This is a genomic window from Methylobacterium sp. CM6257, assembly GCF_054611515.1.
Genome location: NZ_CM137735.1, coordinates 4,079,325 through 4,303,206, shown reverse-complemented (window position 1 = coordinate 4,303,206; position 223,882 = coordinate 4,079,325). Strand labels below are relative to the sequence as shown.

The window sequence follows — 223,882 nt, the reverse complement described above, 5'->3', positions numbered from 1 at the left end:
AGGCGCGGATGGCCGAGACCCACACACAGAACGCCCCCGGCGCCTTCGACGCCGAGCAGAAGCGCTACCTCGAAGGCTTCGCCTCCGGCATCGCCGCCGTCCGCATGACCGGCGGCCTCGCCGCAAGCGGGGCGGAGGCGGCCGCGCCGCCCGCCGAGCCCACGGGCCCGGACGCGATTCACGTCAAGGCGCAGGACCGGACCGTCAAGGACGGCGGCAAGCTCTGCGAGCAGGAGAAGTGGAAGCGCGCCGAGAATCCGTTCGACGGCCATAACCGCCTGATCCAGGAGGCCACCGCCGGCAAGCAGCCGAAGCCCGAGGACAATTTCCGGTGGCGCTACCACGGCCTGTTCTGGGTCGCACCGAACCAAGTCTCGTACATGTGCCGGCTGCGGATCCCGAACGGGATCCTGCACCACTGGCAGTTCGCGGGCGTCGCCGACCTCGCCGACCAGCATGGCGGCGGCTACGTCCACGTGACGACGCGGGCCAACCTGCAGGTCCGCGAGATCAGCCCCGAGCACGCCCAGCCCTTCCTCGACGGGCTCACCGATATCGGCCTCACGGCGCGGGGCGCGGGCGCCGACAACATCCGCAACGTCACCGGCTCCTCGACCGCCGGCATCGACGCGCAGGAGCTGCTGGACACGCGCCCGCTCGCCAAGTCCTGGCACAACTGGATCCTGAACGACCGCTCGCTCTACGGCCTGCCGCGCAAGTTCAACGTCGCCTTCGACGGCAGCGGCGTGATGCCGACCCTGGAGGAGACCAACGACATCGGCTTCCAGGCCGTGGAGGTGCTCGCCAGCGCCGACGTGGCGCCGGGCATCTACATGCGCCTCGTGCTCGGCGGCATCTCGGGCCACCGGGACCTCGCCCGCGACACCGGCATCGTCCTGAAGCCGGAGGACTGCAACGCGGTCGCCGACGCGATCATCCGGGTGTTCATCGAGAACGGCGACCGGACGAACCGCAACAAGAGCCGGATGAAGTACGTCCTCGACGCCTGGGGCTTCGACAGGTACCTCGCCGCCGTCGAGGACAAGCTCGGCCGCAAGCTCGACCGGGTTGCGCCGGAGCACGTGGCGCCGCGCAAGCCCACCGACCGCTTCGCCCATGTCGGCGTGCACGCCCAGAAGCAGCCCGGCCTCAACTGGATCGGCGTTGTCCTGCCGGTCGGCAGGATGACCAGCGATCAGGTCCGGGCGCTGGCGAAGATCGCGGCCGAGTGCGGCGACGGCCAGATCCGCCTGACCGTCTGGCAGAATTTCATCTTTTCCGGGGTTCCGGACGCGAAGGTCGCCGAGGTCAAGCAGCGGGTGCTCGATCTCGGCCTCACCACGAAGGCCGCGGGCATCCGCTCGGGCCTCGTGGCCTGCACCGGCGCCAAAGGCTGCAAGTTCGCGGCCTCCGACACCAAGGGCCACGCGCTGATCATCGCCGACCACGTCGAGAAGGCCGTGCCGAACCTCGACGTGCCGGTGAACGTCCATCTCACCGGCTGCCATCACAGCTGCGCCCAGCACTACATCGGCGATATCGGGCTGATCGGCGCCAAGGTCGTCGTCTCGGAGGAGGGCGACACCGTCGAGGGCTACGACATCGTGGTCGGCGGCGGCTTCGCCGAGAACCCGAAGATCGGCACCGAGATCTGGAAGGCCGTGAAGGCCGAGGATGCGCCCTCCCGGATCGAGGCGCTGCTGCGCGCCTACCTCGCCCTCCGCCAAGGCCCCGAGGAGAGCTTCCAGGCCTTCACCAGCCGCACCGGCGCGGAGGCGCTCCGCGACGCCGCCGAGGAACAGCCCGCCCTGAAGGCCGCCGCATGACCCAGCACGTCTCGCCCCCTCTCGTCCTGATCCCCGAGACCGCGCCCTTCAACGAGGACCAGCGCGCCTGGCTCTCGGGCTACTTCGCGGCCCTGCTCGGCCCCGCCGTCGCGGGCGCGACGGCGCTCGCGCCCGGCGAAGGTCCCGCCACGGGCCCCAAACTCGCCGACAACGACGACGCCCCTTGGCACGACCCGTCCGTGCCGATCGGCGATCGGATGGCGATGGCCAAGGACCGCTCCGAGCCGCAGAAGTTGATGGCCGCCATGGCCCAGCAGGATTGCGGCCAGTGCGGCTACAACTGCGCCGACTACGCCAACGCTATCTTCCTGAAGAACGAGGCACGCCTGAACCTTTGCCAGCCCGGCGGCAAAGAGACCCTGCGCATGCTCAAGAAGCTGGACGAGGAGTTCGGCGCCGCCGGAGGCGCCCCCGCCGCGCCGAAGGCGGACGACGACGCCCCGAAGGCGGCGGCCGACCTCGGGCCGCTCGGCTACTGCCGCGAGAACCCGGTCGAGGCGCTGTTCCTGTCCCGCCGCCGCCTCAACGATCCGGGCGGCGAGAAAGAGACGTGGCACATCGAGATCGGTCTCGACGGCACGCCGATCCAGTACGAGGTCGGCGACTCGCTCGGCCTGTTCCCCGCCAACGCCCCGGCGCTGGTGGACGCGGTGATCGCCGAACTCGGGGCCCGACCCGAGCGGGTGATCGGCGACAGGACCCTGCGCGAGCACCTGCTGATCAACTACGCGCTCGGCGCCGCGCCCGACAACCTCTACCAGCTCCTGTCGCTGCTCACCTCGGGCGCGGCGCGCAAGAAGGCGCAGGCGCTCGCCTCCGGCGAGGATCCGGACGGCGACGCCGCCTATCTCGACGTGCTCGGCGCGCTCCACAAATTCCCGGGTGCCCGGCCCGACGCCGAGGTCTTTTTGGAAGCCCTCGACGAGTTGCAGCCACGGCTCTACTCGATCTCCTCATCGCCGAAGATGGATGTCGGCCGCGTGTCGCTGACGGTGGACGCGGTGCGCTACAGCCACCGCTCGCGGCTGCGCCTCGGCGTCGCCTCGACCCATCTGGGCGAGCGCCTGCCGGAACAGACCAAAGTGAAGGTCTATCTGCAGAAGGCGCACGGCTTCGGGCTGCCGGCCGACCTGTCGAAGGACGTGATCATGTGCGGCCCCGGCACCGGCATCGCGCCGTTCCGGGCTTTCCTCCGCGAGCGCGCCGCCACGCAGGCGCCCGGCCGCAACTGGCTGTTCTACGGTCACCAGCGGCAGGCCTCGGACTTCTTCTACAAGAACGAGCTGAACCGGCTGAAGGACGACAAGGTGCTCACCCGCCTGTCCCTGGCCTGGTCCCGGGACGGCAAGGAGAAGACCTACGTCCAGGACCGCATGCGCGAGAACGGCGCGGAGCTGTGGAAGTGGCTCGAGGGTGGGGCGCATTTCTACGTCTGCGGCGACGCGAAGCGGATGGCCAAGGACGTCGAGCGGGCGATCATCGACGTGGCCGCGCAGTTCGGCGGCAAGAGCCCCGAGGACGCGGTGGCGTATCTCGCGGCCTTGAAGAAGGCCGGGCGGTATCAGGCCGACGTCTACTGAGCACGCCAAACCCTCCCCCCCTCTGCGGGGGAGGGAGACGCGGCGCGAAGCTTGCTCCCGCCAGGACGACCCTTCGAGGACCCAGCCATGAGCCAGCCAGTGGCGGCGCCGACGGTGCGGACCACCTGCCCCTATTGCGGGGTCGGATGCGGCGTGCTCGCGACCCCGGACGGGCAGGGCGGCGCCACGATCGCGGGCGATACCGAGCACCCGGCCAATTTCGGCCGCCTGTGCTCGAAAGGCTCGGCGCTGGGCGAGACTCTGTCGCTGGAGAACCGCCTGCTCCACCCGCAGGTCGATGGCGCCCAGGTCTCGTGGAATGCGGCCCTCGACACGGTCACGGAAAAACTCCGCGCGGTGGCCGAGGAGCACGGGCCGGAATCGATCGCCTTCTACCTCTCGGGCCAGTTGCTGACCGAGGATTACTACGTCGCCAACAAGCTCGCGAAGGGCTTCATCGGCACGCCGCACGTGGACACCAATTCCCGGCTGTGCATGTCGAGCGCGGTGGCGGCCCACCGCCGGGCCTTCGGCTCCGACACGGTCCCGGGCTGCTACGAGGATCTCGACGAGGCCGACCTGATCGTGCTGGTCGGCTCTAACACCGCGTGGTGCCACCCGATCTTGTTCCGCCGCATGGCCGACGCCAAGGCCAGGCGCGGTACGAAGTTCGTAGTGATCGATCCGCGCCGGACCCAGACCGCGCAGGAATCCGACCTGTTCCTCGGGATCAGGCCGGGCAGCGACGTGGCCCTGTTCTCGGGGCTCTTCGTCTACCTGTCCGATAACGGCTTCCGGGACCGGGCCTTCGTGGAGGCCCACACGGCAGGGCTCGACGGCGCCCTGGAGCGCGCCCGCCAGATCGCGCCGGACGTGGCGGCGGTCGCCGCCGCAACCGGCGTAACGGAGGCCGACATCGCGGCCTTCTACGTCCTGTTCGCCGGCACGCGGCGCGTGGTCACAGCCTTCTCGCAGGGCGTGAACCAGTCGGCACAGGGGACCGACAAGGGCAACAGCATCATCAACTGTCACCTGATCACCGGCCGCATCGGTGAGACCGGGATGGGTCCGTTCTCCCTCACCGGCCAACCCAACGCCATGGGCGGGCGCGAGGTCGGCGGGCTCGCCAACATGCTGGCCGCGCACATGCACTTCACCCCCGAGGAGGTGGACCGCGTGCGTCGGTACTGGGGCGCTCCGCGGATCATCACCGGCGAGGGGATGAAGGCGGTGGCCCTGTTCGACGCGATCGCCCGGGGCAAGATCAAGGCGCTCTGGGTGATGGGCACCAACCCGCTGGTCTCGATGCCGCGGGCCGACGCAATCCGCGAGGCCCTGAACGGCCTCGACCTCTACGTGGTCTCCGAGGCGGTGGCGGATTCCGACACCGCCGGGGGTCTCGGTAAAACCACGGTGCTGCTGCCCGCGCAGGCCTGGGGCGAGAAGGACGGCACGGTCACCAATTCCGAGCGCCGGATCTCGCGCCAGCGCCGCTTCCTCACGAGTCCCGGCGAGGCCCGGCCCGACTGGGCGGTGCTGTCGGAGGTCGGGCGCCGGCTCGGCCACGGCCGGGCCTTCGCGTTCGAGTCCGCCGCGGCGATCTTCCGCGAGCATGCCGGGCTCTCGGCCTACGAGAACAACGGCACCCGGGACTTTGACATCGGCGCGCTCATGGACATCAGCGATGCCGCCTACGCGGCGAGCCTGCCGGTGCAGTGGCCGATCCCGAAGCGGTCCGGGCCGCGGGGCGCTCCGCAGGGCAAGGCCCGGCTGTTCGGCGACGGGCGATTCTACACGTTCGACCGGCGGGCCCGCTTCGTGGCGGTGCAGCCGCCCGGTCTCGCGCATGCGGTCTCGGAGGCCTTCCCCTTCGTCCTCAACACCGGCCGGGTGCGAGACCACTGGCACACCATGACGCGCACCGGGAAGAGCCAGCGCCTCTCGGCGCACCGCGCTGTCCCCTTCGTCGAGGTGCATCCGGACGACGCGACCACCTGGAACCTCATCGACGGCGACATCGCGCGGCTGACGACCGAGCACGGCCAGGCCGAACTGGAGGTGATGGTCACCGACACGGTGATGCCCGGCTCCCTGTTCATGCCGATGCACTGGGGCAGCGCGTTCGCGTCGAAGGCGCGGGTCGGCGCTCTCGTGCGCGGCATGACAGATCCAGTCTCTGGACAGCCCGAGTTGAAGGCGACGCCCGCTTCGGTCGCGCCCGTGATCTACCGCGCCCGCGGCTTCCTGCTCTCGCGCGGGCAGGTGACCATGCCCGACGGCTGGTGGTGGGCGCGGGCGGCGGTAACCGGCGGCTGGGGGCTGCAATTCGCCACGCAGGACAGCTCCCGGGCTGTTGCGCTGATAGTGCGCGGGCTGATCCGGAGCGAGGCGCTGGCTGGCTGCGAACTGGCGGAATACGCCGACCATACCCGCGATCGCTACCGCTGCGCTGTCTACGATGGCCCGCGCCTCGTCGCCTGCCTCGCCTACGCGCCCGCCGGAGAGCAGCCGGACTGGGAGGCGGCGAAGATCCTGTTCGCTATTGAGGAGCCCGACGCCGCCGAGCGCCGGGCGCTGCTCTCAGGCCGCGCCGCCACGGCTTCGGCTGGCCCGGTGGTCTGCGCCTGCCACGGTGTCGGCGCCGACGTGATCGCCGCCGCCATCGCGGCGGGTGCCGGATCCGTCGAGGCGGTGGGCGCCGCCTGCAAGGCCGGCACGAATTGCGGCTCCTGCATCCCTGAGATCCGCAAGATGCTGGGCGGTCAGACCGCCCGCGCCGCGTGATTTCTGATACACGTGCCGGCAAGGACAGACCGGCCTGTCCGATCGAACCACCTCATCCTGAGGTGCGGGCACGCAGCGCCCGCCTCGAAGGAGTCCTTCAGCCGGCCGCGAGCCCCCGAAGCCCTCCTTCGAGGCTCACTTCGCTCGCGCCTCAGGATGAGGGTGCGGATGTGAGAGGCCGATCAGGACGATCCAGGACAGACCCGTGACGGATTCCCCCACCCCCCTGCGCGCTGCCCGCGCCCCCCGCGAGACCAAGGCCGCCGGCCTGGAACCGCTCGCGGTACTGCCCGTCTTCGTGCCGCTGCGCGGTAAGCGGGTGGTGCTCGCCGGCTCCTCGGGTGGGGCGCCCTGGAAGGTGAAGGTTCTGGCAGCGGCCGGGGCGCATGTGGACGTCTACGCCTCCGAGCCCAGCGAGGAGCTGCGCGCGGTCCCGGGCGAGATCGTCGACGGGCAGGTGTCCCTGCACGCGCGCAGTTGGACCCCCGACGACCTCTGGGGCGCGGCCTTCTGCATCGGCGCCATGGAGGACGAGGCCGAGTGCATCGCCTTCGTGGCTGCCGCCCGCGGGGCCGGCGCCATCGTCAACGCCGTGGACCGGCCGCATCTCTGCGATGTGAAGTTCGGCGCAATCGTCAACCGCTCACCGCTGGTGGTCGGCATCTCCACGGAGGGCGCGGCCCCTGTCTTCGGACAGACCGTGCGCGCCCGGATCGAGGCGATGCTGCCGCGCGGCTTCGCCCGCTGGGTCGGAGCCGCCCGCGACTGGCGCGACGGCGTCACGGCGCGCCTCCACGGATTCGCCGAGCGCCGGGCCTTCTGGGAGCGCTTTACCGACCGCGCCTTCGCGGAACCCGACCGGGCGCCGTCCGAGCTGGACCTCTCCGAACTGCTCGGCGAGACCGAGGCCGCCCCGAAGGGCGGGGCGGTCACCCTGGTCGGGGCCGGTCCAGGGGATGCGGAGCTGCTCACTCTCAAGGCGCTCCGCGCCCTGCGCAACGCCGACGTGATCCTGTACGACGATCTCGTGGCCCCCGAGATCCTGGACTATGCCCGCCGCGAGGCGCGCACCATGCTGGTGGGCAAGACCGGCCACGGCCCGTCCTGCCGCCAGGACGACATCAACGCGCTGATGGTGCAGCTCGCCCGCTCGGGCAAGCAGGTGGTGCGGCTGAAATCCGGCGATCCGCTGGTCTTCGGCCGGGCCGGCGAGGAGATTGAGGCCTGCCGAGCCGCCGGCATCCCGGTCACCGTGGTGCCGGGGGTCTCGGCGGCCCAGGGCGCAGCAGCGGCGCTGGGCGTGTCGCTGACCCACCGCGACGCTGCGCGCCGCCTGCAATTCGTCACCGGCCACGACCGCCGCGGCGCACTGCCGGACGATCTCAACTGGGGGGCACTGGCTGATCCGAGCGTCACCACGGTGGTCTACATGCCCAAGCGTACCCTGCGGGCGCTGCTCGCCCGCGCGGTGGTCGAAGGGCTGGCGCCCACAACCCCGGCGCTCCTGGTCTTCAACGCCACGCGTCCGAACCAGACAGCCCTGCGCGGCACGGCCGCCGACCTCGCCGACCGTGTTGAGGCAACCGGCCTCGAAGGGCCGGCGCTGCTGATGGTGGGCGAGGCCTTGTCGGAGATGCGGGGCGCGGCCGGGATCGAGGGAGCACCGAACCGGGTCGCGGTCTGACGGATACGCCTGCTGCCGTGAGGAAGCCGCGACGATCCCCTGGACAAGAGCAAAGGCGCGGCGCTCAAGGCGGACGGCTTCGTCTGCCTCCCCGAGGACATGCCGCATTCGCTCTGGACGACCGACGAGCCGGCGATCTGCAGGTCAACGGGTCCGGGCCGTTCGGGCTCAACTACATCAATCCCGACGATGATCCGAGCCGGAACGCCGGCAAGCCCGGCTAGCGCGGCCGCCCGGGATCAGGTCTCGCCCGCCACGAAGGCTCGCATCAGGTAGTTGGCGATGGCCATAGGCGGCGGGGCTTGAAGCCCTTCCGGATGCGTGCCCGCCAGCATGGCGGCGACCGCGGCACGGTCGAACCACCGGGCGTCCTCGAGTTCGCTCGGGTCCGTCACGATGGCCTCGTCGAGGGCCTCGGCGGCGCAGCCGAGCATCAGCGACGACGGGAACGGCCAAGGTTGCGACGTCCGGTAGGTGACGGCGCCGACGCGGATCCGCGTCTCCTCGAACACCTCCCGGCGGACCGCATCCTCGATCGTCTCGCCGGGCTCCAAGAAGCCTGCGAGGCAGGAATACATCTGCGGCCGGAAGTGCGGTCCGCGGCCGAGCAGGCAGCTATCGGCGCGGCGCACCAGCATGATCACCACCGGATCGACCCGGGGAAAATGGTGAGCGGCGCAATTCGGGCATTCGCGGCGGAAGCCGCCGGCCTTCGCCGAAGTGGGTGTCCCGCAATTGGCGCAGAAGCCGTGGCGAGCATGCCAGTCGAGCATCGACTTGGCCACCGCCAGCAGGCCGAGTTCCTCGGCCTCCACGGCGGACTCAGTGGCAATGGAACGCAGATCGAGGGTGCGCATCTCCTCGCCCGCGAACTGCTCCGCGACCTCGGCGGGCGCAGAGGCGGCGAAGACCGGCTGCCCGTCCCGGTGCCCGAGGAAAATCCGCGTGCCGTCAGCATGGCCGGCCGCGTCGGCCGGCGCGATGAGGGCGGTCGGACCGCGGAGCACGATCCGGTCGCCACAGAGCAGGACGAGGCGGACGTCCGGGGTATCGAAGGCGGGTACCGCCTCCTCGGGCTGCTCGGCCGAGTGCCGGTCAAGACGATTCCGGACGAAGCCCAGGCTGTCGAGGGGATCGGTCATGCGAGGGTTCAAGCCGCGGAGAACAGGGTGCCGGCGCGCTCGATGAGCTGGGCGCGGGCATGGAGCGGATAGGGCTTGCGGGTCTCGAAGCCCCAGACCGGCCCGGGCCAAGCCGGATCCGAGCGGAAGCGGCCGACCACGTGGACATGAAGCTGGGCCACCACGTTGCCGAGAGCGCCGACGTTCACCTTGTCGGGCTTCGCCAGCCTCTGCATCACGCCGGTGGCGAGGCGGATCTCCTGCCAGAGCGCGGCCGCATCCGCCTCGCTGAGATCGATGATCTCGGTGATGGCCGGGCGGCGCGGTACCAGGATCAGCCACGGAAACCGGGCATCGTCCATCAAGAGGACGCGGCAGAGGGCGAGATCGCCCACCTCGACGGTGTCGGCGGCAAGGCGCGGGTCGAGCGAGAAGTCCGAATCGGTCATCGCGGACCGATGTAGCGCAGCTTCGCGTCCGGTGCGCGGTCCCGTTGCGGGAACGATGACGCAGAGCCGCCGGAGGGCCTCTTAGAGGCCCGGGACGGCCCCCTGACGGCCCACCGCGACCGTACCGGCATCAAGGGCCCCATCCGGTGCCGACCGGGCGAAAACAGTCACGGCGGCGCCTGGCTCGAGCAGGGCCTTCTCGCCGGGTGAGAACTGAGTGACAGGGGTGTCGTTGGAGATCTCGAAGGACGACCGGCCGTCGCCATAGGCCAGGGTCAGCCGCAGCGGGTCATCGCCCCGGAGATCCGCGACCCAGCCCGCCGTCAGGGACGCGCCGGGCTCGCTATCCCACGGCTGGGTTCCTGCCTCGAATCCGCGCTCGGACGGAGAGTACAAGGTCACCATCTTGGCCCGCCGCGGCTCGGAGCCCGGCGCGCCGACCACGCTGACGTAGCTCTCCGGCTTGATCCCCCGCAGGGACGTTTGGTTGACCGCGTAGATCCGGGACTTCGGGGTCATGCGAACGGTGATCGTGCTCCCACTGGAACGTCGGATCTCCAAGCGGTCGGATTCAGCCCGAACCACCGTTCCGCGGAATCGGGCCAGGATCGGCTCCGCCTGGACGGCGGGCGCGGCGGCGACCGTCAGCAGGGCGGCGAGGAGGAGGCTTTTCACGGGGCTCGTCACGGGGATCCTCGTCGCTCGGGTCCTGGTCCGGATGCGGGAGCCGAACGTCACGCGGCAGCCCGGGTTCCCGCGCGTAGCCGACGGCGCGCCGCTCAATGCGCCATCAGCACGGGCATGTCGGCATGCGCAAGAACGTGGCTGGTGACACCGCCAAAGATCATCTGGCGCAGCCGGCTCTGGGTGTAGGCGCCCTTGATCAGCAGATCGCAGCCATAGGCCTTGGCCTCGGCGAGGAACGTCTCGCCGGGGGCGCGCCGCCCTGCCGGCAGCGCCCGGTGTGAGGCCGCGACGCCCTCGCAGGCCAGCGCCTGGGCGAGATCCTGAGCGGACGGGCCCGGCACCATGCCGCCCTCGACGCTGAGCACCAGCACCCGCTCAGCCCGGCGCAGGAACGGCATGGCGAAGGCGATCGCCCGGGCGGTCTCCGTGGAGCCGTTCCAGGCGATCACCACCGCCTCGCCGAGGCTCGTCGGCGGGATGGGCGGCGCGAGCAGGATCGGCCGCCCACCCTCGAACAGGGCGGTCTCGAAGGTGGTCATGCGCGGCGCATTGTCGGTGTTGCCGGGGCGCCCGACCACGGTGGCCGAGAACAGCCGCGCATACTGGCCGAGGAACGCGTCGCCGGTGGGCACGTCCTGTCGCCAGCGATAGCGCGGACCGGCATCGGCAACCCGCTCCGGGACGCACAGGCCGTCGCGGGCGTGGCGCGGGATTCCGGCCGAATCCATGAAGGCGACGAAGCGGCTGCCCGCCTCCTCGGCCTCCGCCCGGTCGGCCTCCTCGTCCCGCAGCCAGGTCATGCCGCCGACCATATCGACGGGGACGTATTCGGCCAGCGCCGGGCGCAGAGAAACGCCCTCGATCAGGCTGCCGAAGCGAGTCGCCGCCAGCCGCGTCATCTCGAAGACGGAGGGCAGGGCGTCGTGCATCGCGACGGGTACGAGCAGGGTCTTCATGGCGGCATCCTCCCCGGGCCCGCGAAGCTAATCCGGGCGGCGTCCGTGTGGAACCGGGATTGAAGCGGCGCGCACACGGTTTTCGGCGCCTCCCGGATCGAGGACAGCCCGAACCGCCCTGGTCAGCGGCCGCTCCACGAAGCGGTGGACCAGGACGGAGGCGGCGACACTCGCCAGGATCATCAGGGCCATGCCGCCCCAGGGGTGAAGGGCTGGTGCGAGGCCGAGCCGCAGCACCCCCTCGCGCACGAGGCGCAGCGCGAACGGATGCACAAGGTAGAGCGCATAGGAGGCGTCCCCGAGGGCCACGAGCCCGCGCACCGGCGCGGGCAACCGCGCCACCTCGGTCGCGCCGCGCCCCGGCCCGAGGGAAGCGGCCGCGAGGGCGACCGCCGGGATCCCGACGAGGAGCGGGCGCAGGAACCCGTCGGCCTCGCCCAGCCCGGCGAGCAGTCGGGCGGCCAGGGCCAGGCCGAGGACACCCATCGCCGCGAGGGCGGCCCGCATCGCGGGCGCCGGCATGAAGCCTCGGCGGTAGGCGAGGGCGAGGGCGGCGCCGGCGGCGAATTCGCTGACGATCGGATCCGCCCAGAAGCGCAACGGCAGAGGCAGGCCCGGCACCAAAGCCCGCGCGGCGACGAGGAGCCCGAGGACCAGGACCAGCCAGACGACGGCGCCGCGCCGGCTGAAGCCGAGGCCAACGGCGAAGAGTACGTAGAAGAACGCCTCGTAGTTCAGGGTCCAGCCGAGGCCGTAGAGGGGCTGGATGGTCCCGTCGGGCCGCGCCGCCGGCCAGAACAGGAAGCCGGCGAGGAGGGCGCCGGGGTCGTGGACCAGGGCCGCGGCTTCCCCAAGCAGGTCCGGGCGCACCAGGGCGAGGGCCAGGTAGAGAAGGCTCACCAGCCAGTAGAGCGGCACGACCCGGGCGATCCGGTGGGCGAGGAAGCGGGCCCGGCCGCCCGGCTGTCCGAACAGGCGGCCGCTCGCGAGGACGATGACGAGGCCGGAGATGACGAAGAACAGATCGACCCCACCCCACCACGGCAGAAGCGTGCCGGGATCGAGCGCCGGTCCGGCGCCGCGGCCGGCCAGCAGCGCCGCCTCGTGCCGCGCGTGGTGCCACGCCACCATCAGCGCAGCCAGGGCACGCAGGATCTGGACCTCGACGAGGATCATGGGACGTTCCGCCGCGACGGGAGTTTCGGCGTCCGAGCGTGCCGAATGCCGCGATCCGCCGCGTCCCATCGCGAGCCGGCAGCCGCCCGGGACGGATGAGTCGTGCGCCGAACCGGTCGGAACGTGGCGTAACCGAAGCCAAAACGGCAGGAACCATAAGCCGATGGCCTCGTTGACGGACCAATTCGCGAACGCGCCGGCGCGAGGTCCTGGACTTTTGCGCGCAGCGTACCCAGCCAGTTCGCGCGCCCATTTCGAACAGAGGTCATGATGCTCAAGAACTATGCTGCCGCGTCCGCGCTCGTGCTGGCGCTCTCGACCCCTGCTCTCGCGCAGAGCGCCAACGACTTCCGCCTGCAGTCGATGCAGGCGAACGCGTTCGAGATCCAGTCTTCGCAGATCGCTCTGTCGAAGTCGCGCAACCCGCGGGTCCGGTCCTACGCGCAGGAGGTGATCCGCGACCACCGCGCCGCCAACCTGGCCCTGGCCGGCGGCCAGCCCGGCGCCATGGCCGGCGATCCCGGCCTCGGCGGCCTGGTCACCGCGCCGGTCGCGGTGGCGGGCAGCGCCGTGGGCGCGGGCGTGGGCGCGGCGACCGGCGCGGTTGGCGGCACCCTGTCGGGCGGCCCGGTCGGCGGCCTGGAAGGTGCAGGTGCCGGCGCGGCGACCGGCGCCGCGGTGGGCGGCCGCCTCGGCCGCGGCGGCGTGATGGCGACGGGCGCTTCGACCATCGTTCCGCCGAGCCCCGAACAGCAGGCGATGCTGGCCGAACTTTCGGCGGCTCCTCCCGGCCCGCGCTTCGACCGCCTCTACGCGCGTCAGCAGATCCAGGCGCACCAGATGTCGATCGCGATGACCCAGGCCTACGCCCAGAGCGGGCCGAACCCTGCGCTGCGCAACTACGCGCAGCAGGCCCTGCCGGCCCTGCAGATGCACTTCCAGCAGGCCGAGCGCCTGCCGGGTGCGATGTAAGTCGGAACGAAGAGCGGCCCGGCTCAAGCCCGGGCCGACGGGCGGCGGGTGACGGCCCGCCGCCTTTTTCATGCCCGGTTGGTCTTAATCGCACGCGATGGCGGCCACCGAGCGGACCGCCAGCCCGGCGGTGTCGAGCGGCGGCTTGAACTCGCCGGTCTTCGGATCGCAGACGAGCAGGGACCCGGTGGCCACGCCGAAATGCGCGCCGTGGAGTTCGAGCCGACCGTCGTCGACGCGCGCCTTGACGAACGGGAAGGTCAGAAGGTTCTCGATGCTCTGCTTGACGACGGCGTATTCCAGCTTGGTCAGGTAGTCCGGCGCGTCGGGATCGCCGGCCTTCGACTCCGCCTGGCCCACGAGCGAGACCCACTTGCCGATGAAGTCGCCGGGTGAGAGGGGCTTGGCCTTGTTGGCGTAGGCCTTGATGCCGCCGCAGGTGGCGTGGCCGAGCACGACGATGTGCTTCACCTCCAGGGCCTGGACGGCGAATTCCAGCGCCGCCGAGGTGCCGTGATACTGGCCGTCGGGCTGATAGGTCGGCACGATGTTGGCGACGTTGCGGATCGTGAACAGCTCGCCCGGCCCGGCATTGAAGATCGCGCTGGGCGACACCCGGCTGTCGCAGCAGCTGATGATCAGGATCTCGGGATTCTGGGACGAGGCGAGCTGCGCGAAGCGCCGACGCTCGGTCGGGAAGCGATCCTGCAGGAAGGAGCGATACCCTTCGGTCAGGTAGATGGGGAACATGACGTGGTCTCCGGTTGGGACATGTCGCCTCAGAGAGGCGAAACTCAGCGATCCTGCCAAGCCAGAACGCGTGGTTGCGCAGGTATAGTCCCGCGCGACAAATCGGATGCGAGTTCGGCCAGACCGGCCGGCTCGACCCGCTCGCCGCTCGCACGCAGGTCGGCCAACGGCCACCAGCGGGTCCCGAGCACCGGGTTGTCCTCCGTCTCGGCGAGACGGCTGGTGTCGACCCTGTCGTCGGGAAGCCTGACAAGGAAGTAGCGCTCCCTGGCGTCCCGCGGCTGGCGGAACAGGTGGAACGGCCCGTCGCAAGTGGCGACCTGCGGGCCGATGATCACGTCGGCGCGGCCGATCTCCTCCTCGAGCTCGCGGCGGCAGGCCGTGACATGGTCCTCACCGGGCTCCAGCCCGCCGCCGGGCATGAACCAGAACCGCAGCGGCTCGCCATCCGGACCCTTCGTGTGGATCGATGCGTAGGCGATCAACAGGATCCGGTCCTGCGGGTCGAGGACGATCGCCCGGGCGATGTGACGGATCGGAAGGAGGTTCGGTGCGCTCATGCCGGCTGAGCTAGAGCGCTGGCCGCGAGACGGACACTCCTCCAGCGCCAGGGGGCAGCTTTATTCAGGGGTTTCCAGTGCTGAAATTCGGGCCGGGACGGAGTGACGGTCGGCCAGCCCCGCGCAGGAGCATCCGCCACCCCCGCTCGACCGGTGCCCCAGCGACACCCGTTCCAGCTGGCGCGGCGCCCTGCTGACGGGCTGTTCATCCGGCTGCGCGCCTTCACCGACGGTGGACACCGCGGATCCGCCGACACCCGGGGAGACCATGGCCCCAGGGCGTCCGCCGTCGACGCCGTTGGGAGAAGCGCACCTCACAATAGGGACAAACGTTCGACCAATACTATATTTATCGAGTTCATCCGGATTGACAGCCGCGTATGCTGGCGAATTTTCAGTATTCGAGCCAATCCAATCGTCACCACCCGAGGAACCAACCTTCTGGGAGGATGTCCGATGTTGTGCAAGCTTGGCTTATCCACCGCCGGTGTCATGCTTCTGGCAGGCACATCCGCTGCCGTTGCCATGCCGATGAACGGCACTTTCTCGATGCACTACGACAAGCAAAGCCCGCAACCGTTCGCGGCGGGTCGGCTCAGGATCGAGGAGAGCGGTTCGGGCATCAACAGGAGCCCGGGTCAGCCCCTCGACAATGCTCAAGTCATGATGACCGAGACGGTCATGCTCGACCGTGGCCAGGGCCCGGTGAAGGGCACGATCACCTTCATCACGCCAAACGGGATGACGAGCAGCCCCTACACGGGCAAAGTGACCACCGACGCGCAGGGCCGTGTCACGGCCGTCGGCACGTTCAAGGTCGCGAAGGCGACCGGCGCATTCGCCGGCCTGAAGGGCAGCGGGTCGTTCACCACGACCTTCTCGTCGCCGACGGATCAGACCACCGCCTGGACAGGCAGCTTCAAGCCACCGCCCGCCATGGTCTCGAACCGCTGATGCCCGTGGTCGCCCGGTGATCTACGAGGTCGCGGTCGGCTCGCGCACGCCCGGTGCCCAGATCACGATCGGAAGCCCGTGCGCGTCGTGCTCCGGGCCCTCCGGCAGCGGCACGGCGCATCCGGCGAGGATGTCGCGGGCGACGATCAGGGCCGCGAGGGCGTCGAGATGGTCGTCCTCCGGCACACCCTTCGTGCGGCCGGCGATCAGCGTCGGCGGCAGGCCCGCCGCGGCCAGAAGAGCCCGCCGCAGGGCGAGCCCTTCCCGGGCCCGGCCACCCTTCTTCGGCAGGCCGAGTGGCCGGAAGCCGTTCAGCGCGTGAAACGCGACCTCCGGGTGGACCTCGTAGACCCGGCCGCGCAACTCAGGGCGCTCCCGCAGAAGTGTGTCGACCGCCCGGACATAGCGGAAGATATTGTAGCCTTGGATCGAGGGCGCGAAGGGCGGATCGCTCAAGGCGCGCGAGGCCGCCTTGGCAGCCTCGTAATCGGGCGCGTAGACGGCGGCCCGGGGCGGCATCGGGAAAACCGACGCGCGCGCCGGCCCAAGCCGAGCCCGGGCGGCGCGATCGGCGGCCCGGCCACCGCCGAGGATCCGGTCGGGCAGGCCGATGGGCACGTCGATCCCCACGACCAATGGCTGCTCCGGAGCGTCGAGGAGCGCGGCCACGTCCGGGAACAGGGCGCAGCGGTGCCGGGCAGGATCATCGAGATCGATCAAGGCTCCCGCCCAGGCGCCCCGGCAGCCGTCCAGTCCCGCGACCCAGCGCGCCATGCCGCCCCCGTTGCCGCTCACCGCGTCTGACCCGGCCGGCGCCGCGTTCTTGCCCGCACGCCCGCGGAAAGCTATCCGCGTCGCGACGGGCGCTGCCGCCCCGGGAGAAGCGTGATGAGCGAGATCCGTCCCCGCCGCAGCGTCCTGGCGATGCCCGGCTCCAATGCCCGGGCGCTGGAGAAGGCGCGGTCACTGCCCGCCGATGTCATCCTGATCGACTTGGAGGACGGCACGGCCCCTGAGGTCAAGACGGCGGCGCGTGCGCAGGTCGCCGCGGCGGTCGCCGGGCGTGGCTTCGGGCAGCGCGAGGTCGTGGTGCGGATCAACCCGCCGGAGACCGAGGACGGCGAGGCCGACCTGGTGGCGCTGGCCCCGGCCGCCCCGGACGCGATCCTGGTGCCGAAAGTCCGCACGTCGGATACGCTCATCGCTGTCGGCTCCCGCCTGCGCCGCCTCGGGGCCCCGCTCGCCACCCGGGTCTGGGCGATGATTGAGACGCCGCTCGCCGTGGTGAACGCCGCCGAGATCGCCGGGGCCGCGCGGGACGTGGACGGACGGCTCGCCGCCCTGGTGATCGGCCCGAACGACCTCGTGAAGGCCGCCCGGATCCGCCCGCCGGGGCGGGCCGCCCTGGTGCCCTGGCTGATGACCGTCCTGGCCGCCGCCCGCGCCTACGAGATCGAGGCGATCGACGGGGTCTTCGGGGACCTGCGCGACGCGGCCGGGTTCGAGGCGGAATGCGTGCAGGGCCGCGATCTCGGCTTCGACGGCAAGATGCTGATCCACCCCAGCCAGATCGAACCGGCCAACGCCGCCTTCGGGCCGGATGCCGACGAGATCGCACAGGCGCGGCGGGTGGTGGAAGCCTTCGCGGCGCCGGAAAACCGCGAGCGCGGGGTCATCGCCCTGGACGGGAAGATGGTCGAGCGTCTCCATGTCGAGGCCGCCCGGCGCACGCTCGCGCTGGCCGAGGCGATCGCGCGGCTCGGCGCGTGAGCGCGCTGCCGGAGGTCGGCCTGCGGCTGCTCGATCCCCGGCTGCCCGGCTGGGGTTTTCCGCGCTGGGGCTCTTCCGCCGCGGCGGGCCTCGACCTGCATGCCTGCCTCGACGCGCCGCTGGTGCTGCCGCCCCGGGGAAGGCCGGCCCTGATCCCGGCCGGGTTCAGCGTGCTGATCCGCGATCCGGAATGGTGCGGGCTGATCTTCCCCCGCTCGGGGCGCGGCCACCGGGAAGGGCTGGTCCTGGGCAACGGCACCGGGGTGATCGACGCCGACTACGAGGGGCCCCTCATGGTCTCCGCGTGGAATCGTGACGAAGCGGTTGCTGTCCGGATCGATCCGGGCGATCGGATCGCCCAGCTCGTCTTCACCCGGATCGCGCGGCCCGTCCTTACCGTACTTGAGGGCGCGCCCGGCCCGGGATCGGAGCGGGGCGCGGGCGGCTTCGGGTCGAGCGGGCGCTAGGGTGCACCTCAATCCAGCGTCTTGCCGAGCCGCCCCGCCAGATCCTGGATGAACTGGAAGGCGGTGCGGCCGGAGCGCGAGCCGCGGGTGGTGGCCCATTCCAGGGATTCGGCGCGCAGCTGCTCCGGCGGCACAGACAGGCCGTAGCGCTCGGCATAGGCGCGGATCATCGCGAGATACTCGTCCTGGCTGCACTTGTGGAAGCCGAGCCAGAGGCCGAACCGGTCCGAGAGCGAGACCTTCTCCTCCACGGCCTCGCCGGGATTGATCGCGGTGGAGCGTTCGTTCTCCACCATGTCACGGGCGAGGAGGTGGCGCCGGTTCGAGGTGGCGTAGAACAGCACGTTGGCGGGCCGCCCCTCGATGCCGCCGTCGAGCGCGGTCTTCAGCGACTTGTACGAGGTGTCGTCCGCGTCGAAGGAGAGGTCGTCGCAATAAACGAGCCAGCGGTGCGGGTCGGGGCGCAGCAGCGCCATCAGGTCCGGCAGGGCCTCGATGTCCTCGCGGTGGATCTCCACGAGCTTCATCGGCAGGCTGCCTGCGGGCCGGCGAGCGTTGATCTCGGCGTGGGCCGCCTTGACCAGCGAGGATTTGCCCATGCCGCGGGCACCCCACAGCAGGGCGTTGTTGGCCGGAAGACCGCGAGCGAAGCGCTCGGTATTCTCCACCAGGATGTCGCGGGCGCGATCGATGCCGGTGAGGAGGCCCATCTCCACCCGCGCCACCTGCGGCACCGGAATCAGCCGGTGCTCGGGGCCCCACAGGAAGGCGTCGGCGGCGTTCGGATCGAAGGCCGGCGGGGCAGGAGGGGCGGCCCGCTCCAGCGCGGCGGCGATGCGCTCCAGAAGCGGCATCAGGGTGTCGAGGGTCGTGGGGCTCGTCATCGGATCGGTATTGTCGCTTCCGGGTCGGTCAGGCGGCCGTATCTACGGGGATCGTCCGGGGAAATCATCCGCTTCCGCATGCCCTTGGCGCGCAGCAGGGGTTTTCGAACGCGAACCCGTATCGAGCGTTGGATATCCCGCACGGGTGGACCGGATCGCTCGCCCGGCGGAGGAGATCGATGGAAGCGGGACCGACGATCCGGATCACTCAAGTCGCGGACTACGTCTTCACGGTGGATTTCGGCGGCGCCCTGCCCGCACTCCGCACCGACGAGGCGCCCCCGATCGGCGGCGGGACCGGTCCGTTCCCCGAGCAGTTGCTGATTTCCGGCGTCGCCAACTGCCTCTGCGCCAGCCTGGTTTTCGCCCTGGGAAAGTTCCGGCAGGAGGCGAACGGCGTCGCCGCCGAGGCGGAATGCCGGGTCGCGCGCAACGCCGAAGGTCGGCTGCGGGTCGCCGGGATCGAGGTGCGCATCCGTCTCGGGGCTACGGCCGCCGAGATGCCCCGGATCGACCGGGTGCTGGAGCAGTTCGAGCGGTTCTGCACCGTCTCGGAGAGCGTGAAGGCCGGCGTCCCGGTCTCCGTCTCGGTGGCGGATCGCGACGGCACGCGCCTGAAATGACGCGGGTCGGGGAAAGATCGGCCGCCCGGCGCATTTCCGCTTCACCAGCGCGGCCGCCACGGCCGGACGAGGAGACGCCATGTCGGATGAGACGCGAGAGCCCGCCCGTGCCCCGGAGGCGCTGGCCGACCTCTTCAACCGGCGCGCCAATGCCGGCGACGTCGAGGGGCTCGTCGCCCTCTACGAGCCCGACGCGGTGCTGGCGGCCGGTCGCGTCGTGGCCACCGGCCATGCCGAGATCCGGACCTTCTACGCCGACCTGCTGGCGCGGAAATCCGATTTCCCGATGCCGGAAACCCTGCCGCCCCTGCGCAACGGGCCGCTCGCCATGACCTTCGCGCGGCTGCCCAACGGCGCGCTGTCGGTCGAGGTCGCCCGCGAGCAGGCGGACGGGACGTGGCTCTGGGCGATCGATCAGCTCAAGATCGCGCCGCCGAAGAGCTGACGGCAGGTTCGGGCCCTCGCCCGCGCTTGTCCCACCGGACGCGATGCGGCAAAGCGGGGCCCGCGCGCTGAACGCCGCGCAGAAGACCCGAGCCGACTCGATGCACGACATCCGCGCCATCCGGGAGAACCCGGACGCCTTCGACCGCGACCTCGCCCGCAGGGGCCTCGCGCCGCTCTCGGCCGAGCTGATCGCCCTCGACGAGGCGCGGAAATCGTCCGTCTCGGCCGCGCAGGCCAATCAGGAGCGGCGCAACGCGCTGGCCAAGGAGATCGGCGGCGCCAAGAAGGCGAAGGACGAGGACCGCGCCGCCGCCCTGATGGCGGAGGTCGCGGCCCTGAAGGGGGCCGAGCCGGAGCTGAAGGCCGCGCAGGACGCGGCCGACAAGACCCTGGCCGCCCGGCTCGCCGCGATCCCGAACCGGCCGAAGCCCGACGTGCCGGAGGGCGCGGACGAGCACGGCAACGTCCTCTACCGCAGCCACGCCGCGACCCGCGAGCGGCTGACCGAGGGCCGCGAGCATTTCGAGCTCGGCGAGGCCGCGGGCCTGATGGATTTCGAGGCGGCGGCCAAGCTGTCCGGCTCGCGCTTCGTGGTGCTGAAAGGTCAGCTCGCGCGGCTCGAGCGGGCGCTCGGCCAGTTCATGCTCGACCTGCACACGCAGGAGCACGGCTACCTGGAGGTGGCGCCGCCGGTGCTGGTGCGCGACGCCGCCATGTTCGGCACCGCGCAGCTGCCGAAGTTCGAGGACGACCAGTTCTCGGTCTTCAAGGGCCTCGATTACGTCAAGTCGCTGCAGGGGCAGGGCGGCGCGGAATCCGCGCCGGTCAGCGACGAGCATTTCTGGCTCGTCCCCACCGCCGAGGTGCCGCTGACGAACCTCGTGCGCGAATCGATCCTCCGCGAGGAGGAGCTGCCCCTGCGCTTCACCGCGCTGACGCCCTGCTTCCGGGCCGAGGCCGGGGCGGCGGGCCGCGACACGCGCGGCATGCTGCGCCAGCACCAGTTCAACAAGGTCGAGCTGGTCTCGATCGCGACGCCCGAGGACTCCGCCAACGAGCACGAGCGGATGCTCACCTGCGCCGAGGCGGTGCTGAAGAAGCTCGATCTGCCCTACCGGGTGATGACGCTCTGCACTGGCGACATGGGCTTCGCCAGCCAGAAGACCTACGACATCGAGGTCTGGGTGCCGGGCCAGCGCACCCATCGGGAAATCTCGTCCTGCTCGGTCTGCGGCGACTTCCAGGCCCGGCGGATGAACGCCCGCTACCGGGGCAAGGACGGCAAGCCCGCCTATGTCCACACCCTCAACGGCTCGGGCGTCGCGGTCGGCCGCGCCCTCATCGCCGTGATGGAGAACTACCAGAACCCGGACGGGAGCATCACGGTCCCGTCGGTGCTCCACCCCTACATGGGCGGGCTCAACCGGATCGAAGGGGCCCGCTGATGCGCATCCTGGTCACCAACGACGACGGCATCCACGCGCCGGGCCTCGCCACCCTGGAGGAGATCGCCCGGGAGCTGTCGGACGACGTCTGGGTGGTGGCGCCGGAGAGCGACCAGTCCGGCGTGTCGCACTCGCTCTCGCTCAACGACCCGCTGCGGCTGCGGCAGGTCTCGGAGCAGCGCTTCGCCGTGAAGGGCACGCCGTCGGACTGCGTGATCCTGGGCGTGCGCCACATCCTCGGCGATCACGGGCCGGACCTCGTCCTGTCGGGGGTCAACCGCGGCCAGAACGTCGCCGAGGACGTGACCTACTCGGGCACGATCGCGGCCGCCATGGAGGGGACGATCCTCGGCATCCGCTCCATCGCGATGAGCCAGGCTTACGGGGTGGGCGGGCGCGGCAATCTCAAATGGGATTGCGCCCGGACACACGGGTCGAAGGTGGTGCGCAAGATTCTGGAAACCGGGATCGAGCCCGGCATCCTGATCAACGTGAACTTCCCCGATTGCGAGCCCGACGCCGTGCAGGGCATCGCGGTGGCGGCGCAGGGCTTCCGCAACCAGGCGCTGCTGTCGATCGACGCGCGGGTCGACGGGCGCGGCAACCCGTATTTCTGGCTGGCCTTCGCCAAGGCCCGGTTTGAGCCGGGCCACGGCTCCGATCTCAAGGCCATCGCCGACAAGCGAATCTCGGTGACGCCGCTGCGCCTCGACCTCACGGACGAGCCGACCCTGACGCGCTTCGCACAGGCCTTCGCCGAGTGATCGACCTGGGCAGCCTAGAGGAGGCTGCCGGCAACGCGGCCTTCGTGATGGCGCTCCGGGGTCGGGGCCTGCGGGACACCGCGGTGCTACGGGCGATGGAGCAGGTGCCGCGGGACGCCTTCGCGCCGGCCGGGCACCGGGAGCATGCAAGGCGTGACATCGCCCTGCCGCTGCCGTGCGGCGCATCGATGACGGCGCCTTCGACCGTGGCGGCGATGCTGGCGCTGCTGCGGGTCGAATCAGGCCAGCGCGTCCTGGAGATCGGTACCGGCTCGGGCTACGTCACGGCGCTGCTGGCCCGACTCGGGGCCGGCGCGGTGCTGAGCCTGGAACGCTACGGGACGCTCGCGCAGGCCGCGGCCGCGCGCCTCGCCGATCAGGCCGAAGTTCACGTAGTCCGGGCGGACGGGCTGGCCCCGGACCTGCCGGATGGCGGGTTCGACCGGATCCTCGTGCACGGCAGCGTGGAGGAGGTCCCGGCGCACTGGCGCTCGGCGCTCGAACCCGGTGGGCGGCTGGTGACGGGGCTCACCCGCCACGGGATCTGCCGAATCGCGCTGTTGGCTACGCCCGAGGCCGAGCCGGAACCGGGGCCGCCGGTCCGTCTCGCAGCGCTCACGCCGGGGCAGGCGCGAGTTCTCTAGTCATCCCACCCGCCGTGCCGCGCGCCACAGGCGCCACAGCCGGCGCCAGCGCGGCAGCTCGACGAGCGTGTTGAGTGGATCGTAGGACGCCCGCTCCATCGCGGCGAGATAGGGTTCCACCAGGGCGACGGGCAGGAAGGCGGCCCCGGCCGAGGGCGCGATGGTCGGACGCGCCGCCTCGAAGGCCTTGAGATGCTGCCGGGCGAGGTCGCGCAGGTCGGCGCAGGCCCGGCGCAGGCCAGGACCGCCGCGACCCGTGACGATGTCCTCGCGGGTGACGCCGTAGCGGCCGAGAATATCGGCGGGCAGGTAGACCTGCCCCGAGCGGGCATGCCAGGGCAGGGCGCGCAGCAGGCCGGTGATGCCGTAGGCCACCCCGGCATGCCCGGCCGCCCCCGCGCCGCCCGGCTCGGTGCCATTGCCGATCACGAGGCTCGCCAGCCGGAACAGCGCCGAGGCGGTCTCGCCGCAATAGCCCTCCAAGTCGTTCACCCGGGGCATCGGGTCGTCGTAGAGGTCGAACACCCGGGCATCGATCAGGTCGACGAAGGGCTGACGCCCGAGGCGGTTCACGCGGATCGCCTCCTCCAGGGCGGCCGCCACCGGATTGGCGCGCACGTCGCCCCGTGCCTCGCCCTGGAGGGCGTCGCGCCACCATTGCAGGCGGATCTCGCCGGCCATCGGATTCGAGGCGGCCTCCCGCACCCGCGCGATGGTCAGGCTGAAACCGTAGAGGGCGAAGAGATGCGGGCGGGCGGCGGCCGGCGCGAACAGTGTGGCGTAGTAGCGGTCGGGGTCACCGGTCCGCACGAGGCTCTCGCAATGGGACTGCGCGAAGGCGAGCCCCGTCTCCGCCGACCGCCCCTCAACCTCCGGCATCAGGCCACCGCGATCAGCGCGGCCGCGACCTTGCGGTTCTCGGCCACCAGGATGTTGTAGGTGCGGGCGGCAGCGCCCGTCTGCATCACGTCGAGGCCGACCCCGAAATCCTTGAGCCAGGCCCGCAGGCTCGAATCGATCGCCGCGATATCGAGCCCGGTCCCGACGAGCAGCAGCTCGATCTCCGCCGCCTCCGCCTGAACCGGGCGCAAAGCCGTCCGGTCAATCGCCCGCGGCTCCGTCACGTCCCAGGCGCGCACCCCCGAGGGCAGGAGCAGGATCGAGCCGCGATGCGACATGCCGGCGAAGCGGAAGCCACCGTTCCCATAGGTGTCGATGATGTGGCGCCCGGGTACGAAGCCGGACTCGAAGGTTCTCGGAGTCTCCCGCTCGGCCATATCGCGAAAAAATTACTCCGCCGCCTGAGGAACGCCAGAGCGCTCGGCCGCCGCGCGGGCGCCCGAGAGCATCAGCCCCAGATAGATCAACACCGGCGTGGAGATGAAGATCGCCGAGTAGGTGCAGATCAGAACGCCGCAGAGCATCACGACGGCGAACCCCTTGATCGCCTCGCCCCCGAACAGGACCAGCGCCAGCAGCGACAGGGACGACGAGATCGATGTCATCACCGTGCGCGACATGGTCGAGTTGATCGACAGGTTGAGCAGGTCGACGGTGGGGATGGTCTTGTAGCGGCGCATCAGCTCGCGGGTGCGGTCGAACACCACCACCGTCTCGTTGAGCGAGTAGCCGACGATGGTCAGGATCGCGGCGATCGAGGTCATGTTGAACTCGATCCGGGTGATGATGAACACGCCCACGGTGAGCACGATGTCGTGGAGCGTGCCCACGATGGCGCCGAGCGCCAGTTCCCGCTCGAACCGGAACCACAGGTAGAGCAGCACCGCCACGACCGAGAGCACGACGCCCAGCGTCCCAGACTGGACGAGTTCGCCCGAGACGCGCGGGCCGACCGTTTCGGTGCGACGGAAGTCGTAATCCTTGTCGAAGGCGGCATGCGCCTTGTTCATCACGGCGGTCTGGCCTTGCTCGCCGGGCTGGAGCGGCAGGCGTACTAGCACGGTGCCCTGGTTGCCGAGTTCCTGCACCTCCGGCTCGCCGAAGCCGAAGCCAGCGGCCGTGTGCCGGATCGCCGCGACATCCGCCGCGCCGTTCTTCGCCTGCAACTCCACAAGGGTGCCGCCCTTGAAGTCGATGCCGAAGTTCAGCCCGATCGTCAGGAACAGCGCCACGGTCGCGAGCGACAGCAGCGCCGAGAGCGGGAAGGAGAAGCGCCGGAATCGCATGAAGTCGAAGTGCGATTCATCGGGCCAGAGGCGAAGCAGGCGCATGGTCGTGTCTCTTCTACGGGAGCCGCGACGCAAGAAGCCGGGGCGCGGGTCCCCTCTCCCGTGCGGGAGAGGGACAGGGTGAGGGTCGAGAACTTTCAGAATGAAGCGCGCCGCGTCGGCGCATCCATCCCGTGCCTGATCCTGAGACTTCTGGTCTCTCACCCCAACCCTCTCCCGCACGGGAGAGGGGGTCCGTCGCGCCGCCCGCGCTTCCTTCGTCGACCCTCCAAACAATCAGAACGGCAGGGCCTTCGGACGGAAGGTCTTGTACCACACCGCGATCATCATCCGGGTCAGCGTCACCGCGGTGATCACCGTGGTGAGGATGCCGAGGATGAAGACCACGGCGAACCCCTTCACCGGGCCCGAGCCGAGGAAGAACAGGATCAGGGCGGCAATCGCCATGGTCGAGTTCGAGTCGATGATGGTGGCGAACGCCCGGTCGAAGCCCGCCTGCAGCGCCGAGATCAGCGAGCGGCCGGCCCTCTGCTCCTCGCGCATGCGCTCGTAGATCAGCACGTTGGAATCCACCGCCGTGCCGATGGTGAGCACGATGCCGGCGATGCCCGGAAGCGTCATGGTCGCCTCGAGCACCGACATCAGGCCCAGGATCAGACCGACGTGGACCATGAGGGCGATGTTGGCGATGAAGCCGAACGTCCCGTAGGTCGCGAACATGAAGCAGACCACGAGCCCCGCCGCGACCAGGGTCGCGAGCTTGCCGGCCTCGATAGAGTCGCGGCCGAGACCCGGACCGACGACGCGGCGCTCGACAACGGTGAATTTCGCCGGCAGCGCGCCCGCCCGCAGCAGCACCGCGAGGTCGTTGGCCTGCTGGACCGTGAAGTTGCCGGTGATCTGGCCCGAGCCGCCGGTGATTGCCGAGCGGATCACGGGCGCCGAGACCACCTCGTTGTCAAGCACGATCGCCATGCGCCGGCCGACGTTCTCCGAGGTCGCCTGACCGAAGCGCTGCGCGCCGCGCAGGTTGAACTTGAAGCTCACCATCGGCTCGTGGGTCTGCTGGTCGAAGGCGGGCTGCGCATCGGTCAGCTCGCCGCCATCGGCCATGACCCGGCGCTCGACCGGAACCTTGGCACCCTTCTCGTCCTTCGAGGGCAGCATGTCGACGTCGCCCGAGGGACTGTCGGCGAGCATGCGGAACTCGAGCTTGGCGGTGGAGCCGAGAAGCTTCTCAAGCCGCTCGGGATTCTGCTCGCCCGGCACCTGGATCAGGATCCGGTCGGCACCCTGCTGCTGGATCGAGGGCTCCGTGGTGCCGGTGGAGTCGAGACGGCGGCGGATGACCTCGATGCCCTGGCTCACGGCCCGGCGGGTGCGGTCGGTGATGCCGGCGTCGGTGAGCGTCAGGCGGATCACGCCGCCGGGCTGCTCGGAAATATCGAGGGTGCGGGCGGCGGTCTGGCCGAGCGAGGTGGTGATCGGCTGCGACAATTCCTGAAGCTTCGGCAGGACTTTCGCCCGAGCCGCGTCGTCGGCCACCTTCACCTGGACGCCGCGCTGGAGCAGGCCGATGCCGCCATCGGCGCGGACGTTCTCCTGCTGGAGCACGCGGCGCACGTCGTCGCGCAGGGCCTTGGCCTGGGAGGCGATCAGCTCATTCTGATCGACTTCGAGCAGAAGCTGCGACCCACCCTGGAGGTCGAGGCCGAGCACGATGGCGCGGGTCGGCACCACCCAGCTCGGGAACCACGAGGGCAGGCTGGCGACGAAGCCCTTGCGCTGCTCCGGCGAGAAGAAGCTCGGCACCGCGAGCATCAGGCCGACCAGGATCAGACCCAGCGTCGCGATGATCTTCGCACGGGAGAAGCGCAGCATCGGCTGTCTTTTTTCTCTGGTGGGCCGGCGCGCTACGCCGGCCGGTTCAAACGAAAGTTCAGGCGGCCTTGACCGAGCCCTTGGCACGGACCTCGGAGATCATCGACCGGACCACCCGGACGCGGACGTTCGGGGCGATCTCCACCTCGATCTCGGCCGCGTCGTCCGCCGCCTTGACCACGCGCCCGACCAAGCCGCCATTGGTGACGATCGTGTCGTCCCGGCGCACGGACTTCAGCAGCGCCTGGTGGTCCTTGACCCGCTTTTGCTGCGGCCGCAGGATCAGGAAGTACATGATCACGAAGATCAGGACGAACGGGATCACCTGAAAGGCGATCTCCGCTCCGCCAGCGGCCGTACCGGCCCCTTGCGCGAAGGCGGGGGTGATCAACGAGCGTCTCCTGCGATTGGCACGCGGGCCTGCCGCCGGTTCTCGGCGCGTGCAGACCTGACGAAAAGCGCGCGGACTATAGCCAGGGGCTTCCCGAAAGCAACGCCGAAGCGACGCGCACCCACGGAGTCGTCACAGCAGGGCGCGGACCGCCTCCGCGAAGGCGTCCGGCGCCTCCTGGGGAAAGTTGTGGCCCACCCCCGCGACGATCTCACGCCGGTACGGGCCCGTGAAGTGGTGTGCGTCAACATCGGCTTGGGGCGGCGGCCCGACGCCGTCGTCGGCGCCCAGCAATACGATGGTCGGTACCCCGATCTCCGGCTGGGCCGCCAGCCGCGCCTCGATCGCGACGAGCGTCGGGTCGCCCGGCACGAGGCCGAAGCGGTGGCGGTAGGAATGCACCACCACGTCGACGAAGTCGGGATTGTCGAAGGCTCGCGCGGTCTCGTCGAACGTGGCCGCGTCGAATGCCCAGGTCGGTGACCAGAGCTGCCAGAGCAGACGGCAGAACGCGTTGCGGTCGGCGGAGAGACCGGCGCGACCGCGCTCGCCGTGGAGATAGTACTGATACCAGAGTCGGTGCTCGACCTCGGGCACGGCAGGCTGCCCGGATGCGGGGATGTTCTGGATGTTGTAACCGACCCCGCAGCTCACGAGCCCTTGAGCCCGCTCCGGCCAGAGGGCCGAGACCACGCAGGCCGCCCGGCCGCCCCAGTCGTAGCCGGCGAGCACGGCGCGTTCGATCCGGAGCGCATCCAGGAAAGCGAGGAGATCGGCCCCGAGCGCCGCCTGCTCCCCGGAGCGCGGCGTAGCGCTGTCGAGGAACCGCGTCGGCCCGTAGCCGCGCAGATACGGGATCAGGCAGCGCACCCCGGCGCCCGCCAGCCGCTCGGCCGCCGCGTGGCAGGCGCGGACATCGTACGGGAAGCCGTGGAGCAGCACCGCCGGCGGGCCGTCCGCCGGTCCCGCCTCAAGGTAGGCCACCTCCAACATTCCGGCGCGCACGCTCTTCATGGACGGCTCCTGCGACTCCGCAGCGGCCAGCCTAGCCGATCCACGCGCAATTGCCGCACGTGCTTGCCGCCCCCCCGGCCGCGCCCGAACTTCGCACACGGCCACGGAATGCGGAGGTGGACATCGATGGGTCTGATCGACGATGCAAAGGCGCTGATCGGCGACGTGGTCGCGGCGGCCGACCGGGCCCTGGAGGATACCGGCAGCGGCAAGCTCGCCATGTCTATGGCCAAGTTCTATCCCGGCGGCCTCGCCGCCTTCCTCGGCCGCCTCCGCGAAGCGGGCCACGGTCCGGCCGTCGAATCCTGGCTCGCGGCCGGCGAGCGGCAGACCGTTCCCGCCGGCGCCATCGCGGCCTGCCTGCCCGATGCGGTGACCGAGCGGCTCGCCTATGATCTCGGCATACCGGAAGGGCGTGTGGCGACCGCGTTATCCGAGTTCCTCCCCGCCGCGGTGGCGCAGGAGAGCCAGGATGGCCGTCTCAAGCCGCAGCCGAACTTCAGTACCCAGGTGCGCTGATCCGCCGGCAGCACCGGCCGGCGCATTCCCTTGTCGCCGGATCGGGCCTTAGACTTCCGGCGGACGGATTGACCGACGGGAGAATCCCATGAGCCTCTTCAGCACCCTTGGCGGCTCCCTGGAGCAGATGGCGCTCAAGGCGCTACCCGGAATCCTCCAGCAGGTCCTGCCGGGCGGCCTCAACGCGTTGCTCGATCAGCTCCGCCGCTCCGGCTACGAGAGCCAGGTGAATTCCTGGCTGGGCCGCGGCCCCAACGAGCCGATCACCGCGGAGGACCTGCGCAAGGTGCTGGACAACGAGCAGGTGCGCCAGATGGCGCAGAAGCTCGGCGTCCCTATGGATCAGCTGTTTCCGACCCTGGCCAAGGCGCTGCCCGAGGCAGTGGATCACTACAGCCCCGACGGCACGCTGCAGGAGCCCCGCGCTTAGCGCGCGCCGATCCTCGTCAGGAACGGCAGGGCACTCCAAATCTCCATCATCGCATGAACTTCCCGGCCGTCGAGGAGCAGCCCGGGCGGCCCCTCGCCAACGGAAACGGCGGCCCCTCCCGGGGCCGCCGCCGATCGTATCGAACGGGAAGGCGCCGCTCAGTTGCTGGCGAGCTGGGACATCGGATCAACGGGCGCGCCGCCCTTGCGGATCTCGAAGTGCAGCTGCGGCGAGGTGACGTTGCCCGAGGCGCCCGACTTGGCGATTACTTGGCCGCGCTTGACCTTGTCGCCGGGCTTCACGTCGATCTCACCATTGTGGGCGTAGGCCGAGACGTAGCCGTTGGCGTGGCGCACCAGAACGAGCTTACCGTAGCCCTTCACGTCCGAGCCGGCATAGGCGACCGTGCCCTCCTCGGCGGCCTTGACCGGCGTGCCCTCCGGCACAGCGATGTTGATGCCCTCGTTACCGGAGCTGCCGTAGCCCGAGATCACCCGGCCCTTGGCGGGCCAGCGAAAGCTCTCCGAGGCCGCGGCCTCCGCAACCGAGCCGGTGGCGGCGGGCTCGGGCTTGGCCGGAGCTGCGGGCGCAGCGGCAGCGACCGGCTTCGGCGTCTCCTTGGCGGCGACCTTCTCGGCCTTCTCGGCGGCGGCGGCCTTCTGCGCAGCCTCCTTGGCGGCCTTCGCCTCGGCGAGCTTCTGGGCAGCCTCCGCCTTCGCGGCGGCCTTCGTCTCGGCCTTGGCTTCCATGGCCTTGGCCTCGGCCTTCGCCTTGGCCTCGGCCTTGGGATCGGCCTTCTTCTCCTCGACCTTCTTCACCTCGGCATTCTTCACCTCGGCCTTGGCGATTTGTCCGGGACGCACGTGCCGCGGCTTGTCGCTATCCTTCACCGAAGCCTCCTTGTGAGCCTTCGCGTCGGCAGCCTTGCGCGCGGCGGCATCCCGGGCGAGCGCTTCCTTGCGCTCCGCCTCCTTGTCGGCGGCCGCGCGCTTGGCGGCCTCCTCACGCTTGGCGGCTTCCTTGGCCTCCTCGCGCTTCGCGGCGATCTTGGCCTCGACCTGCTTGGCGTCCTCGCGCTTCTCCTCGGCCGCCCGGGCAGGGCGGGCGGTCATCGGCGCGGCAGCCGGATTCATGCCGGAGGCGTTGTAGACCGGGATCACGATCTGACGGCCCGGGGTGATCTGGCTCGCGCTGGTCAGGCCGTTGGCCGACAGGATCGCCGAAGCAGGAACGCCGAACCGTGTGGACATCTGGTTGAGACTGTCGTTCTGCGACACCGTGATCTGGGTACCGCCCTGGGCGCTCCAGCCGACCGCTCCGGTCGAAGCGACACGGGTCGCAGGGGCGGCGGCGTGAGTCGGGGCGGGGTTCGCCGCGGCGGCCGGGCGCGGGGTCGAGGGCGGGCTCAGCGCCTCTGACTGGATGCGGCCGGTGCGGATCGCGGGGGCGGGCTTGAGGCTACCGTCCGGGAGGCTGCCGGTCGCGGCGGGCTCCGAGTCGAACGGGTTCGAGAACGGGTTGCTCAGCCGCGATGCGTCCGAGGAACAGGCGGCGGCCCCTCCGCCGATGATGCCGATGAGGGCGACGCGCGACAGCGTCCGCAACATCCGACCTGTACCGCGCACCCGCATCGACGCACCCGTTTGCCTGACGCAACTTGATGCCCCAATGAAGACGGATTCAGGTTAAGCAACCGTTCCCACGACGCATGTCTGCGATCCTGACGCGAAGGCGTTTCGGGATATTCGCGCGGTTATATGGATGATCCAGGGGGACGGGAACGTGCCTTTTCCGCCCCGGCCGGCACCCCACATCGGACGGATGTTTACCATCCGCGCCGCACGCGACACCCTCGCCGACCTGCCCGGGATCGAGACCGCGCGCCTCTCGATCGCCGCCCTGCAGCCGGAGGATGCACAGGCCCTGCGCCGGCTCACGGATGACCCGGCCATCACCGCGGCGGTCGACTTTTTGCCGACACCGTTCACGCTGCAGGATGCCGAGGATCTGATCCGCAGCGGCGCGCGGGGTCAGGATCGCTTTCTGGGCGCCTGGACGCGCGACGCGGACGGCGCTGCGACAGGTGGCTCCCTCCAGTCCTTGCCGGATCAGCATGGCCGCGAACTCGTCGGGGTCGTGGGGACGCATCTCCGTGGGGCCGGAGTCATCGAGATCGGCTACTGGATCGGCGGCGCAGCCCGGGGGCGCGGCTTCGCCTACGAGGCGGTCTCGGCCATCGTCGCGCTCCTCGGCCGGCGCTTCCCGGCGCGCACCATCGTGGCGGAATGCCGCCCGGCCAACGTCGCCTCCTGGGGTCTCCTGCAGAAGCTGGGCTTCCGCGATACCGGAGAAGAGGGTCACCGCCCCGGGCGACGCCTGCTCCAACGGGACGGAGCCTGATCCGCCCCCTCCGCGTCGATGGACGGGGGCGGCTTCGGCCCTGCTCCCCAGGTTGCCGCGTCGGCTCTCTCGGCCGACCGGAAGCGCTTCTTGGCGCGCCGGGCGCTGAAGGTCACGGGTGGCTGCTCGTCAGGAGCGCGCTCAGCCTGGGGCTGTCCTGCGCATGCGCCTCGGTCAGCGCGTAGGAGGCCGCGCGAACCACGTCCTTCTTAGAGGCCTCAGGATGCTTCCCACGAACGGCAGCGCGCAACGCCTTCGGCGTCATGCCGCGCGCAGCGACACTTCTCAAGGTCGCCGATAGACTTTCGATCGGAACCATAAGAACTCTCGATATCGCGGGTCGCACGCACGGGAAATTACATGCTGCCGTGACGAACTCGCAAGTTGCTCAACCCAGCAACCGGGACGCCAGCGCAGTGCGCATCTGCCTTATGTCTTCCATAAACGCGCCCGCGAGACCGCAACAATCCTTACAATGGTCGCTCAAGATGCCTTATGTCACGGCAAAGAATTCGCCACCATTGATCGCGCAAACAAATACCCCCGGACGCGAGTCCGGGAGCCTGTTCCGGCACCGCGGGGCGGATGCCGGCGTGGATCGTTGAATCAGAAGGTGATGCCGGTCTCGACCATGTAGCGGTCCTGCGACGTGCGGTTGCCGGTCCGGCCGAAGCCCGTGCCGGGTATCAGCAGTCCCTCATCGGTGACGGCGGCGCGGGTGATTCCGCCGAGTTCGACATGGGCGTACTCGACCCGGAAGAAGAAGCGGTCGAACGTAAAGGTCGGCGTGACAGTGACCGAGAAGGCGTTGCTGCCGGCGCCGAAGCCGAGCAGGTTCGTCGTTCCGGAACCCCGGACACCCGTCTGTTCGGTGTACTCGATGCGGCCTGCGAGGGAGAAATTGTCCGTGAACGAGTAGGCCGCCAGGAGCGCGCCGCCGTAGGTCGAGGCGGAATTGAGGATTCCGACGCGCGGATCCCGCTCGACGTTCGTGAACTGGAAGTACGGCGAGACGATCCACGGCCCGTTCGCGTAAGTGTAGTTGATGTCGAAGATGCCGCTGTTCTGCTGGAAACCCGGCGTGGCGAACTGATAGCGCGGGCTCCGGGCGAAGGCGTTGGTGTGGCCGAGGTTGAGGCCGCCATTGACTCCGATCGTATTGTAATCGTCGAGCTTGTAGGCGACGTTGCCGGTAAACCACGTGATCTCGTTGGAGAAGAAGCCGTCCGTACCGGCGAGGGACACCGAGAGCGGACCGCTGCTGTAATTGAGCTGCACACCCTGGTTGATGAAGTTCTCCTGCACGAATAGGAGGCCGCGGTTGATGTTCAAGTTCTGATAGGTGAACAGCAACTCGGTACCGATGAGGGTGAACATCCGGCCGCCCTGGACCGACCACTCATCATTGATCTGGATCTTGCCGTAGGCGACCGGCACCGGGCCGAACAGCAGGTCCGTCTGCGTGAACGTCCCCAGGGTCGGGAAGCCGAGCTGCGGGATCGAGTAGCCGCCCGCCTGCACGTAGAACTGGAACGCGCCCTCGGGCTTCTGGATGATGCCCTGGATGTTCGAGAAATCGAACCGCGCGGACCGATCCCGATCGTTGGGCGCCGCCGGCGTCGAGAACGACGCGAACGGGTTGGTCTGCGTATAGCCGTAGCCGGTGATGGCGCCGCCGACATAGAGGTCGCCGAGCGGACCGGCCGAGAAGCAGGTCGGGTTCGGGTTGGCCTTGATCAGCCCGCCGAAGGTCGGGCCGAGGAGCGTGGCCTTGCACGGCTCGGGCGGGGGCGGCACGGGAGCCGGGGTCGGGGCCGCCAGATCGGCCGCAAGGATGCTGGTCGACGACAGCATCACAGCGGCGAGGCCGGTCAGGGTTGATCGCTTCAGCATGGGGATCGCAGCTCGTTGGGGTTCGTCTACGGCCAAGCTGACATCGGGCGGCGAATGACACAAAATCAAACATAAAGCAGTTGCACTAATTTTGTGCAGTTCCGTATCGCCCGCGACGTTCGCCCGGGAAATGTGACTTTGTGGCCACAATCGGCGATGCGGCCCAGACGTCAGCCTCTCCGCGGCGCTGAAACAGCTTCGCGACGACGGCTCAATGCTGCTGAGTCAGGCTTTCGGGCCGATCGGATCGCAGCGAAATCCTCCGAACTCATGGCGCGCCAAGCGTTCGGCCAGAGCCGGCAAGAACAGCATCGCCTCCTCGGCGAGGCGCCAGGGCGGATTCACCACGATGAGCCCGCTGCCGGTCAGCCGCGTGGGGTCGTCCGGCCGGTCGATCAGCAGGTCGAGTCGCAGCGCCGGGCGGGGCAGGGCGGCATCGAGGTCTCGCACCATCAGGTCGATGGCGGCGGCATCCTTGATCGGGTACCAGGCCAGGAAGATCCCGGTCGGCCATTTTGCGACCGCGCGGGCGAGATGGGTGCCGAGGCGCTCGATCTCGCCGGGCACCTCGTAGGGGGGATCGATGAGCACGAGGCCGCGTCGTTCGGGCGGCGGGATCTGGGCATTGACCGCGGTCCAGCCGTCGAGGCTCAGAACCTTGGTGCGCGGGTCGCGCTCATAGCGCTCCCGCAGGATCGCGGCGTCCGCGGGATGGAGTTCCACGAACACGCCCTTGTCGCCGGGGCGCAGAGCCGCGCGGATCACCGCGGGCGAGCCGGGGTAGGCGGTGGCGCCGTAGCGCGCCTGCACCGCAGCCACGACCGCCCGATAGGGGGCGAGGAGCGCCTCGACCGGCGGCGCGAAGGGGACGTCCATCCGGCCCCAGCCATCCCGCCACTCGCCGGTGCGGGCCGCCTCGTCGGCGGCGAGATCATAGACGCCGAGGCCCGCGAAGGCGTCCAGCGCCCGGAACGGCTTGTCCTTGAGGGACAGATACGCGAGCACCCGCGCCAGCACGAGGTGCTTGAGCACGTCGGCGTGATTGCCCGCGTGGAAGGCGTGCCGGTAATTCATGGGCTCGCCCTCAAGCGGATCCCACGTCCCAGGTCCAGCGTCGGGCGCCGAAAACCGCGAAAAAAATCAGCGGGCCGCGTCGACAGTGACTTCCGGCGCCCGGCAATTGCCGCGCGCGACCTCAGGGCAGGGGGTGAAGCCGCGCAGATCCTTGCTGAAGCAGATCCGGACCTCCTGCAGCTGTCCCCGCGCGCAGGTGACCGACATCATGTCGGGGCGCAGGCCTCGATTGACGGCCACGAATTGCCGCGCGATCTCGATCGGTGCCAGGCTCCGCGGCGGACCGCCACCCTTCAGGCCGTCCGGGATCGTCACCGCCAGCCGGGCCTCGCGGGCGGCGGCGAAATAGGCCGCGGGGTCGAGGCCCGAGCAGGTGCCGTGCTTGCGCCACTCGTAACGGGCGAGACCCTCGCTGGGATAGACCTGCCCGGCCACCTCCATCGCCTGCCGTGTGGGCTGGCGCGCTACCGCCGAGCAATTCTCCGGGTAGCCCCGCGCATATTGGGGCCACAGCCCGTGCAGGACGAAGCCGAGGCCGCGGCCGGGGGCGCACTGGACATCGTCTCGACCTGCGCCCGAACCCGCGCAATAGGTGGGAGACCAAGAGAGGGCGAGCACGTAGAAGTCAAAATCGCCGGGCGATCCACGGCGAGCGAAGCCGCCGTAATCCTGGGCCAGGGCCGGCCCGGCGAGCAGAAGGCCCGCGAGACAGGCGGCGCGGACGCGCATCCTCAGGGACGCGCCATCCGGCAGGCCGTGGCGTAGGCGAAGGCCAGCTCGCGGTCGAGGCCATGGACGCAGAACTCCACGCCCCAGGTCGCGCCGATGATGCCGAGGCTCTCGCGCACGGAGTAATCGACCTTCCGGCGCACGCCGTCCGACGTCGTGACGGTCGCGGTGCAGAACCGGCGCGGAATCGTGTCGAGGCCCCAGGGCCGCCAAGCCGTACGCTCGATCGTGTCGAAGGACAGGATCGTCATCGACGAATTCCAGTACTTCGCCTCCTTCTCGGCGAAGTTGGTGGAGACCCGCTCCAGCACCGACGGGTCCTGGCAGCCGGGGATCTGCGCGTCGAACGGGAATTCCCGCTCCTCGGCAGGTTCGATGTCCTCCCGTGCCGAGCGGGCGAGCGCCGGCTGGGCCAGGGAGAGGAGGGCCAGCCCGAGGGCGAGGCCGTTAAGGATCGTGCGCATGGCGCGTGCCTCGGAGGGTTTACGGTCCGGCATCCCGGAACGATGGCTTGGCCGCGCCGACAGTCAAGTTCCGGCGCGCCGGGGACGACGCTTTACCGGCAGGTGCGGCGCGGCCGCTACACCGGAGTTTCCGGCTCAGCCCAAGCGGCGGCGCACCGTCCGGGATCGGCCGCTCAGTAGATCGGCCCGGTGCTCGGCGGTGCCCCGAGCTGGAGCGGCTCGTCGTAGTCTTGTGCGGGCTCCTCGGGGGCGGCAGCGGCGACCCGCGGCGCGGGCCGGGCCGGAGGCGCGGACGTGTAGGCCGAGGCCGCCGGAACGCGGGCCGGGGCGCGGGCGACCTGGGTGGCGCCCGATGCCTTCGACATCGGCGACAGCCCGTAGGGATCGTCCTCCTCGACATCCACCGGGGATTGCGGGGCGGCCGGCTGCCGCGGGGGCGGCACCGGACGCGACAGAGGCCGCTCGACCCCGGTCCCGAGCTGGGGCGTGAACTTGATCAGCGGCTGACAGATCCGCTTCAGGCCGCGGGGATCGTGTCGGGCGAGATCGACGTGGATGTGGTCGTAGTGGAACACGTTCGAGCCGGGCGCCAGCACCGTGGTGAAGCGCTGGCAGGCGCCGAGGAAGATCTCGCGCAGGAAGCCCTGCTCAGCCTCGGTCCCGCGCCAGCCACCCTTGACGGTGATCACGTGGCCGTCGGCGAGCTTGATCGACATCACGTCGACCGCGTTGCCGAAGCCGTGCTCGGAGAGCTTGGCGCCGGCCTGGTTGTTGCGCCCGCGGCAGGAATAGGAGCCGGCGTTGATCTCGGCCACCGGCACGCCGAAATAGAGATTGGCGGCGGGCTGGATCGTGTCGGCGAGCCAAGCCTCAGCCTCGGCGAGCGCCGGGCAGCCCAGCGTCATCCGCTGCTTCAGAAGGACGGAGCCGCCGGCGAGGCGCGTCACCCGGAAGGGCTGCTGCATGCCGCAGGGGCCGGGCCCGTCCATCGCGGCGATCGGCGTGATGAACTCGGAAGGTTCCACGAGCTTCTTGGCCAGGCAGACCTGCTCCGCCTGATCACGCCACGGCTCGCGCCGCTCGAAATGGTTGATCGAGCACGCGGTGAGCCCTGCGCCGAACAGCGCCAGGGCCGAGAACAGGGGTACGCCACGCCACATGGCCCGGACGATGCGCACGGTCCCGTAAAGCGTTCGTCAACGGCGATTCGGGAATGCGGCGGCCTGTGGCACCTCGGTTGACACCCGCCCGACCCGCGGACTGAATGCATTATGCTCTCGCTTCTCGATCTCCGCGCCCGCATCGAAGCCGGCACCCTGACGCCCGCGGGCGCAGTCGACCTGTGCCGGGTGGCGATCGCCGAGCGGGAGCCTGACTTGCACGCCCTGGTCACGGTCGATGCGGCGCCGGCCATTCCCGAATCGGGGCCTCTCGCCGGGATCGCGGTCGGCGTGAAGGACATCATCGACAGCACCGGCCTGCCAACCCAGATGGGCTCGTCGATCTACCGGGACTGGCATCCCCGCGGCGACGCTGCCGTGGTGTCCCGGCTGAAGAGCCTCGGCGCCGTGGCGCTCGCCAAGACGACTACGACGGCCTTCGCCAGCAGCGATCCCACCGCGACCGTGAACCCGCACGATCCCGGCCACACTCCGGGCGGCTCCTCGGCCGGCTCGGCCGCCGCGGTCGGCGCCGGGATGCTGCCCCTGGCGTTAGGCACGCAGACGGCGGGATCGGTGATCCGGCCAGCGAGCTATTGCGGTTGTGCGGCGGTGAAGCCCTCCTTCCGGCTGATCCCGACGGTCGGGGTGAAGACCTATTCCTGGGCGCTCGACACGGTCGGGCTGTTCGCCGCCGGCGTCGCGGACGTCGCCCACGCCCTGGCGCTGGTGACCGGCCGGCCGGAAATCGAGCGGGCCGAGGCCGGCTCCGCGCCCCGCATCGGCCTCGTGCGGCAGGCCTTCGCCGGGCCGCCGGAGCCGGAGGCCGAGGCCGCCCTGGCGCGGGCGCGGCGGGCGGCCGAGCAGGCCGGCACGCGAGTCAGCGACCTCGCGCTGCCTCCGGAACTGGCTGCAGCCTGGGAGCGCCATCGCATCATCCAGAACTACGAGGGCCGTCTGGCGCTCGCCTGGGAGTACGACACGCAGCGCGACGCGCTGCCGCCGCGGGTCCGGGACCATCTCGACGCGGGCGCCGCGCTCAGCCCGGCCCAGTACGACGATGCCCGCCGCCACGGCCACCATGCCCGCCGGGTGCTCAAGGGCCTGTTCGCGGATTACGACGCGATCCTGACCTTCTCGGCCCCGGGTCCGGCCCCTGAGACCCTGGACTCCACGGGCGACCCACGCTTCAACCAGCTCTGGACGCTGATGGGGGTACCCTGCGTGAACGTGCCGGTGCCCGGCCACCGCCTTCCGGTGGGCGTGCAGGTGATCGGCCGCTTCGGCGACGACGGACGCGCGCTGGCCGTGGCCCGCATGATCGAGGCGGCGCTGCGCGGGTGAGGGGCTCGCTATGCAGCCTCGTCACGTGCTCGGCTGCTCGTGGAGGGTATCCTCGACGTAGAGCTGCTCCAGCAGGACCTTGATCACCGCCATCAGCGGAAGGGCCAGGGCGATGCCCCAGAGCCCGAAGATGACGCCGAGGATCAGCTGGCCGGCGAAGATCGTGGCCGGCGGGATGTCGAGGGCCCGCTTCTGGATGAACGGCGTCAGGCCGTAGCTCTCCAGGCACTGCACCGCCAGGTACACGCCGACTGCGCCGATCACCGCCTTGGTGCCGGAGGCCAGCGCGGCCAGGATGATCACGATGCCGGCCACCAGGGGCCCCACCGTGGGCACGAAGGCGAGCAGCCCCGCCTGAAGCCCCAGGATCAGCGCGCCGCCGATCCCCAGGAAGGCCAGGCCCGCCCAGGTGCACACGAAGATCACCGTCATGATGATGAGCTGGCCGAACAGCCAGTGCCGCAGGGTCTCGCCCGCCCCGTCCAGGACCTGGACCGCCCGCCAGCGCTTCTTAGGCGGCATGAATCGGACCACGCCGTCCCGGTAGGCTCGCGGATCGGCCGCGAAGGCGATTCCCAGGAAGGCGATCACCAGGAGGTTGCCCAGAGCGTCGAACAGGCCGAGGATGACGGCGGCCGCCGGTCCGAGGACGCTGCCGGCATCCGATACGAAGGAGCCGCCGCCCTTGAGCAGACCGGACGCGAGGCCGGCGAGACCGCCCTCCTTCTGGCCGGAATCCGTCGAGCCGTCCTTGCCGCCACCCTGCGGCGCCAGGCTCGGCACCTCGATTCCGCGCTCGGCCAGCCAGCCCGACACCGTCCCGGCCTGATCCTTGATCGTGGTGCCGAGGTCGCGCCCCTGCTGCACGATGGTGGCGCCGCCGTAGCTTCCGAACCCGATCGCCACCGCGGCAACCGCGAGGCTGGCGATCGTCAGCCGGAGCGCCCGGGGCAGGGGCAGCACGTGGCCGAGCCCGCGCGTCAGGCCGTCCAGGAACACGCCGAGCAGGACACCGGCGAAGATGAGCAGGAGCGTGCCCACCGACATCCAGGCCAGCGCCAGCGCCGCCACGAAGCAGACCACCGCAATGCCCGACGCCGCGAGCGGTGCCGCGCCGCGCCAGGGCCCGACCGGGCCTTCGAGATCCTGAGGCTTTCCGTCCGACATCATCACTCCTGCGCCGCGGGCTCACGAACGCCGCGGGTGCTCCTGGGTCAAGTGCGGCCGCTGATGCGCCTGTGCGCGGCGCCGGGGACCGGTCAGCCGTTCGCGCGTTAACGGCCCGCGCGACGGCCGGCGCGAAGACGCCGGCGCATCCAGGAGAGATGAGATGAGCAGCCCCTACGGCGAGACACCGATCCGTTCCCTCGGCCCAGGCCGGAGCGTCGACAACGGGGACCAGCTCAGCAGCTTGGTCCTGCTGGGGATCTCAGCCGTCGGAGCCGTCGCCGCGGTGCTGCTCAACGCACTGATCGTGTAAGCACCTCAGGTCCAGCGTTCGGCCGCGGCATCATCCTGGGCCGTCGCCTCGACCCAGCCGCCTGTGGTGCCGTCGGCGAGGTGCTCGCGCTTCCAGAACGGTGCCCGGGTCTTCAGGTAATCCATCAGGAAGCTCGCTGCCTCGAAGGCGGCGACCCGGTGGCTCGAAGCGGTCACCACCAGCACGATGCCGTCGCCCGGGCGCACGCGTCCGTGGCGGTGGATCACGCGCAAGGCCTGGAGCGGCCAGCGTGCCACGGCCTCCTCGGCGACCCGGAGAATCTCGGCCTCGGCCATGCCGGGATAATGTTCGAGTTCCAGGGCCGCCAAGCGCCCGTCCTCGTCGCGGCACAGGCCCGTGAAGGTGACGACGGCGCCGGCCCGTCCGCCGAGTTCGGCGCTCAACCGGGCGATCTCGGCGGCGGTGTCGAAGGGTTCGGCCTGGATGCCGATGTTCGGGACGGGCGCGCTCATACTCCGGTCCATAGGATTATGAGGCGGCGCGAACCAGTCCCGCGCCTGTCACACCGGGCCGCGCCCCTATATGACACGCGCGGCCGCGCCGTGCCGCAGCGCAGGCCGCCGTCAGGAGCGTGGGCTTTGGGGCCGGTGCGCGGACATCCGGCGCGACGGGCGACCGGCGCAACGTGCGCGATCGTCCGGGTCACGCCGCGTGATCCGGACGACGGTGGAATGAGGATGACCGCGTGACCCCCGACCTGATCCTGCCCTACGACGGCGTCCAGCCGGATTTCGCGAGCCGCCCCGTCTGGTGCGGCCGCGGCAGCACGGTGATCGGCGCGGCCCGCATCGGCGCGCAAGCCTGGATCGGCGACGAGGCCGTGATCCGTGCGGACGGGCAGAGCGTCACCCTCGGGGACCGCTTCTGGCTTGGCCATCGCTCGACCGTGCACATCGCCACGCGTACGCACGGTACGCAGGTCGGCGACCGCGTCACCGTCGGGCGCAACAGCGTCGTGCACGCCTGCATGGTGGGGTCGGACGTCGTGATCGAGGATGACGTCGTGATCCTGGACGGCGCGGCGATCGGCGACGGCGCGGTGATCGAGGCGGGGTCGACCGTGTTCCCCCGGGCGAACCTGCCCGGCGGCTACGCCTATGCGGGCAGCCCGGCGCGGCCGAGCCGCCCGGTCGGGCCCGACGAGGTTGCCGAACGCGCCGAGCGCCTGCGCGAGCGGATGGGCGACGGACCCGCCGCCGATCCGGGCGATCCTCCGGAGGTCGAGGCGAGCGTGTTCGTGGCGCGCACCGCCCGCCTGCGCGGACGGGTGAGCCTCGGTGCAGGCTCCAGCGTGCTGTTCTGCTGCGACCTCAACGCCGAGGTCGGCCCGATCGTAGTCGGCGCCGACACCAACATCCAGGACAACACCGTCATCCGCACCCGGGGGGAGGGCGTCGTGATCGGGCGCGACACGACGATCGCCCACAACGTCCGGATCGCCGATTGCCGGATCGGCGCGCGGGCGCTGATCGGCATCGGCGCGACCATCGCGTCCGGCACCCTGATCGCCGATGACGTCATGCTGGCGGCCGGCGCCACGACCGATCCGGGTCAGATCCTGGAGGCCGGCTATCTCTGGGGCGGTCGTCCGGCCCGGATCCTCGCGCCCCTCGATGCCGAGAAGCGCGCCATGATGATCCGCATCGTCGAGGGCTATTGCCAGCACGGCCGGGAATACCGGGCCGCCCAGGAGGCGCTGGTTTAGCCGCGCCGAGTTCAGTGCTGCAGGATCTTCGACAGGAAGGTCTGCGCGCGCTCGGACCGGGGGCTTCCGAAGAAGTCCTCCTTCTTCGCGTCCTCGACGATCTCGCCGCGATCCATGAAGATCACCCGGTCGGCGACCTTGCGGGCGAAGCCCATCTCGTGGGTCACGACCATCATGGTCATACCCTCCTTGGCGAGTTCCACCATGACGTCGAGCACCTCGCCGACCATCTCGGGGTCGAGCGCCGAGGTCGGCTCGTCGAACAGCATCACCACCGGGTTCATGGCCAGCGCTCGGGCGATCGCCACGCGCTGCTGCTGGCCGCCCGAGAGCTGACCCGGGAACTTGTCGGCATGAGCGCTGAGCCCCACCCGGGCGAGCAGGTCGAGGCCGCGCTTCTTCGCGTCCTCGGCGCTCCGACCGAGCACTTTGCGCTGGGCGATGGTAAGATTGTCGGTGATCGAGAGATGCGGGAACAGCTCGAAGTGCTGGAACACCATGCCGACCCGGGAGCGGAGCTTCGGCAGATTGGTGGACTTGTCGGCGACCTTGGTGCCGGCCACCGTGATCTGGCCCTTCTGGAAGGGCTCCAGGGCGTTGACGCACTTGATCAGGGTCGACTTGCCCGAGCCCGACGGGCCGCAGACGACCACGACCTCACCCTTGGCGACCTTGGTGGTGCAGTTCGTCAGCACCTGGAAATCGCCGTACCATTTGCTGATGTTGTCGATGGCGATCATCGTCTCGCCGGGCGCCGCGTCGGGCGTGCCGGAGATGAGGCCGCCCGACTGCAATCCGGCATCCTTCGGGGCATGGCTGCCATCGGCGGCCGTCTCGGTGACGTGGGGGGCCGGCATCGGGGACGAGGTCATAACGCGGGCTCCAGTGTCGGTCAGCGGATGATGGCCACGCGGCGCTGCAGGCGGCGCACCAGGAACGAGGCCGAGAAGCAGATCACAAAATAGACCACCGCGGCGAAGACATACATCTCGACCAAGCGGCCGTCGCGCTGCGCCACCTTCGAGGCGGCGCCCATGAAGTCCGTGAGCGAGAGCACGTAGACGAGCGAGGTGTCCTGGAACAGCACGATGGTCTGGGTCAGGAGCAAGGGCAGCATGTTGCGGAAGGCCTGGGGCAGGACGACGTTGCCCATGGTCTGCCAGTAGTTCATGCCGAGCGCCTGCGCGGCGGCCGTCTGGCCCTTCGGGATCGACTGAATGCCAGCCCGCATGATCTCCGAGAAGTACGCGGCCTCGAAGGCCATGAAGGTGATCAGCGCCGACGGGAAGGCGCCGACCTGGATCGGCGTCGAGGCCCCGGTCACGTAGGCACCGATATACGGCACCAGGAAGTAGAACCAGAAGATCACCAGCACGAGCGGCAGCGAGCGGCAGAGCTCGACATAGCCCTTGGCGAGGTGCCACAGGCCGGGGATGCCCGACAGCCGCGCCATCGCCAGCAGCGTGCCGATGACGACGCCACCCGCCGCCGCCATGGCGGTCAGGGTCACGGTGAAGACCATGCCCTGCCCGAACAGGTAGGGCAGGGACGAGAGGATGACGGAGAAGTCGAAATTCGAGAGCATCGGGGCCTGTTCGCGGTGGCCGTCGGGCGAGGTCGGAGATGCGGGAGCGGGCGGCCCTTAGCGCTGGCCGGGGACGGCGACCGCCTTCTCCAGGAAGGTCGCCGCCGTGACGACCACGAGGTTGATGATCACGTAGAGCACGGTCGCGGCGGTGAACGCCTCGAAGACCTGAAAGGAGAATTCCTGCATCGAACGGGCCCGGGCGGTCAGTTCCAGGAGGCCGATGGTCAGCGCCACCGAGGTGTTCTTGAGATTGTTGAGGAATTCCGAGGTCATCGGCGGCAGGATGATCCGGTAGGCGTTGGGCAGCAGCACGTAGCGGTAGGTCTGGTAGGTCGTGAAGCCCATCGCGGTGCCGGCCATGCGCTGTCCGCGCGGCAGCGACTGGATGCCGGCGCGCACCTGTTCCGCCACGCGCGAGGCGGTGAAGAACCCTAAGCACACCACCGCCGTGTAGAACGGGGCGTCGGGCATCTGCTTGATCGCGTCGCCGAGCCGCGTGGGCAGCAGCTCCGGCAGCACGAAGTACCAGAGGAACATCTGCACCAGCAGCGGCACGTTGCGGAACAGCTCGACATAGGCCGTGCCGATGGCGTTCGCGGTCTTCGACGGCAGCGTGCGCATCACCCCGACGAGCGAGCCGAGGAAGAAGGCGATGACCCAGGAGCAGAGGGCGGTCGTGATCGTCCACATGAGCCCGGAGAGCAGCATGTCGAGATACGTGCCGGTGCCCTCCGGCGACGCGTCGAAGAAGATCCGCCAGTTCCAATTGTAGTTCATAGCGCCGCTTCTACTGTGAACCTGTAGAGACGCACCGCGGGTGCGGACCCGCGGTGCGCTTCATCGCTGGATCGCGTCTCGAACCGACCTCAGTAGGCCGCCGGATCGGGGCTGGAGATCGGAGTCGTGAACTGCTTCTTCATCTCCGCGCTCATCGGCAGGTTGAGATTGATGTTGCGCGGCGGGATCGGCTTGGTGAACCACTTGTCGTAGAGCGCCTTGCCCTCGGGACTGGTGTAGAGCTTGGCGGTGGCGTCGTCCGCGACCTTCTTGAAGGCCGTGTCGTCCTTGCGGAGCATGATCCCGTAGGGCTCGGGCTTCGACAGCGCCTCGGTGGAGATCTCGTAGGCGGACGGGTCCTTCGAGGAGGCGGCGAGCGAGGCAAGCAGCACGTCGTCCATCACGAAGGCGGCCGCGCGGCCGGTCTCGACCATCAGGAACGCCTCGGCGTGGTCCTTGGCGGGCAGGATCGTCAGGCCGAGCTTCCGCTCCGTGTTGGCCTCGTTGATCTGCTTGATGTTCGTGGTGCCGGAGGTCGACACGACGGTCTTGCCCTTCAGGTCCTCGATCGTGTGCAGGTTGGCCGACTTCTTCGAAACGTAGCGGGTCGCGGTCAGGAAGTGCGAGTTGGTGAACCACACCTGCTTCTCGCGCTCGGCGTTGTTCGTCGTCGACCCGCATTCGAGGTCGATCGTGCCGTTCGCCATCAGCGGGATGCGGGTGGCCGAGGTGACCGGATTGAGCTTCACCTCAAGGTTCGGGAGGCCGAGATGGGCCTTCACGGCGTCGGCGATCTTGTAGCAGATGTCCATCGCGTAGCCGATCGGCTTCTGGTCGGCGCCGAGATAGGAGAACGGGACGGACGAGTCGCGGTAGCCGATGGTGATGGCGCCGGTGTCCTTCACCTTCTTGAGAGTGCCGGTCAGGTCCTCGGCCCGGAGACTCAGGGGAGCGAGGGCGAGGCTCAGGCCCAGCGCCGCGGCAAAGCCACGGCGAGCAATAACAGACTGCATCGGTACGGAACTCCTGGATCTGGCCGAACGGAATCGGCTGGCGGCTGGGCCCTCGGGCCCGCCCGCTCGGGCGACGCCATTGCAATGATGGTGCCGGGAGGGGGGTCGAGCGCCACGGGGAACCTTGGCCGTGTCGGGACAGAGCACGGCCACGCTGGCACGCATACGACAAGATGTGCCTCTTGCCGCCCCCATGGCCTCCTCCCAGGTGTCGAGCCGGCCCGCCGCTCGCGCCAGCGGCATCATGCATACTTCTTAGGCGGGCGCACGGGGTCTCGACGGCCTATCAGCAATCAAGACTGACGATTTCAACGCCTCGGAAACGACGACGCCGCCCCGTTCGATCTTGCGGGGCGGCGTCGGCCTGCGAGGCAGGACAGAAAGCCGGTGCGGCTTACTTCGTCAGCTCATTGCCGGCGTAGTCGATCTTGCCGTCGGCGCCCTTCTTCCACTCGTACATGACGTAGTCGGGTCGGGTGATGTCGCCCTTCTTGTCATAGGCGATCGGGCCGACCACGGTGTCCACCGGCTTGCCCTGGTGCAGCCAGTCGGCGATCTTCTTTCCGTCGCTGGAGCCGGTTTCGGCCATCGCCTTGGCGAGGACCTGGACGGCCGCGTACGAGTAGAGCGTGTAGCCCTCGGGATCGATGTTCTTGGCCTTGAAGGCGGCGAGCGCCCCCTTGGCGTTGGGGTTCTTGCGGGCGTCCGGCGGGAAGGTGGTCAGTGTGCCCTCTGCGGCGGGACCCGCGATCGCCACGAGCTCGCGGTCGACCAAGCCGTCGCCGCCCATCATCGGCGCCTTCAGGCCCTGATCGCGCATTTGGCGCAGGATCAGGCCGGCCTCGGTGTAGTAGCCGCCGTAATAGACGACATCGATGTTGGCCGACTTCAGCTTGGAGACGAGCGCCGAGTAGTCCTTCTCGCCCGGGTTGATGCCCTCGAACATGACCTCCTTGCCGCCCTTGGCCTTAAAGGCCTTCAGTGTCTCGTCGGCCAGACCCTTGCCGTAGGGAGTCTTGTCGTGGACGAAGGCGATCTTCTTGCCCTTGAAGTGGTCGGCGAGATAAGCGCCCGCCACCGCGCCCTGCTGGTCGTCACGGCCGCAGGTGCGGAACGTGTTCCACATGCCCCGCTCGGTGAACTTCACGTTTGTCGAGGCCGGCGTGACCTGGATGATGCCGGCATCGAGGTAGACGTCGGAGGCGGGAATCGACACGCCGGAATTGTAATCGCCGACGACCATCTTCACGCCGTCGCTGGCGAACTTGTTGGCCACCGAAACGCCCTGCTTCGGATCGGACGCGTCGTCGCCGACCGTGACCGTGAAGGTCATGCCCTTAAGCTGACCAGACTTGTTGATGTCCTCGGCGGCCTGGCTCGCGCCGTTCTTGAGCTGCGCGCCGATGGCCGCGCTGTTGCCGGTGATCGGCGCGGCGACGCCGAGCTTGACCTCGGCGGCCTGTGCGGCGGCGATCATCGCGCCCAGGCCAAGACCCGCCAGCAGAATCGATCTCATCGCGCTTTTCCCCTTGTTGTCAGGTCCGCCTGCGCGGATCCGGCCACACTCATCGCGCCTCTTTCCCGACCGGAGCCCGCGCCCGCCACGTCAGGGGTGAGGTCTTCTCGTAGAGCCAGCGATACTGGCTCGTCATCTGACGCGTACGGGTGAATCGAAATCCCGCCGCGCCGATGATCATGACGACGATCGCATCGACCGCATAGTAGTGCAGTGACAGAAGCGTGCCGGAAAACAGGGCGTAATGGATGAAGCGCACGGCGGCGGCCACGAGAAGCAGCGCCAGGGCGCATTGCCAGAACGGCCGCCAGCCCCGGGCGATGCCGCGCGCTGCCATCCAGCCGGCCCAGCCGCCCATCACCACGGTGACGAGCAGGAACAGCCAGGCCGATTCCTCCCCGTACAGGATCCCCTGCAGCATGCTCATGCCCCGACCGGGCCGGCATGGCCCCCCTCCAGATAGGCAGCCTTGACGTTGGGATCGTCGAGGAGCGCCCGCCCGGTTCCGCTCATCGTCACCCGGCCGTTGACCAGCACGTAGCCGCGATGGGCGAGCTTCAGCGCATGGTAGGCATTCTGCTCCACGAGGAAGATCGTCATGCCGTCGGTCCGGTTCAGCTCCCGGATCGCGTCGAAGATGCCCTTCACCACGAGCGGCGCGAGCCCCAGCGACGGCTCGTCGAGGAGCAGCAGGCGCGGGCGGCTCATCAGCGCCCGGGCGATGGCCAGCATCTGCTGCTCGCCCCCCGACATGGTGCCGGCACGCTGGTTCAGGCGCTCCCTCACCCGTGGGAACAGCGCACAGACCTTCTCCAGATCCTCCGCGAAGTAGCGCCCGTCGTGGAGCGCGGCCCCCATCTGGAGGTTCTCGTAGACGCTCATGCGCGGGAAGACCCGGCGCCCCTCGGGTGACTGGGCGATGCCCAGCCGGGCGATCGCGTGGGTCGGCAGCCGGGTGATGTCGCGCCCGTCATAGGTGATCGTCCCCGAGCGGGCCTGAGGGCTGCCGAAGATCGTCATCATCAAGGTCGACTTGCCGGCGCCGTTGGCGCCGATCAGCGTGACGATCTCCCCCTCGGCCACGTCGAGGTCGACACCGCGAAGCGCGGCGACGCTGCCGTAATAGGTCGAGACGTTGCGCACCGCGAGGAGCGGCGGCTTGCGGCCCGCCTGGATCGCCCGGGTCTCCTCGACGAGGACGTTGATGCCGGCGACGCTCATGCCCGCACTCCCGCCGGTGTCCCGGACTGCGCCTCGTCCGCGTGCGGCACGGTGATCCCGACCTCGGCCTCCACGGCCTCCACCTCCTCGTCCTCGACGCCGAGATAGGCGGCGATCACTTTCGGGTCGGAACGCACCTCGGCCGGGGTGCCGTCGGCGATCTTCAGGCCGTAATCGAGCACGACCACGTGGTCGGAGATCTCCATCACCACCGACATGTCGTGCTCGATCAGCAGCACCGAGGTGTCGTGCGCGTCCCGGATGTGGCGCAGCAGCCCGTTCAGCTCGGCCGATTCCCGTGGGTTCAGGCCTGCCGCCGGCTCGTCGAGGCAGAGCAGGACCGGATCGGTGCACATCGCCCGGGCGATCTCCAGGCGTCGCTGCGCGCCGTAGGGCAGGGCGCCTGCGGGGTCGTCGGCCCGGGCCATCAGGTCGATGCGGGCGAGCCAGGCCTTCGCGCGCTCGATCGCAGCCTCCTGGGCATCCCGGAAGCGCTTGAGGCCGAGGAGCCCCAGGATCGTGTAGCCGGAGGCGCGCATGAGGGGAGTGTGCTGGGCGACCAACAGGTTCTCCAGCACCGTCATCCCCTGGAACAGGCGGATGTTCTGAAAGGTACGGGCCACCCGGGCCGTGCGGTTTACCGCATGGTTCGGCAGCCGCTCCAAAAGATGCGTGGTGCCGTCGCCGTGGGCCAGCGTCAGCATCCCCTCGGTCGGCTTGTAGAAACCCGTGATGCAGTTGAACACGGTGGTCTTGCCGGCCCCGTTGGGGCCGATCAGCGCGCTGATGTCGCCGCGCTTGGCCTCGAAGGACAGGTCGGAGACGGCGGTGAGGCCGCCGAACCGCATGGTGAGGTGCTCCACGCTGAGCACCGGCGGCGCGGAAGCCCGTGGCTCCGCCCGGGATCCGGATTGAACCACCATCAGCCGTGCCCCTCGCTGACATGGGCGCCTGAGACGGCGCGGCGCTCACCCAGGGACACGGACGGCAGACGCACCGAGATCAGCCCGCGGGGCCGCCAGACCATCATGGCCACCATGGCGAGACCGAACAGCAGCAGGCGGTATTCGTTGGGATCGAAGCCCTCTCCGAACACGGCCCTGAGGAAGCCGAGGTTGCGCAGCATCTCCGGGCCGCCGACCATCGCCACCGCGGCGATCGCGACGCCGACCTGGCTGCCCATGCCGCCGAGGACGACGATCGCCAGGATGATCGCGCTTTCCAGGAAGTTGAAGCTCTCCGGGCTGATGAAGCCCTGGCGCACGGCGAAGAACGAGCCCGCGAAGCCCCCGAAGGCCGCCCCCAGGGCGAAGGCGGTGAGCTTCGTCGTCGTGGTGTTGATGCCCAGCGACCGGCAGGCGATCTCGTCCTCGCGGAGCGCCTCCCAGGCCCGCCCGATCGGCAGGCGCCGCAGGCGCAGGGTGACGAAGTTGGTGATCAGCGCCAGCGCCAGGATCAGGTAATAGAGGAACACCAAGCGGTGCATCGAATCGTACGGGATGCCGAACCGGGCCGCGAACCCGTCCTCGCCCGCCGTGAACGGGATCCCGAAGAAGGTCGCCCGGGGGATCGATGAAATGCCGGCGCCGCCGCCGGTCACGTCGGTCCAGTTGATCAGCACGAGGCGGATGATCTCGCCGAAGGCGAGGGTGACGATGGCGAGATAGTCGCCCCGCAGGCGCAGCACGGGGAAGCCTAGGATCATGCCCCACAGGCCGGCGAACAGGCCGGCGAGCGGCAGGCAGATCCAGAAGGACAGGCCGAAGGTGGTTGAGAGCAGCGCGTAGGAATAGGCCCCGACCGCGTAGAAGGCGACGTAGCCGAGATCGAGGAGCCCTGCGAGGCCTACCACGATGTTCAAGCCCCAGCCGAGCATCACGTAGGTCAGGATCAGGATGCCAAGGTCGATCCAGTAGCGGGCCGATGACAGACCTCCCGAAGCGAGGGCGGCGATCATCGGCAGGGTCAGGGCGACGCCGATGAACAGCCAGAGGCCGAATGTCGAGACCTTCTGGCCGGCATCGGGCTCACCGTGGACCGCCTCGGTGGCCTGGGCCGGGGAGGGAGTCAGCGCCCGCCGCGCGTCCCGGCGCAGGAGCACGAGGCGCTGGAGGATGCGGGCGAGGAAGATCGCCAGGCAGAGCGCCGCGACCAGCCCCCAGCGCGGCACCAGCACGAGCTCGCTGCCCGGCCCCGGATCCGTCCGGTAGCTGACGATCGGCACGCACAGGCCGAAGGTGACCAGGGCGTAGAGCCCGGCATCGCGCAGGATGCCGGCCATCGCGGATTCGGGAAGCGCAGCCTGAGAACGGGCCATCAGACTTTCTCGACCTCAGGCCGGCCCAGGATGCCCGAGGGCATGAAGATCAGCACGATCGCCAGGATCGAGAAGGCGGCGACGTCCTTGTACTCGATGGAAAAGTAGGCGGACCAGAAGGTCTCGATCAGCCCGATGATCAGGCCGCCGAGCACAGCGCCGGGCAGGGAGCCGATGCCGCCGAGCACCGCCGCGGTGAAGGCCTTCACGCCGGGGACGAACCCGTCCGAGAAGGACACGACGCCGTAATACATGAGGTAGAGGACGCCCGCGACCGCCGCCAGCGCGGCGCCGAGCACGAAGGTCAGCGAGATCGTGCGGTCGACGTCGATGCCCAGCAGCGCCGCCATCTTGCGGTCCTGCTCGCAGGCCCGCTGCGCGCGGCCGAAGGGCGTGCGCTGTACGAGGTACCAGAAGCCCGAGAGCAGCACGACGGTCACCGCCATGATCAGCACCTGCTTCCAGGCCAGGAACACCGCGTAGCCGTCGCGCTCGAACAGGGTGATGCCCCCCGACAGCATCGGTGGCGTCGGCTTGTTGCGCGCGCCCTGCACCACCTGCACGAAGTTCGACAGGAAGATCGACACGCCAATCGCCGAGATCAGCGGCGCCAATCGGAACGAACCGCGCAGCGGCCGGTAGGCCACGCGCTCGATCGCCCAACCCCACAGGGCGGTGAGCACCATGGCGACCACCAGCACCACCAGGAAGGCCAGCGCGATGGAGCTGACGCCGAGCCAGACTGTCAGGAGCAGGAAGCTGATCAGCGCGATGAAGCAGGAGACCATGAAGACGTCGCCGTGGGCGAAGTTCACCATGCCAATGATGCCGAACACCATCGTGTAGCCGATCGCGATCAGGCCGTAGATCGAGCCGAGTGTCAGCCCGTTGATCAACTGCTGTACGAAGACGTCCATGAACTCTCGCGCGCGCGGGTTTCTCGTGCCGCCTACGGAGACCGCAGGCAGCGCGGCGGGGCAAGTCTCGTACCGCAGCCGTAGCGTGCCGGCCACAGGTTTCATTGCCGCCCGAGCGTCGCGTGAAAACAGTCGACCGCGCCAGTAATGCCCCCCGGATGGGCTTGCGCGTGGCGTATTTCGTGCTTCACGTTAACGAACTTTAATGCTCGCTCATCCCGGGCCCAGGCGAGGAGCAGTCCGATGTCAGGTTCGCGACTCACGACGATGATCTTCGTCGGCATGCTGCTCGGGATCGCGGTGGGCTACGCCTGCAGCCTCACCTGGCCGGACCCGCAGACCGCCAAAGAGATTGCCGGCTACATCGCGCTGGTTTCCGATGTCTTCCTGCGGCTGATCAAGATGATCATCGCGCCGCTCGTCTTCTCCACGCTGGTGGTGGGCATCGCGCATCTCGGGGACACGGCCGCAGTTGGCCGCGTCGGCGGCAAGGCGCTCTTGTGGTTCGTCGGCGCCTCGTTCTGCTCGCTGATGCTGGGCCTGATCCTGGTCAACCTGATGCAGCCGGGCGTGAACCTGAACCTGCCGCTGCCCGATGTCGGCGCCGGCACGGGCCTGAAGACGGCCTCGCTCTCGCTCAAGGAATTCGTGACCCACCTCGTGCCCAAGAGCGCCGTCGAGGCGATGGCCAACAACGAGATCCTGCAGATCGTGGTCTTCTCGATCTTCTTCGGCGTGGCGCTGGCGGCACTCGGCGAGAAGGGACACCTCCTCGCGCAAGGCATCGAGGGCCTGGCCGACGTCATGCTGAAGGTGACCGGCTACGTGATGATGTTCGCCCCCGTGGCGGTGTTCGCCGCCATCGCGGCGACGATCACCACGCAGGGGATCGGCGTGCTGGTCACCTACGGCAAGTTCCTCATCGAGTTCTACATCGGGCTCGCGGTGCTCTGGGCGCTGCTGATGGGCGTCGGCTTCCTGATGCTCGGGGGCGGCGGCATCATGCGGCTCATCAACCTGATCAAGGAGCCCTTCGTGCTCGCCTTCTCGACCGCGTCGAGCGAGGCGGCCTACCCGAAGATGCTCACGAACCTCGAGAGGTTTGGCGTTCCGAACCGCATCACCTCGTTCGTGCTGCCGATGGGCTACTCGTTCAACCTCGATGGCTCGATGATGTACTGCACCTTCGCGGTGATGTTCATCGCGCAGGCCTACAACATCCCGCTGACCTGGGGTCAGCAGCTCACGATGCTGTTCCTGCTGATGGTGACCTCGAAGGGCATGGCCGGCGTGCCGCGCGCCTCGCTGGTGGTGATCTCGGCGACGCTGACGCAGTTCAATATCCCGGAGGCCGGCCTCCTGCTGATCATCGGCATCGACCAGTTCCTCGATATGGGCCGCTCGGCCACCAACGTCCTGGGCAACAGCGTCGCCACCGTGGCGGTCGCCAAGTGGGAGGGCCAGCTTACCGCCTCCGACCAGCGCCTCGACCATGTCGGCACCGTGCCCTCGCCGGCGGAGTAGCGGCGGGCGATCATCGGAGGGCGCGTGATGGTGATGCGATCCGTGGCGGTTCTCGTCCTGGTGCTGGCGGCCGCGCCGCCCGCCGCGGCGGTCGAGGTGCTCACCGGGACGCTCAAGCACGTCGCGGAGCGCGGCGAGATCGTGCTCGGCTACCGGGAGAGTTCGGTGCCGTTCTCCTTCGTGGAAGGCCGGCACCCGGACGGCAGCCCCCGGGTGATCGGATACGCCATCGATCTCTGCGGCGAGATCATCGACGACGTGCAGGCGGCGATCGGGCGGCCGGTGCGGATCCGCTACGCGCCGGTCACCGCCGAGACCCGGATCCAGGCGGTGACCTCCGGCCAGATCGACCTCGAATGCGGCTCGACCACGGCCAATGCCGAGCGCCGCAAGCAGGTCGCCTTCTCGCCGGTGGACTACATCAGTGCCACGCAGCTTCTGGTGAAGCGGGGCTCCGGCATCGCCTCCTATCGGGACCTCGGCGGCAAGACCGTGGTGGTCACGGCGGGCACCACCAACGAGAAGGCGGTGCGCGACCTGCTCGGCCGTCTCAAGATCGACGCGCGGATCGTGACGGCGCCCGATCACGCCGCCTCCTACGCCATGGTGAAGGCTGGCAAGGCCGACGCCTTCGCCACGGACGACGTGCTGCTCTACGGGCTGATCGCCACCGACGCGAAAGACGGGGCCCAGTATACGGTGCTGCCCGACAAGCTCTCCTACGAGCCCTACGGCATCATGTTCCGGAAGGACGATCCCGAACTCGCCGGGCTCGTGACGCAGACCTTCACGCGACTCGCCGAGTCGCGGGCGCTGCGCTGGACCTATGAACGCTGGTTCCTCAAGCGCCTGCCTAACGGCGAGCGCCTCGACATCCCGATGTCGAACGACCTGCGGGTGAGCTTCCAGCTGATGGGCCTCGACGGAGGCGAGTGAGCGGGCGTCGCGGGGCAGGGCGCCTCGCTTTCGCCCAACCGGCGGGCGAGGACGGTAGCCCCTGACCGACCCTCCTGCCGCGAGCGTACCTCCGCCCATGCTGATCGCCGCGCATCGCCCGAAACCGCTGGCCTTCCTCCTGGCCGCCGCCCTCGCCTGCGCCGCCTCGGCGGCCTCCGCCCATCCCCACGTCTGGGTGAGCGCGAAGGCGCAGCTCGTCTACGAGGGCGGCAAGCTCGTCGGCGTGCGCGACACCTGGAGCTTCGACCCCGAATACACGGCTTTCGTCACGCAGGGTCTCGACACCAACAAGGACGGCACGCTCAGCCCAAACGAGCTCGCCGGGCTCGCGGCCGAGAACACCGCGAACCTCGCCGAATTCGGCTACTTCACCAAGCTGAAGGTCGGCGGCAAGGAGCAGGCCTTCGCCGCGCCGATGGAGCCGGCGATGCGCATGGAGGACAAGGCCCTGGTCCTGACCTTCCTGCTGCCCCTGAAGAACCCGGCCCAGCAGGGCAGGGGCATCGCGGCGCTGGAGGTCTACGACCCGACCTACTTCGTCGCCTTCTCGTTCGCCGAAGGGGCAGACGCCGCGACCCTGACAGGCGCGCCGCAGGGCTGCGCCGCCACCGTCACGCGCCCGAAAACCGAGCAGCCCAAGACCGCGGAAGCCGGATCGCAAGGCATGACCGAGGCGTTCTTCGAGGCGCTCACAGCCGCCTCGACCTATGGCGTGCAGTTCGCCAGCCGGATCCTCGTCGCGTGTCCGTAGGCATCGGAATCGCGGCGCCGGTCCAGTCGGGACGGCTGGGACTGAGACTCGGCCTCATGGTGCTCGCCATCGGCCTCGCGGCGCTCCTGGCGGCCGGGATCGCCTGGCTCGTCGCCCCCGGCATCACCGCGCCGCCACCGCGCTCGCCCTTCGGGATCGGCTTCCGGGAGGCCGCCCCGGCGTCCACCGGACTCGGCGTGATGATCCTGGCCCTGCAGGCGAGCTTCTCGCGCAGCCTCAACGCGGCGGTGAGCGCGCTCCGGGGTGGGGGCGATTGGCGCCCGCTCACCGGGCTCGCCCTCGCCTACGGCGTGTTCCACGCCGCCGGGCCGGGTCACGGCAAGGCGGTGATCGCCGGCTACATCCTGGCGGGCGAGCGGGCGCTCCGGCGCGGCTGCGCGCTCAGCCTCTGCGCCGCCCTCCTGCAGGCTCTCGTCGCCGGCGCAATCGTCGGCATCGGCGGCCTGATCCTGAACGCCACTGCGGCGAGCCTCACCCGGGCCGGCACACTGATCGAGACCATGAGCTTCGCACTCGTCGCGCTGATCGGGCTGGTCCTGACATGGCGCAAGGCCGGGCGCCTGGTCCATCTCCGCGCGACCTGCGGTCCCGGCTGTACCCACATGCCCGGCCCGCAGGCGCTCGAGACGCTCGAGACGTGGCGCGAGCGGGTCGGGGTGGTCCTGGCGGCGGGCTCGCGCCCCTGTGCCGGGGCGGTGCTGGTCTTGGTCTTCGCCGTATCGCAGGGCGTGCCCGGGGCGGGTGTGCTGGCGGTGCTGGCCATGGCGCTCGGGACGGCGCTCACCACCACGGCCCTGGCCTGCCTCGCGGTCTTCGCCAAGCGTACGGCCCTGCGCCTCGCGGGCGGGAGGGGGCAGGCGGGGCTCCTGGCGCTCGGTGGTCTCGAGTTGGTGGCTGCGGCCTTCGTGCTCGTGCTTGGGGTCGCGATGCTCTCCGGCCTCGCGCCCGGCCTCGGCGGCTGAGGGGCCTCGCCATCCGGGCCGTCTCATGAGAGGCTGCGCACCTCACACGAGGGCCGCGCCGATGCTCGCCGACTTCGAGACGATCCTGAACTGGCGCCTGCTGGCCGGATCGCATCCGTTCCCCGGCCCCGACGGCGGAACCTGCATCAACGAGGCGGCGATCGTCGCTGCGGGACTGCCATACCGGGCGATCCGCTCCAGCGCGGATTGCCCCCCCTGCTTCTCGCGGCCGATCGCGGCTTACGCGCTCGGACTCAACGACGCCATGCCGGACGACGCGCGGCCCCAGCTCATGGCCTTCGTGCTCCGGCTCTCGGGCAGTGCGGATTCCCCGGATATCGAGACCGCCCGCACCCGATGCCTCGCACTGGAGAGCATCCGGCGCATCCTCGCGCCTCTCTGCACCGCCGCCGGCATGGCCGAGGATGCAGAGGCCTGCGCCGGCGCGCCGGACCTGACCGCGGCGCTGGCGGCGGCGCATTCAGCGGCGTGGCGCGGCGGCGCGCGCTCACAGGCAGCGGCCCAGGCGCGACGTTGGCGCGAAGGCGCGCTGACGGCCGCGGTCGCCCGCACGGCCACGGCCGCCCAGCGCGCCGGGGACGATGCGCGCTGCGCCGCGGAGGTCGCGGAGGGCGCCGCCCCGTTCGTGCCCGGCACCTGGGCTCAGGCTTGCGCGGTCCTGGAAGCGGCCCTCGCCATCGGCCGGCAGGCGCCGGAGATCGAACTCGCCGGAGCCCGGCAGCGCCTCGACGCGGCGCGGGCCGTGGCTACGGTCTGATCAGGCCGCGGCGGATTCGGCGTCGAGATCCAGCTCGACGAAACCGCAATTCTCCAGGAACGTGCCGGTGAGATGGTAGAAGAACGTGCCGTGCCCGACCACCGCGATGGTGGTCTCGGGCCGCGCGCGCAGCCAGTCCCGGAAGGCCGCGACCCGGGCGTCGAACAGGTGACGCGGCTCCACCGGATAGCCGCCGACCTCGGAGCCGGGCTCCGCGTGCCACCACACCTCCGGCAGATGCCCGACATCGAGATGCGGGAACTCGGCCGCGATCTCGGAGGCCGCCCGACCAACGTCGCAGCTGCTCTCCTGGCATTCCCGATGCAGAACCTCGACCAGCACGCGCGGCCGGTTCGGATGGTCGCCGAACAGGATCGCGGCGGTCTCAATGGCGCGGGTCAGCGGCGACACCACCGCCAGATCGAATGGGATTTGGCGCAGGCGTTCCCCTGCCTCCCGGGCCTGCGCGCGACCTCGCGGAGTCAGTCGGGCATCGCGAAGACCGGGATCTCCGCCCCCGAGCCGGTGGGCGGCATTGAACGTGGATTCCCCGTGGCGGATGCAAACGATTCGGGTCTTGTCCTGCATGGATCTCAGATGCGTCTCTCGGCGGGCAGGGCGGGCGGTCCCGGAGTGGTCAGGCGAAGCGCCCGCCGCGCTGGATAACCTCGATCTTGTAGCCGTCCGGGTCCGTGGCGAAGAAGAAGCGCGCCAGCACATCCTCGCCGTGCTTGAGCGTCTTCACGTCGGTGGCGGTGAAGCCCTCGCGCCGGTGCCGTGCGTGCTCGGCCTCCACATCATCGACCACGACGGCGATGTGGCCGTAACCGTCGCCGAGATCGTAGGGCCTGTCGCGCCCCTTGTTCACCGTGAGCTCCAGCTCGAACGGCGATGCGGGATCGCGCAGGTAGATCAGGGTGAAGTCGGGAAAGTCGTAGCGGTCCGAGATTTCGAACCCGAAGGCACGGGCATAGTAGTCGCGCGCCCGTCCCTCATCGAGGACGCGGATCATGGCATGGACGGGCTTGGACATGCTTCGGCGGTTCCGTGAGCAAGCGGATGAGTGGGTGTGCCGCACATGTGGCGCCGGACCCCGCCGGCGGAAAGGGCCGATGTGCGCAACGCGGGCTCGCCGCTCAGGCATGGGCGGCAGTACGCCTGCCGCTCGCCCACCGTCTCCCTTCGGAATGCGCCTGCCGCACGGCGCCCGGGATTAAAGCGGCCAGCGAAGATCACCGACAACCGGCCCGATCTGAAGATATACCCCGAAAGTTTCTCGATTATCTGCAGATACACCCAATTCCATCTTGTATTCATGCGAGTTTTGTTTGTCAAAATATGATTGACAAGCCTATATTGCAGCAAAAACCGGATAATACGACAGCAAAAGTACCGTATACGCCTCCTCTATAATTTGCTGATTCGTAAATTTTTAAGATGTCGACTTCACGTTTGGCTGGAATCATTCTCGTATGTTCAGGCCACCACCGTAGGCCGAGGAGAAAGCGCCCATGTTGCGGCTGTCGAATATCAAGGTGCGTAATTACCCAGGCCTGTGATGGCTGGGCTCAGGCGCCGACGGTTTTGAGGATGGCGCCGAAGGGACTGCTGCCTGTGAGGCGCGCGGTGTCGACGACGGTGCGAATGGCGGCCTCGCCCTCGGCCGCCCACATGGCCCGGTAGCCGTTGGTGACCTTCCGCTGCACGACAGCCGGACGCAGCAGCCGCTCGGAGCCGTTGTTCGTCGGCTCGACCTTTCCGGGATAGGCGAGGAAGACCAGGAGCTGATCGCGGGCGCGGCTGATCTTGGCCTGTAGGTCGCGGCTCAGATCACAGCGGCTCGACGTGGCGAGGATGGCACCCAGTTGCCGATCCAGGCTGCGGCGCTTGGCCGAGAGCGTCGCGGCGGCCAAGTCGGTGACGCGCCCGGCCAGGGCGAACACGCGCTGCAGCCAGAGTTGCAGACGCCAGGGCACGGGATCGTCGCTGGCCTCGACGACATAGGCGACGTCGCGTGCCAGATGCGCCAGGCAGGTCTGGTGCTCATCCGCATGGCCTTGCTGGGCGGTGTAGCGGTCGGAGATCCACACCGCGGGCCGATGCCCGTCCATCATCTCGTGCACCACGACAGCGCCGCGCGTCGGCGAGGCCGCGTGCACCACGGCTTGCGCCGAGTGGAACAGCCAGTGGTAAGCGTTCGAGCCCTCGATCCGCACGCCGGTCTCGTCGCAGGCGACAACCTCGGCCTTGCGCAGGGCGGCGATGGCAGTGTCACGACCGGCACGGAAGCGGCCTTGCGCGCGGCGGAGCAGGTTCATCAGACCGCCCTGGCTCAGCGTCAGACCGAACAGGTCGGAGAGCGCCGCCTGCAGCCGTTCGTAGGAGAGCGCCTGGAAGGTCTTCAGGTACGTCGCCACCGCGTGCAGCCGCGGACCGAACGGGGTGCCGCGCGCCGCCTCCGGCACCGGTGCGACGACCCGCTCTCCGCAGCTCGGACAACAAACGGCGAGGCGCTGGTGCTGCGTCACGATCGGCGCCACCGCGGGCAGCTCGATTTGCTCAGAGACGCTGACGATCTCTGCCGGAAGAGCGGCATGCAGGCTGCCGCCGCAGCGCGTGCAAGCCTCGGGACGATGCTCGACGAGCGTATCGGGATCGTCGCTCAACGCCCGGCTGTGACCCTCGTGACCGGGCTTGGCGCCGCCGGGCTTGGACTGCGCGCGCTGCTCCTTGCGATCGGTCGCGGGCGGCTTGGACGAGGTGCGCGAGGTCTTCTCTGGCCGCTGCAGCCGCAGCACCAACTCGATCAGCTCCTCGCGGCTCAGCCGTTCCAGTTCGCTGCGGCCCATCTCACGAGAGAATCAGCGAAATTGGCTCCCGGCAAGAGGCAAGCTCGTCCCGGCAAGCGGCGCAGCCGCGGGCGTTCAACCGCCGACCAATCCACCCCGTTCCCGGTAGGGACGCTCCTTTCGGAGCGCCCCCCGGACAGATCCGTACGAGCGGGATTCCCGCATACGGCTCCTACCTCGGGTGTCTGACGGCGAAGCGGACGCTGGGCCAGGGATGACGGATGCGGGGCGGTGGGAGCCAGTCGCCGACCAACCTCGCCATGCGGTCCCAGGTGAGGGCGTCCTTCTGGCTGCGCCGCCGGAGCGTGCGCCGCCAGAGGTCCCCCACCCAATGCCGGAACGCCGCGAGCGCCCGGCTGTTGGTCGGCACCGCATAGTAGGCGAAGTGACCGGTCACGACCTGCTTCAGCCACGCTCCCTGGACCGGGATCGGCTGATGCATGCGCCGCCGAAGCTCCTCCTTCAGCTCCTGGAGTTTGGCACGCCTGCGGTCGGCCCGGGTGATCCTCTTGAGGAGGTACCGTCCCTTGCGCGACCGGGCGCAGATGTGCGTGAACCCGAGGAAGTCGAAGGTCTCCGGTTTGCCCAGACCCCGGCTCGATCGGCGAGCGGCCACGTGGCGGCCGAACTCGATCAGTCGGGTCTTGTCCGGATTGAGCCTCAGGGCGAACGCCTCCAACCGCGCCTGCATCGCGTCCCGGAAGCGGCGGGCGTCGTCCTCCCGTTCGAAGCCGACGATCTGGTCGTCGGCGTAGCGCACCACGATCATCGCGCCCCGGGCCTCCCGCCGTCGCCAGCGCTCGGCCCAGAGATCGAAGGCGTAGTGCAGGTAGACGTTGCCCAGGAGCGGCGAGATCACCGATCCTTGCCCCGTCCCCCTGTCGTCGACGGTGACGATCCCGTCCTCCAGCACCCCCGCCTTCATCCATCTCTGGATCAGGCGGAGGATGCGTCGGTCGCCGATGCGGTGTTCAAGGAAGCGGATCATCCATCTCTGGTCGATCGCTCCGAAGAAGTTCTCCACGTCGGCGTCCAGGATGTGGTTCACCTTGCACTGGTCGATCGCCACCGCCAGGGCGTCGAGCGCATCGTGCGGTCCCCGTCCGGGCCGGAACCCGTAGGAGAAGCCGAGGAAGTCCTCCTCGTAGATGGCGCTTAGCACCATGGCGGTCGCGCCCTGGACGATCTTGTCCTCCAGGGCCGCGATCGCCAGCGGCCGCTGCCGCCCGTCCGCCTTCGGTATGTACGTCCGGCGGGACGGCTGCGGGCGGTAGCGTCCTCCATGGATCCGATCGTGAAGGTCCGCGAGCCGAAGCTCGATCCCCACCTCGTAGTCCTCCCACGTCACGCCATCCACGCCCGCGGCGGCCCGGCGCTTGAGCGCCAGGAACGCTGCTCGGAGCAGATCAACGTCGATGTGGTGCAGGAGCGCGGTGAACCGTTCCGTCCTCCCAAGCCTTGCTGCTTGCCGTACGCGCTCCAGCGCCTGTGTCACGCCAGCCCGGCCCTGGGTCCGGAGCGTGCTTTGCCGGTTCGCGTTCCCCTCGGTTCCCGGCCTTGGCTCCACCGGCTCCGCCCCCGGTTGCCCGAGTTTGTTCGTCGGCTTCACGGCTACTATGCCGGGATCAGACTTCTCCCGATCGTTCATCGGCGGCTACGGCTCCTCGCCTTCCCGCCACGGACCGATCCGCCACGACAGCCATCGGCCGATCGGGAGATCTCCCGGTTCCCGAACAAGGAACGTCCGCACATGCCAGGGTCTGCGACCACGCCGGGTCGGGCAGGCACTCGCGATGACGCGCCTGTCCGTGTTGCCTTCCGGCTACCCAACGCCGTCGGCACCCGGGAGATGTAACTGTCGCGGCTCGATACCTGGCCTGCACGCTCCCCTACCGACGCTTCGCCGACGGCCTCACGGACGCCCACGCACGGCTCGGGGCCGATGCGGCTCGCTACGCCTTCATCGTGACGGACTTCCACCATCTGTTCCTTGCCGGTCTCCCGGCGCTCTGGGTAATTACCAAGGTGCTGCCCAAGCTGGCTGCCGTCATCGCGCTGATCAGCCTGATCGTCGGCGGCTGCGTCTGGTACGCCCAGTCGCGAATGACCACGATCGACGATGGATACAGCCGATTCATCGTCAACGAGGCGGCGGCCGTCGCCGAGGCGCGCCGGCTCAACCGGCTGATGATCGAACTCAACTACTGGGTCTATCGGGTCATCGCGGAGACCGACGCGAACCAGATGCAGGACGCCAACAAGGGTTTCGAGTCCGTTCTGCCCCGGGTGAAGGCGCTTCTCCCGGTCTTCCGGTCGCACGCGCCGACCTTCACGGCGCGCATCGACGAGCAGACAGCCCGCATTGAGCGCTACGTCCTGGACGTGAGCGAGGTTCGCCGGCTCGGCACCGCCAACCAGAACGACCAAGCCATCGCGCTGGTCCATTCGGCAGTCGATCCGACTTTCTCCAGCCTGCTGGCCGACGGCAACAAGCTCGCCGAGGACATCACCGCTTACATGCAGAAGGGCTCGGACGACCTGACCGACCAGACCAACGCGACCCGCCAGACCCTGATGATCGTCAGCGCCCTCGGCATGCTGGCCGGCCTGCTTGCGGCCGTGTTCATCGCGACCGTCGGCATCACCCGCCCGCTCGGTCGCCTGGTCGCGGTCCTGCAGCGCATGGCGCAGGGGGAGATCGACGCCGAGATCAAGGAGGCGGCCCGCCGGGACGAGGTCGGGGCGGTCGGCAGGGCGGTCGAGGGCATCAAGGCGATGGTGGCCCGCAAGGCCGCCGCGGAGGCCGAGGTCAAGCGCCTGGCCGACGAGGCCGCGGCGGCCGAGCGCAAGCGCACCATGCTGGAACTCGCCGACGGGTTCGAGCGCGCGGTCGGGAGCATCGTCGGGACGGTCTCGTCCTCGGCCACCGAGCTGCAGGCCACCGCCCAGACCATGACGTCGAGCGCCACCGAGACAGCCAGCCAGTCGACCACCGTGGCGGCCGCCGCCGAGCAGGCCGCCGCCAACGTCCAGACCGTGGCGGCCGCCGCCGAGGAGCTGGGCTCGTCGGTCCAGGAGATCGGCCGGCAGGTGCTCGGCTCGGCCGGCCTCGCTCAGACGGCAGTCGGCGAGGCGGACGAGACCCAGCACCTCGTGCAGGCGTTGACGCAGGCGGTCACCCGCATCGGCGACATGGTCGGGCTGATCTCCAACATCGCCGGGCAGACCAACCTGCTGGCGCTCAACGCCACCATCGAGGCTGCGCGCGCCGGCGAGGCGGGGCGCGGCTTCGCGGTGGTCGCCGCCGAAGTGAAGGAGCTCGCGCAACAGACCGCCCGGGCCACCGAAGAAATCGGCCAGCAGATCGGGCAGATCCAGGGGGTGACGGGCCAGGCGGTCGCGGCCATCGGCGGAATCACCGCGCGGATCCGTGAGATCGACGCCGTCGCCACCACCATCGCGGCGGCGGTCGAGCAGCAGGGCGCGGCCACGCAGGAGATCGTCCGCAACGTCTCGCAGGCCGCCACTGGAACCGACGAGGTGACGAGCAACATCACCGGCGTGGCCCGCGCCTCCGAGGAGACGGGCGCGGCCGCCGCCCAGGTGCTCGGGGCCGCCGGCGAGCTGTCGCGCCAGTCCGAGCACCTCGGCGCCGAGGTGTCCCGGTTCCTCGCCACCGTCCGGGCCGCCTGAGGCCCGCTCAGGCCCCGATCCGCAGCACCTCGGTCCGGTCGCCAGCCTGCGCGAAGGCGGCCGGATCGGCTCCGGTCATCCAGACCTGACCGGGCAAGGCGTCGAGGGCCTCGAACAGGCCGGCCCGCCGGCGCGGGTCTAGGTGGGCCGCCACCTCGTCGAGGAGGATCACGGGCGCGATGCCGCTCATCGCCCGCACCAACCGGGCATGGGCCAGGACGAGGCCGATCAGCAGGGCCTTCTGCTCGCCCGTGGAGGCCGTCCCGGCCGGGACGTCTTTAGGCCCATGGCGGACGACGAGATCGGTTGTCTGCGGCCCGATCAGGGTGCGGCCGGCGGCCCGGTCCCGGTGGCGGCCGTTGCGCAGGGCGAGGCGGAAGCGGTCCTCCGCCTCGATGGCCGGCCAGACCGCCACGAGGTCGTCGAGGTCACCCTCCAGGCGGATCGAGGCCCAGGGGAAGGGCTGCGCGTCGTCTCGGGTCTCGGCGATCAGCCGGTCGAGGCGCTCGGCGGTCTCCCGGCGGGCGAGCGCCACGGCGACACCGAGTTCCGCCACCTCGCGCTCCACGGCGTCGAGCCAGCGGTCGTCGTCGGGCCGCTCCTCCAGCAGCCGGTTGCGCGAGCGCAGGGCGCGCTCCATCGCGGAGACCCGGGCGCCGTGGCCGGCATCGACCGCCAGGACGAGACGGTCGAGGAACCGCCGCCGGTCACCCGCAGCCCCGCGAAACAACCCGTCGAGGTCTGGCGTCAGCCAGACCACCCGGAGGAACTCGCTGAAGGCCACCGGGGAGGGGGCCGAGGCGCCGTCAATGCGGCAGAGGCGGCTCGACCGCCCGTCGGGCCCCGGTGGCTCCAGTCCCGTGCCGAGCCGGTGCTCGGCACCATCGCGGTCGAGGGTGAGCGACACGGCGAAGCCCCCCGGGCCCCCGGTGCGCGCCATGGTGGCGAATTCCGCCCGGCGCAGGCCTCGGCCCGGCACGAACAGGGAGATCGCCTCGAGCAGGTTGGTCTTGCCGGCGCCGTTCTCGCCCACGAGGGCCACGAAGCGGGCTCCGGGGGTGAGTTCGAGATCGGCGTGGTTGCGGAAATCGCGGGCGATCAGGCGGGTGACGCGCAGGTCCGGACCATCGGTCTCGATCCGCCGATCGAGGCTCTCGCTCATCGGCGTACCCGGAGGTCGAGATGAACCGCGTTCAACAAGCCCTTCTTGTCTTCCATCCCATCCAACCACCTCATCCTGAGGCGCCCGCGTCCGCGGGCCTCGAAGGAGGGCTCCAGAACCTATGTCGTGATCTGGAGACCTCCTGCGAGGCCCCCGCTACGCTCCGGCACCTCAGGATGAGGGCGGGAACAAGACGTTGCCGGGGCAGCCTTAAACCCGCATCGGCATGAGCACGTAGAGCGCCGGCGCGCCTTCACGGTCCTGAATCAGGGTCGGGGAGCCCGGATCGGCGAGCTTGAACAAAGCGGTGTCGCCTTCGAGTTGCGCCGTGATGTCGAGCAGGTAGCGCGCGTTGAAGCCGATATCGAGGTTGGCCGCCTCGTAGTCGACATCCAGCTCCTCGGTGGCGCTGCCTGAATCCGGATTGTTCACCGACAGAGCAAGCCGCCCCTCGCCGAGCCCGAGCTTCACGGCGCGGCCGCGCTCGGACGAGATCGTCGAGACCCGGTCCACCGCCTTGGCGAAGGCGTCGCGCTCCACGGTCAGCCGCTTGTCGTTGTTGGCCGGGATCACCCGCTGATAGTCCGGGAAGGTGCCGTCGATCAGCTTGGAGATCAGGGTCAGGCCGCCGGCGAAGCGCAGGCGGATCTTTGCGGGCGACAGGTCGACCGCGACCGTCTCGCCGCCGTCGTCGAGGAGCTTCTGGATCTCGGCCACCGCCTTGCGGGGCACGATCACGCCGGGCATGCCGACGCTGCCCTGGGGCGCCGGGATCTCGACACGGGCGAGTCGGTGGCCGTCGGTGGCCACGGCCCGCATCACCGGGCCGCTCTCGGTCTCCAGCGTGTGCAGGTAGATGCCGTTGAGGTAGTAGCGCGTCTCCTCGGTCGAGATCGCGAACTGCGTCTTGTCGATCAGACGCTTGAGGTCGGCGGCGGCGATCTCGAACCCGTGCGGCATCTCGCCGGCGGCGAGATCCGGGAAGTCGCCCTCCGGCAGGGCCCCCAGCGCGAAGCGCGAGCGACCCGAGCGGATCGTCATCTGGCCGGCCTCGCCGCCGGTCTCCAGAGAGACCTGCGCTCCCTCGGGGAGCTTGCGCACGATATCGTAGATCACGTGCGCCGGCACCGTGGTGGCGCCGGCATCCGCCACGTCGGCGGGCACGCTCTCGGTCACCTCGATGTCGAGGTCGGTCGCCCGCAGCTGGAGGCCCGAACCTTCCGCGCGCAGGAGCACGTTCGACAGGATCGGGATCGTGTTGCGGCGCTCGACGACCCGGTGCACGTGGCCGAGCGACCTCAGCAGGGCCGCGCGCTCGACGGTGACTCTCATCGCAATACTCGAGTGATGTGGAAGGGCGCCGCGGCCGGCGCCCCTCGCGGTATGTGGCCGGTCAGCTTGGCGAAGGGGACCGGCGAACGCAAGGCCGCCACCGGCGCATCGCACAGGCGAGCCGTCCCGGAACCGCTTTCGGGGTTTCCGCGCGCGCTGGGTCGTGCGAAAGCGCCGCAATCACGTTGGCATTCCAATCCCTCACACGATCATGCTGCAGACCGTCGAAACCGCGCGCGCCACTGGTGCCGCACCGAGTGCCGGCCGGATCCTGACCGCGAGCTTCGTCGGCACAGCGATCGAGTTCTTCGACTTCTACATCTACGCCACCGCCACCGCCCTGGTGATCGGCCCGGTCTTCTTCCCGGCGGGCGCCCCCGGCGTGCAGCAGCTCAGCGCGTTCGCGACCTTCGCCATCGCGTTCATCGCGCGGCCGGTGGGCGCGGCCCTCTTCGGGCATTTCGGCGACCGGGTCGGCCGCAAGGCGACCCTGGTGGCCTCGCTGCTGATCATGGGCCTCTCCACGGTCCTGATCGGCTGCCTGCCGACCTACGCCTCCGTCGGCTGGTGGGCGCCCGCCGCCCTCTGCCTCCTGCGTTGCGGGCAAGGCATCGGGTTCGGTGGGGAATGGGGCGGGGCAGCGCTGCTCGCCGTGGAGAACGCTCCGCCCGGCCGGCGGGCGTGGTACGGGATCTTCCCGCAGCTCGGCGCGCCGGTGGGCTTCATCCTGGCCAATCTCGGCTTCCTCGCGCTCAGCTTCGGCCTTTCGCCCGAGAGCTTCCAGGCCTGGGGCTGGCGCCTGCCGTTCCTGGCCTCGGCCGCCCTGGTGGGCGTCGGGCTCTACGTGCGCCTGAAGCTCACGGAGACGCCGGCCTTCAAGGCCGCGCTGAGCCAGGCGCGGCCGGAGCGCATACCCTTCGCCACGATGCTGACGCAGCACGGGCGCGCGGTCCTGATCGGCACCTTCGCGATGGTGGCGGTCTACGCGGTGTTCTACCTCTCCACCGTGTTCGCGCTGGGCTACGGCACCGGCACGCTCGGCTACACCCGGCCGACCTTCCTGCTGTTCGAGTGCATCGCGGTCTGCTTCATGGCGCTCGGCACCGTGGCCTCGGGCGCCGCCGCCGACCGTTTCGGGCGCCGTCCGGTCCTGCTCTCCGGGATGGCCGCCGTGTTCCTGCTGGGCTTCCTGATGGGGCCGATGCTCGGCCAAGCCGCCGGCACCGGGACATGGCCGCCGGTCCTGGGCTTCCTCTGCCTCAGCCTGCTCGCCATGGGCTGGGTGTTCGGGCCGATGGGCGCAGTGCTGCCGGAACTGTTCCCGACCCGGGTGCGCTACACGGGTGCGTCGGTCACCTACAACCTTGCGGGGATCCTGGGCGCCTCCGGGGCGCCCTACATCGCGCAGGAACTCGCGGCCTATGGCGGGATCGGCTTCGTCGGGGTCTACCTGGCGGTGGCCGCAACCCTCAGCTTCCTCGCCGTCCTGGCGATGCCGGAGACGGCCCGGCGGTGAGGCGCCCCCGAAGCGCGGACGGAGTGCGAGGCACTAGATCCGCGCGACGGGCTCGAAGCGGCCGAGGAACCGGGTCCGTTCCCACAGCTCGATGGCGTCCCGCTCCACCATGGCCCGGGCTTGGCGGCGCGCTTGGCTGTCGTCCTCGGCCGACACGATCTCGGCCGAGAAGACGCGTCCGGCACGGTCGAGCCGGAAAGCCCGGTAGGCGCGGCTTCGGTGAGCCGATTCAGCGTTCAACTCAAGCATTGACATCCACCTCCGGGACGAAGCGTTCCGGAATGCGGTTAACAGGCGGTTAAACGCAGTTCTCATCTCTGCCAGCGCAGCATCGGCTCCCGACCGAGCCAGCTTAGGCCCGGATCCCGGCGATGACCCTCTGAGCGGGACTGGGCCCCACGATGTGCGTTGCCAACGGGTATGATCCCTCGCCCGGCCTCAGCTTCGCTTGTCCAGAGGCCGGCCCAGAAGGCGGGCGAACTCGGCCTCGATTTCCTCCACGGAGAACGGGTTGCCGGAAGCCTTCGAGTCTGGCCGCTCGGCCGGCGGCGTGGGAGGCGCCGGCTGGAATGCGGGAGGCGCCTTCTCCGGGGTCGGCTGGGCCGGAGGAACTGGCGGCGACGCGGTCGGCGCCGGGATTGCGGGCGGGGATGCCTCTCGCGCAACCGGCTGATCGAGCGGCGTGACCGGAGGTGCAGGCTTGGCCGCAGCCGGCGGTGGGGACGGGGCGCGGGCGGGGGCCGGCAGCTCGGGCGGCACCGGGACAGGCGGGACGGATGCCATCGCGGCGGCCACCGGATCGACGCCTTCGGGAGCGGCCGCGGGCGTGGGCGCAGGCGTCACTGCGGAGGAGGGCCGCGACAGCGCAGCCTGGAGCTGTCGCGCCATGTCGGACAGGACTGCCGGATCGACGGACCGGCGGTCCGACGACGGGACGGCGAGGCTCGGCGCCTGGCGCATCGCCTCGTCGCCGGAGGCTGTCTCAGGCTTCCGCTCGGACGCGGGACCGGGACGCGGCTCGACCAGTGGCGGGGCGGTGCGGCTCAGGATCCGCCGCGGGACAGCGGGCTCGCGGGCCGGAGGGGCCGGCGCGGCGGGCGGCTCCGCGGCCGCGGGTGGCGTGGGCGCCAGGGGTGCCGACACATCCTGCCCCGGCTCGTCGCCACCGAGCAGGGCGGCGTCTAGGGGCAGGGTCACAGGCGGGACGGTCGGCGAGCGCGGAACCGGTGGCGGCACGATCACCGGCATCTCGAACCCCGGATCGAACAGCGGCTCCGAACGGCGCCCGGCCATCTCGGGCAAAGCCCGCGGCGGCTCAGGCAGGCGGCCACCCTGGACCAGCGGATCCGGCATTGGCTCGTCGAGGGATTCCTGGGCTGGTTCGGGACGCAGGGCGGCCTCGGGCAGGGGCCGCTGGCTCCGCTGGATGTTGCGTTCGACCACTACGTCGTTGGGACCGCCCACGAGCAGCAGGTGCTCGACGTTGTCCCGGCGCAGCAGGATCAGTTGGCGGGCGCGGTCGAGCTCGTAGACATCGACGATCCCGAGCCTGGGTTGGCGGCCTCGGCTGCCCCCTCGGCCCGACAGCGCGAGGCTGCGGCCGGTGAGCCGTCGCACCGTGAACACGATCGCCGCCAGCGCCGTGAAGATAACGGCGAAGATCACGACATATTGGACGATGGGGGAGCCGTCAGAGCCGAACACGGATTGCAGCCATCGCAAGGTTACGCACTCGCACGTTCCGGCCGCCGCGGGTCGGTCTCGGCACGGAGCCCTTCATACCACGCGAAGGGGGCAGCGAGGCAAACGACGTTAAGACTTCGTTAACAGACGATTTAAAGTAAGGCCATCAGGACAATAGGATGTGGAAGGCGCGCCGGGCCTCCCCGATCTGGAACCATGCCTACCTGCTGCAGGCTGAGCCCTGCGGGCGGCCCGAGGTCGCGCCCCGCCGGCCGGCCACGTCCAGCCTCCCGACCAGGGGAGCCAAGCTTCTTCGCCAGGCCATTACCCTTCAACCCGGACGGCTTACCGGTTTCCGCTCGGTTTAACGCGCCGTTAACCATGCGCGCGGCAGATTTTGCCGAGCCCGCTCGTTCCGGCGCGGCCACGCCACACCGGAGGCGACCTTGGCCCTCACCGACCTGCCCGTGCTCGGCATGCTGCGTACCCGGATGCAATGGGCCCAGGCGCGCCAGGGCCTGATCGCCGAGAACGTGGCCAATGCCGACATGCCGGGCTTCAGGCCGCGCGACCTCGTGGAGCCGCGTTTCGATCGGGCGACCGGCGCCATGGTCTCCGCCTCGACAAGCCTGACGCTGACGAGCCCGGCCCATATCGCGCCAGCCGGACAGGGCGCTGCCGGCACCGAGTCCAAGCGCGCCAAGGGGTTCGAGGTCCGCCCCAGCGGCAACGGCGTCAACCTCGAGGACGAGATGATGAAGGCCGGCGACAACCAGTCAGACTACCAGCTCGCGGCCTCGCTCTACCAGCACAGCCTGACCACCCTGAAGATCGCCATCGGCAAGAGCTGATGGTTCGGGAAGCCGGTCGTTCGGTTGTGGCGCCAAGAGGGCCTTGAGCCATGGAATTCAGCAAGTCACTGACTGTGGCGGCGGCCGGACTGAAGGCTCAGTCGGGCCGGATGCGGATCATCGCCGAGAACATCGCAAACGCCGATTCCGCACCGGCTTCGGCCGGGGCGCAGCCCTATCGCCGCAAGATACCGACCTTCACAAGTCATCTCGACGACGAGACCGGGGCCCGGCTCGTGGAGGCCGGGCGGGTCCGGCGCGACCCCTCGGCGTTCCGGACGAAGTACGAGCCTGGCAATCCTGCGGCCAACGCCCGGGGCGAGGTGCAGATGCCCAACGTCAATGCGCTCATCGAGAACATGGACCTGCGCGAGGCCCAGCGCTCCTACGAGGCGAACCTCAACATGGTCACCTCGACGCGCAAGATGCTGGCGCAGACGCTGGCGATCCTGAAGTGAGCGCGTAGGGACCCAGAGCGATGGCAACGAGCAACTTCGCAGCGGGCGCCTACGCCGCCGTCCAGGGCCTCGCCTCCGGTCGGCCGACGCCCCGGGTGCAGCCGGTGACGGAGGCCGGCGGGGACTTCATGCAGCTTCTCGGGCAGACGCTGGACAGCGTCGGCGATGCCGGGCGCCGGGCCGACGCTCAGGCGGTCTCGGCGGCGGCCGGCAAAGCCAATGTCGTGGACGTGGTCACCGCGGTGGCCGAGAGTGAGACCGCCCTCCAGACCATGGTCGCCGTCCGCGACCGCATGATCTCCGCCTACGAGGAGATCATGCGCATGCAGATCTAGCGCTCCGCCGTCCTCGGATGCCGCCTCGATCAAAAAGATACGCCGTCCGTGAGAGCATCGATGACGATGTTCGGGCGTCGATGACCGGTCCTCAAGCCGAACCCTCAGAGCACGCCGCAGATCCATGACCGGCCTCGCCATCCTCGACGTCGCGCGCGACGGCATCTTCGTGTTCCTGAAGGTGGCCGGCCCCCTGATGCTGGTCGCGCTCGTGGTGGGTCTCGCCGTCTCGCTGGTCCAGGCTCTGACCCAGATCCAGGAGCAGACCCTGATCTACGTGCCAAAGATCGTAGCGGTGTTCGCCGCGCTCCTGCTGATGCTGCCCTTCATCGGCGATGCCATGGCCGGCTACATGGTCCGCATTGCAGCCCGGATCGCGGCGGGCGGGTGATGGGCGTCATCGGGGGGACACGCGGCGGGCGCGCATGCGATAGGGGCGGCGATGAACCTGCTCCTGCCCGGGATCGCCTCCGCCTACCTGATCACCTTCGCGCGCGTCGGCACGCTGATCATGCTGATGCCAGGCGTCGGCGAGCAGATGGTGTCGCCGCGCCTGCGCCTCGCCTTCGCGCTGCTCACCGCCTTGGTCCTGTTTCCGACGGTGCGCCCGCTGCTGGGCGGCACGGAGGGCGTGGCCGGGCCGCGGCTGATCGGGCTCCTGTTCGGGGAAACGATCGTCGGGCTGGTGCTCGGCCTCACGGTGCGGATGGTGCTCGCCGCCCTGCAGACCGCTGGCGTGATCATCTCGGCGCAGCTCGGCCTATCCTACGCCATGACGGTGGATCCGAGCATGGGCGGACAGCAGGTGGCGATCGGCAACTTCCTGTCGCTTCTCGGGATCACGCTGATCTTCACCGCCGATCTGCACCACCTCGCCATCGAGGGCTTGGCGCGGAGCTACGACGTGCTGCCGCCCGACGGGGTGCCGGCCTTCTCGGACGCGCTGATGCTGGCGACCCGGGCGCTCACCCGCGGCTTCACGCTGGCCGTGCAGATCTCCGGACCGTTCATCGCCTTCGGGATCCTGTTCAACCTCGGGCTCGGCGTCCTCTCGCGGTTGATGCCGCAGTTGCAGGTGTTCTTCCTGGCGGTTCCGGCCTCGGTGCTGGTGGGCATGGTGATCCTGATGGGCTGCCTCGGTGTCATGATGGGCGTCTTCCTGGACGATCTGGGCCGGTATCTCGCCGCGTATGTCGGCCGCTGAGCGGCCGGCCTGCCTCCCTTCGTCCTGCTGCGCGCTGAGATCGATGCCCGATGGCTGAGGGTGCGGACGACGAAGACAAGACAGAGGAGCCGTCCCAACGGCGCCTCGACCAGGCGATCGAGCGCGGCGACGTCGCCACCAGCAGCGAGATCAATACCTTCGCGATCCTGGGAGCCTTCACCCTGGCGCTGATGGTCGCGGCGCCCGGCATCGCCGAGAGCCTGATGCACGGGCTCAAGGCCTATCTCGCCAACGCCCACGCCGTGCCGGACGACGCCACCGCAATGCGGGACGCGGCGGCACGCGGTCTGTGGCTGTGGCTCCAGGCCGCGGCCGTGCCGGCGGGGCTCGCCGCCGCCGCGGGTCTCGCCGCCGGCCTCCTGCAGCACCCGCTGGTCCTCACCACCGAGACGCTGATGCCGAAATTCGAGCGGCTCTCGCCGACGGCCGGCCTGAAGCGGCTTCTCGGGATTGAGGCCCTGTTCCAGTTCGGCAAGGGACTCGCCAAGATCGGCGCTGTGGGCGTCGTCGGCGCAACGCTCCTGTGGAACGACCGCGATCGGCTGGAAGTCTTCGCCAAGCTGGACCCGACAGCATGCCTGCCGGCGATCCTGTCCCTGGGCCTGCGGCTTCTCGCCGGCATGCTGTGCGTGCACCTCGCGATCACGCTCGGCGACGCGCTCTACGCGCGATTCCGCTGGCGTAAGCGCCACCGGATGTCGAAGGAAGAGCTGAAGCAGGACATGAAGGAGGCGGACGGCAACCCGGAGGTGAAGGGGCGCATGAAGCAATTGCGCATGGCCCGGGTGAAGAAGCGGATGATGGCCGCCGTCCCGACCGCCACCGTGGTGGTGACCAACCCGACCCACTACGCCGTAGCCCTGCGCTACGAGACCGGTATGGCCGCACCGGTCTGCGTCGCCAAGGGTGTCGACGCGCTCGCCCTCCGCATCCGCGCAGTGGCGGCCGAACACGGTGTCGCGGTGATCGAGAACCCGCCGCTCGCCCGGGCGCTGCACGCCACCGTGGAGATCGACCGGGAGATCCCGGCCGAGCACTACCGCGCGGTGGCCGAGGTGATCGGCTTCGTGCTGCGCCTGCGCCGCAGGGCCGCGTAGGACACTATCCTGCCCCGTGCGGGCGAAACGCGGTGCGGGTGACCGTGCGGGAAAGCCACGCTTCCTCCACCTTTTTTCGCGAGGCTGGGCCGAGGCTTGGCGCGACGCACGTGGTGCCACGCTGCCTTTGCCCTGATATTGCCGGCAGGCTGAACCGGGTGACTGTTCTGGAATGAAGCCGATGGCCGACGTCACTGGACCTCCGGCGCCCGCCGCGGGCCCGCAGAATGGGGGATTGCCGACCGCGAACCTGCAGGGGACCGGCTCGATCGACCGCTCGGAGCAGCCGGGCCGCGTCGGGCTGCTGCTCGTGCTCGCGGGTCTCCTCGTCGGTGCGGCCATCGGTCTGTCCTTCGTGGCCAACGAACAGGCCCAGTCGCTGATCGTCTGGCTGCTCGCCCTGCTGGCTATGGCGGGCGTCTTCTTCCTGTTCGCGCTGGCCATCGGAGCGCTCCAGCTCAGCGGAAGCGCAGCCCGAGACGACATCACCAAGGGCATCGTCGACGCCTCCCCCGACGGGAAACTGGTGGTCGAGGATGGCGGCCGACTTATCTACGCCAACGAGGCCTACCTCCGGATCGCCGGCGGCGACACCTTCTCCAACCTCGTGCCGGTGGAGCGCATCCTGATCGGCTCTCCGGAGGTCTCCGAGGCGGTCTACCGCCTGTCGCAGGCCTCGCGCGACGGCCGGGCCCATACGGAAGAGGTCCGGATGTCGCCGCCGCTGGGACCCATCGCCGGCGAGCGCAGCTTCGGATGGTACCGGGTTTCGGTCCGGCCGCTGGCGCGTCCACGCCGGGCCGCCTCACTCTGGACGGTGGCGGACATCACCGCTGAGCGCGAGCGCCAGGAGAACGTCTTCCAGGAACTCCAGCACGCCATCGACTATCTGGACCACGCCCCGGCAGGCTTCCTGTCGATCGACCCGGCGGGCGCCATCGTCTACATGAACGCGACCCTGGCCGCATGGCTCGGCTACGATCTCACGAGTGTCGGTCCGGGCGGCCCGCATCTCACCGAGATCGCCCCGGAAGCCGATGTCCTCGTGCGCACCGCCGGTCTGCCCGGCGAGGTCCGCACCGACCGTTTCGACCTCGACCTGCGCCGTCGCAACGGCCACACTCTGCCGGTGCGGCTCTACCACCGGGTCGCCTTCGGTAAGGACGGCAAGCCCGGCTCGTCCCGGACCTTCGTGATTAATCGATCGGCCGGGGCCGAGACCGACGAGCCGCAGCGCGCCGCCGAGGTCCGCCTCGCCCGATTCCTCAACAATTCCCCCATCGCCATCGCGACCCTGGACCGGACCGGCCGGATCGCCCGGGCCAACGCGTCTTTCACGCGGCTGTTCGGTACCGTGCCGCGCCAAGCCGAGGATGGCGCGATCGAGGGGGAGGGCACGCCGCGGGTCGAGCCCAACGTCGCCGATTCGGTTGCGGACCGCACCGCCCTGGAGGCCGGGCTCGCCCGGGCCGCGAGCGGCCTCGCCGATCCCGAGCCCATCGAGGTCCAGCTCAACGGTCCTGGGGGCCGCTCGGCGCGAGTCTGGCTGAGCCCCGCGGATGGTGGTGACCAGGCCCAGGAGACCGACGAGGCAGAGCGCGTCATCCTCTACGCCCTCGACACCACGGCTCAGCGTCAGCTGGAGCAGCAGGTCGCCCAGGCTCAAAAGATGAATGCGGTGGGCCAGCTCGCCGGCGGCATCGCGCACGACTTCAACAATGTCCTGCAGGCGATCATCGGCTACTCGGACCTGCTGCTGGCGAGCCACCGGCCGACGGATCCGGCCTTCCAGGACATCATGCAGATCAAGCAGAACGCCAACCGGGCGGCAGGCCTCGTTCGCCAGCTCCTGGCGTTCTCCCGGCGCCAGACCCTGCGGCCGGAGGTGATGAATGTCGGGGAGGCGCTCTCCGAGCTGACCCTGCTGCTGAAGCGCCTGCTCGGCGAGCGGGTTGCTCTGGAGCTGAAGCACGGCCGCGAGGTCTGGCCCGTGAAGGCCGACGTCAATCAATTCGAGCAGGTGATCGTGAATCTCGCGGTTAACGCCCGCGATGCCATGCCGGACGGCGGCAAACTGATGATCCGCACCGAGAACGTCACCGATCCGGGTCCGGCCGCCGCCATCGAAGGGCGGGGCGGAGCACCGGCGGGCGATCACGTGCTGATCGAGGTCCGCGACACTGGCCAGGGCATCCCGCCCGAGCTGATGGAAAAGATCTTCGAGCCGTTCTTCACCACCAAGGAGATCGGGAAGGGGACGGGGCTGGGACTCTCGACGGTGTTCGGCATCGTCAAGCAATCCGGCGGCACCATCGACGTGCAGTCTCAGGTTGGCGAGGGAACGGCCTTCCGCATCTACTTGCCGCGGCACGTCCCGCAGGCCGAGCCGGAGGAGGTCCCGCTCCTGCCACCCGCTCCGGCCCTGCCGCGGACGGAACAGGCGGCCGCAGCAGTGCCTTCGGTGGAGTCGGCGCCGCAGAAGCCGGCGGAGGCCGGCGACGCCTTCGTGCTGGTCGGCGAGCCGGCCTCCGCACAGCCGGCGGCCAAGGCGGACAAGCCGGCGCCGCGCAAGCCCGCCGCCGATCATACGGGGCAGGGGACCATCCTGCTCGTGGAAGACGAGGATCCGGTGCGGGCGGTGAACAGCCGAGCGCTCTCGGCCCGCGGGTACACGGTGCTGGAGGCGGCCTCCGGTCTGGAGGCGCTCGCGATCGTCCGCGAGGGTGCTCAGCCGATCGACCTCGTCGTCTCCGACGTGGTCATGCCCGAGATGGACGGTCCGACCCTGCTGCGGGAGGTGCGCAAGCATCAGCCCGACCTGAAGGTGATCTTCGTCTCGGGCTACGCGGAAGACGCGTTCCGCAAGAACCTGCCCGAAGGCGAGACCTTCAACTTCCTGCCCAAGCCCTTCAGCCTGAAGCAGCTCGTCGAGACCGTGAAGAAGACGATGGCGGACTGACCGTCCGCGCTTCCAGGCTACCGCGATTCCTTCGGCACGCTGGCCTAAAAAAGGCCCTTCCGAGATCCGGGATCTCGGAAGGGCTGGTCACCTGGTCTTTCGTGGCGTGCCGGGGAGGACCGCGGGCCCGGATGCGTCGGTCCTAAGCTTCGCCCTCGTCGAGATCGTCCGCAGTCGGAGCGGCGTTCTCCAGGATCCGCTCGGCCACGAGGCCGGAATTCTGACGGATCGAGGCTTCGATCTTGGCCGCCACCTCCGGGTTGTCCCGGAGGAAACCCTTGGCGTTCTCGCGGCCCTGACCGAGGCGCTGGCTGTTGTACGAGAACCAGGCGCCGGATTTCTCGACGATACCGGCCTTCACGCCGAGATCGATCAGCTCGCCGACCTTGGACACGCCCTCGCCGAACATGATGTCGAACTCGACCTGCTTGAACGGCGGCGCGACCTTGTTCTTCACGACCTTGACGCGGACCTGATTGCCGATGGCCTCGTCCCGATCCTTCAGCGTCGAGATGCGGCGGATGTCGAGGCGCACCGAAGCGTAGAACTTCAGGGCGTTGCCGCCCGTGGTCGTCTCGGGGCTCCCGTACATCACGCCGATCTTCATCCGGATCTGGTTGATGAAGATCACCATGCAGTTCGAGCGCGAGATCGAGCCGGTGAGCTTGCGCAGGGCCTGGCTCATCAGGCGCGCCTGAAGGCCAGGCTGGCTCTCGCCCATCTCGCCTTCGATCTCGGCCCGCGGCGTGAGCGCGGCCACCGAATCGACCACCAGTACGTCGATGGCACCGGAGCGCACCAGTGTATCGGTAATCTCGAGCGCCTGCTCGCCCGTATCGGGCTGCGAGATCAGCAGGTCGTCCAGATTGACCCCGAGCTTACGGGCATAGACCGGGTCGAGGGCGTGCTCGGCATCCACGAAGGCGCAGACGCCGCCCTTCTTCTGGGCTTCCGCGATGGTGTGGAGCGCCAGCGTCGTCTTGCCGGACGATTCGGGACCGTAGATCTCGATGACGCGCCCGCGCGGGAGACCCCCGACGCCGAGCGCGATGTCGAGGCCCAGCGAGCCGGTGGAAACCGTCTCGACCTCCTGCACCTTGTCGGTCTTACCCAGCCGCATGATCGAGCCCTTGCCGAAGGCACGCTCGATCTGGGACAGGGCGGCATCAATCGCCTTGGACTTGTCCTTGTCCACCGGGGGCATATCGACCACTTTCAATGCGGGCTGGGCCATCTGGCGGGCTCCTTATGAAGGGGTTGGGCGCAGTTCACAACGCGCGTCAACGCTGCCCGTATGTACTCGTTTTGTTCTCACAGAGCAAGGGCATCATAGGGCGTGCAACCGTTCCTGCGTCCGATAGGAGTACCACTGATGGCCGCGGCAAGACGTCCAGCCGAGGCTCGTCCCTATCCCGCGGAGAGCACGCTCGCTCCGCGGCTCGCTGTCCCTGCCGCCGCGCTCTTCTGAACGTCACCGCATCCCGGCCCGAGACAGACACGCGCGTTGCGGTTCCTCTCCGCCGCAAGAGATCGACGAACTGAAGAGGCTTTCATCTTCGAGGAGCCCGGGAAACGACGACGCCCGGCACGAATCCGGCCCTCGCGGGTCGAGCTTCGTCCGGGCGTTCGTCGTTCCAGTCCTTCAGGCGCTTCGAGAAAAGCCGCGTCCTACGACGCGTCATCCCACAGGCCCGGAGGTCGGGATGAGGCGGATGCGGAAGCCCGCAGCCGCCGAGATCCCGAAATCAGGCGGCTTCGCCGGCCTCGGCCTGGGCAGCATCGCCCTCGACCAGCTTCCAAGTCTTGGTCTTGGAGTAGGGGCGGCACTCCTCAATGAACACCGTCTGCCCGACCTTGGCGACGTTCGCCTCGTCGTGCGCGTGGTAGTTCTTCGAGCGGCGGACAGTCTTCTTCATCACCGGGTGGGTGAAGCGGCGCTCCACCTTGACCACGATGGTCTTCTCACCCTTGTCGCTGACGACGGTGCCCTGAAGGATGCGCTTCGGCATGGTATTCTCCTAGAGGCCCGCGTCAGCTTTTGGCCGCCTGCAGCGTCTTCGCGCGCTGCAGCGTCCGGACACGGGCGATGTCGCGGCGGACCTCACGGACGCGGGCGACGTTCTCGAGCTGGCCGGTGGCCCCCTGGAAGCGCAGGTTGAACTGCTCCTTCTTGAGGTTCAGCAACTCGTCATTCAGCTGATCCGGCGACAGCGCCTTCAGATCAGACAGTCTCTGGGTCGACTTCACGATATCCTCCGTTCAGTCGGCGATGCGCTGGACGACCCGCGTGCGGATCGGGAGCTTCGCGGCGCCGAGGCGGAGCGCCTCCTTGGCGATATTCTCGGCAACGCCGTCGACCTCGAACATGATCCGGCCGGGATGCACGCGGGCAGCCCAGTAATCCGGCGCGCCCTTACCGGAGCCCATGCGGACCTCGGTCGGCTTCGAGGAGACCGGCACGTCCGGGAACACCCGGATCCAGACGCGGCCCTGGCGCTTCATCTCGCGGGTGATCGCGCGGCGGGCCGCCTCGATCTGGCGGGCGGTGACGCGCTCGGGCTCCACCGCCTTCAGGCCGAACTGGCCGAAGTTCAGCTCGAAGCCGCCCTTGGCCGCACCGTGGATGCGGCCCTTGAACTGCTTGCGGAAGCGGGTCTTTTTCGGTTGCAGCATAGCTTCCTACCTTACGCGTGCTCGCGCTCGCGGCGTCCGCGCTCGCGGCCGCCCTCGCCATCGCGCTCGCGGCGCCCGCCGGAGCGGCCGCCCTCTTCCTGGGCCTTCTTGTCCTGGGCCATCGGGTCGTGCTCGAGGATCTCGCCCTTGAACACCCACACCTTGATGCCGCAGGTGCCGTAGGTCGTGAACGCCGTGGCGGTGCCGTAGTCGACGTCGGCACGCAGCGTGTGCAGCGGAACGCGGCCCTCGCGGTACCATTCCTGGCGGGCGATCTCGGCGCCGCCGAGGCGGCCCGAGCAGTTGATCCGGATGCCCTCGGCTCCGAGACGCATGGCCGACTGGACGGCCCGCTTCATGGCGCGCCGGAAGGCGACGCGGCGCTCGAGCTGCTGGGCGATCGAGTCGGCCACCAGGGTGGCGTCGATCTCGGGCTTGCGCACCTCGACGATGTTGATGGTCACGTCGGCCTTGGTCATCGTGCCGACGAGCTTGCGCAGCTTCTCGATGTCCGCGCCCTTCTTGCCGATCACCACGCCCGGACGACCCGAGTGGATGGTGACGCGGCACTTCCGGTGCGGGCGCTCGATGACGATCTTGGAGACCGCCGCCTGCTTGAGCTGCTTCATGAGGGCGGCGCGGATCGCGACGTCCTCGTGCATGAGCTTCGCGTAGTCGCCCTTGTTGGCGAACCAGCGGGAATCCCAGGTCCGGTTGATGCCGAGCCGGAGACCGATCGGGTTGACTTTCTGGCCCATCAGATCCTCCTCAGGCCGCTTCGGCCTGGCGGACTTCACGAACCACGATGGTGAGGTTCGAGAAGGGCTTCAGGATGCGCGCGCCGCGGCCGCGGGCGCGGGCGTGGAAACGCTTGAGAACCAGCGCCTTGCCTACGAAGGCCTGGGAGACGACGAGGTCGTCCACGTCCAGGTCGTGGTTGTTCTCGGCGTTGGCGATGGCGCTCTCGAGGCACTTCTTGACCTCAGTCGAGATCCGCTTGCGCGAGAATTGCAACTCGGCGAGCGCCGTGTCGACCTTCTTGCCGCGGATCATCTGCGCCACGAGGTTGAGCTTCTGCGGGCTGACACGCAGCATGCGCGCGACGGCCTTCGCCTCGTTCTCGGGGAGCGCGCGGGGGGTGGCTTGCTTGCCCATCTCAGCGCCTCTTCGCCTTCTTGTCGGCCGCGTGGCCCGGGAAGGTGCGGGTCGGCGAGAACTCGCCGAACTTGTGCCCGACCATCTCCTCGGTGACGTAGACCGGGATGTGCTTCTGCCCGTTGTGCACACCGAAGGTGAGCCCGACGAACTGCGGGAGGATCGTGGAGCGGCGGCTCCAGATCTTGATGACCTCGGAGCGCGAGGAGCCCCGCGCCGCCTCGGCCTTCTTGAAGAGGTAGCCGTCGACGAACGGCCCCTTCCAGAGAGAGCGTGCCATAGCGATTACTTCTTGCGGTTGTGGCGGCTGGACAGGATGAACACGTCGGTCCGCTTGTTGGACCGGGTCTTCTTCCCCTTGGTGGGCACGCCCCAGGGCGTGACCGGGTTGCGGCCGCCCGAGGTGCGACCCTCGCCGCCGCCGTGCGGATGGTCGACCGGGTTCATCGCCACGCCGCGGTTGTGCGGGCGCTTGCCGAGCCAACGGTTGCGCCCGGCCTTGCCGAGCGAGATGTTCATGTGGTCCGGGTTCGAGACCGCGCCGACGCTGGCGAAGCACTGGCCGTGGACCAGGCGCTGCTCGCCCGAGTTCAGGCGGAGCGTCACGTAGCCCTGGTCGCGGCCGACGATCTGCGCGTAGTTGCCGGCCGAGCGGGCGATCGCGCCGCCCTTGCCGATCTTCAGCTCGACGTTGTGGACGATCGTGCCCACCGGCATCGAGCCGACCGGACCGGCATTGCCCGGCTTGATGTCGACGTTCTCGCCGGCCACCACCTTGTCGCCCGGCTGCAGGCGCTGCGGGGCCAGGATGTAGCTCTGCTTCCCGTCGGGGAAGTTGATGAGCGCGATGAAGGCCGTGCGGTTCGGATCGTACTCGATCCGCTCCACGGTCGCGGCGACACCGAGCTGCTCGCGACGCTTAAAGTCGACGTTGCGCAGCACGCGCTTGTGACCGCCGCCGCGGAAGCGGACAGTGACGCGGCCGAGGTTGTTCCGGCCACCCGAGGAGATCTTACCCTCCGTCAGCGCCTTCACCGGCTTGCCCTTGTAGAGCTCACGGCGGTCGACGAGCACGAGCTGGCGCAGGCTCGGCGTGACCGGTTTGAATGTCTTCAAGGCCATCGGCTTGGATCCCTAAAACCCGTCCTCAGAGCCCGGTCGTGACGTCGATCGTGTGCCCTTCGGCCAGGGTCACAATCGCCTTCTTCACGTCGGAGCGCTGTCCGCGGAGGCCGCGGAAAATCTTCTTCTTTCCCTTGGTGACAAGGGTGTTCACGGCCGTGACCTTGACGTCGAACAGCTTCTCCACGGCCTCCTTGATCTGAGGCTTGGTCGCCTTGGGGGCGACCCGGAACACGACCTTGTTCTGCTCGGTCAGGTTCGTCGCCTTCTCGGTGATCACCGGGGAGACGACGATGTCGTAGTGGCGCGGATCGGCACTCATTTGAAACGCTCCTCCAGCGCGTCGACGGCGGCCTTGGTCAGGACGAGCGTGTCGCGGCGCAGGATGTCGTAGACGTTGATGCCCTGCACGGGCAGCACGTCGATCTGCGGGATGGCGCGGGCGGCCCGGCCGAAATTCACGTCGACCTCGGCACCGCCGATGATCAGCGCGTTCGAGAGGCCCATCTTGCCGAAGCGCTCGACGAGACCCTTGGTCTTGTGATCCTCGATCTTGATGTCGTCCACGACGATCAGGGTCGAGGCCTTGGCCTTGGCCGACAGGGCGTGGCGCAGGGCCAGCGCACGGACCTTCTTGGGCAGGTCGTGGCTGTGGTCGCGCGGCACGGGGCCGAAGGCCCGTCCGCCGCCGCGGAACTGCGGCGCCGAGGCCGCGCCGTGGCGGGCGTTACCGGTGCCCTTCTGCTTGTAGAGCTTCTTGCGGGTCCGGTTCACGTCCGAGCGATTCTGCACGGCGTGGGTGCCGGCGCGGCGCTTGGCGAGCTGCCAGCGGACCATGCGCTGCAGCAGGTCGGCGCGGGGCTCCAGGCCAAAGATCTCTTCGTTGAGCTCGACCGAGCCGGCACCGGCGCCGTCGAGGGTTTTGACATCGAGCTTCATCACGCGGTCTCCTCAGCCGCAGGGGCCTCGGGCGCCGGGGCAGACGCGCCGTTCTCGCGGAACTTGCCCGGCAGCGGAACATCGGCGGGGAGCTTGCGCTTCACCGCGTCGCGGATCTGGATCCAGCCGCCGGCGACACCCGGCACCGCGCCCTCGACCAGGATCAGGCCGCGCTCGGGATCGGTGCGCACGACGCGCAGGTTCTGGGTGGTGACCCGCTCGACGCCGAGGTGACCCGGCATCTTCTTGTTCTTGAAGGTCTTGCCCGGGTCCTGACGGCCGCCGGTCGAACCGATCGAACGGTGCGAGATCGACACGCCGTGGGTGGCGCGCAGGCCGCCGAAGTTCCAGCGCTTGATACCGCCGGCGAAGCCCTTACCGGTCGTGGTGCCGGTGACATCCACGAACTGGCCGGGGATGAAGTGGTCCGCGGTGATCTCGGCACCGACCGGGATCAGCGCGTCCTCGGTGACGCGGAACTCGGCGAGCTTCTTCTTCGGCTCGACCTTGGCGACCGCAAAGCGGCCCCGCTCGGCAGCCGAGACGTTCTTCACCTTGGCCTTGCCGACGCCGACCTGCAGCGCGACGTAGCCGTTCTTCTCGACGGTGCGGTGGGCAACCACCTGGCACTGATCGATCTTGAGCACGGTGACGGGGACATGCTCCCCCGCGTCCGTGAAGACGCGGGTCATGCCGACCTTCTGTGCGATGACGCCTGAGCGCATAGGTCTCTCCCTCGCGCGATGAAACGGTAAGCCCTAAGCCCCGGCGGGGCTCAGAGCTTGATCTCCACGTCCACGCCAGCGGCGAGGTCGAGCTTCATCAGCGCGTCCACGGTCTGCGGCGTCGGATCGACGATATCGAGCACCCGCTTGTGCGTGCGCATCTCGAACTGCTCGCGCGACTTCTTGTCGATGTGGGGCGAGCGGTTCACGGTGAACTTGGCGATGTGCGTCGGGAGCGGGATCGGGCCGCGGATGGTCGCGCCCGTGCGCTTGGCCGTGGAGACGATCTCCTTGGTCGACGCATCGAGGATGCGGTGATCGAACGCCTTGAGGCGAATACGGATGTTCTGACCGTTCATGATCCTGGAACCTTGAGAGGGACGGCGGGGTACGCGAGGCCTTCACCCCGCCGCGCCCTGCTAAGGGTGCTTGCTCGAGCTCAGTCGTTGATGGCGGCGACGACGCCGGCGCCGACGGTGCGGCCGCCCTCGCGGATGGCGAAGCGCAGCTTCTCCTCCATGGCCACCGGCACGATCAGCGCCACGTCCATGGTCACGTTGTCGCCCGGCATCACCATCTCGGTGCCCTCCGGCAACGTCACGATCCCGGTCACGTCCGTGGTGCGGAAGTAGAACTGCGGCCGGTAGTTGGTGAAGAACGGCGTGTGACGGCCACCCTCCTCCTTGGTCAGGATGTAGGCCTCGGCCTTGAACTTGGCGTGCGGCTTCACCGAACCCGGCTTGCACACGACCTGGCCGCGCTCCACGTCCTCGCGCTTCGTGCCGCGCAGCAGAACGCCGACGTTGTCGCCCGCCTGCCCCTGGTCGAGCAGCTTGCGGAACATCTCCACGCCCGTCACCGTCGTCTTGGTGGTCGCCCGGATGCCGACGATCTCGACTTCCTCGCCCACCTTCACGATGCCGCGCTCCACGCGACCCGTCACCACCGTGCCGCGGCCCGAGATCGAGAACACGTCCTCGATCGGCATCAGGAACGGCAGGTCGATCGGACGCTCCGGCTGCGGGATGTACTCGTCCACCGTCTGCATCAGCTTCAGGACGGCTTCCTTGCCGATCTTCGGCTCCTTGTCCTCCAGCGCCATCAGCGCCGAGCCCTTGGTGATCGGGATGTCGTCGCCCGGGAAGTCGTACTTCGACAGAAGCTCGCGCACCTCGAGTTCCACCAGCTCCAGCAGCTCCTCGTCGTCGACCATGTCGACCTTGTTGAGGAACACCACCAGCGCCGGCACACCCACCTGACGCGCCAGCAGGATGTGCTCGCGGGTCTGCGGCATCGGGCCGTCAGCCGCCGACACCACCAGGATCGCGCCGTCCATCTGCGCCGCGCCCGTGATCATGTTCTTCACGTAGTCGGCGTGGCCGGGGCAGTCCACGTGCGCGTAGTGACGGTTCTGCGTCTCGTACTCCACGTGCGCCGTCGAGATCGTGATCCCGCGCGCCTTCTCCTCCGGCGCCTTGTCGATCTGGTCGTAGGCCGTGAACGTCGCACCGCCCGTCTCCGCCAGAACCTTCGTGATCGCCGCCGTCAGCGACGTCTTGCCGTGATCAACGTGACCAATCGTGCCAATGTTGCAGTGCGGCTTGGTGCGGGAGAACTTTTCCTTGCCCATCAGAGCCTCCTAGATTCGAATTCGCGTTACTGAAGGAGAGATGCTTAGGCGTACTTGGCGATGACCTTGTCGGCCTCGCCGCGCGGCACCTCTTCGTAATGGTCGAACTGCATCGTGAAGTTCGCCCGGCCCTGCGACATGGAGCGCAGGTTGTTCACGTAGCCGAACATATTGGCCAGCGGCACCATCGCGTTGATGACGTTGGCGTTGCCGCGCATGTCCTGGCCCTGGATCTGGCCGCGGCGGGAGTTCAGGTCGCCGATGACCGAGCCGGTATACTCTTCCGGCGAGACGACCTCGACCTTCATCACCGGCTCGAGCAGGACCGAGCCGCCCTTCTGCAGCGCCTCACGGAAGGCAGCGCGGGAGGCGATCTCGAAGGCCAGAGCCGACGAGTCGACGTCGTGGTAGGCGCCGTCGATCAGCTCGACCTTGACGTCGACCACCGGGAAACCGGCGAGCACGCCCGCGCCGAGGACCGAGTTGAGGCCCTTCTCGACGCCCGGGATGTACTCCTTCGGCACCGCGCCGCCGACGATCTTCGACTCGAAGGCGAAGCCGGCGCCCGGCTCGTTCGGCTCGACCACGAACTTCACGCGGGCAAACTGGCCGGTACCGCCGGTCTGCTTCTTGTGGGTGTAGTCGATCTCCTGACGGCGGGTCAGCTTCTCGCGGTAGGCCACCTGCGGCTGGCCGATATTCGCGTCGACCTTGTAGGTGCGGCGCAGGATGTCGACCTTGATGTCCAGGTGGAGCTCGCCCATCCCCTTGAGGATGGTCTGGCCCGACTCCTGGTCGGTCGAGACCCGGAAGGACGGATCCTCGGCGGCGAGCTTCGAGAGCGCGATGCCGAGCTTCTCCTGGTCGGCCTTCGACTTCGGCTCGACGGCGATCTCGATCACCGGCTCCGGGAACTCCATCTTCTCGAGGATGACGGCCTTCTGCGAGTCGCAAAGGGTGTCGCCGGTGCGGGTCTCCTTAAGGCCGGCCAGGGCGACGATGTCGCCCGCATAGGCCTCCTTAATGTCTTCGCGGTTGTTGGCATGCATCAGCAGCATGCGGCCGACGCGTTCCTTCTTGTCGCGCGAGGAGTTGAGCACGTTGGCGCCCGACTCGACCTTGCCCGAGTACACGCGACAGAAGGTGATGGTACCGACGTGGGGATCGTCCATGATCTTGAAGGCGAGCATGGAGAAGGGATCCGAATCCGACGGATGGCGGACGGTCTCTTCCTCGGTCTTGAAGTCGATGCCCTTGATCTCGCCACGGTCGGCGGGGGAGGGCAGGTAGTCCACGACGGCGTCGAGGAGCGGCTGCACGCCCTTGTTCTTGAACGCCGAACCGCAGAGGACCGGATGGAAGGCGCGCAGCTGCACGGCCTTACGCACCAGGGCGCGCATCTGGGCCTCGTCCGGCTCGGTGCCGTCGAGGTAGGCGGCCATGGCGTCGTCGTCGAGCTCGACGCAGGCCTCGACCAGCTTGGTGCGGTACTCGACCGCCTGGTCCTTGAGGTCGGCCGGGATCTCGACCTCGTCGAAGTTGGCGCCGAGCGCCTCGCCCGACCAGACGATCGCCTTCATCTTGATGAGGTCGATTACGCCCTGGAAGTTGGACTCAGCCCCGATCGGCAGCTGCAGGCAGACCGGCTTGCCTGCCACGCGGTCGACGATGTCGGCAACGCACTTGAAGAAGTCGGCGCCGATCTTGTCCATCTTGTTGACGAACACGACGCGCGGCACGTCGTACTTGTCGGCCTGGCGCCATACCGTTTCGGTCTGCGGCTCGACACCCTGGTTGCCGTCGAGCACGCATACGGCGCCGTCGAGAACGCGCAGCGAGCGCTCCACCTCGATGGTGAAGTCCACGTGGCCGGGGGTGTCGATGATGTTCAGGCGCTTGTCGCGCCAGAAGCAGGTGGTCGCAGCCGAGGTGATCGTGATGCCACGCTCCTGCTCCTGCTCCATCCAGTCCATGGTGGCGGCGCCCTCATGGACCTCGCCGATCTTGTGGGACTTTCCGGTGTAGTAGAGGATCCGCTCGGTCGTCGTGGTCTTGCCGGCATCGATGTGGGCCATGATGCCGAAGTTGCGGTAGTCCTCGATCGCGTGCGTGCGGGGCATCGAATTGCTCCTGAGAGACGGCGGAACCGCTTACCAGCGGTAGTGCGAGAAGGCGCGGTTGGCTTCCGCCATCCGGTGCGTGTCTTCGCGCTTCTTGACGGCGTTGCCGCGGTTGTTGGCGGCGTCGAGCAGCTCGGCGGAGAGACGCTCGATCATGGTGCGGTCGTTCCGGGCGCGGGCGGCCTGGATCAGCCAGCGGATGGCCAGGGCCTGGCGGCGCTCGGTGCGCACCTCGACGGGGACCTGGTAGGTCGCGCCGCCGACGCGGCGGGAGCGGACCTCGATCATCGGTGCGACGTTGTCGAGGGCGGCGCGGAACACCTCGATTGGGTTGGCGCGGGCGCGATTCTCGACGATGTCGAAGGCGCCGTAGACGATCCGCTCGGCGGTCGACTTCTTGCCCTCGTACATGATGGAGTTCATGAACTTCGTCAGCACCACGTCCCCGTATTTCGGGTCCGGGATGATCTCACGCTTCTCGGCAGAGTGACGACGGGACATTGGCTTCAGCTCTCGAACAATATGGTCTTAAGCACCCCGCGCAGGCCACCTGAGCCCGAAGGCCGGCGGCATCCTTGACAGGGCCGTGGAAACGCTTGGCGGCGCCCGGAAAACCCGGGCCCCGAACTTACTTCGGACGCTTGGCGCCGTACTTCGAGCGGCGCTGCTTGCGGTTCTTGACGCCCTGCGTGTCGAGCACGCCGCGCAGGATGTGGTAGCGCACGCCCGGAAGGTCCTTCACGCGGCCGCCGCGGATCATGACCACGGAGTGCTCCTGAAGGTTGTGACCCTCGCCCGGGATGTAGCCGATCACCTCGAAGCCGTTGGTGAGGCGCACCTTGGCGACCTTACGGAGCGCCGAGTTCGGCTTCTTCGGAGTCGTCGTGTAGACGCGGGTGCAGACGCCGCGCTTCTGCGGGCAAGCGTCGAGCGCCGGAACCTTATTGCGGCTCCGCTGGATCTTCCGCGGCTGGGCGATCAGCTGGTTGATCGTCGGCATCCTGTGCCCTCTTCCTCGGTCACCTAGGCCGGACTGCACAGGGCAGCCCGCAAAGCGAATATGCGCCGGAGGGCCAGTCACGGACCCTCGGCGCGGTGTGGGCAGAGGAGCACGCCCGAAACGAACGCGCTCGTACCTACGGATCTGACTTACACGTCAGGCGATTTGAACCCTCGGAGCGCTCGGGGCGATGGCGGCGGCTTCCGGGGGTATGCCCAAGGGCCGTCGGCAGCCGATGGCCGTCCGAAGTGGCGCGCTTCTAGACGCGGTTTCCGCGCAGGTCAATGCGTCTGCGGCAGAAAACTGCGCCCGGCCGGAGGTTAAGGATCGGTCAAGGTGCACAGGCGGGCAGGCGCGAGCGACGGCGCTTCCGCACTGGCAGCGTCCGGCCCTAGGTCGCGGCGCCGGCCAGCGGTTCAGAAGAGGCTCAGGGCGCCGACGTTCGAGCGAATCGGGGCAGAAGCCGCGTGGCCACGCATGGCCGCCCGTGTCCCCCGCTGCCCTGCAGGCGGGCAGCACCGTCCGAGCCCGACAGGGGCACACAAGGAAGATCCACTGCGTCCTTCTCAGCATTCCTGGAGCGAACTCCGCAGCAGGCGAGCAAAAACGAAATTTTAATCTGTTGCCATTCTTCCGCCCGGCAGGCGATCATGATAACGGCCGCTGGAATAACTCTGTTATTAACGATTTTTACCGCTTCTTTCTTCGGACTTGAAGATCACATACTTTGATATTCTGCGGTCTACCCTTGGTCGGCATCCGCTCCGTTCTAGGCGGGCTTGGTCGGCCGCCAACCTGTCTGATGGAGGTACGCGTGCGCCGCCTTTTCGCCTTCGCCCTCGCAACCCTCCTGTCGGTGGGCGCCGCCCAGGCCGACCGTCTCGACGACATTCAAAAAGCCGGCGTGCTCCGAGTCGCCGCCTTCGACAGCAACCCGCCTTTCGGCTTCGTCGATCCGGTCACCAAGAAGATCGCAGGGCTCGATGTCGATTATGCGCAGGCCGTCGCCGACAGGATCGGGGTGAAGCTGGACGTGCGGCCCACCAACCCGGCGAATCGGATTCCCCTTCTCACTTCCGGCAAGGTCGATCTGGTGCTGGCGAACTTCACCATTACGGAGGAGCGGGCCAAGCAGCTCGATTTCAGCATCCCGTATTTCGCCTCCGGCCAGCAGTTCTTGGCCAAGAAGGGCACCTTGTCGTCGCCCGAGCAGCTGAACGGGCTCCGCATCGGCGCCGACAAGGGCACCACCAACGAGGTCGTCCTGCGCCGCGACTTCCCGAAGGCCGTCGTGGTTGCCTTCGACGACACGCCCTTCGCCTTCACGGCCCTGCGCAACGGCAACGTCCAGGCCATCACGCAGGACGGGCCGAAGCTCGTCGGGCTGCTGGCGAAGGTGCCCGACCGGCAGAACTACGAGATCCCGCCCTTCAGCATCTCCAACGACTATATCGGTGTCGGCATTCCCAAGGGCGAGACGCGGCTGCGCGACGTCGTGAACGAGACCCTGCGGGAGCTTGAGGCGGCCGGTAAGGCGGCCGCGATCTACGACCGCTGGTTCGGCCCGAACACGGACCAGCCGCTGCCGCGCCTGTTCCGAATCGGAGACCACAGCTAGACGATCCGGAGCGGCCCGGGTGTCCGCGCTGTTCGGCGATCTCCTCGCGCCGCGTTATCTGGTTTGGTTGCTTCAGGGATTCGGGGTCACCCTCGCCCTGTCGGCCGCCGTCTGCCTCGCCGGCACGGCACTGGGCCTCTCGGCGTGCTGCCTGCGCGAAGTGGGCGGCCCGCTGGCAGGGCGCGTCGTGGCCGGTTGCATCGGCCTCGTGCGCAACGCGCCGCTGCTGGTGCAGCTCTTCATCTGGTACTTCGCGGTCGCCGCTCTGCTACCGAGCGGGGTGACGGCATGGCTGAACGCGCCCCACGCCGTCGGCTTGCGCTTCGGAGCCCTGCGCTGGCCTGCATACGAGACGCTCGCCGGCTTCTTCGGGCTGACGCTCTATGCCGCCGCCTACATTGCCGAGGAGGGCCGGGCCGGGATCAATGGCGTCCGGCCCGCCCAGCATGAGGCGGCCCTCGCCCTGGGACTGACACCGATCCAGGCGTTCCGCCACATCGTGCTGCCGCAGGCTCTGCGGGTTGCCTGGCTGCCGATCGTCGGCCAGTATCTCAACACGATCAAGAACACGTCCCTGACCATGACGATCGGCCTCGCCGAGCTGTCCTATGCTTCGCGGCAGGTGGAGACCGAGACGTTCCAGGCCTTCCAGGCCTTCGGCATCGCCACGCTTCTCTATGTCGGTGCGATCGCGCTGGTGGAGGCGGCGGGCCAGGCTGCGGCCCGTCACGTTGCACCCTTGAGGTCGCGCCGATGAACCTCGCGGTCATCGGCGACAATCTCGGCTACCTGCTGTTCGGCGGCTGGCCCGATGGCCCGGTCGCTGGGCTGGCGCTAACGCTGATTCTCTCCGGCCTGTCCGGACTCGCCTCGGCCGTGCTCGGGCTCGTCCTCGGAATCGGGCTCGCGATGAGTGCAGGGTTGGCCCGGGCGGCGTTGACGCTCGGGATCGGGTTCTTCCGCGCCGTGCCGATCGTGATGCTGATCTTCTGGATCTATTTCCTGCTGCCGATCCTGTTCGGCGTATCGGTGCCGGAGATCGGCACCGTGGTGGCGGTCCTGTCGCTCGTCGGCGGGGCCTATCTTTCCTACGTGGCGGCAGCCGGCATCGAGAGCATCGGTCGTGGCCAATGGGAGGCCGGCCTGGCGCTCGGCTTCGGTCGCTGGCGGGCGCTGCGCTTCATCGTTCTGCCGCAGGCGCTCCGGGCCATGGTGCCGTCCTTCGTCAATCAGTGGACCGCGCTCATCAAGGACACGTCGCTCGCTTACGTGATCGGCGTGCCCGAACTCTCGTTCGTGGCGGCGCAGGTGAACAACCGCGCCATGGTCTATCCGGCGGAGATCTTCCTCTTCGTCGGTGCGGTCTATGCCGGCCTATGCGCCTCCCTCGACTGGCTGGCTTCCCGGCTCGCGCGGACGCGGCGAAGGATGACGGCGAACGCGGCGTAGGGCCACCGCCCGGACCGGCAGAACCCAACTGCCCCGGCACTCCGCTCTCGACCTCGAGACGTGACGGACGCGGGGATCCGACGGGCGTCCAGGATCCGATCTCGGCCGGTCCGGCCGGCGCAACGCGCCGCCTCGCGCGGGACGCGGCAAATCCTGCAGGGTTGCCGCGGGGCTCCGTACCGGATCGGGGCAGGGAGGCAGTCTCAGGGTCTACGGAAGATTAAACCGAACCACCGAATTGTCGCGACCACAGGGCGGCCGGCGCGCCGCCCCAGGTTCGCGTCAAGGATGTTGCGTATGGGTTGCGTCGCGGTCAGCAACGTCGTTCCGTTCCGGCGGGCCGTTCCCCCCCAGGCTCCGGGCGAGCGGGAGGCGCGCAACCGCCGCCGCAGCGAGCAGCGCTCGCTCCTGGACGCAGTCTACGCCACCGGCAGCATGATCGTCGCCGCGGAGGACCGCGCGATGAAGCTCACGGCGTCACGCCTCCAAGTCTATGGCTTCCTGGCGATCGAGGAGATCACCGAGGAAGGTCTCATGCGGCGGCTGCGTCCCTCCGAGGCGATTCGCGCCCGCCCCGAGCGGCCGTGGCGCCTGTCGAAGCCGGCCTGCGGCACGTCGGTCACGATTCCCAGCCTGGACGGTTTCCTGTTCGAATCGGCCGGCCAGCCGGCCTGATCCCAGCGCTCTCGCGAGACAAGGGCCGGCCCGCGGACAGGCGCGCCGGTCCAAGCTGTTCGTCGGGCCGCTGCGCGGCGACGCCTGTGCTGCGTCCCAGGTCGGTTCCGCCCCGCTGCACCTGTCCAGGCAAGGGTCAAGTTTTCAACCAACCCCTTCGCCGGCGCATGGAGCGCGAGCCGAACACGGCCTGGGAGCCAGCAACGACCCGCCGCGCCGCGGCGCCGCGACCACAGCACTGCGCCGGACCGCGTCGGCGCACCCAGGCGGCACCGGCGATTTCCCGCTGCCCGACTTGCCATTGCGGGCTGCCCGTAGTATGCGCCCGGCCTTCGCGACATTCCCGATGGGTGCTCGCACCCTGTGAACGCGGTGACCGCGCCGGTGTCTCCCGACACCGCCAGCGCGGTCGACTACATGAGCCGGGGACATCAGATCCCCATCAGGCGTCGTCCGCCGGGCAATACCGCCCGTGTGCGGAAACCCGCCTGAAACAAGGAGTCACGCACGTGATCCAGATGCAGACGAATCTGGACGTCGCCGACAACTCGGGTGCACGCCGTGTGATGTGCATCAAAGTTCTCGGCGGGTCGAAGCGCAAGTACGCCGGGGTGGGCGACGTGATCGTCGTCTCGGTCAAGGAGGCGATCCCGCGCGGTCGCGTCAAGAAGGGCGACGTCATGAAGGCGGTCGTGGTCCGCACCGCCAAGGACGTGAAGCGTCCCGACGGTTCGGTCATCCGCTTCGACAAGAACGCCGCGGTCCTGATCAACAATCAGAAGGAGCCGATCGGCACCCGCATCTTCGGGCCGGTGCCGCGCGAGCTGCGCGCCCGCAACCACATGAAGATCATCTCGCTGGCGCCGGAGGTGCTGTAATGGCCGCCAAGATCAAGAAGGGCGACAAGGTCGTCGTCCTCACCGGCCGCGACGCAGGTCGCTCCGGCGAGGTCATCCAGGTGCTGCCCAAGGAGAACCGCGCCTTCGTCCGCGGGATCAACCTGGTCAAGAAGCACCAGAAGCAGACGCAGAACCAGGAAGGCGGCATCATCTCCAAGGAGGCCGCCATCCAGCTCTCGAACATCGCGGTGGCCGATGCCAACGGCAAGCCGACCCGCGTGGGTTTCCGCATCCTCGAAGACGGGCGCAAGGTCCGGTTCGCCAAGACCACGGGGGATCAGATCGATGGCTGAGGCCGACAAGAACGCCTACACCCCGCGCCTGCGCAAGCACTACGACGAGGTGGTTCGCCAGAAGCTCATCGAGCAGTTCGGTTACAAGAACCCCATGGAAGTGCCGCAGATCACGAAGATCGTGATCAACATGGGCGTCGGCGAGTCCACCGCCGACTCCAAGAAGGCCTCCGTGGCTGCGGGCGACCTCGCGCTGATCGCCGGCCAGAAGCCGGTGATCACCCGGGCCCGCAAGGCCATCGCGACCTTCAAGGTCCGCGAGGGCATGCCGATCGGCTGCAAGGTGACCCTGCGCAAGCAGCGCATGTACGAGTTCATGGACCGGCTGATCACCATCGCGCTGCCGCGCGTGCGTGACTTCCGCGGCCTGAACCCGCGCTCGTTCGACGGCCGCGGCAACTACGCTCTGGGTCTCAAGGAGCACCTCGTGTTCCCGGAGATCTCCTACGACAAGGCCGAGCAGACCTGGGGCATGGACATCGTCGTGGCGACCACCGCCAAGACCGATGCCGAGGCCAAGGCCCTGCTCGCCGCCTTCAAGTTCCCGTTCCGGCAGTGAGACCCTCGGGTCTCAGACGCGGACACCGGAGATAGACGACATGTCGAAGAAAAGCTCAGTCGAGAAGAACGAGGCCCGCAAGGCGCTGGTGAAGCGCTTCGCGGCCAAGCGAAAGGCGCTCCTCGAGATCGCCAACAACGACGCCCTTGAGATGGAGGAGCGCTTCGAGGCGCGCCTCAAGCTCGCGGAACTGCCGCGCAACTCGTCGGCCACCCGCATCCGCAATCGCTGCGGCATGACCGGCCGTCCGCGCGCCTACTACCGCAAGATGGGCATCTCGCGTGTGGCGCTGCGCGAGCTTGGCAACCGGGGCTTGATCCCCGGCCTGGTCAAGTCGAGCTGGTAAGGAGGTCCCCATGGTTAACGATCCCGTGGGCGACATGCTCACCCGCATCCGCAATGGCCAACTGCGCCGTCGCAACGTCGTCCAGACGCCGGGCTCGCGCCTGCGCGCCAGCGTCCTCGACGTCCTGAAGGCCGAGGGCTACATCCGCGACTACGCGGCGACGGACCTCGGCAACGGCCGCACCGAGTTCGCCATCGAGCTCAAGTACTACGACGGGCGCCCCGTGATCCGCGAGATCAAACGCGTGTCGAAGCCGGGCCGCCGGGTCTACTCGTCGGTCGGCGAGCTGCCGCACGTGGCCGACGGCCTCGGCGTCACCATCGTCTCCACCCCGCAGGGCGTCATGGCCGACCACGAGGCGCGCGAGCGCAACGTCGGCGGTGAAGTGCTCTGCACCGTGTTCTGATCGGGACGGAGGAGGTTATCCCATGTCTCGCGTAGGCAAGAAGCCGGTCCCCGTGCCGGCCGGCGTTACCGCCACGGTCACCGGTCAGACGGTGAAGATGAAGGGCTCGAAGGGCGAGCTGTCGTTCGTCGTTCCCGCGCTCGTCAACGTGGCGATGAAGGACGGCGCCATCGAGGTGCAGCCCGTCAACCAGTCAAAGCCGGCGCGCTCCCTGTGGGGCACGTCGCGGGCACAGATCGCCAACATCGCCGAGGGCGTGTCGAAGGGCTTCGAGAAGAAGCTCGAGATCACCGGCGTCGGCTATCGCGCCGCGATGGCCGGCAAGGCCCTCAAGCTGTCGCTCGGCTACAGCCACGACATCGAGTACGCGATCCCCGCCGGGATCACGATCGCAACCCCGAAGCCCACCGAGATCACGATCTCCGGGATCAACCGCCAGCAGGTCGGTCAGGTCGCCGCCGAGATCCGCGATTACCGCGGACCCGAGCCCTACAAGGGCAAGGGCGTGAAGTACGCGGGCGAGTTCATCTTCCGCAAGGAAGGCAAGAAGAAGTAAGGAGGGCATCATGTCTCGCAAGCTCGAAGCCCTCGATCGCCGCAAGGCGCGCGTCCGCCGCGCGCTGCGGGCCGCCGCCAACGGCCGCCCGCGGCTCTCGGTGTTCCGCTCGTCGAAGCAGATCTACGTGCAGGTCATCGACGACGTCGCCGGCAAGACGCTGGCTTCGGCCTCGTCGATCGACAAGGCCCTCAAGGGCGAACTCAAGACCGGCGCCGACGTCGCCGCCGCGACCGCGGTGGGCAAGCTCGTCGCCGAGCGCGCCAAGGCCGCGGGCGTCACGAAGGTGATCTTCGACCGCTCCGGCTACATCTATCACGGCCGCGTCAAGGCCGTGGCCGAGGCCGCTCGCGAGGGTGGCCTGGAGTTCTAAGTCACGACGGCGGGCCGGGCGGATCCTCTTCGCCCGGCATATCCGAAACCCGATCGAGCGAGCGGCCCCGCCGGCCGCGTCAGTGAGATGGACAGGTAGACAACATGGCACGTGAACGTGAAGGCGGGGGCCGCGGCCGCCGCGAGGATCGCGAGGAGCGCGACAGCGAGTTCGTGGACAAGCTCGTCCACATCAACCGCGTCGCCAAGGTGGTGAAGGGCGGCCGTCGCTTCGGCTTCGCGGCCCTCGTCGTCGTCGGCGACCAGAAGGGCCGCGTCGGCTTCGGCCACGGCAAGGCCCGCGAGGTGCCGGAGGCCATCCGCAAGGCGACCGAGGCCGCCAAGCGCGGTCTGATCCGCGTGTCGCTCCGCGAGGGCCGGACGCTGCACCACGACGTCAACGGCCGCCACGGCGCCGGCAAGGTGATCCTCCGCGCGGCCCCGCAGGGTACCGGCATCATCGCCGGCGGCCCGATGCGCGCCGTGTTCGAGACGCTCGGCATGCAGGACGTCGTCGCCAAGTCGCTGGGTTCGTCGAACCCCTACAACCTCGTGCGCGCCACCTTCGAGGCGCTCAAGAACGAGGACAGCCCGCGCTCCGTGGCGGCCCGCCGCGGCATCAAGGTGTCGAGCCTCCAGGCCCGCCGCCGCGACGCCGACCCGGCCGACCAGTCCGAAGCCGCGGTCGCGTAAGGGGAGGGTCCGATGGCACAGAAGACTCTCCGCGTCGAGCAGATCGGCTCGCCGATCCGCCGTGAGGCCAGCCAGCGCCAGACGCTGATCGGCCTCAAGCTCAACAAGCTCCACCGCGTGGCCGAGCTGGAGGACACCCCCTCCGTGCGCGGCATGATCCGCAAGGTTGCGCACCTCGTGCGCGTCCACGGCGACGTGGCGTGAGGAGGTCCCGATGAAGCTCAACCAGATCAGCGACAATCCCGGCGCCACCAAGGACCGGATGCGCGTGGGCCGGGGCATCGGCTCCGGCAAGGGCAAGACCGCGGGCCGCGGCGTGAAGGGCCAGAAGGCCCGGACCGGCGTGTCCATCAAGGGCTTCGAGGGCGGTCAGATGCCGCTGCATCGTCGCCTGCCGAAGCGCGGCTTCAACAACCTCTACGCCCAGGACCTGAACGAGGTGAACCTCGGCCGGATCCAGGAGGCCGTCGACGCGGGCAAGCTCGACAAGGCCGCCACCGTCACGGTGGAGAGCCTGGTCGCCGCCGGCATCATCGCCCGTCCCCGCGACGGCGTGAAGCTGCTCGGCGTCGGCGAGCTCACCGCGAAGCTCAGCTTCGAGGTCACCCGCGCCTCCAAGTCCGCCGTCGAGGCGGTCGAGAAGGCCGGTGGCTCGGTCAGCGTCGTCTACGGCCAGGGTGCCTCCACCCGCGGCGGCAGCGAGGCGGCCACGGCCTGACGGGAGCGACGCGGGGACCCGTTGCACGGGCTCCGCGCACCCTATAAGCCGATCCTTCGAGCGGCGGCCCTGCGACCACGCGGGCCGCCGTTTTTCGTTTCATCCGGGCGCCCTTCGCCCGGCGACATGTCCAGGACGCGACGCTTATGGCCTCAGCCGCCGAGCAGCTTGCCGCCAATCTCAATTTCGGCGCGATCGCCAAGGCCGATGAGCTGAAGAAGCGCATCTGGTTCACGCTCGGCGCCCTCGTGGTGTTCCGGCTGGGCACCTACATCCCGATCCCCGGCATCGATCCGGACCAGTTCGCCCGGAACTTCCAGCAGCAGTCGGGCGGCGTGCTGGGCCTGTTCAACATGTTCTCGGGCGGCGCCGTTGAGCGCATGGCGATCTTCGCCCTGAACATCATGCCCTACATCTCGGCCTCCATCATCGTGCAGCTCCTGACCTCGGTGATCCCGAGCCTGGAGGCGCTGAAGAAGGAGGGCGAGTCCGGCCGCAAGGTCATCAACCAGTACACCCGCTACCTGACGGTGGTGCTGGCGCTGGTCCAGTCCTGGGGCATCGCCATCGGCCTGCAGAGCTCCTCGGCCGCGATCGATCCGGGGCCGTTCTTCCTGGCCTCGACGGTGATCACGCTGACCGGCGGCACGCTGTTCCTGATGTGGCTCGGCGAACAGATCACCTCGCGCGGCATCGGCAACGGCTCGTCGCTGATCATCTTCGCCGGCATCGTCGCCCACCTTCCGGTTGCGATCGCGGGCGCTCTGGAACTCGGCCGAACCGGCGCGCTGTCGCCTGCGGTCATCCTGGGCGTGGCCGTCGCCGCCGTCGCCCTGGTCTATTTCATCGTGTTCATGGAGCGCGCCCAGCGCCGGCTGCTGATAAACTATCCGAAGCGCCAGGTCGGCAACCGCATGTACGAGGGCCAGACCTCGTTCCTGCCGCTCAAGCTCAACACCTCGGGCGTCATCCCGCCGATCTTCGCCTCCTCGCTGCTGCTCCTGCCGGCGACGGCCGCGAGCTTCTCGGCCAATGGCGGCACCACCGGCTGGCTCGGCACCATCACGGCCTATCTCGGTCACGGCACGCCGCTGTTCATGGCCCTCTACGCGGCGCTGATCATCTTCTTCACGTTCTTCTACACCGCGGTGGTCTTCAACCCGCAGGAGACGGCCGACAACCTGAAGAAGCATGGCGGCTTCATTCCGGGCATCCGCCCCGGCGAGCGCACCGCAGCCTTCATCGATAAGGTGCTGACCCGGATCACCGTGATCGGCGCCCTGTACCTGACCTTCGTGTGCCTGTGCCCGGAGATCCTCTCCTCCTACGCAGCGGCGAGCCTGGGCTTCGGCGGCACCTCGCTGCTCATCGTGGTCTCGGTCACAATGGACACGGTGGCGCAGATCCACGGGCACCTGATGGCGCACCAGTACGAGGGCTTGGTGAAGAAGGCCAAGCTGCGTGGCGCCTCGACCACGCAACGCCGGCGCTGAGCCTGCTACAGAGGCGGGCTGACACCAAGGACACTCCCGCCTCTGGCCCGAAGGCCCGGATGCCACCCGGCTTCGGATTGGCTAGAAGAACCCGAACCCGGCGATGCCAGGGAGGCTTCGCCACCGCCGCTTGAGCCTGGACAGAGTCGGGCCAGACGAGGACAACGCCATGCGTATCATTCTGCTCGGGCCGCCCGGTGCGGGGAAGGGGACGCAATCCGAGCGGATCGTACAGCGGTTCGGCATCCCGCAGCTCTCCACGGGCGACATGCTGCGCGCGGCCGTCGCCGCCGGCACTCCGGTCGGTCTTGAGGCGAAGGCGGTGATGGAATCGGGGGGCCTGGTCTCGGACCGGATCGTGGTCGGGATCGTCGCCGACCGGATCGAGGAGCCGGATGCCCGGCGCGGCTTCATCCTGGACGGCTTCCCGCGCACCGTCGCGCAGGCCGAGGCTCTTGGCGAGATGCTGGCCAGCAAGGGCCTGAAGCTCTCTACCGTCATCGAGTTGAAGGTGGACGAAAACGCCCTCGTCGGGCGAATCGAGAAGCGTGCCGCCGAGACTCTGGCCCGCGGCCAGGCCGTGCGGAAGGACGACACGCCGGAGGTGTTCAAGCAGCGCCTGGAGGCCTACCGCGCCCAGACGGCGCCGCTCTCCGCCTATTACGCCAAGGCCGGCCTGCTTCAGACCATCGACGGCATGCAGCCGATCGACAAGGTGACGGCCGACCTGATGGCGGCGCTGGAGCCGCACGAGGAGCGTGTCACCTCCTGAGACGATCGGCTCGGGCTCTGCCAGGTGGCTGCGCCCGGTTGAACCTCACGCAGGGTGGGAGGATTGAGAGCGCATCTCCGATTGGAAGCGCCATGCCCCTCCGCCTCACCGCAGCCACGACACTCCTGCTGGCGGTTCTTTTCCCGGCGCTGCCGGTTGCCGCTCAAGGTCCGGCCCAATCCTTCGTGTATGGGCAGAAGCGGTTCCGGCACGCCTGTCGGCCGCCGCTCAAATTCGCGGCGGGCGCCTGCGTCCGCCGCTGTCCGGCGGGCTACCAATACACGGGCGGCTATTGCCGGCATCGCAACCAGCGCTTCCGCTGAGACGCCGGCGCGCGATCCGCTAAAGGCGCCCTTCACGGCGCAGGGCGCCGAAGAAGTTGACGATGTCCGTCTCGAGGGCGCGCCGTCCGAACAGACGGGATGGGTAACCCCCTGTGGTACCGTCGCGCAGCTCGATCATTGCCGTCATGACATTGTAGCGGAACACCATCCTGTGCCCGGCGAAGGTCGCCCAGAGCAAAGCCGGCCCGTCATGCTCGGTCTGAAGCTCGATGGAGCCCGGCTCAGCCTCCGCAAGCACACCGCCGATGACGGCCATTGCCACGGGAATCACCTCGTCGAGGTTCTCCTCGGCCGCCCGCAGCACCGTATCGGCGAAGGCCCGCAGCGTGGCACCATCGCTGGTCAGGATCGACATCGCCGATCTCCTCTCATGGGCGCCGCTGATACCGCGTGCGACGCATGGCAGCGCGATGGACGGATCGACGGTCGTTGACATCGGGCAAGCAGCACGCTAGCAGGCCCTCCTTCGTCCAACCGATCGATGGTCCGAGGTGCCCTGTCCAGGGCCGCCACGGGCCGCGTCGTCGTTTGACGCGCGCAGGGGCCGGCCTCCACCGGACGCGCGCAACACCGGCCCGGGTTTCCGGGCTTCATATGGAGAGTGATCGTGGCCCGTATCGCAGGCGTCAACATCCCGACCAACAAGCGCGTCGTCATCGCGCTCCAGTACATCCACGGCATCGGCCCGAAGAAGGCCGAGGAGATCACCCAGAAGGTGAACATCCCCGCCGAGCGCCGGGTCAACCAGCTGACCGACGCCGAGGTTCTGCAGATCCGCGAGACGATCGACCGCGACTACCTGGTCGAGGGCGACCTGCGCCGCGAAGTCTCGATGAACATCAAGCGCCTGATGGATCTCGGCGCCTATCGCGGCCTGCGTCACCGCAAGCAGCTGCCGGTCCGCGGCCAGCGCACCCACACCAACGCCCGCACCCGTAAGGGCAAGGCGAAGCCGATCGCCGGCAAGAAGAAGTAATTCTTTCGGATCAGGAGGCCGTGCTTCCCTCGGCCTCCTTGCCGTCGTGCCGGATGTCCTCCAACGGACCCGGCACTGGCTCGACCGGACTCTGCGGACGGATCGGCCAAGTCCCGAAAAGAATCCCGAGCGCCTGGCATTACGGGCGCGCCTGAAGGAAGAGTGAGAACAGATGGCCAAGGAACCGCAACGCGTCCGCCGCCGCGAGCGCAAGAACATCGTGTCGGGCGTCGCGCACGTGAACGCCTCGTTCAACAACACGATGATCACCATCACGGACGCGCAGGGCAACACGATCTCGTGGTCGTCCGCGGGCGCCATGGGCTTCAAGGGCTCGCGCAAGTCGACCCCGTACGCCGCCCAGGTCGCCGCCGAGGATGCCGGCCGCAAGGCCGCCGAGCACGGCATGCGCACCCTCGAGGTCGAGGTGTCGGGTCCGGGCTCGGGCCGCGAGTCGGCGCTCCGCGCCCTCCAGGCCGCGGGCTTCACGGTGACCTCGATCCGCGACGTTACCTCGATCCCGCACAACGGCTGCCGGCCGCGCAAGCGCCGTCGCGTCTGATCGAAGTCTTTTGACGGAGAGGCTCATGACGGGATCGAAGCCGCTTCCGGGCGTGCTGCGTTGGAACCTCGGGGACCTCACGGTCACCGCGCTCAACGACGGCTGGTTTCAGGCCAGCCTCGATCTCGTCACGGGGATCTCCAAGGCGGAGGCTGGGCAGCTCCAGGTGGCGGGTTTCCGCACCGAGCAGCCCAAGATCACGCTGAATGCGTTCCTGGTCACCGGAGCCGGCCGCAAGCCGATCCTGATCGATACGGGCTACGGCGATCTGGCTCCAGCCGAGACCCTCGGCCGGGCAGGGGCGGCCCTGGCGCTGACAGGCGTCAAGCCGGAGGAGATCGAGACCGTTCTGATCACCCACCTGCATCCCGATCATGTGGGCGGGCTCGTGAGGGACGGTGCGGCGCGGTATCCGAATGCCGAGATCGTGGTGCACGCCGACGAGGCGGCTTACTGGCTGCCGGACGAGGCCCTGTCGCGTGCGCCGGATGCGGCCAGGCCGTATTTCGAGGGCGCCCGCGAGGCGGTGGCGCCCTACGCCGAGCGGATGCGTGAGCACCGGGGCGGCGAGGTGCTCCCCGGCATCACGGCGGTCCATCTGCCCGGCCACACGCCGGGCCATTGCGGTTTCCGCATCGTCTCCGGTGGACAGTCGCTCCTGATGTGGACGGATGTGGTGCACCTGCCGGCGATCCAGTTCAAGAACCCGCAGGCGGGCGTGGGCTTCGACGTCGACGGGGACCAGGCGCGCGAGACGCGCAAGAAGATCATGGACGAGGTGGCGAGCGAGCGGGCTTTCATCGCCGGCGCGCATCTCGAATTCCCGGCCCTCGGTTACGTGGACCGGGACGGCGCCGGCTACAGCTTCGTGCCGGCCCTCTGGGTCGGCGGCGAGTAACGGCGGACACGGATTCAGGGACTGTTCGGGGCGCCAGGGGGCTGCCCCGGGCGGCCGAAGCGCGGGAACGGGCGTCGCGGATCCCGGGCAAGGACGAGAGGTAGGATCGTGGTCATTCAGAAGAATTGGCAGGAACTGATCAAGCCGAACAAGCTGCAGGTCACGACCGGCGACGACCCGAAGCGGGTCGCCACCGTCGTCGCCGAGCCGCTCGAGCGCGGCTTCGGCACGACGCTCGGAAATGCCCTGCGCCGGGTGCTCCTGTCCTCGCTCCAGGGCGCGGCCGTGACCTCGGTGCAGATCGACGGCGTGCTGCACGAATTCTCGTCGATCCCAGGCGTTCGTGAGGACGTCACCGACATCGTCCTCAACATCAAGACCATCGCGATCCGCTCGCAGACCGACGCCCCGAAGCGGATGACCCTGCGCAAGACCGGCCCGGGCCTCGTCACCGCCGGCGACATCGGCACGGTCGGCGACATTCAGATCCTGAACCCCGACCTCGTGATCTGCACGCTGGACGACGGCGCCGAGATCCGCATGGAGTTCACGGTCGCCACCGGCAAGGGCTACGTCCCGGCCGAGCGCAACCGCCCCGAGGACGCTCCGATCGGCCTCATCCCGGTGGATTCGCTGTTCTCGCCGGTCACCAAGGTCAGCTACCGCGTCGAGACGACCCGCGAGGGGCAGGATCTCGACAAGGACAAGCTGACCATGACGGTCGAGACCAACGGCGCGGTCTCGCCGGAAGACGCGCTCGCCTACGCGGCACGCATCATCCAGGACCAACTGCAGGTCTTCGTGAACTTCGAGGATCCGCGCAAGGAAGAGGCCGCTCCGCTCGCGCCGCAGCTGCCCTTCAACCCGGCGCTGCTCAAGAAGGTCGACGAGCTGGAGCTGTCGGTCCGTTCGGCGAACTGCCTGAAGAACGACAACATCGTCTACATCGGCGACCTGATCCAGAAGTCCGAGGGCGAAATGCTGCGGACCCCGAACTTCGGCCGCAAGTCGCTCAACGAGATCAAGGAAGTGCTCGCCGGCATGGGCCTGCACCTCGGGATGGACATCCCCGGCTGGCCGCCGGAGAACATCGAGGATCTCGCCAAGCGCTTCGAGGAGCACTACTGAGCGGCGAAGCCGCGTCGGGCTGAATCTGGCGGCTCTGCACGGCGCCGCCTGTTTGGCCGATGCAGTTCCGGGATTTCGCTGAAGCGCCGCGAAATCCCGAAAGAACCCGCCGCGGGGTCATGCGGAATGAACAGCCCCGCTGTTGGGGCGCCCGGCCGTACCGTGGCACGGCGGCCGAGACGAGAAGGAAGCCAGAACCATGCGTCACGCCTATCGCGGCCGCCGTTTCAACCGCACCGCCGAGCATCGTAAGGCGATGTTCGCCAACATGTCCGCCGCGCTGATCAAGCACGAGCAGATCATCACCACTCTGCCGAAGGCCAAGGACCTGCGTCCGGTGGTCGAGAAGCTGATCACCCTGGGCCGCACCGACAGCGTGCACACCCGCCGCCTCGCCATGGCGCAGCTGCGCGATGCCGACATGGTCAAGAAGCTCTTCACCGTGCTCGGCCCGCGCTACAAGGGCCGCCCCGGCGGCTACTGCCGCATCATGAAGGCCGGCTTCCGCCAGGGCGACAACGCCCCGCTGGCGGTGATCGAGTTCGTCGACCGCGACGTCGAAGCCCGCGGCAAGGATTCCGGTCCGAGCCAGGTCGCCGACGCGGCCTGATCCCGACGAGCGTCCCCACACTTCCGTCCTTCGAGAAGCCGTCCCGGATCATCCGGGGCGGCTTCTTCCATTTCGATCGCCCTCCGCTTCGTTGCGCGCGCAGCGAGGCAATCCGTTTGCGCCACGCGGGTCGATCGTGCGCTGACCGGGATCGCTTCGCTGCGCGCATGCCAACGATCCATCGGGCATGAAAAACCCGCCGGCTCGCGCCGACGGGTCTGGAGCAGGGTCCACGTCCTGGATGGTCGCGGGAGCTCGCCCTGGCGGCCTGCATCAGACAGGCCGGGAACTCGGCCGCGCCGCGATCCAAAAACCCCTATCCCTGCTGGAACTCGTCCGGTGGACCGTCCTGGTCCAGGTCGTTGTCACGCCGGGCGCGCGGGAAGATGCCGTGATTGCTCATGGTCCACCTCCTCTTCCTGTCCGGGAGCGCCTGGGCTCCCGCGGGGACAATGAGGGGGCAGCCGGGCCGGTTCCCCGCGTTCGTGCCGGCTCAGCGCGGCTGCCCGGTGTCTCCCAGAAGCGCGGAGACCCGGTCAGCCAGGTCCGCGGACCGGAACGGCTTGGACAGCACCGGCAGGTCCTCGGGGATCTGCATCGCCTCGGCGTGTCCCGTAAGGATCAGCACGGGGAGGCCCGGGTTCCGCTCGCGGATCGCGGCAGCGAGTTCGATGCCGCTCATGCCGGGCATCGCGAGGTCAGCCACGACGATATCGTAGCGGTCGCGTTCCAGATGGCGGAGCGCGGCCTCGCCGTCACCCGCCTCGGTGGTGCTGTGCCCGAAACCGGTGAGGAACGAGGCCGTGACGTGCCGCACCTGCGGATCGTCGTCGACGATGAGGATTCGTGCCCGCCGGGCGGTCACCGGGGCGGTGCCGGGCACCTGTGCGGCCTGCTCCGGAGCCTCGGCCACGAAGGGCAGCGCGAGCTCGACGCGCGTGCCCCGGCCGACCTCGCTGTCGATCACCAAGCGACCCTTCGATTGCTGCGCGAGCCCGAACACCATGGCGAGCCCGAGCCCGGTGCCCTGGCCGACCGCCTTGGTGGTGAAGAACGGCTCGCAGACCCGGCGCAGGATCTCTTCGGGGATGCCGGTGCCCTCGTCGGTAACGCTGATGCCGAGGTAGGTGCCGTCGGCGATCTCGGGATCGCCGGTGATGGTAAGCCGACGGGTGGCCACCGTGATGGTGCCGCCCTCCGGCATGGCGTCCCGGGCGTTGATGCAGAGATTGAGCACGGCGAGTTCGAGCTGATCGGGATCGACCTGGACCGCGGGCAGGCCGTCGGCCAGCTCGGTCCGTACGGTGACGAGGCCGCCGAGGCTGCGCCCGAACAGGTCGCTCATCCCGGTGATCAGGGCATTCACGTCGATCGCCCGGGCTTGGAGATCGTGAGCCCGGCTGAAGCTGAGGAGGCGCTTCGTCAGGGAGGCGCCGCGCTCGGCCGCCCCGCGGGCGTTCTCGATCAGGCGCTGCACCCGTGGCTGGTCGGCAACCTTCGGGCCGGCGAGTTCGAGGCTGCCGAGGATCGCGGTCAGGAGATTGTTGAAATCATGCGCGATGCCGCCGGCCAGCGTCCCGAGCGCCTGCATCTTGTCGGACTGGCGCAGCCGCGCCTCCAGCGTCCGCTGCTCGGTCACGTCCCGCTCGATCACCGCAAGATGGCTCACCGCGCCGCTGGCATCGCGGATCGGGACGCGCGTCACCTGACTCCAGTGCTCGGCACCGGTCGGGCCGTCGCTGATCAGGGCCTCGGCCACGGTTCCGGAACGGATCGCGGCCTCGTCCGCCGCGGTGACCGCGTTGGCCTTCGGGCCGAGGAGTTCATCCTCACGTCGTCCGAGGCAGGCGGGGATGTCGTTGCCGAGGAGCGCCGCTTTCCGGGCATTGAGCCGGACGAAACGTCCTTCCGCGTCCTTGAAGCTGATCGCGTCCTGGGCATGGTCGAGCAGCCCCCGCAGCAGCGCCCGCTCGGTGGCGAGATCCCGGCCGAGGCGGTGGCGTTCGAAGGCCTGCCGCACCGTGGAGCGCAGCAGGCTCGCATCCCAGGGCTTCGTCACGTAACCGACGATGCCGCCACGGTTGAGGGCCGCGATCACCGCCGTGATGTCGGCATACCCGGTGAGCAGGATCGCCTGTGCATCGTGGAAGGTGCGGGCCTCGGCCAGCAGCGCGTCGCCGGTGAGCCCGGGCATGCGCTGGTCGGAGAGCACCACGGCAATGTCGGGCTCGGCGCGCAGGATCTCGAGCGCCTCGGCGGGGCGCGAGGTCGTCAAGACCCGGTAGGAATCCTCGAAGAGATCCTCCAGGGCGATCAGGATATCCGGCTCGTCATCGACGGCCAGGATCGTCCCAATACCTGCCGCACCTGCACTCATGCGCTGGCCGCCTGCCGCGGGATACCAATCACGAAGCAGGCTCCCCCTCCCGGCGCCGTCTCTACCGTAAGGGCGCCGCTATGCGCCTGAACGACGCTGTAGGCAATCGCAAGACCCAAGCCGGTGCCGGATCCCACCGGCTTCGTGGTGAAGAACGGCTCGAAGATCTTCTCGCGCAGCCCATCCGGGATGCCCGGACCCGTATCGCTGATCCGGATCTCGTCGAGATCGGGAGTCGACTGGGTCACGATTCGGATTGTTCCTCCCTCCGGCATGGCATCCGCGGCATTGCCGAGGATGTTCATCACTACCTGGTTGAGCAGGGCCGGGGTGCAGTGGATCTCCGGGCGACCCGAGAAGGTACGCTCCACCGCGATCCGGTCGCCGAGCTTGTGCTGGATCAGCGCCAGCACGGTCTCGATCGCCTCGGGCACGTTGACGAGCGCCCGCTCGCCCTCGTCGAGCCGCGAGAATTTCCTGAGGTTCAGCACCAGCTCCTGGATGCGGGTCAGCCCCATCCGCATCGAGCCGACCCGTTGGCGCGCCTTCTCGATGGCCCGGGCGGCAACCTCCGGGGCGGCATCCGGCAGCTCCCCGAGCAGGCGCTCGACGGTGCCCTGGTGAGCCAGGATGAAGGCGAGGGGATTGTTGATCTCGTGCGCGATGCCGGCGACGAGCTCGCCGAGGGAGGCCATCTTGGCGGCCTGGACCAACTTGGCCTGCGCCTCCGTGAGCTGTCGGTTGGCGTCGGCAAGATCGCGGTTGGCACGCTCAAGCGCGTCGGCGAGCCGGGCTCGGGCCTCGGCCGCCTCCGCCTCGGCCCGGGCGCGCTCAACAGCTCGCTCCCGCTCGCCGAACTGGCCGGCGATGCGCCGGTCGTCCTCCTCCAGCAGGCGGCGGCGCACGAAACCGCGCACCCGAAGCGCCAGGACCTCTGCATCGGACTTCGAGACCACGTCGTCCGCACCGGCCGCGAAGGCTTCGACTAGAAAGTCCTTGGCCGGGTCGCTGCCGGCAATGCCGACGAGGTGGAAGCCCGCACCGGCCGCCTGCCCGGACCGTCGCTGGCTGATCACCCGGCACAGGGCGAGCCCGTCGTAGGCGTGGCCCAGGAGATCGACCGTCACGCAGTCGAAGGCCTCGTCGCCGGCGGCGGCATCGAGGGCGGCGAGCGCCGTCTCCGGCCCGTCAGCCGTCGCGACATGGTGCCCCTCCTGGCCCAGCAGGCCGGCCAGGAAGGTCCGGTAGGTGGCGCTGCCGTCGATCACCAGGATCCGTCCCCGCCGGAAAGCGGCCGCGCCCGGGCCCTCGGCATCGCCCGTCGCGCGGCGCTCGCGCAGGAGGGCGCGGATGCGCAGGATCATCAGATCGCGGTCGGCGGATTTCGGCAGGTAGGCGTCGGCGCCGCTCTCAAGCCCCTGCCGCTCGCCGCCGCTGCCGCCGGTGAGCATCAGGACGGGCAGCGCCCGAGTGCGCAGGGACAGGCGCATCTGCCGGATCAGCTCGTCGCCGTTCATGCCCGGCAGGTGGTAATCCGCCACCACGAGGTCGGGCTGGCTGCGGTTGAGATGGTCGAGGGCGGTCTCCGCCGAGGCGCAGCGCTCCACCGCGAAGCCGTGGGCCTCCAGCAGGAGACGCAGTTCCAGGGCCTGCGTCTCCGAATCCTCTACCAGCAGGATCCGGGCAGGCCCCTCGGGCGCGCCGGCCTCCGCCACCGTCACGGCCGCGGCCCCGATTCGATGAGCCGCAGAACGTGGTCGGCGATGCGGTCGAGGGGCAGGACGGAACGGGCGGCGCCGAGCCGGACGGCCGCCGCCGGCATGCCGTAGACCACCGCGGTGCTCTCGTGCTCGGCGACGGTCTGGGCGCCGGCCCGGTGCATGTCGGCGAGGCCGGCCGCCCCGTCCTCGCCCATGCCGGTGAGGAGCACGCCGATGCCGGAAGCCCCGCTTTGCCGGGCCATGGAGCGGAACAACACCGTGGCGGCCGGACGCTGGCCCGAGACCGGCGCGGAATCGACCACCCGGAGAACCCGGCCCGACCCGACCTCCAAGTGGCGGTCGCCCGGCGCCACGTAGACGCGTCCGGGCTCGGCCCGTTCCCCATCCCGGGCAATCGCGACCGGAAGGGCAACGACGCTGTCGAGCCAGCTCGCGAAACCATCCATGAAGGTCGCCCCCATGTGCTGGACCACCAGCACCGGCAGCGAAAAGTCCTTCGGCAGCGCACCGATCACCCGGGCGAGCGCCGGGGGGCCGCCCGTGGAGGCCCCGATCCCCAGGAGACTCGGCGCCTGTCCGGGGCGTTCGGCCGGGGCGGGGGCGGCGACCGGGGCGGTGCGGCCCGCCCACTCGGTGCCGATCGGGCGGCGGCGGATCACCGGCACCTGGGCCATGATCCGCAGCTGCGTGCAGATCTCGCCGGCGACGGCCTCGTAGCCGGCATGGGTCGTCGCCACCGGCTTCTCGACCACCGAGAGGGCGCCGGCCCTGAGCGCATTCATGGAGATGCGCAGGGAGGAATCCTCCACCGAATCGGCCACCACGACGATCGGGGTCGGGTGCTCGGCCATGATCCGCCGCGTCGTCTCCAGCCCGTCGATGCCGGGCAGGCGGATATCCATCGAGATCACGTCCGGCCGCACGGCCTGGAGCTTGGCCAGGGCCTCCTCGCCGGAGGCGACGGCAGCCACGAGTTCGAGCCGGGGATCACGCGAGACGATGTGGCGCAACAGCTCGCGCACCACGAGGCTGTCCTCAACGAGCATGACGCGGACCGGAGTCATAGGAGCTGCCCGATCGTGTCGAGCAGCTGGCGCTGATCGAACTTCTGCTTGGTCAGGTAGGCGTCGGCGCCGAGGTCGAGGCCCCGCGCCACGTCGGCGGCGTCCCCGCGGGAGGTCATCAGGATCGCCGGAAGCCGGGCGAATCGCTCGTCGGCCCGCAGCGCCTGGAGCAGCCCGAACCCGTCGAGCCGCGGCATCTCCACGTCGGCGAGGACGAGGTCCACGGGCTCGATCTCGGCGCGCAGCCGGTCGAGAGCGTCCTGGCCGTCGACGCAGACGACCACGCGGTAGCCGGCGGCTTCCAAGATTCCCTTCTCCAAGGTCCGGGTGGTGATCGAATCGTCGACGACGAGGATCGTCGCACGCGCGGATGCGCGCGGCGCTGTGTGAGTCGTCGAACGTGGAGCCTGCGCCATCGTTCCGGCCGATGCGACAACCGCGCGGGCGGCGAGCCCCTCGGGATCGAGAACGAGCACCGGCACGTCGCCCGGCAGCACCGCCGTGCCGGCGATCAGGCCGGGATCGGCCCCGAAGGCGGGCGCGGGCAGGACGAGGAGCGAGCGGACGTCGTGCAGGCGGTCGACGGCGACCACCACGCGGCCACCGGCCCGCAGGACGACGGCGATCACCGTGTCGGGATCGGCCGGATCCGGGACCTCACCGAGGAGGCCGGCAAGGTCGCTCACCGGATGGCTCGTCGCCGCGTCCCCCGCGCCGAGCCGCAGGATCGAGCGCCCCATCGCCATCGGCAGCTCGGCGCGCTTCAGGCGCAGCAGGCGCTCCACGGCGCCGCCCGGCAGGGCGTAGATGCGGCCGGCCGCCTCGACCAGGAGCAGGCTGCGCCGGGCCGCCGAGAGCGGCAGGCTGAAGATCAGGGCGGTGCCGGCCGGCTCGCGCGGTTCGAGGCGGACGCTGCCCAGGAGCTGGCGCGCCGCGTCCGCCGCCACCGAGAGGCCGTAGCCGCGCCCCGACAGGGTATCGACCGCCTCCGCGGTGGAGAAGCCGGGCTCGAAGACGAGGCGCAGCAGGGTTTCCGGATCGGTCGGGGTTCCCGGGGCGAGGAGGCCGTGCCTCCGCGCCGCGGACTCGATCCGGGCGAGATCCGGACCGGGCCCGTCGTCGAACACCGTGACCTGGAGGCGGGACCCGCGCACGGCGACCTCAAGCCCGAGCCCCAGTGCCTCGGGCTTGCCGGCGGCGCGGCGAACCTCCGGCGTCTGCCAGCCATGGCTCAGCGCGTTGCGCAGGGCGTGGAGAAGCGGATCCTTCAGCACCTGGAGCGTGCCACGCTCCACCGGCAGATCGAGGCCGCGCAGGTCGAGATCCACCTCCCGGCCCTGCTCGCGCGCGGTCTCCCGGAGCGAGCGGGCGAGGGGGGCGAGAATCGTCTCCGCCGGCACCAGGGCGAGGCGCTCGGCCGCGGCGCGGACGCGGGACGCGGCCCCTTCGATGGCGTTGGAGGCGGCCGCCTGACGCCGGGACAGGTCCGCGGCCTCCCGGGCGAAGGCGCCGACGCGGGCCGCGAAGGCGCGCCATTCCGGCCGCTCCGCCTCGGCCCCGGCGGCGAGCGCCTCCGCGCCGGCGCGCAGATCCCGGGCGAGCCGGGCCAGCCGCGCGAGGCTTTCCGCGGCCGGGGCCCGGCCGGCCAGGGTGCTGGTCAGGTCGTGGCTCGCCCGGGCCATCGCCTCCACGGCCTCGCCCGGCACCCGCAGGAAGGCGGCGCCCGGATCAGCGGGCTCGGGCGCGGCCTTCGGGGCGGGCGGGAGTACGGCCGGCTCCGGAGCCGGCCCGGCTGGCGGCGGAGGCGGCTCGGACGGCTCGACCGCCGGCGCGGTGGCTTCCGGCGCTTCGCCGGGCCGCCCGAGGAGCCGGCCGAGGGCCGTCAGGGCATCGGCCGGCATGTCGGGGCCGGCCCCGTCCTTGAGGCCGGCGACGTAGGATTCGATCCGGTCGAGGGCGAGATGGACCGCGTTGGCCGCCTCCCGGTCCAGGGCGGAGGCGCCAGTGCGCACACCTTCGAACAGCGTCTCCAGCCGGTGGGCGACCGCCTCGACGGCCGGCAAGTCGACGGCGCGCGCCGCTCCCTTCAGGCTATGGGCACGGCGGAACACGTCGTTCCAGTCCGGGGTGGCGCTGCCGAGCGCCCCGCGGATCGCCGCGACGTGTTCCCGATGCTCGACATCGAAGGCGGCGAGCAGGAGCTGGCGGATGTCCTCGGCCAAGGCGCTTCCGGCCTCAGTGCCGGTAGCGCTCGGCGAGCGCCATCAGCGCCTGGGCCAGCTCCGTAAGGTTGGCCGAGGCGGTCTCGACCTGCCGGGTTCCGGCCGCGGTCTGCTGGCTCGCCTGACGGATGTTCTGGAGCGCGCCCATCACCTGCTCGATGCCGAGCTGCTGCTGGTTCGTGGAGGCGACGATCTGCTGGAACGTCTGGACGTTCTCCTCCACCCGGGCGGTGATCTCCTCGATGGTCCGCTGCGTGGTGTCGGAGCGGGTCTTGCCGGCCGCCGCCCGCTTGACCGCCTCCTCGGTGAGCATGACCGAGGTGTTGATGCCGCGCTGGATCTCGCCGAGGATCCCGCGCACCTGCCCGGTGGCCGCCTTGGCCTGATCGGCCAGCAGCTTCATCTCCGAGGCAACGACGGAGAAGCTGCGCCCGCTCTCTCCGGCGGCGGCGGCCTCGATGGCGGCGTTGAGCGCTAGGAGGTGCGTGCGCTCCGAGATGTCGTTGACGGTCTCGATGATGTCGCCGATCGTCTGCGTCTTCTCTGACAGGCTGACGATGTTGCCGGCCACGGCCTCGGCCTGCTCGCGGATCGCGTCCATGGCCTTTGCGGTGTCCGACACGGCGCGCAGGCCCTGCCGGGAGGTCTGGGCGGTGGCCTGGGCGGTGGCGATCACCTCGGTGGCGCGCTTGCTGATCTGCGCGCCCGAATGGGTGATCTCGTCGACCGTCGCGGCGGTCTCCTGGACGGCGGCGAATTGCTGCTCCACCGAGGCCGCCTGCTCCTGCGCCGAGGCGCGGATCTCGGCCGCGGCGGCGTTGAGGTCGGCGGTGGCGGCCCGGTTGGTGCGCGCGAGATCGGAAAGACCGGCCACCATCGCGTTGAGCGTGGTGGCGAGGCGGCCGATCTCATCGCGTCCGCGGGCATCCAGCTGACCTGACAGGTCGCCCTCGCCGACCCGGGCGACGAAGGCCATCACCGTCTCCAGCGGTCGCACCACCGCGCGGCTGATCAGCCATGTGACGATGATCGCGAGCAGGACCGCGGCGGCCAGCGTCAGGTAGATCGAGAGACGCGAGCGGTCATACACCTCCTGGGCGGCGCGTTGGCCCATCGCCATGCCGCCGTCGAGCAGCGTCCTGAGATTTTTGATCCCGTCGAGGAAGGGCGTCTGCTGGCGGGTGATCTCGTCGTTGCGGGCCTCGACGGCGGCGACGTCCTGCTTGGCGATGGCGGCGAACTGCGCCTCACCCAGGCTCTTGACCTCGCGGAAGGCGCGCTGGACGTCGCCGGCGGCCGCGGCGATCCGATCCCAGGCGGCCACACGTTCGGCGGAGGCCGAATAGGCCCGATACTCGGTGGCGAGCTGGACCGTGGTGGCGAGGCGGTTCTCCACCTGGGTCGCGGTCTGGCGCCATGCCGCCACGGTGTCGTCCGTGCGCGTCGACCGGCCCTGACTCTGCATCAGCATCGCGATCACGGCATTGCGGCGCAGGAGTCCGAGATCACGGGCCTCGTTCCCGAGATCGTCGAGCTGGCGCAGGACCGTCATGTCCCGCCGGACGATCGCATCGGTGGTGTCGCGCACCGCCCCGATCTGCTCCAGCGCGTAGAGGCCGAGCGCCACGATCACCACCGTGACGGCGAAGAAGCCAAGGAGGATGCGTCTTCCGATCGAGAGCGTCACGGTCGGGGCTGGCTCCGGTTTGGGGCGAGAGGGCGGGCCGGTCAGGGCAGCGCGCGGCGCAGGAGGCGGGGAAGATCGATCACGACGAAGTCCGGGCCGCCGTCGCCGGCGGAAGCGGGGGCATAACCCGAAGCGGCCTCGTTGCCCAATCCGTGAGGATCCGCAGCGCCCGGCAGCATCGCGACAGTGGATCCGGCCGTGCGGGTGATGCCCAGCACCCGGTCGACCGCGAGGGCGACGGGGTGCGGCTGGGCGCCGCGCAGCACGACCAGATGGCCCGCCGCTGCCTCGGTATCGGGGGCAGGCTCCGGCCGGCCGAGCGCCCGGGCGAGGCTGAGCACGCCCACGATCTGGCCCGAGAGGGCGATGAGCCCGAGAAGTGCCGGCACCGCGCCGGGCATCGGTGTGCAGGGACGCATCGGCAAGACCTGCGCGACGGCGGACAGCGGCACACCGTAGCGCTCGCCGCCGCAGGCGCAGACGAGATGGTCCAGGCCCGCGTCGGATTCCACCGCGGCGCCGCCGCGCCGGGCCAGGGCGGCCGTGCGCGCGGCCCGCAGCTCCCGCGCCGTCCGGGGCCGCGCCCGCTCGCGGCTCTCCTGTGCGGTCGGGCCTGCCCCCATCAGGAACTCCTGCTGCCGGTTCCGCGGTCTCGACCGAGCGCGGCGCGGGCGGCGGCCGCGCCGGCGGCGATCTCGCCGGCGGTCGCACCGTCGCCTTCGGGCACCGCTGTATCCGCTCCCAGGGCTTGGCTCAGGGCGATCGCATTGTCGAGGGCGCGGGCCGCCTCGTCGGAACGGCCGAGCGCGATCAACAGCAGCCCGAGGTGGTAATGGGCCATCACGAAGCCCCGGTCTAGGTAGAGCGCCGCCCGCAGCGCACGCTCGGCCTCGATATCGCGGCCGAGGGTGCGGGCCAGCAGGCCCTCGTAGAAGCGCAGGGCCGGGTCGGCGGGATCCCGATCGAGGGCGGCGCGCAGCGCCCGCCAGGCCGCGCCGGTCTCCCCGGCATCCGCCAGCGCACGGATCCGGTCGAGGCCCTCGGGCTCGCCGTCTTCGCCCATGCGGGCATCGTCGGTCTTCGCCATCTCACCGGCCGCATCCGCGGTCGTCCCGGCGGCGCGGAAAGCCGTCTCATCGGCGGGCGCACGGAGCAGCACGTCGGCGATCCGCGCGACGGACAGATCGTCGATCTCCTCCGGTGCGTCCTGGCCGGAATACGGCTGCGCGCCCGGCACCGGCACATCGTCGGCGAATGCCGGGACCGGCCATACCGGGACCGTCGGCAGCGCATCCGCGAGGGGGCGGTAGGCCACGGTCCCGGGTAGACTCACGGATTCGAGGAAGCCCGAGAAGGCGGGGCTCGGCTCCGCGTGGCCGAGCAGGAGCCAGCCATCCGTCCGCAGCCTGCGGCTGAGGCCGCGCACCACCGCCGAGACCGTCCGGGCATCGAAGTAGATCAGCACGTTGCGGCACAGGATCAGGTCGAAATCCTCGCCCTGCGGCGGTCCCGGCTCGACGAGCGTCAGGAGGTTGCGCCGCTCGAACCGCACCAGCCCGCGGAACTCGGGCCGCAGAGCGTAGCCGCCCTCGCGCCTGATGCCGGGCGCGGGCGGCAGGCGCGTGAAGTAGCGCAGCCTCTCCTCCGGCGGCATCGTGCGCAGCGCCCAACGGCCGTACTCGGCGGCACGCGCGGTGGCCAGCGCCTCGGTGCTGATGTCCGTGCCGAGGATCACGACCCGCCAGTCCTGCAGGGCCTCTCCGAGGAGTTCCCGGACGAGGATGGCCAGGGAATAGGGCTCGGCCCCCGTCGAGCAGCCGGCGCTCCAGATCCGCAGGGAGCGCTCGCCCGCCCGGGCGGCGATCAGCGCCGGCAGGATTGTCTCGCGCAGGGCCTGGAACTGCTCGGCGTAGCGGAAGAAGAAGGTCTCGCCGACGGTGATCTCGGCCTCGAGCTGCGCCCATTCCGCCTCGCCCTGCGCTCCGTCGGCCAGGAGGGCGGCATAGGCCGTGCAGTCGGGTGCGGCGGTGGCACGGAAGCGTCGCCGCAGGCGCTCGATCAGGAGGTCGTCCTTGTCGGCATAGTAGTGGTGGCCCGTGCGCGCGATGATCCGCGCCTTCAGCGCCGGGTAGGCGGGATCGGCGCCCGGATCGGGGCGGGAACTACCCGGACGGGACATCGCGGACTCAGACGGACTGTGGCAGCGCGTCGAGACGCTCGGCCGCGGCCTGCGCCAGGGCCTCGACGCGCACCCGTTCCTGCGCCGTCAGGAGCCGCTCCGGCGCCAGCGCGTGGACGAGGCGGTCACCGAGGACCAGCTCGGCCGCGACGCAGCCGTTGAGCGTCCCGCCCTCCTCGGCCGGCCGGATAGCGGAATCCGGCACGGTCACGAGGTCGGCGACCCGGTCGACGAGGTAGGCGAGGGACTCGCCGCGGGTGAGGACGAGATGCGCGTAGAGGCCGGGGTTGCACGCGGCCGGACGCAGGCCGAGCAGCGGCGCCAAGTCGATCACCGGGACCGGCGTCCCGCCGAGATTGAGGAAGCCAGCCAGCCAGCCTCCGGTCGCCGGCGGGGTATGAAGATCCGGCAGCGGCAGGACCTCGGCGACGGCGGCGCGAGGCAGGGCGCAGAATGTCCCGGCCACATCGAGGAGGAGATAGGCCGATCCGCTGCTGGCCACCGCCACCCATTCCCCCTGATCTGCGATCGCGGCCTGGCCGGGACCGGTCGCGAAATAGGCCGAAGCCGCGCTCCCGGCAATCGCCCGGGCCAGGCGGCGCACGCCTGCGGAACCAAGTCTCGGTTCAGCCGCTTATTTTCCGACGCAGCGGCCTCGCTCCCACCAGGGGCGGGGCCTCGCCTGCGCCGGTCTACGCCAGGGATTGACGATGAGGAAACTTCTGTTGGCCGCCGCGTCGCTGACGCTCCTCGCGGGCTCCGCCTACGCCCAGGGTAACTCGCCCTACAACTCCGCTGGCTCGCAGGCCGGTGGACCGCGCGGCGGCATGGAGCGTGCCGCAGAGGGCACCGCTATTGAGCAGGGCACGGCCCCGGCGACCCGCCCGGCGGTGCGCAAGCGCGTGAAGCACAAGCGGTCGATGAAGCATCACCGCCGGATGCGCCACCAGATGTGATCATCCTCGGGCCTGGCCGCAGAAGCGGCAGCGCCCCGGACAGCCCGGCCTGTCGCACCCGCGGCAGGCCTTTTTCATGCCTGCCGCGCAACCCGCGGGGTGGACGCGGCCGGAAGCATAGTTCCGGTTTCTCAGCAGTTGCCGGACAGGAGCGCGCGGTCCAAGCTCGCACGAAAGCCACACCAACCGAAAGATGTTCGCAAACGAACATCCGGCCACCGAAGGTGGCGCAGCAGAGCCCGGCGAAGACGGGGCCAAGGGAAGCGCGAGGGAATATCGATGTCGCGACCGCTCGACCGGAGATCCGAGGACAGGATCGAGGCGACCGGGGTCGAAGGCCGGCGCAGCGCCATCGTGGCCGCGGTCCGCCAGCGGGGCTTCGTCACCATCGAGGCCCTGGCGGCGCAGTTCGGCGTCACCGTCCAGACAATCCGGCGCGACCTCAACGAGCTGAGCGCCGAGGGACGCCTGGAGCGCTACCGCGGCGGTGGCGGGCTGCCCTCCAGCATCGAGAACATCGATTACGCCGACCGCCGAGTGACCCTGCTACCGGAGAAAACCCGCATCGGTCGGCTCGCCGCCAGCCGGATCCCCTCGCACTGCTCGGTCTTCATCAACATCGGTACGACGCCCGAGGCCGTCGCCCGGGAGCTGACCCGGCACGACGACCTGAGCATCATCACCAACAACCTCAATGTCGCGATCTCCCTGGCGGAAGCCACGGAATTCCGAATCGTCGTGGCGGGGGGCACGGTGCGCAACCGCGACGGCGCCGTGCTCGGCCAGCTCACCTGCGACACGCTCAGCCAGTTCCGCGTCGATGTGGCGGTGATCGGCATCAGCGGCATCGACGCCGACGGGGCGCTCCTCGACTACGACTACGAGGAGGTGCGGGCAACGCAGACCATCCTGGCGAATGCCCGCAAGACCTTCCTGGTCGCTGACCACACAAAGTTCACCCGCCGTCCGATGGTGCAGGTCGGGCGGCTGGACCAGATCGACACCTTCTTCACCGACCGGACGCCCCCGGTCGAGATCGTCGCGCTGATGGATCGGCAGGGCGTGACCCTGGCGGTCGCCGACAGCGCGGGCGAACCGTAACGAACATTCCTTTTTTCGCTTGCGAAAGTAAGCCGCCGGTTCAATATAGTGCCAGCCCGCCAGGAGGGCGGGCATGGAGGAATCATGGCGGCAGCAACGCGCCAGCGCGAGCCGTCCGACGCCTACGATCTCCTGATCATCGGCGGCGGCATCAACGGGACCGGCATCGCCCGCGACGCGTCCGGCCGCGGCCTGTCGGTCATCCTGGCCGAGCGCGGAGATCTGGCGGGCTTCACCTCCTCGTCCTCGACGAAGCTGATCCATGGCGGCCTGCGCTATCTCGAATATTACGAGTTCCGTCTGGTCCGGGAGGCGCTGGCCGAGCGCGAGCGGCTGCTGCGCCTCGCCCCACACGTGATCTGGCCCCTGCGCTTCGTCCTGCCCCACGACGAGGGCCTGCGCCCGGCCTGGATGCTGCGCCTCGGCCTGTTTCTCTACGACCACCTCGCGCGGCTGCGGACCCTGCCGGGCTCGCACGCGATCGATCTGCGCAGCTCCGATTACGGTGCGCCACTGCAGAAGCGGCTGACCCGCGGCTTCGTCTATTCGGACTGCTGGGTGGAGGACAGCCGCCTCGTGGTGCTCAACGCCATGGATGCGCGGGAGCGCGGCGCCACGGTGCTGACCCGGACCGGCGTGGTCTCGGCCCGGCGCGAGGGCGAGGGGTGGGTTGCGACCCTGCGGGACGAGCGCGGCGGCGCCGAGCGCACGATCCGCGCTCAGGCGATCGTCAACGCCGCCGGCCCCTGGGTCAGCGCGACGCTCGGGGGCACGCTCGGCATCAACAGCCGCGCGGCGGTGCGCCTGATCAAGGGCAGCCACATCGTGGTCAAGCGGCTGTTCGCGGGCGATCAGGCCTACATCCTGCAGCAGCCCGACAAGCGCATCGTCTTCGCGATCCCCTACGAGCGCGACTTCACGCTGATCGGCACCACGGACGTCCCCTACGAGGGCGAGCCCGGACCGGTCTCGATCTCCCAGGGAGAGACCGACTATCTCTGCGGCTGCATCAACCGCTCCTTCGACGCGCGCATCACCCCGGCCGATGTGGTCTGGAGCTATTCGGGCGTGCGCCCGCTCTACGACGACGCGGCCGAGAACGCCTCGGCGGTGACCCGCGACTACGTCCTCGACGTGGAGGACCAGGGCGGCCAGGCCGCCGTGATCTCGGTCTTCGGCGGCAAGATCACGACCTACCGGCGGCTCGCCGAGCACGCGCTGGAGAAGCTCAAGCCGTATTTCCCGAGCCTCAAGAAGGCCTGGACCGGCGACGCGGTTCTGCCTGGCGGCGCCATGAAGGATGCGGATTTCGACCAGTTCCTGGCCAAGCTGATGGCCGAGAAGCCGTTTCTGCCTGACGAGACCGCGCGGCGACTCGCCCGCGCCTACGGGACCCGGGCGCGGGACATCGTCGGGACCGCGCAATCCATGGCCGATCTCGGCGAGGTCTTCGACGGCGGGCTCACGGCGGCCGAGGTCGATTACCTGCGCACCGAGGAATGGGCGGTGACCGCGGAGGACGTTCTCTGGCGGCGCTCGAAGCTCGGCCTGCGCACAAGTGCGGACAGCGCGGCGCGCCTGACCGCCTACCTCGACCGCAAGGCCGAGGCGGCATGATCTTTTCGGCCTCGATCCGGCGGCAGACCGGTCGGGCATCTCAGGGGAGGAAACGATGAGCCGTTACGTCGGAGCCATCGACCAGGGCACCACGAGCAGCCGCTTCATCGTGTTCGACCGCGAGGGCAGCGTAATCGCGCTGGCCCAGGCCGAGCATGCGCAGATCTACCCGGCACCCGGCCATGTCGAGCACGACGCCAGCGAGATCTGGAGCAAGACGCAAGCGGTGATGCGCGAGGCGCTGGAGAAGGGCGGCCTCCAGCCCTCCGACCTCGCAGCCGTGGGCATCACCAACCAGCGCGAGACCACGCTGATCTGGGACAGGAAGACCGGCAAGCCGCTGCACAACGCCCTGGTCTGGCAGGATACCCGCAACGACCGGCTGGTGGCCGAGTTCGCCCGTGACGGCGGCCGCGACCGGTTCCGCGACCTCACCGGCCTGCCGCTGGCGAGCTATTTCTCGGGCCTCAAGCTGCGCTGGCTTCTCGACCACGTCGAGGGCGCGCGTGAGAAGGCCGAGGCGGGCGATGTGCTGTTCGGCAACATCGACACCTGGCTCGTCTGGAATCTCACCGGCGGCACCGCGGGCGGCCTGCACGTGACCGACGTGACCAATGCCAGCCGCACGCAGCTCATGTCGCTCAAGACCCTGGAATGGGACGACGGGATGTTGAAGACCTTCGGCATCCCCCGGGCGATGCTGCCGAAGATCGTCTCGTCGAGCGAGGTCTATGGGGAGACCAAGGCCCCGTTCGCGGGCGTGCCGATCGCCGGCATCCTGGGTGACCAGCAGGCAGCCCTGTTCGGCCAGACCTGCTTCGTCCCAGGAGAGGCCAAGAACACCTACGGCACCGGCTGCTTCGCGCTGATGAACACGGGAGAACAGCCAGTCCCGTCGAAGGCCGGCCTCGTCACCACGCTCGCCTACCGCCTCGATGGCGAGAAGCCCGCCTACGCGCTCGAAGGCTCGATCGCCATCACGGGCGCCCTGGTGCAGTGGCTGCGCGACAACCTGCACATGATCAAGGATTCCGCGGAGGTCGAGACGCTCGCCACCACCGTGGAGGACAATGGCGGCGTCTACTTCGTGCCGGCCTTCTCGGGCCTCTACGCCCCGCACTGGAACGAGGGCGCCCGCGGCCTGATCATCGGGCTCACCCGCTACGTGAACCGCGGCCACATCGCCCGCTCGGTGCTGGAGGCGACCGCCTTCCAGACCCGCGAGGTGCTGCAGGCGATGGCCAAGGATTCCGGCATCCCGGTGAGGGAGCTGCGCGCCGACGGCGGCATGGTCGCCAACAACACGCTGATGCAGTTCCAGTCCGACCTGCTCGACGTGCCGGTGGTGCGGCCCAAGGTCGCCGAGACGACCGCGCTCGGCGCCGCCTACGCGGCCGGCCTCGCGGTTGGCTACTGGAAGGGGCTCGACGACCTCAAGCGCAACTGGGGCGTCGACAAGCGCTGGACGCCGAAGATGGATGCCGGCCAGCGCGAGAAGATCGCCGCCGCCTGGGGCCGGGCGGTGCAGCGCTCCTTCGACTGGAAGACCGACGAGGATTGACCGGATCACCTCCTGGCTGCGCGGGCCAGGAGGGCCTTTCGAACCGCGTATGCCCACCCGCGACCTCATCCTGACGTGCCCGCGTCGACGGACCTCGAAGGAGGCCTCCAGGGATCGTGCGTCTTCTGGAGACTCCTTCCAGGCCTCCGCCGCGCTCCGGCACCTCAGGATGGGGACGAAGGCTGGAGATCCGCAAATATCGGTGGCCATCTTCCGCGACCACACGATCGTACAAGCTGTATAATTCTGACAATAAACAGCAAACGGGGGAGACAAGACTATGACATCACCATTCCTTGGGGAATTCCTGGGCACGATGACGTTGATCGTGCTTGGGGACGGCGTCGTCGCCGGCGCCTTGCTCAAGCATTCCAAGGGCGAGAATGCGGGCTGGATCGCCATCACGGCGGGCTGGGCCTTCGCGGTCCTCGCCGGCGTCTTCGTGGCCAACGCGGCGGGCAGCGCCGACGCGCATATCAACCCGGCCGTCACGGTGGCCGGCGCAGTCAGTTCCGGCGATTTCAGCAAGCTCGCCACCTATATCCCGGCCCAGATGCTCGGCGCCTTCGTGGGCGCCGCGCTCGTCTGGCTCCATTACCTGCCGCATTGGGGTGCGACGCGGGATCCCGGCCTCAAGCTCGCCTGCTTCTGCACCGGTCCGGCGATCCGGGACGCGAAGGCCAACTGGATCTCCGAGATCATCGCAACCTTCTTCCTGATCCTGACGATCTCCGCCCTCGTGACTAACACGCTCGGGGCCAGCGGGGCGTTTCCCCGCGGCGTCGCGCCCTACATGGTCGGCATGCTGGTCTGGGGCATCGGCCTGTCTCTGGGCGGGACCACCGGCTACGCCATCAACCCCGCCCGCGACCTCGGGCCGCGCATCGCCCACGCGGTCCTGCCGATCGCCGGCAAGGGCTCGTCCGACTGGGGCTACGCGCTGATTCCGGTGGCCGGCCCACTGGTCGGCGCGGTGCTGGCCGGGCTGTTCGTGCGCCTGCTCGGGATCTGACGGAAATCCCGTCCCCTCAACCGCCGCATGGCGTCCCGGCGTCGCGGCGGTTTGCGGCGGGCGGCCTTGCGCCTTAAGTCAGGGCGATCCCGACCGCGCCCACGGGCGCTTCCCCGCGGTGTGGCATGGCCGTCGTCCTCGACATCCTGAAGAACGATCCGCGGCCCGTGCGTCTGCGTCATCCGGAGAAGGCGCACCGGCCCGACCAGCCCGTCCAGGCCAAGAAGCCGGACTGGATCCGCGTGAAGGCGCCCGGCTCCAAGGCTTGGACCGAGACCCAGAAGATCGTGCGCGAGCACGGCCTCGTGACAGTCTGCGAGGAGGCGGGCTGCCCGAATATCGGCGAGTGCTGGGAGAAGCGGCACGCCACCTTCATGATCATGGGCGACACCTGCACGCGGGCCTGCGCCTTCTGCAACGTGCGCACCGGCCTCCCCGACGCCCTCGACGCCGACGAGCCTGAGAAGATCGCCGACTCAGTGGCCAAGCTCGGCCTGCACCACGTGGTGATCACCTCGGTGGACCGCGACGACCTGAAGGACGGCGGCGCCGAGCACTTCGCCCGCACCATCGCGGCGATCCGGCGGGCGAGCCCCGGCACCACGGTGGAGATCCTGACGCCCGACTTCCTGCGCAAGGACGGGGCGCTCGAAGTCGTGGTCGCGGCCAAACCCGACGTGTTCAACCACAACCTCGAGACGGTGCCGGCCAAGTACCTTACGGTGCGGCCCGGGGCCCGCTACTTCCACTCGGTACGCCTGCTCCAGCGGGTGAAGGAACTCGACCCGACGATCTTCACCAAGTCGGGCATCATGGTCGGGCTCGGCGAGGAGCGGAACGAGGTGCTCCAGCTCATGGACGACCTGCGCTCGGCCGATGTCGACTTCCTCACCATCGGCCAGTATTTGCAGCCCTCGAAGAAGCACCACGAGGTCGTGCGCTTCGTGCACCCCGACGAGTTCAAGACCTACGAGACCACCGCCTACGCCAAGGGCTTCCTGCTGGTCTCGGCCACGCCGCTGACGCGTTCGTCGCACCATGCGGGTGAGGATTTCGCGCGTTTGCAGGCGGCCCGCCTCGCGAAGCTGTCGCCCGCGCTCTCGGCCTGAGGAAATCCGAAGACCATGCCGTCCTTCCGGGTCACCCGCGCGGTGAAGCACTCGCCGCAGCAGATGTACGACCTCGTCGCCGACGTGGAACGTTATCCCGAATTCCTGCCGCTCTGCGAATCCCTGCGGGTGATCCGCCGCCAGGACATGCCGGATGGCGGCCAGGTGCTGATCGCCGAGATGGGGGTCGGCTACAAGGCGATCCGCGAGCGCTTCACCACGCGCGTCACCCTGGATCCCGCGAACCTCAAGATCGTGGCCGAGTATATCGACGGCCCGTTCCGGCATCTGGAGAACCGGTGGCTGTTCAAGGACGGCCCCGACGGCGGCTGCAACGTCGACTTCTTCATCACCTACGAGTTCAAGAGCCGCACCCTGGGGCTCCTCATGGGCACGATGTTCGACCGGGCCTTCCGCAAGTTCACCGAAGCCTTCGAGGGCCGGGCGAACAGGATGTACGGCGTGAGTGCGTAGGTCCCGCCTGTCCTCGCTGCGCGCGAGGACGGTGACGGACCCGGATCAGGCCTGCGCCGGCACGCGCACATGCTCGGGCCGCACGCCCATCCCGATCAGCCGGGCCGGCAGCCCCTGAAGCCGCGGCAGCGCGTCGAGCACCCGGAGCGCCAGCGGCGCCCGGAACGGCGCGTCGGCCGCCAGCGACGCAGCGATCACCCGCGACTGGATCACCCGCTGGAGCGCCTGCGTCGCCCGGACCGGGAACATCCGCCGGGCCTGGACCCGGGCGAGGTCGGCCTCGACGACGCGACCCGCTTGCAGCGGCCCGGCCAGGATATTGGCTGCCGCCACCGCATCCTGAATCGCGAGGTTGATCCCCACACCGCCCACCGGCGACATGGCATGCGCGGCGTCGCCGATGCAGAGCAGCCCGGGGCGGTGCCAGCGGTCGAGCCGGTCAACCGTGACGGTCAGGAGCTTGACGTCGTCCCAGTCGGCGATCCCGTCGGTGCGGTCGGCGAGGAACGGCGCGATGGCCCCCACCGCAGCCCGGAACGCCGGCAATCCCCTCGCCCGGAGCGCCGCGTCGCCGCCCTTCGGCACCACGTAGGCGCATTGCCACGCGTCGCCCCGGTCGAGGGTGATCAGGATCCGGCCCGGGCCGAAGCGCCCCGCCGCCGCCTCCGGGTCGCCCGCCCGGCGGGGCAGGCGGAACCACAGCACGTCGATCGGCGCCCCGTAGGCGCGGGGCGTGAAGCCCGCACACGCGCGCATCCGCGAGTGGCGACCATCCGCGCAGAGGACCAGATCGGACCGGATCTCCACCGGTCCGTCCGGCCCCTCAGCCCGCACGCCCGCGACTCGGCCCTCCACCTCGATCAGATCGCGCGCCTCGGTGCGGCGGATCAGCCGGAAGCCCGGGTAGCGCCCGGCCTCGCCGGCCAGGAAGTCCAGAAAGTCCCATTGCGGCATGAAGGACAGGAAGCGGTTCCGGGTCGGCAGCCGGCTGAAGTCGGCGACGCCGTAGCTGCGCCCCTCCACCACGCCGGAGAAGCGCGTGACACGGCGCTGGGGCAGGGCGCGGAAGCGCTCCGTGAAGCCCAGCTCGTCCATCAGGTCCAGGGTGGAGGGATGGATGGTGTCGCCGCGGAAATCGCGCAGGAAGTCGGCGTGTTTCTCCAGCACGGTGACGGCGATCCCGGCGCGGGCGAAGAGCAGCCCGGCCATCATCCCGGCGGGACCGCCGCCGACGACGCAGAGCCGGGTCGTCACCGTATCCATCCGCCGTCTCCCCCAAGCCGCGCCCGGATCAGGGCGCGGACGCTTCCTCCAGAAGGCCGAGGGCGTCGGCGACGGCGGCGCGGCGGATCTCCGCGCGCCCGAGGTCCCCATAGCGCCGCTCCAGGTGGCGCGCGCCGCCACCGCGGACGGCGAGCCCGAAATGCACCAGCCCGACCGGCTTCTCGGCGCTGCCGCCGCCCGGGCCGGCGATGCCGGTGATCGCGACCGCAACCGAGGCGCGCGACGACGCCAGAGCGCCGGCCGCCATCGCCCGGGCCACCGGCTCGCTGACGGCGCCGTGCCGGCGGATCAGGTCCATGGGCACGCCGATCGCCTCGGCCTTGGCCTCGTTCGAATAGGTCACGAAGCCGCGCTCCACGACGGCCGACGAGCCGGGCACCGTGGTGAGCAGGGCGGCCACGAGGCCGCCAGTGCAGGATTCGGCCGTGGCGATCGTCCGCCCGGCCGCCGTGTAGGCCGCGATCAGGGTCTCGGCGCGCGCGAGCAGCGCTGTGTCGTCGATCATCGCGAACAGGCTCCCAGCGGGCGGTCGCGCCCTATCTCATGTTGTGACGCAAGGCCGGTCGCGGCTCAAGGATCGGCAACCCCCGACAGGAGACACGGGACCCATGGCCTTTCCCGCGACCACGGCCGTCTATGCCGGGCTGCTCGCCCTCCTGTATCTGGGGCTCTCGGGATGGGTCATCGCGAGTCGGGTTTCCGAGAACGTTCTGTTCGGCGACGGCGGCGACGACGCGGTCCTGAAGCGGATCCGGTCGCACGCGAACTTCTCGGAATTCGTGCCGCTGGTGCTGATCCTCGTCGGCCTGCTCGAGGCGGGGGGCGCCGGCCACGGGCTGGTCCAGGGGCTCCTGCTCGCTCTGCTGGTCGGCCGGATCCTGCATCCGATCGGGATGTTTGCGCCCCCGAACTCGCCGCGGCAGTTCGCCTGCCGGGGCGGCGGCATCCTGCTGACGCTGGCGTCCCTCGGAATCGCCGCGATCGCGCTGCTGCTGCGGATGGCCTGACCGCTCAGCCCTGGCGCATCGCGGTCTCGGCCTGCGCGTCGAGGGCGGGGCCGTCCTCCTCCGGCAGCCGCACCGTCGCGGCAGCCTGGGCGGCCAGCCCCTCGGCGCGGCCCACGAAGCCGAGCTTCTCGGTGGTGGTGGCCTTGATCGAGACCGCGCTCAGCGGCACGCCCGCGATCGCGGCGATCCGCGCCCGGATCTCCTCGCGGTGCTTCCCGATGCGCGGCGCCTCGGCGAGCACGGTGATGTCGAGGTGGTCGATGCGGCCGCCCCGGGCTCGGACCAGCCCGCAGGCATCGGCCAGGAACTGATCGGAGGAAGCCCCGCGCCAGCGCTCGTCGGAGGGCGGGAAGTGCGTGCCGATATCGCCGTCCGCGATGGCGCCCAGCAGGGCGTCTGTGAGGGCGTGGAGCGCCACGTCGCCGTCGGAATGGGCGAGCACGCCCCGGTCGGCCGGGATCTTCACGCCGCCCAGCCAGACATGGTCGCCGGTGGTGAAGGCGTGCACGTCGAAGCCGGTGCCGAGGCGGGTGACGTAGGTGGTCATGGCGCGGGCTCCGGATAGGGACGTTGCGGCGGTGCCGGCCGCGAAGGCGCGGTCGGCCTCGATCAGGTCGGCGGGTTGGGTGATCTTACGGTTGGCGATGTCGCCCGCGAAGACCACCACCGGCAGGCCCGCCCATTCGGCGAGCGCGCCGTCGTCGGTGAAGGCATCGAGGCCCTGCGCGGCGGCGTCCCGGTGGGCGCCGAGCAGCGGGCCGAAGGCGAAGGCCTGAGGCGTCTGCACCGCGCGCAGATGCTCCCGGGGCGGAGTCTCGTGCACGCGGCCGATCCCCGGGGCGATGTCGACGACGCGCTTGACCGTGTCGGTCACCGGCACGCCGGGAACGGCCGCGCCGTGGTCGCGGCCGGCATCGATCGCCCGGGCGATCAGCGCCGCATCGACGAAGGGGCGGGCGGCGTCGTGCACCAGCACGATCTCGGGCGCTGCGTCGGCCGCCAGGGCCTCGAGCCCGGCGCGCACGGAGAGCTGGCGCGTCGTGCCCCCCTCTACGGGCTCCGCGATCTTCGTCCGGATCCCGGCATCGAGCTCGTCCAGGCAGGCGCGGAAGAACTCGGCCGCGTCGGCGGCGATCACCGGCTGGATCCGGTCGATCGCAGCCTGCGCGGCGAGGGCCGCCAGGGTGCGGGTCAGGACGGCCTGACCGCCGACCCGGCGGTACTGCTTGGGCGTGCCGCCGCCGATCCGGATGCCGCGGCCGGCGGCCACCACCACCGCGGCGACGCCGGTCCCCGCACTGGCGGGTCCGGTGGCTGGCGTGCCGGTGACGGACATGGGCGACGAACTCGTGGGATCAGGAGCCTGGACCGAGGGCCGGCGCGCGGCCCAGCCGTGCCGCCGATCCCCTGCCGGTGAGGATGCCCGTCGTTTAAGCGGGGGAGGACCCGAAATCAACGCGCGGCCCCGCTTGCCAGCGGATCGGCCTTGCCTCATTGTTGTGCAGAATGGCGACTGATCATTATTTGAGCGCGCTACGCCGCGAGCCTGCGATCGACGGAGGGGGAGATGCCGCTCCGCTCTGCCTGCTCGCGCCGCTGTCCGGCGTCACCGACCTGCACATGCGTCGGATCGCACGGCGCTGCGGCGCGGACGCGGTCGTTTCCGAGATGGTGGCGGCGCGGGAATTCACCCGGGGCTCCGGTGAGGCCGCTCTGCGGGCGGAGGGGTCCGGAGTCGATCTCCATGTGGTCCAGCTCGCGGGATGCGAGGCGGGGCCGATGGCGGACGCCGCCCGGCTGGCCGAGGCCGGAGGCGCCCACGTGATCGACGTGAACATGGGCTGCCCGGCCAAGATCGTGACGGGGATCGCCTCGGGCTCGGCGCTGATGCGCGACCTCGACCATGCCGAGCGCCTGCTCGCCGCCGTCCGCGGGGCGGTTCAGGTACCGGTGACCGTCAAGATGCGCCTCGGCTGGGACGACGCCACCCGCAACGCCGCCGATCTCGCCGCCCGCGCCGAGCGGCTGGGGCTCAACGCCGTGACGGTCCACGGGCGGACCCGGCAGCAATTCTACAAGGGCACGGCCGACTGGGGCGCGATCCGCGCCGTGGTCGAGGCCGTGTCGGTCCCGGTGATCGCCAACGGCGACGTGACCGACCTCGCCAGCGCCCGCGCCTGCCTGATGGCATCGGGCGCCGCGGGCGTCATGATCGGCCGGGCCGCGACGGGGCGCCCCTGGCTCGTCGGACAGGTCGCCGCGGCGCTCGCCGGCCGGGCTGCGGCCGAGCCGTCGCGGGCCGTGCAGGCCGCGATGGCCGCCGAGCACTACGCCGGCCTCCTGTCGCTCTACGGGCGCGACATGGGGGTACGCCACGCGCGCAAGCACCTCGCCGCCTATGCCGAGACCGGCGGGGCGCTGGATCCGGCGGAGCGGTCGGCGCTCCTCACCACCACGAACCCGGACACCGCGCTCGCCCTGCTGGCCCGGGCCTTCGCGGGGTCGGCCGACTCGGTCCGGGAGGCCGCGTGAGCGACGATCCCTTCCCGCAGGATCCCGGCAGCCGGCGCGACACGGCCGCCGAAGCCGTGCTCAACGCCCTGCCGCTGCCGGTCCTGACCATCGGCGGCGACGAGCGCATCCTCCACTGCAATCACGCCGCGGAGGCCTTCTTCGACTATTCCGCCCGGCTGATGCAGCGCCGCCGCCTGCGCGACATCATCCCGTTCGCCTCGCCGATCATCGCCCTGGTGGCCGAGGTGCGGCGTCGCCGCGCCAGCGTCAGCGAGTACCGGGTGGAGCTGACCCAGCCCCGGCTCGGGCTGGAGCGCAGCGTCGACGTGTTCGCGACGCCGCTCGGCGACGACGGCGACGCCGTGGTGATGATGCTCCAAGAGCGGACCATCGCCGACAAGATGAACCGCCAGCTCACCCATCGCGGCGCCGCCCGCTCCATGGTGGCGCTGGGCGCGATGCTCGCCCACGAGATCAAGAATCCGCTCGCCGGCATCCGCGGTGCCGCGCAGCTCCTGGAGAGCACCGGCGCCGAGGAGGACCGGATGCTCACCCGGCTGATCTGCGACGAGTCGGACCGGATCGTCCGCATCGTCGAGCGCATGGAGCTATTCGGCGACGAGCGCCCCTCGGATCGCGGCGCCGTCAACGTCCACGGGGTGCTCGACCAGGTGAAGCGCTCGGCACAGTCGGGCTTCGCCCGGCACATCCGTTTCATCGAGACTTACGACCCGTCGCTGCCGCCGGTGCTCGGCAACCGCGATCAGCTGATCCAGGTGATCCTGAACCTCGTGAAGAACGCCGCGGAGGCGATCGGCCCGGACGCGGTCGAGGGCGAGATCACCCTCTCCACCGCCTTCCGCACGGGCCTGCGCCTCCAGGTGCCGGGCTCGCGCGAGCGGGTCAGCCTGCCGATCGAGGTAGCGGTGCGCGACAACGGCCCGGGCATCTCGGCCGAGCTGCTGCCCGACCTGTTCGATCCGTTCGTCACCACCAAGGCGCAGGGTTCCGGCCTCGGTCTTGCATTGGTGGCCAAGATCGTCGGCGATCACGGCGGGATCGTCGAATGCGATCCCGCCCCGCGCCGCACGGCGTTCCGCATCCTTCTGCCGATGTCGAGTGCCCGGGATGGGCGCGAATCGGCGGTCGATCCGTGATGTCGATCCCCGAATCCGGCCCCCGTCGGAGGTCTGAGTAGAGAGTCATGCCGAACGGCCACATCATCGTCGCCGACGACGACGCCGCCATCCGCACCGTGCTGAACCAAGCGCTGTCACGGGCGGGCTACGAGGTCCGCTCGACGGGCAATTGCGCCACCCTCTGGCGCTGGGTCGCGCAGGGGGAAGGTGATCTCGTCATCACCGACGTGGTGATGCCCGACGAGAACGTCTTCGACCTGCTGCCGCGCATCAAGCGGGTCCGGCCCGAGCTGCCGATCATCGTCATGAGCGCGCAGAACACCTTCATGACGGCGATCCGCGCCTCGGAGCGGGGCGCCTACGAGTACCTGCCGAAGCCCTTCGATCTGAAGGAGTTGATCGCCATCGTGGGCCGGGCGCTCTCGCGCCCCCGTGGAGCGGCACCCTCCGGCGCGGCGCCTGAGAACGAGGACATCCCGCTGGTCGGGCGCTCGCCGGCCATGCAGGAGATCTACCGGGCGCTCGCCCGGCTGATGCCCACCGACCTCACCGTGATGATCACCGGCGAGTCCGGCACCGGCAAGGAGCTGGTCGCCCGGGCACTGCACGATTACGGCCGGCGCCGCACCGGCCCGTTCGTGCCGGTCAACATGGCGGCGATCCCGCGCGACCTGATCGAGTCCGAGCTGTTCGGCCACGAGAAGGGCGCCTTCACGGGGGCGCTCCAGCGCTCCGCCGGCCGGTTCGAGCAGGCCGAGGGCGGCACGCTGTTCCTCGACGAGATCGGCGACATGCCCATGGAGGCGCAGACCCGGCTGCTGCGCGTGCTCCAGCAGGGCGAGTACACCACGGTGGGTGGGCGGGTCCCGATCCGCACCAACGTCCGCATCATCGCGGCCACCAACAAGGACCTGCGGGTCTCGATCCAGCAGGGCATCTTCCGCGAGGACCTGTTCTTCCGCCTCAACGTGGTGCCGCTGCGGCTGCCGGCCCTACGTGAGCGCTCCGAGGACGTGCCGGACCTCGTCCGCCACTTCTTCGTGCTGGTCGAGCGCGAGGGCCTGACCCGGAAGACTCTCGACGGCGACGCCATGGAGCGGCTGAAGCGCTATCGCTGGCCCGGCAACGTCCGCGAGCTGGAGAACCTCGTCCGGCGGCTCGCCGCCCTCTACCCGCAGGAGACGATCACCGGCCCGGTGATCGAGGCCGAGCTCGACACGCTGCCGCTGGCGACGCCCGCGGCACCCGCCGCCAACGGCGCCGCCCGCAAGGCCGGCGGGGAGTCGGAGAGCCTGTCCAGCGCGGTGGAGCGCCACCTCTCGGATTACTTCTCCGGTTACCGGGACACGTTGCCGCCCCCCGGACTCTATCATCGGATCCTGCGGGAGATCGAAGGTCCGCTGATCGGCGCGGCGCTGGCCGCCACCCGCGGGAACCAGATCCGCGCGGCGGAGCTGCTCGGGGTCAATCGCAACACCCTACGCAAGAAGGTGCGCGACCTCGACCTGCAGGTGTTCCGCACCGCACGCTAGGCGGGGAAGGGGCTCCGGATCGGTCCAATCCGCCCCCTCATCCTAGAGGTGCCCGCGCCAGCGAGCCTCGAAGGAGGGCTTTGGGGGATCGTGGCGGCTTCCGGAGGGCTCCTTCGAGGCCTCCGCTGCGCTTCGGCACGTCAGGATGAGGTCGCGTGGGGGGTGCTCGGTCCCGAAGGAGCGCTCACCGCCCCGGCAGGATCGGATCGCCGCGCATCAGGGCGTGAAGCCGCTCGGTATCGAATCCGTTCGGGATGCTGGGTACGGCCGGCTTCGGCGCAGGGGCAGCCTTGACCGGAGCCGGGAGCGAGCCGGTGGCGGAGGGTTCGGCCTGGACGGCACGGACCACCGGCGGCGGCGCCAAATGCGCGAGCCGGTCGGCGCTGACGAGGGCGACGACCGCCGTGGAGGCCAGGACCAGCACGCCGCCGAGGAGAGAACGCAGGATTCGCACGCGACGACCCGGAACGCGACTTGAGACGGCAACAGATTTACGGCGCGGCCGTTAACGAAGCCCCACTCCAAGTCTTCGGGAGGCGATATTGACCAACGCCCAGGCTACAGCGAGCGACAGCCCGTTCATCCAGGGTCGCAACGCCCGGCTCTACGGCAAGCCCGTGAGCGAATGCCCCTATCCGGAGGGGTCCGAGGAGCGGGCCGCCTGGATGCAGGCCTACGACGAGGCCGTGAATTCCGACCCGCCCGAGAAGCCGTGATCGCGGGACAGGCGGCACGTCCGGGCCGCCGAGCTGGGCCTTCGGCTTGACCTCGCCGGGCCGGGGGCGCTTCGTGCGCCGGAGCGCAACCCGATCGCCGAGCCCCGATGTCCCTGAAGCCTTCGCCCGAGTCCAAGCAGAGTTTCGCGCCCGCCACACGCCTCGTCCATGCGGGCCGCGATCCGGGGGAGCAGCACGGCTTCGTCAACACGCCGATCTATCGCGGCTCGACGGTGCTCTACCCGACCTACGACGCCATCAAGCACCGGCGCGGGCGCTACAATTACGGCACGTCGGCCACGCCCACCATGGACGCCCTGACGTCGGCCTGGACGGAGCTCGCAGGCGCCGCCGGGACGGTGGTGACCCCCTCCGGCCTCGCCGCCCTCACGGTCGCGCTGATGGCCGCGGTCTCGGCCGGGGATCACCTCCTCGTCACCGATTCCGCCTACCGCCCGACCCGTCAGTTCTGCGACGGCGTGCTGGCCCGCTTCGGCGTCGAGACGACCTACTACGATCCGACCGTCGGGGCGGGCATCGCCGAACTGATGCGCCCGAACACCAGGGCCGTGCTCGTCGAGGCGCCCGGCTCGCAGAGCTTCGAGATGCAGGACGTGCCCGGCATCGCCGCGGAGGCGCATACCCGCGGGGCCTGCGTGATCATGGACAACACCTGGGCGACGCCGCTTCTGTTCCCACCGCACGAGCGCGGGGTCGACATCGCCGTCGAGGCCGGCACCAAGTACCTGAGCGGCGGCTCGGACCTTCTGATCGGCCTGACCTCCGCCAACGCGCAGTACTTCCCGGCCGTGCGCCGCACCTTCGACCATTTCGCCATGTGCGCCGGCGCGGAGGACATCTTCCTGGCCCTGCGGGGCATGCGCACCATGTCCTTACGGCTGCGCGAGCACGGTCGTGCCGGGCTTGAGATGGCCCGATGGCTCCAGGCGCGGCCGGAGGTGCTGCGCGTCCTTCATCCCGGCCTGCCGGAGGATCCGGGCCACGCGATCTGGAAGCGCGATTTCTCCGGCGCCTCCGGGCTGTTCGGGGTGATCCTCAAGCCGGTGCCCGAGGCCGCGGTGGCCGCCATGCTGGACGGCCTGCAGCTCTTCGGGATGGGCTTCTCCTGGGGCGGTTTCGAGAGCCTCGTGATCCCGTTCGACTGCACCGCCTATCGGACCGCCACCACATGGTCTCCGGGGGGACCGGCCCTGCGCTTCCACATCGGGCTGGAGGACACGGCCGACCTCAAGGCCGACCTCGACGCCGGCTTCGCCCGCCTGCGGGCCGCTTCGTGACCGCACCGAGCCGGCGCCGTCTCATCCAGGGTGCGGGCGCGCTCACCCTCGCGGCTGCCCTGCCGGCCGCCGCCGAGGCCGACGTCACGGGCCGGCTCGCCCGCTACATGGCCGACGCCCGGGCGCAGCCGCTGCCGCCTGAGGTGCTGACCGCCTGCAAGCACCGCATCCTCGACACCCTGGCCGCCATGGTCTCCGGCGCCCGGATGCGGCCGGGCGAGATGGCACTGGCCTATGTCCGCACCCTGGGCGGAACCGAACAGGCGGGAGTCGTGGCCTCCGGCTTCCGCACGACGACGGTCAACGCGGCGCTCGCCAACGCCATGTGCGCCCACGCGGACGAGACCGACGATTTCGAGCCGGTCACCAAGGCCCATCCCGGCTGCGCCACCGTGCCGGCGGCCCTCGCAATGGCCGAGCTGCACGGCAATTCCGGCACGGAGTTCGTCCAGGCGGTGGCGCTCGGCTACGATCTCTGCTGCCGCCTCCTCCTGGCGCTCGGACCCGACCTCGTGCGCGGAACGCACCGCAGCGCCGAGGGCACGAGTTCCACCTTCGGGGCGCTGGGAGCCGCCGCCGCGCTGGCCCGCCTCGACGCGCAGGGCATGCGCTTCGCGCTCTCCTACGCGGCCCAGCAGGTCTCCGGCCTGTGGAGCTGGGTGCGCGACAAGGACCATGTCGAGAAGGCTTTCGACTTCGCCGGCATGGGCGCGCGCAACGGCGTCACGGCCGTCGGGATGGTGGAGGCGGGCCTCACCGGCGTCGCCGACGTGCTCGACGGGCGCCACAACCTGCTGAACGCCCTCTCCACGGCGCCGAAGCCGGAACTGATGCTGGAGGGGCTTGGAAGCCGCTTCTTCGTCACCGAGACGGCGATCAAGACCTTTTCGGTGGGCTACCCGATCCAGTCGCCCCTTGACGCCACACTCGCGCTCCGACAGCAATACGGCCTCACGCCCGAGACCGTGCGCCATATCCTGGTGAAGGTGCCCACCGATGCTGTCGGCATCGTCGGGTCGAGCGCCATGCCGGATGTCAGCTGCCAGCATCTCGTGGCGCTGGCGCTGGTGAAGGGCGCGGTGTCATTCTCCGACAGCCACGATGCCGGGCTGATGCACGATCCCGTGATCGCGGCGCAGCAGGCGAAGATCGAGCTGGTGGGCGATCCGGCCCTGATGGACCCGGCCGCCCCGCGCGGCGCTGTCGTGGCGATCACCCTCGCGGATGGCCGGGTCGTGGAGCACCACACCCGGCATCCACCCGGCACCAAGGAGAACCCGCTCAGCACCGATGCGGTGAACGCCAAGGCACGGGACCTGATGGGACCGGTTCTCGGATCCGACGCCACGGAGCGCCTGATCGCGCGGGTGAACGCTCTGGAGACGGTCGGCGACATGCGCGAGTTGCGCCCGCTTCTCGCCTCCTGACGCATGGCGGTGGCGCGGTCGTGCATTTGACGTGCCCGCCCGATCCTGATTGACCGGCCGGGCATGACCACGAGCCTCTCCGCCGGCGGCACGCCGCGCCTCGCCCCTGCCGACCGGATCGGCCGCGGGCTCGACGCGCTGAGCCTCACTCATGCCCGGGCCGTGGCGGCCCTGCTGGCGCTGTGCCTCGTCCTGTTCCTGCCGGGCCAGATCTCGCTACAGCCTATGGACCGGGACGAGCCACGCTTCGCCCAGGCCTCGAAGCAGATGCTGGAGACGGGCGACCTCGTGGATATCCGCTTCCAGGGCGAGGCGCGGCACAAGAAGCCGGTGGGGATCTACTGGGCCCAGGCCGCCGCGGTGGCGGCCGGCGAGGCGCTCGGTGTCCCGGAGGCGCGCTCGCAGATCGCCCTCTACCGCATCCCGTCCCTGGTCGGCGCCGCCGCCTCGGTGCTCCTCGCGTATTGGGCCGCGCTCGCCTTCCTGCAGCGCCGGTTCGCGCTTCTCGCGGCGGCTCTCTACGGCGGCTGCCTGATGCTCGCGGCCGAGGCGCATCTCGCCAAGACAGACGCCGTGCTCGTCGCCTGCGCCACGGCGAGCCTCGGCGCGCTCGCCCGCGCGTGGCTGGCATCCCGCGAAGACCGGGCCCCGGTGGGCCCGGTCTTCGCGGCCTTCTGGCTCGGCATGGCGCTGGGCATCCTGGTGAAGGGGCCGATGGTGCCCGTGTTTATCGTCCTGCCGGCCCTGATCCTGTCGGTGCATGCGCGCTCCGCCCGCTGGCTCCTGGCGCTGCGGCCCCTTCCGGGCCTCGCCCTGACTCTCCTTCTGGTAGCGCCCTGGTTCGTGGCCATCGCCTGGAAGAGCGGCGGCGCCTTCTACGCGGAGGCGGTGGGGCACGACATGCTGGGCAAGGTCGGCGGCGCGGCCGAACGGCACTGGGGGCCGCCTGGGGCCTACGCGCTCGCCTTCTTCGCCATCTTCTGGCCCGGGGCGGCCTTCGCCGCCATGAGCCTGCCCTTCGCGTGGCGGGCGCGGCGCGAGGCCGGCGTGGCCTTCCTGATCGCCGCGGTGCTTCCCGCTTGGCTGATCTTCGAGGCGGTGCCGACGAAGCTGCCCCACTACGTCCTGCCGCTGATGCCGTGGCTCGCGATCCTCACCGTCCTGGCCCTGTCCCGGGGGGCGCTCGATCCGCGCCTGCGGGGCGCCCGCCTGACGGCCCTGCTGATGCCGGCGATCCCGGTGGCGCTGACGCTCGGTCTCTGCCTCGCCGGCTGGCGCCTCGATGCCCATACGATCCCGTGGCCGGCACTACCGCTGCTCGCCGCCGCCTGCGCGGTCGCGGCACTCGCTTGGCTGGCCTTCGCCAGAGGGCCCGCGGAGGGTGCGGCCGAGCGTGCCCTGGTCCTCGGCGTGCTGGCCGCCTGCCTGCTCGGCCCGGGCGTGCTGGGCCTGGCACAGCTGTCGCTGCCGGCCCTCAAGGTCTCGCCGCGGCTCGCCGCCCTGCGCGACCGGATGCCCTGCGCGAACCCGCAGGTCGCGAGCCTCGGCTACCGCGAGCCGAGCCTCGTCTTCCTCATCGGCACCAACCTCGACCTCCCGCCGGACGGCTCCGCGGCCCGGCAGTTCCTCGAGGGCGACGGCTGCCGGCTTCTCTTCGTCGAGGCCCGTGACCGCGACGATTTCAATGCGGCCTGGCCGGTGGGTCGCGGGGCGCCCGCGCCCATGGCCGAGGTCGAAGGCTTTAATCTCAACACCGGCCGGCGCGTCTTCGTCACGGCCTATGCGGTGATCCCGTGAGCGCCGCCCCGCGTCTCAGCGTCGTCGTGCCGGTGAAGAACGAGGCCGGCAACATCGCGCCCTTGGTCGCCGAGATCGAGGCCGCCTGCGCGGGCCTGACCTTCGAACTGATCTACGTCGATGACGGCTCCACCGACCACACGCCCGCGGCCCTGGCCGCCGCCCGCTCGGGTCGCCCCTGGCTGCGGGTGCTGCGCCACGCCCGGAGCGGAGGCCAGTCGGCGGCCGTCCGCAGCGGCGTGCTCGCCGCACGGGGTGATGTCGTCGCGACCCTCGACGGCGACGGCCAGAACGACCCGGCCTTCATCCCCGTCCTGCTCGATGCCCTGGAGGCGGCCGGGCCGGGCGCCGGCCTCGCCCAGGGCCAGCGGCGCGGACGCAAGGACGGGCGCTTCAAGATGCTCCAGTCGCGGATCGCCAACGGCGTGCGCGGGCGCATCCTGAAGGATGCCACCCGCGACACCGGCTGCGGACTGAAGGTCTTTCGCCGCGCCGTCTATCTCCGGCTGCCGTATTTCGACGCCCTCCACCGGTTCATGCCGGCCCTGGTGGCCCGGGAAGAATTTGCCGTGGTCCTCCGCGACGTGGTCGACCGGCCGCGCTTCACCGGCGTGTCGAATTACGGCCTGTTCGACCGGCTCTGGGTCGGGCTCCTCGATCTGGCCGGCGTCTGGTGGCTCATCCGGCGCAAGCGGCCCGACCCGCGGCCCGAGGAACTCGCCGCCCCGGCGGGGGCGCCGGCGGACCAGGACGTCGGATGCTGATCCAGCTCGCCCACGACCTGCCGGCCTATTTCTACGACGTGTTCGTCACCCGGCTCGATTTCTGGCTGGTCTTCGGCATCGTCGCCCAGGTGGTGTTCGGCTCCCGCTTCATCCTGCAATGGATCGCCAGCGAGCGCGCCGGCCGGAGCGTCATGCCGCTCTCGTTCTGGTTCCTGTCGATCCTCGGCGGGCTCATGACCCTGGTCTACGGCTTCGTGCGGCGCGAGCCGGTGATCATCATCGGCCAGGGCCTCTCCACCGGCATCTATCTGCGCAACCTCGCGCTGATCTTCCGGGAGCGCCGGCGGAAGCGGGGCGCCCCATGAGCCGCGCGCCGCTCCCCGCCTTCTACGACGATCTCGACGCCACCTGGGCCGAGCTGTGGCGACTTCTGGCGGACGGCGCCGAGCACGGGCGCAGCGGGTTTCACCGACCGACCCTCGCGACCCTCGGCGCGGACGGCGCCCCGCGGCTGCGCACGGTGGTGCTGCGCGCCGCCGGCCGGGACGCCGGCGTCCTGCGGTTCCACTGCGATCGCCGCTCCGACAAGGCCGCCGAGATCCGGATAAACCCAGCCTGCGCGCTCGCCGCCTACGACGAGGCCGCCAAGGTCCAGATCCGGGTCGAGGGCCGCGCCGCGCTCCATACGGACGATTCCGTGGCGGAAGCGGCCTGGGCCGCGTCCCGGGCGATGAGCCGGATCTGCTATGGGGTCGAGCCCGGCCCGGGCACCGCGCTGCCGGCGGGTGGCGCCTACACGCTGCCGGACGAGGCGTCGGCCGACGCCCGGGGCCGCCCGCACTTCGCCGCCGTGGTGGTGCGGGCCGAGCGCCTGGACTTCCTCTACCTCGACCGCCGCGGCCATCGCCGGGCCGCGTGGCGGCGGACGGAAACCGGCTGGGTCGGCGGCTGGGTCGCGCCCTGATCGGAGGTCGGGCGCAGAGCCCGCGCAGTCACCGCCCCGGCCTTCGGGATGGCAGCCTTGCGTCGTTCCCCCTGACGCGCGCTGGCCACCCGGGCTAAAGCCCCGACGCCCGGCAGCCCATCCGGGCCGACCGGGAGGAACCCGTGGGCCTCGTCTACGCGCTCGCCGCCTATCTGAGCTGGGGCCTACTGGTCCCGGTGCACTTCCGACTGCTGGGTGCCTACAGCCCGAACCACATCCTGGCGGAGCGGATCGTCTGGTCGAGCCTGTTCGCCGGCACGCTGGCCCTGATCCTCGCGGCGCGACACCGGTTCAATCTCCCGCGACCCTTGCAGCGGCGCCACGCCCTCCTGCTGCTCTCGGCGGCGATGATCGGCATGAACTGGCTCCTCTACCTCTACGCGGTCAGCAGCGGGCACCTGCTCGACGCAAGCCTCGGCTACTACATCAACCCGCTGGTCAGCGTGGCGCTCGGGCGGGTGGTGCTCGGCGAGAGGCTCCGGCCGATGCAGGCCGCCGCCGTCGGCATCGCGGCCGCGGGCGTGGCCGCCGCGGTCGTGTGGGCGGGCGAGCTGCCCGCCATGTCGCTGTCCCTGGCCGTGACCTTCGCGCTCTACGGGCTCGCGCGGAAGGTCGCCGGGGTCGATGCCCTGGTGGGGTTCCTCGCCGAGACGCTGCTGCTCCTGCCGGCCGCGATCACGTGGCTCGCCCTGACCCCCGAGCCGTTCCTGCCGGCAGACCCCGCCAGCCTCGCGCTCCTGATGCTGACGGGGCTCACCACCGCCCTGCCGCTGATCTGGTTCGCCGCCGCCGCGGTGCGGCTGCGGCTCACCACCCTCGGGCTGCTGCAATACGTCGCCCCGACCTGCCTGCTCGGCCTGAGCGTACTGGCCTTCGGCGAGCGCGTGCAGCCGCCGCGCGCCCTGATGCTCGCCCTGATCTGGGTGGCGCTCGTCCTTTACACGGTCGACGCCCTGCGGCTCCGGCGGACGCCCGCACCCGCTCCGATGCCGTCGGATCCGGACGCGATGCGTGTATAAGAAATACCGAGAGGCCGCCGCGGGGCGGATGCCGGGACATCGTCGGGCCGATGAGCGAGACTGAGGGCGGCGCGCAGGCCGTCACGGAGGCCGACTACAGGATCCTCGCCGAGACGCTGCCGCAGCTCGCCTGGATCGCCGAGGCTGACGGCACCATCATCTGGTACAATCAGCGCTGGTACGATTACACAGGGACCTCCCCGAAGGAGATGCGCGGCTGGGGCTGGCGCGCGGTCCACCATCCCGACCATGTCGCGGCTGTCACCGAGCGCTACCAGGCCGCGATCACCCTGGGACGCTCGTGGGAGGACACGTTTCCCCTGCGCGGTCGGGATGGCATCTACCGTTGGTTCCTGTCGAAGGCGCTGCCGCACCGGGACGCCTCGGGCCGCATCCTGCGCTGGTACGGGACCAACACCGACATCACCGGCCGGCGCGCCGTCGAGGAGCGTCTGCGCCATTCCGAGCAGCGGTTCCGGGCGCTGGTGGACGCCTCGGCGGCGGTGATCTGGAACACCGACGCGGCCGGCGAGCTGACGCCGCCGCAGGTCCGCTGGAGCACCTATACCGGCCAGACCGAGGAGGCGTACCAGGGCTGGGGCTGGCTGGACGCGGTCCATCCCGACGACCGGGGCCATGCCGCCGATGCCTGGGCGGCCTGCGTGGAGTCCCGCGAAACCTACGAGGTTGAGTATCGCCTTCGCCGCCACGACGGGGCGTGGCGGACCATGGAGGTGCGCGGCGTGCCGGTGCTCGCCGAGGACGGGACCCTGCGCGAGTGGGTCGGCACCTGCGTCGACGTCACCGAGCGCAAGGAGGCCGAGGAGGCGGTGGAGCGCGCCCGGCAGGCGGCCGAGGCGGCCAACCGGGCCAAGAGCCAGTTCATCGCCAATATGAGCCATGAGCTGCGCACGCCGCTTTCGGCGGTGATCGGCTATTCCGAGATGCTCGGCGAGGAGCTGGAGGATATCGGCCAGGCCGCGCTCCTGCCGGACCTGCGCAAGATCGAGGCGGCGGCCCGGCACCTGCTGTCGCTGATCAACGACGTGCTCGACATCTCGAAGATTGAGGCCGGCCGCATGACCGCCTCCGCCGAGACGTTCTCGGTGGCGGACCTGCTCCGGGACGTGTGTGACTCCACCGGCTCCCTCATGGAGAAGAAGGGCAACCGCTTCGTCCTCGACGCGGGCGAAGCGGGGGACACCGATCTGGGATCGATGCACCAGGACCAGACCAAGATCCGCCAGTGCCTCGTCAACCTGATCGGCAATGCCGCGAAGTTCACCGAGAAGGGTACGATCACCCTGACGGTCCGCCGTCACCGGGAGGAGGCGGCGGACTGGCTGTCCTTCGCGGTCCGGGACACCGGCATCGGCATGAGCGAGGCGCAGATCGGGCGCCTGTTCGAGCGCTTCGTGCAGGCCGACGACTCCACCACGCGCCAGTTCGGCGGCACGGGGCTCGGGCTCGCTATCACCCGGGCCTTCTGCCGGACGATGGGCGGCGACATCGCGGTCGCCAGCACCCCGGGAGAGGGGTCGACCTTCACGATCCGCCTGCCCGTGACCCTCGTGCCGGAGGACGCAACCCCGGCCGAGACCGAGGCCCACCACGCGCCGGTGGAGCCGCACGAGCAGCACGAGACGGTCCTGCTGGTGGACGACGATCCGGCCGCCCGCGAGCTGCTCCAGCGCTTTCTGGAGCGCGAGGGTTTTCATGTGCGGAGCGCCAATGACGGCCGCGCCGGCCTGACGCTCGCCCGGGCCCTGAAGCCGCGGGCGATCCTGCTCGACGTCGAGATGCCCCGCATGGACGGCTGGGCGGTGCTCCACGCCGTGCGCAACGATCCCGACCTCGCCGGGACGCCGGTAATCATGACCTCCGTGGTGGCCGAGCAGGGTCTCGGTCAGGCGCTCGGAGCCACCGACTATTTCGTCAAACCGATCGACTGGGACCGGCTCAAGGGCCTGATGGAGCGCTACAGGCCGGAAGCGCCGGGGGAGGCCCGCATCCTCGTGGTCGACGACGACCCGGATGCGCGCGAGCGCCTGCGCCGATCCCTCGGCCGGGAGGGCTGGACCGTCGACGAGGCGGAGAACGGCCGGATCGCCCTGGAGCGTATCAGCCAGGCGCGGCCGAGCCTGATCCTCCTCGACCTGATGATGCCCGAGATGGACGGGTTCGGATTCCTGCGGGCGCTGCGCGCCCGGCCGGACGGCGACGTGCCCGTGGTGGTCCTCACCGCCAAGGAGATCACCACCGCCGAAAAGGAGAGCCTGAACCGGCAGGCCGACCGGGTGATCGCCAAGGGCTCCATGAGCCTCGCCGAGATCGGGCGGCAGCTGCGCCTTCTTTACGCGCGCTCGGCGATGGAGCCGGTCCCAGGGCAATTGCAGGGCTTGATCGACCGACTTGCAGAGAAAGACACGAGGGACAGACGATGAGCGATGGGATCGATCCGGACAAGGCGGTGGCGATCCGCCTGCGGGCACGGCTGGCGGTGGTGGAGCGGGCGGCGTGGTTCGGGCTCGTCCACGCCATGAAGACGCGGCCGGCTGAGACCGAGGCCTACATCGCCTCAGAGCGGGCGCGGTGTGCGGAAGGCTTCGGCGCCCGCGGCTGGGCCAAGGACCTGAGCGACGCCGAGCGGAAGATGCTCGCCGACGAGGTCGATTCCGGGCTGGCGCAGCTGCTGGAGGATGCCCGGGCGGAGATCTAGGGCTCCGGGCCGAGTCCGGCCGCCTTCAGCCACTCACCCCAGCGGGTTGACGCCGCCCGGCAAGACAGGCGGCGTCGACGAGCCTTAGCGGTGGCAGTAGCCGCGGGGACCGCGGTACAGGCCCGGCGGGCATCCGCGCGGAGCACCGGTGAGCGCACGACGCATGGCACCGCGCGGACCGTGGTTGAGGCGGCAGCCACCATACGGCCCACGATGGGCACCGAACCCGCAGCCACCGCGCACGAGCACGATCGAGGCCTCGGCGCCGGTCAGGGGCGCCACGGGCATCGCCTGCGCTGCGCCGGCGAACAGCGCTACGGTCCCGGCGACGATCAGGCCGGTCATCCTCATCAGCATCCCTCCCGATTGGAACGAGTCCTGATCCGGACCTCGCCGGATCACGGCACGGCCTCCCCGGCCGCCGCCGGTAACCGGATCGGGACGATTTCGTTCCGTCTTCCGACACGTGGTTCCGGGATCCGACGGCGTGCGGTCGGGGCCTGCCCCTTGTGAGCGGGGCGATGAATGCGCGGACCGGGTCGTCCGCGCGATCCGGGCGGGCGCGGGATCAGGCGGCGAAGAGGTCGCGCCAAGCCGGCGGCAGCCCCGACGCCGCCAAGGGCGGCGCGGGTGGATGGCCCGGCAGGCTCGCAGCGGTAAACACGCCCCTCGCCACGGCGCGGGCCAAGACCCGGGCGGCGGCATCGCCGAGACGGGCGACGTCCGTCACGGGGTCGGCGAGCGGCACGGCGCCGGTCGCCACGGCGAAAACGAGGTCGCCGTCGAGGGGCGTATGCGCCGGGACGAGGGCGCGGGCCAGTCCGTCCTGGGCCGCCACCGCGAGGCGGCGGCACTGCGCCTTGGTCAGCGCCGCGTCGGTCGCCACCACGGCGAGCGTGGTGGCGCCGCCGGGCAAGACGCGGGCCGGGAAGGCGAGCGCCTCCGGGGGCAGCCGGGCCGGTGAACCCAATCCGCCGAATTCTGCTCCTTCCTCGAAGGGCGCGGCCCAGAAATGCGGCCCGTCGCCGATGGTCGCGCAACCGAAGGCGTTCACGGCGGCGAGGGCCCCGAGCCGGAAGCCCGTGCCCGCCACGAGGGCGGAGGCGGATCCGATCCCGCCCTTGAGCCGGCCCGTGCGCGCGCCGGTCCCGGCTCCCACGGAGCCCAGGGCGAAACCCACCTCTGCCGCCGCGGCGGCGGCGAAGCCGAGCTCGCGGTAGGGCGGGTATCGGCCCCACGCCTTGTCGCCGCCGTTGAGGAGATCGAACAGGATCGCGCCGGGCACGATCGGAACCCGCATGTCGCCCACCGGAAAGCCGCGCCCGTTCTCGGCGAGCCACGCCGTGACGCCGGCAGCCGCGTCGAGCCCGAAGGCTGAGCCGCCCGACAGGACGAGAGCGTCGATCCGCTCCACCGTACGCTCGGGATCGAGCAGGTCGGTCTCGCGGGTGCCGGGACCGCCGCCGCGCACGTCGACGGAGGCGACCACAGGCGTGTCGAACAGGATCGCGGTGACCCCGCTGGCGACCGCCATGTCACTCGCGTGGCCCACACGCAGGCCGGGAATGTCGGTGATGCGGTTGCGCAGCATGGTCCGAGCTTGCCACGCTCCGGGATCGGCGCAAATCGGTCGGGCGCCGTTGACCCACGGTTCGGGTTTCCCAGGTTGGCAGACGGCAGATCGCGTCGAGGAGCACGGCATGGACGTCGGATTCATCGGAATGGGCCGGATGGGCCGCGGCATGGCCGCCAACCTCGCGCGCGCCGGCCACAAGGTCCGCGCCTGGAACCGCTCGCCGGAAGCCGCGCAGGGCATCGAGGGTGTCACGCCGGTGGCGAGCGCCGCCGAGGCCTTCGCCGGTGAGGCCGTCATCACCATGCTGGCCGACGACGCGGCCCTCGAATCCGTCATCGTGGCCGGCGGCCTGCTCGACCGGCCGGAACGTCCGGGCGTGCATATCGGCATGAGCACGGTCTCGGTGGCCCTGGCGAAGCAGCTCGCCGCCGTGCACGAACGCGCCGGCGTTTCCTACATTTCCGCCCCGGTCTTCGGGCGGCCGGACGTGGCCGAGGCGGGCAAGCTCAACATCGTGGCGGCCGGCGAAGCGGCCCTGATCGACCGCGTGGCGCCGCTCCTCGATGCCATGGGCGCCAAGACTTGGCGGTTCGGCGCGGATCCGACGCGCGCCAACGCGGTCAAGCTCGCCGGCAACTTCATGTTGATCTCGGCCATCGAGGCCATGGCCGAGGCCTGCGCCCTCACCGAGGGGCACGGGGTCCCGGGCGCCGACTTCCTCGACCTGATGACCAACACGCTCTTCGCCTCCCCGGTCTACAAGGGCTACGGCGCCTCGATCGCGCAGAACCGCTACGAGCCGCCCGGCTTCATCCTCAAGCTCGGCGCCAAGGACGTGCGGCTGGCGCTCCAGGCCGCGGAAGGCGCGGGCGTGCCGATGCCCTTCGCCAGCGTCCTGCGCGACGGTCTGATCGAGGCGATCAGTCACGGCGACGGCGAGAAGGACCTCGCCGCCCTGGCGCGGGTCTCTGCACGCCGCGCAGGGCGGGGTTGAGTTTGGGCGTGCCGTCGCGTCTTGGCTGCCGACTTAAACGCTCCGTTCAACCAGAGATCACAGTGACCGCACACACACTTTGTGCGGATACAAGTACATGTCCCGACCCTCTGTCTCGCTGCATGCGATGACGCTGTCCACCAAGGTCATCTTGCTGGCGATACTGGCGGTGACTCTCACTGCAGGCGCGATCTGGATTACCGTGTCGCGTCAGACATGGTCGCAGATGGAGGAGCGGCAGCGCGCCAACGGCGAGCGCAACCTGCGGACTCTGGCCCTCGTTCTGGCGGCGCGGGTTCCGGGAGCACAAGCGGAACTCACGGGCACGCGCGTCGGCCGGGTGACCGCGCCGAGCCTGTCGGGTTTCGCGGATGCAGCCGCGGTGGACGATGCGGTGGCCTATTCCGGCGGCGTCGCCACGGTGTTCAGCTACGAGCCGGCTACCGACAGCTTCGTGCGGCGCCAGACGACCGTGCGGCGCGAGGACGGCGCGCGCGCCGTCGGCACAACCCTGGCCGCAGACAGCCCGGTCCAGGCCGCGGTGCGGGCTGGCCGGCCCTACGAGGGGCCGGCGATGCTGTACGGACGCCGCTATCACACCGTGTACCAGCCGACGCACGACGCCGCCGGGGCAGTGAACGGCATCCTGTTCGTCGGGCTGCCCATCGAGATGTATTTCGACGCCCACGCCCAGACGATGACGAGCCTCAGCGTGGCCGCCCTGGTCATCGCGGTTATCGCCTGCGCCCTGGTGGGGCTGGTGGCCGCCCGCCTGTTCCGGCCATTCGCGGCGATCTCGGGCCGGATCGAGGCACTGGCGGCGGGCGACCTGGAGACGGCGATTCCCCATGCCGGGCGCGGCGACGAGATCGGCGCGGTGGCCCGGTCCCTGGAGGTGCTGCGCACGGCCGGCCTGCGGACGCGAGAGCTGGAAGGGCTGCAGATCGCCGGCGCGGCCGACGAGGCGCGGCGCCGGGCCGGGCTCGACCGGGCCATCGCGGCCTTCCGTGGGCAGATCGACGTGCTGAAGACTGCGCTCACCGCGAGCACCGGCGCGATGCGCGCCCGGGCCAGCGAGATGGCGGCCAGCTCCGCCGAGGCGGAGGTCGCCGTGGCGGAGACCGAGCGCGGCTCGCACGAGACCTCGGCCAGCGTCCAGACCGTGGCGAGCGCGGCCGAGGAGCTTTCCGCCTCCATCGGCGAGATCGGCGCCCAGCTCGACCAGGCCGAGGCGCTCGTGGCCACCGCGGCCGCGGAATCGGAGGCGATGAACACCGATATCGCCGGCCTCGCAGAAGCGGCCAAGCGCATCGGCGACGTGGTCGGGCTGATCCGTCAGATCGCCGAACAGACCAACCTGTCGGCCCTCAACGCGGCCATCGAGTCGGCCCGGGCCGGGGCGGCCGGGAAGGGCTTCGCGGTCGTGGCCGCGGAGGTGAAGGCCCTGGCCGCGCAGACCGCCAGGGCCACGGAGGAGATCGGCAGCCAGATCGCCGAGGTCCAATCCTCCACGGCGGCCGCGGTGGCGGCGATCGGCCGGATGGGCGAGCGCATGCGGGCGGTCAGCGCGAGGACGGGCGGCATCGCGTCCGCGGTCTCGGCCCAGGGCGCGGCCACCGCCGAGATCTCCCGGAACGTCGCCGACACGGCCGGCGCCACCGAAGCCATTGCCGGCGGCCTGACCACAGTGGCGGGCGCCGCCCGCCGATCCGCCCGGATGGCCGCCACCGTCACAGAGGCGGCCGAGACCGTGGACAACGTCGCGGCGGATCTGGAGCGTGAGATCGAGCACTTCCTCACGCAGGTCGCCGCCTGAGGCGGGGAGGGGACGCCGGGCGCGCCGTCAGAGCCCGTAGCGGGCGAAGGCCGCGCGCTCCTCGAAGGCCGCGATCGCGTCCTCGGCGAAACCGCCTCCGATCCCGCCCGGCGCGCCGCCGCGCCGCAGCAGGCGGGACAGGAGGCCGCCGCGCGCCTCGGCCACGAGGCGCAGATCGACCTTGTCGCCGAACCGCGCCCGCATCGCGGTGCGCACGTCGCCCAGGGCATCGACGAGGCCCAGCGCCAGCGCTTGCCGCCCGGTCCAGACCGCGCCGGTGAACAGGTTCTCGGTCCGGGACAGGGTCGGGCGCCGCGCCGTGACGAGGTTCGTGAACAGGTCCTGGACGTCGGCCTGAATGCGCTTCAGGCGCTCCACATCGGCCGGGTCCTCCGGGCGGAACGGGTCGAGCATCGACTTCGCCTCTCCCTGCGTGTGCACCCGGCGCTCGACACCGAGCTTCTCCAGCAGGCCGTGAAACCCGAAACTGGCCGAGACCACGCCGATGGACCCGACGATCGAGGTCGGGTCGGCGACGATCTCGTCGGCCGCGCAGGCGATCATGTAGCCGCCGGACGCCGCCACATCCTCCACGAAGGCGATCACCGGCAGGTGCTTCTCCTCGGCCAGGGCCCGGATGCGGCGGTGGATGAGGTGCGACTGCGCGGGCGAGCCGCCGGGCGAGTTGATCACGACCGCCACCGCCTTCGCGCCGGGCATCGCGAAGGCCCGCTCCAGGCTCCCCGCCACCGCGCCGATCGAGAGGCCCGGGCGGAGCGGCGAGACCGCCCCGATGGTTCCGGAGAGCCTGACAACGGCGACACGCGGGCGCCGGTCCCGGAAACGGCGCGGCAGGATGGCCCGGAGGGTGTCGGGAAGCGCGAGCGGCATGGAAGTCTTGGAAAGCTCTCGGGAGGCCCGGACGGGACGCGGCCCGGGCGATGCCTCCGGAAACTGGGCGTTCCCGAGCCGCAAGCAAGGGCGGTGCGGCGGCAGGCCAGGCCGTTGCGGGCCGTCTGCGCAGTCAGGACGGATCGAACCGTTTGCCCACCTTGGCGGTTCCTGCCGACGGCGCGACGGTCGTGCCGCCCCGGACCAGTTGGTTCCGTCCGGGCGCTTACACGGGAGAGTAACGATGCGACCCTGGCCCTTCCTGGCCCTCCTCGCCGCGCTGATCGGCGGTCTGGCGGGCGCGCCCGCGCGCGCCGCGCCGCTTCCTGTCCCGGCCACCGCCGAGGCTGCCGCGCCCGCCCCCGCGGTGCAGCAGGTTCGCTGGCACTACCGCCGCCACTGGCACCGGCGCCATCATTGGCGGCGTCACTGGCATCATCGCCGCCACCATTGGCATCGCCGACACCACTGGCATCGCCACCACGCGCATCGCCGCCACTGGCATCGTCATCACGCGCATCGGCCTCACTGGCAGCGTCATCACGGGCACCCGCACCCCGTCTCGCGAGGCCGCCATCTGGGCCATCGGAACCTCACGTTCTACTGAGCGGCGCAACCCGCGCCCCGGCCGGATCGGGCCGGGGCGCGGCCTTGCAGGCGGCCTCGGAAAACCTTATTTAACCGTCTGATATCACTGCTCTTCCGCAAGGCCGTCCCGGCGCACTTCGCGCCGCGTGAGGGCCGCGAGCACCGCCCGTCCGGGCTTCAGAACGGAAATCGACTTGGCCGAGAACGATCCGACTGGCGCCGCCCCGCCCGCCAGCGACATCCGTCCCGTCTCCATCACCGACGAGATGCGCCGCTCCTACCTCGATTACGCGATGAGCGTGATCGTGAGTCGAGCGCTTCCCGACGCGCGCGACGGCCTCAAGCCGGTGCACCGGCGCATCCTCTACTCCGCCTTCGAATCCGGGCACCTGCCCGAGCGGAAATACGTCAAGTCGGCGCGCATCGTCGGCGACGTGATCGGTCTCTACCACCCGCACGGCGACCAATCGATCTACGACGCCTTGGTGCGGATGGCGCAGGACTTCTCCATGCGCCTGATGCTCATCGACGGGCAGGGCAATTTCGGCTCGGTGGACGGCGATCCGCCGGCGGCCATGCGCTACACCGAATCGCGGCTGGCCAAGCCTGCGACCGCGCTGCTCACCGACATCGACAAGAACACCGTCGATTTCGGACCGAACTACGACGAGTCGCGCGAGGAGCCGACCGTCCTCCCGGCCCGTTTCCCGAACCTGCTGGTCAACGGCGCCGGCGGCATCGCGGTGGGCATGGCCACCAACATCCCGCCGCACAATCTCGGCGAGCTGATCGATGCCTGCGTCGCGCTGATCGACGATCCGGGGCTCACCATCGAGCAACTCACCGAGATCGTCCCCGGCCCGGACTTCCCCACCGGCGGCCTGATCCTCGGCCGGGGCGGCACGCGCCAGGCCTACGCCACCGGCCGCGGCTCGGTGATCATGCGCGCGAAGTCGCATGTCGAGGAACTGCGCAAGGAGCGCGAGGCGCTGATCTTCACCGAAATCCCCTACCAGGTGAACAAGGCGACGCTGGTCGAGAAGATCGCCGAGCTGGTGAAGGAGAAGCGGGTGGAGGGTATCTCCGACCTGCGTGATGAGTCCGACCGGTCGGGCATGCGCATCGTCGTCGAGATCAAGCGCGACGCCATGGCCGACGTCGTGCTGAACCAGCTCTACCGGTTCACGCCCCTGCAGACCTCCTTCGGCTGCAACATGGTGGCGCTGAACGGCGGCCGCCCCGAGCTGATGAACCTGAAGGACCTGCTCCAGGCCTTCGTGGACTTCCGCGAGGAGGTCGTCTCCCGCCGCACCAAGTTCCTCCTCGGCAAGGCCCGCGAACGCGCCCACGTCTTGTGCGGCCTCGCCATCGCGGTCGCCAACATCGACGAGGTGATCCGGCTGATCCGCACCTCGCCGGACCCGAACGCCGCCCGCGAGGCCCTGATGGGCCGCGACTGGCCGGCCCACGACATCGCGCCGCTGATCGCCCTGGTCGACGATCCGCGCCACCGGGTCGCCGAGGACGGGACCTACCGGCTCTCCGAGACTCAGGCCCGCGCCATCCTCGACCTGCGCCTGCAGCGCCTCACGGCTCTGGGCCGCGACGAGGTCGGCGACGAGCTGAAGACGCTGGCCGACGAGATCGCCGACTATCTCGACATCCTGCGCTCCCGCGCCCGCATCCAGGGCATCGTCAAGGGCGAGCTGGCCGAGGTCCGCGAGCAGTTCGCCACCCCGCGCAAGACCGAGATCGTCGACTTCGACGGCAGCGTCGAGGACGAGGACCTGATCGCCCGCGAGGACATGGTGGTGACCGTGTCCCACGCCGGCTACGTGAAGCGCGTGCCGCTCTCGACCTACCGGGCGCAGCGCCGCGGCGGGAAAGGCCGCTCCGGCATGGCGACCCGCGACGAGGATTTCGTCACGCGTCTGTTCGTGGCCAACACCCACACTCCGGTGCTGTTCTTCTCCAGCCAGGGCCAGGCCTACAAGGAGAAGGTCTGGCGCCTGCCGATGGCTGCACCCAACGCCCGCGGCAAGGCGCTGGTGAACATCCTGCAGCTGCAGGACACCTCCGAGCGCATCACCACGATCATGCCGCTGCCCGAGGACGAGGCGTCCTGGGAGACGCTCGACGTGATGTTCGCGACAGCCAGCGGCAACGTCCGGCGCAACAAGCTCTCGGACTTCACCACGGTGAACCGGAACGGCAAGATCGCCATGAAGCTCGATCCGGGCGACCACATCGTCCATGTCGAGATCTGCCGTCCGGACCAGAACGTGCTGCTCACCACGGCGCTCGGCCAGTGCATCCGCTTCCCCGTGGAGGATGTGCGCGTGTTCAAGGGCCGCGACTCCACTGGCGTGCGCGGCATCCAGCTGGCCAAGGATGACCGGGTCATCTCGATGACCATCCTCAACGCTTTCGATGCCACCGCCGAGGAGCGCGCGGGCTATCTGAAGATGCGCCGCGCCGTGACCGGCGAGGAGGAGGGCGCCGAGGCGGAGGCCGAGGACGGCGCCGAGGCCGCGGCCATCTCGCCCGAGCGCTACGCCGAGATGGGGGCGGCCGAGCAGTACGTGCTCACCTTGTCCGAGCGGGGCTTCGGCAAGCGCTCCTCGTCGTTCGAGTACCGGACCTCGGGACGCGGCGGCAAGGGCATCACGGCGATGCGGGTCAATGCCCGCAACGGCAGCCTCGTCGCCTCCTTCCCGGTGGAGGCCTCGGACCAGATCATGCTGGTCACGGATGGCGGCCAGCTGATCCGGGTGCCGGTGGACGACATCCGCATCGTCGGCCGTGCCTCCCAGGGCGTGACGGTGTTCAACACCGCCAAGGACGAGAAGGTCGTCTCGGTGGAGCACATCGAGGGCGAGGAGGAGGGCGGCGCCGAGGAGGCGTGACGCCTTCCGGCTCGGCAGATCCGCTTCGCAGGGCGTCTTGCTGGGTGCCGGATCGCATTCCGCCGGCGCTGCTTGCGCCCGGGAAAGGGGTGAGCCCGGTTCTGCACCGCCCCTTTCCCGGACAGGTGGAGCGACGCGGAATCGGATCCAAGATCCGGCACGGAGCCCGCCGCGGGAGCGGCTCGATGGGACAGCCTTCCCGTCCCCAGGTTCCGTCCGGCGCGAAAATGCACTAGGTCGGATCGCGATGACCCGCACCGCCCTCTACGCCGGCTCGTTCGATCCGGTCACGAACGGCCATCTCGACGTGATCCGCCAAGCCTGTCGGCTGGTGGACCGCCTCGTGATCGCCATCGGCGTGCATCCCGGCAAGGCGCCGCTCTTCTCCGCGGACGAGCGGGCCGCCCTGCTGGTCGAGACCTGCGGGCCCGTGGCCGAGGCCGAGGGCGCGGCGCTTGAGATCACCACGTTCAACGATCTCGCGGTCTCGGCCGCCCGGCGCTGCGGCGCCTCCATCTTCATCCGCGGCCTGCGCGACGGCACCGATCTCGATTACGAGATGCAGCTCGCCGGCATGAACGGCACCATGGCCCCCGAGGTGCAGACCGTGTTCCTGCCCGCCTCGACCCAGGCGCGCCCCATCACGGCGACGCTGGTGCGCCAGATCGCCGGCATGGGCGGGGATGTCTCGCCCTTCGTGCCCGCCGCCGTGGCCCAACGTCTCCGGCAGCGCTTCGCCGCCGCCTCCTGATGACTGGAAGGATCTCGATGAACCGACGCCATGCCCTCCTCGCGCTCGCTCTGACGCTCGGCTCCGCCACGGCGGCCCGGGCGGTCGATGCCAACACGGTCTATCTCCAGACCAAGGACGGCCGGATCACCATCGAGCTGCGCCCGGACCTGGCACCGAAGCACGTCAAGCAGATCAAGACGCTGGTGAACCAGGGCTTCTATAACGGCCTGAAGTTTCACCGGGTGATCGACGGCTTCATGGCCCAGACCGGCGACCCGAAGGGCAACGGCACCGGCGGTTCCAGCCTGCCCAACATCCCGGCGGAGTTCTCGCGCTCGGCCGAGTTCCGCCGCGGCACGGTGGGCATGGCCCGTTCGTCGGATCCGAACTCGGCCAATTCGCAGTTCTTCATCTGCCTGGGCGACGCGCCGTTCCTGAACGGCCAGTACACGATCGTGGGGAACGTCACCGACGGGCTCGACGTGCTCGACAAGATCAAGAAGGCCGCCCCCGGCGCCCCGGGCGGGGCCGTGCAGGATCCCGACAAGATCGTCAGCATGACGATGGCCGAGAAGGCCCAGTAGCGGCCGCATGCTCGGCCGGCGCGCAGCCTCGATTGCCCTGCTGACCCTGGCCGCGGCCTCGATCCCGGGGGCTGCGGCGGCTTACGACGGCGGCGACTTCTACGGCTACGCCTACGAGCCCGGGGGCGGCTATCCTCTGAGCCTGCCGCAAACCCTGCGCGCCACGATCGCGGTGCCGGTGTCCCGGATGGCGACGAAGCCCGCCGATACCCTGGCCGAACTCTACCCGGCGCTTGCCGCCTGCTGGCAGGCGCCGACCGGACTCGGCCGGCCCAGCGGCGGCAACGACGTCGAGATCACCGCGCGCCTCGCCCTGCGCCGCGACGGTAGCCTGATCGGGCCGCCGCGGATCACCTACGCGGCCGGCGTGGCGGGCAACCAGCGGGCCACCCTGGTGCGCGGGACGCTCGACGCGCTGGCGCGCTGCACCCCGGTCCACATCACGCCGGATCTCGGCCGAGCGATCGCGGGCCGCCCGGTGGCGCTCCGTTTCGTCTACCGACCGCCGGCCTGAGCGCCGGCAACCTCGTCACGGGCGCTGGCCGGATGCGGCGCGCGCCGATACAGTTCCCTCAACTGGAAGGATAGAACCATGGCCGACAACGAGACCATCGTCCTAGAGACCACCAAGGGCCGCGTCGTGATCGCGCTGCGTCCCGATCTCGCCCCGGGCCACGTGGAGCGCATCAAGACGCTGGCGTCCCAGGGCTTCTACGACGGCGTGCCGTTCCACCGGGTGATCGACGGCTTCATGGCCCAGACCGGCGACCCGACCGGCACCGGCTCCGGCGGCTCCGACCTGCCGGACCTGAAGGCCGAGTTCAACGCCGAGCCGCACGTGCGCGGCACCTGCTCGATGGCACGGACGAACTTCCCGCACTCGGCGAACTCGCAGTTCTTCATCTGCTTCGACGACGCCCGCTTCCTCGACAAGCAATACACGGTCTGGGGCAAGGTCGTGGAAGGCATGGATGTGGTCGACACGATCAACAAGGGCGAGCCGCCGCGCTCCCCCGACAAGATCGTGAAGGCGACAGTCGCGACGGCCTGAGGCTAATCTGAACATCGGGCCGCCCGCAGCCTGCAGGCGGCCCTGGCATCTCCAATTTAAAGCCCTCATCCTGAGGTGCCCGCGTCAGCCGGGGCTCGGAAGCTTCCAGGAATCGCGCGGCTGGCTGGAGGGCTCCTTCGAGGCCTCCGCAGCGCTCCGGCACCTCAGGATGAGGTCGTGGATGGGAATCGCGCGGCATCGCACTCACGCGCCCGGCGATCACCCGGGCGCACGATCGACGAATCCAGATCTCCGCTCAGCATCCTCTGCCGCCGCCAAGTCCTCCGGCGTGTTGACGTTGAGGAACGGGTCTACCGGCTCCACCGGCCAGGACGCCATCGCTGCGCCGTGTCGGGCGATGAAGGCGCCGACGCGCCGCTCGCCGCGTTCGAGGTAATCCCGCAGTTCATCGCGCAGGGCCGTCGGCCAGAGAGCGATTGTGTAGTGCTGCCGCTCGCCCGAGGCGGCGAGGGCGATCCCGGTCTCCGGCCCGGCCGCGCGAAGACGCGTCACCAGATCCTCCGGCAGGAAGGGCGCGTCGCCCGACACGCTGACGACCCGCGCGATCCCACACCCTGCAGCGTGCTCCAGTCCGGCGAGGATGCCGGCGAGCGGACCCGGCTGGCCTGGAAGTGGATCCGGCAGGATCGGCCCGGGAAAGCCGGCGAACCGCGCCGGATCGCCGTTGGCGCTCAGCGCCAGTCCTGCCCCGCATTGCGGCCCGAGACGCGCGACCACGCGCTCCAGCAAGGTCCGGCCGCCGAGCCGCAGCAGGGGCTTGTCGCCCCCACCCATGCGCCGCGCCTGCCCGCCGGCCAGGATCAAGCCCAGGACCGGCGGCGACATGGCCTACTCGATGACAATCTTCGGCGCGGTCCGCCCGGCCGGCGCGCCCGACAGGTTCGCCCAGAGCTTGGCGGCAATCTCGCGATAGACCTTGGCCTGCGGCCCCTCCGGATCGGTTGCCACCACGGGCTGGCCCGAATCCGAGGTCTCGCGGATCGTCATGTTGAGCGGCACCTCGCCGAGGAACGGCACGCCGAGGCGCTGCGCCTCGACCCGCGCGCCGCCATGGCCGAAGATGTGCGAGGCGTGGCCGCAATTCGGGCAGACGAAGGTCGCCATGTTCTCGATCACGCCGAGGATCGGCACCGCGACCTTCTTGAACATGGTCACGCCGCGCCGCGCGTCGATCAGCGCGAGATCCTGGGGCGTCGAGACGATCACGGCGCCCGAGAGCGGCGTCGCCTGCGCCATGGTGAGCTGCGCGTCGCCGGTGCCGGGCGGCATGTCGACCAGCAGCACGTCGAGCTCGCCCCAGAGCACGTCGCGCAGCATCTGGGTGATGGCCGACTGCACCATCGGGCCGCGCCAGATCATCGCCGTCTCGGGCTCGATCAGGAAGCCGATCGACATGACCTTCAACCCGTAGCCGACCATCGGCTCCATGGCCTTGTTGTCGACGACGTTGGGCTTGCCCGAGAGGCCGAACAGCTTCGGCACGGACGGGCCGTAGATGTCGGCGTCGAGCAGGCCGACCTTCAGGCCCTGCGCCTGGAGGGCGAGGGCGAGGTTGCAGGCGGTGGTGGACTTGCCGACGCCGCCCTTGCCCGAGGCGACCGCCACGATGTGGCGCACGCCCGCGATCTGCGGACCCTGGTTCGGGGGCGCGCCGGGCCGCGGCGGTGCCACCGGCGGGGGCGTTACCGGACGCGGGGCGGCGCTGCTCTGGGCCGGATGGCTCGGTCCCCGCTCGGAGGTGAGGCTCGCGAACACGCCCGAGACGCCCGGGATCTGCAGGACGCGCCCTTCCGCCTGCCGCCGCACCGGCTCGAACCGCTCGGCCTCGCTGGGATCGACCAGGATCGAGAACATCACCCGGTTGTTCGGATCGACCACGACCTGAGAGAGCCGCCCCGAGCCGGGCAGGGTGGTTCCGGCGGCATCGACGGTGACGCTGGCGAGCGCCTTCAGCACGTCATCGCGGGTAATCGCCAAGTCGTCCTCCACGGGGGCAAGCCTGTATGCCAGCTGCATGTAACCGAGCGCCGCGAGAACACCAGACCCCACCCCCGCAATCTGGAAGAGCACCGGATGAATGCGCCGCCGTAACCGCGCGGCGGACCGGCCCCGCGGTGCCCCCCATCGGTGCCTCGGCCGACGGGCGGCGAGGTTGCACTGTTTCATCGGGCCGCGGACCACGGTGCCGTCGTCGCGCCGGCAGACGCTGTTGCGCAGAGGCCGGCAGCCGAGCGGGCCGCGCAGATGCTTGACGCGCCCGATATGGACACCGCGATAGCGCCGGTTCGGGAAGTCGTGGCCGGCGACGCGGACGCCCGGGCCGAACCGCACCTCGGCGACCGACGGCGGACCGACGAGACAGGGCGCGCCCAGCATCAGGAGTGCGGCTGCGCGGCGGCCCGTTCAAGACGGCATCCTCCCGACCTCGGTCGATGCACAAGCTGAACCAACCGGACGTTGATCCGTTGTCGGGGCAGCCTTCAGGCGGGGACCCTTCCAGAGCGCGTGCGCGCCTCCGGGGAATCGCCGTCCGGACCGACCGACACGACGCGCAGGAGACCATTTTCATGCATCAGGGCAACCACCGCGACCACGAGGGCGCGAAGAAGCTCTTCGAGCTGATCAAGGACGTGAAGATCGCCATGATGACCACCGTCGATTCCGACGGGACGCTCAACAGCCGCCCGATGTGGAACAACGACGCCGATGAGAACGGCGACCTGTGGTTCTTCACCAAGCTGCACTCGCCCAAGACGGCGGAGATCAGCAAGGACAACCAGGTGAACCTCGCCTATTCCGACCCGTCGAGCCAGAACTACGTCTCGGTGGCCGGCAAGGCCGAGATCGTCCGCGATCAGTCGAAGATCAATGAGAAGTGGAATGAGGGCCTGAAGACCTGGTTCCCCAACGGTAAGGACGATCCCGAGGTAGCGCTGATCCGTGTGCATCCGGAGAAGGGCGAGTACTGGGACAGCCCCAACAGCAAGATGCTGCACGTCTACGGCTACGTGAAGGCCTCGCTCACGGGCGAGAGCCCCAAGACCGAGACCAAGAAGGTCGACCTCGCCTAAGCACTTGGTCGCACACGCGAGCGTGGGAAGGGCGGCGCGCCTGCCGGCGCGCCGCCCTTCTGCTTGACGCCCGCACGTCCGGCATGCGCTGTGGCCACTCCGGTACCGCGTGAAAGAGTCACGAACGCATGCTCGATCTGGCGAAGCGGGTCTACGATCACAGCTTCCGCATCGACCCGATCGTGCGGTCGCTGCTCGACACGGATTTCTACAAGCTGCTGATGGCGCAGACGATCCTGCGACGGCACCCCGACATCCGCACCACATTTGGGATCACCAACCGCACGCACCGGATCCGCATCGCCGACGAGGTGGATGCCGGACTCTTGCGCGAGCAGCTCGACCACGCCCGGACGTTGCGGCTGAGCAAGAGCGAGGTGACGTGGCTGCGCGGCAACGTGTTCCGCGGCCAGGGGCGGATCCTCGGCCCCGAATTCGTCGCGTGGTTCGAGACCTTCCAGCTCCCCGAATACGAGCTGGCCGTGCGTGACGGCCAGTACGAGCTGACCTTCCACGGGCCCTGGGTCGAGACCACCATGTGGGAGGTTCCGGCGCTCGCGATCCTCAACGAGCTGCGGGCCCGCGCCGTGCTGCGGGGTCTGGGCAAGCTCGATCTGCAGGTGCTCTACGCCCGGGCGATGACCCGGGTTTGGGAGAAGATCCAGCGGTTGCAGAAGCTGCCGGACCTGTCGGTGGCCGATTTCGGCACGCGCCGCCGCCACGGCTTCCTCTGGCAGGATTGGTGCGTGCAGGCCATGGCGGAGGGCCTGGGCAGCGCCTTCCTGGGAACGTCGAACTGCCTGATCGCCGCCCGCCAGGAGGTCGAACCGGTGGGCACGAATGCCCATGAGTTGCCGATGGTCTACGCGGCGCTGGCCGAAGACGACGCGGCGCTCGCCGCCGCTCCGTACGCGGTGCTCGCCGACTGGCAGGATGATTACGGCGGCAACCTGCTGGTGATCCTGCCCGACACCTACGGCACCACCGGGTTCCTGGCGAACGCCCCCGACTGGGTCAGCGACTGGACCGGGATCCGCATCGACTCGAAGGACCCGATCGAGGGGGGCGAGGAGGTGATCCGGTTCTGGCAGGATCGCGGACGCGACCCGCGCGACAAGCTCGCGATCTTCTCCGACGGGCTCGACATCGACGAGATCGAGCGGATCCACGCCCGGTTCCACGGGCGCATGCGCATCGGCTACGGCTGGGGCACCCTACTCACCAACGATTTCCGCGGGCTCCTGCCCGACGGCAAGCTCGATCCGGTTTCCATAGTCTGCAAGGTGACGGAGGCGAATGGGCAACCGACCGTGAAGCTCTCCGACAACCCCACGAAGGCGCAGGGGCCGGCCGAGGAGGTCGCACGCTACCGGCGGGTCTTCGGGGTCGGCGAGCAGGCCGCACTGCCGGTGGTGGTGTGACGGTCCCTTCGGGGCCCTCCCGATCTTCACCCTCATCCTGAGGCGCCGCGTCAGCGGCCTCGAAGGAGGCCTCCAGAGATCGCGCGTCTTCAGGAGCCTCCTTCGCGGCCTCCGCTGCGCTCCGGCACCTCAGGATGAGGGTGAGGATGGGAAGGCGCTGACGCTGCGTTCCGCGCGACCCACTCGGCACGGGTTTCAGTCACAGCAGAGTGAAAGCGGTCCGCTCACGGAGCGCGGGCGCAGGTGGTATGGCGTCGACCAACAGGGAGAACGCCATGTCGATGAATCGCCGCTCGCTCATCGGGGCCGCGGGCCTTGCCCTCACCACACCGGCCCTGCACGGCGCGCAGGCCGCCGAGACGCCCAAGGCCGCCGCCAAGGCGCCCGCGCCGCCGGTGACGAAGATCCTCGCCCAGTGGATCCTGAGCTCGTCCTACGACTCGCTGCCCGAGCCCGTCCGCCGCGAGGGGGTGCGCAGCTTCCTCAACTGGGTTGGCGTGGCGATCGGCGGCTCGCATCACGAGACCGTGGACGTAGCGGCCTCGGCGCTGCAGCCCTTCTCGGGTCCGCCCCAGGCCGGGCTGTTCGGCCGGAGCGAGCGGTTCGACATCATGAACGCCGCGTTCCTCAGCGGTGTATCGAGCCACATCTTCGACTTCGACGACACCCATCTCAAGACGATCATCCACCCGGCCGGCGCGGTCGCCTCGGCGATCCTGGCCTATGCCCAGATGAAGCCGATCTCCGGCAGGGACTTCCTCGACGCGCTGGTGGTGGGGATCGAGACCGAGTGCCGGATCGGCAACGCGGTCTACCCGAACCACTACGACGCGGGCTGGCACATCACCGGGACCTGCGGGCCGTTCGGCGCTGCGGCAGCGGCCGGCAAGCTGATGGGACTCACCGAGCAGCAGATGGTCTACGCGCTGGGGCTCGCCGCCTCGCAGCCGGTGGGCCTGCGCGAGTCCTTCGGCTCCATGAACAAGAGCTTCAACCCGGGTCGGGCCGCCTCCAACGGCCTGTTCGCGGCGATCCTGGCGTCGAAGGGCTACACCTCGTCCGACGGCATGATCGAGGCCAAGCGCGGCTGGGCCAACACGATCTCCACCAAGCAGGACTGGTCCGAGATCACCGACGGGCTCGGAACCCGCTACGAGTCCCAGCTCAACACCTACAAGCCCTTCGCCTGCGGCATCGTCATGCATCCGACGATCGACGCCGCGATCCAGATCCGGGACGAGGACCACGTCAAGCCGGAGGACATCAAGCGCGTGGACCTCAAGGTTCACCCGCTGGTGCTGGAATTGACCGGCAAGACTGCCCCGAAGACCGGCCTTGAGGGCAAGTTCAGCATCTACCACGCCGCGGCCGTCGCCTTCGTGGAGGGTGCGGGCGGCGAGAAGCAGTTCAGCGACCGGGCCGTGAACGACCCGCGCGTGGTGGCGCTCCGCCAGAAGGTCGTCCCGGTGATCACCCCCGGCATCGACGCCGCGCAGGTCGACATGACTGTCACCCTGAACGACGGCCGGACCGTCCATCGCTTCATCGAGCACGCGATCGGCAGCGTCGAGAAACCGATGTCCGACAAGCAGCTGGAGGCGAAGTTCGCCGACCTCGCCTCCGGTATCCTGCCGGACGCGCAGGCCAAGCGCGTGCTGCAGCTGTGCTGGTCGCTCCCCGACCTGAAGGATGCCGGCGACGTGGCCCGGGCCGGCGTTCAGGGAGCGTAGCCGGTCGGGCCGCCGGGATCGTTTTCGGCCCCCGTGCCGTTCCCCGTCCGTGAGGCGCCCGCCGGCTCCGGCGGGCGCCCGCGCGTGGCGTTCGGGAAGCGGATCACGGCATGGGCACAAAAACCCCGGTCGGGGTAGACTCGGCAGCGCGACCCGGGGATCCGCTGATCCCGCCGCGGCCGACGCGGGTCGCCGCGGCCGAGACGCCGCGGGCCGCGATGGCCTCGCCCGTGGTGGTCGGCGCCACCATCATCGCGGCCCTGTATTTCGGCCGCGAGATCTTCATCCCGATCGCGATCGCGCTGCTGCTGTCCTTCGTGCTCACGCCGCTGGTGAACCGCCTGCGGCACCTGCGCCTGCCGCGGTTGGTGGCGGTGGGCGTGAGCGTCCTTCTGACGGTGGGCGTCGTGGCGGCCCTCGGAACCCTGATCGGCATCCAGGCGGCCGACCTCGCGGGCGACGTTCCGCGCTACCGCGCCACCATCGAGCGCAAGATCGACGGCCTGCGCCACTCCCCCGTGGGGCACCTCACCGAGTACGTCGCCAACATCGGGCGGGCGCTCCACGGCGCCAAGGGACCCAGCTCCGCGGAGGCGCCGCAGCCTGCACCGCCGCCGTCGCCGGCCCAGGATCGAGCGCAGCCCGCGCGAAAGCCCGTGCTGGTCGAGGTCGCCTCGACCCCGCCGACTCCCCTGGAGATGCTGAGCACCGTGCTGTCGCCGGTGATGCAGCCGCTGGCCACGGTGGGCATCGTCTTCGTGGTGCTGCTGTTCGTGCTGATGCAGCGCGAGGACCTGCGCGACCGCGTGATCCGGCTCGCGGGATCGAGTGACCTGCACCGCACCACCGTGGCGATCGACGACGCGGCCCGGCGTCTCAGCCGCTACTTCGTGGTGCAGCTCGCCCTGAACGCCTCCTTCGGCGTCGTGATCGGCATCGGGCTCTACGTCATCGGCGTGCCGAACCCGGTGCTCTGGGCGATCTTCGCGGCCGTGATGCGCTTCGTGCCCTATCTCGGCGCGGTCCTGTCGGCGATCCTGCCGATGGCGCTCGCCGCCGCGGTGGATCCGGGCTGGAACATGATGATCGCGGTGGCGATCCTGTTCATTGTCCTGGAGCCGCTCACCGGACAGGTGTTCGAGCCGATCTTCTACGGGCAGTCCACCGGGCTCTCGCCCTTCGCGGTCCTGGTCTCGGCCCTGTTCTGGACGTGGCTCTGGGGGCCGGTCGGCCTGCTGCTCTCGACCCCGCTCACCGTCTGCCTCGTGGTGCTGGGCCGCTACGTCGACCACCTGGAATTTCTGGACGTGCTGTTCGGCGACCGGCCGGCGCTCACGCCCGTGCAGAATTTCTACCAGAGGATCCTCGCGGGCGATTCGGAGGAGGTTCTGGGCCACGCCGAGCTGATCCTGCAGCAATGTGCGCTCTCGTCCTATTACGACGACGTGGTCCTCAAGGCGCTCGAACTCGCCGCCCGCGACGCGGCCCGGGGAGTCCTGACCGCCCGGCAGAAGGCGGCGATGCGCACGGCGCTCGGCGAGCTGATCGCCGACCTGTCCGACCGGGGCGACGCCGGCACCGAAACCGCCGGCGAGGGAGCCGAGGGCGCCTGCAGCCCGCTGCCGCTGGGCCCGCCGCCGGAGGCGCTGTCCCAGGACTGGACGCGCGAGGGGGCGGTGCTCTGTGTCTCCGGACGCGGCTTCCTCGACGAGGCCGCCGCCGCCATCCTGGCCCAGATCCTCGAGAAGCGCGGGGTCGGCGTTCGCACGGTGCCGTTCGCCGAAGCCGCCGCGGCCCGGATCGCGCGCTTCGAGCCGGGCCCTGCGCGAATGGCCTGTGTCATCTCCCTGGCGCTCGACGGCGAGCCGACCCATCTGCGCCGGCTTGTCCGGCGCCTGAAGGGCAGAATGCCCGGCGTGCCGATCCTGCTCGGCCTCTGGCTTGCGAAGGGTGACCGGCCCGACCGCGTCACCCTCGGCCTCGGGACCGAGTGCGCCACCGAGGCGGACGGGCAGGTCGGGTCTCTGCGTGAGGCCGTCGAGGCGGTTCTGGCCGCCGCGCAGGAGAAGTCCGACGCGGTCGAACCGGGTGCCGGCCAGGATCGCGTCCCGAAAGCCGGGGATGGTGTGTCGCGCAAGCCGGAGCGGGCCGAGGCATGATCCAGAGGGGCTTGACGGCCCGGGGGGCGTCCCGGTTTCGTCACCGGACCGGCCAGCCGACCGGCGGGCCGTGGGGCGGATCAGGGAAGAGAGCCGATGAGCGTCGTCGAACTCGGGCGGTTCATGGACGACCTCGCGGACGCGTCCGGCAAGGCGATCCTGCCGTTCTTCCGGGCCCAGTTCGGCCTCGACGACAAGGCGCACGGTGGGGCGCCGTTCGACCCGGTCACCGAGGCCGACCGGGCCGCCGAAGTCGTGCTCCGCGCGATGATCGGCCAGACCTTCCCGGGGCACGGCATCCTTGGGGAGGAATTCGGCTCCGAGCGGACCGACGCGGAGTGCGTCTGGATCCTGGACCCGATCGACGGGACACGGGCCTTCATCGCCGGACTGCCGACCTGGGGCACCCTGATCGGGCTGACCCGCAAAGGCGTGCCGGTCCGCGGGCTGATGCATCAGCCATTTCTCGGCGAGCGCTTCACGGGAGACGGGCGCAGTGCGCGCCTGCGCGGGCCTGCCGGCGAGCGCACCCTGCGCACCCGCCGCTGCACGGATCTGGCCCAGGCTATCCTCGCATCCACGGACCCGCGGCTGTTCGCGGCCGGGGAGGAGGCCGAGCGCTTCCGGTCGCTGGAGGGGCAGGTGCGGCTGTCCCGCTACGGGGCCGATTGCTACGCCTACTGCATGCTGGCCGCGGGGCAGATCGACCTCGTGGTCGAGGCGGGGCTGAAGCCCTACGACATCGTGGCGCTGATCCCGATCGTCGAGGGCGCGGGCGGGCGGGTGACGGCCTGGGACGGCGGCCCGGCCGCGTCCGGCGGGCGCATCGTGGCCGCGGGCGACCCGCGCCTCCACGAGGCGGCACTCAAGGTGCTGAATCCGTGAGGATCGCACGCATTCGGGCGGCCCATCGCACGGGACCCGGCTCCGCTCACATGGAGCGCGCGGGAGAGCGTCCCGCGTCTCTCCGGTCCGTGCCCCCCTTCCGCCGTGAAGGTCCACCCGCGTGCTGCTGAGCGCGCTCGCCCTGGTCACCGCCCTGATTTCGCCCGCGCAGGATGGCGCTGCCGCCCTCCTGCGCGCGCTGCCGGCAGGGCCCGTGGCCGCCGCCCCAGCGGACAAGCCGCCGCCGCGCTTCGATGCCGCCACCCGGTCGGTCTCCAACTGGCACGAGGAGGCCGGCGCGAACCTGCTGCCGCGGGCGCTGGCGCTCACGGCGCGGCTGGCGGAGGATCCGCCCTACGTCGCCCGCTGCGTGCGGCTCAACAACGGCTGGTGCATCAAGTCCGCCCGCTGGCCCGGCGAGATCGGCGCCGATGCCGAGGGCCACACCGCTTTCGCCACCCTGGATGACGGCGCCGATGCGGCCGCGAGCCTGCTGCGGCGCTACTATCGCGACTACGGCCGCCGCACCGCGCTGGCCATCGTGCGCCGCTGGGCTCCGGCCGAGTGCCGGATCGCGTCCGCGCCTTCGCGGCCGGGACGGGCGGTGGCGGCGCCCACAGTCTCGGCGGCCCTGGCCCCCCGGGGGATCGGGCGGACCTTGCGCGCCCGCTATCTCGCCACGCACCGACCCGGGGGTGCGCCTAGGGGCCGGGCGGCGGCGCTGCGGGTGCAGCCCTGGTCGCCGCTGGCCCGGATGGCGGGCCGCCCGAACCGTCGCCCGGCCGCGGTGCCGCATGTGGCGACGCTTCAGCCGGTACCCGACATTGCGGCCGGGATCACCCCGTCTCTCGGATCGGTACGTCAGGGCCCGAAACCGACGGCCCGCGGCGCCGCCGATCCGGCCGCGCTCCTGGACCGCAAGGTGCCGAGCCCGGACCGGATGGTGGCCGAATCCGCGCTGCTGCCGGCCATCGCCGCGGGCCTGCCGGTCCTCGACCTGCGCCTGCCGACCCCGCTCTGCACCGGCGATGAGGTGCGGATCCAGGCCTACGCCCACCGGATCAGCGGCAGCGTCGGGCTGAAGCCCGGCGACGACCTCGACCTGTTCGGACCGGACGGTTCGCCGCGGCCGAACCTCGCGCCAGTGATGCTGGCGATGTCGGCTGTGGAACTCGGCACGCTTCGGGCCGGCCCGGACCTCGTCGCCGGGGCGATCGACCGGCTGAAACCGATCACGCCTGTCGCCCACGAGGCCGCCCATTAGCCACAAGCCTTGCGGTCCGGCCGCCGCCGCGCCACCTCTGCGCGGCCTGTTCCCCTCACGACGAGCCCGCCCGTGCCCCTGACCGACCTTGCCGCGCGCGCCGGCTCGGCCGTCAAAGCCTTCGCCGAAGCCTCGCACGACCTCTTGATCCAGCCGACGCTGCGGCTCGGGGTCACCGGGCTCGCGCGCTCGGGCAAGACCGTCTTCACCACGGCGCTGATCCACCACCTCGTAGAGACTCATGCCCTGCCGGCCTTCGCGCCCGCGCAGGAGGGCCGCCTGCGCCGCGCCCGCCTCGTCCCGCAGCCCGACGACGACGTGCCGCGCTTCCCGTTCGAGGAGCATTTCGCGACCCTCACGGAGGCCCGGTGCTGGCCCCGCTCCACCGACCGGATCAGCCAGTTCCGCCTGGAAATCGCCTATGAGCGGACAGCCGGCTGGCGCACCGGCCCCGCGACCCTGATGCTCGACGTGGTCGATTATCCGGGCGAGTGGCTCCTCGACCTCGCGCTGATCGAGACAAGCTACACGGCCTGGTCGCGGGCCACGATCAACGGCACACGCCGGCCGGGCCGCGCCGCGGTGGCGGGACCCTGGCTCGAGGCGCTCAAGGGCTTCGATCCGAACGGCCCCCTCGACGAGGTCGCGGCCGAACGCGCCAGCGACGCGTTCAAGACCTATCTGGCGGGCCTGCGCGCCGGCCCGGAATCGGTGGCCACGACGCCGCCGGGCCGGTTCCTGATGCCGGGCGACCTCGCGGGCTCCCCCGCGCTCACCTTCGCGCCGCTGAACGGGCTTACCGAGACGATCGCCCCCGACAGCCTCGCCGGCCTGATGGAGCGGCGTTTCGAGGCCTACAAGGCCAAGGTCGTCACCCCGTTCTTCCGCGACCATTTCCAGCGGGTGGACCGGCAGATCGTGCTGGTGGACGTGCTCTCCGCCGTCGATGCCGGCCCGACCGCGCTGGCGGAGCTGGAGGAGGCGCTGGACGCGGTGCTCCTGAGCCTCAACATCGGCCGCAACACCGTGCTGTCGCGCCTGTTCGCCCCCCGGGCCGACCGGGTGCTGTTCGCCGCCACCAAGGCCGATCATCTCCACCAGACGAGCCACGACCGGCTCGACGCGCTGCTGCGGCTGCTGGTGTCCCGGGCCATGCGGCGCACCGAGGCCGCGGGCGCCCGGGTCGGCACCGTTGCGCTCGCCTCCGTGCGCGCCACCCGGGAGACCACGGTCCACGACGGCGCCGAGACCCTGCGCGCCGTCGCCGGCACCCCGGAGGCCGGCGAGGTGGTGGGCGACGAGGTGTTCGACGGCAACAGCGAGGCCGCGATCTTCCCGGGCGAATTGCCCGCCCGCGCCGAGGCTGTGCTGGAGGGGGCGGTCGAGCCGGGCTCGTTGCGCTTCCCCCGCTTCCGGCCGCCGCTGGTCCGGCCGGACAGCCTTGGGCGCCCCGGTCACCTGCCGCAGATCCGGCTGGACCGGGCCATGCAGTTCCTCATCGGGGACAGGCTGGCGTAACGATGTCAGCGAGTCTGCGGAGCACTCAGCCATGACCTCGGGCCAGAAACCCCGCGCCTTCCGCATCACCCCCGAACCGTCGGCGGATCCGAGCGTGACCACCACACCGCTCACCGCCCGGCCACCGCAGGCCCGGATCGTTGAGGAGCCCTTCGAGATCGTCGACGCGGCCGACGGCGTGGCGGTGCCGGTGGCGCCGCGCCGGCGCTCGCCCTGGGGGGGGCTGTTCCTGTCGGCGGTCGGCGGCTTGGTCTCGCTCGGGATCGGGCTCTCGGTGGAGCGGATGATCGCCGACCTGTTCCAGGCCGCACCCTGGCTCGGCTGGGTGGCGCTCGCCTTGCTCGGGCTGGCCGCACTCGCGCTCCTGGCCATCGTCGCGCGGGAACTCGCCGGCCTGCGGCGCGAGCGGAAGATCGAGCGCCTGCGCCAGTCGGCCCTCGACGCCCTCGGCAGCCGAGACCACACCGGCGCGCAGGATGTGGTGCAGGCGCTCTCGGCCTTCTACGCCGACCGCGACGCCCTGTCGGCGGGCCGCGCCCGGATTGACGCCGCCGCCGACGCGATCCTCGACGTGGACGACCGGATCGGGCTGGCCGAGCACGAGCTGCTGGCCGGTCTCGACCGGCAGGCCTGCAACGCCATCGCGACGGCGGCCAAGCAGGTCTCGGCGGTAACGGCACTCAGCCCGCGGGCGATCGTGGACGTCGCCTTCGTGGTCTTCGCCGCCGTGCGGCTGCTGCGCCGGATCGCGGCGATCTATGGCGGGCGCCCGGGCTTCCTGGGCTTCCTGCGCCTGGCGCGCGCCGCCGTGGCGCATCTCACCATCACCGGCGGGATGGCGGTGGGCGAGAGCGTGATGCAGCAGGTGCTGGGGCTGGGGATCGCCGCCCGGATCTCGGCCAAGCTGGGGGAGGGCGTGCTGAACGGGTTGATGACCGCCCGCTTCGGGCTCGCCGCCCTGAATGTCTGCCGGCCGCTGCCCTTCGTGCGGGAAGCGCCGCCGCGGCTCGCCGACGTGGCCGGCGAGTTGCTGCGGGCGGCCGAGGCCGACGCGAAATAGGCCCGCGGCGCTACTTGCCGCCCGCCGCGGCGCGGCGGTTGGCGATGCGGGAGAACATGTTGCCGGTGTAGTCGGCGCTCTTGGGCTTCTCGGGCTCACCGAGCTTGGCCTCGAAGGCCTCGATGCGCTTCAAGAGCGCCACGTCGTTGAACAGCGAGCTGTTGAAGTTGGACTGGGCCCGGGGCCCGAGGGCGGCCTGCACCGCGTCGAGTCGTTCCAGAAGCTCTTTACGCGTCACGGTGCTCTCCAGGGGCGCCTTCGGGACGAAGACCGCCCGTAGCGCCACTGGACGGGCTGAGGGTAAACGGAGCGTTAACGCCCGGCCTACAGCCCCTTCAGGAATCCCGCCAGCCGCATCAGTCCCTCGGGCCAGGGCCCGTGCCCGCTCGCCACGTTGATGTGACCGGACTCGCCCGCATCGACCGTGAGCGCCCCCCAGGCATGGGCGAAATCGTCGGCGCGGTCGTAGCGGCAATGCGGATCAGTCCTGCTGGCGACCAAGAGCGACGGGAAGGGCAGGGGATCCCGCGGCACCGGCGCGAAGGCGCGCGCCGAATCCGGCAGGTGCGGCGCTTCCTCCACGTCCGGCACGGCCACCAACAGGGCGCCGCGCACGATGCCGGCCGGGAAGCGCGGCACCGCCTCGACGCTCGCGACCACGCCAAGGCTGTGGGCGATCAGGATCACCGGCCGGGTCGCGGCCGCGACCGCCTCGGCGATCCGCCCGCACCACGCCTCGGGCGTCGGCGCATGCCAATCGTCCTGCTCGACCACCCGCGCGGTGGCGAGGCGCCCCGCCCAGCGGGCCTGCCAGTGGTCCTCCTCGGAACCCCCAAGCCCCGGGACGATGAGGATGTCGCAATCGGCGGTCTTCATGGCGGGATGCCTAAAGCGGTCCGGGGAGGGCGTCGAGACCGGCCCGTCACTCGGCGGCGAGCGGGCCCGCCCGCTCCAGATCCGCGATGTATCGGGCGATCTGCATCGAGGCGAGGTTCTTCGCCTTGGCCTCGATCTCGAAATCCGCCCAGACGAGATGGCGGGCGACCAAGTCGTTCACCGCCCGGTTCCACATCATGTCGGAATGGGCCGCGAGGTCCCGGACCGCGTGGCCGGCAGCCCGCAGGGCCGGGAAGTCGGGCAGGACGTCCGGGTCGCAATCCTCCGCGACCGCCTCGCGCGACACGCTGATATGCGCCACCGGCCGCACACCGCGCCAGGAATCCCGGACCCGGGCGATCCGCGGATCCTCCGGCTCCAGATACTCGCCGCCGCTCTGGACCCAGTGATGGTGCAGGTCGAGCACCACCGGCACGAGATCGGCGAGCCGCAGCACCGCGTCGAGGCCGAAGACATTCTCATCGTTCTCCACGGTGACGAGGTCGCGCGCCACGCGGCTCGCCCGGGGCAGGGTCTCGCGGAAGCCATCGACTCCGGGGTCGCCCGCGCCGACATGGATGTTGATATGGGCGCCGTGCGGATGCCAGCCGCCGCCGTAACCCATGCGGTCGAAGATCTCGGCATGGTAGTCGAGTTCCGACAGGCCGTTCGCCACGGCCGCCGGGTTGCGGCTCGCGAGCAGGCAGAACGGGCCCGGGTGGAAGCTCAGGCGCACCCCGAGCCGACGCGCCAGCGCCCCCGCCTCCGCGAGGCCGCGCTCGACGAGCGCCGCCATCGCGGGCTCGGCGTAAAGGGCCTGCGCGATCGGGTGGGTGTAGCCAGGCAGGACATTGCTCGCCATGCGCAGCAGGCGCTCGATCGGCGGGCGGGCCCCGACCCAGGCGATCTGGCGGGCGAGCACGTCAAGGTTATGGGCAACCAAGCCGGAGAGCTTCGCCCGCCGGGCGGCGGGCTCCAGCTTGGTGAGATGGGCCATCGTCACGCTGGTCAGGTTCATGTGGAGCGTCGCGTCGCGCTCCGCCTTGAGCGTGGCATGTGTGCCGGGAGGTTCGTCCAGGACGAACTTGCAACAGAAACCGAGACGGGGATGATCGCGCATAAGATGCACAACGCGCGGATGCCCCTGGCGTCCCCGGGACCTGCGCGGAACGGCCGCTTGGCGGAGGCGTTTGAAGTCCCGAGCGCGGCAGTTCCGCGCGTACGGCCCTTCCCGACCCATGCCATCGTCGCCTTCGCGCCCGAGCGGACAGCCTGATACCGGCTCGGTCTTGTGGATCCTGATGCTCGGCTCGGCGCTGGTGGCCCTCGCGGCGGCCCCTGGTCGGCGCTTCCTGCCGGTGCTGCCCACCGCCGCCGAACCGCCGACCGATCCCGAGCAAGGCTGCGACGGCGAAGACGCGCACGAGGGCGTGGCAGCCGGGGCGCGCTCCATCTCCGGCCGCGCCGCGCAGCTCATGGCGGCGACGCAGCCGGAGCGCGGGCGCACCGCCAACAGCCCCGCTGAGATGACCGGCTCCGGCTGGAAGGACATCGCGGTCCGGGTCTACCTGGAATTCAACAAGGACCGGGTGCTGGCGGTCGCCGCCGGCGTCACCTTCTACACGCTGCTGTCGCTGTTCCCGGCGATCGCCGCGCTGGTGACCTGCTATGGCCTGTTCGCGGACGTGACCGTGATCAACGACCACCTCGCGCAGCTCCACGCCGTGCTCCCCTCCGGGGCGGTCGAGCTGATCGGCGATCAGGTCAAGCGCATCGCGTCCCGGGGTACGGGCTCGCTGAGCGTGACGTTCTTTACCAGCCTTCTGCTGTCGATCTGGAGCGCCAACGCCGCCATGAAGGCGATGTTCGACGCGCTGAACGTCGTCTACGAGGAGGAGGAGAAGCGCAATTTTTTCTGGCTGAACGTCCGTTCCCTGACGTTCACGGTAGGCGCCCTGATGTTCATCATCATCGCGCTCAACGCCATCGTGGTAGTGCCGGTGGTGCTGAACCTCCTCGGCCTCGGCTCGACCGCGTGGCTGCTCGCGGCCCTGCGCTGGCCGGCCATCCTCATCGTGCTGCTGGGCGGACTCTCGGTGCTCTACCGGTTCGGTCCGAGCCGGGAGCACGCCCGCTGGCGCTGGGTCGGGGTCGGCAGCGTAGTCGCGGGCCTGCTCTGGCTCGTCGCCTCGCTGCTGTTCTCCTGGTACGTCGCGAATTTCGGCACCTACAACGAGACCTACGGCTCGCTCGGCGCCGTGATCGGCTTCATGACCTGGATCTGGATCTCCTCGACGATCGTGCTGCTCGGCGGCGAGATCAACGCCGAGCTCGAGCACCAGACCGCCTGCGACACCACAACGGGCGCGCCCCTGCCGATGGGCCGCCGCCAAGCCCGGATGGCCGACACTTTGGGCGCAGCAGCCTAACCCTAGCGCCGACGCACCGTGGCTCAAGGCCGCGCCGCCAAGCTTCCCGCATCCGGGACTGCCGAATGCCCTGTGTTCTCCCTATATATCGGCCCGAAAAGGGAGATCGTCATGGCCGATACGCCGACCACCAGCCCCGAGGCCCGCAGCGACGCCGAGTGGCGAGCGACCCTCACGCCGGAGCAGTATCGCGTCCTGCGCGAGCACGGAACCGAGCGCGCCGGCACGAGCTGCCTGCTCGCCGAGAAGCGCCCAGGGACCTTCACCTGCGCCGGCTGCGGGCAGCCGCTGTTCGAGCAGGGCACCAAATTCGAATCCGGGACCGGCTGGCCGAGCTTCTTCGAGCCGATCGAGGGCGCCGTGGAGACCTCGCAGGACCGAAGCCACTGGATGGTGCGCACGGAAGTACATTGCGCGCGCTGCAAGGGCCATCTTGGCCACGTGTTCAATGACGGCCCTGCTCCCACGGGGCTGCGTTACTGCATGAATGGCGCCGCGATGAACTTCGAGCCGGCGGAGTAGGCCGGCCCAGAATCTAACCTGGGTTGGAAAAATCGCGCCGGGAGGCGGGATATCGTGGACAGAAGGCATCTCGGCCGGATCATCGCCGCCGTCCGGTCTTGATTTCGTCGTGTTTTTGCTTAGCGCTTTATAGTCTCATGTTGTCGCGGTCCGGTGATTGGCGACGGAAGCGGTCAGGTTCTGGCGAATACGGCGTTGTGGTCCAGCTCACACGCCGTCGTCTCCGGCACCTCCTACCCCCTTCCGTACGCTCCGCCGGCACTGGGGGCTGTCCGCCGGATCGGCGTGCCGCCGACCTAGCGGGAGGGGTTTTGAGTTCATGAGCACCGTTCGCCGATTTTTGGTCGCCCCGTCCCTAGTCCGCCTGATCCGTAAGGAGCGGGGCGGCGCCCGGATCACGGAAGGCCACTTCGCACCGCAGGGCGGTCGCGCCTCCTACGTGCGCGTCGACGGCCAGAACTGCCAGCTCGTGCTGGTGAACAAGGGCGCTGACGGCATCCCCGTGGAGGAGCGCACCGACGTGCCGCGCGCCCATGGCGATGCGCTGCTCGACGTCTGCCCCGGCAAGGCCGCCTACGATCGCACGGTCCTGAATGTCGGCGGTCGCGAGATCGCCATCGACCGCTACGTCACGCCCGGCAGCCTCGACCTGGTCAGTGTCGCCTTCGATAACGACGGGGATGCGGCGGCCTTCCAGGCGCCGAGCTGGTTCGGACGCGAGGTCAGCGGCGAGCCGGCCTTCGAGCGGCCGTCGCTCGCCATCCAGGGTGTCCCGGCCGCCGAGGAGATGGCCCTGAGCAACGCAGCGCTGGACGCGGTGCTCGACCTGATCGAGCCCCGCTTCGGCTTCGGCCGCTACGGCAGCAGCGCCCGGGCTCCCGAGACCGACGACGGCGCCATCAACGCGATGCGCCGGATCGTGACGCCGCCCGCCGCTCCGCCTGCCCCGGCGGCGGCGCCCGCGCCGGAACCCGCTGAGGCCGCCCCCGTCGCGGCCGCGCCCGCGGAGCCGACCCCGGAGCCGCAGACCGAGCCGGAGCACGAGCCGGCCTCCGCTCCGGAACCCGTCCACCACGCGACGTCCGCTTCCGCCGAGGCGCATGGCGTCCAGGCCGGCAGCGAAGAGCCCCAGCACGGCGACGCCCGCATCGACGACGTTATCGAGAGCCTGTCCCAGGCGCTCGGTGCTGCGATCCACCAGCAACCGGAGCATGCCTCCGACGCGAAGGACGGGAAGGGCGACGACCCCACGTCGATGTTCGAGCGCTGGACCGTGCGCCCCCGCCGGACACAGCAGCAGAACTGAGCCGCCGTCCGGCTTGGTCAGCCCAAGCTAGGTCCTTCGGGCCGCAGCGCACACACGCGCTGCGGCCCTTTTGCTGTGTCCGGCGGAGGCGCGCGGCTCAGTTACGGATGATCACTGCCGCCCCGCCGCATCTGCTGGCGAGGCCGAACAGGGCGGCCGCATGGCCCAGGGGCAGGCGGAAGCAGCCGCCCGCCCGGCGCCCGAGGGATCCCGCCGCGGAGGTGCCGTGGATCGCAGCGCCGCCCCGGAAGAACATGGGGTGCGGTATCGGCGAGCCGTGGTACTGGCGCGAGCGCCACATCGGCGCCATCAGCCCCTCCCGCACCGGTCCGTTCGGCGTGACGTAGCCGCGGCGGGCCGCGGGACGGGTCAGTCATAAGCGGGATAGCCGTCGACGAGGACGCGCATGCGTTTGCGCGACGGGCCGATCCGCGCGACGACCCGGGCCGCTGCTGGAGCGGCAAGTGCACAGGTGAGAATGCCGGCCAGGAATGCAGTCCCGGCCCAATTGAGCACAGACACAGATGGCCCCCGCGATGTCGCGGCAGGCCAATGCGCGGACGGCGAAATCCGGCGGCGGTCCGAAACAGCCGCGCAGTCTGGGATGAGCGCAAATACCCGTATCGGAGAGTCTTCCCGGCGGGGATCGACAAGTTTTTGTCACCGTTGGTTCGCGGCAGATTACCGGGCAGCCGTTGAGGCGAGGGACGAGAATCGCTAGCGTGCCGGCACATCGGGAGGGTGCGCGGCAGTCGCACGGGATCAACATGGCACAGGCAACCCACGCGACGAGTCCGGCCGCAGCGCCCCGCGAGCCCTGGTACAAGGTGCTCTACATTCAGGTCCTGATCGCCATCGCGCTGGGCGTGCTGCTCGGCTGGTACGACCCGGCCACCGGCAAGGCGATGAAGTGGCTTGGCGACGCCTTCATCGGCCTGATCAAGATGATGATCGCGCCGATCATCTTCTGCACCATCGTGCACGGCATCGCGTCGATCGGCGACCTGAAGAAGGTCGGCCGCGTCGGCCTGAAGGCGCTGGTCTATTTCGAGGTGGTCTCCACCATCGCGCTGCTGATCGGCGTCCTGGTGGGCGAGGTAATCAAGCCCGGCGCCGGCTTCAACGCCGACCCGTCCAAGCTCGACGCCAGCAAGGTCGCGACCTACGCCAGCAAGGCGGCCTCCGATTCCACCGTGGCCCACATCCTGGCCATCATCCCGAAGAGCTTCTTCGACCCCTTCGCCACCGGCGACCTGCTGCAGGTGCTGCTGATCTCGATCCTCACCGGCGTCGTGGTGACGGGTCTGGGTGAGCGGGCCGCCGCGGTGAACCACGTGATCGACACCGCCGGGCAGATCTTCTTCCGGATCATCGGCATCGTGGTGAAGCTCGCCCCCGTGGGCGCCTTCGGCGCCATGGCCTTCACCATCGGCGAGTACGGCATCCAGAAGGTCTACGACCTCGCCTGGCTCGTCGGCACCTTCTACGTCACGGCACTCCTGTTCGTGCTGGTGGTGCTCGGGGCGATCGCCCGGGTGGCCGGCTTCTCGATCCTGCGCTTCCTCGCCTACATCAAGGACGAGCTGCTGATCGTGGTGGGCACCTCCTCGTCCGAGACGGTGCTGCCGCAGCTGATGACCAAGATGCGCCGGCTCGGCGCCTCGGATTCGGTGGTCGGCCTCGTGGTCCCGACGGGCTACTCGTTCAACCTAGACGGTACCAACATCTACATGACGCTGGCCACGCTGTTCCTGGCGCAGGCCGTCGGTGCGGACCTGACCATCGCGCAGTACGCGACGATCATCCTGGTGGCGATGCTCACCTCCAAGGGCGCCTCGGGCGTCACCGGCGCAGGCTTCATCACCCTGGCGGCGACCCTCTCGGCGATCCCGAACAGCCCGGTGCCGGTGGCTGCCATGACCTTGGTCCTCGGCATCGACAAGTTCATGTCCGAGTGCCGCGCGCTGACCAACCTCGTGGGCAACGGCGTGGCCTGCGTTGTGGTGAGCCGCTGGGAAGGCGAGCTGGACGTGGCCAAGCTCAACGAGGTCATGGCCCATCCGGTCTCCATCGGCACCCAGATCGCCGACGAGCCGCCGCAGCCGATGTCGACCGACGGCAAGGTCGCGGCCGCCGAGTGACGGGCTCACCCAAGAGACGAGCGCGCCTGGGCATCGATCTCGGCGGCACCAAGATCGCCGGGATCGTGCTGGACCACGACGGCGCAACCTTGGCCGAGGCCCGGGTGGCCGCTCCGCGCGGCGATTACCGGGCCACCGTCGAGGCGGTGGCCGGCTTGGTCCTGCGGCTCGAAGCGGAGGCGGGCGCGCCCTGCACCGTCGGGATCGGCATGCCGGGCAGCCTGTCGCCGGCGACGGGCTTCGTGCGCAACGCCAACTCGCACTGGCTCAACGGGCGGCCCTTCGGGGTCGATCTCGCGCAACGGCTCGAACGGCCGTTGCGGATCGAGAACGACGCCAATTGCCTGGCCGTATCGGAGGCGATCGACGGCGCCGGCGCGAGAGCCCGCGTGGTCTGGGCGGTGATCCTCGGCACCGGCGTCGGATCGGGCATCGCCATCGACGGCCGGGTGCTCACGGGCCGCAACGGCATCGCGGGCGAATGGGGCCACGGCCCGCTGCCATATCCTCACGACGACGAGCGCCCGGGCCCCGCCTGCTATTGCGGCCGCCGGGGCTGCGTCGAGACCTGGCTGTCCGGCCCCGGTCTGGCGGCCGACCACGCCCGGCGGCACGGCGGAAGCCACACGGCCGAGGCGATCGTCGCCTTCGCCCGCAGCGGCGATCCGGATGCGCGGGGGACGCTCGCGAGCCACCTCGACCGGCTCGGGCGCGCGGCCGCGCAGGTCGTCAATCTCCTCGATCCGGACGTCATCGTCATCGGCGGCGGCCTGTCGCGGATCCCGGAACTGATCGCCGGCCTACCCGGAGCGATTGCACCCCACGTCTTCTCCGACGCCTTCGCCACGCCGGTCCGGGCGAGCCTGCACGGGGACGCCTCCGGCGTGCGCGGCGCGGCGTGGCTGTGGGAGGCGGAGGCCGTCTGAGCGGTCGCCTCACGGATACGTCTCTTGCCGGGGCGCGGGGGCCAGGGCAGGACGGCGGCGCCCCAGTCGCGATGTCCCGATGATCGTCCGCACCCGGCCGAACCTGCTGACCCTGCTGTTCACCCTGCGCGGCTCGATCGTGCCGCGGGTGGCGCCGAAGCTCGCCGGGATCGTGGCGGTCTCCTGCGCGGTGGTCTGGGCCGAGGCGCGCTGGCCCGCGGCTTTCCCGATGACGGCCGGGGTGACGCCCTTCACCCTGGTCGGCCTTGCCCTGTCGATCTTCCTGAGCTTCCGCAACAACGCCTGCTACGAGCGCTGGTGGGAGGCCCGGAAGGCCTGGGGCAGCCTGATCGGCGAGGTGCGCAACCTCGCCCGCGTCCTGCCGGCCCTGCTGCCGGAGGGAGAGGCGGCGCCCCAGCTCCGGCGGCTCTCGGCCTTCGCGCACGGCCTTCGGGCACGCCTGCGCGGACTCGACGAGGCGGCCGCGGTGGACGAGAAGCTGCCCGGCTCGGACCGTACAGGCCCCAATCCGACGGACTCGGTCCTGGCCGCGATGACCCGCGACCTGGCGGCCCTGATGCGGGCGGGCCGCCTTACCGACATCCAGTTCGGGATCCTGGAGGCGCGGATCGAGGCGCTATCGGGCGTGCACACCGCCTGCGAGCGGATCGCCAACACGCCGCTGCCCTTCGCCTACACGCTCCTCGTCTACCGGACCGCCTGGCTCTACTGCCTGCTGCTGCCGGTGGGGCTCACGGGCTCCCTGGGCTGGGCCACGCCGATCGTGGTGGCGCTCGTCGGCTACACGTTCTTCGGCCTCGACGCCCTCGGCGACGAACTGGAGGAGCCCTTTGGCACCGAGCCGAACGACCTGCCCCTCGACGCCATGGTCCGCGCCGTCGACCGCATTGTGCACCACGCGCTCGGCGAGCCCATGCCGGAAGCGCTGCGCCCGGACGGGTACTGGCTGCGGTAGGGAGGCCGTTCGGTCCAGGCGTGCGCGAAAGGCGCCCGACCTCGTAATTACCCACGGGGTGGATTGGTCGGCGGTTGAACGCCCGCGGCTGCGCCGCTTGCCGGGACGAGCTTGCCTCTTGCCGGGAGCCAATTTCGCTGATTCTCTCGTGAGATGGGCCGCAGCGAACTGGAACGGCTGAGCCGCGAGGAGCTGATCGAGTTGGTGCTGCGGCTGCAGCGGCCAGAGAAGACCTCGCGCACCTCGTCCAAGCCGCCCGCGACCGATCGCAAGGAGCAGCGCGCGCAGTCCAAGCCCGGCGGCGCCAAGCCCGGTCACGAGGGTCACAGCCGGGCGTTGAGCGACGATCCCGATACGCTCGTCGAGCATCGTCCCGAGGCTTGCACGCGCTGCGGCGGCAGCCTGCATGCCGCTCTTCCGGCAGAGATCGTCAGCGTCTCTGAGCAAATCGAGCTGCCCGCGGTGGCGCCGATCGTGACGCAGCACCAGCGCCTCGCCGTTTGTTGTCCGAGCTGCGGAGAGCGGGTCGTCGCACCGGTGCCGGAGGCGGCGCGCGGCACCCCGTTCGGTCCGCGGCTGCACGCGGTGGCGACGTACCTGAAGACCTTCCAGGCGCTCTCCTACGAACGGCTGCAGGCGGCGCTCTCCGACCTGTTCGGTCTGACGCTGAGCCAGGGCGGTCTGATGAACCTGCTCCGCCGCGCGCAAGGCCGCTTCCGTGCCGGTCGTGACACTGCCATCGCCGCCCTGCGCAAGGCCGAGGTTGTCGCCTGCGACGAGACCGGCGTGCGGATCGAGGGCTCGAACGCTTACCACTGGCTGTTCCACTCGGCGCAAGCCGTGGTGCACGCGGCCTCGCCGACGCGCGGCGCTGTCGTGGTGCACGAGATGATGGACGGGCATCGGCCCGCGGTGTGGATCTCCGACCGCTACACCGCCCAGCAAGGCCATGCGGATGAGCACCAGACCTGCCTGGCGCATCTGGCACGCGACGTCGCCTATGTCGTCGAGGCCAGCGACGATCCCGTGCCCTGGCGTCTGCAACTCTGGCTGCAGCGCGTGTTCGCCCTGGCCGGGCGCGTCACCGACTTGGCCGCCGCGACGCTCTCGGCCAAGCGCCGCAGCCTGGATCGGCAACTGGGTGCCATCCTCGCCACGTCGAGCCGCTGTGATCTGAGCCGCGACCTACAGGCCAAGATCAGCCGCGCCCGCGATCAGCTCCTGGTCTTCCTCGCCTATCCCGGAAAGGTCGAGCCGACGAACAACGGCTCCGAGCGGCTGCTGCGTCCGGCTGTCGTGCAGCGGAAGGTCACCAACGGCTACCGGGCCATGTGGGCGGCCGAGGGCGAGGCCGCCATTCGCACCGTCGTCGACACCGCGCGCCTCACAGGCAGCAGTCCCTTCGGCGCCATCCTCAAAACCGTCGGCGCCTGAGCCCAGCCATCACAGGCCTGGGTAATTACCCGACCTCGGCGCCAACGCGCCAGATCGCCCTTGCGCCGCGCTCAAAACGCACATAAACATATCTTTATGTCTATCCAACGCAGGCAAGAGTCGGGGTCGATCCCCTTCCCGGAGGCTCTCGGCGTCCTGCGCGCGGCCGCCGAGGAGACGCGGCTGCGGATCCTGGCGCTGCTCGCCGAGGGTGAGCTCTCGGTCTCCGACCTCACCGACATCCTCGGCCAGTCGCAGCCGCGGATCTCACGCCATCTCAAGCTGCTGGTGGAAGCCGGCCTCGTGGAGCGCCACCGCGAGGGGGCCTGGGCGTTCTTCCGGCTGGCCGAGGCCCGCGCCGGCCTCGCCGACCCGCTCCTCTCCGGGCTCGACCGGACCGCGCCGCCGCTCTCGGAGGACCGCGCCCGGCTCGACGCCGTCCGGGCACAGCGGGCCGAGACCGCCCAGACCTTCTTCGCGCGGCTGGCGCCCAAATGGGACGAGTTGCGGTCGCTGCACGTGCCCGAGGCGACCGTGGAGGCCGCGGTGCTCGACGCGCTGGGCGACCGCCCGATCGGCAGCCTGATCGATCTCGGCACCGGCACCGGGCGGATGCTCGGCCTGCTCGCCCCGCGGGCCGCCCGCGCGACCGGTCTGGATTCGAGCCACGCGATGCTGTCCGTCGCCCGGGCCAACCTGGAGCGTCAGGGCCTGTCGCGGGTCGATCTTCGGCAGGGCGACATCCACGCGCCGCCCTTCGCCCGGGCGAGCTTCGACCTCGTGGTGGTGCATCAGGTGCTGCACTACCTCGACGACCCGGCCCGGGCCCTGCGCGGCGCCGCGCGGCTGGTGGCCCCCGGCGGGCGGCTCCTGGTGGTGGATTTCGCCCCCCACGAGCTGGAATTCCTGCGCACAGGCCAAGCCCACCGGCGCCTCGGCTTCTCCGCCGATCAGGTCTCGGGCTGGCTCGCCGAGGCCGGGCTCGCCACGGTCACCACCCGCGATCTGGCGCCGCGCGAGTCGGGCCAGCTCACAGTGACACTCTGGCTGGCCCAGGACGGGCTCGCCGATGAGCATACAGAACAGCCGCGGCGCGCCGTCGCCTGAGAGACCGAACTTCCGCAGACCTTCGTCTGAACCGACCGACATAGAGGACGAGCCCCGATGCGCCGCTCCACACACCGCGCCAGCCGCGACGGCTACCACCCGATCCGCGTCTCGATCGAGTTCTTCCCGCCGAAGACCGAGGAGATGGAGAAGATCCTCTGGGCCTCGATCGAGCGATTGGCCCCGCTCCAGCCCAGCTTCGTCTCGGTGACTTACGGGGCGGGCGGCTCCACCCGCGAGCGCACCCACAACACGGTGGCCCGGATGGTCCGCGAGACCAGCTTGAAGCCCGCCGCGCACCTCACCTGCGTGGACGCCACCCGCGAGGAGATCGACGCGGTGGTGCAGTCCTACTGGGATGCGGGCGTACGCCACATCGTGGCGCTCCGCGGCGATCCGGCCGAGGGCGTCGGCCACGCCTACCGGCCGCATCCGGGGGGGTATGCCACGACCGCCGAGCTGGTGGATGGGATCAAGCGGATCGGCGACTTCAAGGTCTCGGTCTCGGCCTATCCCGAGAAGCACCCAGAGGCGGCCTCGCTGGAGGCCGATGTCGAGGCGCTGAAGGCCAAGGTCGATGCCGGCGCCGACCAGGCGATCACCCAGTTCTTCTTCGAGAACGAGGTCTATCTCCGGTACCTAGAGAAGGTCCGGGCGGCCGGGATCACCATCCCGATCATCCCGGGCATCCTGCCGGTGCAGAATTTCAAGCAGGCGGCGAACTTCGCCCGCCGCACGGGTGCTTCGGTGCCCTACTGGCTGGCCGCCCGCTTCGAGGGGCTGGAGGATGACGTGGAGACCCGCCGGCTCGTGGCCGCCGCGGTGGCGGCCGAGCAGGTCCTCGATCTTGTGGACGAGGGCGTCAACGACTTCCACTTCTACTCGATGAACCGCTCGGATCTCGTCTACGCGATCTGCCACCTGCTCGGCCTGCGCGCCCAGGCGCCGAAACTGGCGGCCGCCAAGGCGGCGGCTTAAGTTCAGCCCGGACGCGATCGAGAAGCGCCTCACCGCCCTGGAAGGCGCGCTGACCCCGACGCTCTCCGGGACTGCTTGGAACACCCGCGCTTCCCCCTCCGCCTCATCCTGAGGTGCCGCGCAGCGGCCTCGAAGGAGGGCTCCAGGGATCGACACGACATCTGGAGGCCTCCTTCAAGGCCTCCGCTTCGCTCCGGCACCTCAGGATGAGGTGATCTGACAGGACGCATGATGACCGATTTTTCCCCCGTCGACGGCACCGAGATCGCGCGGGCGCTACGCCAGCGCGCGGCGGAAAAGATCCTCGTCCTCGACGGGGCGATGGGCACGGTGATCCAGCGGCTGAAGTTCTCGGAAGAGGATTTCCGCGGCAACCGCTTCGAGGACCACGGGCACGATCAGAAGGGCAACAACGACCTGCTGATCCTGACCCAGCCCGACGCGATCCGGCAGATCCACCTCGACTACTTCCTGGCCGGCGCCGACGTCTGCGAGACCAACACCTTCTCGGGTACCACCATCGCCCAGGCCGATTACGGCATGGAGTCGATCATCCATGAGCTGAACGCCGCCGGCGCAAGGCTCGCCCGCGAGGCTGCCAAGCTCGCCGAGGAGAAGGACGGCCGCCGCCGCTTCGTGGCCGGCGCCATCGGCCCGACGAACCGCACCCTGTCGATCTCGCCGGACGTGAACAATCCGGGCTTCCGCGCGGTGACCTTCGACCAGGTGAAGCAGGCCTACGTGGAGCAGGTCCGCGGCCTGATCGACGGCGGCGCCGAGCTGATCCTGATCGAGACGATCTTCGACACGCTCAACGCCAAGGCCGCGGTGGCGGCGGCGTGGCAGGTCTTCGAGGAGACCGGCATCCGCCTGCCGATCCAGATCTCCGGTACGATCACCGACCTGTCGGGCCGCACCCTGTCGGGCCAGACCCCGGCGGCCTTCTGGCACTCCCTGCGCCATGCCGAGCCGCTGACCTTCGGCCTGAACTGCGCGCTCGGCGCCCGCGAGATGCGCGGCCACATCGCCGAGCTGTCGCGGATCTGCGACACGCTGGTCTGCGCCTACCCGAATGCCGGGCTGCCCAACGAGTTCGGCCTCTACGACGAGAGCCCGGAGGCGATGGGCAAGCTGGTCGGCGAGTTCGCCGGGTCCGGCCTCGTCAACATGGTCGGCGGCTGCTGCGGCACCACGCCGGACCACATCCGCGCCATCGCCGAGGCCGTCGCCGGCAAGGCGCCACGTCCGATCCCGGAGATCCCGCGCCTGATGCGGCTCTCGGGCCTCGAGCCCTTCGTCCTCACGAAGGAAATCCCCTTCGTGAACGTCGGCGAGCGCACGAACGTCACCGGCTCGGCCAAGTTCCGCAAGCTCATCACCAACGGCGACTACGCGGCGGCCCTCGATGTCGCCCGCGACCAAGTGGCGGCCGGTGCCCAGGTCATCGACGTCAACATGGACGAGGGCCTGCTCGACTCCCAGAAGGCGATGGTCGAGTTCCTGAACCTCGTCGCCGCCGAGCCCGACATCGCCCGCGTGCCCGTGATGGTCGATTCCTCGAAGTTCGAGGTGATCGAGGCCGGACTCAAGTGCCTGCAGGGCAAGCCGATCGTGAACTCGATCTCCATGAAGGAGGGCGAGGAGAAGTTCATCCACGACGCCAAGGTCTGCCGCTCCTACGGCGCCGCCGTGGTGGTGATGGCCTTCGACGAGCAGGGTCAGGCCGACACGCTGGAGCGCAAGGTCGAGATCTGCACCCGCGCCTACGGGATTCTGACCGAGCAGGTCGGCTTCCCGCCCGAGGACATCATCTTCGACCCGAACATCTTCGCGGTCGCCACCGGCATCGAGGAGCATAACGGCTACGGCGTCGCGTTCATCGAAGCGACCCGGCAGATCCGTGAGACCTTGCCGCACGCCCATATCTCGGGCGGCGTCTCGAACCTGTCCTTCGCGTTCCGCGGCAACGAGCCGGTGCGCGAGGCGATGCACGCGGTGTTCCTGTTCCACGCCATCAAGGCCGGCATGGACATGGGTATCGTCAATGCCGGCCAGCTCGCCGTCTACGATGAGATCCCGGCGGAGCTGCGCGAGCTCTGCGAGGACGTGGTCCTCAACCGCCGCGACGATTCCACCGAGCGCCTGCTGGAAGCCGCCGAGCGCTTCAAGACCGGCGCCTCGGCCCAGGCCAAGTCGGCCGACCTGTCCTGGCGCGAGGCCAGCGTCGAGAAGCGCATTGAGCACGCGCTCGTCAACGGCATCACCGAGTACATCATCGCCGACACCGAGGAGGCGCGTCAGAACGCCGAGCGCCCCCTCCACGTCATCGAGGGCCCGCTGATGGCCGGCATGAACGTGGTCGGCGACCTGTTCGGTTCCGGGAAGATGTTCCTGCCGCAGGTGGTGAAGTCCGCCCGCGTGATGAAGCAGGCGGTGGCCTATCTCGAGCCCTTCATGGAGGCGGAGAAGCTGGCCAATGGCGGCGACGGCAAGCGCCAGGCCGCCGGCAAGGTGCTGATGGCCACCGTGAAGGGCGACGTCCACGACATCGGCAAGAACATCGTCGGCGTCGTGCTGGCCTGCAACAACTACGAGATCATCGATCTCGGCGTGATGGTGCCGGCCGCCAAGATCCTGGAGACGGCGAAGACCGAGAAGGTCGACATCGTCGGCCTGTCGGGCCTGATCACCCCGTCGCTGGACGAGATGGTCCATGTGGCCGGCGAGATGGAGCGCGAGGGGCTCGACGTGCCGCTGCTGATCGGCGGCGCCACCACGAGCCGGGTCCACACGGCGGTGAAGATCCATCCGGCCTACGCCAAGGGTCAGGCGGTCTACGTCACCGACGCGAGCCGCGCGGTGGGCGTGGTGTCGAGCCTGATCTCCAAGGAGACCCGCGGCGCCACCATCGAGAAGGTGCGGGCCGAGTACGCCAAGGTCGCCGACGCCCACAGGCGCTCGGAGGCCGACAAGCAGCGGCTGCCCCTCGCCAAAGCGCGGGCCAACGCCTTCAAGGTCGACTGGTCGGGCTACAAGCCGGCCAAGCCGAGCTTCACCGGCACCCGGGTCTACGGCTCCTACGAGGTCGCCGACCTCGTGCCCTACGTCGACTGGACGCCCTTCCTGCAGACCTACGAGTTCAAGGGCCGCTTCCCGGCGATCCTGGATGACCCCGAGCAGGGACCGGCCGCCCGCGCCCTCTACGAGGACGCGCAAGGAATGCTGAAGCAGATCGTGGAGGAGCGCTGGTTCAACCCGAAGGCGGTGATCGGCTTCTGGCCGGCCAACAGCGTCGGCGACGACATCGTGCTCTACACCGGCGAGAGCCGGTCGGAGCGGCTCGCCACCTTCCACGGCCTGCGCCAGCAGCTCTCGAAGCGCGACGGGCGCGCCAACACCTGCCTGTCGGACTTCGTGGCCCCGGCCGAGACCGGCATCGCCGACTATGTCGGCGGCTTCGTGGTCACGGCGGGCGTTGAGGAGGTGCGCATCGCCGAGCGCTTCGAGCGGGCGAACGACGATTACCGGGCGATCCTGGTGAAGGCGCTCGCCGACCGCATCGCCGAGGCCTTCGCCGAGCGCATGCACGAGCGGGTGCGCAAGGAGTTCTGGGGCTACGCGGCTGACGAGACCTTCTCGGCCGAGGAGTTGGTTCTGGAGAAGTACGACGGCATCCGCCCGGCCCCGGGCTATCCGGCCCAGCCCGATCACACCGAGAAGACCACGCTGTTCGACCTGCTGAAGGCTGAGAGCCGGATCGGCGTGAAGCTCACCGAGTCCTACGCCATGTGGCCGGGCTCCTCAGTCTCGGGGATCTACATCGCCCACCCGGAGGCGCATTATTTCGGCGTCGCCAAGGTGGAGCGGGATCAGGTCGAGGATTATGCGGCCCGCAAGGGGATGGATATCCGCGAGGTCGAGCGCTGGCTCGGACCGATCCTGAACTACGATCCGGCACGCTACCTGGCGCAGGCCGCGGAGTAGGGGAGCCAGAATCGCAGCACCCGGGGCATGAAGTCCCGGGGGCTGGAATCAGGAATTCCCGGCACCCCGCGTGTTGACGTACAGCGCGTAGACCGAGTGCGTCGATGTCATCAGCAGCAGGTTGCGGTTGAGGCCGCCGAAGCACAGGTTGGCACAGCGCTCCGGCAGGCGGATCCGGCCGATCAGCTTGGCCTGCGGCGAGAGCACGATGACCCCGTCCTCGGCCTCGCTCATCCCCCAGCCGCACCAGAGATTGCCATCGACATCGGCCCGCAACCCGTCAGGCGTGCCGGTGCCGGCATCGTAGAACACGCGCCCGTTGGCAGTCTTCGTGCCGTTCTCGACCACGTCGTAGACGCGGATGAGGCGGTTGGGTTTGGCCCGGGCCTCGATGACGTAGAGCTTGGATTCGTCGGGTGAGAAGCACAGCCCGTTCGGACCCGCCACGCCTTCGACCGCGACGCTGGCCTGTCCCGTCCTCGGATCGATCCGGTAGATGTTGCCCGGAAGCTCCGGCGCAGCCATCGACTCATGCGGGTTCGGCCCGAAAGCCGGATCGGTGAACCAGATCGCGCCGTCGGAATGGCAGACCACGTCGTTCGGCGAGTTGAGCGGCTTGCCGTCGAACCGGTCCATCAGCGTGGTGAGCGTGCCGTCATGCTCGGTCCGGGTCACGCTGCGGGTCTTGTGCTGGCAGGTGATCAGGCGGCCCTGCCTGTCGCGGGTGTTGCCGTTGGCGTAGTTCGATGGCTTGCGGAACACCGTGAGGGCGCCAGAGGCCTCCTCCCACTTCATGATCCGGTCATTGACCACGTCGCTGAACAGCAGCGATCCCATGTCGCCGAACCAGACCGGACCCTCGGCCCAGCGGAAGCCCGTGGCGACCCGCTCCACTGTCGCCGAGGCGAGGCGGTATTTGGCGAAGGCGGGGTCGAGCACCTCTACGGCGGGGTCCGGGACGCGCTGCGACGGCTCCCAGCCCGCCCTGGCCGCCTGCGCGGCACCGAGCAGGGCCGCTCCGGCGAGCAGGCCCCTGCGCGCGAATATCGCCATGTATCCTCCCTTTGGTATGGCCCGCCGTCTGTTGCCGACGGCTCGGGCCCGTCAGTGAATCTCAGGTTCCGGGATACCGCCCGCTCCCTCAAGAAAGTCGAAATCGCAGCCCTCATGGGCCTGCCGCACGTGTTGCGCGAATAGGCGGTTGTAGCCTCGCGGATAGGCCCGGTCCGGGGGAACGAAGGCCTTCACCCGTGCGGCGATCTCGGCATCGTCCAAGTGCAGGTGGATCCGCCGCTCTGACACGTCCACCGTGATGAGGTCGCCGTCACGCACGGCGGCCAGCGGACCGCCGGCGGCCGATTCCGGCGCCACGTGCAGGATGCAGGCGCCGTAGCTCGTACCGCTCATCCGGGCATCCGAGATGCGCACCATGTCGCGCACGCCCTGCCGGAGCAGGACCTTGGGGATCGGCAGCATCCCCCATTCCGGCATGCCGGGGCCGCCGATCGGGCCGGCATTGCGCAGGACCATGACGTGGTCCGGGGTGACGTCGAGATCGAGATCGTTCACCGCGGCATTCATCGCGTCGTAGCTGTCGAAGACCAGCGCGGGACCGGTATGCGTCAGGAAGCGCGGGTCGGCGGCCGGCGGCTTGATCACGCAGCCGTCCGGCGCGAGGTTGCCGTACAGGATCGCGGTGCCGCCGGTGGCCACGATCGGCTTGTCCAGCGGGCGGATCACATCGTCGTTGAACACCCGGATACCGGCGAGCCCATCGCCGATCGTGCCGCCGGCGACCGAGCGGGCATCGAGATGGAGGAGGGGCGCGAGCCGCGCCATCAGGGCCCGGATCCCGCCGGCGATGTGGAAATCCTCCATCAGCCACTGACCCGAGGGCCGGAGATTGGCGATCACCGGCACTCTCTGGGCGACCTCGTCGAATTCGGTGAGCTTGATCGGGATGCCGGCCCGCCCCGCCATGGCCACGAGGTGGATCATCGCGTTGGTGGAGCCGGCGAGCGCGTTGTGGACGACGAGCGCGTTGTCAATGCTGCGCCGGTCGAGGATGTCGGTTGGCTTCAGATCCTCCCAGATCATCTCGACGATGCGCCGGCCGCAGGCGCTTGACATCCGGGGATGGTCGGCATCCGCCGCCGGGATCGAGGCCGAGCCCGGCAGCGACAGCCCCAGCGCCTCGGTGATCGACGTCATGGTCGAGGCGGTGCCCATGGTCATGCAGGTCCCAGCCGAGCGGGCGATGCCCGCCTCCATGTCGTTCCACTGCTGCGTGGTGATGTTCCCGGCCTCCTTCTCGGCCCAGTACTTCCAGACGTCCGACCCGGAGCCCAGGATGGTCCCGCCGAAATGGCCACGCATCATGGGCCCGGCCGGGAGGAAGATCATCGGCAGGTTCATGGAGATACCGCCCATCACCGTGCCGGGGGTGGTCTTGTCGCAGCCGCCCATCAGCACCGCGCCGTCGACGGGATGCTGGCGCAGCAGTTCCTCCACCTCCATGGCCAAGAGGTTGCGGTAGAGCATCGTGGTCGGCTTGACGAAGTTCTCCGAGAGCGAGAGCGCCGGCAGCTCGATCGGGAAGCCGCCTGCCTGCCAGACGCCGCGCTTCACCTGCTCCACGCGCTCGCGGAAATGCTGGTGACAGGGGTTGATGTCGCTCCAGGTGTTGATGATGCCGACGATGGGCTTGCCGCTGAAATCCGCGCGCTCGTAGCCCATCTGGAGCATGCGCGACCGGTGGCCGAAACTGCGCAGGTCGGTGGCGCCGAACCAGCGCTGGCTGCGCAGATCCCCCAGGGTCTTGCGTGCGGTCATCGCGCTGTCTCCGGTCTTACGCATTCGATCGTGCGGGGCGGACCGCCCCGGCCGCCGCGGCACCCGTATCCGCTGTGGCTCGGCCAGGCTGGACCGAGAAGAAGGTGATGGTAGCCGAGGCGAGGGCGCAGGCCGCCAGAAAGTACAGGCCGGCCTCGTAGGTACCGGTCGCGTCCTTGAGCCAGCCGAGCACGTAGGGACCGACGAAGCCGCCGAGGTTGCCGATCGCGTTGATCAACGCGATCCCCCCGGCGGCCGCGGGCCCCGACAGGAACTCTCCCGGCATCGCCCAGAAGGCGGGCTTGCTCCCGTAGAGGCCGATCGTGGCGAGGGACATCGCGGTCAGGGCCCAGAGGCTGCCCAGCAGGGGGGCGGAGACGATGAGGCCGAGGGCGGCGACCAGGGCGGCGATCACGAAGTGCCAGCGCCGCTCGTTGCGCCGGTCCGACGACCAACTCCAGGCGATCATGCCCACCGTGCCCACGACATAGGGGATTGCGGTGGCCAAGCCGGTCTCCCAATCGGTGAGCGTCAGGCTCTTGAGGATCGGCGGCAGGAAGAAGGTGATGCCATAGGTCGCCGTGCCGATGCTGAAGTAGATCACCCCGAGCGCAAGCACCCGCCTGTCGGTCAGAGCCCGCCTGAGCGTGAAGTGCCCATGGGCCTTGACGGTACCCTGGCGCTCCGCCGCCAGCGCGCCTCCCAGCCAGAGCCGCTCCTCGGGCGCGAGCCACGTCGCCTGGGCAGGCCGATCGGTCATGAGCCCGAGCACCGCGAAAGCCAGCAGGATCGAGGGCACCGCCTCGATCAGGAACAGCCACTGCCAGCCGTACAGGCCGAGCAGCCCGTCGAGCTGGAGCAGCGCTCCCGAGATCAAGGCCGTGACGGCGTTCGAACCCGGCACCGCGAGGAACAGGGCCGCAACCACCCGGGCCCGGTATCTTCGCGGGAACCAGTAGGTGAAGTACAGGATCATGCCGGGAAAGAAGCCGGCCTCTGCGACGCCGAGAAGGAAGCGCATCAGAAGGAAGCTCACCGGGCCCGAGATGAAGGCCATCCCGCCCGCTACGAGCCCCCAGGTGACCATGATCCGGGCGATCCAGATCCGTGCCCCCGCGCGCTCCAAGAGGACGTTGCTCGGCACCTCGAAGATGACGTAGCCGAGAAAGAAGATCCCCGCGCCCCAGCCGTAGACGGTCGCTGAGAAGCCGAATTCCCGGTTCAGGCCGAACGAGGCGAAGCCCACATTGGTCCGATCCATGTAGGCGACGAAGTAGATCACCACGATCAGCGGCAAAAGTCGCCACGAGACCTTCGCGATCGTGCGTCGCTCGATATCCGACAACGCCGAGTCCACCGGTATGCCCCCCGACATGCCGCCCTCCCAATCGTAGTCTTTGCTGCGTCGGTCCGGTGCCGAGATCCGGGCTGGAGCCGATGGCTGCGCTCAGCGGCCGGTCCGCTTCCGCCACGCGGCGAAGTCGGTCAGACTCTGCTCGTCGGTGGCAGGATAGAGGCCGAGGATTGAGCGGCCCTTGCGCACCTCTTCGGTTACGAAATCCTCGTAGGCGGTCATCTCGATCGCCTCGTCGGCGATCTCGTCAGCCAAGTGCGCCGGGATGACCGCGACGCCGTCGCCGTCACCCACGATCACGTCGCCGGGAAAGACCGGGGCGTCGCCGCAACCGATCGGCACGTTGATGTCGATCGCTTGATGGATCGTGAGGTTGGTCGGGGCCGCGGGCCGCACGTGGTAGCTCGGCATGTCGAGCCGGGCGATCTCGTCGGCATCGCGGAAGCCGCCATCGGTCACGATGCCGGCGCAGCCCCGCACCATCAGACGCGTAGCCAGAATCGAGCCGGCGGAGGCCGCCCGCGCATCCTTGCGGCTGTCGATCACGAACACGGCGCCCGGCGGGCATTCCTCAACGGCCTTGCGCTGCGGGTGCGACCGGTCCCGGAACACGGCGATCGGGTTCAGATCCTCGCGGGCCGGAATATAGCGCAGGGTGAAAGCCTCGCCGACCATCGTGCCGCCCCCGGCCTTCAGGGGGCGCACGCCCTGGATCATCTGGTTGCGGAAGCCCCGCTTGTAGAGGGCCGTCATCAGCGTCGCCGTGCTGACGGTCTTCAGCTTGGCGCGCGTCTCTGGGGACAGCCCGGACATCCGCTTCTCCTCCCGCTGATCGTGTCGCTACGTGCTGGAGGTCGCCCAGGCCTCCGACTCCCCGGATGAGCGAATCCTGAACGCGGACTGATATCTCAGACCTTGAGTAGGGCGCCCAGTGGCGCCATTGTCAACGGGTGCTGCGGCGACGGACCGGCTTTGACATCGATGGGGAATGCCTTGGCCGAAGTGGAACTCTTGAGGGCTGGACCCGAGCGGCCTGCGGCCCCGGCCGAAACAGGGCGACCGCGCTCCCTGGCCGAAACCGCCTACGACGCCATCGAGCAGATGATCATCAGTCGCCGTCTCGCTCCGGGCGCCATGATCTCCGAGGGCGAGCTCGGTGAGGAACTGGCGCTGGGCCGTACCCCGGTCCGCGAGGCGCTGGCGCGGCTCAAGACGATCGGCTTCGTCGAGATCCACCCGCGCCGCGGCGTCCTCGTCACGCAGGTCGACATCATCAAGCACCTCGAACTGCTCGAGGTCCGGCGACCGCTGGACGAAACGGTGGCCCGTTGCGTGATCGCCCGCGCGACCGACACCGACATCGCCACCCTGCAATGTTGCGTCGCCGGCCTGCTGACCGCCGCCGGAGCCCGTGACCGCGAATCCTATTTCAGGGCCAAGCGGTCGCTCCACGAGGCCCTGGTCGGGGCGGCGTACAATCCGACTCTGACGAGCACCATGGCGGCGCTTCACGCCCAGTCGCGGCGCTTCTGGTACACCTACGAGCCGACCGCCAGCTTCCCCGACTGCGCCGATATCCACGCGGGGATTTTGGCCGGGATCGCGGCCCGTGAAGCCGGGACGGCGCTTGCCGGAATCGGAAGACTGTTCGACTTTCTCGACCAGATGACCCGGCGCGCCCTCGACCGCCGCCCCCTCGTCTGACAGGTTGACGGTTCCAGGCGCACCTCTATCCTCGCCTGGGATATCAGGCGCATCTCAGGCGGCCGCACAGGGACGGCTTCAGCCGCGCGATGGGCATTTCGGGTGGAGCCTGCCCCCAGGAAGGAATGACGTGAGCGGATCGCCTTCACGCACCGGCGCGCAGATTCTCGTCGACCAGCTCCTCAGGCAGGGCGTCGAGCGCGTCACATGCGTTCCCGGCGAGAGCTATCTCGCGGTGCTCGACGCCCTGCGCGACAGCGGCATCGACGTCCTGGTCTGCCGGCAGGAAGGGGGCGCGGCGATCATGGCGGAGGCCGCCGGCAAGCTCACCGGGCGCCCCGGCATCTGCTTCGTCACCCGCGGCCCCGGGGCCACCAACGCTTCTGCGGGGATCCACATCGCGCGCCAGGATTCGACACCGATGATCCTGTTCGTCGGACAGATCGCCCGGGGGATGCGCGACCGGGAGGCGTTCCAGGAGATCGATTACCGGCAGATGTTCGGCGGCGTCGCCAAATGGGCCGTAGAGATCGACGACGCGGCCCGCATCCCGGAGATCCTCGCGCGGGCCTTCCGGGTGGCGACGCAGGGCCGCCCGGGCCCCGTCGTGGTCGCCCTGCCGGAGGACATGCTCGACGATGTCGCAGCGATCGCCGACGCGCCGCGCGTCGTCCCGGCCGAGCCGGCGCCCTCCCGCGGCGACACGGAGCGCCTGCGGACGATGCTGGCGGAGGCGCGCCGGCCGATGGCGTTGCTCGGCGGCTCCCGCTGGACCGCCGGGGCCGTCGCCGCCATGGCCGCCTGGGCCGAGCGCCACGACGTTCCGGTGGCGGTCTCGTTCCGGCGGGCCCAGCTCTTCCCCGCCGATCACCCGAATTTCGCCGGCGAACTCGGGATCGGACCCAACCCGGCCCTCGTGGCGCGGATCCGGGAATCCGACCTGCTGCTCATGGTGGGCGGCCGCCTCTCCGAGATGCCGGCGCAATCCTACGGGCTGCTCGGGATCCCGAATCCCGGCCTGCCGCTGGTCCATGTCCACCCGGACGCGGCCGAGCTCGGCCGGGTCTACCAGCCGACGCTGGCGATCGAGGCGACCCCGGAGACCTTCTGCGCCGCGCTCCCCGCCTTCGAGGCCACCGGACGCGGGCGTGCCGCCGAGGCCCACGCCTCCTATCGCGCATGGTCCGAGACCCCTGAGCCGAAGCCGGGGGCGTTCCAGTACGGCGAGGCGATCACGTGGCTGCGGGAGCGGCTGCCCCGGGACGCGGTGATCTGCAACGGCGCCGGCAACTTCGCCACCTGGGTTCACCGCTACTATCGGTTCCGCGCCTTCGGCACGCAGCTCGCGCCGACCTCGGGCTCCATGGGCTACGGCCTGCCGGCTGCCGTGATGGCCAAGCGCAGCTTCCCGGAGCGGATCGTCGTGGCGCTCGCCGGTGACGGCGACGTGATGATGACCGTGCAGGAATTCGCCACTGCCGTGCAGTACGGCGTCGCGATCGTCGTGGTCGTCCTCGACAACGGCATGTACGGCACGATCCGGATGCATCAGGAGCGCGAATATCCCGGGCGCGTCTCGGCGACCGAGCTCCGCAATCCCGATTTCGCCGCGCTCGCCCGAGCCTGTGGCGGCCATGGTGAGCACGTCGAACAGACCGAAGCGTTCGCCGCCGCCTTCGAACGCAGCCTCGCCTCGGGGCTCCCCGCGATGATCCACTGCCGCGTCGATCCGGAGGCATTGACCCCGACCATGACCCTCGCGGCGATCCGCGAGAAGGCGCTCGCCGCACGGCGCGGCTGACCGCCCGTTCCGCGCCCGTCCCGATGGGCGCGCCCGCATCCCCGTGAAGAGGAGAAGCCCATGACCCTGCGCGGCGAGAACCTGATCGGCGCCGAGGCGCGGCGCGGCACCGAGGCGGCCTTCCGGGCCGTCGAGGCCACCACCGGCAATCCTCTGGAGCCCGACTTCCCGGGGGCGACCTTGAGCGACCTCGACCGGGCCTGCGCCCTGGCGGAGGCGGCCTTCGACACATACCGCGAGACCGACCCGGAGACCCGGGCCGGCTTCCTTGAGGCCATCGCGGCGAACATCCTGGAGATCGGCGACGACCTCGTCACCCGCTGCATGGCCGAGACCGGGCTGCCCCGCCCGCGGATCGAGGGCGAGCGCGCCCGCACGGCCGGCCAGCTGCGCCTCTTCGCCGGCGTGGTGCGCGAAGGCGGCTATGTCGAGGCCCGCATCGACCCGGCCCTGCCAGACCGCAAGCCGCTGCCGCGGCCCGACCTCCGCCTGCGGCGCATCGCGGTGGGGCCGGTTGCGGTTTTCGGGGCGTCGAACTTCCCGCTCGCCTTCTCGGTGGCCGGAGGCGACACCGCCTCGGCACTGGCAGCCGGCTGCCCGGTGATCGTCAAGGCGCATCCGGCCCATCCCGGCACCTCCGAACTCGTCGGCCGGGCGGTGCAGAAGGCGGTCGCGTCCTGCGGGCTGCCGGAGGGAACATTCTCGCTGCTGTTCGATGCCGGCCAGTCGATCGGCCAGGGGCTGGTGGCCGATCCCCGGATTGCCGCCGTGGGCTTCACGGGCTCGCGCCGGGGCGGCACCGCCCTGATGGCGATCGCGGCCAGGCGCCCGTCGCCCATCCCAGTCTACGCCGAGATGAGCAGCATCAACCCGGTGCTGCTGTTCCCCGGCGCGCTCGCCGCGCGGGGTGCTGCGATCGGCAAGGCCTTCGCGGCCTCGCTGACGCTGGGTGCCGGGCAGTTCTGCACCAATCCGGGCCTGATCCTGGCGCTGCCCGGCCCGGGCCTCGACGCCTTCCTGGAGGCGGCCGGCGCGGCCCTGCGGGAGAGCCCGGCCGCGACCATGCTCACGCCCGGCATCCAGCGCGCTTATCGCGAGGGCGTCGCCCGGGTGGCCGGCCACGCGGCCGTCACCCTCCTGGCCGAGGGACCGGAGGGATCGACGACGCAGGGCCGGACCACTCTGTTCGCCACAGATTCGGATGCCTTCCTGGCGGACCCGATGCTGCAGGAAGAGATGTTCGGCGCCTCGGCGCTCGTCGTGCGGTGCCGAGACCTCGCGGCGATGCGGGCGGTGCTGGAGCATCTGGAGGGTCAGCTCACGGCCTCGCTGCACCTCGCTCCCGAGGATCACGCGGCGGCGCGGGATCTGCTGCCGCTGCTGGAGCGGCGGGTCGGGCGGATCCTGGTGGACGGGTTCGGCACCGGCGTCGAGGTGGCGCATGCCATGGTCCATGGGGGCCCCTATCCGGCGACCTCGGACGGGCGCACGACCTCGGTGGGCAGCCTCGCAATCGACCGGTTCCTGCGGCCCGTGAGCTATCAGGACGTTCCCGACGCTCTGCTGCCGGCGGCGCTTCAGGCTGCCAATCCTCTCGGTCTGCCCCGACGGATCGACGGCCACTTCGAGAACCGCTGAGGGTCGGCCCCGCTGCGCGGCCTGGGCGCGGGTGCGGAGTCTCCGTCCCGCGAGGCCTCAACGCCAAGTCCGACTTGCCACGCCCTGTCCCGCCGTCTAGAGAGCCACGGCCCATGGTGGGGCGTCGCCAAGTGGTAAGGCAGCGGTTTTTGGTACCGCCATTCCCAGGTTCGAATCCTGGCGCCCCAGCCAATTCTTCGCTCGATCGTTGACCCGGCTACAGTTTGCCCTCGACCGCCCCGCGGCGAGGCCGATTGGGCGCAGGGCTGTTGCTCGTGCTCGTCCGCAGGAGCGGGCCGTCGGTGCTTTGTTCTAGCGTCAATCGACGCGGCGCGGTGTCCTGGTGGCGCAGGCGCTTCCGCTGCGATGAGCGGACGGGGCCGCCCGATGCCTCGGTTGCGGGAGCACAGCGAACCTGAAGTGCGCGACGCGCTTTTTGGTCTCTATTGTTTTCTTGTGGCTCGCGTTGCTCGGCCTGCGAGAATTGCTCGCAGCAAACTACCGCTCGGCTTCATAACGGAGTGGGGCCGACCTGCCGCCCCTTGTCAGAGGCACAGCGCAGGCCGGAGCGCAATGGCGAGGACGAGGAGCTCCGGGGCGTTGATGAGGTTCGGCAGGAGGATGATGGCGACTGCCACGCCAGAGTGCCGCCGACATGGTAGATCCCCTTCGCGTGGGTCGCACCCGACAGGGGCGGGGTGATGATGTAGACCGTCGCAAGTGCCCGGTAAGGCCGGAGCAGACGATTGATCGGCCTTCGAGCAGCAGGACCCGCAGCAGCGCGAGGCGATCCTCGACGAAGCGAAGCGCCTCCTGTCCGGCTACCTGTTCGGATAACAATGTGCCGGCATCGCGCAGCTACGCCGGGAGCGGGAGACATCCACGCCATCTGCTTTTCCGATCTGACCGTCGGAAGGACGACCCGGCGCCCTTTCCCAACCGACTCTTCCCCGCGCCTCTCACCGCCAGCAGGTTTGGGACACCCGCCCGGGCGTCGCTGCCGACGCTCCAAGTCCAGCCCCGCTGCGTCAGTTCGCACGTGCGCTGCGAGGATGCGGCCGTCCAACCCCAGCTCCACAATGAGTCCTTTCCGCTAATCGCGGATCCCTGTTGGAGCCTTGAGTGTTAGAAGCTGGCGCCAAGCTGCGAAGGTCCAGACGTTGTCGGATTTCCAAAATCTCGATGAACGTTTAGCGCGTGAGTTCGTCCAGGGCCTCGTGCGGTCCGCCATTGCCCGAGGGCTCGATCCGGCCACTCGCCTTCAGCAGTTCCGCACACTACAGCAGGCGGCGATCGGCATGTCGCGAGATCCTGCAGTGGCCCGGACTGCCGAGCGGCTCGTCCAAGCCATCGACCACGCGCTGCAGGCGCTGACCCTGGTAAAGTCATAGGCGTTTGAACCGGATATGCGGGCGATTGCGGCTTGGCTTGGCCCCACGCCCAAGATCACCGTCGGGCCACAGCTTGCGCAGCACCACGGTCCAGGCTCGACGCGGCACGATACGCCTCTCGAGCTCAGCGAATCCATGCTTTCAGTGGTAGCCTACGTCGCCGCGCACCTTGCCCCGGAACACCCAATACGACCAGGACGAGTACACTGCGATGACCGGCAGCAGGAATAGGGTGCCGATGAGCAGGAAGGCCTGCGTGCCCTGCGATGAGGCGGCCTCCCACAATGTGACCTGCCGGGGCACGATGTAAGGCCAGAGACTGATCGCGATACCGAGATAGGATAGCAGGAAGAGGAGCATTGCCCACAGGAATGGCCCGGCGTCCGGTCCCCAACCGCTTAGCGCACGCCACGCCGCGAAGGCAACGAGCGCAGTGAGAACCGGGACGGGAGCCAGAAGGGCGATGTTCGGCCAGGAGAACCAGCGCGTCGCGACGGCTGGATCGGCGAGGGGCGTCCAGAGGCTGACGACCCCGATCGCCGCCAGCACCCCGAGAAGGCAGATCCGTCCCATGCGCCGCGCCCAGACCTGCAGATCCCCCTCGGTCTTCAGCACGAGCCAGCCAGCCCCGAGGAGTGCGTAGCCGAGAAGGAGCGCGACACCGGTCATCGCCGCGAATGGGGTAACCCAGTCGAAGGACGTGCCGGCGAAGTCGCGGCCCCGCACACGGAAACCCTGCACGAAGGCACCCAGCACGAAGCCCTGCGCCAGGGTGGCAACGATCGAGCCGATGCAGAAGCCCCATTGCCACAGCCTGCGGATTGCCGGGTTCTTGAATTGGAACTCGAAGGCCACTCCCCTGAAGACGAGCGCGAGCAGCATCAAGAGAATCGGGAAGTACACCGCCGGAATAATGATTGCGTAAGCCAGCGGAAAAACCGCCATCAGCCCGACGCCGCCCAGGATCAACCAGGTCTCATTGCCGTCCCAGATCGGCGCGATGGAATTCATCAACAGCGGCCGGTCCTCCTCCGGAGCGAAGCCGTAGAGAATACCAACTCCGAGATCGAAGCCGTCGAGGAGCACGTAGAAGAACACGGCAAGCCCGAGGATCGCGATCCAGATCGGGAGGAAATCGAAGAGTGCGCCGCCGGACATGGTCTCACTCCGCTGCGGGCGGCGCCTTGACGGGCGCGCGCGGCTGAAAGCCCTCGATCGGTTCTCGCGCCTCCGCCTGCGGTGACAGCCCTGCCCGGATCCGGCCGATCATCACGGCGATGCCGGCCGGGAACATGATCAGATAGACGATCCCGTAAGCCGCAAGCGAGAGCGCCACGTCCGAGCCCGTGAGTGACGGCGAGACCGAGTGCTCGGTGCGCAAGAGCCCGTAGACCGTCCAGGGCTGGCGCCCGACTTCCGTCGTGATCCAGCCTGCGAGAACCGCGATGAAGCCGAGCGGGGCCACCCACTGGCACAGCCGCAGGTACCAGTCAGCTTCGAACAGCCGCCCACGCCGCCATAGGACGAGTCCCGATGCCACGACGCAGAGCATCACGAGCGCGATGCCGACCATCACCCGGAAGCCGAAGAACGGGAAGGCGACAGGCGGACGCTGATCAGGCGGCCACTCCTTCAGACCTCGGATCTCGCCACCCCAGCTGTGGGTCAGAACCAGGCTACCCAGTCGTGGCACCTCGACGGCGTAACGCATGACTGCAGCCGCGTCGTCTGGCCAGCCGATCAGCGTCAGGGGCGCCGGCGCGGCAGTGTCGTAGCGCCCCTCAATGGCCGCGAGCTTCGCCGGCTGGTGCTCGCGGGTGTTGAGCCCATGCGCGTCGCCGAGGAACATCTGCAGCGGCACAAGCACGGTGAGCAGGCCGAGCGCCATGCGCATCATCAGGCGCGGCTCCGGCTCCTGCTCCCCACGGCGCACAAGATAGGCGCCGACCCCGAGCACGACAAAGCCGGTCGTGATGTAGAAGGCCGTGACCGTGTGGGCGAGGCGGAAGGGGAATGACGGATTGAAGACGACTTGGATCCAATCAGTCGGGAAGAAGCGCCCGTCCGCTCCACGCTCGAAGCCGGCCGGCGTCTGCATCCAGGAATTCACCGACAGGATCCAGAAGGACGAGAACAGCGTGCCGATGGCCACCATGACGGCGGATACAAAGTGTGCCCAACGCGGCACGAGGTTGCGCCCGAACAGCAACACCCCGAGGAAGGAGGCCTCCAAGAAGAAGGCCATCAGATCCTCGTAGGCCATCATCGGCGAGATCACGTTGGCGGTGGCATCGGAGAAGCGTGCCCAGTTGGTTCCAAACTGGAAGGGCATGACGATGCCGGAGACCACGCCCATGCCGAAGGAGACGGCGAAGATGCCGATCCAGAAGGTCGACGCGCGGAACCAAGCCGCATTGCCGGTGGCGAAGGACAATCCTTCCAGCACAGCGATGTACGAGGCGAGCCCCACCGTGAAGGCCGGCAAAAGTATGTGCCATGAGATGACCCAGCCCCACTGGATCCGCGAGAGGATGACGGGATCGAGTTCCATGCCGCTCACTCTGTCCAGATTTGGCTGTGCTTCACCTTAGTCCTCCTGCATTCAGGCGATGATGGCGACGCCGTCGGGTATTCCCGCGTTGACGCTCCCGCCGCACCGCCCGGGCTCACGTCCGCGATCCCGTGACGCTCGTGGCAGCGGCGCGGCGGAGCAATCTTGCGGCGGACCGGCATCCTCTCCTGCGTCACGACAGCGTGAGGCGGCGACAGAACATCGACGGCTCGCGCCTGATCAAACGGAATCCTGCTTCAGCACGTGTGGACAGTGGCCTCCCCAACGGCGAGATCTTTTGGGTGACCGTCCAGCGTGGGACCAGTTGCTTTTCAGGTACCTCATCCTCCCTCTGTGCGAGTTTGCTGCCTCTAAAGGTCTGCGGCCTCGCCAATCCATAATATTGCTGAATTCAGCGCCGCGCTCCCACCCGTGTTAAGAATCTAAATCGCCACCCGCGTCAGCGGCCTCAATGCTCGGTCCAGAGATCATCGGGTAGAAGCGAACGAACCATCAGAGCCAACGCCCGCCCGCCCGATCTGTGCCCGTTCTGTTAGGTGCTCTGAGTCACGACTGAGCGGTCACGCTTGCCGCTGCATCAACGCGGGCGACAGACGGTCTGCAACCCGCGTAGGTGACCGGGGCGGCTCCTCGCATCCGCGGTCCCCGGACTTGGTGTGCTCAACGAGATGGCTGTCCATTGAACAACCAACCCCCGCGAGCCGGATCGTTTGCTGCGGCCTGCGCGTTGCGGGCGGCGTTTGTCGGCCAGCGCAGGGAAGGTGATGGCAAGATGGGTCACCTACAGCATCGTCGATTGTCCGGATGGGCGGTTCGCAGTTGTAGCAGTATCGGCCTCTGGTTCCGTGCACCGGCGTGGTGAGCTGCTGACGCTTGGGGAGGCGGAGGCGTGCGTGGAGTGCCTGCGCAGGCTGATGGAAGCTTGCGGGGCTGCGCTCGTGCGCCGGGAGGGCGACGCTCGCGACCGATCAACTTTGCTCCGGATGACGAACTCAGCGGCGCGAACGCCGCAGATCCGCACGCGCCCTGAGCGGGACTGAGAGCGCCCTGTTCGGCAAGCGGGCTCGCATCCACCAGGGATGCCGGCTACAGGGCGGCGTCAGCACCGAGGAGCGCATGGCCTGCACGTCGCTCGGCTGGTCGCAGGCGGGTTGTCGAACGAGATGTCCCTACGCGGGGCGCTGGACGAGATCGCGCTGAAGCCTTCGGCAGTCAAATCGAGGATTTGTCGCCCGGAAGCGGCTCCTACGCCCGTAACACAAACGAAGGTCACAGGGCTGCGCTGACACGCGGAAAGGGCCGAGGCTGCCCTCCAGGCGGCAGTCGAGACTCTCACACTCACGTTCGCGGTGATCGGCCGCCAAATTCGCGGACGAAGGCGGACCGCCTTGCGTGCTCCCGGCGAGCAGTGTCTCCAAGCAATGATGCAAATGCCGCGCGTGATCTATTGTGAATGGCGCAAGCGCTGCTGCAACCATTCCGTGAGGCCATTCATTGCTGCAGTAAGCTAGCGGCGATCCTGCCGTGGCACGGACTGGAACGCTCATCCATGCGCAAGCCTGCCCTTCTCATCGCCCTCTGCTTCTCCGGACTCGCCCTATCCTCGGGCGTACACGCACAGGGGTTAATCGGCGGCGCTCAGGAAGGAGCAGCCCGCGGTAGCCGCACGGCTGGACCGGTCGGCGGGATCGTCGGCGGTGCAGTGGGTGCCGGTGTCGGCACGGTGAATGGTGCCCTCGGGATTGGCCACCGCCATTACCGTCACCGCTACCATCGTCGGCACCATCACCACCGCTATCGTTGATCCTCAGAGCAACCAGTTGCCCATCCCTTGGCGTGGGTTCGCCGGTCTGACCGTTCGGCCTCGGCCTGCAATCCATTCCGCTCGGCCAGCATCGCCTTGATACCGGCACGCAGATGGCCAACCGTCTGCTGGCCCGCAAACGCACTTGGGCCATTACCGCAGCATGGTTCGCTGAACCGAAGCCGACCCTCGTCGATGGTCTCGCGGGGCGCTCAGCGCTCTGGCGTGAACAGAGTTCTGTGCTGTCTCGCCGCTGGTGCCACAGACCGAAATGGCGCTTCGTCCCCCGCCCCGCCCCTGGGCCGACGTCCTATGCCGAGCCGCATGATCGACCGAAGTCGAGGCGCCGGACGATGGGAGGGGCGGCCAGAGTCGTGAAGGCGAGGTGGATGTCGCGCCATCGTCCGTAGCGGATAGCGAGCCGGCGGAATTGGGCAAACCGCGCCAGCGTCCGCTCGCCCCCACCTGAGACGTCCCAAGGGCGGGCTGCTCTCGATCCTGAGCCGGGTTATACAGTCCTGGATGCAGCGGCAGGTGAGTGTTCGACGACAACGGCGGCAATCGACAAGGAAGCCCGGGCGTCACGACGCCCGTCCCGGCTGTCTACAGATCGATTACACCCGCACCTGCGCGCCGATCATCGCGAAGAAGAGCTAAGCGACCCTCGGGTTCCTGCCAAACATCCGCAACCATATTCCGCCCAGAATCGCAGATTTGTCGATTTCTCCGATGTCTTGACTGTAACGACCGGTATAGAGCTTCACGATCATCCTGTCTCGACACTCACCATCAAGCCTGTAGGAGAACTTAACGGCGACAGGCTGGTCACCATTGGGCCGCGAGATCTTCTCGACCTTACAGCGCAGGTGCGGGAAGGCGTCCATCTCGACCCACATGTGCTCACCCTCGCGCACATCCGGCGGACGTGCGAATTCGGCGATACCGCCTTCGAGCGACAGGCTGACGATCCGGGCCTGGCGGTACTTCTCGCTGACACCCAGCACCAAGGCTGGCTCGTCGGTGGCGAAGCTGTCCAGCAACGGTCGCGGCTTCTCGAAGCAGATCAGAGCGGCGACCAGCAGCACCAAGATGTTGAGGCCCGCCCAGTAGGTGGAGACGAGCGAGAACTCGCCCTCCCCGATGCGCGACCATTCCGGCACGATGTTGATGACGAGCCCGAGCGCCGTCACGGCGATCCAGAAGGTGATCGAGAAAAAAGTGTAGGCGTCGAAGGCGCTGTCCTCGTTGCCGCTGCCCTTCGGCGTGACCCGGAAGGGCACCCCGAAGGGCTTCACGAGACTGGAGATCACGACCGGCAGCATGCGGAAGGTCGCAAAGGCGCCCACCGCGCTCGACACCAGCGGCAGGTAGCGCGTCGGTGTCAACCAACCCATGAGCAGGAAGTATGCCGTCAGCACGGGCAGTTGGTAATAGACGATGTCCTGCGTGCCGGTGAAAAACAAGGGGGCCGCGCCCGTCCAAAGATAGACCGCCGGAACGACGAGGATGACGAACCGGACCGTATATTGCACCAGCCAGGATAGCGGAATGAACATCAGCCGCTGAAACAGGCTGAGCCCGGGGCCGCGCAGCGGTCCATTGTGCAGATAGATCGTCTGGATGCCGCCGCGGCACCAGCGCCCGCGCTGCACGAAGTACCCTTTCAGGTTCTCGGCCGCGAGACCCATTGAGAGACGCTCGTTCAGGTACCGGGTCTTGTAGCCGACGTTCAGCATCGCCAGCGTCGTCAGCAGGTCCTCGGTGATCGAATCGTGCGGGAAGCCGCCGATCGCGTCGAGGGCGCTACGGCGAGCGATCGAACAGGAGCCGCAGCAGAAGCTCACGTCCCACGCATCGCGACTGGCTGCCATCTCGTCGAAGAACAGGCGCTGCTCGTCCGGCCAGACCTTCTCCAGCGAGAGATTCGCCTGCACCGGGTCCTTGTTGAAGAAATGCTGCGGCGTCTGCACGATGCCGATGGTCGGGTCTTGGAAGAAGGGCAGCGTGCGGCGCAGGAAATTGCGGTAGGGCACGAAATCGGCGTCGAAGATCGCGACAAACGCGCCCGACGCGACCGTAAGGCCGTTGTTCATGTTGCCGGCCTTGGCGTGGGCGTTGTCTGGCCGGGTGACGTGTATGACACCCTTCTGCGCGCAATAGTCCTTCAGCCAATCGCGCCGCTTGTCGTCGAGCACGTAGACGGTGAGTTTGTCGCGCGGGTAGTCCAGAGCAAGGGCGCCGATGATTGTCCGCTCCAGCACGTCGAGCGGCTCATTGTAGGTTGGAATGAAGACGTCGACGTGGGGCCACTCGGATTGCGAGCGTGAGAAGAAGGCCTGCTCCAGCTGGTCGGCCTCGGCGCTGCGGTCGACGTACCGGCTCATGGTGACGAGGAAGAGCAGGATATCGGTGAAGGCGCCGAGCTCGACGCAGAACACGAACCACGTCCAGAAGAAGCCGAAGCTCCAGTCGGCCGGGTAGGGCAGCACCGTGTGCAGGAAACGCCAGACGAGGTAGCGGGCCGCCACCGCGAGCACGAAGACGCAGGTGATCGTTCGGCTCCAGCTCCGCTGGCGGGGCCAGTTGATGAAGACCAGGAAGAAGGCGCCCGCGACAAACAGCGTGGGCGCGAGGGGCCAGAGTTCGAGCTCTAGGAGATGCTGAACCACAGGCTCTTCACCCAGTTCACGACGGGCTCCGCAACGGTCAGAAGTGATGAAGCGCGGGCGAAGCGCACCTGAACCGTGCGTCCGACCTGACAGAAGTTCGCGTAGTCGGTCTGCATGTCGCTGGGGTCGAGCACGACACGGATGCGGGCGTTCTTCCCCTGGCTCTTCGGTGGAACGGCCGCGAGCACCACCTCCTCGACGGCCGCGGCCGAGCCACGCACCGACAGGACTCGGCCGCCGATGACGTTCGAGGTGCCGAGAAGCCGAACATCCGCGTGGTCGCCCGGCTTGATCCGGTCGTAATCAACCTCGTCCACGAGAATGTCCACGAACAGTTCACGGCAGTCGAGCAGGCGCATCAGCTCGTTGCCGACCACGACGTTCGAGCCCGCCACCACGTTGTTGCGCCAGATCACACCTTTGAAGGGGACCTGCACCGCCGCGAAGGAGAGCCTGTCGTTGCGGGCCCGCTCCAGGAGCAGCTGACGGTTCAACTGCTGAATACGTGCCTTCTCTGTGCGGATCTGTGCATCGACGTTGGCAAGCTGGATGGCCACTTCGTCGGTACGCTGCTGCGAGTAGGGCACATCGTTCCGACCTTCGCCCACAAAGGTGCCGCGCTTGAGCGCATCTAACTGCCGCTGCAACCGCTCCAGTTCGGCTCTGGCGATGTTCTGCTCGCTTGTAGCCGACACAGAGGCGGCACGCGCCTGCTCGACCGAACTGCCGGCGACCACGCCTGTAGCGCCGAGAGTCTGTTTGCGACTGAGGTCAGCTTCGGCAGAGGTCTTGTTGGCCTGCGCGGTTGCGATCCGCTGCTGACGGACGATGATCTCCTGCTGAACGCTGGCGATGCTCGCTTGCTGATACTCTTTCAGGCGGCCGACCAAGTCGGCTTTCAGCGCAGACAGATCCTTGGCCTGGACCTGCAACGCTTGCAGTCGTTCCTTGGCAGCGCCGAGATCCGCATCCAGCTGCGCCTCCGCTGTGCGGGAGATGCGATCATTGCTGATAAAGAAGACGTCGGTGTTCTCGGGCAGCGCCGTACCGACCTTAGGAGGTGTGTCTGAGACGACGCCTTCGATGGGTGCCGAGACAAGGGCGAAGCGGGCATTCACGGTACCATCCAAGCTGGTGTAGCCCGTGAAGCCAGGCAGCATGACGATAACGCCGGTTGCAAGAAGTACCAGGCCGACACAGATGCGGACGAAGCGCGTGTTCCAGAACATTCCCCCCCTCATCGTCGTTCGTCACATCGGAGCATAAACGTTCAACTTACGGCTTTCGATCCCCCTCGTATGCCTGCAGGGGTTGCACGGGAAAGCCGCGCGGTTGGCGGCCCGAACATGCTCGTCGGGTACGAGGATTGTCGGCCGATGGTCGGAGCGTTGACGCGGCAGCCTCGGCCCTTTGCTCTGCCGGTGGCATAGGCCCAGCTTTCCAATCTGGACATCCGAGCAGTGAGCCGGCGCAGAGGCATGTGCAGGGCGAAGCACCTTGATCCGAGCACGGCGATCGCACCGGTCTACGCGCGGATGTGTTTGGCCGGCAACCGAGTGTCGGTTGCCGGCCGATCAAGCACAGGGCGGCAGAGACCCACAGAAACCAAGTGCGAGCGGTGATGAGTGTGGTTGCTGTTCCCGGTGGCACGAGTCCCACACATGGTTCTGCGTCGCCTCGGACGACCCGCAAGTTAACCCCCGCAGCGCAGGCCAGAAGCCCCTCAGCTACGCACCGAAATCGGGCCGCCCGGAAAGGCCAGCGTCCATACATCAACTCTGAAACCACGCTGCCTGCTCCATCATTGACGCTCAAATTCCAGGAGCCACAGACGGAAAAGGTAAATAAAAACCTGATATAAATAATGAGCTTTAAAAAACTACCTTCGTGTCCGTCAGAATAGACTGCCGTCGGTCCCCGTATGCTAACGGCGGCACTGATGTTGGCAAGCGTCAAAAATCACCCGGCCAAAAAGCCCAAGCCGGCTCGGCCGCTTAACCATCATCTCAGGAAGATGCAGGAAGGGTCTCTCCACGTGATCGACTTTGCATGGCTGCGCTGGAAGCGGGGCAGCCGACCGCCGCCGGCCCTTGTCATGTCGGCGGGCATCGCGTCGGTGGCTATCTGGCTACTTATCTACCAAGTTTCTGGCCGTGCAATCTGGCTCTGGTAGTCGGAACATTCAGGAACTGTACTCATCGGGTTCGGCACCGAGGTACGCTCCGAGCAAATATCCCGCCTGATGAGCGAGCAGGTAACTGAACAAGATTAGCACATGCACCATGTCCACTTCCGCAAAAACCAGAAATGTCAACAAAGACAGAACAAGTATGACGGTGGACGACAAGCATAGAGCGGCCACGATGTTGCAGAGCCAACCCATCATGAAGCCGACTAGAAATAGGAAGGCGGCAACGATCACGGCATCACCCAGTACATTGGTTAATCGCTAAAACTTTATGCTTTATTCTTGCCAGGCCTTATTTCTATAGACGCCGGGGGCGCGACAATCTACCCCTGTTTTGGCGCCTGCTGGCTCATCAAACAGGAGCGGCACACCGGAGGGGCCACAGCGCAAGCAGCCTGTTTTCCGACTGCTAACAGCTTGGCAGTGACCGACGCGCTCGGTCGAGACAAGCGGGAGAGGTAGGGCGCTTCGTCGAAAATCCGGACGAATCGCGACGATGCTGCCGTTCGGCGGTCGGCCTCAGGGATCTGCTTGCTGCTCGCCGTGCGAACTGCTTCGCGCCTTGCACACCGAGAGCCTTCAGCCCCAAATCGGGAGCGCCCGTCATAAATGTCGAAGTGGAGGCGGAGCACTATCTCCTCCGTGTATCCATCATCCGTTTGCAACCCGCGGTTGAGGCTCGAGTTCTGTGCGAATTCAGACCGGCTCCATGAGATGCCAGGCGGAGGCTCTTCGTAGTTAACGATCGCGTCAGGAGCGCCGCTCGGCCAAATCTCCCGCCCTCACTGGCGCTCTACTTTCATTCTTCATCCCGGGCCGTGAGACGCGATAGCCGACGTGATGGTTGGGGCGTGCATCGCCGTCCGCGCACTGGCGGTACTGCTGACCTGGATCGGCCTGTTTCTGGTACTTGGCGTTGTCTCCTGAGCCATGCCGCTCCTTAAGCATGTCAGGAAAGCGCAACCGCCAGACGGAACGAGCCCGGCAGCGTGGCCGTTCCCCGAACGCCGCCCTGTCCCTGGGCGACGCCGAGCCGCCGGCGATGACCGGTGAGCCGACACGTTGAGAGGAACGCCTATGAGGAAGTCCCTGCTCGTCGCCGCCGTGCTGGCCGCCTTCGGGGCAGCCGGCTCCGCGACCTCGGTCTCGGCTGCGCCCGGCCTGCCCGCCGCCGCGAGCGCGCCGTCGGACGTGGTCTCTGTCCGCATGGAGCGGATGCACGGCCACCATCACCACCGTATGGCACGGCACCACCACCGCCACGGCCACATGATGCGCCACCGCCACGGCCACGGCCATATGATGCGGCACATGCACCGTCACAACCGCATGTGAAGCGGTCGGGGCCTCAGGCCCCGTCCCCCTCGCAAGTTTGTCTTGGCTGCCGGACCGACGATTCCGGCCAATGACAGCGGTCGGGAGACAATCGGCCAATCCGGCGGCTTTGGCCGAAGGTCCGGAAGTGGCGCGTTCCTGCCTTCCGATCATGCCCGACGAGAGATGCCTGTTGTGGCCTCCCTCGTCGGGATTCGGCTCATTGCGGTCCCTTGCGGACCAGCGGAAGGCGCCCTTGGCATTGTGCGCAGGACCGCCGCGACCCGTGTGCGCCCGAATCTGTAGCGCCCGCTCTTTCCGGGCCCTGCCGCAACATGGACCAGCCTCAAGTCGATGGAACCTTCATGAGCCTCACATGCGGCACGCGATCCGCCTTGGCTCGCCCCTGAGACTGGTGAAGACATGCTTGTGGCGGAGGGCCGGCCTCTCGACGAGGTGCCAGCTCAGCAGACCCAGTCCGACCCCGACCGGCAAGGTGATCGCCGTCACCGCCCACGGCGAGATGCCAGAAATATAGAATATGAGGAGCCCCTGCACCGGCCACGCATACAGGTAGAGCCCGTACGAAGGATCGGCGCGATCCATCATTCGACTTACCCGGTTGGGCGGGCACGCCATCGCGTACCAGAAAATCAGGTAGCCGCCGAGGATCGCAAATGCCGGCTCCGCGAGCCAGGGAACGAACATGAGCCCGACGAGCGCGGCAGCGGCACAAGCAGCGCGGCGGTGCGTGAAGACGATGCGGTCACGCCAAACGTAAAAGGCGGCCCCGACAAAGAATACCGCCGTCAGTCTCGCCGTGTCGGCGGGGATGCCGAAAATCGTGTAGCCATATCGTAGATTTGGCAAATCTCCGCGAAAAATATAAAATAGCACAAGCGCAAATAATATAGTAGCACGAATACCGCGGCTGAGTCGTGATGCGGCGTAACAGAACAAGATGACCAGCAGGTAACAACGAAATTCGTAAGGGATTGTCCACATCGATCCGTTGAGGATGGGGGAGGGCAATCCCGTGAAAGTACCCGGCACTGCCGGACTGTCGAGCAAGACCAGCTTCTTGGCCGACGCCAAGGCTGAGACCTGCGTCAGATCACCGCCCACGCACGGGGCCACCACAAGTGTCGACGCGAGGAATGCGACGATGAATCCTGGGTAGATGCGCACAACCCGTCGTGTCAGGTAATCGCCGATGGAGCGGGAATTTTGAAAACTCTTCGTGATGAGATACCCGCTCACGAGAAAGAAACCATCCACCGCGAAATGGCCGAGCGGGCGGCTGCCGCAGAGCCGCACCAGTATCTCGCGAGAATCGTTGCCATCTACCAGTTGCGGCGAGTGCGATACCACCACGAGAGATGCGAGCAGAAGACGCAAAAAACCGAAATTGTTTTCTCTCGATGCGAGCATCGCTGCCGACTCCTCGATGATTCAGGTGCACACGCTCTCACCTCCGGATTGATTTCGAATAATTAACAGCATCAATCATCTAGAGGAAATCGGCGCTCCAGCCAAGAACATTATTGTAGACCTACCAACCGTGCAGGCTCATTGGATTTCCAGCACGACATTGCCTGACATTGAGAGGCCGCGCCCCGCATTGCAGCGAGCGCCTGGGCTCATTCCAGGGCTGCGCGGGGAGGGGCACCATCACGGAGCGACCTGCTGGGCTTCCACGCGAGCGCGCCGGCCGCCGCGTTCCGGCGGTCCGCTCCCAAGTTCTGAACCTTGTAAGGGCACGCAACGGGGCGGCGCGATCGGACCTTGGCGCACGCGCCGTGGCACCGAAACATGGCTATCACCTACGCCATCACGTGGCGATGGCTGGGCGCACGCGGCAGCGCTGTCATTCCATGACAGTTCAGGTTTAAAGCAGCCCGACGGTCAACTGTCAGTGTCCGTGAGTTAATCAATATTCTTGCAAGCATCCCAGCAATGTGCGACCGCAACGCGCAGTTATCTATACCTGATGAGAGCTCTTGCACCTTCAATGGCTGATCAAATTCTGACAGCATAGCAACCCCCTTGGCTGCTCATTGGCCAATGTAATACATAGCCAATACGTATGTGTTGCTAGGGGACGCATATACACACCGAGACTTGCGATTAGCATCATCCCACACAGTCATCAATACAAAATAATTGTTATACTACGCCTTTCGGCGGACCAGCTGGAGCCGGCCGCGAGCGCGGTTGCGCCCCGCTTCACTGCGCATGGCGCATCGGCCCTCCGCTAACCGCTCCGGGGGATGCTGCGCGTTTCAGTCCTCAAAATCGCGGAGGAACATCCTCCCAACCGTCCAGGGGCTCGCGACAGCGGCCGCATTTGATCGGCCTCAATGCGCTTGGGACGGCGAATCCAAGAATGTCCGCGCGAAAAGCGGGCGCGCCATGATCTCGAATCTCAGGAACATCCTCATCTGCGTGACGGAGCAGCTCGGGACCGAGGCGTCCTCGGACGCTCTCGCCTACGGCCTCTCACTCGCCGCACAGGCCGGCGCGCGCCTCACCGTACAAGCGGCCTCGGTCAAGCTCGTCCTGCCGCACGCCTGGATCAGCCGCTTGGTCCATGAATTGGTCGCCGACGAGAACCGAAGGCTGCGCGCCTTGGCCGAACGAATGGCTGAACAGGCCCGGGGCAACGCCGCCGCGGTGGGCGTCGTCTGCACCACAGAGACACCGCACCTCGCCTACTCCGATCTCCTGAATGCTTTCCGCTGGCAGGCGCGTCTGCATGACCTCGCCGTGATCGATGCCGAGCCGGACGCCATGACGGGTGATCGCGGGCTGATCGAAGTGCTCCTATTCGACAGCGGCCGGCCCCAGATCGTGGTTCCGCGCGGGGGCGCCTTCGCGGCGCGGCGGATCCTCGTGGCCTGGGACGGCAGCGCGCAGGCGACCCGGGCCCTGCATGACGCCCTGCCGTTTCTCAAGCAGGCGGATGCCGTCGAGATCGTTTCAGTCGTGGGGGAGAAGGATTTGTCCGAGTCCCTGCCGGGTGCCGAGATCGCGCCGTCGCTGGCGCATCACGATGTTCCGGTCACGGTCGTGGACCTCGTGGCCGAGGACGGGGACGTGGCCGAGACGCTGCGCAAGCACGCAACGTTGTCGTGCGCCGACATGATCGTGATGGGCGCCTTCGTCCATTCGCGCCTGCGCGAACTGGTTTGGGGCGGGGTCACGCAGGCCCTGCTCCGATCCTGTCCCGTGCCCCTCTTCCTGTCCCGCTGAGCCGCACGCAGTGCGCGGTCGTTCCGTGACGATCCTGGACCCTCCAGCATAAGGACAAGATTGCCCGGCTTAAGTGGATGGACCGGAGTGTGTCCCGGGAGATGGCCCGGCCGGTTGCGAGTCGGCGGGCTCGCTCGCGGACGGAGAATACGGGCAGTCCCGGCGTCGCACTCGAGACCTACCGCCCGTCCAGAACGAGAAGGGGCTCATCCGCCGACACCCTTCACGGCCAGCGGCTTATCATCTGATATGACGAATTCGGCGCTTCCGACGAACACAGTCATGGCAGACCCGCGCTCAAGGGTCACCTGCATGTCACCTGTCACTCCGTCGAGGGCGACGGCGAGTTCCCGCCCGCGCCACTGGATCCGGAACTCGAGGCTGTGCCAGGCCTCGGGCAGACGCGGATGGATAGCTAGCCCGTCAGCCCGCAGCGACAGCCCGGCGAAGCCGAAGATCGCCATCAGCCACACACCGCCGAGAGCCCCGATGTGAATGCCGCCGCTGATCGCCACATGGGTATCGGCGAGATCGATGGCCGCACTCTGACGGAAGTAGCGTAGTGCGACCTCTGCGCGGTCCAGCCGCGCGGCCGCGAGGCCGTGCATGGCCCGGCTCAGCGAACTTCCCTGCCCACATCTCGGCTCGTAGTGATCGAAGTTGGTCCCGCCGCTCGCGCCCGGGAAGGCCTCGGGCAGAAGGGCCAGGAGCGCGACGACGTCGGCCTGCTTGATGACCTGGGCCCGCTGCGTCCGCTCGCGCCCCAGAACCACATCCATCGGGACCGAGCGCCCGGCATAGGCGTTCAGGTCGATCGCCTCCAGGGCCGAGAAGCCCGCGAATTGCTCGTACAGCCCAGTGGCCGGATCGAAGCCGGTGGCGATGGTCTCCGCCGCCTCGCGCCACTGCGCCAGCTCCGGTTCGCCGAGGCCGAGGCGCCGCGCGAGCCGCTCCCACGTATCCGGCCAGCGCTCCCGCAGGAGGGCCGCGACCTCGAGGCCGCGCGCGATGTTCCACCGGGCCATGACGTTGGTGAAGGCGTTGTCGTCCACCCGCTCATGGTACTCGTCAGGCCCGATCACATTGCGGATGTGGCGCGCGCCGTCCGCCTCCAGCGTGGCCCGGCTGGTCCAGAACCGGGCCGTCTCCAAAATGAGCTCGGCACCCGCCTCGCGCAGGAAGGCTTCGTCCTCGGTCGCCTGCCAGTATTGCCAGACCGCGTAGGCGACGTCGGCACTGATATGCTGCTCCTGGCTGCCGCAGAGAATGTCCAGGATCTTGCGGTCCGGACCGACCGTCTGGGGCGGCGTGACCTCGGCTCCGGTATCGGCCGATTCCCAGGCGTAGAGGGCGCCCCGCCAGCCCATCTGCGCGGCCTTGGCGCGGGCCGCGTCCAGGGTGCGGAAGCGGTACAGCAGGAGGGTGCGCGCCGCCTCCGGCCAGGTCAGCGCGTAGAAGGGCACGAGGAAGATCTCGGTGTCCCAGAAGACGTGGCCGCGGTAATCGTCCCCCGTGAGGGCGCGGGCCGCGACGGAGACGTGCGGGTCGTCCGGGTTCGCCGCCCCGTTCAGGTGAAAGATGGCGAAGCGCAGGGCCGCCTGGGCGGTGTCGTCGCCCGTCACCCGGATGTCGCTGCAGCGCCAGCGCTCGGCCCAGGCCGCCTCGTGGCGAGCGAGGATGCCGCGCCAGCCGAGAGTGCGCGCGGCGGCCAGTTCCCTGCGGGCGCGGGCGCCCGCATGGACGTCGGTGGCGTGGTGGCGCGTCACCGCGACGATGCGCCGGAAGGTCACGACCTGGCCGGGCTGGGCGGTCCAGCGCCAAGCCCAGGTCAGATCGCCCCGCGCGACGGGCTGGCGCTCGATACCGTCCACCTCCAGCGAGGCCGCCGCCGCGATGGCGAGGCTCCGGCCGGACCGCCAGGTCCGCCACGCCTTGAGATCGAGATCCGCCCGTTCCGGGGCGAGTTCGAAATCCGTCGGTCCCAGCATGGCCTCGAAGGTGAGATCGCTGACGCCGCTCTCGATCCGCAGCTCGATCACCTGCATCCCGATCGCGCGCGCGTGGAGCGACACCAGCCGCAGGGAGCGCAGTCGGACTTCGAGCGGGGCGTTGCAGGTCTGGCGGGCCTCCATGAACAGGGCGCCCCGTCGCATGTCCAGGGTCAGCGCCCGTGAGGACCGGTCCGGACAGCGCATGAGCGGTCCGTCCGGCAAGAGGATGCTGACCTGCGTCCAGTCGGGCGCCGGCACCAGTTCCGGAACGAGGCTGTCGGGCGTCGGCGTATCGAACAATCCGGCCACGTAGAACCGCGGCGGAATGGCCCGGCAGGCTCCGAGATGGGCCGCTAACCCGCCGCGCACGCCGAGGAAGCCATTGCTGATGGCGAAGCGGGTTTCGAAGGTGCTCTCCCGCAGCAACTCGTATCCGGTCTCGCGCAGCAGCCAAGACGGATCGCCCTCGGAGACCATATCCTCAGCCAAGGGACCGGCCACATTCATGCGGCATCTCCCGACGAGGAAGGCGGCGCGAGATCGTCGACGCGGATCTCGTCAAAACTCGCCACCACGCGGTCGGCTCCCGCCGCCCGCAATCCGTCGGCGTCGCCCAGGCGGGCGATGCCGATGGCGGTCATGCCGCCGGCCCTGGCTGCCCGGATGCCCACGGGGGCGTCCTCGGTCACGAAGCAGCGCGCCGGAGCGACGCGCAATTCGGCGGCGGCCAGCAGAAAGATCTCGGGGTCCGGCTTGCCGCGGCGGAGCGCGCGGCCGCAGACCCGGGCCGCGAACGCATCGCGCAGTGTCCGGTTCTCGCTCAGCGGCACCGCGCGCATCATGGCCTCCGCGTTCTTCGAGGACGAGGCCGCCGCCATGGGCCAGTCCCGGTCGGCGAGGGCCCGGACGAAGCGGAGGGCGTCGGGAAAGGCCGTCACCCCCTCGGTCGCGACGATCCGCTCGAGGCAGCGCTGCTTGGCGTCGGCATAGGCCGGCGCCAGGTCCAGGGCATCCGGCAGACCCAGCGCGGCGAGGGCCGCGCGGGCTCCGTCGAGCCGAGCCTTGCCGGCGACCTGCGCCTGATACAGGGCGGTGGTGAAGGGCCGGGGATCCACGAAGCCGGCGAGCGCCGCGCGCCAGGCCCGCTCGTGCGGGGAGGCGAGCAGGACGCCATCCACGTCGAAAATGAAGGCGTGGCGTTCGGCGGGCGCGCTGGCCCGGGAGGCCGCCGGTGGAGGAGTCATCCCGTCGTCCTCCGGCTGGTGCGGTCGTGCGTCGTGCGGCTCAGCCATTTCCTGACCTCGCCGAAGACCAGAACCGAGCTGGCGACGGCCACACAGAACATCCAGTCACCGAGGCTCAAGCTCACGGTCGCGAAGGCGCGCTGCAGGACGGGGAGGTGGACCGCAGCGGCTTGGAGCAGGAGCGACAGGAGCACCGCGGCCCAGAGCCAGGGGTTTCGAAACAGGCCATCGAGAACGCTTCGGTCCTCCGAGCGGGCGTTGAACGCGTTGAAGAGCTGGAAGAGGACCAGTGTCGTGAACGTCATGGTCTGTGCGTAGGCCAGGGTGCCGTTCCCTTCGATGAGGCCCCCGGGCAGCGAGGCATCGAGCACGAACAGACTGCCGCACGCGGTCACGAGGCCGACGAGGGCGATGTCCACGCACATCCGGCGCGTCAGGACACCTTCACCGCGGGGCCGGGGCGGGCGCTGCATCACCGCCGGATCCGCCGGGTCCATCCCGAGCGCGAGCGCCGGCGCTCCGTCGGTGACGAAGTTGATCCAGAGGATCTGGGTCGCCTGCAGGGGGAGCATGACCTCGCCGGCCCGCGAACCGGCCAGCCCGAGGGTCCCGGCCAGCACCAGACCCAGAACCATGGTCGCGACTTCACCGATGTTCGACGAGAGGAGATAGCGCAGGAACTTGCGGATGTTGTCGAAGATCGCGCGCCCTTCCTCGACCGCCGCCACGATCGTGGCGAAGTTGTCGTCGGCGAGCACGATGTCGGCGGCTTCCCGCGACACATCCGTGCCGGTCAGGCCCATGGCGACGCCGATATCGGCGGCCTTCAGGGCGGGCGCATCGTTGACGCCGTCGCCTGTCATGGCCACGGTCAGGCCGTTACGCTGAAGCGCCCGCACGATCCTCAGCTTGTGCTCGGGATTGACCCGCGCGTAGACCGACACGGTGCGCACGGTCGCGTCCAGGGCCTGCTGCGAGAGGGCGTCGAGCTCGGCACCCGTGGCGGCGCACGAGTCCGTCGCGAAGCCGAGCTCGGCGGCGATCGCTGACGCGGTTCCCGGGTGGTCGCCCGTGATCATGATGGGGCGGATACCCGCCGCCCGCGCCCGCGCGACCGCCTCGCGCGCCTCCGGGCGGGGCGGGTCCGCCATGCCGATCAGGCCGAGAAAGACGAGATCCTGCTCGACGCGCCCGTCCAGCGCCGTGCCGCCGACGCCGTCTCGCGACAAGGGCCGGAAGGCGATCCCGAGGCTTCGCAAACCCTCACCGGCCAGGGCCTCGTTGGCCGCCAGGATCGCGCGCCGGCGCGCACGCGTGAGCGTGCGGAACCGTCCCCCGGCCAGCTCCTCCGAACAGCGGGCTAGGACGACGTCCGGCGCCCCCTTGGTACCGACGAACAGGTGCGGACCCTGCTCGCCGTCGCGCTGCACCGTGCTCATCAGCCTGCGCTCCGACGAGAACGGGATCTCGGCGATGCGCGAGAAGCGGCGGGCCATCGCCTCCTCCTCCAGCCCCGCCTTGCGTGCGGCGACGATGAGCGCCCCTTCGGTGGGATCGCCCTGAACGGTCCAGCACCCGTCGCGCTCCTGCAAGACGGCGTTGTTGGCCAGCACACCGGCGAGGAGGGCCTGCTCCACCTCAGACCGCTGCGCCTCGTCGAGATCGCCGCCGGTCCGGCTGAACCGTCCGACAGGGACGTAGCCGCTGCCGCCGACCTCGGTGCGCCCGGTCGCCGTCACGATCACGCGGACGGTCATCTCGTTCCTGGTCAGCGTCCCGGTCTTGTCGGACGCGATCACGTCGGCCGAGCCGAGCGTCTCCACCGCTGCCAAGTGGCGCACGATTGCGTTCCGCGCGGCCATGCGCTGCACACCAAGGGATAGGGCCGCGGTGACGATCGTCGGGAGACCTTCCGGAACCGCCGCGACCGCCAGAGCCACCCCCAGGATGAGCACACCGAGGAGGGCGTGGAAGCTCCTGACATCCGCGACGATGAGGATGACCGCGATAAGCAGGACGGCGATGCCGATGACCGCGAGCCCGAGGCGCTTGCCGACGCGGTCCAGTTCGATCTGTAGCGGGGTGCTCTCGTCCGGCGCATCCTGCAGCAGCGCGGCGACGCGTCCGATCTCGGACCGCATGCCGGTCGCCGTCACGACCGCCAGCCCCCGGCCGTAGGTGATCGCGGTCCCGCTGAAGACCACGTTGCGGCGGCTACCCAGATCCGCCGGGCCCGCGAGGGCCGCGACGTCCTTGAACACCGGCAGGCTCTCGCCCGTCAGGACGGCTTCCGTCGTTTGCAGCAGACTTGTCTGGACCAGCCGTGCATCGGCCGGAACCGTATCGCCCTCCTCGAGGCGGATCATGTCGCCCGGGACGAGTTCCGCCGCCGGGACGGTCCGGAGCGTCCCGTCCCGAATGACCCGTGCCTGCGCGGCCGACATCTGCCGCAGGGCCGCGACCGCCCGGTCGGCGCGCGCCTGCTGGACGTAGCCCATCGCGGCGTTGAGGAGCACGATGGCGACGATCGCGATCGTGTCATACGGCAGACCGACCTCGCGCTCGTAAAGCCACAGGCCGAGGGAGACGAGCGCTGCGGCGAGGAGCAGGAGGACGAGGACATCCGTGAACGGGGCGAGGAGCTTGCGCCACAGCGGCACGGGCTCGGCGGCGCGCAGCTCGTTCCTGCCGTAGCGCTTCAGACGCGCCTGCGCCTCTTGCCGGCTCAGGCCGGATCCGGCCTCGACGCGCAGGATTCCGAGGACCTCGTCGGCGGCGAGATGGTTGGGCGCGGCCGCCTTCTGCGGATCGCACGCGCGATGGACCTCCGACGACCGCATCCCACTCATGGCTCTGCCCAATGCGCGGCTCGGAGGATCAGCCGATCCGGACTCGCAGCTTGACCTGTTCCTTCGTCCTTCTGGCCGCATCCGGGACGCATCATCGCCGACCCGGACGCGGCCGGCCTCTTCGGCCGAACGCACGGGCCGCCGATGCGCCGGATCCGTCGCGCACCTGTCGCGCAGCCTCATGCCCAGTTAGCGAGCCGCCGATTCGGTGCCTTGCGCTGGATCAAGGCCCCGGCGTCGCCGCCCAGGCACAAGGTCGAATGTCCGCAGCCGCCGCCGAGCCGCGTCGGGGTGCTCTCAAACCTGCTCCGCGCGACGGCGTCCCGGCGATGGAGGGAGCACACACATGAAAAGCCGGGCGCTCACGCTTCTCCTCGCGCTCGCCGCGAGCGTGCCGTTGGCCCAGGCGCAGACGGCCACCCGCTCGCCCGATGCGGAACCGACCTTCATCGAGCCGGCCAACGCACCGCACCGCCACTGTGCCGGCGCATGCCTGAAAAGCGGCGCCCTCCACTGGTTCTGCAGGCCCGACCAGACCTGCTCGCTGGATTGCAACACCTCTCCGCCGCACAGGCACTGCCACGACCCACGACCGTAGCAGGGCGCCGTATCCGGTGGACCGTCATACCACCTTGCCGACGAGGGCTCCGATCCCGGCCGTGACCGCCATCGCCAGCGCCCCCCAGAACGCCACGCGCGCCGTCGCCCTCGGCACGACGGCCCCGCCGGCACGCGCACCGAGCGCGCCGAGCACCGCCAGGAAGACCAGCGAGGCCACCGATACCGTATAGACCGCGACGGTGCCGGGTGAGAGCGCGGCCACGAGCAGCGGCAGCGCCGCCCCGGCCGTGAAGGTCGCCGCCGAGGTCAGGGCCGCCTGAACCGGGCGCGCCGAGGTGATCTCCGAGATGCCAAGTTCGTCCCGGGCATGGGCCCCGAGCGCATCCTTGGCCATCAACTGGTCGGCAACCTGGAGGGCCAGGGCGTGGTCGAGCCCCCGGGCGACGTAGATCTGGGCGAGCTCCTCCCGCTCCGCGAGGGGGTCGCCGGCCAGTTCGCGACGCTCGCGGTCGAGGTCGGCCCGCTCTGTGTCGGCTTGAGAACTCACCGAGACGTACTCGCCCGCCGCCATCGACATCGCGCCCGCCACGAGGCCTGCGCAGCCCGCGACGAGGATCTCACCGGTCCCGGCCGAGGAGGCTGCCACGCCGACGATCAGGCTCGCGGTCGAGACGAGCCCATCATTGGCACCGAGCACGGCGGCCCGAAGCCAGCCGATGCGATCGATGAGGTGCCTCTCGGCATGGACGCGGTGCATGATCGTCAGGATCTTCCGGGAAGCATGCGGCGGAGGACCGCGTCGTGCCACAGGTAATGGTGCACCAGCGCCGCCGCGGCATGAAAGAGGGCGAGCGCCATCAGGATGTTGGCGGCGAGGCCGTGCCAATGGGTCAGCGGTCGCTTCCAGGCCGGGTTGCCGAGCTGCGGCAGGTCGAGGGGGCCGATCAGATGCACCCCGCGCACGAACGCATTGGCGATCCCGAGGCCGATGATGGCGATGAGCAGCAGGTAGAGCGCCGCATGAGTCGCCTTGGCCAAGCGGTGAAGCGGGCCCGGATCCGGTACGGGAAGTCGGCGGCCCTGCGTTTGCCGCCAAACGAGGAGGGCGATCAGCACGGCGGCGAACGCGAAGCCGAGTGCGAAATGGACGGACCAGACCGCCGTGCGCAGCCGCCCCTCGGGGACGAGATCCTCCAGGAATGTCCCGATCAGCCATAATACGAGCACCAGACCGGCCGTCAGCCAGTGCAGGGCAATGGTCCCACGATCATAGACTGGGCTTACCGTTCTCATCGGATCACACGCATCCTACCGTTCCGGGGTCTCAATACGGAGCGGCCCTACCGGGCGAAATCCGTCAAGGTGCGGCGCGCCCGGTCGTCCCCGGAGCGCCGAACGGGCTTGCGCCCATGCCCGACCGGGGCTGACGACCCGCAGCCCGTGAAGGCGCTGATTCCCCCTCCCACGGAGGCTCAGGACTCGAGACGTCGGCGATGTGCACCCGATTCGGCAGGATCCGTCTGCCCTTGGCGCTCAGTATCCAGAGGCCGGCCTCCGCACATCCGTCCCGACCCGGCGGCCTCGGCCGAACGAGGCCTCGGCCGAGAAGCGACCGCACCGTCCGCATCTCCCAAGGCCTGAGCGTGAGCAGCGGCCCGTCGCGGTCCAGACGCGCCAAGAGGCTCCGCTGAACCGGAGTCAGTGCGCGCCAGAGCGCCGAATTGTCTCGGTTCTCCATGATCAGATTGGAATTAATGTAAACAAGGCGTTTGGCGCAAGCGGGGATTGGTTCCGTTTCTGTGCCCTTGGCGAGCGGAGTCATGACCCCGCCGGACGAGAAGCTTGTCCGCCGCACCGTCGTTTGCCTGAGCGGAGCAACGCGGTTCCCAAGCGCTGCGCCCGTCGGCCGCGCGCCTGATGCGGTCGTGACATCTCCGGCCGATCCGCATTGGAGCAGGCCGCAGAGGCACTGCGACGTTCCAGAATGACATCGAATTTAATCCCTGCCGCCTCCGCTTCTCCCGGCCCGTCAGCCGGGATCGGATCTCCCGACGCCGCGGACCTCGGTCGACCGGAAGAACCCTGGTGCTGCATGGTCTTGCGACGGAACGAGGTCGCCCCGGCCGGCCCTGACCGCGTGCGCTGAACACCCGTTGGCAGACGGCCGGCCCCTCGGCAGTGGGCTGGACGGGAGAAAACCGACTCGCCGCACTCCGCGCCACGTCGAACCGTGCCGGAGCGGAGCGAGTTTAAGCGTCCAAACTCAGGGGGTCGGCACATGCGACAGATCAAGTTCAGGCTGAACGAGCCGGGTCTGCGCCCGCGGCGGACACGTCTCGAGATCCCCGGCTGGGCCGGGCAGCCGGAGCCCCGGGCGGACGGCTCGCAGGAATACGCCTGGCATTGCGTCCCGTTCTCGGAGGCCGCCAAGGCGGGCATCGAGCTGTTCTACCCCTACGCCAACGAGCTGCACGTCAGCACGCGGGGCGGCGCGCTCGTCTTCGAGGGCGACTTCGGCGCGCCGCCCGAACCCGGCCTCCAGTGGCCGCCGTTCCGGACCTTCGGCGACGCCTACTATACCTACCAGATCCTGCTCGACCTGAAGGTGGACGAGGGCTGGGCGATCAAGACCGAGACGCACCCGCGCTTCTACACCGACCGGACCGGGACCGTGCCAGTCGCGGTGCCGGCGCTTCTGCGGCACTGGTGGCCGATGATGTACTTCATGGTGTTCAAGGCACCGGACGAGGGACGCACCCACGTGTTCCGGCCCGGCGAGCCGTTCATGCAGATCACGGTCGTGCCGGCCGAAGCCGATCACGAGCTCGTGCCGATGTCCGAGGAGGAGGCGGCGGAGCGCGAGCTGCAATCCCGGCGCATCTACGCGAGCCGGAGCACGCTGTCGGCGGACTCACAGTGGACCTCGGCGACCAACACCGTGTTCGACGGCACGTATCGGCGCATCCTGGGGGCCGCCAAGTCGGCACGATGACAGTGGTGAGGAGAGAGGAAGGCCGGCTCGGCCCTCCTCTCCGTCCGGATGCTCAATAGCCGTAAGGCCGGAAGTATCCGTGATGATGATGGTGGTGGAACCGCCTGAAGAAGCGGTGATGATGGTGGTGGTGGTGATGGTAGAACGGCCTATAGAAGCGATGGTGGTGGTGATGATGGTGATGGTAGTAGTATTGCGCCTGCTGGACCGTCGCCTCCTCCTCGGTGGCATTCGGTAAGAGCCCCGCCTGCGCCTCTGCGGCATCCGATTCCTTGAGAAGCGCCACCGCGTTCGGGATCGGCTTCAGGAGGTCGGCATAGGATTCGACCTGCATGGCGGCATTCAGCCCCGTCGGGGCCGGCATGGCGGCCTGGGCCGGATCGGCCGCCGCCAGGAGGGTGACGGCCCCGAGCAGGCCAGCGACTGTCTTGTCCATCTACAGGCTCCTTCCAGAAACGCCGCACGCGATCGCAGCCGCAAGCCACCACCGTTGGGGACGCGGGCGGAAACACCTGACGCGTCCGAGGCGTTCCGGCATGGGCGGTCATGACGCAATCGAGAAAAGTAAAACTTCGACATAACCCCGGTTGCTCACGGTAAGATGGGGGCGTCGATATTCGATGTTCCCTGATGAAAAGAAATTTAGTCGCCCTTGCCGGGAAATAGCTACTTAGAGTTTCTAGAGCGGTCGTCCATCGCGGCGAACCGTGAGGCACTCCGCCCGCCTGCGACCTGTGCTGACCGGATCGCCGGTTCCGGGCGCTCGCCGAGCGGGCTCGCCGCAAGGACCAAAGGGTAAGAAAGCCTCACAGGCGCTTGGATCGCGTGCTCACTGCAGAGCGCATTTCATGACCGCGGGTGCTGTCGCGCAGCTAAGATAGCATTCCTGCTTCTCGAAGCAGAACCACGAGAGCGATCCGCTCTTCAGGCAGGAACCGCCGCAATGCCGGAAGGCACCGTAGAGCGGGCGGACGTAAACCGCATCGAGCAGGGTCCGACTTTGCGGCACGCCGCGCGGGGCATTGCTCGGTTCCGCCATCACCGCGGAGGACAACACGACCAGGACCGCCACAAAAGCCGGGAGTTTCACGGTTCGCCACAACGCCCAACTGCTCGAACAGTCCTAGGTATTGGCGCAACCAAAAATGTCGATTAAATTTCGGTTCATTGTGTAAACTTCGGGTATCAGGCAGATTTTTGCGAAGAAATATCGACCTCAATTCGGGATCGATACTCATTTTGTCGAATCCTGGTAGCCGTCGTCGGTAGGCTTCAGACCTCCGCATTCGGCCCTGTCGACGCGACCCCTTCGGACAGATGTCCGAAAGACCGGCCTTTCCGCCGCCAATGAAAATCCGCACGCGTAGCTGACACAAGTTCGGTCCGGCGCACTGGCCCAAATGTGTAATGCGTTCCTTCGGGCTCCAGCCTGAAGCTGATGGCTGGCATGAGCTCTCGGCTCATGTCTTCGCGAGGTATCGGACCTCGTCTCGGGCGCATCCATGACTTTCCAGCGCGACGGGATCGTCTTCCCGTCACCGACGCAGATGCTCGGCCTCGATGTGGCGCGCTTCCTGGCCGCGGTTCTGGTAATGACGTTCCACCTCGCCGCCTATTCTTGGCAGGCCTCGTCTTCGACGGCGGGCCGTGCCTTCGCGGGAGCCGCCCAGTACCCCGGATTGTTTGCCTGGACTTGGTTCGGTTGGGTCGGCGTCGAGGTGTTCTTCGTCATCTCGGGCTTCGTCATCGCGTATTCCGGGGCTCACGCGACGCCGTCGTCGTTCCTGCGCAGCCGCATCCTCCGGCTCGTCCCGGCCGTGTGGCTGTGCGCCACGCTGACGCTGCTGGTCTCTCTGGCCGTCGGGCGGATGGGATCGGGCCGGCACGTCGTGCACGCCTATCTCGACAGCATCCTGTTCTGGCCGTTCGAGCCTTGGATCGACGGCGTCTACTGGACGCTCGGGGTCGAGATCAGCTTCTACACTCTCGTCTTCAGCCTTCTCTGTGCGCAGAGCTTCCGGCGGATCGGCGCCGTCTGCGCGACGATCGGTACTATCAGCGGCCTGTTCTGGTGGGCCACGCTGCTGGCGCCGAGTCTCGCCGACGTCGCCGGCAGCCGCCTCGCCCAGCTGACGCTGCTCCGGCACGGCTGCTTCTTCACCCTCGGCGTCTTCCTGTGGCTGACCCTGACCAAGGCGGTGACGGCCGGCCGGCTCGTGACGATCGCCCTGTGCCTTGGGGCGGGGCTCATCGAGATCGGCGACAGCAGCCGCGACTTCCTCCGCCAGATGGGCCGGGCCGGCGCTCAGACGCCGCTCGTGCCGTGTCTGCTCTTCGCGGTCTGCATCCTCGCGATGGCAGCCAGCGTGCGGTGGAACGCTTGGCTGTGCGCGCATGCCGGCGACCGGGCCTGCCGCCTCATCAGGATGGCCGGGCTGATGACCTACCCGCTCTACCTCACCCACAACGTCAACGGCGCGGCCCTCACGCATTTCCTCGTGACGACCCTGGGCTTCGGCCCCCTCGCGGCTCTCGCGACCTCATGCGGGACCATGGTGGCGACGAGCTTCGCGATCGTGCGCTGGCCCGAGCCGATCGTGCGGCGGATTCTCGCGGCTCTCCTGGCGAGGACCGCTCCCGCGCGTGCCGCAGCGGTGTAATCCGCACCGGTAACCGGCAGCCGCGAATGAACGCGCGCCCGGAGCGCGTGCGGGACGACCCGTCCTCAGGCCTCGGCCCCCTCCCGCGAACCCTGCCAGTCCGAGGTCGGCAGCGCGATGGTGCAGCGGATGCCATCCTCCGTCATGACGTAGTGCGTCCGCGCCCCGAGCTGATAGGGCAGGGCCCGCTCGATCAGCTCGCGTCCCGATCCGTATCGCCGCGCCACCGCGTCCATGGCCGGCATCGCGACGCCGCTCTCGATCCATTCCACGTGCAGCCAGGAACGTCCGTCCGGGTCGGCCGGCGCGACATGCCAGCGGACGTTGAGCCGTCCCTCGGGCTGCGCAAACGCGCCGTGCTTCAACGCGTTCGTCACCAGCTCATGCAGCGCCATCGCGAAGGTCTGGACAGTGGAGGAACGCAGGGCGACGCCCTCCGGTCCCTCTAGACTGATCCGCTCCGCCTCGCAGGCGACCGCGGACAGTTCGGAGCGGAGCAGCTCGTCGAAGGTGACGCGGTCCCATTCGTCGAGGCGCGACAGCAGGCTCTGGACGCGGGCGAGGGCGGCGAGGCGGGCACCGAAGCGAGCCTCGAAGTCCGCAAGGTCGGTGGAACAGGCCAGGGTCTTGTTGGTGATCGAGCGCACCACCCCCATCAGGTTGCGCGTGCGGTGCTGGAGTTCGGCCACCAGCACCCGCTGCCGCTCCTGATACATGCGCAGGTCATGGATGTCGGTCGAGGTGCCCAGCCACTCCCTTGTTCCGCCGTTCTCGCCGCGCACGGCCGAGGCGCGGCTGGCAAACCAGCGGTAGTCCTTCCCGGCCTGATCGTAGACGCGCGTCTCCATCGCGAGGGACGCGCCCCCGATGGTGGCGGCCCAGGCCGCGCGCGCGGCCTCACGGTCGTCCGGATGGAGCGCATCAAGCCACCCGTCGCCGAGGCTGTCCGCGTTACTCTGGCCCGTGAAAGCCTGCCATTGCGGACTCGACCAGGTCCAGCGGCCCGCGTTGTCCGCGCGCCAGACGAGCTGCGGGATGCCCTGCATCAGGGTCCGGAGCCGCTCCTCGCTCTCCCGCAGCGCCGTTTCGGCGCGCCGCTTGTGGGTGATGTCCCGGAAGTAGACCGACAATCCGCCGTCCGCCGTCGGGTAGATGCTGACGTCGAGCCAGCGGTTCAGGACCGGCGAGAGGACTTCGAGTCCGACCGGCGCCCGGGTCTCGGCGGCCCGTAGATGCGCCCGGTGGGCCTCCGAGCCGATCGCCTGGGGGAACTCCTCCCAGCAGATCCGCCCGATCAGATCCTCGCGCGAGCGCTTCCACCATTCCTCCGCCCTGTGGTTGACGTAGGTGAAGCGCCAGTCGCGGTCGACCGCGTAGAACGCGTCCGAGATGCTCTCCAGGATCTCGCTGTTGCGCTGAGCGAGCAGCCGGAGGTCGGTCTGTGCGCGCAGTTCGTCGGTGACATCCTGGACGACGGCGATGCCGCCGAGAACCGCCTCGCCCTGCCGCTGCGGCACGGCCGAGACGCGCAGCCAGCGCTCCCCCCCCGCGTCGACCCGCCGGAAGATCGTCGGTTCGGTCGCGTCCTCGCCGCGCAAGGCCCGCGCACCCGGATAATCCTGCGGCGTCAGCCGACGGCCATAGGCATCCGTCCCTTCCCATGCGGGGCTCGGCCTCGTCTCCCGCGAGGGGAGGATGTCGCCCATCAGGGTCTGGAGACGCGTATTCTTGAGAACGAAGCGGCCTTCGCTGTCGAACAGCCCGACTCCGATCGGCACTTGGTCGAGAATTCGGGCGAGTTTGGCCTCGCTCTCGCGCAGCGCGCGCTCGGCGTCCTTGCGCGCCGTGATGTCGCTCGCGGCACCGAACCATTCGACGATTTCGCCGCGCTCGTCGAAGACCGGAACGGAGCGCGACAGCGTCCATCCCAGGGTGCCGTCCGCCCGGATCACGCGGTGCTCGAGTTCGAAGACACTCCGCGTGCGGATCGCCTGCTGGATCACGGCCCAGACCTGCGGCTGGTCATCGGGATGGATGTAGGCGTCGAACCAGTTCGGGTCCGGGCTCTGCGTGTCGGCCAGGAAGCCGCCGCCGCTGAGCTGCCGCATCTCCGACCAGTCCGCATTATGCCGGTAGAAGACTTGGTTGGAGGCGCTGAGCAAGGCTCTGTAGCGATTCTCGCTCGCGCGCAGCGCGGCCTCTGCGGGCGGGCGCTCGGCCGTCCCGGCGCGAGAGGCCGGCAGCGTCGCGGCCACGTCCCCGGCCGCCGGGCGATCGGACCTCGGGGACCAGGCGGCGAGAGCCGCGGCCAGCCGGCTCCGGAGATGCCCGGCAAGGGACTCGGTCATACCTCATCGTACCTGAAAGAGGCCCGCCGTGATCGGACAATGTTTTCCGGCCGGAAAGTCATTGTCAGCAGACATCCAGGCACTGCAGGCCGCACGGGAATCGAACCTGGAACAGACTGTGCTGGCTGCCATCGAAGGGTCTTCCCGGACAACCGGCACGGAGACCCCACACGCGGTCTCGGCTTGGATCCGCACCGGATCTACGACTTCGCAATGAGGCGCTCGTACTCAGCCTCGGCCAGGCCGTAGCTGTCGCCGGCGAGGTCCGCCAGCCTCTCGCGATCGAGCACGACGATCCGGCCGCGCCGCGCCCGGATCATGCCCATGCCCTCCAGACCGTGGATCGCCGTCGTCACCCCGGGCCGACGTACGGCGAGCATCAGCGACAAGGATTCGTGGGTGAACGGCAACTCGTCCCCGTCCAGGCGGTCATGGGTCATCAGGATCCAGCGCGCCAGCCGGGCCTCGAGGTTCAGCACCGCATTCGCGTAGACCGTCTGCCCCACCTGCACGATCCGGCTCTGCACGTACCGGCCCAGGACGCGCCGAAGGGACGTGCTCGCCTCAAGGGCGGCCCGGAAATCCCCGGCCGCAACCCGCAGGGCCGTGCCGGGCACCTGAACCACGGCACTGTGCGGCGTGCGATCCGCACCGAGGATGAGCGGAATCCCGAGGAGCCCTTCGCGGCCCACGAGACCGACCTCGATGCGGCCCTCGTTCGAGTCCGCGATGAGCGCCACCATGCCCTGCTCGACGAAGTAGGCGGCCGTGGCCGCCTGCCGCCCCGGGATCAGAACCGCGTGCAGGGGGAGCGTCACCGGTTCCAGTACAGGGGCGAGGCGCGCGAAATCCTGCGGCTCCAGCGCGGCGAGAAGGCGGTTGCGCATGGCGGATTGCTGGGGCGGAGACACGGCTCGGCTCCCATCCTGGGGCAAGAGCGCGCGCAGTCTCTCGGCCGTCCGCGCCCGGACCAACCAGCGGACGATGGCCAGCAGATACCACCAGTTCCAGGTCCGTCCAGGGGACGGGGCGCCTGTGTACGATAGAAGACGCTGCCACCGCGTGAGATCGGCTTTCTCTCAGTCACCCAGGCATCGGGGCGGAGCGAGACTGCCCGGGAAGCCCACACTGGAATACGGGGCGGCCATCGGGTTCGGGACTGCGCCGCGCTCGATCCGAAGAAAGGGGAGACCTTCCCGGTCCGGGGCGGGGCGGTGGCGACCGCCGGCAACGTCGTGTTCTACGGTACCAAGGACGGCTGGTTCAAAGCGGTCGACGCCAATAGGAGCAGATGTGGCAGCTCGCGGCCTATCTGAGGCCGGCCAGCGGCACACGAAGCGCCCCCGGCGCCACCGGATCAGCCGGTGGCGCCGGCCCGTGGCGCGGCCTGCATCAGCGGGTGGGCAACGCTGTGGCGACGACCCGCGGGGTGGCCGGGGCGGCCGGGACCAGACGCGGCGTGGTGGCCAGCTCGGAGGCCGGGCGCGTGGCCGCCGTGGTGCGCGCCTGCTCGCGGTAGAGCGGGGGAGTCAGGGTGATGGCCTCGTCGGCCAGCGCGGTGCCGATCATCGGGACGGCGGCGAGGGCGGCGAGAACGACAGTACGAACGGTCATGGTGGTGAGTCCTCTCGATTTCCGGGGCGTCGCCCGGCTTCGAGGGGATATCTACGTTGCGCAGCAACATGATCCAAACAGATCGGATCGATATTCCATATTGATTTAATCAATCACCGGATCGCCCGGGACCGATCAGATAGACCTCGCCAGGGCGGATGATCCGTACCGCTCCGGGGCAACCGATCGCCTGACGCCCGCTTGCCGCGCCTGCACTGCGGCGCGTCAATGATGCATCGGCTGCGGCATCAGCGTCAGCTGCGGTGCATTCGGCTGCGGCGTGGCCTGCATCATGTTCGAATTCATGTTGTTCATGATCCAGACCGAGCCGCCGATCAGCAGCACCACGAACAGGACGCCGAAGGCGAGCGCCAGGACGTTGCTGGTGTTGTCCGGTCCCGTCGTGATGTGGAGGAAGAAGTCGAGGTGGACGCCCATCTGGGCGATAGCGAAGACGATGATCGCCACCGGGATGGCCGGCGCCCAGACAAACTTGGCGTGCACGATGGCGAAGGAGCAGACCGTCAGCAGCGCCGCCAAGGCGAGGCCGATGAGATAGCCTCGCACACCCTTGCCGATATCCTCCTCGGCAAACTCCTCGCCTGGCGCGAGATCCGCCTCGTGCCGGTCAAGCTCGTCCGCGCTGGCGAGATCTGCGTGGCTCATGCGATGGATCTCATCAGGTAGACGACGCTGAAGTCCCCGACCCAGACGATGTCGAGGGCATGCCAGAAGAGGGCGAAGCACAGGGTCCGGCGCACGATGTCGGCGCGGAATCCCTTGGTCAGCACCTGCGCCATCATGGTGAGCAGCCAGAGCAGGCCGACGCTGACATGCAGCCCGTGGCAGCCGACCAGGGTGAAGAAGCCCGACAGGAAGGCGCTACGGCATGGCGGGCCGTCTCCGGCCGCCCGGAGGCCGAACGGTTGCCGGATGCTCAGCGGCCGAGTTCCACAGGAATGCTGAGGTCGACCACGCCCGTCGCGCCCAGCAGAGCAGGCGGCCGCGCGGATCGATCCACGACATCGATCCGGGTGACGAGGTTCGAGAGCCAGCCGCGCAATGCAGGGTCGAGGGCTTCGCGCGCCGGGGTGGGGCAGGGCACCAGCAACAGGATGAGGGCGGCCATCCGGCGGGTGAGCGATCGCGATGGCATGCGGGAACGGCGGCTCCGTGAGGCGTAGGCGCAGAATCGCCCCTCCGCTCACAGCCCGGCCTCATACGATTCCAGGCAATTGGGACATGCACCGCCCCACGCGATCGGACGCGGAGCTTACGGCCGCGTCAGGAAACGGCTGTGGGCTTCCGGCTCTTGGGTCCCGCGGCCGCCAGCATGACCTCGTCGCTTCCGACCTCCAGGCCGGTATAGCCCAGCATCTCGGCGAGCTGCGTCCGGGCCCGCCAGACGCGGCTCTTCACCGTGCCGATCCGGCACTGCATGACCGCGGCGGTCTCCTCGTAGGTGAGGTTCTCGATCGCCACGAGGACGAGCGCCTGCCGCATCGACGGCGCGAGGCGGTCGAGGGCGGCGCGGACGTCGCTGAGGTCAAGGTGGCCGCCCTGCTCGGGCAGCGAGACCATCCGGTCCGCCTGCGCGCCGTCCTCGTCCTGCACCTCGCGGCCGCGCTTGCGGTGCTCGTTGTAGAACTGGTTGCGCATGATCGTGAACAGCCACGCTTCGAGATTGGTCCCCGGTGCGAAGCTGGCGCGCGAACGCCAAGCGCGCAGAAGCGTGTTCTGCAGCAGGTCGTCGGCGCCGACATGGTTGCGCAGGAGTGAGCGCGCGAAGCGCTGCAGATTCGGCACCATCGCCAGAAGGGAGGCCTGGAACTCCTTCTCGCGTCCATCCTGCACCCGGCCGAAAGCCGCATCCAGCAGCTTCAGCAACTCGGCGAAGCGGTCCGCGATGGGCGGTTCAGCCGTGTCCTGAGCATAAGTCGCAGCGAGGAGATGGCCGAGATGATACTGCACGCTGTCGGGGAGCCGTGGGCTCTGCGTATCGATCGTATCACCGTCGAGCGAGAGTTCGAGCATGACAGCCGATCACCTGAGAGGGATGAAAGCATGGACTCGGCTATTAGCCCCAGAATACGGGACCATTGCCGCAACATAGATCAGCGGGTATTCAGATCAAAAGATTGATCCATGATATTTTGTCCGCCGGCATCGACAGAGATCCGGGCCGATGCAGCGGTGTGGAGACGAGGAACAGGCTCGAAGATCTGCCCGCAGGCGCGCCGCATCTGCAAGCTCGGCGGGGAGATCCTAGTCCTCGCGAAAACCGGATCCCGGCGAGGCTGCCGCAACCCGAAACAGAATTCAGGACCGCGCCCATGACCCGACTGACCGAGCTTGAGGACGACCCTGCCTTCCAGCAGGCCGTGCTCGCCGTGCGCGGCGCCGCCAGCACGCTGAGCGGCCGGGCCGTGACCGTCGAGGAGGCCCGCTTCCTGGTCGGCATCGCGCTGGCCACCTTCGCCCATGCGGGCGGCTTGGACGAGCCGAGCCGCAGCCGGCTCGCCCGCTTCTCCGAGACGATCAAAAAAGCCGCAGCCAGCGACAGCGCGACGAAGCACTGAGTCGCGGGACCGGCGCGCGCCCAAGCCGAGATCCGGCGGATCCATGGCCAGCCGAACCCCCGGGCCGGCCGGCACCCCGCAGAGGCGCAGCATGCCTACCCGACCTCCGTCATGGCGGCGCGCAGCACGCGCAACAGGTCCTCCATGACCGCGTCCCGGTCCGCCTCGCCGGTCGCCAAGCGCAGGCCCTCGGTGACATGCTGGCCGATTATCAGGAGCCCGACCTCGCGCAGCGCAGCGGTGACGGCCCGGATCTGCTGGATCTCGTCGAGACAGTGCCGGTCCGCCTCGACCATCGCCTTCAGGCCGCGGACCTGCCCCTCGATCCGTCCGAGCCGCCGGATCAGCGGCGCCCGGTCCTCTTCAGTCCGGGCGAGGCAAATACGACCGTCGACGAAAGTGCCGCTTGTCACCACTCTGCGACCTACCTGTCCCGTGCCGGCCGGAACGTCTCCGGGCACGGATACGCTGGATGGGGCGGCGCTCCGGCACGAGGTCGTGAGCCCCTGCCGGAGCGCCGTGGGATCAGCCGATCTGCTGGGTCTCCGCTCCGCTGTCGGGCCGCGCCGGGCCGAGCACCGGCTCCTCGCCCATCGGCTGGTTCTGGACCACGCTGAACTCGCCCTTGCCGTCGAGGGAGGGGCCCTGCGTCCAGCGGCCGGCCGGAGGCGGCGAGCCGTCCGCGGATGTCGAGAAGAAGTTGTAGTTGAACTTCTGGTTCTCGTTCTCCTGCGGGAAGGAGTTGGGGATCGGCAGCGTGCCCTTGTGGCCGCCGAGCTCCTCGATCACCGCGAGCCATTGCTGCTGGTGCATCGTGTCCCGGGCGATGAGGAAGCTCCACATGT

The 223,882-nt window shown here is 69.3% G+C and carries 215 protein-coding genes, 1 tRNA gene and 2 pseudogenes (1 of these 218 running past the window's edge); 112 read left to right on the top strand and 106 right to left on the bottom strand.

What is annotated here, in order from left to right; all coding sequences use genetic code 11:
• Positions 1-8 precede the first annotated feature (8 nt).
• The 4 genes from ACYCO6_RS21050 to cysG all read left to right on the top strand — a co-directional run bounded on the left by ACYCO6_RS21050 (position 9) and on the right by cysG (position 7,895).
• The gene (locus ACYCO6_RS21050) at positions 9-1,826 is read left to right on the top strand and encodes a NirA family protein (RefSeq protein WP_459762927.1); all 1,818 of its coding nucleotides are present in this window, start codon (positions 9-11) and stop codon (positions 1,824-1,826) included.
• On the top strand, positions 1,823-3,427 hold the full coding sequence (locus ACYCO6_RS21045; protein ID WP_459762925.1) for a sulfite reductase subunit alpha: 1,605 nt from the start codon (positions 1,823-1,825) through the stop codon (positions 3,425-3,427). The genes ACYCO6_RS21050 and ACYCO6_RS21045 overlap by 4 nt, the downstream gene beginning before the upstream one ends.
• Positions 3,428-3,514: 87 nt before the next feature.
• Positions 3,515-6,211 (top strand): molybdopterin-dependent oxidoreductase, encoded by a 2,697-nt coding sequence (locus tag ACYCO6_RS21040; protein ID WP_459762923.1) that lies wholly within the window; start codon positions 3,515-3,517, stop codon positions 6,209-6,211.
• A 205-nt stretch (positions 6,212-6,416) separates the two neighbouring features.
• Positions 6,417-7,895 (top strand): siroheme synthase CysG, encoded by a 1,479-nt coding sequence (cysG, locus tag ACYCO6_RS21035; protein ID WP_459762921.1) that lies wholly within the window; start codon positions 6,417-6,419, stop codon positions 7,893-7,895.
• 239 nt (positions 7,896-8,134) lie between these two features.
• Here the strand turns inward: cysG and nudC are convergent, their stop codons facing one another.
• The 5 genes from nudC to ACYCO6_RS21010 all read right to left on the bottom strand — a co-directional run bounded on the left by nudC (position 8,135) and on the right by ACYCO6_RS21010 (position 12,284).
• Positions 8,135-9,037 carry an NAD(+) diphosphatase gene (gene nudC, locus ACYCO6_RS21030; RefSeq protein WP_459762919.1) on the bottom strand — a complete coding sequence of 301 codons (903 nt, stop codon included), beginning with the start codon at positions 9,035-9,037 and terminating at the stop codon, positions 8,135-8,137.
• 8 nt (positions 9,038-9,045) lie between these two features.
• Positions 9,046-9,465: an HIT domain-containing protein gene (locus tag ACYCO6_RS21025; RefSeq protein WP_459762917.1), complete on the bottom strand. Its 420-nt coding sequence runs from the start codon at positions 9,463-9,465 to the stop codon at positions 9,046-9,048.
• A gap of 81 nt (positions 9,466-9,546) precedes the next feature.
• Positions 9,547-10,152 (bottom strand): hypothetical protein, encoded by a 606-nt coding sequence (locus ACYCO6_RS21020; RefSeq protein WP_459762915.1) that lies wholly within the window; start codon positions 10,150-10,152, stop codon positions 9,547-9,549.
• Between the two features lie 92 nt (positions 10,153-10,244).
• Positions 10,245-11,108: a universal stress protein gene (locus ACYCO6_RS21015; RefSeq protein ID WP_459762913.1), complete on the bottom strand. Its 864-nt coding sequence runs from the start codon at positions 11,106-11,108 to the stop codon at positions 10,245-10,247.
• A 27-nt stretch (positions 11,109-11,135) separates the two neighbouring features.
• Positions 11,136-12,284 carry an acyltransferase family protein gene (locus ACYCO6_RS21010; RefSeq protein ID WP_459762911.1) on the bottom strand — a complete coding sequence of 383 codons (1,149 nt, stop codon included), beginning with the start codon at positions 12,282-12,284 and terminating at the stop codon, positions 11,136-11,138.
• Between the two features lie 270 nt (positions 12,285-12,554).
• On the opposite strand from ACYCO6_RS21010, the gene ACYCO6_RS21005 reads away from it, so the two are divergent.
• Positions 12,555-13,256 carry a DUF4142 domain-containing protein gene (locus tag ACYCO6_RS21005; protein WP_459773642.1) on the top strand — a complete coding sequence of 234 codons (702 nt, stop codon included), beginning with the start codon at positions 12,555-12,557 and terminating at the stop codon, positions 13,254-13,256.
• A gap of 84 nt (positions 13,257-13,340) precedes the next feature.
• Here ACYCO6_RS21005 and ACYCO6_RS21000 read toward each other — a convergent pair whose 3' ends face one another.
• Together ACYCO6_RS21000 and ACYCO6_RS20995 are read right to left on the bottom strand one after the other, a co-directional pair.
• On the bottom strand, positions 13,341-14,006 hold the full coding sequence (locus ACYCO6_RS21000; protein ID WP_459762909.1) for a carbonic anhydrase: 666 nt from the start codon (positions 14,004-14,006) through the stop codon (positions 13,341-13,343).
• 44 nt (positions 14,007-14,050) lie between these two features.
• The gene (locus ACYCO6_RS20995; protein WP_459762907.1) at positions 14,051-14,566 is read right to left on the bottom strand and encodes an NUDIX hydrolase; all 516 of its coding nucleotides are present in this window, start codon (positions 14,564-14,566) and stop codon (positions 14,051-14,053) included.
• A gap of 153 nt (positions 14,567-14,719) precedes the next feature.
• On the opposite strand from ACYCO6_RS20995, the gene ACYCO6_RS20990 reads away from it, so the two are divergent.
• On the top strand, positions 14,720-15,520 hold the full coding sequence (locus ACYCO6_RS20990) for an Ig-like domain-containing protein (protein WP_459762905.1): 801 nt from the start codon (positions 14,720-14,722) through the stop codon (positions 15,518-15,520).
• Between the two features lie 21 nt (positions 15,521-15,541).
• Here the strand turns inward: ACYCO6_RS20990 and ACYCO6_RS20985 are convergent, their stop codons facing one another.
• Positions 15,542-16,294: a DUF429 domain-containing protein gene (locus ACYCO6_RS20985; protein ID WP_459773641.1), complete on the bottom strand. Its 753-nt coding sequence runs from the start codon at positions 16,292-16,294 to the stop codon at positions 15,542-15,544.
• Positions 16,295-16,408: 114 nt separating this feature from the next.
• Here ACYCO6_RS20985 and ACYCO6_RS20980 point away from each other — a divergent pair, with 114 nt between their 5' ends.
• Both ACYCO6_RS20980 and dut read left to right on the top strand, forming a co-directional pair.
• The gene (locus tag ACYCO6_RS20980; protein ID WP_459762903.1) at positions 16,409-17,290 is read left to right on the top strand and encodes an HpcH/HpaI aldolase/citrate lyase family protein; all 882 of its coding nucleotides are present in this window, start codon (positions 16,409-16,411) and stop codon (positions 17,288-17,290) included.
• Complete coding sequence (gene dut, locus ACYCO6_RS20975) at positions 17,287-17,757, top strand: dUTP diphosphatase (RefSeq protein ID WP_459762901.1); 471 nt, start codon at positions 17,287-17,289, stop codon at positions 17,755-17,757. The genes ACYCO6_RS20980 and dut overlap by 4 nt, the downstream gene beginning before the upstream one ends.
• 8 nt (positions 17,758-17,765) lie before the next feature.
• Here dut and ACYCO6_RS20970 read toward each other — a convergent pair whose 3' ends face one another.
• Positions 17,766-18,641 (bottom strand): ATP-binding protein, encoded by an 876-nt coding sequence (locus tag ACYCO6_RS20970; RefSeq protein ID WP_459762899.1) that lies wholly within the window; start codon positions 18,639-18,641, stop codon positions 17,766-17,768.
• Positions 18,642-18,820: 179 nt separating this feature from the next.
• Between ACYCO6_RS20970 and ACYCO6_RS20965 the strand changes: the two genes are divergently transcribed.
• From ACYCO6_RS20965 to ACYCO6_RS20945, 5 genes are all read left to right on the top strand, one after another.
• Positions 18,821-19,264 carry an OsmC family protein gene (locus ACYCO6_RS20965; protein WP_459762897.1) on the top strand — a complete coding sequence of 148 codons (444 nt, stop codon included), beginning with the start codon at positions 18,821-18,823 and terminating at the stop codon, positions 19,262-19,264.
• A gap of 79 nt (positions 19,265-19,343) precedes the next feature.
• Positions 19,344-19,709: a YybH family protein gene (locus ACYCO6_RS20960; RefSeq protein WP_459762895.1), complete on the top strand. Its 366-nt coding sequence runs from the start codon at positions 19,344-19,346 to the stop codon at positions 19,707-19,709.
• Between the two features lie 100 nt (positions 19,710-19,809).
• A complete protein-coding gene (serS, locus tag ACYCO6_RS20955; RefSeq protein WP_459762893.1) occupies positions 19,810-21,156 on the top strand; it encodes a serine--tRNA ligase in 1,347 nt (448 codons plus the stop codon).
• On the top strand, positions 21,156-21,920 hold the full coding sequence (gene surE, locus ACYCO6_RS20950) for a 5'/3'-nucleotidase SurE (RefSeq protein ID WP_459762891.1): 765 nt from the start codon (positions 21,156-21,158) through the stop codon (positions 21,918-21,920). Before serS ends, surE begins: the two co-directional genes overlap by 1 nt.
• Positions 21,917-22,564 carry a protein-L-isoaspartate O-methyltransferase family protein gene (locus ACYCO6_RS20945; protein ID WP_459762889.1) on the top strand — a complete coding sequence of 216 codons (648 nt, stop codon included), beginning with the start codon at positions 21,917-21,919 and terminating at the stop codon, positions 22,562-22,564. The genes surE and ACYCO6_RS20945 overlap by 4 nt, the downstream gene beginning before the upstream one ends.
• On the opposite strand, the gene ACYCO6_RS20940 is transcribed toward ACYCO6_RS20945, so the two are convergent.
• The 6 genes from ACYCO6_RS20940 to ACYCO6_RS20915 form a co-directional block, all read right to left on the bottom strand.
• Complete coding sequence (locus ACYCO6_RS20940) at positions 22,565-23,443, bottom strand: phytoene/squalene synthase family protein (protein ID WP_459762887.1); 879 nt, start codon at positions 23,441-23,443, stop codon at positions 22,565-22,567.
• Positions 23,443-23,841, bottom strand: a complete 399-nt coding sequence (locus tag ACYCO6_RS20935; RefSeq protein ID WP_459762884.1) for an Mth938-like domain-containing protein — start codon at positions 23,839-23,841, stop codon at positions 23,443-23,445. Before ACYCO6_RS20935 ends, ACYCO6_RS20940 begins: the two co-directional genes overlap by 1 nt.
• Before the next feature lie 12 nt (positions 23,842-23,853).
• A complete protein-coding gene (gene secF / locus ACYCO6_RS20930) occupies positions 23,854-24,795 on the bottom strand; it encodes a protein translocase subunit SecF (RefSeq protein ID WP_459762882.1) in 942 nt (313 codons plus the stop codon).
• Between the two features lie 234 nt (positions 24,796-25,029).
• A complete protein-coding gene (gene secD / locus ACYCO6_RS20925) occupies positions 25,030-26,634 on the bottom strand; it encodes a protein translocase subunit SecD (RefSeq protein WP_459762880.1) in 1,605 nt (534 codons plus the stop codon).
• A 58-nt stretch (positions 26,635-26,692) separates the two neighbouring features.
• Positions 26,693-27,025 carry a preprotein translocase subunit YajC gene (yajC, locus tag ACYCO6_RS20920; RefSeq protein ID WP_459762878.1) on the bottom strand — a complete coding sequence of 111 codons (333 nt, stop codon included), beginning with the start codon at positions 27,023-27,025 and terminating at the stop codon, positions 26,693-26,695.
• Between the two features lie 132 nt (positions 27,026-27,157).
• Positions 27,158-28,039 (bottom strand): alpha/beta fold hydrolase, encoded by an 882-nt coding sequence (locus tag ACYCO6_RS20915; protein WP_459762876.1) that lies wholly within the window; start codon positions 28,037-28,039, stop codon positions 27,158-27,160.
• A gap of 126 nt (positions 28,040-28,165) precedes the next feature.
• Between ACYCO6_RS20915 and ACYCO6_RS20910 the strand changes: the two genes are divergently transcribed.
• Together ACYCO6_RS20910 and ACYCO6_RS20905 are read left to right on the top strand one after the other, a co-directional pair.
• Positions 28,166-28,558 carry a YidB family protein gene (locus ACYCO6_RS20910; protein WP_459762874.1) on the top strand — a complete coding sequence of 131 codons (393 nt, stop codon included), beginning with the start codon at positions 28,166-28,168 and terminating at the stop codon, positions 28,556-28,558.
• A gap of 88 nt (positions 28,559-28,646) precedes the next feature.
• The gene (locus ACYCO6_RS20905; protein WP_459762872.1) at positions 28,647-28,988 is read left to right on the top strand and encodes a YidB family protein; all 342 of its coding nucleotides are present in this window, start codon (positions 28,647-28,649) and stop codon (positions 28,986-28,988) included.
• 158 nt (positions 28,989-29,146) lie between these two features.
• Here ACYCO6_RS20905 and ACYCO6_RS20900 read toward each other — a convergent pair whose 3' ends face one another.
• Entirely contained in the window at positions 29,147-30,619 is a 1,473-nt protein-coding gene (locus tag ACYCO6_RS20900; protein ID WP_459762870.1) for a peptidoglycan DD-metalloendopeptidase family protein, read from the bottom strand.
• A gap of 190 nt (positions 30,620-30,809) precedes the next feature.
• Here ACYCO6_RS20900 and ACYCO6_RS20895 point away from each other — a divergent pair, with 190 nt between their 5' ends.
• Positions 30,810-31,388: a GNAT family N-acetyltransferase gene (locus ACYCO6_RS20895; RefSeq protein WP_459762868.1), complete on the top strand. Its 579-nt coding sequence runs from the start codon at positions 30,810-30,812 to the stop codon at positions 31,386-31,388.
• Between the two features lie 606 nt (positions 31,389-31,994).
• On the opposite strand, the gene ACYCO6_RS20890 is transcribed toward ACYCO6_RS20895, so the two are convergent.
• From ACYCO6_RS20890 to ACYCO6_RS20870, 5 genes are all read right to left on the bottom strand, one after another.
• Complete coding sequence (locus tag ACYCO6_RS20890) at positions 31,995-33,281, bottom strand: outer membrane beta-barrel protein (RefSeq protein WP_459762866.1); 1,287 nt, start codon at positions 33,279-33,281, stop codon at positions 31,995-31,997.
• A 225-nt stretch (positions 33,282-33,506) separates the two neighbouring features.
• A complete protein-coding gene (locus ACYCO6_RS20885; protein ID WP_459762864.1) occupies positions 33,507-34,355 on the bottom strand; it encodes a 23S rRNA (adenine(2030)-N(6))-methyltransferase RlmJ in 849 nt (282 codons plus the stop codon).
• A 66-nt stretch (positions 34,356-34,421) separates the two neighbouring features.
• Positions 34,422-35,084: a ribonuclease T2 family protein gene (locus tag ACYCO6_RS20880; protein WP_459762862.1), complete on the bottom strand. Its 663-nt coding sequence runs from the start codon at positions 35,082-35,084 to the stop codon at positions 34,422-34,424.
• A gap of 2 nt (positions 35,085-35,086) precedes the next feature.
• Entirely contained in the window at positions 35,087-35,548 is a 462-nt protein-coding gene (locus ACYCO6_RS20875; protein ID WP_459762860.1) for a hypothetical protein, read from the bottom strand.
• Positions 35,549-35,721: 173 nt separating this feature from the next.
• Complete coding sequence (locus tag ACYCO6_RS20870) at positions 35,722-36,708, bottom strand: extensin-like domain-containing protein (protein ID WP_459773640.1); 987 nt, start codon at positions 36,706-36,708, stop codon at positions 35,722-35,724.
• 111 nt (positions 36,709-36,819) lie between these two features.
• On the opposite strand from ACYCO6_RS20870, the gene ACYCO6_RS20865 reads away from it, so the two are divergent.
• A complete protein-coding gene (locus ACYCO6_RS20865; protein ID WP_459762858.1) occupies positions 36,820-38,052 on the top strand; it encodes an amidase in 1,233 nt (410 codons plus the stop codon).
• Between the two features lie 21 nt (positions 38,053-38,073).
• On the opposite strand, the gene ACYCO6_RS20860 is transcribed toward ACYCO6_RS20865, so the two are convergent.
• A complete protein-coding gene (locus tag ACYCO6_RS20860) occupies positions 38,074-39,219 on the bottom strand; it encodes an AI-2E family transporter (RefSeq protein WP_459773639.1) in 1,146 nt (381 codons plus the stop codon).
• 163 nt (positions 39,220-39,382) lie between these two features.
• Here ACYCO6_RS20860 and ACYCO6_RS20855 point away from each other — a divergent pair, with 163 nt between their 5' ends.
• Positions 39,383-39,532, top strand: a complete 150-nt coding sequence (locus ACYCO6_RS20855; RefSeq protein ID WP_459762856.1) for a hypothetical protein — start codon at positions 39,383-39,385, stop codon at positions 39,530-39,532.
• A 5-nt stretch (positions 39,533-39,537) separates the two neighbouring features.
• Here ACYCO6_RS20855 and ACYCO6_RS20850 read toward each other — a convergent pair whose 3' ends face one another.
• Complete coding sequence (locus ACYCO6_RS20850; RefSeq protein ID WP_459762854.1) at positions 39,538-40,005, bottom strand: molybdenum cofactor biosynthesis protein MoaE; 468 nt, start codon at positions 40,003-40,005, stop codon at positions 39,538-39,540.
• 233 nt (positions 40,006-40,238) lie between these two features.
• Between ACYCO6_RS20850 and ACYCO6_RS20845 the strand changes: the two genes are divergently transcribed.
• Entirely contained in the window at positions 40,239-41,258 is a 1,020-nt protein-coding gene (locus ACYCO6_RS20845; RefSeq protein ID WP_459762852.1) for a DapH/DapD/GlmU-related protein, read from the top strand.
• Between the two features lie 11 nt (positions 41,259-41,269).
• Here the strand turns inward: ACYCO6_RS20845 and ACYCO6_RS20840 are convergent, their stop codons facing one another.
• The 10 genes from ACYCO6_RS20840 to ACYCO6_RS20795 all read right to left on the bottom strand — a co-directional run bounded on the left by ACYCO6_RS20840 (position 41,270) and on the right by ACYCO6_RS20795 (position 50,607).
• On the bottom strand, positions 41,270-41,998 hold the full coding sequence (locus ACYCO6_RS20840) for an amino acid ABC transporter ATP-binding protein (protein WP_459773638.1): 729 nt from the start codon (positions 41,996-41,998) through the stop codon (positions 41,270-41,272).
• 152 nt (positions 41,999-42,150) lie between these two features.
• Positions 42,151-42,843 (bottom strand): amino acid ABC transporter permease, encoded by a 693-nt coding sequence (locus ACYCO6_RS20835; protein ID WP_459762850.1) that lies wholly within the window; start codon positions 42,841-42,843, stop codon positions 42,151-42,153.
• Between the two features lie 57 nt (positions 42,844-42,900).
• Complete coding sequence (locus tag ACYCO6_RS20830; protein WP_459762848.1) at positions 42,901-43,623, bottom strand: amino acid ABC transporter permease; 723 nt, start codon at positions 43,621-43,623, stop codon at positions 42,901-42,903.
• Between the two features lie 89 nt (positions 43,624-43,712).
• Positions 43,713-44,636 carry an amino acid ABC transporter substrate-binding protein gene (locus ACYCO6_RS20825; protein WP_459762845.1) on the bottom strand — a complete coding sequence of 308 codons (924 nt, stop codon included), beginning with the start codon at positions 44,634-44,636 and terminating at the stop codon, positions 43,713-43,715.
• A gap of 394 nt (positions 44,637-45,030) precedes the next feature.
• Entirely contained in the window at positions 45,031-46,152 is a 1,122-nt protein-coding gene (locus ACYCO6_RS20820) for a branched-chain amino acid ABC transporter substrate-binding protein (protein WP_459762843.1), read from the bottom strand.
• 49 nt (positions 46,153-46,201) lie between these two features.
• Positions 46,202-46,570, bottom strand: a complete 369-nt coding sequence (locus ACYCO6_RS20815) for a DUF6867 family protein (RefSeq protein ID WP_459773636.1) — start codon at positions 46,568-46,570, stop codon at positions 46,202-46,204.
• 5 nt (positions 46,571-46,575) lie between these two features.
• Positions 46,576-47,373: an ABC transporter ATP-binding protein gene (locus ACYCO6_RS20810; protein WP_459762841.1), complete on the bottom strand. Its 798-nt coding sequence runs from the start codon at positions 47,371-47,373 to the stop codon at positions 46,576-46,578.
• Positions 47,370-48,296: an ABC transporter ATP-binding protein gene (locus tag ACYCO6_RS20805; RefSeq protein ID WP_459762839.1), complete on the bottom strand. Its 927-nt coding sequence runs from the start codon at positions 48,294-48,296 to the stop codon at positions 47,370-47,372. Before ACYCO6_RS20805 ends, ACYCO6_RS20810 begins: the two co-directional genes overlap by 4 nt.
• The gene (livM, locus tag ACYCO6_RS20800; protein ID WP_459762837.1) at positions 48,296-49,690 is read right to left on the bottom strand and encodes a high-affinity branched-chain amino acid ABC transporter permease LivM; all 1,395 of its coding nucleotides are present in this window, start codon (positions 49,688-49,690) and stop codon (positions 48,296-48,298) included. Before livM ends, ACYCO6_RS20805 begins: the two co-directional genes overlap by 1 nt.
• On the bottom strand, positions 49,690-50,607 hold the full coding sequence (locus ACYCO6_RS20795) for a branched-chain amino acid ABC transporter permease (protein ID WP_459762835.1): 918 nt from the start codon (positions 50,605-50,607) through the stop codon (positions 49,690-49,692). The genes livM and ACYCO6_RS20795 overlap by 1 nt, the downstream gene beginning before the upstream one ends.
• 243 nt (positions 50,608-50,850) lie before the next feature.
• On the opposite strand from ACYCO6_RS20795, the gene ACYCO6_RS20790 reads away from it, so the two are divergent.
• From ACYCO6_RS20790 to ACYCO6_RS20770, 5 genes are all read left to right on the top strand, one after another.
• Positions 50,851-52,131 (top strand): dicarboxylate/amino acid:cation symporter, encoded by a 1,281-nt coding sequence (locus tag ACYCO6_RS20790; RefSeq protein WP_459762833.1) that lies wholly within the window; start codon positions 50,851-50,853, stop codon positions 52,129-52,131.
• A gap of 27 nt (positions 52,132-52,158) precedes the next feature.
• Positions 52,159-53,067, top strand: coding sequence for an amino acid ABC transporter substrate-binding protein (locus ACYCO6_RS20785; protein WP_459762831.1), 909 nt, complete (start codon positions 52,159-52,161; stop codon positions 53,065-53,067).
• 97 nt (positions 53,068-53,164) lie between these two features.
• A complete protein-coding gene (locus ACYCO6_RS20780) occupies positions 53,165-53,839 on the top strand; it encodes a DUF1007 family protein (protein WP_459762829.1) in 675 nt (224 codons plus the stop codon).
• Positions 53,830-54,822, top strand: a complete 993-nt coding sequence (locus ACYCO6_RS20775; RefSeq protein WP_459762827.1) for a nickel/cobalt transporter — start codon at positions 53,830-53,832, stop codon at positions 54,820-54,822. Before ACYCO6_RS20780 ends, ACYCO6_RS20775 begins: the two co-directional genes overlap by 10 nt.
• Positions 54,823-54,883: 61 nt before the next feature.
• A complete protein-coding gene (locus tag ACYCO6_RS20770) occupies positions 54,884-55,600 on the top strand; it encodes a hypothetical protein (RefSeq protein ID WP_459762825.1) in 717 nt (238 codons plus the stop codon).
• Here ACYCO6_RS20770 and ACYCO6_RS20765 read toward each other — a convergent pair whose 3' ends face one another.
• The 4 genes from ACYCO6_RS20765 to ltrA form a co-directional block, all read right to left on the bottom strand.
• The gene (locus tag ACYCO6_RS20765; protein WP_459762823.1) at positions 55,601-56,188 is read right to left on the bottom strand and encodes a histidine phosphatase family protein; all 588 of its coding nucleotides are present in this window, start codon (positions 56,186-56,188) and stop codon (positions 55,601-55,603) included.
• Positions 56,189-56,237: 49 nt separating this feature from the next.
• Positions 56,238-56,633 carry a VOC family protein gene (locus tag ACYCO6_RS20760; protein ID WP_459762821.1) on the bottom strand — a complete coding sequence of 132 codons (396 nt, stop codon included), beginning with the start codon at positions 56,631-56,633 and terminating at the stop codon, positions 56,238-56,240.
• 535 nt (positions 56,634-57,168) lie between these two features.
• Positions 57,169-58,449, bottom strand: coding sequence for an IS66 family transposase (gene tnpC, locus ACYCO6_RS20755; RefSeq protein ID WP_459762615.1), 1,281 nt, complete (start codon positions 58,447-58,449; stop codon positions 57,169-57,171).
• 172 nt (positions 58,450-58,621) lie between these two features.
• The gene (gene ltrA, locus ACYCO6_RS20750) at positions 58,622-60,097 is read right to left on the bottom strand and encodes a group II intron reverse transcriptase/maturase (protein WP_459762819.1); all 1,476 of its coding nucleotides are present in this window, start codon (positions 60,095-60,097) and stop codon (positions 58,622-58,624) included.
• Positions 60,098-60,552: 455 nt separating this feature from the next.
• Here ltrA and ACYCO6_RS20745 point away from each other — a divergent pair, with 455 nt between their 5' ends.
• Positions 60,553-62,142, top strand: a complete 1,590-nt coding sequence (locus tag ACYCO6_RS20745; protein WP_459773634.1) for a methyl-accepting chemotaxis protein — start codon at positions 60,553-60,555, stop codon at positions 62,140-62,142.
• Between the two features lie 7 nt (positions 62,143-62,149).
• On the opposite strand, the gene recF is transcribed toward ACYCO6_RS20745, so the two are convergent.
• Both recF and dnaN read right to left on the bottom strand, forming a co-directional pair.
• Positions 62,150-63,304, bottom strand: a complete 1,155-nt coding sequence (recF, locus tag ACYCO6_RS20740) for a DNA replication/repair protein RecF (protein ID WP_459762817.1) — start codon at positions 63,302-63,304, stop codon at positions 62,150-62,152.
• 210 nt (positions 63,305-63,514) lie between these two features.
• Positions 63,515-64,636, bottom strand: a complete 1,122-nt coding sequence (gene dnaN, locus ACYCO6_RS20735; protein ID WP_459762815.1) for a DNA polymerase III subunit beta — start codon at positions 64,634-64,636, stop codon at positions 63,515-63,517.
• 211 nt (positions 64,637-64,847) lie between these two features.
• Here dnaN and ACYCO6_RS20730 point away from each other — a divergent pair, with 211 nt between their 5' ends.
• Positions 64,848-66,152 (top strand): MFS transporter, encoded by a 1,305-nt coding sequence (locus tag ACYCO6_RS20730; RefSeq protein ID WP_459762813.1) that lies wholly within the window; start codon positions 64,848-64,850, stop codon positions 66,150-66,152.
• 33 nt (positions 66,153-66,185) lie between these two features.
• On the opposite strand, the gene ACYCO6_RS20725 is transcribed toward ACYCO6_RS20730, so the two are convergent.
• Both ACYCO6_RS20725 and ACYCO6_RS20720 read right to left on the bottom strand, forming a co-directional pair.
• Positions 66,186-66,401, bottom strand: a complete 216-nt coding sequence (locus tag ACYCO6_RS20725; protein ID WP_459762811.1) for a hypothetical protein — start codon at positions 66,399-66,401, stop codon at positions 66,186-66,188.
• 189 nt (positions 66,402-66,590) lie between these two features.
• Positions 66,591-67,856: a hypothetical protein gene (locus ACYCO6_RS20720; RefSeq protein ID WP_459762809.1), complete on the bottom strand. Its 1,266-nt coding sequence runs from the start codon at positions 67,854-67,856 to the stop codon at positions 66,591-66,593.
• A 425-nt stretch (positions 67,857-68,281) separates the two neighbouring features.
• On the opposite strand from ACYCO6_RS20720, the gene flgB reads away from it, so the two are divergent.
• The 7 genes from flgB (at position 68,282) to cckA (ending at position 74,760) form a co-directional block, all read left to right on the top strand.
• Positions 68,282-68,686 (top strand): flagellar basal body rod protein FlgB, encoded by a 405-nt coding sequence (gene flgB, locus ACYCO6_RS20715; RefSeq protein ID WP_459762807.1) that lies wholly within the window; start codon positions 68,282-68,284, stop codon positions 68,684-68,686.
• A gap of 50 nt (positions 68,687-68,736) precedes the next feature.
• Entirely contained in the window at positions 68,737-69,144 is a 408-nt protein-coding gene (gene flgC / locus ACYCO6_RS20710) for a flagellar basal body rod protein FlgC (protein ID WP_459762805.1), read from the top strand.
• A 20-nt stretch (positions 69,145-69,164) separates the two neighbouring features.
• Positions 69,165-69,479, top strand: a complete 315-nt coding sequence (gene fliE, locus ACYCO6_RS20705) for a flagellar hook-basal body complex protein FliE (RefSeq protein WP_459762803.1) — start codon at positions 69,165-69,167, stop codon at positions 69,477-69,479.
• A gap of 124 nt (positions 69,480-69,603) precedes the next feature.
• Complete coding sequence (gene fliQ, locus ACYCO6_RS20700) at positions 69,604-69,870, top strand: flagellar biosynthesis protein FliQ (RefSeq protein ID WP_459762801.1); 267 nt, start codon at positions 69,604-69,606, stop codon at positions 69,868-69,870.
• 51 nt (positions 69,871-69,921) lie between these two features.
• On the top strand, positions 69,922-70,683 hold the full coding sequence (gene fliR, locus ACYCO6_RS20695; RefSeq protein WP_459762799.1) for a flagellar biosynthetic protein FliR: 762 nt from the start codon (positions 69,922-69,924) through the stop codon (positions 70,681-70,683).
• A gap of 50 nt (positions 70,684-70,733) precedes the next feature.
• On the top strand, positions 70,734-71,801 hold the full coding sequence (locus ACYCO6_RS20690) for an EscU/YscU/HrcU family type III secretion system export apparatus switch protein (protein ID WP_459762797.1): 1,068 nt from the start codon (positions 70,734-70,736) through the stop codon (positions 71,799-71,801).
• A 181-nt stretch (positions 71,802-71,982) separates the two neighbouring features.
• Entirely contained in the window at positions 71,983-74,760 is a 2,778-nt protein-coding gene (gene cckA / locus ACYCO6_RS20685; protein ID WP_459762795.1) for a cell cycle histidine kinase CckA, read from the top strand.
• A gap of 142 nt (positions 74,761-74,902) precedes the next feature.
• Here cckA and recA read toward each other — a convergent pair whose 3' ends face one another.
• From recA to rpsL, 16 genes are all read right to left on the bottom strand, one after another.
• Positions 74,903-75,964, bottom strand: a complete 1,062-nt coding sequence (gene recA, locus ACYCO6_RS20680; protein WP_459773632.1) for a recombinase RecA — start codon at positions 75,962-75,964, stop codon at positions 74,903-74,905.
• Positions 75,965-76,505: 541 nt separating this feature from the next.
• The gene (gene rpsQ, locus ACYCO6_RS20675) at positions 76,506-76,769 is read right to left on the bottom strand and encodes a 30S ribosomal protein S17 (RefSeq protein WP_459762793.1); all 264 of its coding nucleotides are present in this window, start codon (positions 76,767-76,769) and stop codon (positions 76,506-76,508) included.
• Between the two features lie 22 nt (positions 76,770-76,791).
• The gene (rpmC, locus tag ACYCO6_RS20670) at positions 76,792-77,007 is read right to left on the bottom strand and encodes a 50S ribosomal protein L29 (protein ID WP_459762791.1); all 216 of its coding nucleotides are present in this window, start codon (positions 77,005-77,007) and stop codon (positions 76,792-76,794) included.
• A gap of 12 nt (positions 77,008-77,019) precedes the next feature.
• Positions 77,020-77,433 carry a 50S ribosomal protein L16 gene (gene rplP, locus ACYCO6_RS20665; protein WP_012319193.1) on the bottom strand — a complete coding sequence of 138 codons (414 nt, stop codon included), beginning with the start codon at positions 77,431-77,433 and terminating at the stop codon, positions 77,020-77,022.
• 11 nt (positions 77,434-77,444) lie between these two features.
• Complete coding sequence (gene rpsC / locus ACYCO6_RS20660; RefSeq protein WP_012319192.1) at positions 77,445-78,191, bottom strand: 30S ribosomal protein S3; 747 nt, start codon at positions 78,189-78,191, stop codon at positions 77,445-77,447.
• Between the two features lie 10 nt (positions 78,192-78,201).
• Entirely contained in the window at positions 78,202-78,588 is a 387-nt protein-coding gene (rplV, locus tag ACYCO6_RS20655; protein WP_012319191.1) for a 50S ribosomal protein L22, read from the bottom strand.
• 1 nt (position 78,589) lies between these two features.
• Complete coding sequence (gene rpsS / locus ACYCO6_RS20650; RefSeq protein WP_012319190.1) at positions 78,590-78,868, bottom strand: 30S ribosomal protein S19; 279 nt, start codon at positions 78,866-78,868, stop codon at positions 78,590-78,592.
• Between the two features lie 5 nt (positions 78,869-78,873).
• On the bottom strand, positions 78,874-79,710 hold the full coding sequence (gene rplB, locus ACYCO6_RS20645) for a 50S ribosomal protein L2 (protein WP_459762787.1): 837 nt from the start codon (positions 79,708-79,710) through the stop codon (positions 78,874-78,876).
• A gap of 25 nt (positions 79,711-79,735) precedes the next feature.
• Positions 79,736-80,032, bottom strand: coding sequence for a 50S ribosomal protein L23 (locus ACYCO6_RS20640; RefSeq protein WP_012319188.1), 297 nt, complete (start codon positions 80,030-80,032; stop codon positions 79,736-79,738).
• Complete coding sequence (gene rplD / locus ACYCO6_RS20635; RefSeq protein WP_459762784.1) at positions 80,029-80,649, bottom strand: 50S ribosomal protein L4; 621 nt, start codon at positions 80,647-80,649, stop codon at positions 80,029-80,031. Before rplD ends, ACYCO6_RS20640 begins: the two co-directional genes overlap by 4 nt.
• Positions 80,649-81,374 carry a 50S ribosomal protein L3 gene (rplC, locus tag ACYCO6_RS20630; protein ID WP_459762782.1) on the bottom strand — a complete coding sequence of 242 codons (726 nt, stop codon included), beginning with the start codon at positions 81,372-81,374 and terminating at the stop codon, positions 80,649-80,651. The genes rplD and rplC overlap by 1 nt, the downstream gene beginning before the upstream one ends.
• 50 nt (positions 81,375-81,424) lie before the next feature.
• Positions 81,425-81,733 (bottom strand): 30S ribosomal protein S10, encoded by a 309-nt coding sequence (gene rpsJ, locus ACYCO6_RS20625; RefSeq protein ID WP_007569268.1) that lies wholly within the window; start codon positions 81,731-81,733, stop codon positions 81,425-81,427.
• Positions 81,734-81,813: 80 nt separating this feature from the next.
• Entirely contained in the window at positions 81,814-83,004 is a 1,191-nt protein-coding gene (gene tuf, locus ACYCO6_RS20620; protein WP_459762779.1) for an elongation factor Tu, read from the bottom strand.
• Between the two features lie 44 nt (positions 83,005-83,048).
• The gene (gene fusA, locus ACYCO6_RS20615; RefSeq protein WP_459762777.1) at positions 83,049-85,124 is read right to left on the bottom strand and encodes an elongation factor G; all 2,076 of its coding nucleotides are present in this window, start codon (positions 85,122-85,124) and stop codon (positions 83,049-83,051) included.
• 30 nt (positions 85,125-85,154) lie between these two features.
• On the bottom strand, positions 85,155-85,625 hold the full coding sequence (gene rpsG / locus ACYCO6_RS20610) for a 30S ribosomal protein S7 (protein ID WP_459762775.1): 471 nt from the start codon (positions 85,623-85,625) through the stop codon (positions 85,155-85,157).
• Between the two features lie 127 nt (positions 85,626-85,752).
• Positions 85,753-86,124 (bottom strand): 30S ribosomal protein S12, encoded by a 372-nt coding sequence (rpsL, locus tag ACYCO6_RS20605; RefSeq protein ID WP_007557568.1) that lies wholly within the window; start codon positions 86,122-86,124, stop codon positions 85,753-85,755.
• An 814-nt stretch (positions 86,125-86,938) separates the two neighbouring features.
• Here rpsL and ACYCO6_RS20600 point away from each other — a divergent pair.
• The 17 genes from ACYCO6_RS20600 to ACYCO6_RS20520 all read left to right on the top strand — a co-directional run bounded on the left by ACYCO6_RS20600 (position 86,939) and on the right by ACYCO6_RS20520 (position 97,296).
• The gene (locus ACYCO6_RS20600) at positions 86,939-87,742 is read left to right on the top strand and encodes an ABC transporter substrate-binding protein (RefSeq protein WP_459762772.1); all 804 of its coding nucleotides are present in this window, start codon (positions 86,939-86,941) and stop codon (positions 87,740-87,742) included.
• 19 nt (positions 87,743-87,761) lie between these two features.
• A complete protein-coding gene (locus tag ACYCO6_RS20595; protein ID WP_459762770.1) occupies positions 87,762-88,499 on the top strand; it encodes an amino acid ABC transporter permease in 738 nt (245 codons plus the stop codon).
• Positions 88,496-89,191, top strand: coding sequence for an amino acid ABC transporter permease (locus tag ACYCO6_RS20590; RefSeq protein WP_459762768.1), 696 nt, complete (start codon positions 88,496-88,498; stop codon positions 89,189-89,191). The genes ACYCO6_RS20595 and ACYCO6_RS20590 overlap by 4 nt, the downstream gene beginning before the upstream one ends.
• A 297-nt stretch (positions 89,192-89,488) precedes the next feature.
• Positions 89,489-89,866: a hypothetical protein gene (locus tag ACYCO6_RS20585; RefSeq protein WP_459762766.1), complete on the top strand. Its 378-nt coding sequence runs from the start codon at positions 89,489-89,491 to the stop codon at positions 89,864-89,866.
• Positions 89,867-90,375: 509 nt separating this feature from the next.
• Positions 90,376-90,744 carry a 50S ribosomal protein L14 gene (gene rplN / locus ACYCO6_RS20580; protein ID WP_305527278.1) on the top strand — a complete coding sequence of 123 codons (369 nt, stop codon included), beginning with the start codon at positions 90,376-90,378 and terminating at the stop codon, positions 90,742-90,744.
• Positions 90,744-91,058 (top strand): 50S ribosomal protein L24, encoded by a 315-nt coding sequence (gene rplX, locus ACYCO6_RS20575; protein WP_459762764.1) that lies wholly within the window; start codon positions 90,744-90,746, stop codon positions 91,056-91,058. Before rplN ends, rplX begins: the two co-directional genes overlap by 1 nt.
• Positions 91,051-91,617, top strand: coding sequence for a 50S ribosomal protein L5 (rplE, locus tag ACYCO6_RS20570; protein ID WP_459762762.1), 567 nt, complete (start codon positions 91,051-91,053; stop codon positions 91,615-91,617). The genes rplX and rplE overlap by 8 nt, the downstream gene beginning before the upstream one ends.
• 40 nt (positions 91,618-91,657) lie before the next feature.
• Positions 91,658-91,963: a 30S ribosomal protein S14 gene (gene rpsN, locus ACYCO6_RS20565; RefSeq protein WP_010686179.1), complete on the top strand. Its 306-nt coding sequence runs from the start codon at positions 91,658-91,660 to the stop codon at positions 91,961-91,963.
• Between the two features lie 10 nt (positions 91,964-91,973).
• Positions 91,974-92,369 carry a 30S ribosomal protein S8 gene (rpsH, locus tag ACYCO6_RS20560; RefSeq protein WP_012319176.1) on the top strand — a complete coding sequence of 132 codons (396 nt, stop codon included), beginning with the start codon at positions 91,974-91,976 and terminating at the stop codon, positions 92,367-92,369.
• A gap of 22 nt (positions 92,370-92,391) precedes the next feature.
• Positions 92,392-92,925 (top strand): 50S ribosomal protein L6, encoded by a 534-nt coding sequence (rplF, locus tag ACYCO6_RS20555; RefSeq protein ID WP_447694478.1) that lies wholly within the window; start codon positions 92,392-92,394, stop codon positions 92,923-92,925.
• Between the two features lie 10 nt (positions 92,926-92,935).
• The gene (gene rplR, locus ACYCO6_RS20550) at positions 92,936-93,298 is read left to right on the top strand and encodes a 50S ribosomal protein L18 (RefSeq protein ID WP_012319174.1); all 363 of its coding nucleotides are present in this window, start codon (positions 92,936-92,938) and stop codon (positions 93,296-93,298) included.
• Positions 93,299-93,402: 104 nt separating this feature from the next.
• Positions 93,403-93,990, top strand: a complete 588-nt coding sequence (gene rpsE / locus ACYCO6_RS20545) for a 30S ribosomal protein S5 (protein WP_010686175.1) — start codon at positions 93,403-93,405, stop codon at positions 93,988-93,990.
• Positions 93,991-94,002: 12 nt separating this feature from the next.
• Positions 94,003-94,194 (top strand): 50S ribosomal protein L30, encoded by a 192-nt coding sequence (gene rpmD, locus ACYCO6_RS20540; RefSeq protein ID WP_459762757.1) that lies wholly within the window; start codon positions 94,003-94,005, stop codon positions 94,192-94,194.
• 10 nt (positions 94,195-94,204) lie between these two features.
• A complete protein-coding gene (gene rplO, locus ACYCO6_RS20535; protein WP_459762755.1) occupies positions 94,205-94,708 on the top strand; it encodes a 50S ribosomal protein L15 in 504 nt (167 codons plus the stop codon).
• A gap of 146 nt (positions 94,709-94,854) precedes the next feature.
• Complete coding sequence (gene secY, locus ACYCO6_RS20530; RefSeq protein WP_459762753.1) at positions 94,855-96,201, top strand: preprotein translocase subunit SecY; 1,347 nt, start codon at positions 94,855-94,857, stop codon at positions 96,199-96,201.
• Positions 96,202-96,370: 169 nt separating this feature from the next.
• Complete coding sequence (locus ACYCO6_RS20525; RefSeq protein WP_459762751.1) at positions 96,371-96,973, top strand: adenylate kinase; 603 nt, start codon at positions 96,371-96,373, stop codon at positions 96,971-96,973.
• A gap of 92 nt (positions 96,974-97,065) precedes the next feature.
• Positions 97,066-97,296, top strand: coding sequence for a hypothetical protein (locus ACYCO6_RS20520; protein ID WP_459762749.1), 231 nt, complete (start codon positions 97,066-97,068; stop codon positions 97,294-97,296).
• Positions 97,297-97,315: 19 nt separating this feature from the next.
• Here ACYCO6_RS20520 and ACYCO6_RS20515 read toward each other — a convergent pair whose 3' ends face one another.
• Complete coding sequence (locus tag ACYCO6_RS20515) at positions 97,316-97,672, bottom strand: hypothetical protein (RefSeq protein ID WP_459762747.1); 357 nt, start codon at positions 97,670-97,672, stop codon at positions 97,316-97,318.
• Positions 97,673-97,924: 252 nt separating this feature from the next.
• Between ACYCO6_RS20515 and rpsM the strand changes: the two genes are divergently transcribed.
• From rpsM to rplQ, 5 genes are all read left to right on the top strand, one after another.
• Positions 97,925-98,293, top strand: a complete 369-nt coding sequence (rpsM, locus tag ACYCO6_RS20510) for a 30S ribosomal protein S13 (protein ID WP_459762745.1) — start codon at positions 97,925-97,927, stop codon at positions 98,291-98,293.
• Positions 98,294-98,465: 172 nt separating this feature from the next.
• Complete coding sequence (gene rpsK / locus ACYCO6_RS20505) at positions 98,466-98,855, top strand: 30S ribosomal protein S11 (protein WP_010686167.1); 390 nt, start codon at positions 98,466-98,468, stop codon at positions 98,853-98,855.
• Positions 98,856-98,880: 25 nt separating this feature from the next.
• Positions 98,881-99,753: an MBL fold metallo-hydrolase gene (locus tag ACYCO6_RS20500; protein WP_459762742.1), complete on the top strand. Its 873-nt coding sequence runs from the start codon at positions 98,881-98,883 to the stop codon at positions 99,751-99,753.
• Positions 99,754-99,861: 108 nt separating this feature from the next.
• The gene (locus tag ACYCO6_RS20495; RefSeq protein ID WP_010686165.1) at positions 99,862-100,881 is read left to right on the top strand and encodes a DNA-directed RNA polymerase subunit alpha; all 1,020 of its coding nucleotides are present in this window, start codon (positions 99,862-99,864) and stop codon (positions 100,879-100,881) included.
• Between the two features lie 199 nt (positions 100,882-101,080).
• On the top strand, positions 101,081-101,491 hold the full coding sequence (gene rplQ, locus ACYCO6_RS20490; RefSeq protein ID WP_459762739.1) for a 50S ribosomal protein L17: 411 nt from the start codon (positions 101,081-101,083) through the stop codon (positions 101,489-101,491).
• Between the two features lie 493 nt (positions 101,492-101,984).
• Here rplQ and ACYCO6_RS20485 read toward each other — a convergent pair whose 3' ends face one another.
• Genes ACYCO6_RS20485 through ACYCO6_RS20450 form a run of 8 tightly spaced genes read right to left on the bottom strand, consistent with a single transcriptional unit; the run spans position 101,985 to position 113,243 of the window.
• The gene (locus tag ACYCO6_RS20485) at positions 101,985-103,868 is read right to left on the bottom strand and encodes a response regulator (protein ID WP_459762737.1); all 1,884 of its coding nucleotides are present in this window, start codon (positions 103,866-103,868) and stop codon (positions 101,985-101,987) included.
• Entirely contained in the window at positions 103,865-105,583 is a 1,719-nt protein-coding gene (locus ACYCO6_RS20480; RefSeq protein ID WP_459773631.1) for a response regulator, read from the bottom strand. The genes ACYCO6_RS20485 and ACYCO6_RS20480 overlap by 4 nt, the downstream gene beginning before the upstream one ends.
• Before the next feature lie 2 nt (positions 105,584-105,585).
• Positions 105,586-106,653, bottom strand: coding sequence for a chemotaxis-specific protein-glutamate methyltransferase CheB (cheB, locus tag ACYCO6_RS20475; protein WP_459762735.1), 1,068 nt, complete (start codon positions 106,651-106,653; stop codon positions 105,586-105,588).
• Positions 106,650-108,875, bottom strand: coding sequence for a hybrid sensor histidine kinase/response regulator (locus ACYCO6_RS20470; RefSeq protein WP_459762733.1), 2,226 nt, complete (start codon positions 108,873-108,875; stop codon positions 106,650-106,652). Before ACYCO6_RS20470 ends, cheB begins: the two co-directional genes overlap by 4 nt.
• A gap of 13 nt (positions 108,876-108,888) precedes the next feature.
• Positions 108,889-110,562 carry a methyl-accepting chemotaxis protein gene (locus ACYCO6_RS20465; protein ID WP_459762731.1) on the bottom strand — a complete coding sequence of 558 codons (1,674 nt, stop codon included), beginning with the start codon at positions 110,560-110,562 and terminating at the stop codon, positions 108,889-108,891.
• 41 nt (positions 110,563-110,603) lie between these two features.
• Entirely contained in the window at positions 110,604-111,185 is a 582-nt protein-coding gene (locus tag ACYCO6_RS20460; protein ID WP_459762729.1) for a chemotaxis protein CheW, read from the bottom strand.
• Positions 111,185-112,741, bottom strand: coding sequence for a CheR family methyltransferase (locus tag ACYCO6_RS20455; protein ID WP_459762727.1), 1,557 nt, complete (start codon positions 112,739-112,741; stop codon positions 111,185-111,187). The genes ACYCO6_RS20460 and ACYCO6_RS20455 overlap by 1 nt, the downstream gene beginning before the upstream one ends.
• 7 nt (positions 112,742-112,748) lie before the next feature.
• A complete protein-coding gene (locus tag ACYCO6_RS20450) occupies positions 112,749-113,243 on the bottom strand; it encodes a chemotaxis protein CheW (protein ID WP_459773629.1) in 495 nt (164 codons plus the stop codon).
• 208 nt (positions 113,244-113,451) lie between these two features.
• Between ACYCO6_RS20450 and ACYCO6_RS20445 the strand changes: the two genes are divergently transcribed.
• The 7 genes from ACYCO6_RS20445 to ACYCO6_RS20415 all read left to right on the top strand — a co-directional run bounded on the left by ACYCO6_RS20445 (position 113,452) and on the right by ACYCO6_RS20415 (position 120,571).
• The gene (locus ACYCO6_RS20445) at positions 113,452-113,697 is read left to right on the top strand and encodes a hypothetical protein (RefSeq protein ID WP_459762725.1); all 246 of its coding nucleotides are present in this window, start codon (positions 113,452-113,454) and stop codon (positions 113,695-113,697) included.
• 279 nt (positions 113,698-113,976) lie between these two features.
• Positions 113,977-114,798, top strand: a complete 822-nt coding sequence (locus tag ACYCO6_RS20440; RefSeq protein WP_459762723.1) for a DeoR/GlpR family DNA-binding transcription regulator — start codon at positions 113,977-113,979, stop codon at positions 114,796-114,798.
• Positions 114,799-114,882: 84 nt separating this feature from the next.
• Entirely contained in the window at positions 114,883-116,415 is a 1,533-nt protein-coding gene (gene glpD, locus ACYCO6_RS20435; protein ID WP_459762721.1) for a glycerol-3-phosphate dehydrogenase, read from the top strand.
• A gap of 55 nt (positions 116,416-116,470) precedes the next feature.
• Complete coding sequence (glpK, locus tag ACYCO6_RS20430) at positions 116,471-117,976, top strand: glycerol kinase GlpK (protein WP_459762719.1); 1,506 nt, start codon at positions 116,471-116,473, stop codon at positions 117,974-117,976.
• A 280-nt stretch (positions 117,977-118,256) separates the two neighbouring features.
• Complete coding sequence (locus ACYCO6_RS20425) at positions 118,257-118,988, top strand: MIP/aquaporin family protein (RefSeq protein ID WP_459762717.1); 732 nt, start codon at positions 118,257-118,259, stop codon at positions 118,986-118,988.
• Between the two features lie 125 nt (positions 118,989-119,113).
• Entirely contained in the window at positions 119,114-120,097 is a 984-nt protein-coding gene (gene lipA / locus ACYCO6_RS20420) for a lipoyl synthase (RefSeq protein WP_459762715.1), read from the top strand.
• Positions 120,098-120,112: 15 nt separating this feature from the next.
• Complete coding sequence (locus ACYCO6_RS20415) at positions 120,113-120,571, top strand: type II toxin-antitoxin system RatA family toxin (RefSeq protein ID WP_459762713.1); 459 nt, start codon at positions 120,113-120,115, stop codon at positions 120,569-120,571.
• A 45-nt stretch (positions 120,572-120,616) separates the two neighbouring features.
• On the opposite strand, the gene ACYCO6_RS20410 is transcribed toward ACYCO6_RS20415, so the two are convergent.
• Together ACYCO6_RS20410 and ACYCO6_RS20405 are read right to left on the bottom strand one after the other, a co-directional pair.
• Complete coding sequence (locus ACYCO6_RS20410; protein WP_459762711.1) at positions 120,617-121,834, bottom strand: FAD-dependent oxidoreductase; 1,218 nt, start codon at positions 121,832-121,834, stop codon at positions 120,617-120,619.
• Between the two features lie 28 nt (positions 121,835-121,862).
• Complete coding sequence (locus tag ACYCO6_RS20405; RefSeq protein WP_459762709.1) at positions 121,863-122,360, bottom strand: CinA family protein; 498 nt, start codon at positions 122,358-122,360, stop codon at positions 121,863-121,865.
• Between the two features lie 103 nt (positions 122,361-122,463).
• Here ACYCO6_RS20405 and ACYCO6_RS20400 point away from each other — a divergent pair, with 103 nt between their 5' ends.
• A complete protein-coding gene (locus ACYCO6_RS20400) occupies positions 122,464-122,862 on the top strand; it encodes an MAPEG family protein (RefSeq protein ID WP_459762707.1) in 399 nt (132 codons plus the stop codon).
• Between the two features lie 4 nt (positions 122,863-122,866).
• Here ACYCO6_RS20400 and ACYCO6_RS20395 read toward each other — a convergent pair whose 3' ends face one another.
• Positions 122,867-124,198 carry a bifunctional 2-C-methyl-D-erythritol 4-phosphate cytidylyltransferase/2-C-methyl-D-erythritol 2,4-cyclodiphosphate synthase gene (locus ACYCO6_RS20395; RefSeq protein ID WP_459762705.1) on the bottom strand — a complete coding sequence of 444 codons (1,332 nt, stop codon included), beginning with the start codon at positions 124,196-124,198 and terminating at the stop codon, positions 122,867-122,869.
• Between the two features lie 170 nt (positions 124,199-124,368).
• On the opposite strand from ACYCO6_RS20395, the gene dusB reads away from it, so the two are divergent.
• The 3 genes from dusB to ntrC are packed head-to-tail and all read left to right on the top strand — an operon-like array spanning position 124,369 to position 128,047.
• Positions 124,369-125,394 (top strand): tRNA dihydrouridine synthase DusB, encoded by a 1,026-nt coding sequence (gene dusB / locus ACYCO6_RS20390; protein ID WP_459762703.1) that lies wholly within the window; start codon positions 124,369-124,371, stop codon positions 125,392-125,394.
• Positions 125,391-126,533 (top strand): two-component system sensor histidine kinase NtrB, encoded by a 1,143-nt coding sequence (locus ACYCO6_RS20385; protein WP_459762701.1) that lies wholly within the window; start codon positions 125,391-125,393, stop codon positions 126,531-126,533. The genes dusB and ACYCO6_RS20385 overlap by 4 nt, the downstream gene beginning before the upstream one ends.
• 47 nt (positions 126,534-126,580) lie before the next feature.
• Positions 126,581-128,047, top strand: coding sequence for a nitrogen regulation protein NR(I) (gene ntrC, locus ACYCO6_RS20380; protein ID WP_459762699.1), 1,467 nt, complete (start codon positions 126,581-126,583; stop codon positions 128,045-128,047).
• Positions 128,048-128,231: 184 nt separating this feature from the next.
• Here the strand turns inward: ntrC and ACYCO6_RS20375 are convergent, their stop codons facing one another.
• Positions 128,232-128,501, bottom strand: a complete 270-nt coding sequence (locus tag ACYCO6_RS20375; protein ID WP_459762697.1) for a hypothetical protein — start codon at positions 128,499-128,501, stop codon at positions 128,232-128,234.
• Positions 128,502-128,589: 88 nt separating this feature from the next.
• Between ACYCO6_RS20375 and ACYCO6_RS20370 the strand changes: the two genes are divergently transcribed.
• The 10 genes from ACYCO6_RS20370 to ACYCO6_RS20325 all read left to right on the top strand — a co-directional run bounded on the left by ACYCO6_RS20370 (position 128,590) and on the right by ACYCO6_RS20325 (position 138,733).
• Positions 128,590-128,763: a ribosome modulation factor gene (locus tag ACYCO6_RS20370; RefSeq protein WP_459762695.1), complete on the top strand. Its 174-nt coding sequence runs from the start codon at positions 128,590-128,592 to the stop codon at positions 128,761-128,763.
• A gap of 107 nt (positions 128,764-128,870) precedes the next feature.
• Positions 128,871-130,061: a cystathionine beta-lyase gene (gene metC, locus ACYCO6_RS20365; RefSeq protein WP_459762693.1), complete on the top strand. Its 1,191-nt coding sequence runs from the start codon at positions 128,871-128,873 to the stop codon at positions 130,059-130,061.
• Entirely contained in the window at positions 130,058-131,488 is a 1,431-nt protein-coding gene (locus ACYCO6_RS20360) for an MmgE/PrpD family protein (RefSeq protein ID WP_459762691.1), read from the top strand. The genes metC and ACYCO6_RS20360 overlap by 4 nt, the downstream gene beginning before the upstream one ends.
• Positions 131,489-131,551: 63 nt before the next feature.
• Entirely contained in the window at positions 131,552-133,285 is a 1,734-nt protein-coding gene (locus tag ACYCO6_RS20355; protein ID WP_459762689.1) for an ArnT family glycosyltransferase, read from the top strand.
• Positions 133,282-134,049 (top strand): glycosyltransferase, encoded by a 768-nt coding sequence (locus ACYCO6_RS20350; RefSeq protein ID WP_459762687.1) that lies wholly within the window; start codon positions 133,282-133,284, stop codon positions 134,047-134,049. Before ACYCO6_RS20355 ends, ACYCO6_RS20350 begins: the two co-directional genes overlap by 4 nt.
• Positions 134,043-134,375 (top strand): lipid-A-disaccharide synthase N-terminal domain-containing protein, encoded by a 333-nt coding sequence (locus tag ACYCO6_RS20345; protein WP_459762685.1) that lies wholly within the window; start codon positions 134,043-134,045, stop codon positions 134,373-134,375. The genes ACYCO6_RS20350 and ACYCO6_RS20345 overlap by 7 nt, the downstream gene beginning before the upstream one ends.
• Positions 134,372-134,974, top strand: coding sequence for a pyridoxamine 5'-phosphate oxidase family protein (locus ACYCO6_RS20340; RefSeq protein ID WP_459762683.1), 603 nt, complete (start codon positions 134,372-134,374; stop codon positions 134,972-134,974). The genes ACYCO6_RS20345 and ACYCO6_RS20340 overlap by 4 nt, the downstream gene beginning before the upstream one ends.
• A 143-nt stretch (positions 134,975-135,117) precedes the next feature.
• A complete protein-coding gene (rarD, locus tag ACYCO6_RS20335; RefSeq protein ID WP_459762681.1) occupies positions 135,118-136,014 on the top strand; it encodes an EamA family transporter RarD in 897 nt (298 codons plus the stop codon).
• A gap of 50 nt (positions 136,015-136,064) precedes the next feature.
• Entirely contained in the window at positions 136,065-138,458 is a 2,394-nt protein-coding gene (locus tag ACYCO6_RS20330) for a hybrid sensor histidine kinase/response regulator (protein WP_459762679.1), read from the top strand.
• Positions 138,455-138,733, top strand: coding sequence for a hypothetical protein (locus ACYCO6_RS20325; RefSeq protein ID WP_459762677.1), 279 nt, complete (start codon positions 138,455-138,457; stop codon positions 138,731-138,733). Before ACYCO6_RS20330 ends, ACYCO6_RS20325 begins: the two co-directional genes overlap by 4 nt.
• Positions 138,734-138,817: 84 nt before the next feature.
• Here ACYCO6_RS20325 and ACYCO6_RS20320 read toward each other — a convergent pair whose 3' ends face one another.
• Together ACYCO6_RS20320 and ACYCO6_RS20315 are read right to left on the bottom strand one after the other, a co-directional pair.
• Entirely contained in the window at positions 138,818-139,084 is a 267-nt protein-coding gene (locus ACYCO6_RS20320) for a GCG_CRPN prefix-to-repeats domain-containing protein (RefSeq protein WP_459762675.1), read from the bottom strand.
• A 217-nt stretch (positions 139,085-139,301) separates the two neighbouring features.
• Positions 139,302-140,324, bottom strand: a complete 1,023-nt coding sequence (locus ACYCO6_RS20315; protein WP_459762673.1) for a P1 family peptidase — start codon at positions 140,322-140,324, stop codon at positions 139,302-139,304.
• On the opposite strand from ACYCO6_RS20315, the gene ACYCO6_RS20310 reads away from it, so the two are divergent.
• Positions 140,266-141,303 (top strand): NAD(P)-dependent oxidoreductase, encoded by a 1,038-nt coding sequence (locus ACYCO6_RS20310; RefSeq protein WP_459762671.1) that lies wholly within the window; start codon positions 140,266-140,268, stop codon positions 141,301-141,303. The two genes, ACYCO6_RS20315 and ACYCO6_RS20310, sit on opposite strands and share 59 nt — an antisense overlap.
• 97 nt (positions 141,304-141,400) lie before the next feature.
• Positions 141,401-143,119, top strand: a complete 1,719-nt coding sequence (locus tag ACYCO6_RS20305) for a methyl-accepting chemotaxis protein (protein WP_459762669.1) — start codon at positions 141,401-141,403, stop codon at positions 143,117-143,119.
• Positions 143,120-143,146: 27 nt separating this feature from the next.
• Here the strand turns inward: ACYCO6_RS20305 and ACYCO6_RS20300 are convergent, their stop codons facing one another.
• Both ACYCO6_RS20300 and ACYCO6_RS20295 read right to left on the bottom strand, forming a co-directional pair.
• Positions 143,147-144,010: a S49 family peptidase gene (locus tag ACYCO6_RS20300; protein ID WP_459762667.1), complete on the bottom strand. Its 864-nt coding sequence runs from the start codon at positions 144,008-144,010 to the stop codon at positions 143,147-143,149.
• Between the two features lie 226 nt (positions 144,011-144,236).
• Complete coding sequence (locus ACYCO6_RS20295; protein ID WP_459762665.1) at positions 144,237-144,596, bottom strand: hypothetical protein; 360 nt, start codon at positions 144,594-144,596, stop codon at positions 144,237-144,239.
• Positions 144,597-144,792: 196 nt separating this feature from the next.
• Between ACYCO6_RS20295 and gyrA the strand changes: the two genes are divergently transcribed.
• From gyrA to ACYCO6_RS20270, 5 genes are all read left to right on the top strand, one after another.
• Positions 144,793-147,504 carry a DNA gyrase subunit A gene (gene gyrA, locus ACYCO6_RS20290; protein WP_459762663.1) on the top strand — a complete coding sequence of 904 codons (2,712 nt, stop codon included), beginning with the start codon at positions 144,793-144,795 and terminating at the stop codon, positions 147,502-147,504.
• A gap of 247 nt (positions 147,505-147,751) precedes the next feature.
• Positions 147,752-148,255 carry a pantetheine-phosphate adenylyltransferase gene (gene coaD / locus ACYCO6_RS20285; protein ID WP_459762661.1) on the top strand — a complete coding sequence of 168 codons (504 nt, stop codon included), beginning with the start codon at positions 147,752-147,754 and terminating at the stop codon, positions 148,253-148,255.
• A gap of 17 nt (positions 148,256-148,272) precedes the next feature.
• A complete protein-coding gene (locus tag ACYCO6_RS20280; RefSeq protein ID WP_459762659.1) occupies positions 148,273-148,821 on the top strand; it encodes a peptidylprolyl isomerase in 549 nt (182 codons plus the stop codon).
• 7 nt (positions 148,822-148,828) lie between these two features.
• Complete coding sequence (locus tag ACYCO6_RS20275; RefSeq protein WP_459762657.1) at positions 148,829-149,335, top strand: hypothetical protein; 507 nt, start codon at positions 148,829-148,831, stop codon at positions 149,333-149,335.
• A 78-nt stretch (positions 149,336-149,413) separates the two neighbouring features.
• The gene (locus tag ACYCO6_RS20270) at positions 149,414-149,872 is read left to right on the top strand and encodes a peptidylprolyl isomerase (protein WP_459762655.1); all 459 of its coding nucleotides are present in this window, start codon (positions 149,414-149,416) and stop codon (positions 149,870-149,872) included.
• A gap of 219 nt (positions 149,873-150,091) precedes the next feature.
• Here the strand turns inward: ACYCO6_RS20270 and mobA are convergent, their stop codons facing one another.
• Entirely contained in the window at positions 150,092-150,718 is a 627-nt protein-coding gene (mobA, locus tag ACYCO6_RS20265; RefSeq protein WP_459762653.1) for a molybdenum cofactor guanylyltransferase MobA, read from the bottom strand.
• Between the two features lie 3 nt (positions 150,719-150,721).
• Entirely contained in the window at positions 150,722-151,870 is a 1,149-nt protein-coding gene (gene apbC / locus ACYCO6_RS20260) for an iron-sulfur cluster carrier protein ApbC (RefSeq protein WP_459773628.1), read from the bottom strand.
• A 590-nt stretch (positions 151,871-152,460) separates the two neighbouring features.
• Here apbC and ACYCO6_RS20255 point away from each other — a divergent pair.
• From ACYCO6_RS20255 to ACYCO6_RS20220, 8 genes are all read left to right on the top strand, one after another.
• A complete protein-coding gene (locus ACYCO6_RS20255) occupies positions 152,461-152,964 on the top strand; it encodes a pyridoxamine 5'-phosphate oxidase family protein (protein ID WP_459762651.1) in 504 nt (167 codons plus the stop codon).
• Positions 152,965-153,092: 128 nt separating this feature from the next.
• A complete protein-coding gene (gene pncB, locus ACYCO6_RS20250; RefSeq protein ID WP_459762649.1) occupies positions 153,093-154,385 on the top strand; it encodes a nicotinate phosphoribosyltransferase in 1,293 nt (430 codons plus the stop codon).
• A 275-nt stretch (positions 154,386-154,660) separates the two neighbouring features.
• Entirely contained in the window at positions 154,661-156,115 is a 1,455-nt protein-coding gene (locus ACYCO6_RS20245) for an MmgE/PrpD family protein (protein ID WP_459762647.1), read from the top strand.
• Between the two features lie 110 nt (positions 156,116-156,225).
• A complete protein-coding gene (locus ACYCO6_RS20240) occupies positions 156,226-158,274 on the top strand; it encodes an AI-2E family transporter (protein ID WP_459762645.1) in 2,049 nt (682 codons plus the stop codon).
• 96 nt (positions 158,275-158,370) lie between these two features.
• On the top strand, positions 158,371-159,159 hold the full coding sequence (hisN, locus tag ACYCO6_RS20235) for a histidinol-phosphatase (RefSeq protein ID WP_459762643.1): 789 nt from the start codon (positions 158,371-158,373) through the stop codon (positions 159,157-159,159).
• 121 nt (positions 159,160-159,280) lie between these two features.
• Positions 159,281-160,423, top strand: coding sequence for a hypothetical protein (locus ACYCO6_RS20230; RefSeq protein WP_459762641.1), 1,143 nt, complete (start codon positions 159,281-159,283; stop codon positions 160,421-160,423).
• Between the two features lie 72 nt (positions 160,424-160,495).
• Positions 160,496-161,941: a YcjX family GTP-binding protein gene (locus ACYCO6_RS20225; protein ID WP_459762639.1), complete on the top strand. Its 1,446-nt coding sequence runs from the start codon at positions 160,496-160,498 to the stop codon at positions 161,939-161,941.
• 31 nt (positions 161,942-161,972) lie between these two features.
• Entirely contained in the window at positions 161,973-163,001 is a 1,029-nt protein-coding gene (locus ACYCO6_RS20220) for a YcjF family protein (RefSeq protein WP_459762637.1), read from the top strand.
• A 10-nt stretch (positions 163,002-163,011) separates the two neighbouring features.
• Here ACYCO6_RS20220 and ACYCO6_RS20215 read toward each other — a convergent pair whose 3' ends face one another.
• The 3 genes from ACYCO6_RS20215 to ACYCO6_RS20205 form a co-directional block, all read right to left on the bottom strand.
• A complete protein-coding gene (locus ACYCO6_RS20215) occupies positions 163,012-163,239 on the bottom strand; it encodes a hypothetical protein (protein WP_459762635.1) in 228 nt (75 codons plus the stop codon).
• A gap of 86 nt (positions 163,240-163,325) precedes the next feature.
• Positions 163,326-163,877, bottom strand: a complete 552-nt coding sequence (locus ACYCO6_RS20210; RefSeq protein WP_459762633.1) for an RBBP9/YdeN family alpha/beta hydrolase — start codon at positions 163,875-163,877, stop codon at positions 163,326-163,328.
• 46 nt (positions 163,878-163,923) lie between these two features.
• Positions 163,924-164,997 carry a UV damage endonuclease UvsE gene (locus tag ACYCO6_RS20205; protein WP_459762631.1) on the bottom strand — a complete coding sequence of 358 codons (1,074 nt, stop codon included), beginning with the start codon at positions 164,995-164,997 and terminating at the stop codon, positions 163,924-163,926.
• 118 nt (positions 164,998-165,115) lie between these two features.
• On the opposite strand from ACYCO6_RS20205, the gene ACYCO6_RS20200 reads away from it, so the two are divergent.
• From ACYCO6_RS20200 to ACYCO6_RS20190, 3 genes are all read left to right on the top strand, one after another.
• Positions 165,116-166,306 carry a YihY/virulence factor BrkB family protein gene (locus tag ACYCO6_RS20200; RefSeq protein ID WP_459762629.1) on the top strand — a complete coding sequence of 397 codons (1,191 nt, stop codon included), beginning with the start codon at positions 165,116-165,118 and terminating at the stop codon, positions 166,304-166,306.
• 111 nt (positions 166,307-166,417) lie between these two features.
• The gene (msrB, locus tag ACYCO6_RS20195) at positions 166,418-166,828 is read left to right on the top strand and encodes a peptide-methionine (R)-S-oxide reductase MsrB (RefSeq protein WP_459762627.1); all 411 of its coding nucleotides are present in this window, start codon (positions 166,418-166,420) and stop codon (positions 166,826-166,828) included.
• Positions 166,829-167,147: 319 nt separating this feature from the next.
• Positions 167,148-168,134 carry a hypothetical protein gene (locus ACYCO6_RS20190; RefSeq protein ID WP_459762625.1) on the top strand — a complete coding sequence of 329 codons (987 nt, stop codon included), beginning with the start codon at positions 167,148-167,150 and terminating at the stop codon, positions 168,132-168,134.
• Between the two features lie 97 nt (positions 168,135-168,231).
• On the opposite strand, the gene ACYCO6_RS20185 is transcribed toward ACYCO6_RS20190, so the two are convergent.
• The gene (locus tag ACYCO6_RS20185; protein ID WP_459762623.1) at positions 168,232-168,444 is read right to left on the bottom strand and encodes a L,D-transpeptidase family protein; all 213 of its coding nucleotides are present in this window, start codon (positions 168,442-168,444) and stop codon (positions 168,232-168,234) included.
• A gap of 457 nt (positions 168,445-168,901) precedes the next feature.
• Here ACYCO6_RS20185 and ACYCO6_RS20180 point away from each other — a divergent pair, with 457 nt between their 5' ends.
• The 7 genes from ACYCO6_RS20180 to metH all read left to right on the top strand — a co-directional run bounded on the left by ACYCO6_RS20180 (position 168,902) and on the right by metH (position 179,680).
• A complete protein-coding gene (locus ACYCO6_RS20180) occupies positions 168,902-170,275 on the top strand; it encodes a dicarboxylate/amino acid:cation symporter (protein WP_459762621.1) in 1,374 nt (457 codons plus the stop codon).
• Positions 170,272-171,201 carry an ROK family protein gene (locus ACYCO6_RS20175; protein WP_459762619.1) on the top strand — a complete coding sequence of 310 codons (930 nt, stop codon included), beginning with the start codon at positions 170,272-170,274 and terminating at the stop codon, positions 171,199-171,201. Before ACYCO6_RS20180 ends, ACYCO6_RS20175 begins: the two co-directional genes overlap by 4 nt.
• Before the next feature lie 79 nt (positions 171,202-171,280).
• On the top strand, positions 171,281-172,177 hold the full coding sequence (locus tag ACYCO6_RS20170; RefSeq protein WP_459762617.1) for a bestrophin family protein: 897 nt from the start codon (positions 171,281-171,283) through the stop codon (positions 172,175-172,177).
• Between the two features lie 153 nt (positions 172,178-172,330).
• A complete protein-coding gene (tnpC, locus tag ACYCO6_RS20165; protein ID WP_459762615.1) occupies positions 172,331-173,611 on the top strand; it encodes an IS66 family transposase in 1,281 nt (426 codons plus the stop codon).
• A 96-nt stretch (positions 173,612-173,707) separates the two neighbouring features.
• Positions 173,708-174,718, top strand: coding sequence for an ArsR/SmtB family transcription factor (locus ACYCO6_RS20160; RefSeq protein WP_459762613.1), 1,011 nt, complete (start codon positions 173,708-173,710; stop codon positions 174,716-174,718).
• Positions 174,719-174,775: 57 nt separating this feature from the next.
• Entirely contained in the window at positions 174,776-175,696 is a 921-nt protein-coding gene (gene metF, locus ACYCO6_RS20155) for a methylenetetrahydrofolate reductase [NAD(P)H] (protein WP_459762611.1), read from the top strand.
• A 231-nt stretch (positions 175,697-175,927) separates the two neighbouring features.
• Positions 175,928-179,680: a methionine synthase gene (gene metH, locus ACYCO6_RS20150; RefSeq protein ID WP_459773627.1), complete on the top strand. Its 3,753-nt coding sequence runs from the start codon at positions 175,928-175,930 to the stop codon at positions 179,678-179,680.
• 48 nt (positions 179,681-179,728) lie between these two features.
• On the opposite strand, the gene ACYCO6_RS20145 is transcribed toward metH, so the two are convergent.
• The 4 genes from ACYCO6_RS20145 to ACYCO6_RS20130 form a co-directional block, all read right to left on the bottom strand.
• Positions 179,729-180,733, bottom strand: coding sequence for an SMP-30/gluconolactonase/LRE family protein (locus ACYCO6_RS20145; protein WP_459762609.1), 1,005 nt, complete (start codon positions 180,731-180,733; stop codon positions 179,729-179,731).
• A 51-nt stretch (positions 180,734-180,784) separates the two neighbouring features.
• Positions 180,785-182,512: an L-arabinonate dehydratase gene (gene araD / locus ACYCO6_RS20140; RefSeq protein WP_459762607.1), complete on the bottom strand. Its 1,728-nt coding sequence runs from the start codon at positions 182,510-182,512 to the stop codon at positions 180,785-180,787.
• 16 nt (positions 182,513-182,528) lie between these two features.
• On the bottom strand, positions 182,529-183,887 hold the full coding sequence (locus ACYCO6_RS20135; RefSeq protein ID WP_459762605.1) for an MFS transporter: 1,359 nt from the start codon (positions 183,885-183,887) through the stop codon (positions 182,529-182,531).
• 72 nt (positions 183,888-183,959) lie between these two features.
• A complete protein-coding gene (locus tag ACYCO6_RS20130; RefSeq protein WP_459762603.1) occupies positions 183,960-184,679 on the bottom strand; it encodes a ribonuclease activity regulator RraA in 720 nt (239 codons plus the stop codon).
• A gap of 198 nt (positions 184,680-184,877) precedes the next feature.
• On the opposite strand from ACYCO6_RS20130, the gene ACYCO6_RS20125 reads away from it, so the two are divergent.
• From ACYCO6_RS20125 to ACYCO6_RS20105, 5 genes are all read left to right on the top strand, one after another.
• Positions 184,878-185,570 (top strand): GntR family transcriptional regulator, encoded by a 693-nt coding sequence (locus ACYCO6_RS20125; RefSeq protein ID WP_459762601.1) that lies wholly within the window; start codon positions 184,878-184,880, stop codon positions 185,568-185,570.
• Between the two features lie 130 nt (positions 185,571-185,700).
• Positions 185,701-187,371: a thiamine pyrophosphate-binding protein gene (locus tag ACYCO6_RS20120; RefSeq protein ID WP_459762599.1), complete on the top strand. Its 1,671-nt coding sequence runs from the start codon at positions 185,701-185,703 to the stop codon at positions 187,369-187,371.
• Between the two features lie 60 nt (positions 187,372-187,431).
• On the top strand, positions 187,432-189,009 hold the full coding sequence (locus ACYCO6_RS20115) for an aldehyde dehydrogenase (NADP(+)) (RefSeq protein ID WP_459762597.1): 1,578 nt from the start codon (positions 187,432-187,434) through the stop codon (positions 189,007-189,009).
• Between the two features lie 117 nt (positions 189,010-189,126).
• Positions 189,127-189,201: transfer RNA gene (locus ACYCO6_RS20110), tRNA-Gln, on the top strand.
• 968 nt (positions 189,202-190,169) lie between these two features.
• Positions 190,170-190,400 (top strand): hypothetical protein, encoded by a 231-nt coding sequence (locus ACYCO6_RS20105; protein WP_459762595.1) that lies wholly within the window; start codon positions 190,170-190,172, stop codon positions 190,398-190,400.
• A gap of 141 nt (positions 190,401-190,541) precedes the next feature.
• Here the strand turns inward: ACYCO6_RS20105 and cydB are convergent, their stop codons facing one another.
• The 6 genes and pseudogenes from cydB to ACYCO6_RS20075 form a co-directional block, all read right to left on the bottom strand.
• Positions 190,542-191,558 carry a cytochrome d ubiquinol oxidase subunit II gene (gene cydB, locus ACYCO6_RS20100; RefSeq protein WP_459762593.1) on the bottom strand — a complete coding sequence of 339 codons (1,017 nt, stop codon included), beginning with the start codon at positions 191,556-191,558 and terminating at the stop codon, positions 190,542-190,544.
• A 4-nt stretch (positions 191,559-191,562) separates the two neighbouring features.
• A complete protein-coding gene (locus ACYCO6_RS20095; RefSeq protein WP_459762591.1) occupies positions 191,563-192,951 on the bottom strand; it encodes a cytochrome ubiquinol oxidase subunit I in 1,389 nt (462 codons plus the stop codon).
• A gap of 1,645 nt (positions 192,952-194,596) precedes the next feature.
• The gene (locus ACYCO6_RS20090; RefSeq protein WP_459762589.1) at positions 194,597-194,758 is read right to left on the bottom strand and encodes a hypothetical protein; all 162 of its coding nucleotides are present in this window, start codon (positions 194,756-194,758) and stop codon (positions 194,597-194,599) included.
• Between the two features lie 328 nt (positions 194,759-195,086).
• Positions 195,087-195,339 (bottom strand): annotated as a pseudogene (locus ACYCO6_RS20085) (hypothetical protein); the annotation flags it as partial.
• A gap of 90 nt (positions 195,340-195,429) precedes the next feature.
• Positions 195,430-197,445: a glycosyltransferase family 2 protein gene (locus ACYCO6_RS20080; RefSeq protein ID WP_459762587.1), complete on the bottom strand. Its 2,016-nt coding sequence runs from the start codon at positions 197,443-197,445 to the stop codon at positions 195,430-195,432.
• Complete coding sequence (locus tag ACYCO6_RS20075; protein WP_459762585.1) at positions 197,427-198,674, bottom strand: HlyD family secretion protein; 1,248 nt, start codon at positions 198,672-198,674, stop codon at positions 197,427-197,429. Before ACYCO6_RS20075 ends, ACYCO6_RS20080 begins: the two co-directional genes overlap by 19 nt.
• Before the next feature lie 2,036 nt (positions 198,675-200,710).
• Between ACYCO6_RS20075 and ACYCO6_RS20070 the strand changes: the two genes are divergently transcribed.
• Entirely contained in the window at positions 200,711-200,968 is a 258-nt protein-coding gene (locus ACYCO6_RS20070; RefSeq protein WP_459762583.1) for a hypothetical protein, read from the top strand.
• A 351-nt stretch (positions 200,969-201,319) separates the two neighbouring features.
• Here the strand turns inward: ACYCO6_RS20070 and ACYCO6_RS20065 are convergent, their stop codons facing one another.
• Positions 201,320-202,378, bottom strand: coding sequence for an acyltransferase family protein (locus ACYCO6_RS20065; RefSeq protein WP_459762581.1), 1,059 nt, complete (start codon positions 202,376-202,378; stop codon positions 201,320-201,322).
• Between the two features lie 981 nt (positions 202,379-203,359).
• Between ACYCO6_RS20065 and ACYCO6_RS20060 the strand changes: the two genes are divergently transcribed.
• Positions 203,360-204,199, top strand: a complete 840-nt coding sequence (locus ACYCO6_RS20060) for a universal stress protein (RefSeq protein WP_459762579.1) — start codon at positions 203,360-203,362, stop codon at positions 204,197-204,199.
• Between the two features lie 206 nt (positions 204,200-204,405).
• Here the strand turns inward: ACYCO6_RS20060 and ACYCO6_RS20055 are convergent, their stop codons facing one another.
• From ACYCO6_RS20055 to ACYCO6_RS20045, 3 genes are read right to left on the bottom strand one after another with little or no spacing between them, the layout of a single operon-like run.
• Positions 204,406-206,697, bottom strand: coding sequence for a glycoside hydrolase family 65 protein (locus tag ACYCO6_RS20055; RefSeq protein ID WP_459762577.1), 2,292 nt, complete (start codon positions 206,695-206,697; stop codon positions 204,406-204,408).
• A complete protein-coding gene (locus ACYCO6_RS20050) occupies positions 206,694-207,434 on the bottom strand; it encodes an HAD family hydrolase (RefSeq protein WP_459762575.1) in 741 nt (246 codons plus the stop codon). The genes ACYCO6_RS20055 and ACYCO6_RS20050 overlap by 4 nt, the downstream gene beginning before the upstream one ends.
• Positions 207,431-210,283 carry a cation-translocating P-type ATPase gene (locus ACYCO6_RS20045; protein WP_459762573.1) on the bottom strand — a complete coding sequence of 951 codons (2,853 nt, stop codon included), beginning with the start codon at positions 210,281-210,283 and terminating at the stop codon, positions 207,431-207,433. The genes ACYCO6_RS20050 and ACYCO6_RS20045 overlap by 4 nt, the downstream gene beginning before the upstream one ends.
• 346 nt (positions 210,284-210,629) lie before the next feature.
• On the opposite strand from ACYCO6_RS20045, the gene ACYCO6_RS20040 reads away from it, so the two are divergent.
• A complete protein-coding gene (locus tag ACYCO6_RS20040) occupies positions 210,630-210,881 on the top strand; it encodes a hypothetical protein (RefSeq protein ID WP_459762571.1) in 252 nt (83 codons plus the stop codon).
• Positions 210,882-210,905: 24 nt separating this feature from the next.
• Here the strand turns inward: ACYCO6_RS20040 and ACYCO6_RS20035 are convergent, their stop codons facing one another.
• Together ACYCO6_RS20035 and ACYCO6_RS20030 are read right to left on the bottom strand one after the other, a co-directional pair.
• Entirely contained in the window at positions 210,906-211,601 is a 696-nt protein-coding gene (locus ACYCO6_RS20035; protein ID WP_459762569.1) for a VIT1/CCC1 transporter family protein, read from the bottom strand.
• Between the two features lie 5 nt (positions 211,602-211,606).
• Complete coding sequence (locus ACYCO6_RS20030) at positions 211,607-212,137, bottom strand: cytochrome b (RefSeq protein ID WP_459762567.1); 531 nt, start codon at positions 212,135-212,137, stop codon at positions 211,607-211,609.
• Positions 212,138-213,122: 985 nt separating this feature from the next.
• Here ACYCO6_RS20030 and ACYCO6_RS20025 point away from each other — a divergent pair.
• Entirely contained in the window at positions 213,123-213,836 is a 714-nt protein-coding gene (locus ACYCO6_RS20025) for a DUF6065 family protein (protein WP_459762565.1), read from the top strand.
• 52 nt (positions 213,837-213,888) lie between these two features.
• Here ACYCO6_RS20025 and ACYCO6_RS20020 read toward each other — a convergent pair whose 3' ends face one another.
• Entirely contained in the window at positions 213,889-214,272 is a 384-nt protein-coding gene (locus ACYCO6_RS20020; RefSeq protein WP_459762564.1) for a hypothetical protein, read from the bottom strand.
• Positions 214,273-215,338: 1,066 nt separating this feature from the next.
• Between ACYCO6_RS20020 and ACYCO6_RS20015 the strand changes: the two genes are divergently transcribed.
• A complete protein-coding gene (locus tag ACYCO6_RS20015; RefSeq protein WP_459762563.1) occupies positions 215,339-216,496 on the top strand; it encodes an acyltransferase family protein in 1,158 nt (385 codons plus the stop codon).
• 65 nt (positions 216,497-216,561) lie between these two features.
• On the opposite strand, the gene ACYCO6_RS20010 is transcribed toward ACYCO6_RS20015, so the two are convergent.
• The 7 genes and pseudogenes from ACYCO6_RS20010 to ACYCO6_RS19980 form a co-directional block, all read right to left on the bottom strand.
• Positions 216,562-218,844, bottom strand: coding sequence for a PAS domain-containing sensor histidine kinase (locus ACYCO6_RS20010; protein WP_459762562.1), 2,283 nt, complete (start codon positions 218,842-218,844; stop codon positions 216,562-216,564).
• A gap of 200 nt (positions 218,845-219,044) precedes the next feature.
• Complete coding sequence (locus ACYCO6_RS20005) at positions 219,045-219,755, bottom strand: Crp/Fnr family transcriptional regulator (RefSeq protein WP_459762560.1); 711 nt, start codon at positions 219,753-219,755, stop codon at positions 219,045-219,047.
• Positions 219,756-220,236: 481 nt separating this feature from the next.
• Positions 220,237-220,458 carry a hypothetical protein gene (locus tag ACYCO6_RS20000; RefSeq protein WP_459762558.1) on the bottom strand — a complete coding sequence of 74 codons (222 nt, stop codon included), beginning with the start codon at positions 220,456-220,458 and terminating at the stop codon, positions 220,237-220,239.
• 225 nt (positions 220,459-220,683) lie between these two features.
• A complete protein-coding gene (gene cyoD, locus ACYCO6_RS19995) occupies positions 220,684-221,124 on the bottom strand; it encodes a cytochrome o ubiquinol oxidase subunit IV (RefSeq protein ID WP_459762556.1) in 441 nt (146 codons plus the stop codon).
• Positions 221,121-221,369 (bottom strand): annotated as a pseudogene (locus ACYCO6_RS19990) (cytochrome c oxidase subunit 3); the annotation flags it as partial. The pseudogene ACYCO6_RS19990 and the gene cyoD, both read right to left, overlap by 4 nt.
• A 26-nt stretch (positions 221,370-221,395) precedes the next feature.
• Positions 221,396-221,614 carry a hypothetical protein gene (locus tag ACYCO6_RS19985; protein WP_459762554.1) on the bottom strand — a complete coding sequence of 73 codons (219 nt, stop codon included), beginning with the start codon at positions 221,612-221,614 and terminating at the stop codon, positions 221,396-221,398.
• Positions 221,615-221,742: 128 nt separating this feature from the next.
• Complete coding sequence (locus tag ACYCO6_RS19980) at positions 221,743-222,492, bottom strand: sigma-70 family RNA polymerase sigma factor (protein ID WP_459762552.1); 750 nt, start codon at positions 222,490-222,492, stop codon at positions 221,743-221,745.
• Between the two features lie 299 nt (positions 222,493-222,791).
• On the opposite strand from ACYCO6_RS19980, the gene ACYCO6_RS19975 reads away from it, so the two are divergent.
• Positions 222,792-223,037 (top strand): hypothetical protein, encoded by a 246-nt coding sequence (locus ACYCO6_RS19975; RefSeq protein WP_459762550.1) that lies wholly within the window; start codon positions 222,792-222,794, stop codon positions 223,035-223,037.
• Between the two features lie 95 nt (positions 223,038-223,132).
• Here ACYCO6_RS19975 and ACYCO6_RS19970 read toward each other — a convergent pair whose 3' ends face one another.
• Together ACYCO6_RS19970 and ACYCO6_RS19965 are read right to left on the bottom strand one after the other, a co-directional pair.
• Positions 223,133-223,450 carry a metal-sensitive transcriptional regulator gene (locus tag ACYCO6_RS19970; protein ID WP_459762548.1) on the bottom strand — a complete coding sequence of 106 codons (318 nt, stop codon included), beginning with the start codon at positions 223,448-223,450 and terminating at the stop codon, positions 223,133-223,135.
• A gap of 112 nt (positions 223,451-223,562) precedes the next feature.
• A protein-coding gene (locus tag ACYCO6_RS19965; RefSeq protein WP_459762546.1) for a manganese catalase family protein crosses the window boundary here: on the bottom strand, positions 223,563-223,882 show its end. 538 nt of this gene lie beyond the right edge of the window; only the last 320 of its 858 coding nucleotides appear in the window; its start codon lies off the right edge, out of view; it ends in the stop codon at positions 223,563-223,565.

What these genes read in the sequence shown, in the direction of transcription:
- ACYCO6_RS20145 (WP_459762609.1), bottom strand. Translation starts at nt 180,733, where the DNA reads ATGGCGATATTCGCGCGCAGGGGCCTGCTCGCCGGAGCGGCCCTGCTC.
- ACYCO6_RS20795 (WP_459762835.1), bottom strand. Translation starts at nt 50,607, where the DNA reads ATGGACGTCTTCGTACAGCAGTTGATCAACGGGCTGACACTCGGCTCG.
- ACYCO6_RS20935 (WP_459762884.1), bottom strand. Translation starts at nt 23,841, where the DNA reads ATGGCCGAGCGGGAGACTCCGAGAACCTTCGAGTCCGGCTTCGTACCC.
- ntrC (WP_459762699.1), top strand. Translation starts at nt 126,581, where the DNA reads ATGCCGAACGGCCACATCATCGTCGCCGACGACGACGCCGCCATCCGC.
- ACYCO6_RS20415 (WP_459762713.1), top strand. Translation starts at nt 120,113, where the DNA reads ATGCCGTCCTTCCGGGTCACCCGCGCGGTGAAGCACTCGCCGCAGCAG.
- ACYCO6_RS20065 (WP_459762581.1), bottom strand. Translation starts at nt 202,378, where the DNA reads ATGCTCGCATCGAGAGAAAACAATTTCGGTTTTTTGCGTCTTCTGCTC.
- ACYCO6_RS20320 (WP_459762675.1), bottom strand. Translation starts at nt 139,084, where the DNA reads ATGAGGATGACCGGCCTGATCGTCGCCGGGACCGTAGCGCTGTTCGCC.
- ACYCO6_RS20055 (WP_459762577.1), bottom strand. Translation starts at nt 206,697, where the DNA reads ATGAATGTGGCCGGTCCCTTGGCTGAGGATATGGTCTCCGAGGGCGAT.
- ACYCO6_RS20075 (WP_459762585.1), bottom strand. Translation starts at nt 198,674, where the DNA reads ATGTTCTGGAACACGCGCTTCGTCCGCATCTGTGTCGGCCTGGTACTT.
- ACYCO6_RS20525 (WP_459762751.1), top strand. Translation starts at nt 96,371, where the DNA reads ATGCGTATCATTCTGCTCGGGCCGCCCGGTGCGGGGAAGGGGACGCAA.
- ACYCO6_RS21040 (WP_459762923.1), top strand. Translation starts at nt 3,515, where the DNA reads ATGAGCCAGCCAGTGGCGGCGCCGACGGTGCGGACCACCTGCCCCTAT.
- ltrA (WP_459762819.1), bottom strand. Translation starts at nt 60,097, where the DNA reads ATGAACGATCGGGAGAAGTCTGATCCCGGCATAGTAGCCGTGAAGCCG.
- ACYCO6_RS20210 (WP_459762633.1), bottom strand. Translation starts at nt 163,877, where the DNA reads ATGAAGACCGCCGATTGCGACATCCTCATCGTCCCGGGGCTTGGGGGT.
- ACYCO6_RS21005 (WP_459773642.1), top strand. Translation starts at nt 12,555, where the DNA reads ATGCTCAAGAACTATGCTGCCGCGTCCGCGCTCGTGCTGGCGCTCTCG.
- ACYCO6_RS20770 (WP_459762825.1), top strand. Translation starts at nt 54,884, where the DNA reads ATGCTCGCCGACTTCGAGACGATCCTGAACTGGCGCCTGCTGGCCGGA.
- ACYCO6_RS20500 (WP_459762742.1), top strand. Translation starts at nt 98,881, where the DNA reads ATGACGGGATCGAAGCCGCTTCCGGGCGTGCTGCGTTGGAACCTCGGG.
- ACYCO6_RS20410 (WP_459762711.1), bottom strand. Translation starts at nt 121,834, where the DNA reads ATGGATACGGTGACGACCCGGCTCTGCGTCGTCGGCGGCGGTCCCGCC.
- rplC (WP_459762782.1), bottom strand. Translation starts at nt 81,374, where the DNA reads ATGCGCTCAGGCGTCATCGCACAGAAGGTCGGCATGACCCGCGTCTTC.
- ACYCO6_RS20995 (WP_459762907.1), bottom strand. Translation starts at nt 14,566, where the DNA reads ATGAGCGCACCGAACCTCCTTCCGATCCGTCACATCGCCCGGGCGATC.
- ACYCO6_RS20730 (WP_459762813.1), top strand. Translation starts at nt 64,848, where the DNA reads ATGCTGCAGACCGTCGAAACCGCGCGCGCCACTGGTGCCGCACCGAGT.
- rpsK (WP_010686167.1), top strand. Translation starts at nt 98,466, where the DNA reads ATGGCCAAGGAACCGCAACGCGTCCGCCGCCGCGAGCGCAAGAACATC.
- rplD (WP_459762784.1), bottom strand. Translation starts at nt 80,649, where the DNA reads ATGAAGCTCGATGTCAAAACCCTCGACGGCGCCGGTGCCGGCTCGGTC.
- ACYCO6_RS20900 (WP_459762870.1), bottom strand. Translation starts at nt 30,619, where the DNA reads ATGCGGGTGCGCGGTACAGGTCGGATGTTGCGGACGCTGTCGCGCGTC.
- ACYCO6_RS20035 (WP_459762569.1), bottom strand. Translation starts at nt 211,601, where the DNA reads ATGCACCGCGTCCATGCCGAGAGGCACCTCATCGATCGCATCGGCTGG.
- ACYCO6_RS20030 (WP_459762567.1), bottom strand. Translation starts at nt 212,137, where the DNA reads ATGAGAACGGTAAGCCCAGTCTATGATCGTGGGACCATTGCCCTGCAC.
- rplO (WP_459762755.1), top strand. Translation starts at nt 94,205, where the DNA reads ATGAAGCTCAACCAGATCAGCGACAATCCCGGCGCCACCAAGGACCGG.
- ACYCO6_RS20340 (WP_459762683.1), top strand. Translation starts at nt 134,372, where the DNA reads ATGAGCCGCGCGCCGCTCCCCGCCTTCTACGACGATCTCGACGCCACC.
- rplQ (WP_459762739.1), top strand. Translation starts at nt 101,081, where the DNA reads ATGCGTCACGCCTATCGCGGCCGCCGTTTCAACCGCACCGCCGAGCAT.
- ACYCO6_RS20905 (WP_459762872.1), top strand. Translation starts at nt 28,647, where the DNA reads ATGAGCCTCTTCAGCACCCTTGGCGGCTCCCTGGAGCAGATGGCGCTC.
- flgC (WP_459762805.1), top strand. Translation starts at nt 68,737, where the DNA reads ATGGAATTCAGCAAGTCACTGACTGTGGCGGCGGCCGGACTGAAGGCT.
- ACYCO6_RS20460 (WP_459762729.1), bottom strand. Translation starts at nt 111,185, where the DNA reads ATGGGGGCAGGCCCGACCGCACAGGAGAGCCGCGAGCGGGCGCGGCCC.
- pncB (WP_459762649.1), top strand. Translation starts at nt 153,093, where the DNA reads ATGCTCGATCTGGCGAAGCGGGTCTACGATCACAGCTTCCGCATCGAC.
- fliR (WP_459762799.1), top strand. Translation starts at nt 69,922, where the DNA reads ATGAACCTGCTCCTGCCCGGGATCGCCTCCGCCTACCTGATCACCTTC.
- ACYCO6_RS20190 (WP_459762625.1), top strand. Translation starts at nt 167,148, where the DNA reads ATGAGCACCGTTCGCCGATTTTTGGTCGCCCCGTCCCTAGTCCGCCTG.
- ACYCO6_RS21050 (WP_459762927.1), top strand. Translation starts at nt 9, where the DNA reads ATGGCCGAGACCCACACACAGAACGCCCCCGGCGCCTTCGACGCCGAG.
- rpsE (WP_010686175.1), top strand. Translation starts at nt 93,403, where the DNA reads ATGGCACGTGAACGTGAAGGCGGGGGCCGCGGCCGCCGCGAGGATCGC.
- metC (WP_459762693.1), top strand. Translation starts at nt 128,871, where the DNA reads ATGTCCCTGAAGCCTTCGCCCGAGTCCAAGCAGAGTTTCGCGCCCGCC.
- coaD (WP_459762661.1), top strand. Translation starts at nt 147,752, where the DNA reads ATGACCCGCACCGCCCTCTACGCCGGCTCGTTCGATCCGGTCACGAAC.
- rpsJ (WP_007569268.1), bottom strand. Translation starts at nt 81,733, where the DNA reads ATGAACGGTCAGAACATCCGTATTCGCCTCAAGGCGTTCGATCACCGC.
- recA (WP_459773632.1), bottom strand. Translation starts at nt 75,964, where the DNA reads ATGCCCCCGGTGGACAAGGACAAGTCCAAGGCGATTGATGCCGCCCTG.
- ACYCO6_RS20830 (WP_459762848.1), bottom strand. Translation starts at nt 43,623, where the DNA reads ATGAACTACAATTGGAACTGGCGGATCTTCTTCGACGCGTCGCCGGAG.
- rpsG (WP_459762775.1), bottom strand. Translation starts at nt 85,625, where the DNA reads ATGTCCCGTCGTCACTCTGCCGAGAAGCGTGAGATCATCCCGGACCCG.
- cckA (WP_459762795.1), top strand. Translation starts at nt 71,983, where the DNA reads ATGGCCGACGTCACTGGACCTCCGGCGCCCGCCGCGGGCCCGCAGAAT.
- ACYCO6_RS20295 (WP_459762665.1), bottom strand. Translation starts at nt 144,596, where the DNA reads ATGGCCCAGATGGCGGCCTCGCGAGACGGGGTGCGGGTGCCCGTGATG.
- lipA (WP_459762715.1), top strand. Translation starts at nt 119,114, where the DNA reads ATGGCCGTCGTCCTCGACATCCTGAAGAACGATCCGCGGCCCGTGCGT.
- nudC (WP_459762919.1), bottom strand. Translation starts at nt 9,037, where the DNA reads ATGACCGATCCCCTCGACAGCCTGGGCTTCGTCCGGAATCGTCTTGAC.
- secY (WP_459762753.1), top strand. Translation starts at nt 94,855, where the DNA reads ATGGCCTCAGCCGCCGAGCAGCTTGCCGCCAATCTCAATTTCGGCGCG.
- cyoD (WP_459762556.1), bottom strand. Translation starts at nt 221,124, where the DNA reads ATGAGCCACGCAGATCTCGCCAGCGCGGACGAGCTTGACCGGCACGAG.
- ACYCO6_RS20850 (WP_459762854.1), bottom strand. Translation starts at nt 40,005, where the DNA reads ATGAGCGCGCCCGTCCCGAACATCGGCATCCAGGCCGAACCCTTCGAC.
- ACYCO6_RS20345 (WP_459762685.1), top strand. Translation starts at nt 134,043, where the DNA reads ATGCTGATCCAGCTCGCCCACGACCTGCCGGCCTATTTCTACGACGTG.
- ACYCO6_RS20885 (WP_459762864.1), bottom strand. Translation starts at nt 34,355, where the DNA reads ATGAATTACCGGCACGCCTTCCACGCGGGCAATCACGCCGACGTGCTC.
- ACYCO6_RS20330 (WP_459762679.1), top strand. Translation starts at nt 136,065, where the DNA reads ATGAGCGAGACTGAGGGCGGCGCGCAGGCCGTCACGGAGGCCGACTAC.
- ACYCO6_RS20780 (WP_459762829.1), top strand. Translation starts at nt 53,165, where the DNA reads ATGCTGATCGCCGCGCATCGCCCGAAACCGCTGGCCTTCCTCCTGGCC.
- tuf (WP_459762779.1), bottom strand. Translation starts at nt 83,004, where the DNA reads ATGGGCAAGGAAAAGTTCTCCCGCACCAAGCCGCACTGCAACATTGGC.
- ACYCO6_RS20045 (WP_459762573.1), bottom strand. Translation starts at nt 210,283, where the DNA reads ATGAGTGGGATGCGGTCGTCGGAGGTCCATCGCGCGTGCGATCCGCAG.
- ACYCO6_RS20860 (WP_459773639.1), bottom strand. Translation starts at nt 39,219, where the DNA reads ATGTCGGACGGAAAGCCTCAGGATCTCGAAGGCCCGGTCGGGCCCTGG.
- ACYCO6_RS20325 (WP_459762677.1), top strand. Translation starts at nt 138,455, where the DNA reads ATGAGCGATGGGATCGATCCGGACAAGGCGGTGGCGATCCGCCTGCGG.
- ACYCO6_RS20835 (WP_459762850.1), bottom strand. Translation starts at nt 42,843, where the DNA reads ATGCTCTCGAATTTCGACTTCTCCGTCATCCTCTCGTCCCTGCCCTAC.
- ACYCO6_RS20980 (WP_459762903.1), top strand. Translation starts at nt 16,409, where the DNA reads ATGAGCGAGATCCGTCCCCGCCGCAGCGTCCTGGCGATGCCCGGCTCC.
- surE (WP_459762891.1), top strand. Translation starts at nt 21,156, where the DNA reads ATGCGCATCCTGGTCACCAACGACGACGGCATCCACGCGCCGGGCCTC.
- rplF (WP_447694478.1), top strand. Translation starts at nt 92,392, where the DNA reads ATGTCTCGCGTAGGCAAGAAGCCGGTCCCCGTGCCGGCCGGCGTTACC.
- ACYCO6_RS20825 (WP_459762845.1), bottom strand. Translation starts at nt 44,636, where the DNA reads ATGCAGTCTGTTATTGCTCGCCGTGGCTTTGCCGCGGCGCTGGGCCTG.
- rpsH (WP_012319176.1), top strand. Translation starts at nt 91,974, where the DNA reads ATGGTTAACGATCCCGTGGGCGACATGCTCACCCGCATCCGCAATGGC.
- mobA (WP_459762653.1), bottom strand. Translation starts at nt 150,718, where the DNA reads ATGTCGCCGCCGGTCCTGGGCTTGATCCTGGCCGGCGGGCAGGCGCGG.
- ACYCO6_RS20115 (WP_459762597.1), top strand. Translation starts at nt 187,432, where the DNA reads ATGACCCTGCGCGGCGAGAACCTGATCGGCGCCGAGGCGCGGCGCGGC.
- rplP (WP_012319193.1), bottom strand. Translation starts at nt 77,433, where the DNA reads ATGCTGCAACCGAAAAAGACCCGCTTCCGCAAGCAGTTCAAGGGCCGC.
- rplX (WP_459762764.1), top strand. Translation starts at nt 90,744, where the DNA reads ATGGCCGCCAAGATCAAGAAGGGCGACAAGGTCGTCGTCCTCACCGGC.
- msrB (WP_459762627.1), top strand. Translation starts at nt 166,418, where the DNA reads ATGGCCGATACGCCGACCACCAGCCCCGAGGCCCGCAGCGACGCCGAG.
- ACYCO6_RS20725 (WP_459762811.1), bottom strand. Translation starts at nt 66,401, where the DNA reads ATGCTTGAGTTGAACGCTGAATCGGCTCACCGAAGCCGCGCCTACCGG.
- ACYCO6_RS20865 (WP_459762858.1), top strand. Translation starts at nt 36,820, where the DNA reads ATGCTCTCGCTTCTCGATCTCCGCGCCCGCATCGAAGCCGGCACCCTG.
- ACYCO6_RS20965 (WP_459762897.1), top strand. Translation starts at nt 18,821, where the DNA reads ATGGAAGCGGGACCGACGATCCGGATCACTCAAGTCGCGGACTACGTC.
- ACYCO6_RS20880 (WP_459762862.1), bottom strand. Translation starts at nt 35,084, where the DNA reads ATGCGCGTCCGCGCCGCCTGTCTCGCGGGCCTTCTGCTCGCCGGGCCG.
- dusB (WP_459762703.1), top strand. Translation starts at nt 124,369, where the DNA reads ATGGCGACTGATCATTATTTGAGCGCGCTACGCCGCGAGCCTGCGATC.
- ACYCO6_RS20275 (WP_459762657.1), top strand. Translation starts at nt 148,829, where the DNA reads ATGCTCGGCCGGCGCGCAGCCTCGATTGCCCTGCTGACCCTGGCCGCG.
- ACYCO6_RS20485 (WP_459762737.1), bottom strand. Translation starts at nt 103,868, where the DNA reads ATGAGTGCAGGTGCGGCAGGTATTGGGACGATCCTGGCCGTCGATGAC.
- ACYCO6_RS20875 (WP_459762860.1), bottom strand. Translation starts at nt 35,548, where the DNA reads ATGCGCACGATCCTTAACGGCCTCGCCCTCGGGCTGGCCCTCCTCTCC.
- ACYCO6_RS20160 (WP_459762613.1), top strand. Translation starts at nt 173,708, where the DNA reads ATGTCTATCCAACGCAGGCAAGAGTCGGGGTCGATCCCCTTCCCGGAG.
- ACYCO6_RS20400 (WP_459762707.1), top strand. Translation starts at nt 122,464, where the DNA reads ATGGCCTTTCCCGCGACCACGGCCGTCTATGCCGGGCTGCTCGCCCTC.
- ACYCO6_RS20310 (WP_459762671.1), top strand. Translation starts at nt 140,266, where the DNA reads ATGTCACTCGCGTGGCCCACACGCAGGCCGGGAATGTCGGTGATGCGG.
- ACYCO6_RS20805 (WP_459762839.1), bottom strand. Translation starts at nt 48,296, where the DNA reads ATGGTGGTTCAATCCGGATCCCGGGCGGAGCCACGGGCTTCCGCGCCG.
- ACYCO6_RS20395 (WP_459762705.1), bottom strand. Translation starts at nt 124,198, where the DNA reads ATGTCCGTCACCGGCACGCCAGCCACCGGACCCGCCAGTGCGGGGACC.
- ACYCO6_RS20895 (WP_459762868.1), top strand. Translation starts at nt 30,810, where the DNA reads ATGTTTACCATCCGCGCCGCACGCGACACCCTCGCCGACCTGCCCGGG.
- livM (WP_459762837.1), bottom strand. Translation starts at nt 49,690, where the DNA reads ATGGCCCGTTCTCAGGCTGCGCTTCCCGAATCCGCGATGGCCGGCATC.
- ACYCO6_RS20455 (WP_459762727.1), bottom strand. Translation starts at nt 112,741, where the DNA reads ATGTCCCGTCCGGGTAGTTCCCGCCCCGATCCGGGCGCCGATCCCGCC.
- metF (WP_459762611.1), top strand. Translation starts at nt 174,776, where the DNA reads ATGCGCCGCTCCACACACCGCGCCAGCCGCGACGGCTACCACCCGATC.
- ACYCO6_RS20640 (WP_012319188.1), bottom strand. Translation starts at nt 80,032, where the DNA reads ATGAGTGCCGATCCGCGCCACTACGACATCGTCGTCTCCCCGGTGATC.
- ACYCO6_RS20000 (WP_459762558.1), bottom strand. Translation starts at nt 220,458, where the DNA reads ATGACCGTTCGTACTGTCGTTCTCGCCGCCCTCGCCGCCGTCCCGATG.
- ACYCO6_RS20690 (WP_459762797.1), top strand. Translation starts at nt 70,734, where the DNA reads ATGGCTGAGGGTGCGGACGACGAAGACAAGACAGAGGAGCCGTCCCAA.
- ACYCO6_RS20270 (WP_459762655.1), top strand. Translation starts at nt 149,414, where the DNA reads ATGGCCGACAACGAGACCATCGTCCTAGAGACCACCAAGGGCCGCGTC.
- secF (WP_459762882.1), bottom strand. Translation starts at nt 24,795, where the DNA reads ATGCGCCTGCTTCGCCTCTGGCCCGATGAATCGCACTTCGACTTCATG.
- ACYCO6_RS21000 (WP_459762909.1), bottom strand. Translation starts at nt 14,006, where the DNA reads ATGTTCCCCATCTACCTGACCGAAGGGTATCGCTCCTTCCTGCAGGAT.
- araD (WP_459762607.1), bottom strand. Translation starts at nt 182,512, where the DNA reads ATGACCGCACGCAAGACCCTGGGGGATCTGCGCAGCCAGCGCTGGTTC.
- glpK (WP_459762719.1), top strand. Translation starts at nt 116,471, where the DNA reads ATGAGCCGTTACGTCGGAGCCATCGACCAGGGCACCACGAGCAGCCGC.
- ACYCO6_RS20810 (WP_459762841.1), bottom strand. Translation starts at nt 47,373, where the DNA reads ATGAGCGTCGCCGGCATCAACGTCCTCGTCGAGGAGACCCGGGCGATC.
- ACYCO6_RS20240 (WP_459762645.1), top strand. Translation starts at nt 156,226, where the DNA reads ATGGGCACAAAAACCCCGGTCGGGGTAGACTCGGCAGCGCGACCCGGG.
- ACYCO6_RS20010 (WP_459762562.1), bottom strand. Translation starts at nt 218,844, where the DNA reads ATGACCGAGTCCCTTGCCGGGCATCTCCGGAGCCGGCTGGCCGCGGCT.
- ACYCO6_RS20300 (WP_459762667.1), bottom strand. Translation starts at nt 144,010, where the DNA reads ATGCCGCTCGCGCTTCCCGACACCCTCCGGGCCATCCTGCCGCGCCGT.
- rpsC (WP_012319192.1), bottom strand. Translation starts at nt 78,191, where the DNA reads ATGGGCCAGAAAGTCAACCCGATCGGTCTCCGGCTCGGCATCAACCGG.
- ACYCO6_RS20315 (WP_459762673.1), bottom strand. Translation starts at nt 140,324, where the DNA reads ATGCTGCGCAACCGCATCACCGACATTCCCGGCCTGCGTGTGGGCCAC.
- hisN (WP_459762643.1), top strand. Translation starts at nt 158,371, where the DNA reads ATGAGCGTCGTCGAACTCGGGCGGTTCATGGACGACCTCGCGGACGCG.
- ACYCO6_RS20180 (WP_459762621.1), top strand. Translation starts at nt 168,902, where the DNA reads ATGGCACAGGCAACCCACGCGACGAGTCCGGCCGCAGCGCCCCGCGAG.
- ACYCO6_RS20515 (WP_459762747.1), bottom strand. Translation starts at nt 97,672, where the DNA reads ATGTCGATCCTGACCAGCGATGGTGCCACGCTGCGGGCCTTCGCCGAT.
- ACYCO6_RS20015 (WP_459762563.1), top strand. Translation starts at nt 215,339, where the DNA reads ATGACTTTCCAGCGCGACGGGATCGTCTTCCCGTCACCGACGCAGATG.
- rplR (WP_012319174.1), top strand. Translation starts at nt 92,936, where the DNA reads ATGTCTCGCAAGCTCGAAGCCCTCGATCGCCGCAAGGCGCGCGTCCGC.
- ACYCO6_RS20070 (WP_459762583.1), top strand. Translation starts at nt 200,711, where the DNA reads ATGAGGAAGTCCCTGCTCGTCGCCGCCGTGCTGGCCGCCTTCGGGGCA.
- glpD (WP_459762721.1), top strand. Translation starts at nt 114,883, where the DNA reads ATGGCGGCAGCAACGCGCCAGCGCGAGCCGTCCGACGCCTACGATCTC.
- ACYCO6_RS20760 (WP_459762821.1), bottom strand. Translation starts at nt 56,633, where the DNA reads ATGTCCAAGCCCGTCCATGCCATGATCCGCGTCCTCGATGAGGGACGG.
- serS (WP_459762893.1), top strand. Translation starts at nt 19,810, where the DNA reads ATGCACGACATCCGCGCCATCCGGGAGAACCCGGACGCCTTCGACCGC.
- dnaN (WP_459762815.1), bottom strand. Translation starts at nt 64,636, where the DNA reads ATGAGAGTCACCGTCGAGCGCGCGGCCCTGCTGAGGTCGCTCGGCCAC.
- rplB (WP_459762787.1), bottom strand. Translation starts at nt 79,710, where the DNA reads ATGGCCTTGAAGACATTCAAACCGGTCACGCCGAGCCTGCGCCAGCTC.
- ACYCO6_RS20765 (WP_459762823.1), bottom strand. Translation starts at nt 56,188, where the DNA reads ATGCAGGACAAGACCCGAATCGTTTGCATCCGCCACGGGGAATCCACG.
- ACYCO6_RS20405 (WP_459762709.1), bottom strand. Translation starts at nt 122,360, where the DNA reads ATGATCGACGACACAGCGCTGCTCGCGCGCGCCGAGACCCTGATCGCG.
- ACYCO6_RS20940 (WP_459762887.1), bottom strand. Translation starts at nt 23,443, where the DNA reads ATGCCGGAGGTTGAGGGGCGGTCGGCGGAGACGGGGCTCGCCTTCGCG.
- ACYCO6_RS20820 (WP_459762843.1), bottom strand. Translation starts at nt 46,152, where the DNA reads ATGAGATCGATTCTGCTGGCGGGTCTTGGCCTGGGCGCGATGATCGCC.
- ACYCO6_RS20520 (WP_459762749.1), top strand. Translation starts at nt 97,066, where the DNA reads ATGCCCCTCCGCCTCACCGCAGCCACGACACTCCTGCTGGCGGTTCTT.
- ACYCO6_RS20130 (WP_459762603.1), bottom strand. Translation starts at nt 184,679, where the DNA reads ATGTCCGGGCTGTCCCCAGAGACGCGCGCCAAGCTGAAGACCGTCAGC.
- ACYCO6_RS20255 (WP_459762651.1), top strand. Translation starts at nt 152,461, where the DNA reads ATGCATCAGGGCAACCACCGCGACCACGAGGGCGCGAAGAAGCTCTTC.
- ACYCO6_RS20910 (WP_459762874.1), top strand. Translation starts at nt 28,166, where the DNA reads ATGGGTCTGATCGACGATGCAAAGGCGCTGATCGGCGACGTGGTCGCG.
- ACYCO6_RS20855 (WP_459762856.1), top strand. Translation starts at nt 39,383, where the DNA reads ATGAGCAGCCCCTACGGCGAGACACCGATCCGTTCCCTCGGCCCAGGC.
- rplV (WP_012319191.1), bottom strand. Translation starts at nt 78,588, where the DNA reads ATGGGCAAGCAAGCCACCCCCCGCGCGCTCCCCGAGAACGAGGCGAAG.
- ACYCO6_RS20745 (WP_459773634.1), top strand. Translation starts at nt 60,553, where the DNA reads ATGACCACGATCGACGATGGATACAGCCGATTCATCGTCAACGAGGCG.
- ACYCO6_RS20355 (WP_459762689.1), top strand. Translation starts at nt 131,552, where the DNA reads ATGACCACGAGCCTCTCCGCCGGCGGCACGCCGCGCCTCGCCCCTGCC.
- ACYCO6_RS21045 (WP_459762925.1), top strand. Translation starts at nt 1,823, where the DNA reads ATGACCCAGCACGTCTCGCCCCCTCTCGTCCTGATCCCCGAGACCGCG.
- rpsS (WP_012319190.1), bottom strand. Translation starts at nt 78,868, where the DNA reads ATGGCACGCTCTCTCTGGAAGGGGCCGTTCGTCGACGGCTACCTCTTC.
- ACYCO6_RS20280 (WP_459762659.1), top strand. Translation starts at nt 148,273, where the DNA reads ATGAACCGACGCCATGCCCTCCTCGCGCTCGCTCTGACGCTCGGCTCC.
- ACYCO6_RS20090 (WP_459762589.1), bottom strand. Translation starts at nt 194,758, where the DNA reads ATGGTGCCGACGATGGTAGCGGTGACGGTAATGGCGGTGGCCAATCCC.
- ACYCO6_RS21025 (WP_459762917.1), bottom strand. Translation starts at nt 9,465, where the DNA reads ATGACCGATTCGGACTTCTCGCTCGACCCGCGCCTTGCCGCCGACACC.
- ACYCO6_RS20585 (WP_459762766.1), top strand. Translation starts at nt 89,489, where the DNA reads ATGGGTTGCGTCGCGGTCAGCAACGTCGTTCCGTTCCGGCGGGCCGTT.
- ACYCO6_RS20305 (WP_459762669.1), top strand. Translation starts at nt 141,401, where the DNA reads ATGTCCCGACCCTCTGTCTCGCTGCATGCGATGACGCTGTCCACCAAG.
- ACYCO6_RS19985 (WP_459762554.1), bottom strand. Translation starts at nt 221,614, where the DNA reads ATGCCATCGCGATCGCTCACCCGCCGGATGGCCGCCCTCATCCTGTTG.
- cydB (WP_459762593.1), bottom strand. Translation starts at nt 191,558, where the DNA reads ATGTCCGGCGGCGCACTCTTCGATTTCCTCCCGATCTGGATCGCGATC.
- ACYCO6_RS20025 (WP_459762565.1), top strand. Translation starts at nt 213,123, where the DNA reads ATGCGACAGATCAAGTTCAGGCTGAACGAGCCGGGTCTGCGCCCGCGG.
- ACYCO6_RS20970 (WP_459762899.1), bottom strand. Translation starts at nt 18,641, where the DNA reads ATGACGAGCCCCACGACCCTCGACACCCTGATGCCGCTTCTGGAGCGC.
- ACYCO6_RS20245 (WP_459762647.1), top strand. Translation starts at nt 154,661, where the DNA reads ATGTCGATGAATCGCCGCTCGCTCATCGGGGCCGCGGGCCTTGCCCTC.
- rpsQ (WP_459762793.1), bottom strand. Translation starts at nt 76,769, where the DNA reads ATGCCGAAGCGCATCCTTCAGGGCACCGTCGTCAGCGACAAGGGTGAG.
- rplE (WP_459762762.1), top strand. Translation starts at nt 91,051, where the DNA reads ATGGCTGAGGCCGACAAGAACGCCTACACCCCGCGCCTGCGCAAGCAC.
- ACYCO6_RS20040 (WP_459762571.1), top strand. Translation starts at nt 210,630, where the DNA reads ATGAAAAGCCGGGCGCTCACGCTTCTCCTCGCGCTCGCCGCGAGCGTG.
- ACYCO6_RS20220 (WP_459762637.1), top strand. Translation starts at nt 161,973, where the DNA reads ATGACCTCGGGCCAGAAACCCCGCGCCTTCCGCATCACCCCCGAACCG.
- ACYCO6_RS20960 (WP_459762895.1), top strand. Translation starts at nt 19,344, where the DNA reads ATGTCGGATGAGACGCGAGAGCCCGCCCGTGCCCCGGAGGCGCTGGCC.
- ACYCO6_RS20790 (WP_459762833.1), top strand. Translation starts at nt 50,851, where the DNA reads ATGTCAGGTTCGCGACTCACGACGATGATCTTCGTCGGCATGCTGCTC.
- ACYCO6_RS20200 (WP_459762629.1), top strand. Translation starts at nt 165,116, where the DNA reads ATGCCATCGTCGCCTTCGCGCCCGAGCGGACAGCCTGATACCGGCTCG.
- fliE (WP_459762803.1), top strand. Translation starts at nt 69,165, where the DNA reads ATGGCAACGAGCAACTTCGCAGCGGGCGCCTACGCCGCCGTCCAGGGC.
- ACYCO6_RS20135 (WP_459762605.1), bottom strand. Translation starts at nt 183,887, where the DNA reads ATGTCGGGGGGCATACCGGTGGACTCGGCGTTGTCGGATATCGAGCGA.
- ACYCO6_RS20840 (WP_459773638.1), bottom strand. Translation starts at nt 41,998, where the DNA reads ATGATCGCCATCGACAACATCAGCAAATGGTACGGCGATTTCCAGGTG.
- ACYCO6_RS20440 (WP_459762723.1), top strand. Translation starts at nt 113,977, where the DNA reads ATGTCGCGACCGCTCGACCGGAGATCCGAGGACAGGATCGAGGCGACC.
- ACYCO6_RS20185 (WP_459762623.1), bottom strand. Translation starts at nt 168,444, where the DNA reads ATGGCGCCGATGTGGCGCTCGCGCCAGTACCACGGCTCGCCGATACCG.
- rpsN (WP_010686179.1), top strand. Translation starts at nt 91,658, where the DNA reads ATGTCGAAGAAAAGCTCAGTCGAGAAGAACGAGGCCCGCAAGGCGCTG.
- tnpC (WP_459762615.1), bottom strand. Translation starts at nt 58,449, where the DNA reads ATGGGCCGCAGCGAACTGGAACGGCTGAGCCGCGAGGAGCTGATCGAG.
- ACYCO6_RS20785 (WP_459762831.1), top strand. Translation starts at nt 52,159, where the DNA reads ATGGTGATGCGATCCGTGGCGGTTCTCGTCCTGGTGCTGGCGGCCGCG.
- ACYCO6_RS20870 (WP_459773640.1), bottom strand. Translation starts at nt 36,708, where the DNA reads ATGTGGCGTGGCGTACCCCTGTTCTCGGCCCTGGCGCTGTTCGGCGCA.
- ACYCO6_RS20890 (WP_459762866.1), bottom strand. Translation starts at nt 33,281, where the DNA reads ATGCTGAAGCGATCAACCCTGACCGGCCTCGCCGCTGTGATGCTGTCG.
- ACYCO6_RS20590 (WP_459762768.1), top strand. Translation starts at nt 88,496, where the DNA reads ATGAACCTCGCGGTCATCGGCGACAATCTCGGCTACCTGCTGTTCGGC.
- ACYCO6_RS20170 (WP_459762617.1), top strand. Translation starts at nt 171,281, where the DNA reads ATGATCGTCCGCACCCGGCCGAACCTGCTGACCCTGCTGTTCACCCTG.
- ACYCO6_RS20205 (WP_459762631.1), bottom strand. Translation starts at nt 164,997, where the DNA reads ATGCGCGATCATCCCCGTCTCGGTTTCTGTTGCAAGTTCGTCCTGGAC.
- recF (WP_459762817.1), bottom strand. Translation starts at nt 63,304, where the DNA reads ATGAGCGAGAGCCTCGATCGGCGGATCGAGACCGATGGTCCGGACCTG.
- ACYCO6_RS20915 (WP_459762876.1), bottom strand. Translation starts at nt 28,039, where the DNA reads ATGAAGAGCGTGCGCGCCGGAATGTTGGAGGTGGCCTACCTTGAGGCG.
- ACYCO6_RS20985 (WP_459773641.1), bottom strand. Translation starts at nt 16,294, where the DNA reads ATGGCGCGCTGGGTCGCGGGACTGGACGGCTGCCGGGGCGCCTGGGCG.
- ACYCO6_RS20425 (WP_459762717.1), top strand. Translation starts at nt 118,257, where the DNA reads ATGACATCACCATTCCTTGGGGAATTCCTGGGCACGATGACGTTGATC.
- fliQ (WP_459762801.1), top strand. Translation starts at nt 69,604, where the DNA reads ATGACCGGCCTCGCCATCCTCGACGTCGCGCGCGACGGCATCTTCGTG.
- ACYCO6_RS21010 (WP_459762911.1), bottom strand. Translation starts at nt 12,284, where the DNA reads ATGATCCTCGTCGAGGTCCAGATCCTGCGTGCCCTGGCTGCGCTGATG.
- cheB (WP_459762735.1), bottom strand. Translation starts at nt 106,653, where the DNA reads ATGACTCCGGTCCGCGTCATGCTCGTTGAGGACAGCCTCGTGGTGCGC.
- ACYCO6_RS20095 (WP_459762591.1), bottom strand. Translation starts at nt 192,951, where the DNA reads ATGGAACTCGATCCCGTCATCCTCTCGCGGATCCAGTGGGGCTGGGTC.
- rpmD (WP_459762757.1), top strand. Translation starts at nt 94,003, where the DNA reads ATGGCACAGAAGACTCTCCGCGTCGAGCAGATCGGCTCGCCGATCCGC.
- rpsL (WP_007557568.1), bottom strand. Translation starts at nt 86,124, where the DNA reads ATGCCGACGATCAACCAGCTGATCGCCCAGCCGCGGAAGATCCAGCGG.
- ACYCO6_RS19975 (WP_459762550.1), top strand. Translation starts at nt 222,792, where the DNA reads ATGACCCGACTGACCGAGCTTGAGGACGACCCTGCCTTCCAGCAGGCC.
- ACYCO6_RS20020 (WP_459762564.1), bottom strand. Translation starts at nt 214,272, where the DNA reads ATGGACAAGACAGTCGCTGGCCTGCTCGGGGCCGTCACCCTCCTGGCG.
- ACYCO6_RS20060 (WP_459762579.1), top strand. Translation starts at nt 203,360, where the DNA reads ATGATCTCGAATCTCAGGAACATCCTCATCTGCGTGACGGAGCAGCTC.
- ACYCO6_RS20445 (WP_459762725.1), top strand. Translation starts at nt 113,452, where the DNA reads ATGAGGAAACTTCTGTTGGCCGCCGCGTCGCTGACGCTCCTCGCGGGC.
- ACYCO6_RS19980 (WP_459762552.1), bottom strand. Translation starts at nt 222,492, where the DNA reads ATGCTCGAACTCTCGCTCGACGGTGATACGATCGATACGCAGAGCCCA.
- fusA (WP_459762777.1), bottom strand. Translation starts at nt 85,124, where the DNA reads ATGCCCCGCACGCACGCGATCGAGGACTACCGCAACTTCGGCATCATG.
- secD (WP_459762880.1), bottom strand. Translation starts at nt 26,634, where the DNA reads ATGCTGCGCTTCTCCCGTGCGAAGATCATCGCGACGCTGGGTCTGATC.
- metH (WP_459773627.1), top strand. Translation starts at nt 175,928, where the DNA reads ATGACCGATTTTTCCCCCGTCGACGGCACCGAGATCGCGCGGGCGCTA.
- ACYCO6_RS21015 (WP_459762913.1), bottom strand. Translation starts at nt 11,108, where the DNA reads ATGAAGACCCTGCTCGTACCCGTCGCGATGCACGACGCCCTGCCCTCC.
- ACYCO6_RS20050 (WP_459762575.1), bottom strand. Translation starts at nt 207,434, where the DNA reads ATGACTCCTCCACCGGCGGCCTCCCGGGCCAGCGCGCCCGCCGAACGC.
- tnpC (WP_459762615.1), top strand. Translation starts at nt 172,331, where the DNA reads ATGGGCCGCAGCGAACTGGAACGGCTGAGCCGCGAGGAGCTGATCGAG.